Here is a 230686-nt window from a genome sequence, read left to right as displayed (position 1 = left end):
GACGCCGAAGCGCAGCAAAACCTGCTGGCCCACATCAACAAACTGAAAGCGACGGCGGTCGATTACTTCTCGCTGGACTTGCCATCGAGCGTGACCAGCGCCGGCACCTTCGTGCCGCCGACCGTGCTGGAAATCCGCTCGCTGGCCGAGCTGACGCAAGAAGTGTTCGGCCCGGTGATGCACGTGATCCGCTACAAGCGCGCCGACCTGCCGAAAGTGGTCGAGCAAATCAACGCCAGCGGCTTCGGCCTGACCTTGGGCGTGCACTCGCGCATCGATGAAACCATCGACTACATCGCCAGCAGCGCGCACGTCGGCAACATCTACATCAACCGCAACATCGTGGGCGCGGTGGTGGGCGTGCAGCCGTTCGGCGGCGAAGGCAAATCCGGCACCGGCCCGAAAGCCGGCGGCCCGCTGTACCTGAAACGCCTGCAACGCGGCGCCGTGACGGCGCCTGCACACGAGCGCGTCAGCACCCCGGCGCTGGATGCGCTGGTGGTCTGGTCGAAAATGCACGGCCACGAGCGCGTGGCCAGCCTGGCCGAGCAATACAGCCGCTCGACCCAGCTCGGTAGCCTGACCACGCTGCCGGGCCCAACCGGCGAGCGCAACACGCTGGCGCTGGTGGCCCGTGGCGGCATCGTCTGTGCAGCCGGCACGCTGGGCGGCCTGCTGAATCAGCTGGCGGCAACGCTGGCGACCGGCAACACCGCGATCGTGAGCGGCGAAGCGGCCAAGTTGCTGCCGGCCGACCTGCCTGCGGCCGTGAAAGACCGCATTCAGACCGTTTCCAGCCTCGACAGCTGCGAATTCCAGATTGCTTTGGTGGAATCGATGCTGGCAGCAAGCTTGCACGCCCCGCTGGCGGCCCGTAAAGGCGCCCTGGTGGGCTTGATCAGCACCAACGAGGACGCAGCCATCCCCCTGTGGCGTTTGCTTGCTGAGCGCGCTCTGTGCGTGAATACGACCGCAGCAGGCGGCAACGCCAGCCTGATGACGCTGCAAGCGTCCTAAATCGACGTAAAACAGCAAAAAGCCGGGTTCGCCCGGCTTTTTTTACGCCTTGCAGAAGTTTTGAATCACATCAAAGGCGTAGCGTGAGGCTACGCCTTTGATGAAATGCATGAAATCCACCGCTGCATCGTCGTTGGCGTTGTCTGAGATCGTCCTGATCACGGCAAACGGGATGCCCAGTTCGAAACACACTTGCGCAACCGCTGCGCCTTCCATTTCCACTGCCAATAAATCGGGCAAATCGGCTTTTAACGCCTGAATTTGCGTCAATTTGCCGATAAATTGATCACCGCTGGCGATCAAACCGCGATGCACGCGCGTAATTTGTCCAGCAGCGCCAGCCAATCTTTCCGTCAACGCGACGTCGGTAGCAAAGCGCGACAAGCTGGTCAGCGGAATTTCAAATCTTGGAAACAGCGGGCTGGCATCGAAGTCATGCTGAATCAACGATTCCGCGACCACGATATCGCCAACGTTGACGTTTTTATCCCCGCTACCGGCAACGCCGGTAAAGATGATGTGGGTAACTTCGAACTTCTCCACAAGGATGGCAGCTGTCATGGCTGCAGCAACCTTGCCTATACGCGATAAAACGCACACAGCGTCGATTTCCCAGAGTTTTCCGCTCGTGTACTCACGCATGCCGTGAAAGTGCTTAGAAGGGCTCTCAAGGGCTTCTATCAGCCCCTGCTGTTCTTCAGCCAACGCACTAATGATGCCTAGACGCATGTTTTTCCTTGGATTTTGAATTGTCGTCTGTGGAGATCAACGGCTTTTTCCACAGCGCGTAGCGAAAAAAAGTGGATTTTAAGACGTTTTTTGCTGTGTAGATGGCTTTCAAAACGCGAACAGCCGCGCTATTCCGCCTGCGGCTTCTTCGAAGTCGTGGTTTTAGTTGTTTACAAAAGGTTTATATAAAAATAGTGGTAATAGTAAACGTACAAATTGCTGTGGATAACTCATGTATACGTTTACGAATCATCTGTTTACGGCGTAAACAACATGCTGCATAAGCGCTGTATCAGTTCAGGAACAAATTCTGGATAAAATCAGTGCCTGTGGTCAAAAGAGATGCTTGGTCACATCTCATCCTGTGGATATCCAGTTACTTATACACAGGCGAGCACTGTTTTTGTAGTTGTTTTTCCAATTCTTCACCCGAAATGGGCTTGGAGAACAGGTATCCCTGCCCAAAATCGCATCCAGCAGCGGTCAAAGCGGTCAATTGCTGCGGTGTTTCGATGCCTTCCGCGATGACTTTGATGCCCAGCTTGTGCGCCATCGCAATAATTGCCTCACAAATCAGCATGCCGTCGTTGCCTTGGTGGATGAATGCCGGATCGATCTTGATGTAATCGATGGCAAAGCGCTTCAAAAACGCCACCGAGCAGTGGCCGGAGCCAAAATCATCCAAAGAAAGCTGCATGTGAGCATGTTGAAACGCCAAAACGCGGTCGGAATTGTTGTTGGCCGTCTCTAACAGCAGGTTTTCCGTCACTTCGATGATGATGCTGTGAGGACTGAGCTTCAGTTCTTGCAGAAAATCCAGCCATTCCTGGTAGTTGCTGCCGTCGTCATGGAACTGCCAAGCCGATTTATTCACGCCAACCTGGAAGGCCGGCGAACTCAGCGCCTGCAATTTCTGCACTTCGCGCGCTGCTTGGCGGAAAACCCAGTCGCCGATGCCGGTAATCATGCCGCTGCTTTCAGCCACCGCAATAAATTCGGCCGGATTCAGCAGTCCGCGGGTCGGATGTTGCCACCGAACCAGCGCTTCGGCCTTGACGATGGCGCCGTTGGCCAAGTCGATAATCGGCTGGTACATGATGCGGAGTTGATCGCGCTGCACGGCTTCGCGCAGTTCGTTAACCAAATTCATGCGCACGCGCGTGGCTTCCTGCATGAAGGGCGCGAAGTAGTTGAAGCGGTTACGGCCCTGTTGCTTGGCCGCGTACATGGCCTGGTCGGCGTTTTTGATCAAAGTTTCAGCATCCTTGCCGTCTTCCGGGTACAAAGTGATGCCGATGCTGCTCGAAATGTGGGCGAGATTCTCTCCCAGCTGGAACGGTGTGCTCATTTTCTTGAGGATTTCTTGCGCCGTGCGGACGACGTCGCCGGCATTGTGCAACTCGCTCAAGATCACGGTGAACTCGTCGCCGCCAAGACGGGCTACGGTATCGGTGCTGCGAACCGAACTGGAGAGCCGAGTTGCCACTTCTTTCAGCAAGATGTCGCCCTTGTCGTGGCCCAACGTGTCGTTGATTTCCTTGAAGTAGTCCAGGTCGACGAAAACCAGCGCCATCGGCAACTGCGAGCGGTCGGTTTTCTTCATTTCCTGCCGCAGATGCTCGTGAAACATGCGCCGGTTGGGCAGGCCGGTGAGGGCGTCGAAGTTGGCCTGGCGCCAAATCAGTTCTTCGGACGCTTTCTTTTTCGTGATATCGCTGAGCAAAGCAACGTAGCGGTAGGGATTTCCCACCTCATCGTAGACGGTGTTGACCAGCATCGAGACCAACACCTCCTCGCCGTCGCGGTTGCGTTGCCACAGTTCGCCCTTCCAGTAGCCGGTGTTGGTGACGCACTCGAACATGCGGTCGAAAAATTCCTCGTCGTTGCGGCCGGAGGCCAGCTCGTAGGCGCGGTGGCCGATCAATTCTTTTTCGGTGTAGCCGCTGAGAACGGAAAACGCCGGATTTACCGTCAGGATTTTGCCGTCATGATCAGTCACCATCATGCCTTCGCCGCTGTTTTCGAATAATAAGCCGGTCAATTTCAGCGATTCTTCGTTGGCCAGCAGCTGCCGTTCCATTTCGCGGCTGGCGGTGTACAGCGTGCGGTAGCGTAATTCCCGTTCTTCCTGCCTGGTGTAAGTGCGCAGCGAAAAATGGCCGGCACCCAGCATCAGCAACAGCAAGATGGTCAAGCCGGCGCCGGCGATCAGGTAATTTTGTTGCAGCAAACGGGCCGATTCGGTGTCATTGCTGCCAACCACGATGATCAACGGCAAGCCTTCAATCACGCGGTAACTGAAAATCCGCGTCAAGCCGTCGATCACACTGACGGTTTTGTAGGTACCGGAACTGGCGCGGCGCACATTGTCGAACAGGGCGGTAGGGCCAAGATCGCGGGCAAAAGCTAGTTCGAAATTGGGCACGCGAGCAATGATTTTGCCGCCACCGTGCACCAGCGTGATCGAGATGTCCGAGTTGAAACGCGAATTTTCAAATACTTTGACGTAGCGGTCGACACTGAGCGGTGCAACCACCACGCCAAGGAACTCGCCTTTCGCTGTTTCCACTCGCCGGCTCAGGTAAAACAGCCGTTTTTTGCTGACTTTACCGATGGCAGGTTCGCCAATGTACAGCTTGCCCTTGTGGCTGTTGTCGAGATGAACTTTGAAGTAGTCGCGATCGGCGTACGAGGTGCCGAAGATGTTGGTGCCGGTCGATGTGGCAACCGCGTTGCCTTTGGGATCGATGAACGAGATCCAGTAATCGCTGTTGAAGCTGGAACCACGCGAAGAAAGCACGTCGGACATGGTTTCCGGCGAATGACTTTGCTTGGCAGGCAGCATCTTGATGGCGTTGGCAAACCCAATCAGCGATAAATCCACCGACTGAATCGAGTAAAGCACATGCGCTTCCATCGCTTTTACGTAGTGCTCGGTTTGGGACTGAACGGACAGTTCGCGTTCGATGTAGGAAGTTCGGAATTGGCTGACGACGACGGCAATGGCAAGGGATGCCATCAAAAAAAGGCCTGTCATCAAACGTCGCCGAAACCGCAGATAGGCAGGCGACCGGAGATTTTTGCGATGGGAAGGCAAAACGACTCCAGCAGAGGCTGTTTGTTTGCAAAGTCAGTATATCGGTTTACTCTAAGAAGGTAGATATAAAAATAGTGATAGTTGTTAACATCGACATGTTTCTGTGGATAAGTCACCATTTTGGATTAGAATCAGTCGTTTACGCGCTTTATAAACCGGCTCGTAAACCTTGTATGAGCAAAGAACTGTTTTGGGATAAAAAAAGCCGTCCGCAAAAACCGTTTGTTTACTCACATTTGGCACCTGTGGATATCCATATGGTTATCCACAAGCCCGAACAGGGGATTTAATGACCTTAGCAGCCATTTTTCCGCATCCCATCATCCAGGGCCCTATGGCTGGTGGCAATAACACGCCTGCGCAAGTGGCGGCGGTGTCGAATGCCGGTGCGCTCGGTTCGCTGGCCTGCTCCCTGTTATCGCCGGATGCGATCCGCGCGCACACTGGCCAAATCCGGGAACTTACCCAGAAGCCGTTTTGCCTGAATTTCTTCGTGCTGGAAACGCCGCAGCCGTCGGCTGCCGAGGTGGCGCAAGCCAAAGAATGGCTCAAGCCATATTGGTCTTCATTTGGCTGGAACGAGCTGCCAACGCCTGCTAAATGGTGCGAAGATTTCTCCGCCCAGTTTGAAACGCTGCTGGAATTGCGGCCGGCCGTGGCGAGTTTTACTTTCGGCATCCTCAGCGCGCAGCAAATTCAGCGTTTGCATGACGCTGGCATTTTCGTGATCGGCACGATTACCCATGCGGAAGAAGCACGCGCGTGGGAAAGCAGGGGCGCCGACGCGGTCATTGCTTCCGGCGTGGAGTCGGGCGGACATCGCGGCACTTTCATCGGCGCGCAGGAAGATGCGAAGTTGACGACTTTTGAGCTGCTGCCGACCGTGGTGGCGGCCGTGAATATTCCCGTGATTGCTGCCGGCGGCATCATGAACGGCGCCGATATCAAGCGGGCGCTGGACGGCGGCGCCCAGGCGGTGCAGATGGGCACGGCGTTTTTGGTCACCGACGAATCGAGCATCAATCCCGCCTACAAGCAGCGCCTGCTAACGGCGGGCGATCAGCCTACCCGGCTGACGCGGACTTTTTCCGGCCGTTATGCTCGCGGCCTGGAAAATCGCTTTATGCGCGAAATGGCCGCTATTGAGCGGCAACTTCCGTCATATCCTATTCAAAATGCACTAACGTCGCCCATTCGTGCGGAAGCGTCGAAACGCGGCGAGACCGAACTGATGTCGTTGTGGTGCGGCACCGGCGTGGCGCGCGCGCGGCCGATGGCGGCGGCAAAACTGGTGGAGACGTTGCTGGCGGAGATCAGCGCACAATAAAGGAGGCGGTTTGGAATCAGCAGGCAGCTACGATTACATCATCATAGGCGCAGGCTCGGCTGGCTGCGTTTTGGCTAACCGGCTCAGTGCCGACAAGGATAAAGAAGTCCTGCTTATCGAAGCCGGCGGCCGCGACGATTATGTGTGGATCCACATTCCCGTCGGCTATTTGCATTGCATCGACAATCCCCGCACCGATTGGAAATTCCGCACCGAGGCCGATCCCGGACTCGGCGGCCGCAGCCTGTTGTACCCGCGCGGCAAAGTACTCGGTGGCAGTTCTTCGATCAACGGCATGATCTATATGCGCGGCCAAGCCGGCGATTACGATCGCTGGGCCGCCCTCACCGGCGACGATAGCTGGCGCTGGGAGGCGGTGCTGCCGCTGTTCAAAAAAAGCGAGGATTACCACGGCGGCGCATCGGAATTCCATGGCGAAGGCGGGCTATGGCGGGTGGAAAAACAACGCTTGTCGTGGCAAATTCTTGATGCTTTCCGCGACGCCGCCGAGCAGGTGGGCCTCCCCAAAGTGGACGATTTCAACCGCGGCGACAACGCCGGTTGCGGCTATTTCGAAGTGAATCAAAAACGCGGCATCCGCTGGAACACGGCCAAAGCGTTTTTGAAACCGGCAGCGCGGCGACCGAATCTGACCATCATGACCGGGTGCCACGTGGAACGTTTGCAGATCGAAAACGGCGTTTGCACGGGCGTGATTTTCACCGGCGGCGGCACCCAATTCACTGCAACCGCACACAAAGAAACCCTGCTGGCAGCAGGCGCGGTTGGAAGTCCGCAGATTTTGCAGTGCTCCGGCATCGGGCCGGCGGCTCGCTTGCACGAGCTTGGCATTACGCCGCTAGTCGACCTTCCTGGCGTTGGTGAAAATCTGCAAGACCACCTGCAACTGCGCATGATTTACAAGCTCGGCAACAACGCCCGCACCTTGAATACCATGGCTTCCAGCTGGTTCGGCAAGGCCCGCATCGGCCTTGAGTATGCGTTGTTGCAAAGCGGGCCGATGTCGATGGCGCCGTCGCAGCTGGGCGCGTTTGCGCGTTCCAGCGCCAGCGAGCAGACGCCGAACTTGCAGTATCACGTGCAACCGCTGTCGCTGGAAAAATTCGGCGACCCGTTGCACACCTTCCCTGCCTTCACGGCCAGCGTGTGCAATCTGCGGCCCACTTCGCGCGGCCATGTGCGCATCGCCAGCACCGATCCGTACGCGCCCCCGAAAATCTCACCGATGTATTTGAGTACGCCGGAAGACCGCAAAGTGGCGGCGCAAGCACTGGCACTCACGCGCAACATCGTCGCCGCACCGGCGCTGCAACGCTACGCGCCGGAAGAGTACAAGCCCGGCGTGCACTATCGTACTGAGGAAGAATTAGCCGACGCGGCAGGCGCCATCGGCACCACGATTTTCCATCCAGTGGGCACCTGCAAGATGGGCCGCGCCGACGATCCCATGGCCGTGGTGGATGGCCAATTGCGCGTGAAAGGCGTGGCCGGTTTGCGCGTTGTGGACGCGTCTGTCATGCCTTTCATCACCTCGGGAAACACCAACTCCCCGACCATCATGATCGCGGAAAAAGCAGCACATCTAATCCGCAGCGTTTGAATTTAGATCAAAAATCAACCGTAGTTATACTGTATTGTTAGCTAATTTGTTACTGTGTATGATCTAGAAAAATTTAGTACTTTGAAAAGAATAACAAGGAGACAGGATGTCCGACGTTATCTTGGAAACGAAGCACTTGACCAAGGAATTCAAGGGTTTTACCGCGGTCAATGACGTCAATTTGAAAGTACAGCGTGGTCACATCCATGCGCTGATCGGCCCCAATGGGGCCGGTAAAACCACATGCTTCAATTTGTTGACCAAGTTCCTGGTGCCGACATCCGGCCAGATCCTGTTCAACGGCAATGACATCACGTCCGCCAAGCCGGCGCAGATCGCTCGCATGGGCGTGATCCGCTCATTCCAGATCTCGGCCGTGTTCCCGCACCTGACGGTGCTGCAAAATGTCCGCATAGGCTTGCAGCGCCAGCTCGGCACCAGTTTCTTTTTCTGGCAAAGCGAGCGCGCGCTGGACAAGCTCAACGAGCGCGCCATGCAGCTGCTGGCGGAAGTCGATCTGACTGAATTTGCCGACACCATCACCGTCGATATGCCTTACGGCCGCAAGCGCGCGCTGGAAATCGCCACCACCCTGGCGATGGAACCGGAGCTGATGCTGCTCGACGAACCGACGCAGGGCATGGGCCACGAGGACGTGCACCGCGTCACCGAGCTGATCAAAAAGGTCTCGGCCGGCCGCACCATCCTGATGGTCGAGCACAACATGAAAGTGGTGTCCGGCATCTGCGACAAAATCTCCGTGCTGCAGCGCGGCGCCATGCTGGCCGAAGGCAGCTACGCCGAGGTCTCGACCAACCCGCAAGTGATGGAAGCCTACATGGGCACGGAAGCCGCTGTGCTGGAAGGAGCGCACTGATGACGGCCGCTCTGGAAATCTCGAATCTGCAAGCGTGGTATGGCGAATCGCACATTCTGCACAACGTCAACATGACGGTGCAGCCGGGCGAAGTGGTGACGCTGCTCGGCCGTAACGGCGCCGGCCGCACCACCACGCTGCGCGCCATCATGGGCTTGACCGGCGCGCGCAAGGGCTCGATCAAGGTCAACGGCCAGGAAGCGATCGGCTTGCAGACCCACAAAATCGCCCACCTGGGCATTGGTTACTGCCCTGAAGAACGCGGCATTTTTTCCTCGCTGTCCACGGAAGAAAACCTGATGCTGCCGCCGCATTTGAACGGCGCGGACAAGGGCATGACGGTGGCGGAAATCTACGCCATGTTCCCGAATCTGGAAGAACGCAAGCACAGCCAAGGCACGCGCCTGTCCGGCGGCGAGCAGCAAATGCTGGCGGTGGCGCGCATCCTGCGCACCGGCGCGCGCCTGCTGTTGCTGGATGAAATTTCCGAGGGGCTGGCGCCGGTCATCGTGCAGGGTTTGGCGCGCATGATTACCACGCTCAAATCCAAGGGCTACACCATCGTCATGGTGGAACAGAATTTCCGGTTTGCCGCCCCGCTGGCGGACCGGTTTTATGTGATGGAACACGGTCAAATCGTGGAGACCTTTGTTGCATCTGAGTTGAGCGCCAAGATGCCGGTGTTGACCGAGCTATTGGGTGTTTAAACCTTGGTAGGGAGACAGATAATGAAAATCAAAGCCATCACCCTCGCAGTAGCCGCTTGCGCATCGTTCTCGGCCCAAGCACAGATTTCCAATGACACCGTGAAAATCGGCTTCATTACCGACATGTCGGGCCTGTACACGGACATCGATGGCGCCGGCGGCGCCGAAGCCATCAAGATGGCGATTGCCGATGCCGGCGGCGCCATCAACGGCAAGAAGATCGAATTCATTTCCGCCGACCACCAGAACAAGGCCGACATTGCCGCCTCCAAGGCGCGCGAATGGTTCGACCAGCAGGGCGTGGACATGCTGATCGGCGGCACCAACTCGGGCGCCAATCTGGCCATGGCCAAGATTGCCGCCGAGAAGAAAAAAGTCTTCATCTCGATCGGCGCCGGCTCGGCCCGTTTGACCAACGAAGAGTGCACGCCGTACACGATTCACTACGCCTACGACACCATCGCGCTGGCGCGCGGCACCGGCGGCGCGATCGTCAAGCAGGGCGGCAAGAACTGGTACTTCATGACCGCCGACTACGCCTTCGGCCAGTCGCTGGAAAAGGACACGGCGGAAGTGGTGAAATCGGGCGGCGGCAAGGTGCTGGGCGCGGTCAAGCACCCGCTGTCGGCGTCGGACTTCTCGTCCTTCCTGTTGCAGGCGCAATCGTCGGGCGCGCAGATTCTCGGTCTGGCCAATGCCGGCGGCGATGCGATCAACTCGATCAAGGCCGCCAACGAGTTCGGCATCACCAAGAAGATGAAGCTGGCCGGCCTGCTGATCTTCATCAACGACGTGCACTCGCTGGGCCTGAACCTGACGCAGGGCATGTACCTGACCGACGGCTGGTACTGGGACGCCAATCCTGAAACCCGCGAGTGGTCGAAGCGCTATTTCTCCAAGATGAAGAAAGAGCCGTCGATGCTGCAGGCCGCTGACTTCTCGGCCGCCAGCAATTACCTGAAAGCGGTGAAAGCCGTCGGCACGGATGACGCCGACAAGGTGATCGCCTACCTCAAGGCCAACAAGATCAACGATATGTTCGCCAAGAACGGCGTGATCCGCCCGGACGGCCGCATGGTGCACGATATGTACCTGATGGAAGTGAAGAAGCAGTCCGAGTCGAAATATCCATGGGACTACTACAAGATCGTCGCCACCATCCCCGGCGATCAGGCGTACGCCACCAAGGCGGAAACCAAGTGCAGCCTGTGGAAATAAGCTGAGTTATCCCCCGTCCGCCATTCCGGCGGAAGCCGGAATCCATAGAACGCTGGCCATGACGCTCAGCATGGATTCCGGCCTGCGCCGGAATGACGGCTTTTCCGACCACTGAATTACGGATTCCCATGGAAATCTTCGGCGTTCCTTTGCCCGCGATGTTGAGCCAGCTGCTGCTGGGGCTGGTCAACGGCTCGTTCTACGCGATGCTGTCGCTCGGCCTGGCCGTCATCTTCGGCCTGCTCAACGTGATTAACTTTTCCCACGGCGCGCTGTACATGCTGGGCGCTTTCCTGGCGTGGATGGGCATCGAGTATTTCGGCCTCAACTACTGGGCCATGCTGGTCATCGCGCCGCTGCTGGTGGGCGCGTTTGGCGTGATCATCGAGAAGACCATGCTGCGCCACCTGTACAAGCTGGATCATCTGTACGGCCTGCTGCTGACCTTTGGCATCACGCTGCTGGTGGAAGGCGTGCTGCGTTCGTTCTACGGCGTTTCCGGCCAGCCGTTCCAGGTGCCGGAAGCACTGGCCGGCGCCACCGACCTCGGCTTCATGGTGATGCCGAACTACCGTGCGTGGGTGGTGATCGCGTCGCTGGCGGTGTGCTTGTCGACCTGGTTCGTGATCGAGAAGACCAAACTGGGCGCCTACCTGCGCGCCGGCACCGAGAATCCCAAGCTGGTCGAAGCGTTCGGCATCAACGTGCCGCTGATGGTGACCCTGACCTACGGCTTCGGCGTCGCTTTGGCGGGCTTTGCAGGCGTTTTGGCGGCCCCAATCATCCAGGTGCAGCCCCTGATGGGGCAGAACCTGATTATCGTCGTATTCGCCGTTGTAGTGATCGGCGGCATGGGGTCGATCATGGGCTCGATCCTGACCGGCCTGGCGCTGGGCGTGATCGAAGGCCTGACCAAGGTGTTCTACCCGGAATTTTCGTCGACCGTGGTGTTCCTGGTGATGGTGGTGGTGCTCTTGCTGCGTCCGGCTGGCCTGTTTGGTAAGGAAAAATGATGAACAAGAAAATCGGCTACCTGCTTGCTTTTGCCGTTGCACTGGCCGCGCCGTTTGTCGGCTACCCGGTGTTCCTGTCCAAGCTGCTGTGCTTTGCGCTGTTTGCCTGCGCGTTCAACTTGCTGATCGGCTTTACCGGTTTGCTGTCGTTCGGCCACGCGGCCTTCTTCGGCATGGCCGGCTACGTGGCCGGCAATGCGATGAAAAACTGGGGCTGGCCGGTGGAGCTGGGCTTGCTGGCCGGCGTGGTCGCTGGCGCGGCTATCGGACTGGTGATGGGCGCGCTGGCGATCCGCCGGCAGGGCATCTACTTCTCGATGATCACCTTGGCGCTGGCGCAGATGGTCTACTTCGGCGCGCTGCGGGCAGGCGAGTTCACCGGCGGCGAGGATGGCTTGCAAGGCGTTCCACGTGGAAAACTGCTGGGCGTGGTCGACCTTGCCAACGACACCACTTTATACTTTGTGATCCTCGGCATCTGCGTGCTGGCCTTCATGCTGATCGTGCGCACCGTGCATTCGCCGTTCGGCCAGGTGCTGAAGGCGATCAAGGAAAACGAGCCGCGCGCCATCTCGCTCGGCTACGACGTCGACAAATACAAGCTGCTGGCCTTCGTGCTGTCGGCCGCGCTGGCGGCGTTGGCCGGCGCCAGCAAAACCTTGGTGCTAGGTTTCGAAACCTTGACCGATGTCCATTGGACGATGTCTGGCCTGGTTATCCTGATGACGCTGGTGGGCGGCATGGGCACGTTGGCTGGGCCGATGCTGGGCGCCATCATCATTATTGCGTTGGAAAACAAGCTCGGCGATTGGGGCACGTTGTTGGCTCACGTCTCCGGCATTGAATGGTTTAACACCATAGGCGAAGCGGTCAACATGGTGGTTGGCCTGATCTTCATTATTTGTGTGCTGTTGTTCCGGCGCGGCATTATTGGCGAGTTCATTGCTCTGGCCGGAAAGAAAAAACCAGTGTGAGGAACTTATGCAAATTAAAACCGTTGTGCTGGCGCTGGCCAGCATCGCAATCGCCGCCTGCGGCTCGAACGAGCACGACGAACGCGAAGACTTGAATCTCAAGCCGAGCTTCCTCGGCGACATCAGCAGTAAATCTTATGACGGCGCCAGCGATGATTTGCTGACCGCCGGCCTGGGCAAGACCGGACTGGCGGCCGCCGCCCCGGCCTTTGCCGATCCCGCCAATCCCACTGCCGCAGAACTGCGCCGTAACGCCATCCACGGCAACTACCGCGCGGTGCTGGATATCTCCGCCAACAGCGGCTACGGCACGCTGTATGGGCCCAATGTGGACGCCAAGGGCGTGGCGGGAGCAGGCGAGGGCAAGATCGCCGGTAGCGAGCACATCGCCTACGCCGACGATGGCAGCGGCAACCAGAACGTGACCTTGATGGTGCAAGTGCCGGCCGGGTTCGACGTGAAAAATCCGTGCATCGTTACTGGCACCTCCAGCGGATCGCGCGGGATTTACGGCGCCATCGGCAGCGCCGGCGAGTGGGGCTTGAAAAACAATTGCGCGGTGGCGTATGCCGACAAGGGCAGCGGCACCGGGCTGTACGCGTTCGATGATGACAGCGTGAACTTGCAAAGCGGCTTGCGTTCGTCGCGCGCGGCGGCCGGCAAGAGCAGCGTCTTCACGCCGGTGCTGACGGATGCCGAGCGCTCTGCGTTTGCGGCGGCGTATCCGGGCCGCATCGCGTTCAAGCACGCGCACTCGCAGCAGAACCCGGAGAAGGACTGGGGCAAGATGACCTTGCAAGCGGTCGAGTTTGCCTTCTACGTGCTGAACGAAAAGTACGGCACCCTGGCCAAGGACAACAAGAGCCACGTCGTCGCGCTGACGCCCAAGAACACCATCACGATAGCGTCCAGCATTTCCAACGGCGCCGGTTCGGCCTTGCTGGCGGCCGAGCAGGATAGCAAGGGGCTGATCTCCGGCGTGGCGGCGAGCGAGCCGCAGATCCAGCCGAAGCTCGCGACTGGCTACACGGTGAAGCAGGGCGCAGTGACGGCAAGCGGGCAGGGCAAGGCGCTGTTCGATTACTCGACCTACGCGGCGCTGTACCAGCCGTGCATCGCGGCGACGGCGGCCACGCCCGGGCGCTGCACGGCGCTGGTCGCCAAGGGCTTGCTGAGCGGCGGCGATCTGGCGGCGCAGCAGGCGGACGCCAAGGCCAAATTGAAAGCCTACGGCTGGCTGGCGGATTCGGACGTATTGCAAGGCGCGCATGCGGGCACGAATATTCTGGTTGCCGTGACCTATGCCTACGCTTACGGCAAATTCTCCGTGACCGACAAAGTGTGCGGTTTCACGTTTGCGCAGACCGATGCGACTGGCGTGCCGCTGGCGTTCACAGCGGCGCAGAAGGCGTCCAGCTTTGCCACGCAGAACGGGATTATCGGCAGCGTGGTGTATGAGGATTCGGTCGGTGGCGCCAAGGCGTACAACGTTGGCGTGTCGGCCAGCAGCGGCGTAGCGGATCAGTCGCTGGACGGATTCCTGTGCTTGCGCTCGTTGGCGACCGGCGTGGATACCGTGACCGGTTTTGCGTTGACGGGCACGCTGGCGGCGCAAAGTGCGCGGGTGAAAGCGGGAATGGCGGAGGTGGCGGCGACGGGGAATTTAAAGGGCAAGCCGGCCATCATCGTGCATGGCCGCAGCGATACCTTGATCCCGGTGAACTTTGCTTCGCGTGCATACGTGGGATTGAATGCGGCGGTGGAGGGCAGTGCGAGCAAGCTGCGCTACATCGAGGTGACCAATGCCAACCACTTCGATTCATTCAGCAACGCGCTGCCGGGGAGCATCGTGCCGCTGCACGTCTACCTGTTCCGGGCGCTGGATGCGATGCTGGCCAACCTGCGCAGCTCGACCGCGCTGCCGCCGTCGCAGGTAGTGAGGACAGTAACGCGGGCCGATAACACCACGCTCGTCACCAGCGCTAATTTACCCGCGTTCGCCACAAGCCCAACGGCGGCGAACGTCATTACCCTCAGTGGTACCACGATTACAGTGCCTGATTGAGCGGTGCAGCCGAACCCGGCAAGTCGGGGTCTGACCCCGTACGGGGTCAGACCCCTGCTGAGCGCAGTGCGGGGTACAAATTAAAGCGCAGCCGCATAGATCGCACGAGCATCTTCCCGGGTCACGAGGCGCGGGTTGTTGCCGAGTAAGCGGGTCTGGAGCATGGCGTCATCCGCCAGCCGATCCAGATCCGCTTCCACGATGCCCACCTGCTGCAACGTCCTCTCTATCCCCGTCACCGTAGCGATTTGCTGCATGGCAACAGCCAGCGCCTCCGCCCTCGCCTCGGCGCTGCCTGTCGCTGCCGGCACTACGATCTCCGCCAACTCGGCATACAATCCCGCCGCCTCCGGCGCATTGAAGCGCAACACATGCGGCAGCACCAGCGAATTCGACAGCCCATGTGGCACGTGAAATATCCCGCCGATCGGATACGCCAGCGCATGCACCGCCGCCACCGGCGCGTTGGAAAACGCCTGCCCGGCCAGCATCGCACCCAACAGCATGGCCTGCCTCGCCGCCAGATCCCGGCCATTCTCACACACCGTAATCAGATTCGCCGACAACAAGCCCAGCGCCTTGCGCGCCAGGATATCGGACAGCGGATTCTTTTTATGCTTGCTGGTGTAGGCCTCAATCGCATGCACCATCGCATCAATCCCGGTGGCCGCTGTCACGGCTGGCGGCAAGCCGATGGTCAGCTCCGCATCCAGCAATACCAAATCGGCATAGAGTTGCGGCGCCACGACGCCCATCTTCGTGGTAGCACCAGTCGTCACGATGGCGATGTTGGTCACCTCTGAACCGGTGCCGGCCGTGGTCGGAATCTGCACCAGAGGCAGCCGCGCACCCTTCACATTGCCGATGCCGTAAATGCCGCTGATCGGCTGGTCGCTATCCGCCAGCACGGCAATCAGCTTGGCCACATCCATCGAACTACCGCCGCCGAGCCCGATCACGATATCGGCCCGGAACGCCCGAGCCGCGCCCACCGCCTCCAGCACCACCACCTCCGGCGGATCGGCCACCACCTGTGAATAGATTTCCACAGCCAGTCCCGCCGACCGCAAGCTGGCCGCCGGTGCATCCACCAGCCCGGTCTTCAGGAAGCCCGGATCGGTGACCAGCAAGGCGCGCCGGACGTTCGGAAAGCGTGATTGAATGTGCTGGCCCAAGCGCCCCGCCGCGCCCGTTTCGGAGACGACGTGGGCTACGGTACTGAAAGCAAAATCGTTCATGACGGCATCCGTTCAGTGGTTGATTTCAACGCCTAGCTTACCCCAAGCCATACCGGATCGGCATCAGCCGCCGCAGATTTCTTCCGTACAATAGAGCCTTTGCAAGCTGAGAAAGACGGAATCATGGTGGACTTTTGGGTGTTAGGTGCGGCCGCGTTCGGCGCAGGTTTGGTCGATGCGGTGGTGGGCGGAGGAGGGCTGATCCAGCTACCGACCATGTTCACGGTCTTTCCCAACATGGCGCCGGCCACGCTGATCGGCACCAACAAGCTGGCCAGCATCTTTGGCACCAGTGTGGCGGCGGTCAGCTACGCGCGCAGGGTGGCGATTGCCTGGACGGTGGCGACGCCCGCCGCACTGGCGGCGCTGCTGTTCGCCTTCCTCGGTGCTTACACGGTGACCAAGGTTTCGGCCGACTTCATGCGTATCGCGCTGCCGGTGGTGTTGCTGGCGGTGGCGATCTATACCTTCGCCAAGAAGGACTTCGGTAGCGTCCACGCACCGATCCACTCGGGCGCCAAGGAGCAGACGCTGGCGCTGCTGACCGGCGCAGGCATCGGTTTTTACGACGGCTTCTTCGGCCCCGGTACCGGTAGCTTTCTGGTATTCCTGTTCGTGCGCATCTTTGGCTTTGACTTCCTCGGTGCATCAGCTGTGGCCAAGATCGTCAACGTGGCGTGCAACTTTGCGGCGCTGGTGTGGTTCGGCTACAGCGGCCACCTGATCTGGCAACTTGGCCTGACCATGGCCGTTTGCCAAATCGCCGGCTCCTTGATCGGCTCGCGCATGGCGATGAAGCACGGCAGCGGCTTTGTGCGTAAGCTGTTCCTGGTGGTCGTGTCTGTACTTATTGTTAAGACAGGCCACGACGCGTGGTTGCGATGGTGATGTTTCACGTGGAACATTGGTAAAGGGACACTTCGGTGTCCTTTTTTTATTGTTTCACGTGGAACACTACGCCACAACGACAACTATATTTTTGCCTAAAAAAGTCGCAGCATCAAAAAAACTCTATAATCTGTACTTGATCCCTTCGCTTTAAACTTTTCCACCATGTTATTTCCTACGAATTTCGACGTCATCGTTGTCGGCGGTGGACACGCCGGTACTGAGGCCGCCCTTGCTTCTGCCCGTATGGGACAGAAGACGCTGCTGCTCACCCACAACATTGAGACGCTAGGCCAGATGTCGTGCAATCCATCCATCGGCGGTATCGGCAAAGGCCATTTGGTCAAAGAAGTCGATGCGCTGGGCGGCGCCATGGCGATCGCCACCGATGAATCGGGCATCCAGTTCCGCATCCTGAATTCCTCCAAAGGCCCTGCCGTGCGCGCTACCCGCGCCCAAGCCGACCGTATTCTATACAAGGCCGCGATCCGTTCGCGTCTGGAAAACCAGCCGAATCTGTGGCTGTTCCAGCAGGCCGTGGACGACCTGATGGTGGAGGGCGACCGTGTAGTCGGCGCCGTCACCCAGATCGGCCTGAAGTTTGCCGCGCAAGCCGTGGTGCTGACCGCTGGTACTTTCCTCGACGGTAAAATCCACGTCGGCCTGAACAACTACTCGGGCGGCCGCGCCGGTGATCCGCCAGCCGTTTCGCTGTCGGCCCGCCTGAAAGAATTGAAGCTGCCGCAAGGCCGCCTGAAGACCGGCACGCCGCCGCGCATCGATGGCCGCAGCATCGACTTCGCGCAAATGACCGAGCAGCCGGGCGACCTCGATCCAGTGCCAGTGTTCTCGGTGATGGGCAATACGTCCATGCACCCTGAGCAAATGCCATGCTGGGTAACCCACACCAACCAGAAAACCCACGACATTATCCGTGGTGGCCTGGACCGCAGCCCGATGTACACCGGCGTGATCGAAGGCGTCGGCCCGCGCTATTGCCCGTCGATTGAAGACAAGATTCATCGCTTCTCGTCCAAGGAATCGCACCAGATTTTCCTGGAACCCGAAGGCCTGACCACCCACGAATTCTATCCAAACGGCATCTCGACCAGCCTGCCATTTGACGTGCAGATCGAGCTGGTGCGTTCGATGAAGGGGCTGGAAAACGCCCACATCATGCGCCCGGGCTATGCCATTGAGTACGATTATTTCGACCCGCGCGGCCTGAAAGCATCGCTGGAAACCAAGGCCATCAACGGCCTGTTCTTCGCCGGCCAGATCAACGGCACCACGGGTTACGAAGAAGCGGCAGCCCAAGGTTTGCTGGCTGGCGTCAACGCCGCGCTGCAAACGCAGGGCAAGGAAGCCTGGACGCCGGCACGTTCGGAAGCCTATCTGGGCGTGATGGTGGACGACCTCGTTACGCAGGGCGTGATGGAGCCATACCGCATGTTCACCAGCCGCGCCGAGTATCGCCTGAGCCTGCGCGAAGACAATGCCGATATGCGCCTGACCGAAATCGGCCGCAAACTGGGCGTGGTGGGCGATGCGCAGTGGGCATCCTTCGATCGCAAACGCGAGTCGGTGGCCAAGGAACTGGAGCGTTTGCGCTCCACATGGGTGAACCCGCGCATCCTCGAAGCCGCTGAATCCGAGCGCGTTATCGGCCAAGCCATCGAGCGCGAGTACTCGCTGGCCGACCTGCTGCGCCGTCCGGGCGTGGCGTACGACAAGCTGATGACGCTGAAAGGCGCGGATGGCCGCGAGCTCGCCGGCCCAGGCGAAAGCGATGCAGCGGTCAAAGAACAGATCGAAATCCAGCTCAAATATTCGGGCTATATCGATCGCCAGACCAAGGAAGTCGAGCGTCACGAGCACTACGAAAACCTGAAACTGCCGGAGAACTACAACTACCTCGACATCACCGCGCTGTCGGTGGAGGTACGCCAGAAGCTGCACGCGCAGCGCCCGGAAACCCTGGGTCAGGCATCACGCATCTCGGGCGTCACGCCGGCAGCAATTTCGCTGCTGCTGGTGCATTTGAAGAAGGCCGGTTTCGGTGGTTTCGTGAATAAAGAAGAGGCAGCATGAAGGTATTCAACCGCGAAGTAGTAGCGGATGTTCTGAAACAAGGCATCAAACAGCTGCCGCTGGAGCTGAGCGAAGCGCAGGTAGAAAAATTGCTCGACTACCTGCACCTGCTGAACAAGTGGAACTCGGTGTACAACCTGACCTCGGTGCGCGATCCATTGGAAATGGTGAAGCTGCACTTGCTGGATTCGCTGACAGCCGTGGCCGCATTCAAGGATGCGGCCAACGTGCTGGACGTGGGAGCAGGGGGCGGGTTGCCGGGCATGGTACTGGCCATTAGCCGCCCGGACATGAAAGTGTCGATGATAGACACGGTGCACAAGAAGACCGCCTTCCTCAACCAGGTGAAGGCGGAGCTGGAACTGGGCAACGTCACGGTGTACACGAAGAAGGTGCAGGAGCTGGAAGTGAAGACGAAATTCGACGTCATCACCTCGCGGGCATTCGCAGACCTATCGGACTTCGTTAACTGGTCCGGGCACCTGCTGCAAGAGGGCGGTCAATTCATCGCCTTGAAAGGGACGGCGCCGGCAGCGGAGCGAGAGCGGCTGCCGGCACCATGGAAAGTGCAGAATTTAGAGCCTTTGGCAGTGCCGGGGCTGGACGCAGAGCGTCATCTGGTTTTCATCAAAGCCGAAACTGAGTAAACGGTTTATACGGTATAAATGGTTTATATCATTTATACAGTATAGATAATATAAATCGTTTATATCGTTTATACCGTATAAATCAAAAGCATCAACACACATAAGAAATACATGGCAAAAATTTTTTGCGTAGCAAATCAAAAGGGTGGCGTAGGCAAGACTACCACGACTGTTAACCTCGCCGCCGGTTTGGCAAAACTGGACCAGCGCGTCTTGCTGGTCGACCTGGACCCGCAGGGCAATGCCACCATGGGTGCGGGCATCAACAAGGCAGGACTGAAAGCATCGACCTACGAGGTGATGCTGGGCACGGCAGACGTAGCTGCTGCACGCCAGCGTTCCGAGCCTGGCCACTTCGACGTATTGCCATCGAACCGCGAACTGGCCGGCGCAGAAGTCGAGATGGTAGAACTGGACAACCGTGAGCGCCGCCTGAAGGAAGCGCTGGCGCTGGTGGATAAAGAGTACGATTTCATTTTGATCGACTGCCCGCCGGCGCTGTCGATGCTGACCCTGAACGGCCTGTGCGCTGCGCACGGCGTGATCATTCCAATGCAGTGCGAGTACTACGCGCTGGAAGGTTTGTCGGACCTGGTCAACACCATCAAGAAGGTACACGCTAACCTGAACCCGGACTTGAAGATCATCGGCTTGCTGCGCGTGATGTTCGATCCGCGCATGACGCTGTCGCAGCAAGTATCGGCCCAGCTGGAGCAGCACTTCGGCGACAAGGTATTCAAGACCATCATCCCGCGCAACGTGCGCCTGGCGGAAGCGCCGTCGTACGGCGTACCGGGCGTCACCTTCGATCCGACCTCCAAGGGCGCGCAGGCGTACATCGCCTTCGGCGCCGAGATGGTCAAGCGCATCAAGAAAATGTAAGGCATAGGTAGGCACATACATGGCAACTAAAAAACTCAAAGGCCTGGGTCGCGGCCTCGACGCGCTGCTTGGTGGCGACGGCGACCTCAACACTGCGGACGCCAACACGCCGTCGGAACTGAACGTCACCCAGATGCAAGCCGGTAAATACCAGCCGCGTACCCGCATGGACGAGGGCGGCCTGCAAGAGCTGGCCGCATCGATCAAAACCCAGGGCATCATGCAGCCTATCCTGGTGCGCCCGATCGGCAAGGACAAATACGAGATCATCGCCGGTGAGCGCCGTTTCCGCGCTGCGCAACTGGCTGGCCTGGAAGTGCTCCCGGTTTTGGTGCGCGACGTAGACGATCAAGCCGCCGCCGCCATGGCGCTGATCGAGAACATGCAGCGCGAGGATCTGAATCCGCTGGAAGAGGCGCAGGGCATCCATCGCCTGATCACCGATTTCAGCTTCACCCACGAGCAAGCCGCCAACGCGGTCGGCCGTTCGCGCAGCGCCGTGTCCAACCTGCTGCGCCTGATGAACTTGGCGGCGCCGGTGCAAACCATGCTGATGGCCGGCGATATCGACATGGGCCACGCCCGCGCGCTGCTGGCGGTCGACGCCGCGACCCAGATCAACCTCGCCAACATGGTGGTTGCTAAAAGACTATCGGTACGCGAGACCGAGAAGCTGGTCGCCAAAACCGTGGAAGAACTGAAGTCCTCGCCGAAGGAAGCGCGGGTCAAGGAAAAGTCGGGCGATATCGTCCGGCTGGAAGAAGAACTGTCCGACACCCTGGCCACGCCAGTGGTGTTCAAGATGGGGCCGAAGGGCCGTGGTCAAATGATCATCGACTTTGCCGACCTCGACATCCTCGACGGCGTCCTCGCCCGCCTGCGTGCATAAAACAACTCCGGGGTCAGGTCCCCCATTTCTACACGAGCTCGACCATAATCGAAGTTATGGTCGAGCTCGTGTAGAAATGGGGGACCTGACCCCGGAGTTGGCGCCAAGTTGGAAAACGTCTAACTGATTCCAACTTGGTGCAAAGCCATCGGAAATGTTTCTAAAAGCGTCTCATTCGTGCACTAAATGCTCTGCTGCGGTGCAGCATGTTTGACGCGATACATGAAAGACACATATAATCACGCGTCTTTGGAGTTTAATCGGTTTTTAAGGAGGCTCGCAGTGAGTAGTTCGACGAGCATTTCGAAACCGGTGTTCCGAGTCGTCGCCCTCCAGTTCGCCATCGTGACTGGATTCGCCTTGCTCGCCTGGAATATAGGCGGAGTAAACAAAGCTTGGTCGGCCGCCTATGGCGGAGCAATCGCAGTCATCGGGAGTCTGATGTACGCGATAATTGTTGCGCGCGGTTCAAACGACGCCAAAATAGCCTTCCGCGCGCATGTGCGCGCCGAGGTGACAAAGATTTTTATCACGCTGGTGCTGTTCGTGTTGGCACTGGTGTTGTTTCAGTCGGCCTCATGGTTATGGCTGATCTTGGGTTTCGCGGTGGCAACCTTGGCTTACTGGTTTTCACTGCTCGCAATTTAATCACCAAAATCTATTACTTTTATGACCACTGAACACGTCGGGCACGAAGCGCCCACAAATATCGAGTACATTCAGCACCACTTGAGCCACCTGAAGTCGGCCGACGGCATGTTTAACCTGGACACGTTCTGGGTTTCGGCCATTCTGGGCCTGATTTTCCTCGGCGTTTTCTACCTTGCCGCCCGCCGCGCCACCGCCGGCGTGCCAGGCAAGCTGCAAAACTTCGTCGAAGCCGTCATGGAACTGGTCAACGACGTGGTCAACTCGGCTTTCCACGCCAAGAGCAAGGTGATCGCGCCGCTGGCCATCACCATCTTCTGCTGGGTCTGGCTGATGAACGCCATGGACTTCCTGCCGGTCGACCTGCTGCCTAAAATCCTGAGCTTCTTTGGCGTCCACAAGCTGCGTGTCGTGCCGACCGCCGACGTCAACCACACTTTCGGCATGTCGTTTGGCGTCATGCTGTGCATTATTGGTTTCTCGATCAAAGCCAAAGGTCTCGGCGGCTGGGGTAAAGAGCTGCTGACCGCACCATTCCACGCGCATGGCTTCATGGCCATCGTGCTGGCTCCGGTCAACTTCATCTTCCAGATGATCGAGTTGCTGGCTAAGCCACTGTCGCTGTCGCTGCGTTTGTTCGGCAATATGTACGCCGGCGAACTGCTGTTCATCCTGATCGCTCTGCTGCCATGGTGGGCACAGTGGCTGCTCGGTGGTCCGTGGGTAATCTTCCACATCCTGGTAGTGACCCTGCAAGCGTTTGTATTCATGGCGCTGACGGTTGTGTATCTGGCCATTGCGGTTGAGAAGCACTAAATTCGTTTTTAATCTTTTAGTATCTGTAGTCTTTTTTAAATCTTAGGAGAAATTTCAATGCAAGCTCTGATCGCACAAGTACAAAGCATGACCGTTCTGGCAGCCGCTATCATCATCGGCCTGGCCGCTATCGGTACCGCTCTGGGTTTCGCCATTCTGGGCGGTAAATTCCTGGAAGCTTCGGCTCGTCAACCAGAACTGATGCCACAACTGCAAACCAAACTGTTCGTTATCGCTGGTCTGCTGGACGCGATCTCGATGATCGGCGTTGGTGTTGCTCTGCTGTACACCTTCAGCAACCCATTCCTGGCCGCTGTTCTGGCTGCTGCTCAGTAATTTGCTCCACCCTAGGAGAAACTTTTAGTTAGGAGCAAAGGTATGGACATCAATATGTCTCTCATCGGCCAGATGATCACCTTCGCGGTGTTGGTCTGGGTCTCGATGAAGTTCGTATTTCCTTCGCTGAATGCAGCGTTGGATGAGCGTGCCAAGCGTATCGCTGATGGTCTGGCTGCGGCCGACCAAGGCCAGCAAGCAATGGTAGTGGCTGAAAAGCGCGCCAGCGAAGCACTGGCCGGTGCACGCGAAGAAGCTTCGCAACGTGTTGCTGACGCCGAAAAGCGCGCGCAACTGGTCGCCGAAGAAATCAAAGCGAATGCACAAGCTGAAGCCGACCGCATCATTGCGCAAGCTAAAGCCGAAGCCGAGCAGCAACTGGCCAAGGCGCGTGAAGCGCTGCGCGCTCAGGTGGCTGACCTGGCTGTGAAGGGCGCCGAGCAAATCCTCAAGCGCGAAGTCAACGCCTCGGCCCACGCCGATCTGTTGTCGCGCCTGTCTGTCGAGCTGTAATCATGGCAGAAAACGCAACCGTCGCCCGTCCCTACGCGGAAGCTTTGTTCCGCGTAGCCCAAGCAGGTAAGGAATCGTTCAACCTCGCGGCGTGGTCCGAACTGGTGTCTGAATTGGCCCAGATCGGTTCCCACCCGGAGGTGCAAGCATTTGCCCGCAACCCGAAAGCGTCGGCCAGCGATATCGTCGCCGCCTTCAAGGCCCTGGTGAAAACCCCAGTCAACACGGAAGCCAATAACTTCCTGACCATGCTGGTGGAAAATGGCCGTATCAGTCTGCTGCCGGAAATCGGCGCGCAATTCCTGGCGTTGAAAAACGCCGCGGAAGGTGCGGCAGACGCGGAAATCACCAGCGCCTTTGAACTGGACGCTGCGCAAGTTAGCACGCTGATCGCCACGCTGGAAAAGAAATTCAGCCGCAAGCTGAACCCGGTAGTGACCGTGGACCCAGCCCTGATCGGTGGTGTGCGCGTGGTGGTCGGTGACGAAGTGCTGGACACTTCGGTGCGCGCCAAGCTGCAGCAAATGCGTGTTGCACTGGTCGCTTAATCTGCGGCCGGCTTAGAACAGATTCTTCATCTCGCGCAAGCTGAGAGAAACACTTTTAGGAGTTAGTATGCAACTCAACCCATCTGAAATCAGCGAGCTGATCAAGAGCCGTATCGAAGGCCTTGATGGTGGCGCTGAAGTACGTAACCAAGGCACGGTGATTTCCGTCGCCGACGGTATCGTCCGCATCCACGGCCTGTCGGACGTGATGCAAGGCGAGATGTTGGAATTCCCAGGCAACACCTTCGGCCTGGCCATGAACCTGGAGCGCGACTCGGTCGGCGCCGTTATTCTGGGTGCTTACGAGCACATCTCGGAAGGCGACACCGTCAAGACCACCGGCCGCATCCTGGAAGTGCCAGTCGGTCCTGAACTGCGTGGCCGCGTGGTCAACGCTCTGGGTCAACCAATCGACGGCAAGGGCGCGATCGCGACCTCGCTGACCTCGCCTATCGAAAAGATCGCTCCAGGCGTTATCGCCCGTGAGTCCGTCTCGCAGCCTATGCAGACCGGTCTGAAATCGATCGACGCGATGGTACCAATCGGCCGTGGCCAGCGTGAGCTGATCATTGGCGACCGTCAAACCGGTAAATCGGCTGTTGCGGTTGATGCGATCATCAACCAAAAAGGCCAGGGCATGACTTGCATCTACGTTGCAATCGGCCAAAAAGCTTCGACCATCAAGAACATCGTGCGCTCGCTGGAAGAGCACGGCGCGCTGGAGTACACCATCGTTGTGGCCGCATCGGCTTCGGAATCGGCTGCGATGCAGTACATTTCGGCCTACTCGGGTTGCACCATGGGCGAATACTTCCGCGACCGCGGTGAAGATGCGCTGATCGTCTACGATGACCTGTCGAAACAAGCAGTTGCTTACCGTCAGATCTCCCTGCTGCTGCGCCGCCCACCAGGCCGCGAAGCATACCCAGGTGACGTGTTCTACCTGCACAGCCGTCTGCTGGAACGCGCAGCTCGCGTGAACGCCGACTACGTTGAAGCTTTCACCAAAGGTGAAGTCAAAGGTAAAACCGGTTCCCTGACCGCGCTGCCGATCATTGAAACCCAGGCTGGCGACGTTTCGGCGTTCGTTCCAACCAACGTGATTTCGATTACCGACGGCCAGATCTTCCTGGAAACCTCGCTGTTCAACGCTGGTATCCGTCCTGCGATTAACGCCGGTATTTCGGTATCGCGCGTGGGTGGTGCTGCTCAGACCAAGGTCATCAAAAATCTGTCGGGCGGTATCCGTACCGACTTGGCACAGTACCGTGAACTGGCTGCGTTCGCGCAGTTCGCTTCGGACCTGGACGAATCGACCCGTAAGCAGCTGGACCGCGGTGCCCGCGTGACCGAACTGCTGAAACAGAAGCAGTACTCGCCTCTGTCGATCTCGCTGATGGCCGCTTCGCTGTTCGCAGTGAACAAGGGCTACCTGGACGACGTCGAAGTCAAGAAAGTACTGTCGTTCGAAGCCGGCCTGCATGCGTACCTGAAGACCAAACAAGCTGACCTGCTGTCGAAGATTGAATCGTCGAAGCAACTGGACAAAGACGGCGAAGCCGCCCTGTCCGCTGCCATCGCCGACTTCAAGAAATCCGGCGCATTTTAAGTTAGCTTGGCGCTCCGGTTTTTAAACTGGAGCGCCTTCAGCGCAGAAGGAGTAAGGACTCATGGCAGTAGGCAAAGAGATACGTGGCAAGATCAAGAGCGTAGAAAATACGAAGAAGATCACCAAGGCGATGGAAATGGTCGCCGCATCGAAAATGCGCAAAGCGCAGGATCGCATGCGCGCCGCCCGTCCCTACAGTGAGAAGATTCGTAACATCGCTGCTAATCTGGCTAACGCAAATCCAGAATACACGCACCCGTTCCTGGCTGACGAAGCCAAGAGCGAGGCAAAGGCGCTGGGTTTCATCGTCGTTACGACCGACAAGGGTCTGTGCGGCGGCATGAACACCAACGTGCTGCGTCTGGTGACGAACAAAACGCGTGAGCTGGAAGCCGCTGGCAATAAGATTGCTGCAGTGGCGATTGGTAATAAAGGTTTGGGTTTCCTGAATCGCGTCGGCGTTCCTGTGGTTGCGCAAGTAACCCAGATCGGCGACACCCCGCACTTGGAAAAACTGATTGGCCCCGTCAAAGTCATGCTGGAAAAGTTCCAGAACGGCGAAGTTGACGCGGTCTACCTGTGCTACACCAAGTTCATCAACACGATGAAACAGGAACCGGTAGTGGAGCAATTGCTGCCGCTGCCAGCTGCGAAGAAACAGGCTGACGCAGGTAATCACAACTGGGATTACATCTACGAGCCAGACGCGGCAACTGTCATCGATGAACTGCTGGAGCGCTATGTAGAAGCGCTGGTGTACCAGTCGGTCGCGGAAAACCTAGCGTCGGAACAATCGGCGCGTATGGTGGCGATGAAGGCGGCAAGCGACAACGCAGGTAATGTGATCGGTGAATTGAAACTGATCTACAACAAGACCCGCCAAGCCGCGATTACCAAAGAACTCTCCGAAATCGTCGCCGGTGCGGCAGCGGTTTAAACGAATTTAACTATATTTGAAGGAACGAACATGGCTGATGGCAAAATCGTTCAGTGTATCGGCGCGGTGGTTGACGTTGAGTTTCCACGCAACGCGATGCCTAAGGTATTTGATGCCTTGAAGATGGAAGGCTCCGAGCTGACGCTGGAAGTACAACAACAATTGGGTGACGGCATTGTCCGTACCATTGCACTGGGTTCGTCCGACGGTCTGCGTCGCGGCATGCAAATCCAGAACACCGGCAAACCAATCATGGTGCCAGTGGGCAAAGCAACCCTGGGCCGTATTATGGACGTGCTGGGTAACCCAATCGACGAATGCGGCCCGGTCGCTCACGACCAGATCGCTTCGATCCACCGCGCTCCGCCTGCATACGACGAACTGTCGCCATCGCAGGATCTGCTGGAAACCGGTATCAAGGTTATTGACCTGGTTTGCCCGTTCGCTAAAGGCGGTAAAGTCGGTCTGTTCGGCGGTGCAGGTGTAGGCAAGACCGTGAACATGATGGAACTGATCAACAACATCGCTAAAGCGCACTCGGGTCTGTCCGTGTTTGCTGGTGTTGGTGAGCGTACCCGTGAAGGTAACGACTTCTACCACGAAATGGCTGACGCCAAAGTGGTTGACCTGGAAAACCCAGCCAACTCGAAAGTGGCGATGGTTTACGGCCAGATGAATGAACCACCAGGCAACCGTCTGCGCGTGGCGCTGACCGGTCTGACCATGGCGGAAGCGTTCCGTGATGAAGGCAAAGACGTTCTGTTCTTCGTCGACAACATCTACCGCTTCACCCTGGCCGGTACCGAAGTTTCCGCACTGCTGGGCCGTATGCCTTCCGCAGTGGGTTACCAGCCTACCCTGGCCGAAGAAATGGGCCGTCTGCAAGAGCGTATTACCTCGACCAAAACCGGTTCGATCACCTCGATCCAGGCCGTGTACGTTCCAGCGGATGACTTGACTGACCCGTCGCCAGCGACCACCTTCGGTCACTTGGACTCGACCGTGGTGCTGTCGCGTGACATCGCTTCGCTGGGTATCTACCCTGCGGTTGACCCACTGGATTCGACCTCGCGTCAGCTGGACCCGCTGGTGGTTGGCCAGGAACACTACGACACCGCTCGTGCTGTTCAGGGCACCCTGCAGCGCTACAAAGAACTGCGTGACATCATCGCAATTCTGGGTATGGACGAACTGGCACCGGAAGACAAACTGCTGGTAGCGCGCGCACGTAAGATGCAGCGTTTCCTGTCGCAGCCATTCCACGTTGCTGAAGTGTTCACCGGCGCGCCTGGTAAATACGTGTCGCTGAAAGACACCATCAAGGGCTTCAAGATGATCGCCTCGGGCGAACTGGATCACCTGCCAGAGCAAGCGTTCTACATGGTTGGCACGATCGAAGAAGCCATCGAAAAAGCCAAGAAACTCAACTAATTAGTTGCGTTGTTCGCCCCCGCCGCAAGGTGGGGGCGTTCCACCCGATAGGACACACATGGCAAACACTATTCACGTTGACGTGGTTTCGGCAGAGGAGTTGATCTACTCTGGCGAAGCTGAATTCGTCGCGTTGCCGGGTGAGCAGGGCGAGCTGGGTATCTACCCGAAGCACACGCCGCTGATTACCCGCATTCGTCCGGGCGCAGTGCGCATCCAGGTTCCAGGCCAAGCTGAAGAAGAGTTCGTCTTCGTCGCCGGCGGTCTGCTGGAAGTGCAGCCAGGCGCGGTGACGGTGCTGGCGGATACCGCGATTCGCGGCAAGGATCTGGACGAGGCCAAAGCGGTCGCGGCCAAGAAACGTGCTGAAGAAACGCTGGCCAACAACAGCTCCGGCATCGACTACGCCAAAGCGCAAGCCGAACTGGCAGCGGCCATCGGCCAGCTGGCAGCGATCGCCAAACTGCGCGCCAAGCACTAAGCAACGCAAGCAGCACCCACAAAAAAGGCAGCCTAGGCTGCCTTTTTTTATGCATTATCATCAAAGCTGCCTGCTGCTAGCGCCAATAATTTGCCATTTTTGATACCAGCCCAGCCGCATTGACCTACCGTGCTTACTTGGTGTCCGACCAAGTTATGAGCAAACGGGCTTGGCATGGATTCATCAAGCAAGATGCGCATCTCTGCTGACCATCAGTGCGGCTGCTTTTAGCGTCGCCAAGACCTTTTGGCGTGAAACTGTCGGGTAGTGGTCGAGGAAAACCTCGATGGTCTCGCCTGCGCCCAAGTAGTCGAATAGATAGGACACGGGTACACGAGTACTTACAAAGACTGGTGTACCGCCCATGATCTCTGGATCGCTGTGGACTGTTTTCTCTTCCATATGCCCTCCCTGCTGAAATATTACTCCTTTATTTGATTGTGACAGCGGCCACAGCTGGAGAAAAAGGGCGGGCCTATAATCGGCGTCCGTTTAATCAAAAAATAACAAGATGAACCGTGCGCTGCTGACTATTCTTTCCACCGTCGTGCTGAGCGCGATTGGTATTGGGCTGACCATGCCGATTATTCCGCAGTTGATGCGCGATGTCGGCCATACCTCGGAGCTCGGTTGGCGCTTCGGTGCGTTCACCGGTTTGTACGCGCTGATGCAGTTTATTTTCTCGCCCATCCTCGGCATGCTCAGCGACTGCTACGGCCGCCGGCCGATCTTGCTGCTGTCGCTGGCCGGTGCGGTGGTCGATTATATTTTCATGGCGATCGCGCCGTCGCTGTCGCTGCTGTTTGTTGGCCGCGCGATTGCCGGCATTACTGGCGCCAGCATGGCGGTGACCTCGGCCTATATTGCTGACGTGACGCCGGAAGATCAGCGTTCGCGCCGTTATGGCCAGTTGGGCGCGTGCTTCGGCATCGGCTTCATCATCGGCCCGGTGATCGGCGGCCTGCTAGGCGCTTACTGGGTGCGGGCGCCGTTCCTCGCGGCGGCCGCCATGAATGCGCTCAATCTGCTGCTGACCTTGTGGCTGGTCAAGGAATCGCACACCCGCAAGGACGATGCCGCGCCGGCTGAACGCATCAGCTTCAATCCATTGGCTAACTTGCGCTGGGCTGCCAGTTTTAAAGCACTGCTGCCGCTGATTGGCGCATACGTGGTGCTGGTGTTGGTGGGCGAAATCGGCGGCACGATCTGGGTGCTGTACGGCGAGGACAAATTTGCCTGGGATGCGTTAACCATCGGCCTGTCGCTGGCCGGCTTTGGCGCTTTCCACGCAGTAGCGCAAGCCTTCATCGCCGGCCCGATTGCCGAACGCTGGGGCGAGCGCGCTGCTCTGCTGATCGGGATTGTGTCCGATGGCTCGGCGTATGTGATTCTGGCACTGACCACGCACGGCTGGGTGGCATTTGCGTTGATGCCGCTGTTCTGTTTAGGCGGCATCGGTGCACCGGCGTTGCAGTCGCTGGTGTCCGGCAGCGTCGGCTCGGATCAGCAAGGCAAACTGCAAGGCGTGCTGGCCAGTACCGCCAGCCTCGCATCGGTCATTGGGCCGGTCGGCATCAGTACCATCTACTTTTCGTCGCGCGGCAGCTTCCCCGGCTTGGTGTGGCTGATCGGCGCCAGCCTGTACCTGCTCTGCCTGCCGGTCTTGATCCGCAAACCAAGCCCTGCCGCGGCCGCCTAACGCTTCAGCTCACCGCGCAACTGCGGCGGTAGTCGGCGGGCGGCTTGCCGATGAGTTTTTCGAAATCGGTGGTGAAGTGGGATTGGTCGTAGCAGCCCAGTTGCTGGGCGAGCGCGGCGAGGTCGATCTCGCTGCCGGTGGCGAGTTGGTCGGCGGCGTCCAGCAGGCGATTTCGGGATCGACCGTGGCGGGCAGTGCGGTGCGCAAGATGGCGCTGGCGGCAGTCACCATGGCGGCATCGTCCGGCGCCGCGCAGCGTGTACTCAAAGCCGCCCGTCATTACACCAAACACGGCGGTGCGGCCCTCGTCGAAGACGACGTGGATGGCGGCATGTAGAGTTCCAGCCGAAAGACCTTCTCGCCGGCGGCCGGGTTCACCACGCCGCGGGTCGGACGCGGTACACTTTGCAGTGTTGTCATGAGGTATACGCGTTTTTACAAGACCCACATCTTAGCAAGAGTTATCGTGCGTTTTTCACCCACTTACAGGAGAAATTTATGGCGCCGCAACTGACCTTGTACCACTGCCCGCACTCGCGCTCGTCGGGCGTGCTGACCTTGCTGGAAGAACTGCACGCTCCCTACGAGCTGCACGTGATGAATATGAAAAAGGGCGAGAACCGCGAGGCCGCCTACCTGACCGTCAATCCCATGGGCAAGGTGCCGGCCATCCGCCACGGCGATGCCGTGGTGACCGAGCAAGTGGCGATTTACCTCTACCTCGCCGACCTGTTCCCGGAAGCCAAGCTTGCGCCGCCGCTGGGCGACCCGCAGCGCGGTCCCTACCTGCGCTGGATGGCGTTTTACGGCAGCTGCTTCGAGCCGGCCATGATCGACCAGTGGATGAAGAATCCGCCCTCCAACAAAATGGCCTGCCACTACGGCGATTTCGACACCATGTTCAACACCATGATCGAGCAGCTGTCCAAGGGGCCCTACCTGCTGGGCGAACAGTTCACTGCGCTGGACATCCTGTGGAGCACCGCGTTCGGCTGGATGACCCGGTTCGGCCTGCTGCCCAAGCTGCCCGTGATCGAGCAATACGTGGCCCGCGTTCAAGGCCGTCCAGCCGCCATCGCTGCCCGTGAAAAAGACGACGCGCTGGCCGCAGAACAGGCGATTGCTTAACGCGCGCTCAGCGTTTTTCTTCCATCACCGCCAGCAGGTGGCCGTCGGGATCGCGGAAGAAGGCCATCCACAATGCGTGGTCGGGCATCTTGGCGACCAGGTGCGGCTCGCGCTCAAAGGCCACGCCTTTGGCTTGCAGGCCGGCGGCCACGGCCTCGATCTGTTCGACTTTGAAGTAGTGGCAAACGCCGGTGCCGGCGTCGATCTTGTCCTTGCCGCCTTCCAGCATCAGGCGCACGCCGCCGCAGTTGAAGAACACCAGGTCGCCGAAGCGGAACAGCTTGGGCAAGCCCAGCGCATCGCCGTAAAACTGCTCGGCGCGGTCGGCGTTGGTGACGGGGAGGGCGATCTGGCCCAGCGTTGACAATCCCATGGTAGCTCCTTATGGCGGCCCGCGCCGCGAGGTGTGGACGTGTGCGGCCCTAGGCTGCAAGGCCTTCTTGATGAGAGCAAGTGCTAACTCCGGCTGGGCGCTGCCGCACATGAAGATGTCAGCGGCAGCGAAACCGCATTCCGGCCAGGTGTGAATGGTGATGTGCGATTCGGCCAGCAGCACCACGCCGGTCACGCCTTGGCCTTCGCCAAAACCATGGAAATGGCTGAACAGCACGCGCGCTTTTGCGGCGTCGGCGGCATCGCGCAGCAGCTGTTCCAGCGCCGCGCAGTTGCTCAATTTTTCGGCAGCGATGCCGCTCAGGTCAGCCAGCACGTGGATGCCGGATGGCGCGTGGACTACCGGCGCCGGCGCGCCGCCGGGGAGCTGTTCGCGCTTCATTTGTGGCCTCCGCCGCCGGAACCGCCGCCCCAGCTGCCGCCGCCACCGCCGGTGTTCGAACTCCAGGTGCTGCCGCGATAGCCGCTGCCCGAACTGCTGCCGCCGGCCATGCGGATCCAGCTGCTGCCCGAAGTAATCACCGTGACGATGATCGCGTAGATGAAAAATTTACTCATGCCTGGTCGTTGTTATCCAAGAAGATCGCCGGCAGGTAGATGGCCAGCGCGCCGACTGCGCTCAAGAACCACGTGCCGGAAAAATTCGCCATCAGCGGGATCGCGTTCAAAGCCAGCATGAACCAGATCAGGTACTTGGCGGTTTTGCGATAGCGGTTGTTGGCGAACGGCTGCGATCTGGACGGCGCTTTCACGCGGCCTTTGAAGGCGCTGCCGAACCACGCTTTCAACTGGTCGGCCGACACCGGCGAGGAGCGCGACCACGTCATTTCCTGCGCGGTGGTCTCGGCCGCCAGCCGCAACTGGCCTGCCTCGAACTCCGTCACCTGCGTGCGATCGCCGACCGACACGCGCCAATTGAAAGCGCCCACCGCGTAAGTCACCACCGAACCGTAATCGTACAGGCGGATAAATTTGACCTTATCCACAACCACTTCCGGCCAGCCACGCGTGTACGACATCGGCCACGCCGGCAGCACGTTGGCGCCAGACCAGCCTTCGTCGGTCTCCACCAGCCACGAGAAGCCGGCGCGCGGGCCGTACATCAGGTACTCGTTCCACTGCGCGCCTTCATCGTCGGCGCGCCGCATCATGCCGATGATGGTGAATTCCTGATTGTTGATTTTTGCCGTTGCGCCCAGCTCCAGCGTCAGCGGCACCGCGGCCACGCGCTCACCGGCCGCAATCACTTGCGCCTCGGGGCTGGCCGCGTCGATTTGCGTTGCGCAAGATGGGCATATCAGATTGGCCGTCACGCCGGGCAGGTACTTGATCGGGCTACCGCACGAAGGACAATCCAGCGCATCGAGTTTGCCGCGATACCGGCCAGCGGCGCGCTGGATCGCATCATCATCGCGCAGCAGCTGGCATTGTAGGCTGTCGAGCGTGACCGCGATGCCGGTATAGACTACGGGACGCGGTCCATCCGAGTAATCGAGCGTGATGAATTCCACGCCGCGCCGGAAATCTGCCACGCGCGCCTGATAGCCATCGCCCACTTTGAACGGCAATTCGCCTTGGCCGCCGACGCAATCGGCCAAGCGCACTTCGGCCGCCAGATAAGGCGCGCCGTTGATCGGATAATTTTGTCCGGGGACTAGTTGCTCAAATTCCGGCAGCTGCACATCGCCTTGAAACTCGGCGGTGATGGTGTACATGCCGGACGAATCGCCGAGCCAGGAAGTTTTGCCGTCGTCGAAAAACAGATACCACTCGTTCCACATGCCGGCCGAGTAGCGTAGCTGGATGCGGCCGACCACCGTGAACGGCCGCCCACCGAGCACGCCGGAAGTGCCGATCTGGATTGGCGAATAGTCCTCCAGCACGGACGACATCTTGCCCAGATCCTTGACCGCATCCGCATCCTTGAGCACGCGCGTGCTGCAATACTCGCAGACCGCCATGACCGAGGCATGCGAGCGGAATTTGACCTCCGCGCCGCAGCTGGGGCAGGAAACGACTTGCACGCGATTAGCCGATCAGTTTTTTCAACAGTTCGGCCTTGGCGCTGTCGTAGTCGGCGGCCGAGATCAGGCCTTTGTCGAGCAGCCCTTTGAGTTTTTCAAGGCGCGCTTCGACGGAGTCTTCAGCCGGCGCAGCGGCAGGCTGCGGCGCCAGTGCCGCGCCCATACTTTGACCAATCACCTGACCGACCGACAGCCCAGCGCCCAGCCCCGCGCCAATGCCGGCCAAGCCGCCTTCATTCCCCGCCGCCAGCGGAATTGAACTGGCGACCTGGTACTTGGTGAAGCCGGCCATTTTGTCAGCGCTCATGCCGCCCTTCATGCCGGCGGAGATGCGCTCATCAAGCGCCGCCTGCAATTCCTCGGGCAGGCTGACGCTGGCCACATTGAATTCGTCCAGCGCGATGCCGTAACGCGCAAACGCGGTGGTCAAATCGCCTTTCACCTGCTGCGCCATCAAGGCCTGATTGGCCGCCATATCGAGGAACGGCACTTGCGATGCGCCGAGCGAATTGGCCATGGTCGCCAGCAGAATGCCGCGCAGCTGTTCTTCCACCTCGTCGCGGGTGTAGCTCTCGCGCGTGCCGCTGATCTCCGTGAAGAAGGCGCGCGCATTGGTCACGCGGTACGAGTACATGCCGAACGCGCGCACGCGCACCATGTCGAAATCTTTATCGCGGATAGTGATCGGCTGCGCCGTGCCCCACTTGCGGCCAGTCTGCACGCGGGTGCTGAAGAAGTACACGTCCGATTTAAACGGCGATGCAAACAGCTTGTCCCAGTTTTTCAAGTTGGTCAGCACCGGCAAGGTCTGCGTGGTGAGCGTGTGGGTGCCGGGGCCGAAGACGTCGGCGATCTGGCCTTCGTTGACGAACACCGCTACCTGCGATTCGCGCACCACCAGCTGGCCGCCGTTCTGAATCTCTTGATCGGCCATCGGATAGCGCCACGCCAGCACGCCGTCGGTGTCTTCGTTCCATTGCAGTACATCGATAAACTGCTTCTTGATAAAGCTGCCGATACCCATGATGAACCTCGCTTACGAAATGCAGGCGCCGTTGATAACGCCGATGGAAATGGAGATGGCGGACAGCAGGCCGCCAAACGCAGTGTTATTGGCTTCGATCTGGTCTTTCGACATATTCAGCACGCGGGTGGTGATGGCGTAGGCCAGCATCTGCACCACCATGGCGCCGAAGGCCCATGCGAAGAATTCGCGGTAATCGGCAGTATGCATCAGCGCCGAACCGATGGTGATGGAAAAACCTATCAGCGCCCCGCCCAGCGATAGTGCTGCTGCTTGGTTGCCTTGGCGGATCAGGGTGATCTCGTCAAAAGGCGTCATCCAGCTATAGGCTTTGAAGAACACCGCCAGCAGCACGGCGGCCAGCAGCAGATGGATCAGATAGTTTAGGATGGCGGGCACGGCGCACCTTCAGGTAAAGTGGCGAATTGACAATTCGTTGATAATAAAGCAAACGAGCTAAATGACCAAAAAGATTCTGATCCTGTCTGTCTTCGTGGTGGCCTCCTGCGGATTGGCGTATGAGCTGATCGCCGGCGCGCTGTCGAGCTATTTGCTGGGCGACTCGGTGCTGCAATTTTCTACCATTATCGGATGCTACCTGTTTGCCATGGGCGTCGGCGCGCATTTCTCTAAGTACGTGCGCGATGAGGATGTGCTGTCGCGCTTTGTCGATATCGAACTGGCGGTAGGCTTGGTCGGCGGCTTGTCGGCGGCGGTGTTGTTCCTGACTTTCTCGTGGATGCCGGCGCCATTCCGCACGCTGTTGTACACTATGGTGTTTTTGGTCGGCGCGTTTGTCGGCATGGAGGTGCCGCTGGTGATGCGGGCGCTGAATGAGCGCAAGACGGAGTTCAATGAATTGGTCAGCAGGGTGCTGACGTTTGATTATCTTGGGGCGCTGGCGGTGTCGCTGTTATTCCCGCTGGTGCTGGCGCCTTATCTTGGTTTGGTGCGCACCGGATTTTTGTTCGGGATGCTGAACGTCGGCGTGGCCCTGTGGACAATCAAGGCTTTTTCCACAGAGCTGAAAAATGTCACCGGCCGCATGCTGCGCGCTTGCGCGGTGATGTGCGCGTTGGTATTCGGTTTCGCCTTTGCCGACAAGCTCACTTACTGGGGCGAGCATGGTTTGTTCGGTGACGAAATCGTCTACGCCACCACTACGCCCTATCAGCGCCTGGTGATCACCAAGTGGAAGGACGATACGCGCCTCTACATCAACGGCAATCTGCAATTCTCTTCGCGCGACGAATACCGTTATCACGAGGCGCTGGTGCATCCGGTGCTGCAACCTTTGCCGTGGGCGAAGCGCGTGCTGGTGCTGGGCGGCGGCGATGGCCTCGCGCTGCGCGAGATTCTGCGCTATCCGAATATCGAGCACGTGACGCTGGTGGATTTGGATCCGGCCATGACGAACGCCTTCACGCAGCGCGAAGAACTGGTCAAACTCAATCACGGCTCCTTCAGCGACAAGCGCGTGCGCGTAGTGAATGCCGATGCAGCCATCTGGTTGCAGCACAACGACGATATGTTTGATGCGGTGATTGTGGACTTCCCCGATCCTTCCAGCTTCGCGCTTGGCAAGCTGTACTCGGTGCCGTTCTACGGCATGGTGCGCAAACACTTGTCGGCGAATGGCTTGATGGTGGTGCAATCGACGTCGCCGTTCTTTGCGCCACATGCTTACTGGACGATCGACGCCACCTTGCGGGAGGTTGGTTTGAAAACGCATCCGTATCACGCCTATGTGCCGTCGTTTGGCGAGTGGGGCTTCATTCTCGCCACGCCGCAAGCGGACTACACGCCGCCGACCAGTTATCGCCTGCCGATGCGCTACCTGAACGCCGACACCACGCGCGAGATGTTCATCTTCCCGCCCGATATGAAGCCGATGGCGATGGAGCCGAATCGCCTCAACACGCAGTCGCTCGTGCATGAATTCGAGCAGGACTGGCGCCGGGTGATCCGCTGATGCTGCGCCGATCCTTTCTCGTGTGGGCTGGCGCTACCGGGCTGACTGCGGCCGGTAGCGGTCTCGCTTTCCAGCGCTGGCAGGAGATTACGCCGACGCTGCATTATGTCGGCCGCGACGAAGGCCACTTCCTGCGCGACCGCCGCGCGCTGCCGCCGCCATCGCAGGTTATCCACACCGATATTGCGATTCTTGGCTCGGGCGTATCCGGCCTTACCGCTGCGTGGAAGCTGAAAAAACTCGGCAAGACCGATGTGCTGATGATCGACGGCCCGCAGCCTTACGGTAACGCGGCCGGCGGCGCCTTTGGCGAGTACGAATATCCGACCGGCGCGCACTACCTGCCGCTGCCATCGCCGGAATCGACGCACGTGCGCGAAATTCTCGCGGATCTCGGCATCATCCAAAAAGATGCGATGGCCGAGAAGCCTTACTACGACGAGCGCTTTATCCTGCACGCACCGGAAGAACGCCTGCTGTTCAACGGACATTGGCAGGAAGGCTTCATCCCGACGGACGGCGTGCCGCAGTGGGAGCTCGATGAACACCAGCGCTTCTTCGACGAGGTGCACCGCCTGCGCCAACTGCATGGCGCGGACGGCCGCCGCGTGTTTGTGTTCCCAACCGTGATGTCGTCGGAAGACCCGCAATGGCAGGCGCTGGATCGCATCACACTGAAACAGTGGATGGATCAAAATGGCTACAAGTCGCCGACGCTGCACTGGTACTTGAACTACTGCTGCCGCGACGATTACGGCACCCGTTACGACAAGGTCTCGGCGTGGGCAGGGCTGCATTACTACTGCAGCCGCTGGGGCCAGGCCGCCAACGCCGGCAACGGTGCATGGCTTACGTGGCCGGGAGGCTTGCAGCCGCTGGCTTCCGGCATGGAGCGTGCGGCCGCCGTCAAGCGCATGGCCGGCACCGCGGTGTCGCTGAAAAAAACAGCAGATGGCGTGGAAGCCCTGTGCTTCAAACTCGAAAACGGCAAGCCGGCCAGTTACCTGGTGCGCGCCCGCAAGGCCATTTGTGCGATGCCGACCTACGTCGCGGCGCGCGTGGTGGAAAATATTGGTGACTATGGCTTTGACGCCGCCAGGCATGCGCCGGAATATGCGCCGTGGATGGTGGCGAACTTCCTGCTCAAGCGCTTCCCGGACGAGCTGCCGAGCCAACCGCTGTCGTGGGATAACGTGGTGTACGGCGAGCCAGGACTGGGCTTCGTGGTCTCGACGCACCAGGACATCCGCGTGCAGCCGCCAGAGAAAACGGTGTTCAGCGCCTACGTCGCGCTGTCCGACCGCAAGGCCAGCAGCGCGCGCGGCTGGATGGCGTCGGCCAAGCCGGAGGAGTTGCTGGCGCTGGCCAGCGCGGATTTGAAAACCGCCTACGGCGCGCAGTTCGCGTCGTGCGTGGAGCGGGTCGACATCACCTTGCGCGGCCACGCGATGGCGGTTCCTTGGCCTAACTTCCGCAGCAACGCCGGCATGAAGGCGCTGCGTGAGGTCGATGGGCCGATCCTGTTTGCCCACGCCGATTTATCCGGCTTCTCGGTATTCGAGGAAGCGGCATGGTGGGGCTATCGCGCAGCACAGCTGGCGGCTAAGTGATATGCTAAACCGATGACACACAATGCCCGCCAGCGCTTCCGCGCACCCACAAAACTCAAGCTGCGCGACGAGGACGCGGACGACGCGACCTTTTCCAGCCGCGCCGCCAATCCCAAACTCGGCAAGTCGCGCGGCAAGGCGCTCGATCATGAACGTACGGCCGCGCTGATCGACCGCATCGCCGCCTTGCAGGACAAGCTGTACGCGCAGCGCAAGCAAAAAGTGCTGCTGATTTTGCAGGGCATGGACACCTCCGGCAAAGACGGCACGGTGCGCGCCATGTTCAGCGGAATTAGTCCCATGGGCTTGCGCGCGGTAGGCTTCAAAGCGCCGACCGACACGGAGCTGGCGCATGATTACCTGTGGCGCGTGCACCAGCATGTGCCGATGCTGGGCGAAATCGCCATCTTCAACCGCAGTCATTACGAAGATGTGCTGATCACCCGCGTGCAAGGGTGGATCAATGACGCCGAGTGCAAGCGCCGCTACGCGCAAATCCGCGATTTCGAGCGCATGCTGGCGGAAACCGGCACCGTGATCGTCAAGGTCTTCCTGCACATTTCGAAGGAAGAGCAGCGCGAGCGCTTGCAAGAGCGTTTGGATGACCCGGACAAGCAGTGGAAATTCAACCCGGAAGACATCAAGCAGCGCGCCAAGTGGGATGACTATCAGCGCGCCTATGAAAAAGCCATCCGCGAAACCGATGCGCCGCATGCGCCTTGGTACATCGTGCCGGCCAACTCCAAAACGCATCGTAATTTGGTGATCGCCAGCCTGCTGCTGGAAACGCTGGAAGGCATGGATCTCAGTTATCCACCGCCGCATCCCGACCTGTCTTCGTTCACGGTGGAGTGAGTCCGGTCAGCCGGTTGATCATGCGCTTCACGGCCAGCATCTGGCGGCCGGTTTTTTGCGCGTAGCGCGTGTCGTCATAGGCGAACCAATCCCAGCACGCGTTGGGATTGGTGTAAGTGGCGCTGGCCTGTGGATAAAGTATCAGTATCCGATTGGTGTCGGCCCACGCGTTGTAGCCGGCATGACGCACGAAGGTGGCGCCAATGCTGTCCGGGTCTTGCTGGCAGCCGTGGAAGACCACGTGCAGCTTGCAGCCTTGGCCGCCGCTGTTGCCATCGCAGGCGGATGGAATGTACAGGTAGCCGGTATCCGCCATGCCGTGCCACGTTGGCAGTGCGATGAATTCCGATTGGTTGAAGGTGAGGAAGCGGCCGTTCAGCGTACCGCTGTTGCGCGCGGAAAGCGGGCCGTAGATCCAGTTTAAAAGCTCGCCGGCTGCGTCGTAATTGCAGTCGTTGATATAGGGCGTGCCGAGTGTGAGGCAGTTGTTGCCGTAGGCGTCGGTCGGCATCGCGTGTTCGGCGTTGAGATTGCGCTTGTAGGCGATGCGGTTGGCGTCGATGTAGTGGCGGTAGTAGGTTTGCAGGTCATTCATTACCGGCTGCGGGACGACCGAGTCGGCCGTGCCGGAGAATAGCCAGATCCGGTGGCTGGCCATGGCGCTGGTCGGGTCGATGGTTTGCGAGGCGGCGAACCAGTCGGTGATGGCGATCAGTTCGCTGACGCGGGTGCCGCCGGGACGCACGCGGCAAGTGAACAAGTCGCTGGTGCAGCTGCAACGGGTGGTGGCGGTGAACACGCTGCCTTGCGAGCAGAAGTAGGGGCCGCCGGCGACGACGCCAGCGCCGATCACCGTGCGCGAGTAGGCTACCTCGAACTGCACCGCCATGAATGCGCCGGACGACAGGCCGGACACGCTGACTTGCCCGGCACGCATGGCGGGCAGCGATGCCACCTGCGCCTGCACGGCGCTTGCCCAAAGCCAAAGCAACAATATCCACAGAATTCGCATAGCCACCTCCGTCGCTGTGCGATGACGGTAACTCCGGGGCGCTTACTTTGCTTAATCTGGGTCAATCGTGCGAGGGGCACTAATTTGGACTAGAATGAATTTTCTTTCATTCTTTCCTTCCGACCACCATGTCCAAGACCATCGCCCAGCTGTGCCTCGTTTCCTCGCTGACCGTGCTGGCCAGCGCCTCCGCCTTTGCGCAAGCGCCGGCCGCCACCTCGGCCGCTCCGGCTGCGACTGTGGCGCCGGGCAGCTGCCCAGCCATCCTCAAGCAAACCTTCAAGCGCCTGCAAGACGACAGCCCTCAAGACCTGTGCCAGTACGCGGGCAAGGTGATTCTGGTGGTCAACACCGCCAGCTACTGCGGCTTTACCAACCAGTACGAAGGCCTGGAAGGCCTGTACGCCAAATACGGCAGCAAGGGCCTGGTGGTACTGGGCTTCCCATCGAACGATTTTGGCCAGCAAGAGCCGGGCTCCAGCAAGGAAATCGCCGATTTCTGCTACAACACCTACGGCGTGAAATTCCCGATGTTTGCCAAGTCGGTGGTGTCGGGCAAGGAACCTAACCCGCTGTTTGCCAACCTGATCAAGATCACCGGCAAAGCCCCGGCGTGGAACTTCCACAAATACCTGATCGACCGCCACGGCAACGTCGTGACCAACTTCGGCAGCAAGACCACGCCGAACGACAAGCAACTGGTCAGCGCCGTGGAAAAAGCGCTGGGTTCCTGATCAGCGCTTGGCATTGGCCGCTTTGCGCAGGTCGGCCGGTAACTCGCTGACCGGGCAGTAGCGATAGTTGGTGATGTTGCCGGCGATATTCTGCTGGAAGGTCAGTGCATTGTCGACCGTCACCTGCTGACGCTGGATACTACGCGGCGCTGACCCGTCGCCGGCGTCGATGCACGACTGTTTCACCGTATATTTCCTGCCTTGCCGCTTAATTACCGTGGCCTTGCAGGATCGGGTATGTGCGGTGGAAATGCCCTTGCCGTCATATTGACGGATGGCGGCATTGGGCGGCGTGCTGCATTCGGAGCCTTCCGCAACATAGATACCCGGCTTCAGGCGATACACGCCGCCCGGTTTCGGCGTCGTGTCTGCGCTGGCCGACGCCGCTCCTGCGATCGCTATCAGCACTGAAAATGTGGCCCATCGGCTGCTTGTCTTGTACATTACTCATCCTTCCCTTCAGTTGCAAACAGCCACAGTTTATAGCGCCGCTGGCGGATGGTCGCGCCCGTTTGCCACGGTGGCCAGGGCAAAGCCCTCATCCAGCCAACCGGTAATCCCGCCCGGCATCACCTTGACCGGGCGGCCCAACTGCGCCAGCCGCACGGCGGCACGGGCCGCGCCGTTGCAGTGCGGGCCGGCGCAATACACCACGAACAGCGTCTCGGCCGGGAACTCGGCAATCTTCGAGCCGATGATCTTGCGGTGCGCCAGATCGAGTGCCCCCGGTACGTGGCCGGCCGCGTACTTCTCCGTGCCGCGCACATCCAGTAAAACAAAGTCCTGCTTGCCGCTGGCGAGCGCATCGTGCACGTCCCAGCAATCGGTCTCGAAGCTGAAGCTGGCTTCGAAGTGGGCGAGGGCGGCGGCGCTGTCGGCGGCGGGGATGGCGGTAACGAGGGACATGCTGAATCTCCTGTAGTGGTAAGCGATGGCCTCATTGTGCGGTCGCCGCGTCACGGCCAGAAGTGGCGCACATGCCATTCTGCGGTAAGATTACGCCATGAAAAAACATCGCGTGGTGGCGCTGGCTTACGACCGGCTGTGTACTTTCGAGTTCGGCTGCACGGTCGAACTGTTTGCCTTGGATCGCCCGGAACTGGGCGTGGACTGGTACGACTTTGCTGTCTGCGCAGTGGAGCAGGGGCCGATCCGCGCCGCCGGCGGCATCACCGTGCAAGCGCCGTACGCGCCGGAGCTGCTGGCGCTGGCCGACACCATCGTCATTCCCGGCTGGCGCGATGCCGACGAGTTGCCGCCGCCGCAATTGCTGGAGTGGATACGCGCCGCCCACGCGCGCGGCACGCGCCTGTGCTCGATCTGCTCGGGCGTGTTCGTGCTGGCCGCCGCCGGCGTGCTGGACGGCCAGCGCGCCACCACGCACTGGCGCTACGCCGAGCGCCTGGCGCGGCGTTATCCACAAATCCAAGTCCAGCCCGACGATTTGTATGTGGATAACGGCCAAGTTATCACCGCCGCCGGTTCGGCTGCCGGCCTGGACATGCTGCTGCACCTGGTGCGGCGCGATCATGGCGCCAAGGTCGGCAATATGGTGGCGCAGCGACTGGTGGTGGCGCCGCATCGCGAGGGCGGGCAGGCGCAATTCCTGCCGCGTCCGATGGCGCAGGGCGAGCAGGGCAGGTTGTCCAAGCTGATGGATTGGCTGCGCACGCATCCGGCCAAGCCGCACACCGTGGCCAGCATGGCCGAGCGCGCGGCCATGAGCCCGCGTACTTTGCAGCGCCAGTTTCAGCAGACTACCGGCTTTGGGCCGATCGAGTGGCTGATCCGCGAGCGCGTGGCCATCGTCAAGGAAATGCTGGAGGAGCCGGATGTGCCGCTGACGCAAATTGCCGAGCGCGCCGGCTTCGGCTCGGAGGAATCGCTGCGCCATCATTTCCGCCGTCTTGCCGCCACGACACCGGGCGCTTACCGCAAGCGCTTCGTGCTACGCTGAACGTCCCAACTCCAAGGAGACAGCCATGGCCTACGTAGACGGTTTCGTGATTCCAGTGCCCAAGGACAAGCTTGAGGCGTACAAGAAAATGGCGCTCGAGTGCGGCGCGGTGTGGAAAGAATACGGCGCGCTGTCATTCCGCGAAAACGTGGCCGACGACGCGCCGGTCGGCAAGCTCACGTCCTTCCCGCAAAGCGTCATTTTGGAGGAGGGCGAGGTGGTGGTGTTCTCGTGGATCACCTACGAATCGCGCGCCCGCCGCGACGAGATCAACGAGAAGGTGATGAAAGACCCGCGCATCGCCAGTTATATGGATCCGGCCAACATGCCGTTCGACGGCAAGCGCATGATTTACGGCGGCTTTGAGACGATGATCGATTTGTAGCAGCGGGGTTGACGCTGCCTGTCGCCTTAAAAGCGCGCGGCACCGGCCCAACCCGCACACCGCTAAGCTCAGGGTCAGACCCCGTACGGGGTCTGACCCTTCCGTTCGGGGTACTAATACCAGCACACCTGTTGGGTATCAACTATGCTGCATCAGACGTAACCCAACACCAGCCTCATTTAACGATGGCGTGCACGGCGCCGCGCAGGGCGTTGCAGATGACGATGTCGTCTGCCGCTTCCAGCATGGCACGGGTGATCACGGCTTCGCTGGCGCTCCAGTCTGGATCGTCCAGCAACACGCTGCGCATTACGCCCGGCAGCACGCCGCTGCTTAACGGTGGCGTGAGCCAGCGGCCATTCACCCGTACCAACACGTTGCTGCGGCCCCCTTCGGTTAATTCCCCGCGTTCGTTGAAGAACAGGGTGTCGAAGGCGCCTTGTGCTTCGGCGTCGCGCCAGGCGGCGTCGTAGCGCGCGCGGATGCTGGTTTTGTGGCGCAGGAATAGGTCTTCGCTGTTTGTAAAATCACTGGCGTCGTCGGCCAGCAGCACGCGGACTGGCCCGGCGAGTGTGGCCAGCGGCGCATGCTGCACCGAGAACGCGCCCGATGGACTGATCGCCAGCCGCACGCGGTAGGCTGCGTGTTCCGGCTCCAGCATGGCGCTGGCCGCGTCCATGTAGGCGTTGGCCGCTTTCTCATCCCACGGGAAACCGAAGTAGACGGCCGATGCAGCCAAGCGCTTGAGATGGCGCTCGCGGTGGCGGATGCCGCCGGCCGGCGTAGCGTACATGGTCTCAAAAATATCGAAGTCGTTTTGCAGGCCGGTGAGGAAGCGCGCCTTGAGTTTGCACTCGGCGTATTCTTCCAGCGCGTTGCTGTCGAAGACGATGCCGGCGCCGACGCCCATTTCACCTTTGCGCACGCCGTCCGCACCTTCTGCTTGCAGCGTCAGGGTGCGGATCGGAACCGACATGCAGAAGTCGCCCACCTTGCCGTCATCACGCGGATCGAACCAGCCGATGGCGCCGGTGTAGATGCCGCGCGCATCCGGCTCCAGCTCGCGGATGATTTCCATGGTGCGGCGTTTCGGCGCGCCGGTGATGGAGCCGCAAGGGTAGAGCGCATCGAAGATGTCGTTCAGTGTGGCGTCGCCGCGCAGCTGCGCGGTGATGGTGGAGGTCATCTGCAGCACGCTGGCATAGCGGTGCACCTCGAACAGTGCCGGTACTTCCACGCTGCCTGTCGTGGCCACGCGCGCGATGTCGTTGCGCAGCAGGTCGACGATCATCAGGTTCTCGGCGCGGTTCTTTGGATCGGCGGCGAGGTTGGTGGCGCGCAGGATGTTTTCTGCCTGCTGCGCCGGCGGTGCAGCAGGCGCCGTGCCTTTCATCGGACGCGCGGTCAGCACGCCATCGGTGTGGCGCACGAACAGTTCCGGCGACAGCGACAGCACGGCGGTGCCGTCATCCAGTGCGATCAAGGCGCCGTATGGGACGGGCTGGCGGCCGCGCAAACGCGCGTACAAGGCATGGATACCGCCGAACGCATCAAAACGCAGCCTGTAGGTGTAGTTGACCTGGTAGGTGTCGCCGGCCGCAATGTAGTCGTGAATGCGCGCCAGCGCCGCGCTAAACGCGTCCTGGTCGATGTTGGGACGGATGCCTGCAATGCCTGCTGGCCGTTCGATCGGGAAGGAACGCGCGGCCAGCCAGTCGCCTACCTCGGACGGCGACAGCAGCGCGCAGTCGTTAAACAGCAGCACTTGCGCAAGAGGCGCATTGGCATGGCGCGCACGGCGCGGCGCATCGAGCGCCAGCAGTTCTTCGCCCAACTCATACGCGCACACTGTCACCGCGTACTCGCCGCGCGCGAGCGCCACCTGCATCTGCTCCAGCACCTGCGGCCATTGTGCGATGTCGTCGCAGCGCAGCGTGCCGGTGTGGCCGGTGTAGAGGCGGGAACGGCTGCCGGTCTGTGTGGCTTCCGGGCTGGCGTCGTCCAGCAGGGCGAATACTTCGGTGTTCATTGTTACGATAGCAGCAGGGTGATTTGCACCGCCGCGTCCTGCGACGGATTGTGTTTGAAGCCGCTCTTGGCGTAACGGTGCCAGCGGCCGATGACGAAACTGGTCAGCATACCGGCGCGCGCCGTCACATCGGCCTCGTGCGCCGTGCCTTCGCTGGCGGCCACGCGCAGCGCTTGTTTCAGCGCCAGCTCCACGCGGTCGTAGAACTGGTTCATGCGCAGTTGCAGGCGCTCGTCTTCATTGACCAGCGCATCGCCGATCAGCACCCGCGTCATGCCGGGATTCTGGCTGGCGAAGTTGAGCAGCATGGCGACGATGTCGCGCGCCTGCGCAAGGCCGTCCTCCTGGCGGTCGGCGATCTGGTTAATCAGGCCGAATACGCTGGACTCGATAAACTCGATCAGCCCCTCAAACATCTGCGCTTTACTAGCGAAATGCCGATACAGCGCGGCCTCGGAAAATTCCAGCTTGCGCGCCAGCGCAGCGGTGGTGATCTTGTCGCCCTTGGGTTGTTCCAGCATCTCTGCCAGCGCCTGCAGGATTTGCAAACGGCGCTGGCCTGGCGGTGTGCTTGCCATATGATCTCGCAGGTTAAATAAAACAGTGTTTGTCAGCGCAGGCGGTGCATACGCGCCGGCAGGTTCCTGACAGATTTTACTTTGACATCGACATAAGCGGGGCGAATTAACCTTTTTTGAGGATGGGCCAGGCCGGCCGTGTCGCCAATGGTCAGGTATTGCGTGACCCACGCGGTGCGCATGCCGATTTCGCGCGCGCTGCGCAGGTTGGCCAGCGTGTCTTCCACGAGAATGCAGCGGCCCGGCGTCAGGCGGTGATGGCGCATCAGTTTATGCAGCATCAGCTTGGACGGCTTGGGGCGCATGTGGCGATGCACGGTCATCGCTTCCACCGCCACGTGGTGCTGGAACTGGCGCTGCAAGCCGAGGTGGCGCAGCACTTGCGACGAGTAGCGGTGCGGCGCATTGGTCAGCAGGATTTTGCGGCCGGGCAGGCGGCGCAGCAGCTGCCGCAATCCGCGTTCGGCGCGGATCATGGATTCCAGATTGTCGAAGCGGTGGGTGGCATCCAAAAAGTGCTCGGCCTTGACGCCGTGGTGCTTGACGACGCCCAGCGTGGTGGCGCCGTAGCGCTGCCAGTACATGGTGCGGGTGGCGTTGACGACATCGTCGCTGGCAGGCGTGACGCCGTCGCCCAGCAAGCGCGCAAGGTAGCTGTTCATGCCGGCCATGATCGCGGGGAAGATGGCGTGCGACGCGTTGTGCAGCGTGTTATCGAGATCAAACAGCCATACGGGCTTGGAGCGAGTAATATTCACGTCAGACCTAACAATAAAGGAAACCATGCAGCGCCAAATTATAGTGATGTTCTGTAGTTTGTTCTTTTTTGTGCTCGGCCCATCTTGGGCGGCCGATCCGGCAGCAGTGCAAAATCGCGGCGCGTTGTTCAAGGTGCAGCAGGGCGCGCACACGCTGTATTTGTTCGGCACCATCCACGTTGGCTCGAAAGATTTTTACCCGCTGGAGCCGCGCCTTGCCGGCCTGCTGAAAAAAGCGCCGGTGCTGGCGCTGGAAATCGACCCGCTCGGCGATCCGCAAAAGCTGGCGCGCGCGGTGCAGCAGCATGGCTTAAGCAACAAGGGCTTGGTGGGCATGACGCCGGCCTGGCGCCAGCGTCTTGACCGCTTGCTCAAGCAGTACAACATCGAGCCCGAATCGGTGGCCGCCATGAAGCCCTGGCTGCTCGCCAGCCTGCTGACGGTGAGCGAGTTTGCGGCGCAGGGCTACGACGCCTCGTTGGCAGTCGATGCGCATTTGTCGAAACAGGCGCATGCCGCCGGCCAGAAAATCGTCGAGCTGGAAACGGCCGATAGCCAGATGGCGCTGTTCGACAAGATGACGCCCGCCGAGCAGCTGCTGTTCCTGCAAGAGGCCATCGCCGGCATCGAGGACAAGGAGCAGGCCGCGCAGGCGCGCGAGATCGCCGACGCGTGGCGCAACGCCGACGTGCAGGCGCTGGACGCGCTGGCGCTGAAGGCGGAGCAGGACGACACCTTCTCCGGCCGCTTCGTGCAGCAGGTGCTGCTCGATGGCCGCAATCCGGCGCTGGCCGACGGCATGATCAAGTTGATGGCGCGTGAGAACAACAGCGTGGCGGCAATCGGCGTGCTGCACCTGGTCGGCAAAACGAGCGTGCCGGAATTGCTGCGCAAGCGCGGGCTGTCGGTGGAACGTATCTACTAAGCGGGGAGGGTGCTGCGAGGAGTGGTGCCCTTGACGTGGATTGAACACGTGGCCTCTCCCTTACCAAGGGAGTGCTCTACCACTGAGCTACAAGGGCATTTTGAAAATGTGGCGGTTTCACCGAACTTCGGCGAGACCGCCTTTTTTTCAGTGAGACCGGATCATAGTGCCAAATGCCTGTTCGGTCAAGACTTCAAGCAATAAAGAATGCTCAATTCGTCCATCAATGATGTGGACGGTGTTCACGCCGGACTTGGCAGCGTCCAGGGCTGATGAAATTTTAGGCAGCATGCCGCCCGAAATCGTACCGTCGGCGAACATCTCGTCGATCTCGCGCGCCGACAGGTCGGTCACCAGGTTGCCTTGCTTGTCTTGCACGCCGGCGATGTTGGTCATCATGATCAGCTTTTCGGCTTTCAGGATTTCGGCGATCTTGCCGGCGACAACGTCGGCGTTGATGTTGTAAGCCTGGCCATCCTGGCCGAAGCCGATCGGCGAGATGATCGGAATGAAGGCGTCGTCTTGCAGCGCTTTCACCACGGCCGGGTTGATCGCCTCGATTTCGCCGACGAAGCCGATGTCCAGCGTCTGGCCCGGATTGTCCTTGTCCGGCATGGCCATCTTGCGAGCGCGGATCAGGCCGCCGTCCTTGCCGGTCAGGCCGACGGCCTGGCCGCCGTAGTGGTTAATCAGCATTACGATATCTTGCTGGACTTCGCCGCCCAGCACCCACTCCACCACTTCCATGGTTTCTTCGTCGGTGATGCGCATGCCTTGCACGAAAGTGCCTTGCTTGCCGATTTTTTTCAGGGCGTTGTCGATTTGCGGACCGCCGCCGTGCACCACGACCGGGTTCATGCCGACCAGTTTGAGCAAAATGACATCGCGCGCGAAGCCGTGTTTCAGGCGTTCGTCGGTCATGGCGTTGCCGCCGTATTTGATGACGATGGTTTTGCCGTGGTAATTACGGATGTAAGGAAGAGCCTCAGCCAAAATCTGCGCCTTGATCTGCGGAGCAACCGCGGTCAAATCGTCATTCATGCCTAAGTTCAAGTTGGTCAGTTGGGTCATGGCGAGTCCGGTAAAAGATTTTGGGCGCAATTTTACAGCCAGATGGCGCGTCAAGTACGCATTATAGGGCCATCTGGTTGTATTTTCTTGGAAGCTCGGCTACGCTGGCCGGTGATGATTGCCTTGGAAATAACATGAGTACTTGTTCGCGCTGCGGCGCGCAATTCTCCTGCGCCATGAAGGACGCCGATCCAGCGGCACCGGCGCTGCCCTGCTGGTGCACCACCTTGCCGCCAGCGGTGGCCGTCCCTTCCGCCCCCGGCGCCAGCTGCTGGTGCCCGGACTGCCTGAAGCAGCACATCATTGATCATCCCAAGCCCGACCTCGCTTGACAATCAAAGTGGCGCGGCAGACGATACTCACATCGTCCGCATCGTGCGGCTGGAGACCCAAATGGACAATGTCACCAGCATTCTTGCCACCCTGCAGCGTACGCAAGAACAAAACCACCTAGCCGTAATGGCGCAATTTGACGCCTTGCGTGACAAGATCGATTATGTCCAACGCTACACCATCGAGAGGATGGATCAGCTCGACGCTCGCCTCACCAACCGGATAGACCGGGTGTACTACTGGATGGTGGGATTCACCGTGACTAATGTTGTAGCGCTGCTCGGCATTGTGGTTCGCTTGGTTACCGGCTGATCAACTCACCGTACGGAAAAAGCGCAGCATTTCGCGGCTGGCGTTGGGGCCCTTGGCGTCAGTGTAGCTGCCGGAGGCGCTGCCGCCTGACCATGCGTGGCCGGCACCGTGGACTACCCAGTGCTCGCCCACCGGCGTGCCATCCGCCTTGAGGTGCGTGGTTTGCGTGTAGCTGTAGCCATCCGGCACCGTTCCCGATTGCACCGACGGCCGCGCGCCGCGGTGGTGGTGCAGCCGCTGCGCCATCACCTGCTCGCCGTTCACCGGGTTCACCGTGGTGTCATTATCGCCATGGAACACGATAATCGGCTGCGCTGGATTCCCGGCCTTGGCCGCCCGATGCACGCCGCGCTTCATCGCCGTCAGCGCCGACGGCAAATCCTGCGCCGATGCAAACGGCAAGCCTGAATGCACGCCCACCGCCGCAAACAGCTCCGGGTACAGGGTGCCCGCGATCACCGCCATCGCGCCGCCTGCCGACAAGCCGGCCACATACACCTGCCGCTCGTTGACCGGATATTCCTCAATAATCTGCTGCGCAATCCCGGCAATGATGGACGGCTCGCCTTGCCCGCGCTGCTGGTCGATCGCGTTGAACCAGTTCCAGCACTTGGAATGATTGGCCTGGGCGTTTTGCTCCGGGTAGACCACCAGGCAGCCCATCTCCTCGGCCAGCTGATTCATCTGCGTGCCGGCGGCGAAATCATCCGGGTTCTGCGTGCAGCCGTGCAGCATCACCAGCAGCGGCATGGCTTGGCCGTGGTAGCTGGCTGGAATGTACAGCTTGTAATTGCGGGTGCCGGCGTGATTGGTGTAGCTGCCACTAATAAATTGCGCCCCTTCCGTGACGGGCTGTGCCGGCGACGGATGCAGCAGCGAACCCAAATCGATGGCGTGGCCCAGATTCGCCTGCAAATCAATGTTGATGCCCATGCGGTTGAGAATATCTTGCGCATATTCGGCCGGATGAGTGGCCGGATTCGGCGTGTGCGCGGGCTCCGGCGCCGTGCTTGGCGCGGGCTCCGGCGCCGTGCTTGGCGCCGGCTCAGGCGTGCGTGGCGCGGCATTTGGCGGCGGCGGATTAATATCGCGCATGGACGGCCGTTCGAAAGCGCGCTGCAAAGGGATGCCCTTGTTGATTAATTGTTGCGCAGCTTCGCGCATTTGGGTGAGGAAATTGAGTTTCATGGCACTCCTTAGTGGATGCGCGGCGCCAGTGCAGTCTTGAGGACAGCGCTGGCATGCAGCGAACCGAGGACAAAAATGGATTCAATCGTCGCCAGCGCCAATTCGACCGAAACGTCGCTGGCAATGCTGGCCAAGCCCAGTACCTGTATTTGCAGCCGCTGGCCGGCCGCCTGGATCGCTTCCAGGTCGGCGCGCGAGTAATGCTGCATGCCCAGTACCAGGCTTTTACGCGCCACGGTCTGCTTGACCACCTCGGCGTGCTGGTTCAGCTGGTTGCGGATCGCAGTACGAATCAGGTCGGTGCGGTTCGAGTAAAACCCTTCCTGCACCAGCAGGTCAATCTGGCCTAAGTCGATCGGGCCCAGATTAATGGTGATTTTTTCTGATTCTGCGGTCTTCAGCTTTATTTCTTGCAAGGCCATTATTGTCTCCATCTAATCGCCATCTATATGGATGGTAGTCTACGCCGCAACCGCCCCAAGTCAAGCGGCTTCACGGCATAATGTCGCCATGAGTGAAGTAACCAACACAATCCCCTCCCCGGTGCCGTCGCCTTGCGTCAGCCTGTGCAAAATGGACAGCGAGCGCCGCTATTGCATGGGGTGCTTGCGCACCATTCCTGAAATCGTGGCATGGGGCAAGGCCGATGACGATTTCAAACGCGCGGTCTGGGCCGAATTGCCCGAGCGGCGCGCCACCGTCCATTTCGACGAGGAAGAATGAACGCCCTGCCGGATTCGATACAGGTGTTTGAGCGCGGTTGGCTCTCGTCCAACAACATCATGCTGCTGGGCCGGCACGACACGGCGATTATCGATACCGGCTACGTCAGCCACGCGCAACAAACGCTGGAGCTGGTACGGCACGCGCTGCATGGCCGCCATCTCGATCAAATCCTCAACACCCATCTGCATTCGGATCACTGCGGCGGCAACGCCATCTTGCAAGCCCATTTCGGCTGCAAGACCTCGATCCCGGTGGCGGAGGCGGAAAAAGTCCGGCACTGGGACGTCGAAGCACTGAGCTTCAAGGCCACCGGCCAGCGCTGCGACCGCTTCACTTTCGACGCCACCATCGCCCCTGGCGAGGTGCTGACATTGGCGGACATGGAATGGCAAGCGCTGGCCGCACCCGGCCACGATCCGCACTCGCTGATCTTCTACTGCCCGCAAGAGAAAGTATTGGTCTCGGCCGACGCACTGTGGGAAAACGGCTTCGGCGTGATCTTCCCCGAGCTGGACGGCAAGTCCGGCTTTGCCGAGGAGCGCGCCACGCTGGATCTGATCGCCGGCCTCGATGTGAACGCGGTCATCCCCGGCCACGGCGCGCCGTTCACCGATGTGGCCGGCGCCGTGGCGCGCGCCCGCTCGCGGCTGGACTACCTTGCCGCCGACCCGCTGCGCAACGCGCAGAACGCGCTGAAGGTGCTGCTCAAGTTCCTGCTGCTGGAGCGCCAGCGCATTCCGCTGGCTGATGTGCCGGTGCTGCTGACCTCAATGCCGGTGTTCGCGGCGGCCAATAGCAACTTCCTCCAGCAGTCGCCGGACGACTTGGGCAAGTGGGCGGTGGCGCAGTTGGTGCGCGGGGCTGCGGCCCGCGTCGAGGGTGAGTACTTACTCAACGAATAAACTAGAGTAAGCTCTCCAGTTTCTGCACGGTCGTACTATTTTCGATCTATAATCGTTTGAACCGATTAACTCACGTCAGCGAGCACGCCATGACCCTGCCTGCAGTCTTGCAAAACCTCTCCCTCCCTGTCATCGCTTCCCCGATGTTCATTGCCAGCGGCCCTGCGCTGGTGGCGGCACAATGCAAGGCCGGCATCGTCGGCTCCTTCCCGGCGCTGAACGCGCGCCCGGCCGAGCTGCTGGACGTGTGGCTGACCGATCTGCAAAAAGAACTGGCGGAATTCCAGGCCGCCAACCCGGACAAGCGCGTCGGCCCGATCGCCGTCAACCAGATCGTGCACCAGTCCAACGACCGCCTCGCGCATGACGTGGAAGTGTGCGTGAAGCACCAGATCCCGATCATCATTTCCTCGCTGCGGGCGCCGCCGAAAGAGATGCTGGACGCCATCCACAGTTACGGCGGCATCGTGCTGCACGATGTGATCTCGATCCGTCACGCGGAAAAAGCGCTGGAAGCGGGCGTCGATGGCCTGATCCTGGTGGCCAGCGGCGCCGGCGGCCACGCCGGTACGCTGTCGCCGTTCGCGCTGGTCGGTGAAGTGCGCAAGTTCTTCAAAGGCCCGATCGCCCTGTCCGGTTCGATTGCCACCGGCGATGCCATCCTGGCGGCGCAGGCCATGGGCGCGGATTTCGCGTACATCGGCTCGCGCTGGCTGGCGACCAAGGAATCCAACGTCAGCGACGGCTACCGTGAGGCCATCGTCGAATCGACCGCCGCCGATATCGTCTACTCCAACCTGTTCACCGGCGTGCACGGCAATTACCTGAAAAAATCCATCGTCGCCGCCGGCCTCGACCCGGACGCGCTGCCGACCGCCGACAAGACCGCCATGAACTTTGGTTCCAGCAGCGCCAAGGCATGGCGCGACATCTGGGGCGCCGGCCAAGGCGTGGGCTTGATGGACGACATCCCATCGGCCGGCGAAATGGTCGAACGCCTCAAGCGCGAATACGACGCCGCCCGCGCCCGTCTGGCACTGTAATATTTTTCAGATAAGATGTCCGTTCAGATAACAACTGGACGGAATCATGAAGAAACTCATAGCGCTGTTGCTGGCGCTGGCATGTACGGTGGGCCGTGCGCAGGGGCTGGTGCCGATTAACGCCGAGGCGGAGGCGCTGATCCACCAAGGGCATTTGTTCCAGGCGCAGGGCAAGTACAAGGATGCGTTCGAGAAGTTCTCGGCGGCGGCGCAGGCCGATCCAGTTTCATCCCTGCCGCTGTCGAGTCTTGCCGGCATGCTGTTGCGGATGTCGCAGCAGATGCAGGGGGACGACGCGGCCAAGCTGCGGCAGCAATCGGAAGGTCTGGCGCGGCAGGCGCTGCAAATGCATGCCAGCGATGCGGTGGCGCAGGAAGTGCTGCGTGAACTCAGCGATGACAAGCCGCTGCCGCTGCACGAGCCAACACCGGAAGCGGCAGCCGCGCTGCACGAGGGCGAATTGTTGTTCAACCAGCGCAAGCTCGATGAAGCGCTGGTGCACTACGAGCGCGCCGCGGCGCTCGATCCCAAGTATTCGGTGGCGTGGATTTACGCCGGCGACTGTTTCTACTTCCAGAAAAAATACGCCGAGGCCGAGCAGCGCTTCCGCAAGGGCGTGGAGGCCGAGCCGCTCAATTCGCAGGGCTGGCGCTTCCTCGCCGATGCGCTGGTGTCGCAGGACAAGCCTGGTCCCGCCGAGGGCGCGCTGATGAGCGGTATCGCCGCGCAGCCGAGCCAGATGCCGAACTGGATCAAGCTTAATCAGCTGCGCAGCATGAGCGGCTTCCCGCTGACGTCCCTGAACCTGGTGCGCAAGGCGAGCGCTGAGCTCGACCCTGCCACGCGCACCTTGCATTTGCAGATTGATCCATCGCTAAAATCGCTAGATCCGGCCAAGCAGCCGGACGCCGGATTCTGGATGTCGCTGGCAACGCAGCGGGCGGTTGAAGACAAGGCCGCGCGCGAGGGCAAGGCCAGCGTTACGCCGTTTGCCACGGAGGCCGAAGCATGGCGCAAGGCGCTGGCGATTGCCGACCAGCTGTCGGCCAAGGGCGGCGGCGAGTTGCAGGATCCGGCGCTGAAAACCATGCAGCAGCTGGCCAAGGCCGATCAGCTAGAAGCTGCGCTGCTGCTGTTGCAGTACAAGGAATCGTGGCGCGCCGAGTTTGAAACGTGGAAGACGGCACACCCGGAAGGCGTGCGCAAATTCATCGACGCCTATCAGCTGCGCCCTTAACCCTTGGCGTCAGGATTGTTAATCGCCCACAGGCCCGGCAGGTTGCGCCAGTAGCCGTAAGCGTCCATGCCGAAACCGACCACGAAGCGGTTCGGGATGGTGATGCCGACGATGTCCGCCTTCACCGGCTTGACCTTGCCGATCGCCTTGTCCGCGAACACGGCGAGGATCACTTCCTTCGCGCCCATGTCCAGCAAGCGCTGCTTGACGTGGGCCAGCGTTTCGCCTTCGTCCAGGATATCATCGAGCACGATCACGGTGCGGCCGCTGACGTTCGAGCGCGGCACCACTTTCCACACTACCTCGCCGCCCTTGTCCTCGTCGCCGTAGCGGCTGACGTGGATGTAGTCGAATTCCAGCGGGAAGGTCAGCTGCGGCAGCAGGTTGCCGGTGAAGACCACGGCGCCGCCCATCACGCCCAGCACCAGCGGGAACTCTTCGGCATCGGGCTGGTTGTAGCGGGCATTGAGCGTGTCGGCCATGGCGCTGACAGCGTTGTCGACGTCCTGCTTGGTGAACAGTTCTTCGGCGCTCTCCAGCAGGGCGCGGGCGCGGTTGTGGTGGAAGTCTTGCATGATCTTTTTGTTAAAAACGAATTTAAAAACGAATGAAGACCGATATTATCCCTCAATTACGTATAGTCGCGTATGTCGGCTATCACCTTGCCGTCATTGGGCAGACTGCCCACGGCGACAAACTGCACTTCGCCGCGTAGCTTGGTCAGGGTGCGGATTGATTCAACAATGGCGGCGTCGCTGGCGCTGGCAGGATCGGCCACTTCGCAATGCAGCGTCATCGCCTCCTGCGCGATCTGGCCTGATACCACGAGGCGCGCTTTCACAATCTCCGGGTGGCGGCGCGCAATGTCGTGCACCTGCGACGGATGAACGAACATGCCACGGATTTTGGTGGTTTGGTCGGCGCGTCCCAGCCAGCCCTTGATGCGGGTGTTGGTGCGGCCGCAGTCCGATGGTGGCGCGTCGGCCATAATCGCTGACAGGTCGCCGGTGGCGAAGCGGATCAGCGGGTAGTCCGGGTTGAACACGGTGACGACCACTTCGCCTACTTCTCCCGCAGGTACGGGCTCGCCGCTGCCGGGGCGAACGATTTCGAGGATCACGTCTTCATCCAGCACCATGCCGGGATCGCGCATGTCGCCGCTGCGCGTTTCGTAGGCGATGCTGCCGATATCGGCGGAAGCATAGGATTGCAGCACCTGCGGCACGCCATGTTCGGCCAGCCATGTGCGCAAGGACTCCGGCAGCGCTTCGGCGCTGACCAAGGCGCGCCTGATGCTGCTGATGTCCGTGCCCAGCTCCTGCGCTTTCTCGATGATGATCTTCAGGAAGGACGGCGTGCCGACGTAGGTGTCCGGCCGCAGCGCATGGATGGCTTGTACCTGCATTTCGGTTTGGCCGCTGCCGGCCGGGATCACTGCACAGCCCAGGCGCGCTGCACCGCCGTCCACCATGAAGGCGGCCGGCGTGAAGTGATACGAGAAACAGTTTTGCAGCAGGCTGCCGGGGCGCACGCCCGCCGCGTACAGTGGACGAGCGAAACGCCACCAGTCAGCGCTGCGGCCTTCAGGATCAAAGATTGGGCCGGGCGACATGAACACGCGTGCCAATTGGCCGACCGGCGTGGTGTTCAAGCCGCCGAACGGTGCTTGCAGCTCTTGCAGCGCGTGCAGGTCGGACTTGCGCGTCACCGGCAGCGTCGCCAGCGCGGCGCGGCTGCTGATGTCGGCGGCGTTGACGTCCTTCAGAATGCGCGACCATCCTGCCGCCGCCTTGGCGCGTGCCACCAGCTGTGGCAGGCGCGCCATCAACTCGCGTTCGCGCTGTTCCGGCGGGCGGGCTTCCAGGCTATCGAAAGTGTCGGCCATGTTTATATTCCTTGAATTTCGCGTTGCAGCTTCTTGGTCAGTTTGGCGAATACCAGCTCGTAGGATCGCTGCAGCAGCTCGGCCACTTCCGTATCGCTGATCGCTTTCGGATCTTCGATGTAGACCCACTTGGCGCGCGCCAGGTAGGGGGCCGGAATGATGCCGGGGCGGTCGGTCAGTTCCAGGAAGCGGTCGTCGTCGACCTTGAAGCTGATGCCACGCTCGCTGCCATCGGCGCCGGTCACGGCGAACATTTTTTCGCCGATGGAGAACACCAGATTGGTTTCCCACTTGATGTCTTCTGTGGCGCCGGGTAGTTTGCGGCAGTAAGCCTTGGCCTTCGTCAGATTCATCGTGTTCCTTATGCCAGCCAGCGCTTGCGGCGCCGGTAGAATTTCATGTCGCGGAAGCTCTTGCGGCCCGCACCGGAGACGCCGAGGTAGAACTCTTTCACGTCCTCGTTGCAGGACAAGTCGGCCGCCGCGCCTTCCATCACCACGCGGCCGTTTTCGAGGATGTAGCCGAAGTCCGCGTAGCGCAGCGCGATGCTGGTGTTTTGCTCGGCCAGCAGGAAGGACACGTTCTCCTTGCTGTTCAAGTCCTTGACGATGCCGAAGATCTCCTCAACGATTTGCGGCGCGATGCCCATTGATGGCTCATCGAGCAGAATCATGGAAGGCTTGGCCATCAGCGCGCGGCCGATGGCGCACATTTGTTGTTCGCCGCCCGAGGTGTAGCCTGCTTGGCTGCTGCGGCGTTCTTTCAAGCGCGGGAAGTAGTGGTAGACCTTTTCCAGCGATTGCTTGAGTTCTGCGCGCGAGTCGGTGCGGGTGTAGGCGCCGGTCAGCAGGTTTTCTTCGATGGTCAGGTGGCCGAAGCAGTGGCGGCCTTCCATCACTTGCGACAGGCCGCGCTTGACCAGTTCATTCGGCGTGAGATGGTCGATGCGTTCGCCCTTGAACTGGACCTCGCCCTTGGTGACGTCGCCGCGTTCGCCGCGCAGCAGGGTGGAGATGGTTTTCAGCGTGGTCGATTTACCCGCGCCGTTAGCGCCCAGCAGGGCCACGATCTTCCCCTGCGGGACTTGCAAAGAGACGCCTTTCAGCACGAGGATAACGTGGTCGTAGATAACTTCCACGTTATTCACAGACAGGTACGGAGTGGTGGTCATTTCATGCATGCCGGCGTGATTTTTTTCTCGGCCGCGTAGGCAGCGGAGCTTTCCTCCAGCAGCTTGCGGGTCAAGGCCTTGTCGCCAACGATCCAGTTTGGCGTGATGGCGTTCCACTTCTTGCCGTCCCATTGCTGGACTTTTACCGCGCCCGAGCCTTCATGATCGTCGCAACTGGTTTTCACCGATGGCAGCATGCCAAATGCACCGACGGCTTTCAAGCGCGCTTCATCCACATTGAGGTTTTCCAGCCCCCAGCGCATTTGCTCGCCAGTTATGCGCTTACCTTTGCCGAACTTCTCCTGCGCGGCGCGGATCGCCTCTACCCACAGAATGCCCGCGCTCACACCGCGCATGTGGTACACGCTGCCGATGCGCGATGCGTCGGCCAGGTTGCCCTTGCCGTCGGCATAGAGTTTTTTGCGGATCTCGTCCATCACCGGGTAATTGCCTGGCGTGTTGAAGGTCATCGCGCTATAGCCCTTGGCCGCATCGCCGGTAGGTACGGTATCTTCTTCCGAGCCGGCCCACCACACGCCGAGAATTTTCTCGCGCGGGAAGCCGTTGCGCTGCGCGGTCTTGATGGCGACCGCATTCATCGAGCCCCAGCCCCACAGAATCACGTGATCGGGGCGCGCCTGGCGAATTTGCAGCCATTGCGATTGCTGCTCGCTGCCTGGCGGTGTGACCGGAATCTTGATCAGTTCAAAACCGTGCTGCTTGCTCAACGCCTCCAGCACCGGTAAGGGTTCTTTGCCGAATGCCGAGTCGTGATACAGGTGCACGATCTTCTTGCCTTTCAGTTTATCGATGCCGCCTTCTTTATCGCCGAGGTACTTGATCATGGCCGCAGCCTGATTCCAGTAGCTGGTAATCAGCGGGAACACGTAGGGGAACACTTTGCCGTTGGCGGCATCCGAACGGCCGTAGCCGATCATCGTCATTGGAATTTTATCGACAGCGAGGCGATCGAGAATTCCGTAAGCCACGCCGGTGGACAAAGGCTCCACCAAAGTTGCGCCGCCGTTCTTGGTTTTCAAACGCTCGTAGCACTCCACGCCGCGCGATGGGTTGTATTCGGTCTCGCACTCTTCCCACGAAATCTTCACGCCATTCACGCCGCCTGACAAATTCACCAGGTTGAAGTAGTCGATGATGCCGCCATAAAAGCCCGAACCGCCCGCCGCATAAGGGCCGACGCGATACGAGGGAAGGGCGATGTACTGTTCCGCAGGCTGCGCGATGGCGGTGCCGCTGGCAGCGAGTGTGATTCCGGCGACGATGGATGAAAAGCGTTTCATAGTGTGTCTCCTCTGATTTTTTAATGGGGGAACGGCCACAGACGCAACTTCTCTTTACCTATTTGCCACAGGCGCGCAAGGCCGTGAGGCTCGACGATCAGGAAAAATATAATCAACGCGCCGAACACCATCAGCTCCAGGTTGGAGGCGACGCTGGTCGGCAGCGCAAGGCTATGCGCAACGACATTCAACAGCACCGGCAGCAGCACAATAAAGGCCGCGCCGAGGAAAGAACCCAGTACCGAACCGACGCCGCCGATGATAATCATGAACAGAATACGGAACGACAGATCGAGGTTGTACGCTTCCGGCTCCACGGTGCCGAGGTAGGCGTATGCGTACAGCGCGCCGGCTACGCCGCAGTAAAAGGAACTAACGGCAAACGCCAGCAGCTTGGTGCGCATCAGGCGGAAGCCTATCACTTCGGCCGCCACGTCCATATCGCGCACCGCCATCCATGAACGGCCGACGTTGGAGCGGATCATGTTCTTGGCCAGCAGCGCCATCACGGCCACCACGGCCAGCACCAGCAGGTACTTGCGATCCGGCGTATCAAAGGCGTAGCCGAGGATGACGATGGGCTGCGCGGTAATCACGCCGGAGCTGCTGTAGTTGGTCAGGTAAGGAATCTTGGTCAGGCACCAGACCACGAAGAACTGCGTGGCCAGCGTGGCAGCGGCCAAGTAAAAACCGCGGATACGCAACGACGGCAAGCCAAACGCAATGCCGACCAGCGCCGCGCTCAAGCCGCCCAGCACAAACGCCAGCAGCACTGGCAGGCCCGGTATGCGCAGGATGAAGTTATACGATGCAAACGCGCCGACTGCCATGAAGGCCGCCGTGCCTAGCGATAGCTGGCCTGCGTAGCCGGTCAGGATGTTCAGTCCAAGCGCCGCCAGCGAAAAGATCAGGAACGGAATCAGAATCGCCGACAGTGCGTACGGCGATGCGACCAGCGGCACCACCACGATGGCGATCACCAGCAAGGCAAGCAGCGCAAGGCGGTCTTGCAGGATCGGGAAAATCTGGCCGTCGGCTTGATAGCTGGTTTTGAATTGTCCTGCTTCGCGATAGAGCATGGCTCAGATCCTTCGGATGATTTTTTCGCCGAACAGCCCTTCGGGCCGCACCAGCAGGAACAACAGGGCCAGCACGTAAGGGAACCATCCCTCGATGCCGCCGCCGACCATCGGGCCGATGTACACCTCGGCCAGTTTTTCCGACGCGCCGATAATCAGGCCGCCGACAATCGCGCCCGGCATGGAAGTGAAGCCGCCGAGGATCAGCACCGGCAGTGCCTTCAGCGCCACGAAGGTCAGCGCGAACTGCACGCCATTGCGCGCGCCCCACAGCATGCCCGCCACCAGCGCCACCAGGCCCGCCACGGCCCACAGCACGGCCCAGATGCGTTGCAGCGGAATGCCGACGGCTAGTGCGGCTTGGTGATCGTCGGCCACGGCGCGCAAGGCGCGGCCTACCTTGGTTTTCGAGAACAGCAGGGCCAGCGAGGTGACCAACAAGCCGCACACCAGCGCCGCCATGATGTCGAATTGCGAGACGAGGATGTTGTAGTTGTCCATCAGGTACTGCGACGGCACGTCTTCAATCGGCAGTTCCAGCTTGCGCACTTGGGCGCCGAACACCAGCTGCGCCAAGCCTTCGATGAAAAACGCCAGTCCGATGGTCGCCATGAATAGTGTGATCTCCGGCTGATTGACCAAGGGCCGCAGCACCACGCGTTCAATTGATAGGCCGAGCAGAATCATGACCGCGACAGTGATCGGCAGCGCGATCCACAGCGACACGCCTAGCTTGTCCATCACGCCGACGCAGGTCAGCGCGGCGAAGTACACCATCGCACCTTGCGCAAAATTGAATACGCCGGAGGCCTTGTAGATCAGCACAAAGCCAATCGCCACCAGCGCATACATCACGCCGGATAGCAGGCCGCCGATCAGCACTTCAAAGAAGAAGTTGAGATTCATTAGCAGCCCACCCCAAGGTAAGCGTTGATCACATTCTGATTGCTGCGTACTTCGTCCGGCGTGCCGTCGCCGATTTTTTTGCCGTAGTCGAGCACCACCACGCGATCCGAGATATCCATCACCACGCCCATGTCATGCTCGATCAGCACAATGGTGGTGCCGAATTGGTCGTTCACGTCGAGTATGAAGCGGCACATGTCCTGCTTTTCTTCGACGTTCATGCCGGCCATGGGTTCGTCGAGCAGCAGGATTTCCGGCTCGGCGGCCAGCGCGCGGCCTAGCTCCACGCGCTTTTGCAAGCCGTAGGGCAGGCGGCCCACCGGCGTTTTGCGGATGGCTTGAATCTCTAAAAAATCGATGATTTCTTCCGCCTTGATGCGGTGGGCGATTTCCTCGCGCCGCGCCGGGCCCCAATACAAGGCCTGCATCAGGAAGTTGGATTTCATCTTCAGGTTACGGCCGGTCATGATGTTGTCCAGCACTGTCATACCCTTGAACAGGGCGATATTCTGGAAGGTGCGGGCGATGCCGGATTTGGCGGCGGCGTAGCAATCCATATTCTTGCGTACCTCGCCGCGATAGACGATCTGGCCTTGCTGCGGGCGGTACACGCCGTTGATCACGTTCAGCATCGAGCTTTTGCCGGCGCCATTTGGGCCGATGATGGCGCGGATCTCGTGCTGGCGCACGTCGAAGGAAATGTCGGTCAGCGCCTTCACGCCGCCGAACGACAGCGAGATGTTTTTCAGGTCGAGGATGACCGGGCCGATTTCGCGCTTGGTGGTGACAAAGTGGGCGTCTGGTTCATTCATCTGCATATGCGCCTCCTCCGTCATGCCGCTGCCTGCACGGCAGGATAGGTTTTGCAGCTGTCGATTTTGAGATCGGCCGCCACCACGCCGCTGCGGCCATCCTCAAACTTGACTTGCGTCTCGATGTATTGCGAGGTCTTGCCGCCGTAAAGCGCGATGATCAGCACCGCGTATTTTTCAGCGATGAATTTGCGGCGCACTTTGCGCGTGCGGGTCAGCTCGTCATCATCGGGATCGAGCTCCTTGTGCAAGACGAGGAAGCGGTGGATTTGCGTGTCGCTCATGGCCGGCTCGGCGGCGAGGTCGGCGTTGACTTGTTCGATGCAGTCGCGCACCAGCCCGTACACGGCCGGATGCGCGGCCAGATCCGTGTAGCCGGAATAGGCAATGCTGCGCCGTTCGGCCCAGTTGCCCACCGCTTCCATATCAATGTTGATGAAAGCGCACACCTCGTCGCGCTGGTGGCCAAACACCACCGCTTCCTTGATGAAGGGGAAGAACTTGAGCTTGTTTTCGACGTAGTTGGGCGCGAAAATGGCGCCGCTGTTCATGCGGCCGACGTCGGCCGCACGGTCGATGATTTTGAGATGGCCTTCGTGGTCGAACAGGCCGGCGTCGCCGGTGTGGAAATAGCCATGTTCATCGATCGCTTCGGCGGTGGCGTCCGGGCGCTTGTAGTAACAGTCCATTAACGTCGGCGATTTGACGAGAACTTCGCCGTTATCGGCCAGCTTCACCTCCACGCCTGGGGCAGGCAGGCCAACGCTGTCGAACTTGATCTGGCCGTCCGGTTGCAAACAGATGTAGGCGCAGGTTTCGGTCGATCCGTAAAATTGCTTCAAGTTGACGCCAATTGAGCGATAAAAGCGGAATAAATCGGGGCCGATCGCGGCGCCTGCCGTGTAGGCGACGCGGATGCGTGACATCCCAAGCACGTTCTTCAGCGGGCCGTAGACCAGCATCTTGCCGACGGCGTAGCGCAGGCGTTCGCCCAGTGCCACCGGCTTGCTGTCTAAAATTTGAGCACCGCAGCGGCGCGCCACACCCATGAAGTAATGGAACATGCGGCGTTTGATGGCGCCGGCGTCTTCCATGCGGATCATCACCGTGGTCAGCATGTTTTCGAACACGCGCGGCGGGGCGAAGTAATAAGTCGGGCCGATTTCGCGCATATCGGTCATGACGGTTTCGCCGGATTCCGGGCAATTGACCGTGAAACCGGCAGTCATTGCCTGCGCGAAGGAGAACAGGCAGTCGCCCACCCACGCCATTGGCAGGTAGGAGAGGATGTCTTCCTCATCAGTTAGCTTCTCGAAACCGACGCCGCCATCGCCCGCCGCCAGCAGTGCGGCGTGGGTTTGGCACACGCCCTTGGGCTTGCCGGTGGTGCCGGAGGTGTACAGGATGATGGCATTGTCGCTGGCGCGGCCTTCGGCCACTTGCGCATCAAAGAAACCGGGATGAGCTTTGTCCCAGGCGCGCCCCATGTCCTGAAGGCGGGCGAAAGAGATCAGGCTGGGCTGGCGGTAGTGGCGCATGCCGCGCTCGTCGTCGTAGGCGATATGGCGTATGTGCGGATACAACGTTTGCAATTCGAGCAACTTGTCGACTTGCTCCTGGTCTTCGACAATGGCGTAATGGATTTCGGCGTTTTCCAGTACGTAGGCCATGTCGGCGGCGGGCGCGTCCTGGTACAGCGGCACCGGCACGCCACCGAGGCATTGGGCGGCCAGCATCGACCAGTACAGGCGCGGACGGTTGTCGCCGATGATGGCGAGATTCATGCCCCGTTCGAAGCCGAGCGCGGCCAGTCCGCAGGCGAGGGCGCGCACTTCGTCGTTGACCTGGGCCCAGTTCCAGCTTTGCCAGATGCCCAGGTATTTTTCTCGAAACGCGGGTTTCCCCGGCCGGACTTGGCCATGGGCGAGCAAGCGGCGAGGAAAAGTCTCGTAAGCTGTTTGCACCAGTGTCTCCTGTTGCTGTTTCTTTTTGTGTGATGATATTAGCGTGCCGCGAGAAGGCAGGTTGTCTTTTCGACGACAATTGGCCGACTTTCTATGGTGCATTGCAAAAAAATGTCTGATCGAAACCAAATCACTTTGCAGGAAGCGTTGCGTTCGGCGATCTGGGCGAAAGACTTGACGCCGGAACAAATGGCGCGGGTCGAAGCCGATACGTTTGAAACTTTTGTGCCCAAGGGCGGTTATGTCTGCCGTAAGGGCGACATGGTGGAGAATTGGCTCGGCATTATCGACGGCATGGTGAAGATGAATAATTTCTCTTCCGATGGTAAAAGCGTGACATTTACCGGCGTGCCTCCCGGCGGCTGGTTTGGCGAGGGCACGGTTTTAAAAAACGAAATACTCAAATACGATGCGATGGCCTTGCGCGACAGCCGGATTGCGCGCATGCCGGCAGCTACTTTTATGTGGCTATTGGATAGCAGCTTGCCTTTTACGCGGTTTTTGTTGATGCAATTAAATGAGCGTTTGGGGCAGTTTATCGGGATGGTAGAGAATGACCGCTTATTAAATCCTGATACGCGGGTGGCGCGCTGTTTGGCATCGTTATTTCATTCGCATTTATATCCGGGCTTGGACAAGATCGTACATATCTCGCAGGAAGAATTGGGATTATTATCCGGCGCCTCGCGCCAGCGCGCGAATCAGGCGCTGCAGCTTTTGGAGAAACAGGGATTGCTGAGTTTGGATTACGGCGGCATCCGCATCCTCGATTTGGACGGATTACGGCGCTACGAGGCATAGCGCCTATATTTTCGCCCAATCCATGCCAATTATTGGCACGAATCTGCCAAAATTCGGCATACTAAGCGGCATTACGCAGCCGCTCCCGCCAGCGATCCTGCATCTCTTGTAGCCGAATCCAGCTTCCCACAGACCGGCCTGTAGCCTTTGAAAGACGCTCCGCCATGGCCGGACTGATCCTTGATTGGCCATTTAAAAGCCGATGCACTGTCGACGGAGATACGCCTAATTGTCCAGCAAATTGGCGAGCACTAACTTCATTTGGCTTTAGGTATAATTCAGCAATAAATTCGCCGGTAGGTCGGCGGATTGTACATTTTCATTACTGATAATCCTCATAGTCAATCACATAAGCATTGCTGCTTTCCAATTCGAATGTCAGTCGCCAGTTTTCATTTACCTTTATAGACCAACGCGGTTTTTTCACTTCTTTCAGTAAGTGGAAATTTAAACCGGTCTGATCCATATCCTCTGCGGCTCCAGCCGTATCCAATGCCGCTAGTAAATTTTTTAGGCGCATCGCATGATGAGGTTGTATTCCTCTCAGGCTACCGGACTCAAAAAACAGGCCTAATCCCTTGTGGCGAAATGAGACAATCATGATCAATATAGCCCTTGGTTGTTAACACAACAAGCTGAGCCATTAAATCATTCGCCTACACAGCCGTTTAGCGGCAGATCAAGTAATCGCGGTATCATAGGGGCAAGATATTTTGAGCTTTCCCCATGAATACTCCAGACCCTTCCCAAGTCGCCGAGCGCCTCGCGCTGTTGCGGGCGGCCATGCGCCAGCAGCATATTGATGCGCTGATGATTCCGTCCGCCGATCCCCACCTGTCCGAATATTTGCCCGAACGCTGGCAAGGCCGCGAATGGGCGTCCGGTTTTACCGGCTCGGTCGGCACCCTGATCATCACGCCGGAATTCGCCGGTATCTGGACTGATGCCCGCTATTGGACGCAAGCCGAACAGCAATTGGCTGAAACGGGCATTCAGCTGATGAAGCTGACCTCCGGCGCCAGCGTGCAATATGTTGACTGGCTGGCAAGCCACCTGAAGTCCGGCCAAACGCTGGCTGTCGATGGCACCGTGCTCGGCCTCGCCATCGCTCGCCTGCTGCAAACCGCGCTGGACGCCAAAGACGTCAAGCTGCGTACCGAACTCGACTTGCTGGAACAAGTCTGGCCAGACCGTCCAGCGTTGCCGGCCGCGTCGATATACGAGCATCTGCCGCCCTACGCCTCGAAAAGCCGCAGCGGCAAGCTGGCCGACCTGCGCGCCGCCATGCAGCAAGCCGGCGCCAACCGTCATCTGATTTCGACGCTGGACGATATCGCCTACCTGTTCAACCTGCGCGGCGCTGACGTCAATTTCAACCCGATCTTCCTGTCGCACGCCCTGATCACAGCCACCCGCGCCACGTTATACGTGGCTGATGGCAAGATTTCACCGGAATTGCGCACCGCGCTGGCCGACGAAGGCATCGACGTCGCCCCCTACGCCTCGGCCGCCGCCGCGCTGGCCGCCTTGCCTGCCGACGCCGCCGTACTGCTCGACCCGCGCCGCATCACTTACGGCACCCGCCAGTGGATCCCGGCCAAGGTGAAGGTCATTGAATCGATCAACCCGACCACGCTGGCCAAGTCGCGCAAGAGCGAGCAGGACGCCATCCATGTGCGCGCCACCATGGAACAGGACGGCGCCGCCCTGTGCGAATTCTTCACTTGGCTGGAACAAACCCTGGCCAATCCCCAGCGCGATCCACTGACCGAGCTGGAGATCGACAAGCAAATCACCGCCGCCCGCGCGCGCCGTCCCGGCTTCATCAGCCCAAGCTTTGCGACCATCGCCGGCTTTGGCCCCAACGGCGCGATCATGCATTACCGCGCCACTGAGGCGCGCCACGCCACCATCGAGGGCAACAACCTGCTGCTGATCGATTCCGGCGGCCAATACCTGGGCGGCACCACCGACATCACCCGCGTGGTGGCGGTAGGCCGCATCACCGACGAGCACCGCCGCGATTTCACGCTGGTACTGAAAGGCATGATCGCCTTGTCCGCCGCCCGCTTCCCGCGCGGCGCCAAGTCGCCAATGCTGGACGCCATCGCCCGCGCGCCGCTGTGGGCCGAGGGACTGGACTTCGGCCACGGCACCGGCCACGGCGTCGGCTACTTCCTGAATGTGCACGAAGGCCCGCAGTCGATTTCGCCATCCACCATGCCGGAAGCGCACACGGCGATGGAGCCGGGCATGATTACTTCCATTGAACCGGGCTTGTACCGTCCCGGCCGCTGGGGCATCCGCATCGAGAACCTGGTGCTGAACCGCGCCGCCGGGCAGACCGAGTTTGGCGAATTCCTCAACTTTGAAACGCTGACCCTGTGCCCGATCGACACCCGCTGCATTGAACCAACGCTGCTGCGCGACGATGAGAAACGCTGGCTCAACGATTACCACGCCACGGTGCGCAAGCGCCTGTCGCCGCTGCTGTCGGGCGATGCGCTGGCATGGCTGGAACAACGCACGGAGGTGCTGGCATGAGCGGACGCGCAACCAAGGCCACCACGGCGGTCGACCGCCTGAAACGCCGCAGCGGCAACGAAAAATATTCGATGTCGGTGACCGGCAGCGGTCACTTCTTCCTGTCCGACGGCGCCGGCAATCCGCCGCTGTGCCCGCCGATGGAGCTCGATGATTTCGTCGCCTTCGTTAAAACCATTGCACCGGAAGCGCCCAAGCGCGTGAGCAAGCTCGATATCGCGTTCGAAAAACAGCTTAAAAAATAAGAAAGAGGCGCACCATGCCCGCCATCGAATTCCTGCAAGCCTATTGGTCTCATGCCGAGATCGCCACCAACGCGGTGATCCTGTTGAACTTGCTGGGCGCCTTGGCGCTGGGCTTGCTGGTGGGCTATGAGCGCTCTTACCATGGGCGCGCCGCCGGCATGCGCACCTACGGCCTGGTGTGCATGGCTTCGGCTGCACTGACTGTGATCGGCGGCTATCCGGGACATTGGTTTGGCGGCCATGTGTCGCAGTACCTGGTGAATTCCGATCCGACCCGCGTCATTCAAGGCATCGTCACCGGCATCGGCTTCCTCGGCGCCGGCGTCATCATGCGCGAAGGCTTTAATATTAGTGGGCTGACTACGGCGGCCTCGATCTGGGCCTCGTCAGTCATCGGCGTGATGGTCGGCGTGGGCTTTTACCTCGGCGCCATCGGGCTGGCTATCTTGTGCGCTGGCTCGATGATTTTCCTGACCCGGGTGGAAGCGTGGCTGCCATCGCGCCATGCGATTGCGATTACCATGCGCTTCAAGGCTGGCTATAAGCCGCAGGAGCCGGCGCTGAGGGAGATGGCCTTGCAGCGCGGCTATGAAATCGCCGGCGGCTCGATGATGATAGGCAGCGAGGGCGGCATGCAGGAATGGCGCTTCGTGGCGATCGCCCTCAGTAAGCGCAGTGGCGCGACGATGGCGGTATTATCGGCGGAGTTAGCCGAATTTGATGGCATTCACAGCTTCCAGCTCACCCACGCACGCAACTGAATATGAACGCACAAGCGCAGGCAGTCTTTGATTTCTGGTTTGCGGGCACGGACGCGCAGCGGCGCGTATGGTTCCAAAAGGACGACGCCTTCGACCGCGAGATCGAGCAACGCTTCGGCGACGAGATTGCGCAGGCGCTGGAAGGCGGTCTGCGCCAGTGGGATGCCGAAGGCCCGCAAGCCGCGCTGGCGCGCATCCTGCTGCTCGACCAGTTTTGCCGCAACGTGCATCGCGGCACGCCGCTGGCGTTTGCCGGCGACCACCTGGCCCTGCAGGCCGCGCTCGATATGATCGAGGCCGGCGACGACCAGTTGTTGCCGCCTTTGCAGCGCGCCTTTGTCTACCTGCCGCTGGAGCATGCGGAAGACATGGCGATGCAGGAGCAGGCCGTCGCCTTGTTCACGGGGCTGGCCGAGACCGGGGCCGGCAATCAGGGCTTGGCCGGCATGCTCGACTTTGCCAAGCGCCATCGCGAGGTGATACACCGCTTCGGTCGCTTCCCGCATCGCAACGCCATTCTTGACCGGCCATCGACGCCGGCCGAGTTGGCCTTCCTCAAGCAGCCGGGATCGGGGTTCTAATGGGACAGACGGTCAATCTGATCGGCGCTGGCCATGTCGGCCGCGTGCTGGGCAAACTGCTGGCGGCGCAAGGCTTCCGCATTCAGCGAGTGCTGACGCGTTCGCCGGCCTCGGCGCAGCACGCGGTGGACTTTATCGGCGCGGGCAGCGTCGCGACTGCATATGACCAGCTGCAGCCGGCGGCCATCCATGTACTGGCGGTGGGCGACGACCAGATCGTGCCGGCCAGCGAGGCCTTGGCGCGCGCAGTGCCCTTGCACGGCAGCATAGTGTTTCATTGCAGCGGCGCGCTGGCGTCGGATCGCTTGCAGGCCGCGCGCGACGCCGGTGCGCTGGTCGCCAGCGTGCACCCGATCCGCAGTTTTGCCGATCCGGCGGCGGTGGTTGCACAATTTTCAGGCACGTTCTGCGGCATTGAGGGGGATGAAGGCGCGCTGGCGGTGCTGACGCCGGCCTTGCAGGCCATCGGCGCGCAGCCGGTGACTATCAACGCCGCCGCCAAGACGGTGTACCACGCGGCCGCCGTGTTCGCCAGTAACTACCTCGTGACGGTGCTGGACGCCGCGCTGCGCGCCTACCAGGCAGCAGGCATTCCCGAGCCGGTGGCGCGCCAGTTGGCGCAGCCACTGGCCAGCGAATCGATGGCGAATGTGTTCCGCCTTGGCGCCGCCGCCGCACTCAGCGGGCCCATCGCGCGCGGCGACCTGGCCACCGTGGCGCGCCAGCAAGCAGCGGTTAGCGCGTGGGATGAGGAAACCGGAGCGTTGTATCGGTCTCTTATTGCTCCGACCACAGACTTAGCCCGGAGAAAACAGCAGAAATAGCATATAAGTACGTAACTCCTTGCAAATTACTACTTAACAACTATATTTTAAGTAGGTGTAACCTTTGTCAAGGACAGTTGTTTGCAGTTGTATTGCTACGAATTCACAAAATAAGTACCGGGATGTGTCGACAAACCTCTGAATTAGCAATAAGCTTGATTCTTGGAATCTTTTCTACAAGAATCAAGCTGCAAGCTTAACCGGCGCCAAATCTGGATAGTAGGGGTAAGAACATGTTATTTCTGAAAAGTACGACCGTAACGAAAGCGCCTGGGATTTACGACGTTGATGTCGCTGCCAAGCCGCCTGGCAAAACCTTCGGCGTGTTCATCGCCACCGACCCGGACAATCCTCCGGCGGAAGTGCTGGCGCAACTGGCCGCGCTGGGATTCAAACAGACCTACAGCGGCGGCTACACCCACAAAGACCGCGGCAAGGTGCTGGATCTGCACTTCCAAAAAGCCGGTACCGACCTGTTCGAAGGCTGGAAAGCCGAAGAACTGGAAGCCAATATGGCTGCCATCAACGCGCTGTTCAACGGCGTCGGCATCACCATCACGCCACGCGTGATGAGCTTGGCTGAAGCTTACGCTTAATTTGCACTAAGCCTGTACGTCGATGTGATACAAGCCCCAGGGGCATAGGCCGAAGCGGTCAGAGACCGGCTTGGCCGCCATGTCGGGGACTTTGTCTGCGTCGTACACGGCCCACAGCGGCCCCAGGCCGCCCAGCGCCATCGGTGCGCCATCCAGATGGGTGGCCACGATGTAGCGCTGCGCTTTCGCTTGCGCCACCGTCACGACGGCGGCGAAACCATCAATCGCGCGCAGCACCAGTTTGCTGTTGTCGTTCATCCTGGCGCCAGCCGCCTTCATCACATCCAGCAGCAGCGGACCGCGCAGCGTGTGCTGCTTGCCATCGTATTCCAGCGTCGGCTTGATGGTGACGGCGGGCAGCGCGGTCAGCGCCGCGTAGTCGAAGGTGTGCGCCTTGTCGAAGCTGAGCTTTTGCTTGACCATCATCTGATCCCGCACCGGGTCGAGCTTGCCGCGGTTGCCCGCGCCGATGGCGCCGGTGACGGTCAGCAGGACGGGGCCGCTGGCGGCGGCGGCATGCGCCGGCGCGGCAATGGCGGCAGACAAGCCGGCCAATGCGGCCGTGCCCAGGAACTGGCGTTTCTTCATGCAATCACTCCTAGTATGCGTAGTGCCGGTATCATACCGCGCATGGACTTATTTGCCGACGACGCCCAGCTCACGCCGATTCCCATCGACGATGGCGAACTGTGGTTCCAGCAGCGGCTGGCGCTGGACCTGGCGCCGGACGAGGTGATGCGCCGCCTGCTGGCCGAGACCGACTGGCGCGAAGAACAGATCCAGGTCTGGGGTAAATTGCACATGCAGCCGCGCCTGTCGGCGTGGCACGGCGAGGCCAGCTACCGCTATTCCGGCAAGACCTTCCATCCGCAGCCGTTCACCGCGCTGCAGCTGCACATCAAGCAAGCCGTCGAACGCGCGACCGGACGGCGCTTCAACAGCGTGCTGCTCAACTACTACCGCGACGAGCGCGACAGCATGGGCTTCCATGCCGACGATGAGCGCGAGCTGGGCCCCGAGCCGGCCATCGCCTCGGTCAGCTTCGGCGCGCCGCGCACGTTCATCCTCAAGCACCGCACGCTGCCGAAAACGGTCAAGCTGGCGCTGGGCGACGGCTGCCTGCTGCTGATGGCGGGCGCGCTGCAGCAGCACTGGCTGCATGGCATCAACAAGGAACGCACACCGCGCGGGCCGCGCGTCAATTTGACCTTCCGCCTGATTGCCTGAATGGCAGCGGCTCTGCGTTGTGGTGGCTGCGCCACTCTGCCACCGCCGATTCGATCCGCTCCAGTTCACGGAACAGCAGCACGCCGTTTTGCTGCGGCAGATCGCCTGGCACGCCGCCACCCCCGGCCCACAACGTTACTGTGGGCGGCAGTGCAGTGCGGATGTCGTGCAGCATCTGCGTGACCTGCTTGCGCGAGCTGAAGGAACTGAACGACAACCCGACGATGTCGGCGTCCGCTTCGCGCGCAGCTTCGATGATCTCGTTCATCGGCAGCCCGGTGCCCATCTGAACGCATGGCGCGGCCAATGTGGCCAGGACGGCTTCCACCATCAGGTTACCGAGCCCGTGCTGTTCGCCGTGGAGCGTCGCCAGCATTACCCGCGGCCGGCCGGACGCCGAATGCATGGTGGACAGGGCGTTGTGAATCAGCATGGACACCTGCACGCCGTATGCGTGTTCACAGCGTACCGGCAGCCAACCTTGCTGCCATGCGTCGCCCACTTCGGCGTTCAGCGGCGCCAGGATATCGATGATGAAGCGGCGCAAGCCCAGCGCCATCAGGCGCTGCTGCAGCAGATTGCGGAACTCGTCGAAGCGGTATTGGCGCAGTAGCTGGATTGCCGCATGCTGTGGCCGCTCTGGCGCGCGTGCGGCCTCGACCAGTTCGGTCAGGTCGGCGCCGCCGCTGAGCAGTTTGCCCGCGCGGTAGCCTTGCCCCAGCAAGCGCCGGATCTTCAGCAGCCGCTCAATCTGATGGGCGGGGTACACGCGGTGGCCGAACTCGTCGCGCAGCGGTCGCGGAAAGCCGTAGCGGCGCTCCCACATGCGCTGTGTCGCTTGTGGAATGCCAGTGTGTCTTTCGACATCTCCGATGGGCATCAATGTCATCATGCTGTCTCCCTGATGCCACCAGTGTACTGCGCCGTGCAAGCCTCGGGCGCCCCGATGATCTGTTGGATCGGCGTAACAGTTTGCGAAATCCGGTAAAAAATTTTCCTGGCGCCGGGCGCCAATTGTGCTGAACAAACGGTGAACCTGCTGTCGCTACGACCACCGCGCAAGCGTTTGTTCAGAACGATGCGCTGAAACCGCCGCAAGCGTGGCGTAGGCGGCGCACGCGCGGGTGACACAAGCGCTTCACTAGCTGATATGTTGCATCGACCTGCCCGTCGCAGCTTTCGCCAAGGAGCGCATTATGTTCAAAGATATGAAAGTCGGTACCAAACTGATAGCAGGATTTGCGTGCGTTGCGGTGCTGGGCGCCATCGTCGCCTGCATCGGCATTTTCAACATGAGCCGTATTAACGGCATGGCCGCCACCATGTACCAGGAAGACTTGATGGGTCTGTCGTACATCAAGGAAGCCAACATCAACCTGATTTACGCCGGCCGCTCCCGTGGCAACTTCTTGCTGGCGACATCGGAGCAGGAACGCGCTGGCCACCGCAAGGACATTGAGAACTATCTGGTGGTCATCGATGATTACCTGGCCAAGGCGGCGCCCCTGTTCGTCGCGCCGGAGGGCAAGAAGTTGCTGGCGGATTATGCGCGCGAGGCGCAGGTCTACCGGCGCTTGCTGAATGCCGCGCTCGACCGCGCGCAAGCCGAACCGCTGCATGAGCGTAACGCCGAGCTGACGCAGTTGCTGACCAGCGCGCGCAGCCAGGCCAACGTGCTGGACGATATGCTGACCGCAATGACCAAGCTTAAGGAAGTACGCGCCAACGACAAGGCGGCCGAAACTGCGTCCCTGTATCAATCGAGCATGATGGTCATGTTCGGCCTGGTGATCGGCAGCCTGGCACTGGGCCTGGGGCTTGGGGCGCTGATCGCGCGCAGCCTGACCCGCCAGCTGGGTGGCGAGCCGGCCTACGCCGCTGAAGTGGCTAGCAAGATTGCCGACGGCGACCTCACGGTCGATGTCGCGCTCAAACATAATGATCAAGCCAGCGTGCTGTTCGCCATGAAACACATGCGTGACAGCCTGGGCGGCATTGTAGGCCAGGTCCGCGTTGGCACGGATATGATCGCCACAGCTTCGGCGCAGATTGCCAGCGGCACGCAGGACCTGTCGGCGCGCACCGAGGAGCAGGCCGGAGCGTTGGAGGAAACTGCGTCCTCCATGGAGGAACTGACCTCCACCGTCAAGGCGAACGCCGACAACGCGCGCCAGGCCAATGAACTGGCGCGCTCGGCGTCCAGCGTGGCGCAAAAAGGCGGTGTCGTGGTGGACGAGGTCATCGGCACCATGGATGCCATCAACCAGTCGTCCGGCAAAATCGCCGACATCATCGGCGTAATCGACAGCATCGCCTTCCAGACCAACATCCTGGCCCTGAACGCGGCAGTGGAAGCGGCGCGCGCCGGCGAGCAAGGGCGCGGCTTCGCGGTGGTGGCGTCGGAAGTGCGGACGCTGGCACACCGCTCGGCCACGGCCGCCAAGGAGATCAAGCAGCTCATCGACGAGTCGGTCAGCAAGGTCGGAGACGGCGCGCGGCAGGTGGACAAGGCGGGCGTGACCATGCGCGAGATCGTCTCCAGTATCCAGCGTGTGACCGACATCATGGCCGACATCCAGGCCGCCAGCAGCGAACAAACCACCGGCATCGAGCAGATCAATCAGGCCATCGTGCAGATGGACCAGGTGACGCAGCAGAATGCCGCGCTGGTGGAGGAATCGGCGGCGGCCTCGGAAGCGATGCAGGACCAGGCGCGCAAGCTGGCCGAGCTGGTCAGTGTGTTCCGGGTGGAGCAGTCGGGACCGGCGCTGGCGGCGCCGTCCCGGCCGCGTCCGGCACCGCGCGTGGCGGCGAAACCGGTGGCCAGGCTGGCCCGGCCGGCGCCGTCGCGGTCAACCGTTAAAGAATCGGCAACGGATTGGGAGGAATTTTAAGCTCGTTTTAAGTTTGGCGCATCTTGAAATTTACCAATGATCGTTTGGCTTACATCTCGTCACACTTCTTACTAATTCGGTGACCACAGGTGTTGGTTGGAGTGCTATCTTGGACACATCGCAATTCATAGCAACTGCGATCCCAAGCAAGTCCGTCTCAACCATTTTGCTGAAAGATCAAAATCATGAAAAAAATTCTGTTCGCTTTAGTCGCTTCCGCCGCCGCCCTGGGTGGCTCTGCCGCTTACGCTCAATCCAACACGCAAGACGCCGCTGGCACCGCTTACATCGGTACTGGTGTTGTTGGCAGCCGTTATGACTTCGACAGTGCCGGCGCTGGCGCTGTCAGCGGCGACAACCACAGCGGCACCAAAGCCGGTGGCAAAATCTACGGTGGCTACAACATCGACAGCACCTGGGCAGTGGAAGCCGGCTACACGGACTTCGGCAAGCGCAGCTACAACTACACCGTGGGCAACGCTGCCGGCGGCCTGAACACCGATGCACACTCTTACTACGTGGCCGGTAAAGGTACTTGGCCAGTGGCGCGTGACTTTGCCGTGTTCGGCAAGCTGGGCGTGGCGCGCAACCACAATGAAGTGACCACCACCGGCATCGCCTCGGTCAGCGGCAGCGATAACAAGACCGCGCTGTACGCCTCGGTTGGTGGTGAGTACGCCATCAACAAAAACGTCAAAGTCTCGCTGGAGTACGAAAACTATGGCAAGAATGATATCGACACCGGCCGCAAAGCTGGCGCCATCACCGCCGGCCTGCGCTACAACTTCTAAGCGCATGACGTGAACTAAAAAGCCTGCGTAAGCAGGCTTTTTTTATGGCTGATTAATTAGTTCGTCAGCGGCTTGTAGCGGATGCGTTTTGGCTTGGCGCCTTCTTCGCCCAGGCGTTTCTTCTTGTCGGCTTCGTATTCTTGGTAGTTGCCATCGAAGAAGGTAACTTGGGAGTTGCCTTCAAACGCCAGGATGTGGGTGGCGATACGATCCAGGAACCAGCGATCGTGCGAGATCACCATTACCGAACCAGCGAACTCCAGCAGCGCATCTTCCAGCGCGCGCAGGGTTTCCACGTCCAGGTCATTCGACGGTTCATCCAGCAGCAGGACGTTGCCGCCCTTGAGCAGGGTCTTGGCCAGGTGCAGACGGCCGCGCTCACCACCGGACAGATTGCCGACGATCTTCTGCTGATCACCGCCCTTGAAGTTGAAGCGGCCCAGGTAGGCGCGCGATGGCATTTCAAAGCGGCCCACGCTCAGCACGTCCGCACCGCCCGACACGTCTTCGAACACGGTCTTGGCGTCCGACAGCTTGTCGCGGCTCTGGTCGACCAGCGAGATTTTCGCGGTCTTGCCGATCACCACTTCGCCGCTGTCCGGCTGGTCGATGCCGGCGATCATCTTGAACAGGGTCGATTTACCGGCGCCGTTCGGGCCGATAATGCCGACGATCGCGCCCGGCGGAATCGTGAAGGACACATTGTCCAACAGCAGACGGTCGCCGAAGCCTTTCGACACGTTCTTGAACTCGATCACTTCATTACCCAGACGCTCGGCCACAGGGATGAAGATCTCCTGCGTCTCGTTGCGCTTCTGGTATTCGTACTCGCTCAGCTCGTTGAAGCGGGCCAGACGGGCTTTCGACTTGGCCTGGCGCGCTTTCGGATTCTGGCGCGACCATTCGAGTTCTTTTTGCAGCGCGCGCTGGCGGGCCGATTCGGTGGCTTCTTCTTGCTTCAGGCGGTCTTGTTTCTGATCCAGCCACGACGAGTAGTTACCCTTCCATGGGATGCCATGGCCGCGATCCAGTTCCAGAATCCACTCAGCAGCGTTGTCGAGGAAGTAGCGATCGTGGGTGATGCCGACCACGGTGCCCGGGAAGCGCAGCAGGAATTGTTCGAGCCATTCGACGGACTCGGCGTCCAGGTGGTTGGTCGGTTCGTCGAGCAGCAGCATGTCCGGCTTGGACAGCAGCAGTTTGCACAGCGCCACGCGGCGCTTCTCGCCACCGGACAGCACGCCGATCTTGGCGTCCCAAGGCGGCAGGCGCAGCGCGTCGGCGGCCATTTCCAGTTGCAGGTTCAGGTTGCCGCCATCGGACGACGAGATGATCGCTTCCAGGCGCGCTTGCTCAGCGGCCAGCGCGTCGAAGTCAGCGTCTTCTTCGGCGTAGGCGGCGTACACGGCGTCCAGCTTGGCTTGCGCTTCAAACGCTTCGCCCAGGCCCGATTCCACTTCCTGGCGCACGGTTTTTTCTGGATCCAGCTGCGGTTCCTGCGGCAGGTAGCCGATGTTCAGGCCCGGCATCGGGCGCGCTTCGCCCTGGATGTCGGTATCGATGCCTGCCATAATTTTCAGCAAGGTCGACTTACCGGAGCCGTTCAGGCCCAGCACGCCGATCTTTGCGCCCGGGAAGAAGGACAGCGAAATATCTTTCAGGATCTGGCGCTTGGGCGGGACGATTTTGCCCACGCGGTTCATGGTATAGACGTAATTTGCCATTGAGAATCTCGATGAAGAATTGGTAGAAATGCAGGGAAGGACGACAGGATACGATAAATCCCGCCATCTTCCCACTATTTAGCGCGTTTGCTCGTCCACAGCCCCTCGGCCACGTACAGCGCCAGCGCCGCCCAGATGATCAGGAAGCCGATCGCGCGGTCGGCCGTGAAGGCTTCATGGAATACCCACACACCCAGCAGCGCCTGCATGGTCGGCGAAACGTATTGAATCAGCCCCAGCACCGCCATCGGAATCTTGCGCGCGCCGGCCGCAAACAGCAGCAGCGGAATCGCGGTGATCGGCCCGGCCGCCGCCAGCAGCCAGCGGGTGCTGTCGTGCGGCGTGTTGATGAAGGTGTTCTGGCCATGGAAGCTCAGCCACAGCACGTACGCCAACGCCAGCGGGAACAGGATCATGGTTTCCAGCGACAAGCCCTCCAGCGCCGCCAGTGCCGCCGTTTTGCGCAGCAAGCCGTAGCCGCCGAAGGTGATGCCTAAAATTAAGGCAATCCACGGCAACTGGCCCGATTGCCACGTCAGCCACGCCACGCCGCCGGCCGCCACCGCGATGGCGATCCACTGGCCGCGCCGCAGATGCTCTTTCAGAGCGATCAGCCCCAGCAGCACGTTGACCAGCGGATTGATGAAGTAGCCGAGGCTGGCGTCAATCACATGGCCATTGTTCACCGACCAGATATACACGCCCCAGTTGGCCGTCAGCAGCAATGCGCTGGCCACAAAACTGAGCAGCACGCGCGGCTGTTGCAGCACCTTCGGCAGCCATTTCCACTGCTGGCGCGCGCTCAGCACGACTACCAGGAATAGCAGCGACCACAGCATGCGATGGGCAAGGATTTGCATCGGCGGCACTTCGTCGAGGGCGTGGAAGTACAGCGGGAACAAACCCCAGCAGAGAAAAGCCGAGGTGGCGTACAAAATACCTGTGTTCATGTGGATTAACTGCAAAAAGTGGGAGGCGGTCTGCCATTATCGCTCATCCGTGCGCGCGCCGCAGGCGCGGCACTCGCGCTCTCGCCCGCAGCGGCGTACACTCTCGGTATTGATCATTTGGAACGTGCGCGCATGCCAAAATCTACTTGCCTTTTACGTATTCCTCGCCTATTGTGCAATGCACCAAAACAACAACAGGTGCAATCTTGACCGAGCAACACAAGAAAAGCAGTCTCGCGGCACTCACGCTGGCGGCTGTCGGCATTGTCTATGGCGACATCGGTACCAGCCCCCTCTACACCCTCAAAACCGTCTTCGATCCCGAGCATGGCCTTGCGCTGAGCGAAGCCAACCTGCTGGGCATCATTTCCCTGATTTTCTGGGGGCTGACCATCATTGTCTCGCTCAAGTACGTGAGCCTGGTGCTGCGTGCCGATAACCGCGGCGAGGGCGGCATCATGGCGCTGATGGCCTTGGCGCTGAATTCCGTCACCAAGGCCGCGCCGAAGTGGCACTACCCGCTGATGCTGCTCGGCGTGTTCGGCGCCACCATGTTCTACGGCGACAGCGTGATCACCCCGGCCATCTCGGTGCTGGGCGCGATCGAAGGTCTGGAAGTGGCCGCGCCAGGGCTGGAACAGTACATCGTGCCGCTGACCATCATCGTGCTGATCACCCTGTACGCCATGCAGCGCCACGGTACTGCCGGCATCGGCCGCTTCTTCGGCCCGATCATGGTGGTATGGTTTGCCGCGCTGGCCGTGATGGGCGTAATCAACATCGCCGAAGCGCCGCAAATCCTGTTCGCGCTGAACCCGTTCCGCGCGCTGACCTTCATGTACGAAAACCGCATGATCGCCTTCGTCGCGCTGGGCGCGGTGGTGCTGGCGCTGACCGGCGCCGAGGCGCTGTACGCCGACATGGGCCACTTCGGCAAGCGGCCGATCCGCGTGGCGTGGTTCCTGATTGTGTTCCCGGCGCTGGCGCTGAACTACCTGGGCCAGGGCGCGCTGCTAATGACGCGCCCGGAGACGGTGGACAATCCCTTCTTCCACCAGCTCGGCGAATGGGCCGTGTACCCGCTGGTGGTGCTGTCGACGGCGGCCGCGGTGATCGCCTCGCAGGCGACCATTTCCGGCACCTTCTCGATGACCAAGCAAGCCATCGCGCTGGGCCTGCTGCCGCGCATGCGCATCCTGCACACCTCGGCTAGCGAAATCGGCCAGATCTACATCCCGGCCGTCAATTGGCTGCAACTGGGCGTGGTGCTGCTGGCGGTGATCGGTTTCGGTTCCTCCGACAAGCTGGCCGGCGCCTACGGCATCGCTGTGACCGCCACTATGCTGGCCACCACCGTGCTGACCTTCTTTGTGATCCGCTACCGCTGGCACCTGCCGCTGGCGCTGTGCTTCGGCGCGACCGGCTTCTTCCTCGCGCTGGACATTGCACTGTTCTCGGCCAGCACCCTGAAACTGTTCCACGGCGGCTGGTTCCCGCTGCTGCTGGGCGTGGTGCTGTTCACCGTGATGCTGACCTGGAAGCGCGGCCGTGAGCTGGTGTTCGAAAATCTGCAAAAGCACGCGATTCCGCTGGAAGAATTCCTGTCCTCGCTGTTTGTCGCGCCGCCGACCCGCGTCTACGGCACCGCCATCTTCATGCGCGGCGAGAGCGACGGCGTGCCGCACGCGCTGCTGCACAACCTGTCGCACAACAAGGTGCTGCACGAGCGCGTGGTATTCCTGACCGTGCACATCATCGAGGAACCGTATGTTGCGGAAGCGGAGCAGGTCAAAGTCACCGACCTGGGGCACCAGTGCTACCAGGTCAGCGTCTACTACGGCTTCAAGGATGAACCGGATATTCCGCGCGGGCTGCAACTGTGCGAATGCCTCGGCCTGCCGTTTGAGATGATGGAGACCTCCTTCTTTATTGCCCGCCAGACCGTGATTTCGTCGCCGGGCTCCGGCATGGCGACCTGGCGCGAGCACCTGTTTGTGGCGATGTCACGCAATGCGCGCGGCGCCGCCGACTACTACCAGATTCCACCGAACCGCGTGATTGAACTTGGCACGCAAGTGGAAATTTGAAGACAAAATAATGTAACTGAATGTAGTGCCCGGAGTGGAATTGGCGCGGTCTGCTAAACTTCTGCGCCGGGACTACCGAATACGAATACTCATCAAAGGTAAATTAATGAAATCGATGTTGCAATTGTTCGCTGCTGCAGCCTGCGTGGCGGCGCTGACCGCCTGCGGCGGCGGCACCAAGACCATCCCTACCACGCCGGTAGTAGCCCAGCCGGATTACAAGCTGACCACCACCGTGACCGGCAGCGGCCTGACCGCAGAGGCGGGCGATACCGTGACCTTCCACTACGAAGGCTATCTGTACGACTCGACCAAGACCGACGGCAAAGGCGCCAAGGTGCAAAGCACGGTCGATGCCGGTGTGCCGAAGACCGGCACCGTGGGCGTAGGCGCTCTGCCGGCTGGCACCTTGCCGGTAGCGGCCGGTTTTGATCTCGCACTGCTGGGCATGCAGCCGGGTGGTAAGCGCACTGCGGTGTTGCCGGCCAACCTGGCCTACGGCGCCAACGTGCTCAATACCACGAATACCTCGGGCGCTGTCACTGCACCGATCGCGGCCAATACGCCGATGGTGTTTGACTTCACCATGGTCACCGTCAGCAAGGCCGTGTTCCTGCCAGGAACCACCTTCACCGACATGGTGGTGGGCACCGGCGCGACCGCCGTTGTCGGCAGCACGGTAACCGTAACCTACACCGGCTGGCTGTACGACCCTAACTCCGCGACGCATAAAGGCACCCAGTTCGACACCAATGTCGGCGGCACGGCCTTGGCCTTCGTCGTCGGCAGCACCCAAGTCGTGACCGGTTTTGGCAAAGGCGTTAATGGCATGAAGGTGGGCGGCAAGCGCAGCATCGTCATCCCGCCGGGCGAAGGCTATGGCTATGCCGGCAGCGGCGACAAGATCCCGGGCAATGCGACCCTGCTCTTCGAAGTCGAACTGCTGACCGTGAAGTAAGCGGACGGCAGATAAAAAAGGCAGCTTCGGCTGCCTTTTTTTACGCCCGCAGCGCTTGCGCCGGCGCGATGCGCATGGCAGACCAGGTGTGGCGCGCGGTCGCCGCCAGCACCACTAGCAGCGCCAGCGCCAATGCCGCCAACGGCGCCCAAGCCCCCAGCGGCGAGCGCTCGGCAAACGGCGCGAGGTAGCGGGCAATGGCCAGCCATGCCGGCGGCAATGCAATCAAGGCCGCCGCTGCGATCAGCAACACGAACTCGCGTCCGACCAAGGCAGCAATGGCCGCTCGGCCTGCGCCATGCAGCTTGCGCAGCACAATCTCGCGCGCGCGACGTTGCACGCTGTGTGCCGCCAGCACGTACATGCCGAACGCCGCCAGCACCAGCACCACCGCCGTGGCGCAGGCCAGCATGCGCGCCAGCCGCACGTCGTCGGCATAGGCCAACGCGTAGAAGCTGGCCGCGCCGCGTATCACCGCCGGCTGTGCCGGGAAGTAGCGCTGCCAGATTGCGGCGATGGCGGGCTCCACATCGGCGCGCGTGCCGCTCAGGCGCAGCGTGAACAAGCCGCTGTCGTTCGTCGGCAGGTACATCAGTGGCCGCACCGGATCGCGCAGCGTTTCCCAGCGCAGATCCGGCACCACCCCGATCACGCGCTGCCGCGTGCCGTTGATGCGCTGCCCCACCGCCTGCTGGATGGAGGCAAAGCCCAGCGCCTGCACTGCGGCCGGATTGAGCACCACGCTTTCATCGCCATCTGCTGCCGGCTGTTTTTCGCGCGCGTCGAAAGCGCGGCCAGCCAGCGCTGGCATGCCGTAGACCTTGAAGAAATCCACACCGACAAATTGCACCGGCATCGCCACATTGCTGCCGTCTACATGCCTGACGGTCTGGCTGCCGCGCGTACCGGTATGGTCGTCGCGGCCTGGTACGTTGCTGCTGTCGGTGATGGCGGCAACGCCGGGCAGCTGCGCCAGCGCGTCGCGTATTGCACGGCCGGATGGCTGGTCAATACCGATGCGCATATCGATTACCAGCAGCGGCGATGGGTCGAAGCCGGGCGATGCGGCGGCGGCGAACTGCGTCTGCCACTGTATCGCCAGCGCTACGCTGCCCATGCCGATGGCGGCGCTGAATTGCACTGCGGTCAACGCCCGTCGCAGCCACGCGCCGCCGGGCGTTTCGCCGCTGCGCTGCGCCAGTGTGGCGCGCATGTCGACGCCGCGCGCCAGCCAGCCCGGATACAGTCCCGCCATCGCGCCCACCAGCGCGCCGAAAGCCAGGCCGCCGCCAACTGCCGCCGGCGTGAACGTGTCTTCCAGCTGCCGTTGCAGCAGCTCGGACGCCAGCGGCAACAGCAGCCACGCCAACAGCACGCCCAGTGCAGCGGCAGCGGTAGACAGCAGCATCGCTTCGGCCGTGAACTGCACCAGCAACTGATGCGTGGTGGCGCCCATCACGCGGCGCACCGCGATCTCGCGCTGGCGGCGCATTGCGCGCACCGTCGCCAGGTTGATGTAGTTGACCACCGCCAGCAACAGGATCAGCAAGCCCGCTGCGCCGAGCGCCAACACCATGCGCATGTCGCCGCGCGGGCCGGAACCCATCGTGTTGGCGACAGTGCGGTCGAAATAGGCATCGGCCAGCGAGCCGAGGGCCACATCGACCATCTTGCGTTCGGCCAGCGCGGCCTTCATTTCCGGCGTGGCGAAACTGTCCCACGGCGAGGTGTCGATCACGCTTTGCAACGCGGCTTGCAGCGTTTGCGGAGCAACGCTGGTCTTGACGTAAATGCGGCCGTTGATGCCTGTCCAGTTGGACAGTACTCGCTGCCGCTCCTGTTCGTTCCACACCGCGCTGCCGACGCCGACCAGCGCGCCGAATGGCATGGTAGTGTTGGATGGTCGATCGGGCAGGATGGCGCGCACTTGCAGCGTTTGTCCATTGACCACGGCGCTGCGTCCCAACGCGCCGGAGCTGCCGAACCATTGCAACGCCGTTTGCCGCGTCAGCGCCAGACCGTCAGGCCGCGTGAGCGCTTGATGCAGGTCGCCTTCCACCGCGTGCAGTCCGGTGATTTGCTCAAACGCCGGATCCACCGCCGTGATATCGACCATGCGTATCGCGCCATCCCGGTTCAGTGTCACTTGGCTGGGCCACCATGCGCTCACTAGCAGCGGCAGGCCGCTTTGCAGCGCTACGCCACGCATGGCGAACGGCGTGTACTCCATCCACTGCGGCTGCGGGATGAAATTCAGGCGATGCTTGATGACGTACACTTGTTCACGCTGCGGCACGTCGCGGTCGTAGCTGAACGAGTACTGCACAAACGCCAGCAGCACGAAGCACACCGCAAAGCCGGCCGCGAGGCCCAGCAATTCAACAGCGGTATGCAGCGGATGGCGCAGCAGCAAACGCCAGCCGATGCGGAAGTCGCGCAGCATCACGCAGCTTGCAGCGCGTCGACCATCACGCGGCCATCCAGCAGGTTGAGGGTACGCGAGGCTTGGGCGGCGTGGTCGGGCGAGTGGGTGACCATCACCACGGTCGTGCCGTCGGCGTTGATCTGGCGCAGCAGGCGCATGACTTCGTCGCCGTGCGCGCTGTCGAGGTTACCGGTTGGTTCGTCGGCCAGCAGCACGGCGGGGCCGGACACCAGCGCGCGCGCAATCGCCACGCGCTGCTGCTGGCCGCCGGACAGTTGCGAGGGACGATGGCCGGCGCGGTGGCCGACGCCGAGTTTATTCAGCATCGCCGTCACGCGCTCACGCCGTTCGCGTGCTGGTGTGCCGTTGTATTCGAGCGCCAGTTCGACGTTCTCAAATACGGTCAGTTCTTCGATCAGGTTAAAGCTCTGGAAAATGAAGCCGATGCGCCCGCGCCGCAGTTTGTTCAATTGTGCTTCGCTCCAGCCGGCCACGTTCTGGCCTTCGAACCAGTACTCGCCGCGTGTCGGCACATCCAGCAGGCCAAGGATACCGAGCATGGTCGATTTGCCGCAGCCGGACGGCCCGGTAATGGCGACGTATTCGCCCGCTTCGATATGCAGGTCGATGCGATCCAGCGCCGTGGTCTGGATTTCTCCCGCTTGGTGAATTTTGCTGACGCCGACGAGTTTGAGCATGTGCGTGTGCCTTTGTGTGATGTAGTGAGAGGTTACTGCGATATTTGCAGCCGTGGTGAATTTCCGTAGGCCGCGTAGCCGGACAGGATTACTTTTTCGCCCGCGTTCAAGCCATTCAGCACTTCCACTTGGCTGTTGCTGCGGCGGCCGATGCGCACGCTGCGGCGCTCGGCGTTGCGGCCGGCGGCGTCCAGCACGTAGACCCATGCGCCGCCGCTGTCGTTGAGGAAGGCGCCGTTGGGCAGCAGCAGCGCGGTGGCGGGTTCGCCCAGCGTGATGCGGGCGTCGAGGCTTTGGCCGGGATTGAGCACCGGCGGCTGTCCCGCCGTGAACATCAGTTCTACGGTGAAGCGGCCATCCTTGATCTGCGGGTAGATGGCGGAGAGATCGGCCGCGTAGTTGCGGCCATCCTGCTGCACGGCGGCGTGGCGTCCGACCGCCATGCGATTGAGGTAGTACTCGTCCACGCGCGCGGACAGTTTGAAGCGCGCCGGATCGTCAATGCGGCCGATGTTCTTGCCGGTGGCGATGGACTCGCCCACTTGCAGGCGGAAGTTGGTCAGCCGTCCTTCCACCGGCGCGCGCACGGCGAGTGCGTCCACCGTGGCGGAGACCAGTTTCAGGCCTGAGTTCAAGCCGTGAATGGCGCTTTCCAGTTGCTGCTCGGCGTGATCGCGCACGCGTGATTCGGCGGCGGCGGCTTGTTGTTCCTGTTTGAAGGCGCGTTGCTGCTGCGCGAGGCGATCTGCCGATTCTTCCAGTGCCACGGCGGAGATATAACCTTGTGCCGCCAGCTTGACGTTGCGCGTGTGCTGCTTGCTGGCTTGGTCTAGCGCGAATTGGAGGTCGTCCAGGCGGCGTTGATGCTCGCTGGCGCTGGCCTCCTGCGACACGCGCAGGTTGGATAGATTGAAGATGCTGACCGCATGCTCCGACTGGCGCGCCAGCAGTTCGAGGTTGCGTTGCGGGTTGGAGATGCGGAACAGCAGTTGGCCTTTCTTCACCAGGGCGCCGTCGGTAGCAAAGACTTCTTCCACGCGGCCCGATTCCACCGCATCGAGGATGACGGAGCTCAGTGGCTCGGCGCTGGCGCGCACGATCACTTCATCGACGAATACGCCACGCGTGGCGATGCCGGTGCGCAGATCGGCGCCATCGATTTGCAGGCCGCGCGGCATCCATGACCACAGCGCGTATGCTACGGCGATCAAACCGATCATCATGGCGGCAATGATGGCAATGCGCTTGCCGCGGCGGCGCGGCACTACCGTATCCATGGTGGCGCCGGTGTGCGGCGGGGCAGCTTCAAAATTTTTTTTGATGTGCATATCAGCCTTACTGCAAACCCTGTGCCATGGTGGAAAACGGGGTTTTTCAGCGGGGAGTGTTCATTTCCGAACACTGTGCGCTGTTCGCTAGTGAACAGCCACCGGAAGTGGGCGTTTACAGCGTTTGCGCGGCTGCTAGAATGGCCGCATGTCTGCCTATGTCCTGATCCTTGATGATGATGCTGATGTCGCCACCGCCGCGCAATTGCTGCTGCGGCGACGCTATGGTCACGTGGCTACGCTGAACGACCCGGCTGGCTTGCCGGCGCTGTTGGCGCGCGGGGTGCCGGAGGTGGTGCTGCTGGATTTGAACTTTACGCCTGGCTGCATCAACGGTGCGGAAGGTCTGGCGTTATTGGATGTGCTGCGCGCGCAGGCCAACCCGCCGGCAGTGATTGCGATGACGGCGTATGCCGATGTGCCGCTGGCGGTGGAGGCGCTCAAGCGCGGTGCCGGAGATTTCATCACCAAGCCTTGGGATAACGCGCGCCTTATTGCGGCGGTGGATCAGGCCTTGGCGCGGCGCGAAGCGGTGCGCGGCGGTGCGGGCGGTTCGCCGGAGTTGATGGGCGAGTCGCGCGCCATGCGCGAGTTGAAGGCCTTGATTGCCAGCGTCGCGCCGACCGAGGCCAATGTGATGGTGCTTGGCGAGAACGGTGTCGGTAAGGAATTGGTGGCGCGCGCGATTCATGCAGCGTCGCGGCGCGCGGCCGGCACTTTGCTGGCCGTCGATATGGGAGCTTTGCCCGAGTCGACTTTTGAGAGCGAGCTGTTTGGCCATCGCAAAGGATCGTTCACGGATGCCAAGGCGGATCGGGCGGGGCGCTTTCAGGCGGCGCGTGGTGGTTCGTTGTTCCTTGATGAAATCGGCAATATGCCATTGGCGGCGCAGGCCAAGTTGTTGACGGCGCTGGAGCGGCGCGAGGTGACGCCGATCGGCGCGGATAAGCCGGAGTCGATTGATGTGCGGATTATCAGCGCGACCAATTTGGAAGAGGCGCGCTTGTTTGATCCGTCGGTGTTTCGGGCGGATTTGCTATTTCGCTTGAATACGATCGTGATTCGCGTGCCGCCGTTGCGCGAGCGGCGTGAGGATGTGCCGCTGCTGTTACAGCACTATCTCAAGCTGTACGAGGCGCAGTATGAGCGGCCGGTGCGAAGCTTGAGCGCGTCGGCAATGGATGCACTGCTGCGCCATGATTGGCCGGGCAACGTGCGGGCTTTGCGCCATGCGTGCGAGCGCGCGGTGATCTTAGGGCAGGGTGCGGAGTACGCCATCAATGATTTCGGTCTCGCAGCAGCAGCGGTGGCAGACATGCCGCGCGCCGCAGCCGCAGTGCCGGCGGCTGCGGCGGGCCTTGCCAGTGCGGGCGTGGGCGTGGAAAGCAGGGCAACTGACGCAGGCGGTGACCTGACGCTGGATGCGATCGAGCGCGCAGCGATCGCGGCGACGCTGGCGCAGTTCAACGGCAATATCAGCCACGCGGCCAAGACCTTGGGCATCAGCCGCGCGGCCTTGTACCGCAAGCTGGGCAAGCATGGCATCTGAGCGCGCGCTCAAGTGGGGCGTGGCGGCTGGCGCGGCCGGCTTGATGGCGCTGTCCATCGCAGCCGATGTGCTGTCGCCGACGCCCGAACCGCGCCGCATTATCCTTTGCGGCCTGCTCGCTCTCGCGCCGGCCGGACTGCTGTGGCAATGCCTACGCCGCCTCGCGCCGCGCACTCCGCGCATGGAAAGTAGTGATGGCGCTCCTCCCGCACTGGACGAAATCGCCGATGCGATGCTCGCGCTGGAAGCCCGCCTTGAACACGCGCCGATTGCATTGTTCCGCATCGAGCATGCGAGCGGCGTCGGCGCCGTCGCACCGCTGAATTCCAGTGCGCGCCGATTGCTGGCTCCCGGCCGCGCCATCGCGCCGCAAGAGCTGCACGCCTTGCTGGCCGCGCAGCCCACAGGCCAACGCCAGCTAATCAGCTTCGACACCGAACGCGGCGCCGAGCGCGCACTGGTCGCCATCTCCGCGCTGACCATGCAAGGCTCAGCCCAGCGTCTCGCTGCGCTGATGCCGGTGGAAAGCGAGTTGGAGGCCGAAGCCCTGAATGCATGGCGCGAGCTAGTACAAGTGCTCACGCACGAAATCATGAATTCCCTAACGCCGGTAGCCTCACTCTCGCGCACCGCTTGCTCGCTGTTGGAGGAAGCAAGCGAGCAGCTACCGCAAGATATTCACGCAGATCTCAATACCGCGCTAGACGCCATTGCAAGGCGCGCCGCCAGCCTGGCGGATTTCGTCAGCAGCTACCGCAGCCTCTCTACCGTGCCGCAAGCGCAGCCGCAGCGTGTGCTGTTGGAAGAATTGTTTGAGCGCCTGAGAGCCCTGCTGGAACCGCAGTGGCAAGGCCGGCTCACCTTCTCGGTCGAACCAGCATCGCTGGAAGTGATGATCGATCCCGGCCAGCTGGAACAAGCGCTGATCAACCTACTAAAAAACGCCGCCGAAGCCGCAACCCACGCCCAAGTGAACGCGCGTCTGAGCCGTGGCGGCCGCCTACGCATCGAAGTCGCCGACGATGGCCCCGGCGTACCCGACGCGCTGGCCGGGCATATCTTCACACCCTTCTTCTCAACCAAGAAGCAGGGCAAGGGCATCGGACTCGCCATGGTGCGCCACCTCGTGCACGGCAACGGCGGCACCGTGCGCTACGCGCGCGCAGTGGGCGCCGGGGCGCTTTTTATACTGACGTTTTAACCCGCACCATATCGACGTGCATGATGCCGTCTTCATCGTACGGATCGGTCACGGTCTGGAAGCCAAAGCTGCCGTAGAATTTTTCAAGGTGGGCTTGTGCGCCGATGCGGATATCCCAACCGGGATGCAGTTTTTCGGCCAGAGGAATCGCCTTGGCCAGCAGTTCGCGGCCAACGCCGGTGCCGCGTCCGGCCTGCGTGGTCAGCACGCGGCCCAGCGACATCTCATCGAATTTCACGCCCGGCGGCACCACGCGCAGGTAAGTCACCAGCGTGCGCTCGCCGTCGATCTCGCGCCAGCCCATCAAGTGATGGCACAGCGGATCGGCGCCGTCGATATCGGGATACAAACAGGTTTGTTCGAGAATGAAAACCGCTTGGCGCTGACGCAGTACTTCGTACCAGTCAGCGCGCGGAATATCATCAAATGCCAGCCAGTGCCACTCAATCATTGCTTCTCTCGTTAGTGATCAAAGCAATGATTGTATGTGAAATTACAAAATGGTCAGCTTGACGTCGATGTTGCCACGGGTGGCGTTCGAGTAAGGGCAGACGATGTGGGCTGCGGCCACCAGTTTCTCGGCGGTTGCGCGGTCCATGCCTGGCAGCGAGATTTTGTGTTCCACTTCGATGCCGAAGCCGGTTGGGATCTGGCCGATGCCGACCGAGGTTTCTACCGACAGGTCCGCAGGCACGGCGATCTTGTCGCGGCCGCCAACGAATTTCATCGCGCCGATGAAGCAAGCTGCGTAGCCCGATGCGAACAGTTGTTCAGGGTTGGTGCCGTCGCCGCCGGCGCCGCCCAGTTCTTTCGGGGTGCTCAGCTTCACGGTCAGTTTGCCGTCCGACGAAGCGGATTGGCCTTCGCGGCCGCCGGTGGTTTTAGCGTGTGCGGTGTAGAGAACTTTTTCGATCGACATGATGTTTCCTTTCAGTGAGTGAGGTACAACGAAGTACAGCATTAGTTTAGTTGGCTATTCAATCGCTTGCTATCTACCGTAAGAGGCATCAGCTTGCTAATTTACTCTAACCTGCGCTGTGTTTGCAGCGCCGATGTATGAACTATACATAGTGTGCGATCTAATAGCAAGCTATTTTTTAAAATATTTTTACGGGAATAAAAAAAAACCGGGAACTGCAAGCAGTTCCCGGCAAAAGGCCAGTCATGGGCTACCGGCCCCCCACGGTGTTACCGATTCTTAAAACTTGGCAGAAGCGCTCAGGTAGAAGGTACGTCCCAGCGGGTTGGCGTAACGGCCGTCGTAGCCAACCTGGTTACCGCCGCCGGCCGTGCGGTTCGAGAACGGTGGATCGCGATCCAACAAGTTCTTGATGCCGCCGGTGAAGGCGTAGGTCTTGTTCAGGTCGACGCGGGTTTGCCAGTCAACCGTGGTGTACGACGACACATCGCGCTTCATGCCGACGAAACCAGGAGCCAGCGAGCCGTCAGGCAGCACTTCCTTGACCACGCTGGCGCCGGCGGTCAGCACTTGGTCGTGGTAGCCGGAGCGGTAGTTCATGGTCAGGGTGTGGGTGTACATGCCAGGCGTTTTCAGGCTGACGGCCAGGCGGCTGATGACGCGCGAGGCGACCGTGTTAAAGCTGTCGAAGCGGCCCAGGTTGCTCTCGGTGCTGCTGACTTGCTTGCCGCTGTCGTCGGTATCCGGCAGCGTTTGCTCGGACTTCAGCAAGTACGTACCGGTCCAGTTAAACGACAGGTTACCGATGCCCAGCTTGGTGCGGTAGGAGTGGTCCCAGTCGACGCCCTTGTAGTGCGAGCTGCCCAGGTTGAAGTACGGCAGCAAGGTCACCAGCTTGTTGGAGCCAATCCCGGCGTCATAGACGGTCGAGAACAGACTGTTGAAGGCGCCCGGATTCGAGAACACCAAGCCTTCCGGCAACTGCGAGATCTGGTTGGTCATCTTGACGTTCCACAGATCGAAGCCCAAGGACAGCGAATTGAACGGCTCGATGCGCATACCCACCGTGTATTGCTTCGATTCCTCTGGCTTCAAGCCGTTGGCGCCGCTCAGGTTGTTGCCGCCGCTGATCAGGGCGTACTGGGTCGTACCTGCGCAGTCTGCCGCGCGTGGATCTGGCGCCTTCACCGGGCAAGCATATTTGCCCGAGGTAACGCCAGCGTCGGTGATCGGCGAGATCACGCTATCCAGATCGGCCACTTTGAAGCCGGTGCCGTAGGAGCCGCGCAGCAGCACGGTGTCCAGCGGGTTGTAGCGCAGCGACAGCTTGTAGGTCGATTTCGACGCATCGTTGCCTTGCGTGCCCGAGCCGATCAGCTTCGAGTCCAGATCGTAGATGCGGTCGCTCTTGATGGCGTCGTAGCTGTCGTGGCGCAGCGCTGCCGTCACGTCCAGGTTCTTGAGCACCGGCACCAGCAACTCGGCAAACGCGCCCCAGCTCTTGCGCGAACCTTCAACCGGCAGGGCGCCCGGGGCACTGCCCAGCACCGTATCGGTCCAGTTCGGCTGTTGAGGGTTCGGACCCTGGGTGATCGAGCTCGGCAAGCTGCTGTATTTCTGGCGGGTGGTGTCCGCGCCCACGCCGATTTGCAGCGGGCCAGCCGGCAATTGGTACAGTTCGCCCGAAGCGCGCACGCTCAGGATGTCCAGCACGGTCTTGGTTTCCGTATCCAGTTCATTCAGCACGGCCGGCGCCAGCACGGCTGCCGAGGCGCCTGCTGCGCCAAACGGGTCGAACGCCAGCGTCTTGTAGCGGTCGCGGCTCAGGAAGCCACCGACGTAATTGGCGGTGCGCTTGTTTTCCGAGTGCACGTAGGACGCGGTGTAGTCGAACGACTTGAAGCTGCCTTCGACACCGCCGGCAAAGTGGCGGGCGTCGGAAATATACTCTTCCGCGCGGCCGCCGGCATCGACCAGGCGCAAGTTCATGGTGGCCTTGCTGACGTTGGCCGGGCTGACGCCCAGCTGTGCCAGGTATGGCGCAACGTTGGCGGCGTACTTAGGATCGGACAGCGGCAGCGCCAGCGCTTGCGCGGCTGGCGCAAAGCGGCCGGTCTGCGCGAAGCGCGACGCCACCACCTCGGCAAACACGCTGGTGTCGGCATTGACCTTGGCGCGGCCCGACAGGAACACGCTGTCGCGCTTGGATTTCGGGATCAGCTGCACCGTGCCCGAGTAGTCAAACCAGCACGACTTGTCGGTGGCGGTGCCGATGTAGGCGGTGTTCGGCGCGCACTTGCCATCCTTCAGGTAGTTGGGCGAGAAGGTCAGCGGCGACTTGCCGTCCTTGAAGTTCAGCGTGACCGAGGCCGGCGCGGTGTTGACCGCCAGCTGGTACAGCGAGTACTGCTTGCCGTTCTCGCTGAAGCGTACCAGGCCGCTCTTGGCGAAATCGCGCTGCGACGCGTTCAGTTCTTGTTGGCCGTCATGGCTGTACGAAGCCAGGATGTTGTAGCCGTCCGTTTCCAGGTCGCCGAAGCCCTTGGAGAGGCCGACGGTGTTGCTGCGGCCGCCCGATTTTTCCGGCGAGGTGTACGAACCTTCGATGGTGAAGTCTTGCTGGTTTTTCTTCAGCACGAAGTTGACCACGCCGGCGATGGCGTCGGCGCCGTACAGCGCCGAGGCGCCGTCGGTCAGCACTTCCACGCGCTCCACCGCCGCCAATGGGATGCTGGACAAATTGACGGCGCTGCCGGCGCTGTAAGGCGCCATGCGGCGGCCGTTCAGCAGCACCAAGGTATAGCCGGCGCCGATGCCGTGGATCGAGGCGTTCTGCACGCCGCCGCCGCCGCCGTTGACCGACACGGAAGAGGTGAGGAAGCCCTGCATGGCCGGCAAGGCTTGCACCAGATCTTCCACGTTCTGGGCGCCGCTTTTTGCGATGTCGGCGCTGCTGATGACCTGAACCGGCACCGAGCCTTCCTTGCTAATGCGCTTGATCGACGAACCGGTAATTTCCACGCGCTGGATCGCGTCGCTGCCGGATTCCTGCGCCCAGGCCGGCTGGCTGGCCAAGCCCACGCCCAGGGCGATGCCACCCGAAAAAATCAGGCGGATTGAATTCGATAAAACTCGTTCTTTCATAATTCTCAAACTCCCGTGCGGTAAAAAAATTTAAAACTTGTAGGCTGCGGTCAGCGTCAGGTTCTTGATGTAGTCCAACTTGCTTCTTCTAGCGCAATGCACTTGCTCGACGAGCCGGTCACTTCCAAGCGCTGGATGGTAGCGCTATCTCGGGCGGCAGCATGGTGGCTTTCATCATCAACGTTTTTCCTGTTTTTATGATTTCACTCCCCCTTCTGGCCCGCTTGACGGCCTTGGCGAGCTGGGATCAAGTCCAGTATGGTTGAGTATCTTTTAATGGAATAGTTGCCAATTCCCGCAACAGGAATTCGGAAAAGCAGAACAATCATGAAACTAGAAGGCATCTTTACCTTTGTACAGGTTGTAGATAGTGGGTCTCTGAGCGAGGCAGCGCGCCACCTACGCATCTCGCGATCGGTGGTGAGCGAGCGCCTGGCGGAGCTGGAGCGTTCACTTGGCGCAACACTTTTGCAACGAAGTACCCGAAAACTGTCCGTCACGGAGGATGGTTCGGCGTTTCTTGAGCGCGCGCGCCGCATCGTGTGCGAGGTGCGGCAAGCCCAGGCCGATTTGGCCGAACGGCGCGGCGAGCTGACCGGGCCGCTGCGCATCTCGGCGCCGGTCACTTTTGGCCGCATGCACCTCGGGCCGGCACTGTACGGATTCCTCCAAAAATACCCCGATATCCAGCTGACGCTGGACTTGAACGACCGCCGCGTGGACGCCACCTCGGACGGCTTCGACGCCGTCATCCGCAACGGCCCCATCGTCGATTCCTTCCTTGTGGCGTGGCAGCTGGCGCCCAGTCCGCGCTACCTGGTAGCGTCGCCAGGCTACCTCGCGCGCCATGGCACGCCCGCCAACCTGGAGGAGCTGGCCGAGCATCGTGGTATTTTTTACACCAATCGCGGCACGGCCGACTGGCGCTTTGTCGATGGCGACCAAGCCTACGTGGTGCAGGGCGATGGCGACCTGGTGCTCAATAACGGCGACATGATGCTGGACGCCGCCATAGCAGGGCTGGGCATTTCGCTATTGCCGGCCTTCATCGTCGGCCAGGCGCTGCGGGACGGCAAGCTGACCAGGATTGATGTCGGCATGCAGGCCGAGCCGGAATTCCTCTACATCGGCCATCCGCACGGCCGCAAGCCGTCGGCCAAGCTGCGCGCCCTGGCGGCCTGGCTGAAAGAGGCCTTCGGCGATCCGCCGTATTGGGATGGTTGAAGAGTAGTAATTGATAATGATTCGCATTATCGGTAAAATGACGGGCATCTCCTCTTTGTTCGTGCCCATCCATGTCGCTCCGTCTGCTCCCCGTTTGCCTCGCCGTTTCGGCAGTGTTCCCCGTGTCTGCACAGGAGGCCGGCGAGCAAGTCCTGCATGCCGTGAAGGTGACGGCGGCGCGCGCCGACGGCTTTGCGCCGACAACGGTGGAAGCAGGCAGCTTCCGTGGCGCCGACATCATGGATGTGCCGTCCACCGTCAACGTGATCACGCGCGAAGTGCTGGAATTGCAGGCGGCCGGCGGCTTGTACGACGCGCTGCGCAACACCGCCGGGGTTACGCGCCAGCAGAATGGCGGCGAGACCTGGGATCAACTGGTCATCCGCGGCATCGCGGTGGAGAACCGCACCAACTACCGCTTGAACGGCACGCTGCCGATCATGAACTTCTCGCAGGTGCCAATGGAGGACAAGGAGCGCGTGGAGGTGCTGAAAGGCGCCACCGCCTTGTACTACGGCTTCACCTCGCCGGCCGGCGTGGTCAATTTCGTCACCAAGCGCGCCGGCGCGAAGCCGGTCAGCACGGTCGGCTTGATGGTCGATCAGAATGGCAGCGCGGTGGCGACTGCCGACGTGGCGCGCCGCTTTGGCGAGCAGCAGCAAGTGGGTGTGCGGATTAACGCGGCGGGCGGCACGCTAGGTTCCTACCTGGACAACGTCGGCAACGGCAACCGCAAATTCGTCTCGGCGGCGCTGGACTGGCGCGTCAATGCACGCCTGCTGCTGAAGGCGGATCTGGAATACGACAAACGCCGCGTCACCGAGCAAGCGGGCATCGCGCTGCCGGCCGCCGTGAATGGCGTCATCACGCTGCCCGCCGCGCTGGATCCGAAACGCTTGATCGGCCCGGACTGGGCCAAGTTCGACGCCGAGACCAGGAACGCCATGCTGCGCGCCGATTACGCGCTGAGCGACAACTGGGCGCTGACGGTGGAAGCAGGCCACTCCGAAACGGCGCGCGACCGCGCACTGGCCATCTTCCGCTTGACCAATGCGGCGGCATTGGCCACCGGCGCTGGCCGCATCACCGGCAACCTGCAACACAGCCTGGTCGACTCCGACATGCTGCGCGCCGAACTGGCTGGCACGGTGGCGACTGGGCCAGTGCAGCATGACCTCACCTTCGGCGCCACGCGCACCGACAAGGGACAAGACCCGATCTACCAAGCCAACTACACCATCGCGTCGCAGAACCTGTACAACCCTACGCCGATCACGAGCTATACGGTTGGTGCATATCCGTCTGCGCCTACCACGGCGGCCTTGGACTCGCGCGACAGCGGCGTGTATGCCATCGACCGTCTGACCTTCTCGCCGCAGTGGCAAGCGGTGGCCGGCGTGCGCAGCGTGCAGTATCGCAGCGACCAAGGCACGAATCACTATGACGTCAGCAAGACCACTCCGATGGCGGCGCTGATCTACAAGCTGAATCAAGACCTGTCGTTCTACGCTTCATCCTCGCAAGGCTTGGAAGAGGGCGAGACCGCGCCGACCGGCAGCGCCAACGTCGGCGTGCGCATGGCGCCGGGCGTCAGCCGCCAGAAGGAACTCGGTGCGCGCTGGCGCGAGCAGGGCGGCACGCTGGTGCAAGCGGCGCTGTTTGATATCAGCCGTCCGGGCTACTACACCAACACCGCCAACGTCTTTACCGCCGATGGCGAGCAGCGTTATCGCGGTCTTGAATTGTCGGCGCAAGGCAAGCTGACGCGCCAATTGTCGTGGCAAACCTCGGCGCAGTTCCTCGATCCTGAATTCCGCCACATCAATGCGGACTACAACGGCAAGCTGCCGGAGAACGCGTCCAGGCAAACCGGCAGCGCCTTCCTGTCGTATGAGCTGACTCCTGGCTTGTCGCTCAATGGCGGCGCGTATTACACCGGCCGCCGTCCGGTCAACGATTTGAATCAAGCCTTCCTCGGCGGCGTAACGCTGTTCAGCGTGGGCGGCCGCTACGCCGTCAACAACATGGTGTGGCAACTGAACGTCGACAACGCGGCGGACAAACATTACTGGGCTGGCGCAGGCACGCGCCTTGCGTCCGGTGCACCGCGTTTGATTAAACTGAGTGTGAAGGTCGACCTGTGAAAAAGCTTTGGTTCCAGCTGCATTGGTTTGTCGGCATCACGGCCGGCACGGTCTTGATGGTGATCGGCTTGACCGGCGCCATCCTCGCTTTCCGCGAGCAGATTCTTGACGCGCTCAATCCCGGCGTGCGCAACGTAGCTGTGCAAAGCGCGGCGGTGCTTGGGCCGCAGCAGATCATGCTGGCGGCGAAAGCAGCCAAGCCGCACGAGCGCGTGACCAGCATCATTTTCTACGACACGCCGGGTTCCAGCGCGCGCGTCGGCCTTGCGCCGCCGCCGGGCCAGCGCAAGGGCGAAACGATTTACCTCAATCCCTACACCGGCGCGCTACTGGCGGAGCTGGACGGCGAAGATTTCTTTGAATGGGTCGAGCAGCTGCACCGTTTCCTGCTGCTGCCACGCGATCCGGGCAAGATGGTCAGCGGCACGCTGGCGTTTTGCCTGATGGGCCTTGCGCTGACCGGCTTGTATTTGCGCTGGCCGCGCCGCGTGTGGGACTGGCGTACGTGGCTGACCTTCGATACGCGCATGAAGGGCCGCTCCTTCTTGTGGGGTTTGCACTCGGTGGCCGGCACGTGGGTGATGGTGGTGTTCTTGATGTTCACCGCATCCGGCGTGTACTGGGCCTTTGATCCGATCCGCGATATGGCGGATGGCTGGATGGGCACCTTGCGCCCGCCGCGCGAAGCCGCTGCGGCCAAGCCGAAAGCACCGAAGCCGCTGAAAGGCGAAGCGCCTGATCTGTCGATCAGCTGGGAGACCTTCCAGAAGAACGCCCCCAACTGGCAAATGGCTTTCCTGCGTCCGCCGGAGCGCGCTACGCAGCCGCTGCAAATTCTGTGGGTGGCCAAAGATGCGCCGCACGTGCGGGCGCGCAGCAGCATGTCGATCAATCAGCAAACCGGCGCGTTGTTGAAGAACGAGCTGTATGCGGACAAACCGGTTGGCGCGCGCTTCCAGTCCACCATTTATCCGCTGCACTTGGGGACTTACTTCGGCGTGATCGGCCAGATCATCGTGTTCATTGCGGCGCTGGCGTTGCCGGGCTTTGGCATCACTGGCTGGATGCTGTACCTCAACCGCCGCAAGCAGAAACGCATTGCGATGGCCGAGCGCGCGCAATTCAAAGCATCGACGGCCGGCGGCAATACGGATGATCCGGTACTGATGGCCTACGCCAGCCAGACCGGCCAAGCGGAACGCCTTGCGCTGCAAAGCGCGGCGGCCTTGCAAAAGGCCGGGGTAGCGGTGCACGTGCAGTCGCTGGAAAAACTGACGCCGCCGCAGCTGGGCCAATATCGCCGCGCGTTATTTGTCGCCAGCAGCTTTGGCGAGGGCGAACCGCCGGATAGCGCGCGCCGTTTCAGCCGCTTGCTCGGTGCAGCGGCGCAGGAGTTGAAGCACATGCAGTACGCGGTGCTGGCACTGGGTGACCGCAACTACGCGGAGTTCTGCGGCTTTGGACGCACGCTGGATCAGCGTCTGGCGTTCATGGGCGCGCAGCCGTTGCATCCGATGATTGAAGTGGACAACGGCGACGCCGGAGCATTAGCGCGCTGGGGCAACGCACTGCGTGGCTTGATGGGCGAGAGCACGACTAACGAGGTTACGTTGACCGCCGCCGATGACAGCGATTACGCCAGCTGGCGCTTGAGCGGACGCACGCTGCTCAACCCCGGCAGCATCGGCTTCCCGTTGTACGAGATCACGCTGAGCGGCGCAATTGGCGACGGTTGGCGTCCCGGTGCGCTGGTCGATATCTGGCCGGGCCACTACGGCGGCAAGGACGTAGCGCCACGCCGCTATTCGCTGGCCTCGGTGCCGCAAGACGGCAGCATGCAGCTGGTGGTGCGCCAGGTACAGAACGAGCAGGGGCTGGGCTTGGCGTCGGGATGGCTGACCGCGCAAGCGGCCATCGGTGATGAAGTGCGCGTGCGCCTGATTGCCAATCCATCGTTCGATGCGTATCCGACGCCTGCACCGTCCATCTACATCGGCAACGGCTCCGGCATTGCCGGCCTGCGTTCGCACCTGCGCGCACGCGTACTGGAAGGTGCGCAGAAAAACTGGCTGATCTTCGGTGAGCGCCAGCAAGAACACGATGCGGTTTGCGCGGACGAGATCCAAGGCTGGCGCGCCCAAGGCTTCCTGCCGGAGCTGGATCTTGTGTATTCGCGTGACGTCACTGGCGGCGGCTACGTGCAAGACTGCATGCGCGAACGCGCCGACCTGCTGCGCGCATGGATCAATGATGGCGCAGTCGTCTACGTCTGCGGCAGCCTGCAAGGCATGGCCGGCGGCGTAGACCAGGCGCTGGCCGACATCATTGGCCGCGAACAATTGGAAAAACTGGCGGAGGAAGGTCGCTACCGCCGCGATGTATACTGATTCGGTCTAACTGATTGGAGCGGTCATGTTACGAAAACTCTTGCCCCTGGTTTTACTGAGCATGACCGCTGCGGCGGCCGAGCCCCTGGCGGACATGGACGCTGCCATCCGCAAGGGCGACTTCAAACAAATCACCAGCGTCTTGATCTCGCAAGACGGCAAGCTGGTACACGAATCCTACTTCGATAAAGACGGCGCCGAAGGCCTGCGCAACACGCGCTCGGTCACCAAGAGCGTGACCGATATGCTGGTGGGGATCGCCATCGATCAAGGCAAGCTGAAACTCACCACGCCGGTGTTCGGCTTCTTCCCCGAGAAGAAGCCAGTGCGCTATCCCGATCCACGCAAGGATAAAATCACGGTCGAAGACCTCCTCAGCATGAGTTCCCTGCTGGAGTGCGACGACCAAAACCAGTTCTCGCGCGGGAACGAGGAAGCCATGTACTTGCTGGAGGACTGGACGCAGTTCACGATGGATCTGCCGATACGCGGCTTCCCTGACTGGGTGACCAAGCCGCAGGACTCGCCGCATGGCCGCAGCTTCTCCTACTGTACCGCCGGCCCCACCATGCTTGGCCCGGTGCTGGAAAAAGCCACCGGCGAAAAAACCGATCAATTTGCGGCACGCACCTTGTTTGGGCCACTGGGCATTACCAAACTGAAGTGGCAATCGACACCGGCCGGCCCGGTCATGACCGGCGGCGGCTTGGGCCTGCGCAGTCTCGATCTGTTGAAATTAGGGGAGCTGTATTTGAACGGCGGCACATGGCAGGGCAAGCGCATCCTCTCCGCCGAGTGGGTCAAGCAATCGCTATCGCCGCATTCGCAAGTCGATGACAACACCGACTACGGCTACCTCTGGTGGCTCAAGACCTTCACGCAGGACGGCAAGAGCTACCGCACCGCCATGATGTCGGGCAGCGGCGGCAACAAAGTAGTGATCATCCCGGAACAGCGTGCGGTGGTGGTCATCACCACCACCAACTTCCAGGTACGCCAGCCGCACGCCGTCAGCGAGAAGCTGCTGACGGATTACGTCTTCACAGCGCTGTCTCGTAGCCTTCCAGCACGTTGAGTTAAGGAGACTATGCCCCGTGAAGAACCTCAAGCCTTGGCGCTCATTCGCCGACCAATTGCAGCAACTGCAGGATCGTGGGCTAGAGGTAGATAACCCTGGTGCTGCGCTCGACTACCTTGAACGCCTCGGCTACTACCGCCTGAGTGGCTACTGGTATCCCCTGCGGGCCATAGACACGGCCGCATCCACGGCACAGGGGAAGGCTGTTCGTCTGGATAGTTTCGTGTCGGGTAGTCGGCTTGAGGATGTGGTGCGGCTATACGTATTCGATAAGCGATTGCGATTGCTGGCACTCGATGCACTGGAGCGCATTGAAATGGCGGTGCGGGTGGATGTTGCACATTTACTGGGGCAGCGCGACCCGGAGGCTCATGAAAACCCGGCATGCTTACATGGTAACTTCACCAAGAAGGTGATCGCTAAAGGGCCAGATGCGGGCAAGACGCAGCACCAAGTTTGGCTGACCAAGTACTATTCGATGCTACACCGCGCTCGTAAAGAGCCTTTTGTCGCTCACCATCAGCAGCAGTATGGCGCCATGCCAATTTGGGTAGCAGTTGAAGTGTGGGATTTTGGTTTGCTGTCTAAGCTCTTCGCCGGTATGCAGCATGCCGACCAGCAGACGATTGCAACTCTGTACGGCGCACCGACTGGTTTGGCCTTTGCTCAATGGTTACGCAGCTTGAATTTCATCCGTAATGTGTCGGCGCACCACAGCCGCCTATGGAACATTAATGTGTTGGAGCGTTCGGATGTTCCTGCTGATTGGCCCACTCAACTAGACAATGCCCGGCCGTTTTTCTATTTTTGTCTAATGCAGCAACTGTTGAGTGTTATTTGTCCGAATTCTAGCTGGGGGCTGCGCTTCAAGGGCTTGCTGGAGAATGATTTGCCGGTGGTTGCTAGTCAGCAGATTTCACCGCAGGAGCTGGGAGCGTTTCCGGGATGGAAAGGATGGGCACTATGGCCGCAGCACAAATGAAAACCGACGCGTACACAGAGTGCAGAGGCGTCGGGCATATTGCTGGCAATGATAGGCCAGCCGGCCATGCTGGTCAAGAGTAGCCGACCTAATAACAAATTATAGCGCTGTCTCGTAGCCTTCCAGCACGTTGACGACGTTGACGCCCAGCTCTTTCACCGCGTAGCCGCCTTCGAAGATGAAGGCGGTGGGTTTGCCTAGCCACGCCAGGCGTTCGCCGATTTTGAGGTAGTCGGCGCTTTGCAGATTGAAGCGCGATAAAGGATCGCCGGCGAAGGTATCCACGCCCAGCGACACCACCAGCGCGTCCGGCGCAAAGCTGCCGATGCGGACGCAGGCCGTTTCCAGCGCCGCGAACCATGCTTGCGTGCTGCTGCCCGCAGCCAGCGGGATATTCAGGTTATAGCCCAGGCCTGCGCCTTCGCCGCGTTCGTCGGCATGGCCGAGATAAAACGGGTACTCGTTGCGCGGGTCGGCATGGATCGAGATGAACAGCACATCATCGCGGTGGTAGAAAATGCTCTGGGTGCCGTTGCCGTGGTGGTAGTCGATGTCGATGATGGCGACTTTGCGCGCGCCGTCATCAAGCAGGTGCTGCGCCGCCAGCGCGGCGTTATTCAGGAAGCAGTAGCCGCCGAAGAAGTCCGCGCCGGCGTGGTGGCCCGGCGGACGGCTCAACACGAACGTGCCGCGCTCACCGAGCCGCAGCGCGTGCGCCGCGTTCACTGCGCAGTCGGCGCCGGTCTTGGCGGCGACCCACGTACCGGCGGTCAGCGGCGTGCCGCTGTCCATCGAGTAGAGTCCCATCTTGGCGCAGAAATTATCCGGCTCGATGTCGTCGCGCAGCGTGCGCACCGGCCACACGGCGGGAAACGCATCCTTCTGCGCATTGGCTGGATCGAGTGCCAGCCACTCGCTCCATGCGGTACGCAGGAAGTGCAAATAGCGTGGTGTATGAATGCGTTCCAGTGACATCAAAGGCACGCCATGCGGCGTAACGATGCGGCCCAAGCCGCGCCGGCCTAACTCTGCCAGCACCGAATCGGCACGCTCCGGCTTTTCAAAGCAGGGCACCATCTCGCCGCGAAAAATCTCGTAGCGGCCACGGTGCTGTGCGTGCTGTTCGTTGTAGAAGGTGAGCATTGAGATCAGTCACAGTCCTGGCGCGACTGGCACAGGTTACTAGCGCGGTAGGCCGCAACGTAATCGTCAAAGTTGGTTTGCGGTGCGGCTTCCATCTCGGCTTGCTCGGCCAGCGATACGCCAGCCAAATTATCGAAGTAGGCCGTCTCCTCGGCCGTCGGCGGATGGCTGCGGAAGTAGGCCGCGTGCTTCTCGCTTTGCGCCAGTGCGAACGCGCCGAACGATTTGCCGTTGGCGCGCAAGGCTGCCAGCACCTTGGCCGATGGCGTCAATTCAGGATCTGCCAGCTTGGCCGCCTGCGCCGCCAGTGCATCGCCGTGTGCCGTATCGCCGCGCAGTGAATCGAGCAAGGCAGCGACTGGGCGGATGCGCTCCAGCAGCTCCGCGCCCCATACCGGCAGCGCTACTTCAGCGTCGCCGTTATTCAGCGTCAGGCCCGGACGGCGGCCTTCTTTGACGGTGCGGGCAAAGTTCTCGGTGTAGACCGCGCCTTGTTCCGGTGTGATGGTCGGGCTTTCTTCCAGTGCGCAGAACAGCAGGAAGGCGTCGAGGAAGCGGCCCGTCGCCACGCTGACGCCGACTGGTTCAAATGGATCGACATCCATGCAGCGCACTTCAATGTACTGCACGCCGCGCGAGCACAGTGCCTGGATCGGACGTTCGCCGGTTTGAATCACGCGCTTGGGACGGATGGTCGAGTAGTACTCGTTCTCGATTTGCAGTACGTTGGTACTGAGCTGAATCCACTCGCCATCGCGCTTGGTGCCCAGCTTTGCGTACGGCTCGTACGGCTGGTTGACAGCCTTGGTCATCGCCGCCACATAACTGTCCAGGCAGTTTTCATGCGGGCGCAAACCGGATTGCGCATCGTTCTGGTAACCGAGGTCGCTCATGCGCAGGCTGGTCGCATACGGCAAGTACAGCGTGTCGTCGGACAGCGTTTCCAGCTTGTGCGGGCGGCCGCGCAGGAAGCCGGACGACAGCACCGGCGAGGCGCCGAACAAATACATCAGCAGCCAGCTATAGCGGCGGAAGTTGCGGATGGTGGCAAGGTAGGCCTCGGACTGGAAGGAGCGTGGCGTCAGACGCTTGCCGCTCACTTCATTCTCGGCCAGCACGCGCCACAGGCGTTCGTCCAGCGAGTAGTTGTAGTGGATGCCGGCAATGCACTGCATCGCTTTACCGTAGCGCAGCGCCAGGCCGCGGCGGTACACATGCTTGAGCGTGCCGAGGTTGGACGTGCCGTACCAGGCGATTTCAATCTCTTCTTCAGCCGGCAACTGGCACGGCATCGACTGGCTCCACAGCAGCTCGTCGCCCAGCTTGCTGTAGGCGTAACGGTGGATGCCGTCCAGCTTGGCGATGGTGTCGGCGATATCTTTTTCGGCCGGCGTGATGAACTCCAGCAGGGTCTCGGCGTAATCGGTGGTGATTTGCGGATGCGTCAGGGCCGAACCCATGGCCACGGGATGCGGCGTGCGCGCGAGATGGCCGGCGCGATCCACGCGCAAGGTCTCCCGTTCGATGCCGCGCAAACCGCCAGCCAGCACGCCGCGGTGCTTTTCATCGGCCAGCAGGGCCAGGCGTCGTGTCAAAAGAGTTGGCAATTTGAAATCCTTTCTGGTGCAGCAAATAAATTATTGGTGCTGAGAGTAACCGAAATTGGCCGAACTCGCCGGGCGGCGGCAAAAAGAGCATTTTAACAAAAGCAGGGGCAACACTTGGTGCGCCTGCCAACGCCGGCTTTTGCCACACCGGACAGAACGTTTGGCAAACAGGAAAATTTTGTAATCCCTTTCGAGCTACTCATAATCGGTTATCTGCACTAATGATGCGGAGAGGCAATATGAGTAAGCAAAACCCCATTTATCGTTCTGTACTTTTCATCGATGCTGGTGTGGCGGATGCCGCGGCATTGACGGCTGGCGTCGCGGACGATGTACTTGTGGTTAAACTAGTTTCATGGCGCGACGGCGTGGAGCAGATTGCCGGCGTGCTGCGCAATTACCAAGGCCTCGATAGCATCCAGATTGTGTCCCACGGCGCCGCCGGCCAGCTTCAGCTGGGCAAGGCGGTGCTCGATAGCGCGCACTTGCAGGATTACACGGCGGCCTTACAGGAGTGGGGCGCGGCCCTGCGTCCCGGCGGCGATCTGCTGTTGTACGGCTGCGACGTGGCCGAGGGCGAGACCGGTGCGGCCTTTGTGGATGCGCTGTCTGCGCTCAGCGGAGCCGATGTCGCGGCTTCCACCGACATCACCGGCCTGCACGGCGATTGGGATCTCGAATACAGCCACGGCACGGTGGAAGCGGCATCGGCCATCAGCGCGGCTGCACAACAGGCCTATGGCGCCGATTTGGCGCTGGTTAACGGCGGCGCCAACGGCACGCTCACCTTTAACACCAGCAGCAACGTCACCCTGCTCAATTCCACCGGCCTGGCGGCCGGCGCGGTGGTCCACGCCAACAATATCCTCGGCACCGGCTTCGACATCTACGCGCAAAGCTCCAACGGCGGCGGCATCACCATCGTTAATGCCAACGGCAATAGTCTGATCGGCCTGCCGCTGACGGACGACCGGCTGACCATCAACGGCTCGTTCCTGTCGCCTGCCAGCTACGTTGACCTGCGCGCCAATAGCGGCGTGTTCGACATGGTCAGCATGAATCTGGGTAGCGGCAACCTGGTCGGCAATCTGCTCGGCACCACCGTGTTCACGGTGTATGCGCTGGACTCCAACTACCAGCCGACTGGTGTTGGTGTGTCGCTGGTGGGGCTGGTGATTAATGAGTATGGCCTGCTGAACTTCGCTTCGATGGCGGATTTCAAGGGTATCTACGGTGTGCGCATCGTCAATCCGCTCGGTTTCGAAATCGCTATTGATGATGTGACGGTGGCCAATTCGCGCGTGGCCAACACCATCACCTCGGCCGCCTACAACGCCAACACCGGCGTGCTGAATTTAACGGCAGTCGGCATCCGCGCCGGCGACGCCATCGACCCGAGCAAGCTGACTATCACCGGCGCCAACGGCGGCACTTACACACTGACGTCACCGGTGGTGAGCGCCTCCAGCACCACCGCCGCCTCGATCACGCTGAACGCGGCCGACAAGCTGGCCATCAACGGTCTGCTGAACAACAACGGCAGCAGCAGCGTGGACGGCACCACCTTCAACATCGCGGCGGCGGCCAACTGGGACAGCAATCTCAGTAACGGCGCCGACCTGACCGGCAACGCCATCACCGTCTCCAGCGTGCAGCTGCCGGCGATTACCTCGGCCAGCTACAACGCCGCCACCCATGTGCTGACCGTCACCGGCACCAACCTGGTGGGCATCGGCGGCAGCAGCAATGACATCACGGTCGCCAAGCTGACCATCAAGGGCGAGGGCAACGCTACGCGCGTGCTCAGCACCAGCGGCAATGTGGACGTCACCAGCGCCACTTCGTTCTCGGTGACGCTGTCAGGTGCGGATATTGCCGCCGTCGAGGCGCTGCTGAATAAGAACGGCACCACGGCGGCTGGCGGCGCGACCTACCAGTTGTCGGCGGCCGACGATTGGAATAGCGTCATCGGCAATACCAACACGGCGGTCAGCGGCGTCAGTGTGGCGGTCACCAACACAGCCAACAGTGCGCCGACCATTACCGGCGCAGCGGCGGGTGCAGTCAATGACAACGCCACCATCAAGCCGTTCAGCGGCGTGGCGGTGGCCGACGTCAATGGCGATAACGTCAGCATGGCGATCAGCTTCAACGGCGCTAACGGCACTTTGAGCGGCACCGGCCTCTCCGGCAGCAACGGCAGCTACACCTTGAGCGCGGCCACGCCGGCAGCGCTGACCGCGCAATTGAAAGCGCTGACCTTTACGCCGACCGCCAATCAGGCTGCGGTGGGCGTCGGCATCTCCACCACCTTCACGCTGACGGCCACCGATAGCAACGGCTTGGCCAGCACGGCCAACAGCTCCACTGTCATCACCTCCACCTCGGTCAACGATGCGCCGGTGCTGAGCGGCACCGCGGCGGCGCAGACCATGACGGCAGGCGCCACGCTGCATCCATTCTCCAGCGTGACGCTGAGCGATCCCGATGTCGGCGCGGCAGTCATCGTCACCATCACGCCCGATAGCGCGGCCAAGGGCGCGTTCACGCCGGCCTCGCTCAGTGCTTCCGGCTTCGTGACCAGCGACGGCGGCGTGAGCTACACCTTGTCGTCGGTGGCGCCGGGGGCGGCGCAAGCGGCCTTGCAGGCGCTGGTGTTCCAAAGCACGGCGGGCCTGAGCGCCACCACCACCTTCACGGTATCGATCAACGACGGCAGCGTCATTGTCAGCAATAGCGCCACCACCGTGGTCTCGGCCACGCCTAGCGGCACGGTTGCCACCTCGGTCAGCTTCTCGGCCGACACCGGCATCAGCAATAGCGACCTGATTACCAAGACCGCCGCGCAAACCATCAGCGGCGCGCTGAGCGCAGGCCTGGCCAGCGGCGAGTCGGTGGAAGTCTCGCTCGACAACGGCAGCACGTGGACCACCGCCAACGCCAGCGTCGGCAGCACCTCGTGGTCCTTGAGCGGCCAGACCTTGAGTGGCTCCGGCACCTTGCAAGTGCGCGTGACCAACGCCGGCGGCAGCAGCACGCCACTGAGCACCGCTTACACCTTTGACACTACCGCACCGACTACCACCGGCACCGGCGTCACCTTCTCTGCCGACACCGGCGTGGCCGGCGACTTGATTACCAAGACGGCAGCGCAAAGCACCATCACCGGCTCGCTCAGCACCGCCTTGCTGCCGGACGAGCATGTGGAAGTCTCGCTCAACAACGGCACCACCTGGGTCACGGCCAGCGCGAGCGGCACGACGTGGACTTTGTCGAATCAAACCCTCAGCAGCAGCAACACGCTGCAAGTGCGGGTGGTGGATGCGGCCGGCAATATCGGCGCCTCCACCGGCACCGCTTATGTGCTGGACACCACCGCGCCGACGGTCTCGCTGAGCAGCAATGTCAGCGCCTTGAAGAGCGGCGAGGCAGCGATCATCACGCTGACCTTCAGCGAGATACCGGACACCTCGACCCTGAGCATAAGCGACTTCACCGCCACCGGCGGCACACTGGGCGCCACCATCAACGCCACCGCCAATCCGCGCGTGTTCACGGTGGAGTTCACGCCGAACGCCGGCGTGAGCGGCTTGCTGGGCAGCGTGTCGCTGGCGGCCGGCAGCTACACCGACCTGGCCGGCAATAACGGCGGCGGTGCCACCTCTGGCGTCATCACCATCAACACGCTGGGGCCAAGTGTACTGATTACCAGTGACGCCGCCACCCTGAAAACCGGCGAGACGGCCAACATCACCTTTACCTTCAGCTCGCCGCCGAGCGGCTTTGCGGCCGGCGACATCGTCGCCACCGGCGGCACCATCAGCAGCTTGACCAATCTGGGCGGCGGCGTTTACAGCGCGCTGTTCACGCCGGGAACCAACGTCAGCGCGGCGGCGTCGATCACCGTGACCGGCGGCAGCTATACCGACAGCTTCGGCAACCAGGGCGGCAGCGGCGTGACGCCGGTGATTCTGGTCGATACCCGCGCACCGACGCTGGCAATTACCAGCAATATGTCGGCGGTCAAGGATGGCGACACCGCCACCATCACTTTTACCTTCAGCGAAGCGCCGATTGGTTTTGTGGCGGGCGATGTCAGCACCAGCGGCGGCACGCTAAGCGGCCTTACCGTCACCGCCAATCCGCTGGTGTACACGGCGCAGTTCACGCCGAACAGCGGCGTTGCCAGCGGCACGGCCAGCATCACGGTGGCCAGCGGCGCCTACACCGACCTGGCCGGGAATAACGGCACGGCGGGCACGTCGCCATCGATCAGCATCGACACGCTGGCGCCGGCCACCACCGGCACCGGCGTCAGCTTCTCCAACGACACCGGCATCAGCAACTCGGACCTGGTTACCCGCACCGCCTCGCAAACCTTGACCGGTACGCTGAGCGCTTCGCTGCTGGCGGGCGAAGTTGTGCAAGTGTCGCTGGACCATGGCACCACCTGGGTGAATGCGACGGCGGGCAGCGGCGCCAGCGCCAACACGTGGAGCTTGAGCGGCCGCACGCTGACCGCCAGCGACACGGTGCAGGTGCGCGTCAACGACGCTGCCGGCAATCACGGCACGGTCTTCAGCACGGCCTATACCTTCGACAACACCGCGCCGACGGTCACGGTGACGAGCGACCTTGGCGCGCTGCGCGCCGGCCAGACTGCCACGCTGACCTTCAGCTTTAGCGAAGCGCCGTACAACTTCAGCGCCTCTTCGCTGACGGTGAGCGGCGGCACGGTCAGCGGGCTGGCCGCCACCGCCGATCCGAAGATTTACACGGCTATCTTCACCCCCAGCGCGAGCCAGTCCGGTGTCACCGCCACTGCGCAGGTCAAGGCCAACGGCTATATCGACGCGGCCGGCAACAGCGGCCAGGCCAGCGCGGTGGTGCCGATCACCATCAACACCACCCTGCCCACGCTGCTCATCACCAGCAACGACGTCGCGCTCAAGGCCGGTGAAACGGCCACGCTGACCTTCACCTTCAGCACGCCGCCGACCGGCTTTGCCGCCGCCGACATCAATTACAGCAATGGCACGCTAAGCGGCTTTACCGCCACCGCCAATCCGCTGGTGTACACGGCGGTGTTCACGCCGGACGCCAACCTGTCCTCCGGCGCGGCGAACATCAGCGTTGGCGCCGGTACTTACACGGACGCTTTCGGCAACAGCGGCGGCGGCGCGAGTGCGCCAGCCATCAGCATCGATACGCTGGCGCCGACGGTCACCATCACCAGCAACGTCAGTGCGGTCAAGGCCGGCGAAACGGCCAGTGTCACGTTCACGTTCAGCGAGGTGCCGCTGGGCTTTACCGCTGCCGACGTGGTCACCACCGGCGGTGTGCTGAGCGGGCTGACTGTCAGCGCCGGCAATCCGCTGGTGTACACGGCGACGTTCACGCCAACCGCCGGCATCCAGAACACCTCGGCCAGCATTACCGTCGCCAGCGGCGCATTCACCGATGCCGCCGGTAACGCGGCGACTGCGGCGCTCACGCCGCCGATCAGCATCGATACGCTGCCGCCGGTGGCTGTCGCCAACTCGGTAATTTTCTCGGCCGATAACGGCAGCAGCAGCACCGACCTGGTGACCAATGCCAGCGGGCAGACCATCAGCGGCACGCTGGCCGGCGTGCTGGGGGCGGGCGAGTACGTGGAAGTCTCGCTGGACAACGGCGTTAGCTGGAACACCGCCACCAGCGGCGCAGGCGCTTGGAGCTTGAGCGGCCAATCGCTTTCCGGCAGCGATACGCTCAAGGTACGCGTGAGCGATGGCGCCGGCAACCACGGCACGGCCTATTCGGTCAGCTACGTGTTCGATACGACGGCGCCGACGGTCAGCATCAGCAGCAACGTCAGCGCGGTCAAGGCCGGCGAGACGGCCACCATTACCTTCACCTTCAGCGAAGCGCCGGCTGACTTCACGCTGGGCGACATCAGCGCTGCCAACGGCACCGTGAGCAACCTGGCCGCCACCGCCAACCCGCTGGTGTACACCGCCACTTACACGCCGCTGGCCGGCCAGAACGGCGTTACCGATACCGTGGCGGTCGCCGCCGGCAGCTATACCGACAAGGCAGGCAATGCCGGCGCGGGCGGCTCGTCGCCTGGCATCTCGGTGGATACGGTGGCGCCGTCAACCACCGGCGCAAGCGTGGTGTTCTCCAACGACAGCGGCGCGACGGACTTGATCACCAACGCCGCCGCGCAAGACCTATCCGGCAAGCTCAGCGCCGTACTGCAAACCGGCGAGACGGTGGAAATCTCGCTCAACAACGGCAGCACGTGGATTACCGCCAGCGGCACGGTCGGCACCGACGACTGGAGCTTGAATGGCCAGACCCTGAGCAGCGGCGCCGGCCGCACGGTGCAGGTGCGCGTCAGCGATGCCGCCGGCAACCACGGCGCCGCCTTCAGCGCCGGCTACACGCTGGATACCACGGCGCCGACGCTGGTGATCAGTTCCAGCAAGTCGGTGCTGAACAGCGCCGACACGCCGACTATCACCTTCACCTTCAGCGAAGCGCCGGTCGGCTTTAGCGACGCCAGCGTCAATGTCAGCGGCGGCACGCTCAGCCCCCTGGTGCAAAGTTTGACCAACCCGCTGGTGTACACGGCGGTGTTCACGCCGATCGCGGGACAGGTGGCCGGCGTGGCCGCTATCTCGGTTTCGCCCGGCGCCTACACCGATACGGCGGCCAATGCCGGCTTTGGCGCGGCCGTGGCGGCCATTACTTACGCCACGGTGGCGCCGGGCGTGTCCATCCTCAGCGATGTCACCGCGCTCAAGGCGGGCGATACCGCCAACATTACCTTCAAGTTCAGCACCGCGCCGACCGGCTTCGCGCTGGGCGACGTGGTGGTGGGCGGTGGTGCGCTTAGCAACTTTACCGCCACCAGCGATCCATTGATTTACACGGCGGTGTTCACGGCCAGCACTGGCGTCGCCAATGGCTCCGGCACCATCAGCGTTGCCAGCGGCACGTTTACCGATAGCCTCGGCAATCCCGGCGTGGGCGGCGTGATGGCGGCGCTCAGCATCGATACGCTGGCGCCGACGCTGAGCATCACCAGCAACGTCAGCTCGCTCAACAGCACCGGCACCGCGCTGATTACCTTCACCTTCAGCGAGGCGCCGGCGGCCTTCAGCCTTGGCGACATTAGCGCCACCAACGGCACCTTGAGCGGCTTGGTGCAAACTGCCAATCCGCTGGTGTACACGGCGGTGCTGACGCCGGCGCAAGGCGTGGCGTCCGGCAGTGCGGTGGTCAGCGTGGCGGCCGGCGCTTACGCCGACCTGGCCGGCAATAGCGGCGGCGGCAGCAATTCGCCGGCGATCAGCGTCGATACGCTGGCTCCCGCACTGGCCGGCAGCGGCGTGACCTTCTCGGCCGATACCGGCAGTTCGAATACCGATTTGATTACCCGCACCGCGGCGCAGAACATCGTCGGCACGCTGGGCGGCGGCGTGCTGGCGGCGGGCGACGTGGTGCAAGTCTCGTTCAACAACGGCAGCACCTGGGTGAACGCCAACGCGCCGGCCGGCGGCAGCGCGTGGTCGCTGTCCGGGCAAACCCTGACCAGCACCGGCACGCTGCTGGTGCGCGTCACCGACAGCAACGGCAACCAGGGCACGGTCAGCACCTACAACTATGTACTCGACACCACTGCGCCGACGGTCAGCATCAGCAGCGATACCGCCTCGCTCAAGGGCGGACAAAGCGCGACCCTCACCTTTACTTTCAGCGAGCCGCCGGCCGGCTTCGCGTTCGGCGACTTGATTGCCACCGGCGGCACGCTGGGCGCGATTACCGCCACCGGCAATCCATCGGTGTTCACGGTGGTATTCACGCCGACGCCGGGTTTCAACGGCAGCGCCAGCGTCACGCTGGGGAATGGCCTGTACCAGGATGCAGCCGGCAATAACGGCAGCGGCGCTAGCGCGCCGGGCATCAGCATCGATACGCTGGCGCCCACGCTGTCTATCACCAGCAACGCCAGCGCGCTCAAGGCCGGCGAGACCGCCACCATTACGTTCACCTTCAGCGATGCACCGGCATCGTTCGCGCTGGGCGATATCGGCGCCACCAATGGCACGCTAAGCGCATTGACACCGACCGCCAATCCGCTGGTGTACACCGCCACCTTCACGCCAACCGCCGGCACGGCCAGCGGCAACGCCGTGATCAGTGTGCTCGGCAGCGTGTATGCGGATGCTGCCGGCAACAACGGCGCCAATGTCAGTAGCGCGCCGATCGCAGTCGATACGCTGGCCCCGCTGGTCTCCGGCAATGCAGTGAGCTTCTCGGCCGACCACGGCTTCAGTTCTAGCGACCTGGTAACCAACGCGACCACGCAAATCATTACCGGCACGCTGGATATGGCGCTGGTGAGCGGTGAACAGGTGCAGGTCTCGCTGAATAACGGCAGCACGTGGCTGAACGCGGTGTCGACCAGCACCACCAGCTGGGCGCTCACGCCGCAGTCGCTGAGCGGCAGCGGCGCCTTGCAGGTGCGCGTGGTGGATGCCGCCGGCAATGCTGGCCCGGTGTTCTCGGCCGGCTATGTGCTGGATCTGGTCGCGCCGACCATGGTCGTCACCAGCAGCGCCAGTGCGCTCAAGGCCGGCGAATCAGCCACGCTGACCTTCACCTTCAGTGAAGCGCCGACCGGCTTCCAGCAAAGCGACCTGGTGGAAATCAACGGCACGATCAGCAGCTTTGGCGTGACTTCCAACCCGCTGGTGTATACCGCACAGTTCACGCCGTCGTCATCGCTGGGCAGCGGCACGGCCGGGGTGACGCTGGCGGCGGGCTTGTACACCGACCTGGCGGGCAATGCCGGCGCGGCGGCCGCATCGCCGCTGATCTCCATCGATATGACGCAGCCGCAGCTGACCATTGCCAGCAGCAGCGCCAATTTGAAGATCGGCGAATCGGCCGTCATCACCTTCACCTTCAGCGAACTGCCGCTGGGCTTCACGCTGGGCGACATCAACGTCGCCGGCGGCAGCCTGAGCGGCTTTGGACAAACCGCCAATCCGCTGGTGTACACCGCGCTGTTTACGCCGACGGCAGGGGTGGGCTCGGGCGTTGCCACCGTCGGCGCGGCTGCGGGCAGCTTTGCCGATGCGGCCGGCAACGCGGGCCAGCTGGCCTCCGGCGCAACCATCAATTACAGCACGCTGGCGCCGACCACGGTTGGCAACGGCGTGGTGTTCAGTGTCGATACCGGCACCAGCGGCACCGACCTCGTGACCAATTTTGCAGGACAATCGATCTCCGGCACGCTGAACGCGGCGCTGCTCAGCGGCGAGAGCGTGGAGGTGTCGCTCGATAACGGTGCGACCTGGCTGCCGACCACCAGCGCCGGTACCGCGTGGGCGCTGCCCGGCGTGACGGTGCTGAGCGGCAGCGGCATCTTGCAAGTGCGCGTGACTGACACTGCCGGCAACCACGGCGCCGCCACCTCGACACCGTATGTGCTCGATACCACCAACACCGGCGTTTCGGTCAGCTCCAACGTCGCCAACCTGAAATCCGGCGAGAGCGCCACGCTGACCTTCACCTTTACCGAAGCGCCGAAAAACTTCGATCTCACATCACTGGCGGTGGTTGGCAGCGCCGGCACCCTGAGCACGCCCGTGGCAACCGCCAATCCGCTGGTCTACACCGCCGTCTTCACGCCCAATATCAACCAGTCCTCGGCGACCACGGTGAGCGTGCTGGCCGGCAGCTATACCGACCTGGCCGGCAACCTGGGCCTGGGCCTGACCGGCCCCACCATCAATGTCGACACCGCGCCGCCGTCGGTCGTTATCACCAGCAGCAGCAACACGCTGAAGATCGGCGAAACGGCGCTGATCACCTTCAACTTTACCGAAGCACCGCTAGGCTTTGCGGTGGGCGACATCACTGTCGGCGGCGGCACGCTGAGCGGCTTCACCATGGTCAGCCCGCTGGTGTACTCCGCAGTGTTTACGCCGACGCCGGGCGTGGCTGGCGCCAGCGCGGCGATCAGCATTGCGCCGAATGTCTACAGCGACGCTGCCGGCAACGGCGGCCTTGGCGCCACGCCGCCGTCGATTAGTTTCGATACACTGGCGCCGCTGGCGGCCGCCATCGGCGTGCCGGCGTTCTCCAGCGACACCGGCAGCAGTGGCACGGATCTGATTACCACGGCCGCGTCGCAAACCGTGACGGGCAGGCTGTCGCAGAGCCTGGCAGCCGGCGAGTCGGTGCAGGTGTCGTTTGACGACGGCGCGACCTGGAATCCTGCTGCCGTCAGCGGCATCGATTGGAACATTGCGCATATACTCACTGGCAGTGGCGTGCTGCGCGTGCGCGTGGTCGATGCGGCCGGTAATCACAGTGCAGACAGTGTTCATGCCTACGTGCTTGATCAGTCGGTACCAACCGTGACCATTACCAGCAATATGGCAACGGCCAACGGTGTGACGCCTGCGGTACTGACGCTGGTGTTCAGCGAGCCGCCGGTCGGCTTTGATGCCAGCATGATCCACGTCACCGGCGGTACGCTGGGCACGCTGACGCCGACCAGCGATCCCAAGGTGTACACGATTACCTTTGCACCGAGTGGAGGCGTGGCCAGCGGCTCGGCCACCGTCACGGTCAGCGGCCCTTACACGGACGCAGCCGGCAACAATGGATCGTCGGCCAGCATACCGTCGCTGCAGATCGACACCGTGGCGCCGACCGCCACTGCGGGCGGGGTGGGCTTTACCACCGACACCGGCGTCGGCGGCGACTTGATTACCAATGTGGCGACGCAAACCCTGAGCGGCAATTTGAGCGCGCCGCTGGCGGCTGGCGACATCGTGCAGATCTCGCTGGACAACGGCGTAAGCTGGGAGACGGTGGCGACCTCGATCGGCGACACCAGCTGGAGCATCGCCAAGACCCTGTCCGGCAGCAGCACGCTGCACGTGCGGGTGCTCGATGCAGCCGGCAATTTCAGCACCGCTTACACAGCGCCTTACACCATCGACACCAGCGCGCCTACCGTCACCATGAGCAGCAGCGGCGGCACCGTGGGACAGGGCAGCAGCGCGGTGATCACGCTGACGCTGAGCGATGCGGCCACCTTGCACGCGTCGGATCTGGTCGTCACCGGCGGCACGATCACCGGCTTCAGCGGCAGCGGCACCACCTACACGGTGACCATCACGCCGCCGGCCAACAGCACCACGCCGATAACCGTCAACATTGGCGGCGGCGTGTTCACCGACACGGCGGGCAATGGCAGCGCGGCCGCTGCGCCGCTGGTGGTGCAGGTCAATACCAATACTCCGGTCACGCCGGGTACGCCGTCGACCGTGGACGGGGTACAGATTCACACCTTCGATTCGGTTGATCCCGCCACCGGCCTGGCCACGCGCCTGGTGACGGTGCCGATCATTACGGCCAGCCGGCCGGAAGACACCAGCACCTCGCACGCGCTGCTAGCGGACATTCCTATTGGCTTGGCGCCCAACGCGCAGGGGCGCGGTACCAGCCTGGTGGTGAGCCTGCCGGTGGGCGTGGGCTTTGAAGCCAGCGGTCCATCGGTGCTGCTCAGCGGCGAGACGGCGCTGACCGATTTGATCGGCCGCATCGACGACCATACCGCCTCTGGCCAAGCCACGCGCGCCGCGATGGAAGCGCAGGCCAGGCAGTTCCTCGACAGCCTCGATCCCGGCACCGGGCTGCAACACGCCACGCTGACGATGTCGGCCGACGGCGCGGCTGCCGCTGCATGGGTGATGGTCAACGGCGGCGAGGTCGCCGCCACCGGTGGCAGCAACGTCCAGCACGACGCGCAGCAAGGCAGCGACGATACCGCCGTCGCACTGGTGATCGATGCGCGTGCGCTGCCGCAGGGCATAGGCTTGCAGCTCGATGATTTGGACTTTGCCGCCATCATCGGCGCGGCCACGGTGCAGGGCGGCGCCGGCAAGAACTTCTTCATCGGCGACGGCGAGGCGCAGCGCATGGTGCTGGGCACCGGCGCCGACAATGACACCTTGTACGGCAACGGCGGCGACGACGTGCTGGCGACGGCGGCCGGCAACGACTATCTCGACGGCGGTGACGGCCGCGACACCATGGCCGGCGGCGCCGGCAACGATGTGCTGAACGGCGGCGCCGATAACGACGTCTTGCAGGGCGGCCGCAGCGACGCCGGCCAGTGGCAGTTCTATCTGAAGGACGGCAAGGTGGTGGGCCAGCACCAGCTGGCGCTGGCCGGCGCTACCGTGATGGAGACCGTCACTGCAGCCGAGTTGAATGGCAGCGTCGCCGCGCTGGCCTTCGCCGGCGCGTCCGCATCGCACCTGCAGACGCTGTCCTTGCTGTACCACGCCGCTTTTGACCGCGCGCCGGATTTGCCGGGCCTGAACTTCTGGGCGCTGCATGGTATTGCCGATGCGAAGCAGCTGGCGCAAGCGTTTATTGCGCAGACCGAGGCCGATCAGCACGGCCTGGCGACGCTGAGCAATCACGACTTCGTTGCGCTGCTGCTGGAGAACACGCTGGGCACGCCGCCCGATGCGGCAGCGCTGGCGCCGTGGATCGCCAAGCTGGATGCGGCGCCCGGCGATGCCTCAGTGCGCGCCGGTGTGCTGGCCGATATCGCGCTGAGCGCCGCACACCAAGCCGCGTGGCTCAGTGCCGACGGCTTTGCGCTGGGCGGCCAGTTGCTGGCCCAGGAGCAGGGCTGGATCGCCAATTCCGGCGACGACCGGCTGCAAGGCGGCGCCGGCGCCGACCGCCTGGTGGGTGGCGACGGCACCGACACCGTGGTGTACAGCGGCGCGGCCGCCAGCTACAACCTGGCGCTGAATCGCGTTGGGGAGGTGCTGCTCGGGGAGTCCGGCGGCGCGCAGGACACCGTCCTGCAAATCGAGCGCGGCGAATTCAAGGACGCTACCCTGGATCTCAGCTTTACGCAGGCCAGTGCGGCCTCGCTGCAGGAAATCGGCATGCTGTATCACCTGACGCTGGGCCGCGCCGGCGATTTCTCGGGCTTTAAATTCTGGGCCGATAGCGGCTTGCATGGCAGCGCGCTGGCGGCCGCGTTTGTGAATTCGACCGAGTTTGTGGCCACCTACGGCGGTATGAGCGACGCCAGCTTCATCAACCAGCTGTATTTGAACACCTTGCAGCAGGGCGCCCCGGCCGATATCTTGAACCAGTGGGATGTCTACCTCGATAGCCATAGCCGCTCCGATCTCGTGAGTCTGCTTACCAGCGACGCCACCTTGGTCGGCAGCCAGTACGGCGCGAACGGCATGAGTTTGATTGGTAGCTTGTAGATTGCCATTCTGGCGCAAGTGAAAGCGGTTTTGCTGCAAGCGGGAGTAGACAACAGGCGAAAAAATGCAGGTATAGTCGGCGCGTAGCTCTTTTCATTTGTGAAAAGGAGTGCGTCATACTCGCCCTGACTACAACTGAACAAGTTAGGCCCGGTATCCTGATCGTCGATGACGAGCGGGAGGAACTGCGCTTTCTGACCGATTTGCTGCGGCGCCAGCTGTATCACGTGCGCAGCGCCAGCGACGGCATGGCAGGCTACCAGGCCGCTTTAGCCTCACCGCCCGATCTGATCCTGCTGGACGTGCGCATGCCGGGCCTGGACGGCTTTGCGGCTTGCCGCCTGCTCAAGGCCAATCCCGCCACACGGGCGATACCCATCATCTTCCTCAGTTCCCTGGACGAGCCGGATGAACGCGTGGCCGGACTGGCAATGGGCGGGGTGGATTTTGTCGCCAAGCCGTATCACCCGGCCGAGGTGTTTGCCCGCGTACGCATCCATCTTGAACTGGCGGGCTTGCGGCGTGCCGCTGCCGCTGCGCCGGCCACTGCCGCCGCGCCATCGCCGCATGACCCGGATGAAGTGGTGGCTGCTGCCGCCATGCGCCTGATTGACGATAACCTCAGTGCTGCGCTGACGCTGGCCGGCATTGCGCGTTCGCTCGGCACGCACGAGAAGCGCTTGTCGCAAGTGTTCCGCCGCTATGTTGGCATGACGGTGTTCGGCTATCTTGGCGCTGCGCGCATCCGGCTTGGACGCCATCTACTGGCCGACACCGATATGAGCGTGCAGCAGATCGCCGAGCAGACCGGCTTCCGCAGCGCCGCCAATTTTGCCACCGCGTTCCGCGAACACGTCGAGGTGACGCCGACCGCTTACCGGCAGGCGATACGCCAGCAGGCGGTTCGCCCGTGAGCCGCCACGACGACGACGCCATCCGCATCCGCGCCCGTTTGCTGGCGGCCTTGAACCACGACTTGCGCGCACCGCTGGCGCGCATTGCCAGCAGCGCCGGCGCCGGCTGGGCCGATCTTGGCGTGATGGAGCACGAGGCGCGGCGGCAGCTGGAGTGGCTGTCCGATTTGCAGGAGTGCGCGCGCTTTGAATTGCAGGCGCCGGAACTGGCGCTGGCGCCGACCTATCTGCATGCCTTGATGCGGCACGTGACGCACGACGGTATTGGCTTGCCAGCGCTGGCGATGCTTGATGCGCGCCGCTTGGCACAGGTACTGGCGCGGGTGCGCGAGCATGTTGGCGGCCAGTTGTCGCTGCAAGCGCAGCAACTGGCGCAGGGCGACGGCGAGGTGGCGCTGTCGTTTCAAGCCGGCGTAGCGGATGGGCCCTGGCGCGACGTGACAGCCTCGCTGGCCGACGATCGCATCCTGCCGGGGGTGATGGTGGCGGCGCACCTGGTGCGCGCCATGGGCGGCGTTTTACAGCAAAGCGGCGATGCTTTGCGTTTCGATATCCGCGCGCCGCTGGCGGAGGAAGAAGACGCGATGCCGCCGACGCCGCATTTCGATTGGCCGGAGCCGTTCGGCAGCGGCCACGCGATCCTGTTGCTGGAGCCGCACCAGCCGATGCAGGATTATCTGAGCGAGATTCTGGAGAGCGCGGAATTCGACGTGCAGTACGAACCGGGCGACCGCGATCCTTCGCTGATTCTGTGCGCCGACGAAAGCGTGTGGGATATCTGGCCGCGCGAGGAAGCGCCGCCGGTGCTGCTGCATACGCTGCTGCCGCCCGAGCGGCCCAGCGATTTCATTGAGGTGATGTACAAGCCTGCACCAGCGGCGATGCTGCTGTCGGCCTTGCGCCGCCGGCTTGAGATCAGGATTTAAGGACGGCGGCCGCCGGTCACGCGCTCAATACCGGCCAAGTCCTGCCAGCTTTGCACTTCGGTGTAGCCTGCATCGGTGAGCAGTGCGCGTACTGCCGCCGATTGATCGTAGCCGTGTTCCATCAGCAGCCAGCCTTGCGGCTTGAGGTGCTGCGGCGCGCCGGCGATGATGATGCGCAGTGCGGACAAGCCGTCCGCATGGTCGGTCAGTGCGCCCACCGGTTCAAAGCGCAAATCGCCTTCCGACAAATGGCGGTCGCCGCTGGCGATGTAGGGCGGGTTGGATGCGATCACGTCGAACGGTGCTGCGCCTTGCAGCGCGCTGTACCAATCGCTTTGCAGGAAGGTGACGCGGGCGCCGTTGCTGGCGGCGTTGCGTTGGGCGACTGCCAGTGCATCTGGGCTGACATCGAGCGCGGTGACGTCGGCATCTTTGCGCGTGTGTGCGACCGAGACGGCGATGGCGCCGCTGCCGGTGCCCATGTCCAGCACGCGGCCTTGCGGCGGCACGCGGTCCACGGTCAGTTCGACCAGCAGCTCGGTGTCGGGACGCGGAATCAGCACGGCCTCGTTGACTGCAAACGGCAGGCCAAAGAATTCGCGCTGGCCGACGATGTAGGCAATCGGCTCGCCATCGAGGCGGCGCTGCACCATTGCGTTGAAACGTTGCGACTCTTCCGCAGTCAGCACGCGTTCCGATTGCGTGATCAGGGCGATGCGGTTGACGCCCAGCGCGTGGCACAGCAGCACGCGGTTATCCAGCGCATCGAGCTTCGATTGCTTTTGCAGGGCGGCGATGGTGTCGGTCATTTTGCGCGGCGGATCAGCGCCCAGCCCAGCGACAGCGTGAACAGGCCAAACCACAGGAACGACCACTGCGGAATCGACAGGCCAAACCACGGCGCCAGCGCGTCTTCGCACAGACCGTCGGCCTTGAACAGGAAGGGCAGGTACTCGGCGGTCGGGATTTTGTTGAGGAAGGTCTCCATCGGATCGATGCCGCAGGACAGGCCCGGATGCGCCAGCACCCACAGGTGTTTGCCGGCGGTGCCGAGGCCACCCAGCGCCGCCAGCAGGCCAACACTGGCCAGCGCTTTCGGCTTGCTGGTGTAGGCGCCGATCAGCGCGCACACACCGATGGCGATGAACAGGTAGCGCTGGATCACGCACAATGGGCATGGCAGCATGTCCAATCCGTGCTGCAAATACAGGGCGACGCCGATCAGGCCAAACGCGGCGACAGCGATGGAGAGCAGCAGGGAGCGGGTATGTATCATGTAAGTGTCCTTGGAAGAATCGGAAGATTCTCGCACAAAGTTGTTATTTCAGCCTTAGAGCCTGATTAACCGCTTAGTCACCCAGCGCCGCCAGCAACTCGGCCTGGTGCTCGGTAGTCAGCGCGTTGGTCAACTCGGTGAGGTCGCCGTCCATGATGAAATCGAGCTTGTACAAGGTCAGGTTGATGCGGTGATCGGTCATGCGGCCTTGCGGGTAGTTGTAGGTGCGGATGCGTTCACTGCGGTCGCCCGAGCCGATCAGGCTCTTACGCGTTGCCGCTTCCTTGGCCTGCTGCTCGCGCAGCTGCACGTCCTTGATGCGGGTCGCCAGCACCTTCATTGCCTGCGCCTTGTTCTTGTGCTGCGAGCGGTCGTCCTGGCACTCGACCACGATGCCGGTCGGGAGGTGGGTGATACGCACGGCGGAATCGGTCTTGTTAATATGCTGGCCGCCGGCGCCCGAGGCGCGGTAGGTGTCGATGCGCAGCTCGGACGGATTGATGTTCACGTCTTCCACTTCATCGGCTTCCGGCATCACCGCCACGGTGCAGGCGGAGGTGTGGATGCGGCCCTGCGTTTCGGTGGCAGGCACGCGCTGCACGCGGTGGCCGCCCGATTCAAATTTCAGTTTCGAGTACACGCCGTTGCCGACCAGGCGCACGATCACTTCGCGGTAGCCGCCCAGATCCGATGCGGACTCCGACACCATCTCCACCTGCCAGCGATTGCGCTCGGCGTAGCGGGTGTACATGCGCAGCAGGTCGCCCGCGAACAAGGCGGATTCGTCGCCGCCGGTGCCGGCGCGGATTTCGAGGAAGATGTTGCGCTCGTCGTTGGCGTCCTTCGGCAGCAGCATTTTTTGCAGCTCGAGATCCAGTTCGGCGGTGCGGGTCTTGGCGGCTTCGATTTCTTCTTGCGCGAAGTCTTTCATGTCCGGGTCGGACAGCATTTCTTCGGCGGCGGCGATGTCGCCCAGCGCTTCCTGATAGGACTTGTAGACCGCCACCAGCGGGCCGATTTCGGCGTGCTCGCGGGTCATCTTGCGGTAGCTGTCCATGTTATCGGTGGCGCCTTCGGACATCAGTAATTCATCGAGTTCGACCAGGCGGTTTGCCAGTTGATCGAGCTTGGCCAGCATGGATGGTTTCATAGCGTGTTCTTAAAAGGTGACGGGGCGCCACGCGAGTGGCGACTGAGAGACGAGGGGAGTGCGGAGAAAGGCGGCGCTAACGGCGGCCGCGGAACATCTGCGGCAGCAGTTCTGCGAGTTGGGCGCGTTCCTCGCCCTGGGCACGATGCAGCGCTTGCTGCGGGCCGTGCATGAATTTCGCGGTCAGGCCCTTGGACAGGGCTTCCAGCACGGCGTCGATATCTTCGCCCTTGGCCAGCATCTTGCGGGCGCGTTCGAGTTCCATCTGGCGCAGCGCTTCGCCGTTTTCTTGCAGATGCTGGATCACCGGCACCACGGCGCGGTCGTCGATCCAGTGCATGAACGATTGCACGCGGGTTTCGATAATGGCCTCGGCCTGCGCGACGGCGGCCTGGCGGTTCTCGATCCCCGTTTGCACTACCTTGCCCAAGTCATCGACCGTGTAGAGGAAGGCGTCGTTGAGGCGCGCCACTTCCGGTTCGATATCGCGCGGCACGGCCAGATCGACCATGAACATTGGCTTGTGGCGTCGTGCCTTGATGGCGCGTTCCACCATCCCGAGACCGATCAGCGGCAGCGAGGAAGCGGTGCAGGAAATGACGATGTCGTACTGGTGCAGCTTGTCCTGCAAATCGGCGAGGCGGATGGCGCGTCCGCCGAAGCGGTGGGCCAGCACTTCGCCGCGTTCCAGCGTGCGGTTGGCGATGGTGATGGTTTTCGGATTCTGCGCGGCGAAGTGGGTCGCGCACAATTCGATCATCTCGCCGGCGCCGATGAACAGCACGTTTTGCTCGGAGATCTTGTCGAAGATGCGCTGCGACAGGCGCACGGCGGCAGCCGCCATCGACACGCTGTGGGCGCCGATCTCGGTGGTGCTGCGCACTTCCTTGGCGACCGAGAACGAGCGCTGGAACAGCTGGTGCAGATAGGTGCCCAAGCCGCCCGCTTCATCGGCGGTGCGGATGGCGTCCTTGATCTGGCCGAGAATCTGCGTTTCGCCCAGCACCATCGAGTCGAGCCCGGAGGCGACGCGGAAGGTGTGGCGCACGGCGTCGTGCTGCGGCAGCATGTACAGGTGCGGGCGCAGTTCGGCGTAATTGAGCTTGTGGAAATCGGCGAGGAAGTGGGCGCCGGCGTCCAATGGATCGGGCACGGTGCTGGCGGCGTACAACTCGGTGCGGTTGCAGGTCGAGAGGATGGCCGCTTCGTCGGAACCGCGATGGTCGATGCGTTCAAACCACGAGCGCGCCGCCACCACCGCCTGCCCCAGCTGGTCAGGCGCGAACGCCAGCTGCTCGCGAAGCGAGACCGGGGCGGTAGTGTGATTGAGGCCGACGGCAAGCAGCTGCATTGCGGATCCAGACGATAATTATGCGGACATTATACCGTGACTGCTTCGGTGTTGCCGTGTGGACTGCCTAAAGCTATAGCAGCGTTATTTAAGCGCCAAGCTTTTCCAGGCGGTAGCCGTAGCTATAGACCGGCACCAGGCGGAAGCCATTTTCTGGCTTTAATTGCAATTTGTTGCGGACGCGGGAAACATGGGTGTCCATGGTGCGCGACGGCACGGCGGTTTCGCGGATCCACACTGCTTCGTGAATGTAGGCGCGCGACAGCGGACGGCCGATGTTGCGGAAAAATAACAGTGCAAGGTAGAACTCTTTGTGGGTGACGTCCAGCACGATGCCATCCATCAGCAGGCGGCCGGGGCGCGTTTCGAAAATGTATTGACCGAATTGCAAGGATTCGGCGCCGTTCTGGGCCGGGTAGGCGCGGCGCAGCAGGGCTTGTACGCGGGCCACCATTTCACTGCGGCGCAGCGGCTTGATCATGTAATCGTCGGCGCCTGCCGCGAGGCCGGCCACGATGTCGTCTTCACCGGAACTGGTGGTCAGGAACAGCACGGGCGCGTTGTCCGGCAGCTTTTCCTTGGCGCGGCGCAGGACTTCGGAGCCGCTCAGGTCGACTACTTGCCAGTCCAGGATCAGCATGTCGTAACTGTCTTTGCGCAGCTGCGCCAGCACGTCTTTGGCGGTCTGGAAACTATGGCAGATGTGACCGGCCGAAGTCAGTACTTGGCAGATCAGTTCGGCTTGGCTGCGGTCGTTGTCGAGTACGGCAATTCTCATACTGCTGCCTGCTGGAAAATGTTAAGGAGAAGTCACTCCGAATATAACAGAGATTTACAAAATTATTAGCAAAACGGCCAATTTATTTTTTCAAGGATACTATCATTAATTTTCTAGCAATGCTTGTTTCCACTGTGCGCGCCCGCACATTGATTACACGGTACACTGGAAAAACACCGAATTCAATGTAGAAGTTGAAAAATGGCAAGAACGCCCAGTGAGGGCCGGGAGGGCGTATGCGCAGCAAAAAAGACACAAATTCCACCGTCTTGCCGGTTTCCGAGACCGGCATCGCTGCCGTGCGCGAACGTTGCCGCCAGTTGGTGCGGCGCCGCGCCATGCTGTCGGCCGGCGTGGCGGCGGTGCCGATTCCGGGACTGGACGTGGTGACCGATCTGCGCTTGTTCGCCATGCTGATCGACGATATTAACCAAGAGTTTGGTTTATCCGAGCAACAGATCGGGCGCATGCAGCCAAAATTCCGCATGCTGGCCTACGAAGCGGCGCTCGGCGTCGGCGGCATGTTGGTGGGAAAACTGGTGACGCGGGAAGTGGTGATGCAGGTGTTGCGGCGCACGGGTTTCAAGGTGGCGGCCAGGCAGGCCGGCAAATTGGTGCCGCTGGCGGGGCAGCTGGCTTCGGCCGGTATCGGCTTTTTCGCCTTCCGTCAGATTGGCTACCAGCACGTGGAAGCCTGCGCCAAGGTGGCGCAGGAATTGTTGGCGGCCGGCGTGCACCAGCCGCCGGCGTAATTACGCGTCCGGCAGGACCACGTTGACGTCGAGGACTTCCAGGTTGCCCTGGCGATCCAGCGAAATCTTGATGTCGTCGGCGTTGACCTTGGTGTACTTGGAGATCACCTCGATCAATTCCTTGTGCAGGGCCGGCAGGAAGTCCGGGCCGGCGCGGCCGCTGCGCTCGCGCGCGATGATGATCTGCAGCCGCTCCTTGGCCGCGGTCGCGGTCTTCGGCTTAGGCGGAAACAGGAAAGAAAGCAGTGCCATGATTACTTGCTCCCAAAGATACGCTGCAGCAGGCCCGGCTTTTCATAATTGGTAAAGCGCAGCGGCATTTCTTGGCCGAGGAAACGCGAGACCACGTCTTCGTAGGCTTCGGCGACATCAGTGCCCTTGAAGTGAATGGCCGGGTTACCTTGGTTCGAAGCATGCAGCACCGATTCCGATTCCGGGATGATGCCGATCAGAGGAATGCGCAAAATCTCTTGCACATCTTCGTAGGACAGCATTTCGTCCGCTTCCACGCGCTTTGGCGAGTAGCGGGTGATCAACAGGTGTTCTTTCACAGGCTCGCCGCCGGTCTGGGCGCGGCGCGACTTGGCTTGAATGATGCCAAGGATGCGGTCGGAGTCACGCACCGACGACACTTCCGGGTTGGTGACGATGATGGCTTCATCGGCAAAGGTCAGCGCCATCAGCGCGCCGTGCTCGATACCGGCCGGCGAATCGCAGATGATGTACTCAAAGCCCATGTTGATCAGCTCGTGCAGCACGGCTTCCACGCCGTCTTCCGACAGCGCGTCTTTGTCGCGCGTCTGCGAGGCCGGCAGGATGAACAGGTTGTCGCAGTGCTTGTCCTTGATCAGCGCCTGGGTCAGGGTCGCTTCTTTGTTGATGACATTGATCAGGTCGTACACCACGCGGCGTTCGCAGCCCATGATCAGGTCGAGGTTACGCAGGCCGACGTCGAAGTCGATGACGGCGGTCTTGTGACCGCGCATGGCCAGGCCGGTGGAGAAGCTGGCGCTGGACGTCGTTTTACCTACACCGCCCTTGCCGGACGTTACAACAATAATTCTTGCCACAAGTAATCCTTTTCAGAGTGGTGTGCTTATGCTCGATTGGCAGTATTGACAGATAGTATATCGATTCGGTCGCCGACCAAGCGAATTTGCGTCGGCGAACGTGCATATTCCGTTGGGAATCCGTCTTCAAACGTGCGGTAGACGCCGGCGATGGACACCAGTTCCGGCGCCATATTCAGCGCAAAGATGCGGGCCTGGGCGTTGCCCGAAGCGCCGGCCAGCGCGCGGCCGTTCAGCGTGTTGTAGACGTGGATGCTGCCGTCGGCGATGATTTCGGCGCCGTTGTTGACCACGGCGGTGACCACCAGGTCGCAGCCGCGCGCGTAAATGCGCTGGCCGGCACGCACTGGCGTGTCGATGATCATGACGTCGGTGCCGTTGCTGGCCGGTGCTGGCGGCTGGGCTTGGGCGGCGGCCACGGCCACCGGCGCTGGGGCCGGGGCCGGCTTTGGCGCCGGTTCCTCTTCGCGCTTGGCGTTGGCTGGTTCCAGCGTCAGGCCGTGGGCGGCGATTTCGGCAGCCATTTCCGGCGGCGCGTTGCGCACGGCTACTGGATTCAGGCGGTATTTTTTCAGCAGGGCGATCAGGCTGCCCCAGTCGATCGGATCGCAGCCGGCCGGCAGGGCGGCGACGTCGATCACGGTCAGGTCGTCTTCGAAAAAGTCGGCGGTGCCGCCGGTCATTTCGGCCAGCGCGGCGTCGAGAGCGATGCTGTCTGCGGTCGCCAGGATGGCGGAGACGGCGACGACGGTGGAAATCTTAATTTCTATGGGCTTTTGAAACAGGCTCTTGGACATGGGCGACAGTATCAGTGGTTATCCTCGCGCGCATGCGCAGGCACCAGCATTCTACTGTGGAAAGTGCGGAAAAGGGAGGCCCGCTACGCGTGCGGGCCTGTAAATATGCGGGCTTTTAGTAAATTGCGCGCAGCTGCTTGGCTGCTGCCACCATATTACGCAAGGCAGTTTCCGTTTCCGCCCAGCCGCGCGTCTTCAAGCCGCAGTCCGGGTTGACCCATAAGTTGGCCGGCGGGATCACCGCGCTGGCCTTTTGCAGCAGGCGCACCATCTCGGCTTGCGCCGGCACGCGCGGCGAGTGGATGTCGTACACGCCGGGGCCGATTTCGTTCGGGTAGCGGAACTGGCCGAAGCCGTTCAGCAGTTCCATGTCCGAGCGGCTGGTCTCGATGGTGATGACGTCGGCATCCATGGCGGCAATCTGCGGCAGGATGTCGTTGAACTCGGCGTAGCACATATGGGTGTGAATTTGGGTGCCGTCCGCCACCGCGCTGGCCGAGACGCGGAAGGCGCGGGTGGCCCAGTTCAGGTATTCGTCCCAGCGGCTGCGGCGCAACGGCAAGCCTTCGCGCACGGCCGGCTCGTCGATCTGGATGATGCCGATGCCGGCCTGCTCCAGGTCGGCCACCTCGTCGCGGATGGCCAGCGCGATTTGCAGCGCGGTGCGGGCGCGCGGCTGGTCGTCGCGCACGAACGACCATTGCAGGATGGTGATCGGGCCGGTCAGCATGCCTTTCATCGGCTTGCCGGTCAGGCTTTGCGCGTGCACAGTCCAGTCCACGGTCATGGCTTTCGGGCGGCTGACGTCGCCGTAAATGATCGGCGGTTTAACGCAGCGCGAGCCGTAGGATTGCACCCAGCCTAGCTGCGTGAAGACGAAGCCGTCCAGCTGTTCGCCGAAATATTCGACCATGTCGTTGCGCTCGGCTTCGCCGTGAACCAGCACGTCGAGGCCGAGGGCTTCCTGCTGCTGCACGGCATAGGCGATTTCTTCGCGCATCCTGGTCTCGTATTCGGCCACGCTGAGTTCGCCGCGTTTGAAGCTGGCGCGGGCGCTGCGGATGGCCTGCGTTTGCGGGAAGGAGCCGATGGTGGTGGTCGGGAAGGACGGCAGTTTGAAGCGGGCGCGCTGTTCGGCCTGGCGCTGGGCGAAGCCGGAGCGGCGCTGGTCGGCGTCATCCGGCAGGGCTTGCAAGCGGGTGCGCACAGCGTCCTGATGCACGCGCGGGCTGGCGCGGCGGCTGGCGATGGCGGCGCGCGAGACGGCCAGCGCTTCGGTGGTGCCGGCGTCATATTCCCCTTGTACCGCGCGCTTCAGCACGTAGAGTTCATCGAGTTTTTCGGTGGCGAAGGCCAGCCAAGAGCGGATTTCGTTGCCCAGCGCAGTCTCGGCGGCCAAGGTGAACGGTACGTGCAGCAGCGAGCAGGAAGACGATAGCCACAGTTTGCCGGCACGTTTATCGACGATGGGCGCAAGAATCGCCAGCGCCGCGTCGAGGTCGGTGCGCCAGATGTTGCGGCCGTCGACAATGCCGACCGACAGTACTTTGTGCACCGGCAGCCAGTCGGCAATGCTGGTCAGTTCGTGCGGGGCGCGGATGCCGTCGACGTGCAGGCCGCCCACCGGCAGGCGGCAGGCGAGGCTCAGGTTTTCTTCCAGTGGCGAGAAGTAGGTCGCCAGCAGCAGCGGCACGCCGGCCTGGTTCAGCTGCCAGTAGGTATTTTCAAACGCGTTGCGCCATGCGGACGGCAGGTCGAGGCCGAGGATGGGCTCGTCGATTTGCACCCACTGCACGCCTTGCGCTTTCAGTCGTTCCAGCACCTGGCTGTAGATCGGCAGCAGCTTGTCGAGCAGGCTGAGGCGGTCGAAGCCTTCCGCGCCGCGCGCCTTGCCGAGCCACAGGAAGGTGAGCGGGCCGATCAGCGCGGCCTTGACGGCGTGGCCGAGCGCCTGGGCTTCCGCCACTTCCTCGAACAGGCGCTCGCAGGACAGGGCGAAGCTGGTTTCGGGCGTGAATTCCGGGACGAGGTAGTGGTAGTTGGTGTCGAACCACTTGGTCATTTCCAGCGCGGCGGCGGCGTGCAGGCCGGTGGCGCCGTGGGCGTGATCGTGGGTGCAGCCGTGGCCGCATTCGGCTGGTGCTGCGTCGCCGCTGCGGCCGCGCGCCATGGTGAAGTAGCGGTCCAGTTGCGACTGTTCGGCGCTGAAACCGTAGCGCGCCGGTTCGCAGCCCAGCAGCTGGATGTGGTTGGCGACCTGATCGTAAAACGCGAAATCGCCGGCCGTCACGAAGTCGAGACCGGCGTCGCGCTGCAAGGCCCAGTGGCGCGCGCGCAGCTCGCGGCCGACAGTTTCCAGTTCGGCGTCGCTGAGCTCACCGCGCCAATTTTTTTCAAGTGCAAACTTCAGTTCGCGCTGTGCGCCGATGCGCGGGAAGCCGGGAATGTGGGTGTGAATTGCTTTATTAGTGTTCGTCATGATGCCTGTCATCCGCATTTAATATTGGTGCTATAAAGTGTGCGGCAAACCGGTCTATAATCAAAACGAAAGATTTTGCGTGTTCACATGAAAAAAACTAATAGACCATGCTAGAGATACGCCACCTACGCACCTTGAGCGCGCTGCGCTCGGCTGGCAGTCTCGTGCGTGCTGCCCAACTGCTCAACCTGACGCAGTCAGCCCTCTCCCATCAAATCAAGTTGCTAGAAGATCGCTACGGCGGGCCGCTTTTTGAGCGCAAATCGGTACCAATTGGCTTCACTGCCACTGGCTCCCGCTTGCTCAAGCTGGCCGACTTGCTGCTGCCGGAAATTGAAACTGCCGAGCGCGAAGTTGCGCGCCTGATGCAGGGAGATAGCGGCCAGTTGCGGGTGGCGCTCGAATGCCACACCTGCTTCGACTGGCTGATGCCGGTGATGGATGAATTCCGCAAGCGCTGGCCGGAAGTGGAGATCGACCTCGTGTCCGGCTTCCACAGCGAGCCGGCCGATTTGCTGCGCAGCGGCGAGGCCGATCTGGTGATAGGCTCGCCTTACGGCCCCGAATTCGCCACCTTCCCGCTATTCCGCTTTGAAATCCTGACGGTGATGGCGCAGAAGCACCGCCTGGCTGCCCAGCGCCGCCTGCAGGCGGCCGACTTCGAGGGCGAAACCCTGATCACCTACCCGGTGCCGGAAGAACGCATCGACCTGATCCGCGAAGTGCTGCGGCCGGCCGGGGTCGGCTTCCAGCGCCGAACCGCCGAATTGACGGTGGCGGTGCTGCAATTGGTGGCCAGCCGGCGCGGCATCGCCGCCCTGCCGAACTGGGCGATCAAGAATTACGTCGATTACGACTACGTGATCGCACGCCCGATCGGCGAGCAAGGCCTGTGGAGCGACCTCTACGTTTCAGTCCCCGAGGCGCAGAAACAGCGGGCCTACGTGCTCGACTTTGTCAACGTGATACGCGAACAGTGCGCCGCCGCGCTGGATGGTATCAAATTATTATCGTGACAAATAGTTATTGTTTCTGCAAAATATAGATGAAAGGATTTGATGCGCATCAAGGTGAGCGCAGAATCCTGCGCATAACATTAGTGTCCGACGGTTGCGCGTCTGGCATGGATGCTGCTACAAATCCTTGCGATTCCTCGCGGCGACGCACCATCGAAACCTGCTACGCCTTGTGCGTGGACGGCGTATGATAAAAATCCGCGTTGTTGCTCAACTTAGCCGGTTCCGGCCGGCGCATTGGAGAATCAAATGGATGATGTAGTTATCGTGGCCGCTGGCCGTACTGGTGTGGGTAAATTTGGCGGCAGCCTGGCGAAGACCCCTGCGTCCGAGCTCGGTGCACACGTAATCAAGGGCCTGCTGGCCAAGACCGGCATCGACCCTAATCTGATCAGCGAAGCGATTCTCGGCCAGGTGCTGACGGCCGGCGTCGGCCAAAACCCGGCGCGCCAAGCCGTGATCAAGTCCGGCCTGCCGAACACTATTCCCGGTTTCACCATCAACCATGTTTGCGGTTCCGGCCTCAAAGCGACCCACCTGGCGGCGCAAGCCATCAAGGCCGGCGACGCGCAAATCGTCATTGCCGGCGGCCAGGAAAACATGAGCGCCGCACCGCACGTGCTGAACGGCTCGCGCGACGGCTTCCGCATGGGTGACGTCAAGATGACCGACAGCATGATCGTTGATGGCCTGTGGGACGCCTACAACCAGTACCACATGGGCACCACCGCCGAAAACGTCGCCAAGAAATACGAGATTTCGCGCGCCGAGCAAGACGAGTTCGCCCTGCAATCGCAGCTGAAAGCCGAAGCCGCGCAAAAGGCCGGCAAGTTCAAGGACGAGATCCTGCCGCTGGAAATCGTGCAGAAGAAGGGCAGCATCGTGTTCGACAGCGATGAATACATCAAGCCCGGTTCGACCCTGGAAGGCCTGGCCGGCCTGCGTCCTGCCTTCGCCAAGGATGGCACCGTCACCGCCGGTAACGCCTCCGGCCTGAACGACGGCGCTGCCGCCGTGATCATGACCTCGGCCACCCGCGCCAAGGAACTCGGCCTGCCGGTGCTGGCCAAGATCAAGGCCTACGCCTCGTCCGGCCTGGATCCGGCGTTCATGGGCATGGGCCCGGTCTCGGCCACCAAGCTGTGCCTGAAAAAAGCCGGCTGGACGCCGGACGACCTGGATCTGCTGGAAATTAACGAAGCCTTCGCCGCCCAGGCAGTCGCGGTCAACAAGGAAATGGGCTGGGATACCAGCAAGATCAACGTCAACGGCGGCGCCATCGCCATCGGCCACCCGATCGGTGCGTCCGGCGCGCGCGTGCTGGTCACGCTGATCCACGAAATGATCCGTCGCGACGCGAAAAAAGGCCTGGCCTCGCTGTGCATCGGCGGCGGCATGGGCGTGGCGCTGGCCATCGAGCGTCCGTAAGCAACAGCAAGACCAAGGCGGCCCGGCGCAAGATCGGGCCGTGATTCCGATTTTTAGTGTTAATCAAGAGGGGACGAAAATGGCAAGAGTTGCATTAGTAACCGGTGGCATGGGTGGTCTGGGCGAAGCGATTTGTTTCAAGCTGTCAGCGCTAGGCTATTGCGTCGTCACCACGTATTCCCCTGGCAATCCTAAAGTTGAGCAATGGCTGGCTACCACCCGCGACCAAGGCTACAACTTCCGCGCTTATCCTTGCGACGTGGCTGATTATGATTCGGCTCAGGCGTGCATCGCTGCGATCGAAAAAGACATCGGCCCAGTAGACGTGCTGGTCAACAACGCCGGTATCACGCGCGATATGACCTTCAAGAAAATGGACAAGGTCAATTGGGATGCAGTGATCCGTACCAATCTGGATTCGGTGTTCAATCTGACCAAGCCGGTGTGCGACGGCATGGTGGAGCGTGGCTGGGGCCGCATCATCAACATCTCGTCGGTGAACGGCCAGAAGGGCGCGTTCGGCCAGACCAACTACTCGGCAGCCAAGGCCGGCATGCACGGCTTTACCAAGGCGCTGGCGCTGGAAGTGGCCAAGAAGGGCGTTACCGTCAATACCATCTCGCCAGGCTACATCGGCACCAAGATGGTGATGGAAATCCCGCAAGAAGTGCTGGACACCAAAATCGTGCCGCAAATTCCGATGGGCCGCCTCGGCAAACCGGAAGAAGTGGCGGGCCTGGTGGCTTACCTGTCCTCGGACGAGGCAGCCTTCGTGACTGGCTCCAACATCGCCATCAACGGCGGCCAGCACATGTCCTAAGCCGTAGCACCACGATACGACAAGAGCCGGGTTCGTTCGCGATCCCGGCTTTTTTTTCGTACAATCTGCTATCGATGCTCAAAGGATAGCCATGTTCGACCCTACTTCCGCCCTGTTCCCGCCCATTACGCCGAACCGCTCCGGCATGCTGGCGGTTGACGATTTGCACACTATTTACTGGGAAGAAGTCGGCAATCCGAACGGCATCCCGGTGATTTTCCTGCATGGCGGCCCGGGCGCTGGCCTGTCGCCGCAGCACCGCCGCTTCTTCGACCCGGAACAGTACCGCGTGATCCTGTTCGACCAGCGCGGCGCCGGCAAGTCGACCCCGCTGGGCGAGTGCCGCCGCAACACCACCCAGCTGCTGATCGAGGACATCGAGCGGCTGCGCGTGCAGTTCGAGATCGAGCAGTGGCTGGTGTTTGGCGGCTCGTGGGGCTCGACGCTGGCGCTGGCTTACGGCCAGGCCCATCCGCAGCGCTGCCTCGGTTTCGTGCTGCGCGGGATTTTCCTGTGCACCAAGACGGAGATCGACTGGTTCCTCGACGGTGCACAGTGGTTCCACCCCGAGGTGCATGCCGAATTCATCGCACCGATTCCCGAAGCCGAGCGCAGCGACCTGCTGCAAGCCTACGTCAAGCGCATCATGAGCGACGACCCGGCCGTGCACATGCCGGCCGTGCGCGCGTGGAGCCGCTTCGAAGGCCGCCGCGTGTTCCTGCTGCCGCAGCCGGACGATGAGCCATCGGATGCGCTCGATCTCGGCGTCGGCCGCCTGGAATCGTACTACATGGCCAATCTCGGCTTCTTCAGCGACGACCAGCTGCTGCGCAATGTGCACCGCATCGCCCACTTGCCGGCCGTGATTGTGCAGGGCCGCTATGACGTGATCTGCCCGCCGGTATCGGCATGGCGCTTGCATCAGGCATGGCCGGGATCGGTCATGGCGATGATTCCCGACGCCGGCCACGGCGCCATGGAACAAGGCATCTCGCGCGCGCTGGTGGCGGCCACCGAGCAGTTCAAGCGCACCCGCCGCTTCGGCTGAAAATCGGCCCGGGGAGACGCGGGCTGCTACACTGTGAACTAATCGATAAGAACGATAAGAACAAAACACATGGCAATTATGAACATCCAGACCGGGGATATCGGTCACATCATCCAGCTGGCGATTGCGCCGGTGTTCCTGCTGTCGGGCGTGTGTACCAATTTGATCGTGCTGACCAACCGGCTGGCGCGCATCATCGACCGCTCGCGCGTGCTGGAAGACCGGCTTGACGTTGCCTACAGCGATCCGTACCTGAATGAACTCGACGTGCTGTATCGCCGTTCGCACCTGATCAATATGTCGATCGCGCTGTCGACTGCCTGCGGGCTGTTTGTGTGCGTGATCGTGGCCATGCTGTTCCTTGGGGATATCACCAACCTCGGACTCGATAAATACATTGCCGGCACCTTTGTGGTGTCGGTGCTTTGCCTGGTCGGCAGCTTTATATCGCTGCTGCGCGAAATTTTCATTGCGTCGGCGTGGATGCGCTCCCAGCGCCACGTCCGCCGCAAGCGATAACCTTTTTTTATGTGAGACCATCATGCACGACTACCAACGCCCGCCTACCCTGTACCGCTACGGCGTGCGCGAAGACCTGGAACTGGCGCTGAGCCAGGGCCAGTTCATCCTGCGTCCGGCCGCCAACTGCCTGACCCTGAGTTTTTCCCAGGCGTGGGATCCCAAGCTGTTCGAGCTGTTCTCGTCGGACGCCTGCCTGATCATCCACAACACCGAGGAATTCGGCGAGCGCGTTCACCGCGCGGTGCAGCGCACTTTGCCTAGCTGGGCGGGGATCGACGGCGCAATTGAATACGGCACCCGCGCCGCGCTGGGCGCAGCCTTCACCAAGACCGTGGCCGAAGCGCAGGAACAGGAATGGCAGTTTGCATGGCGCGCCATGCAGGCGCAATTGAGTTTGAATCCGGTGCTGATCAAAATCGGCAGCCTGGAAAACTTTGCCGAGCTGCGTTCGAAAGACGCCTACTCGCATAATTAAGACTGCGGGATAGCTTCCACCCTCGGCGCATCGCGCCGATCCAGACGCGCCAGCACGGCGCTCATCATGCGCTCGATATCGCTGCGTATCATCTTGGAGCCGAGGATGCCGGGCACGTAAAAGTTCGGCATCATGCGTCCCTTGTAAATCACCTTGGTGCCGCCGGTTTCCGGCACTGGCACCAATTCCCAGTGCGACTCATAGTGCTTCATATCGCCCGAGATCAGCGAGATGTCGATCGACGACATCGGCTGCTCCACCGCGCGCACGATCAGGTGGATGGTTTTGGACATGAACAGGAAGCGGGCCACGCCGAATTGTTCGATGATGACTTCATTGCCATTGCGGGACAGGACTTTGCACGACTCCATGTCGGGCACGAATTCGGCCATGCGTTCATAGCCGGTGAGGATGCGCCATACCTTCGGCAGTGGCGCCGCCACGGTGCCGGTGGCGTCCACTTCGTACATATGTTGGGCGTCTTGCTCGACGCGGTTGACCGACACTTCCAGCTTAGGCAATTCAAGCTTAGGTGCTTGCGCCATCCCCAGCTGGGCGGTCACACCTAACAACAAAAACACAAGGAATCGCATCATTTGACCAGCGTACGGTAAAGGGTGGCAGAATACAAGCGCAGCACGCACGGACTTTAGAAGCCCATATCTAGAGAATTGGGATTTAATGCGGGCATTATGAAAACTATAAACTACCCTCACTTGCTGGCCCCACTCGACCTGGGATTCACCACGCTGCGCAACCGCGTCATCATGGGATCGATGCATACCGGCCTTGAAGACCGCTTTTACAACTACGGCAAACTCGCCGCATTCTATCGTGAACGCGCGCGCGGCGGCGTAGGTTTAATTGTTACAGGCGGCATTTCTCCTAACCGGTCTGGATGGCTGCTACCCTTTGGAGGTACGCTCAACTTCAAGGGCGACGTGATCAACCATCGCCGCGTGACCAAGGCGGTGCACGAGGAAGGCGGCAAGATCCTGATGCAAATTTTGCACTCCGGCCGCTATGGTTATCAGCCGTTCGTGGTGTCGGCGTCGGAGAAGAAATCGCCGATCTCGCCGTTCAAGCCGCGCGCGCTGACCGAGGCTGGCATCGAGACCACCATCCGTGATTACGCGCGCTGCGCCAAGCTGGCGCGCGACGCCGGTTACGATGGCGTGGAGGTGATGGGTAGCGAGGGCTATCTGCTGAATCAATTCCTGTGCGCGCGCACCAATCTGCGTACCGATAAATGGGGCGGCAGCATTGAGAACCGCATGCGCCTGGCCGTGGAGATTGTGAAGCGCATCCGCGCGGAAGTGGGCAATGATTTCATCATCATGTATCGTCACTCGCTGCTCGATCTCGTTGAAGGCGGCAATACCTGGGAAGACGTGGTGACGGTTGCCAAGGCTATGCAGCATGCCGGCGTGACGATTTTGAATACCGGCTACGGCTGGCACGAGGCGCGTGTGCCGACCATCGTGACCTCGGTGCCGCGCGGCGCTTTCACTTCGCTGGCGGGCCGCTTGCGCCTGGAGGTGACGATACCGGTGGTGGCGTCCAACCGCATCAACATGCCGGCGGAAGCGGAAGGCATTTTGCAGCGCGGCGATGCCGACATGATTTCGATGGCGCGTCCGTTCCTGGCCGATTCGCACTTTGTGGTGAAAGCGGCCGAGGGCCGTGCCGACGAAATCAATACCTGCATCGGCTGTAATCAGGCCTGCCTCGATCACACCTTCTCGCGCAAGACCGCCAGCTGCCTGGTGAATCCGCGTGCGTGCCACGAGACGGAGCTGGTGTATGCGCCTGCCGCTCGCAAGCGCCGTGTGGCGGTGGTGGGCGCAGGGCCGGCTGGCTTGTCGGCATCCACCGTGGCAGCAGAATGCGGCCACGATGTCACCTTGTTCGATTCGGCCGACAGCATCGGCGGACAATTCAAGATCGCGATGCAGGTGCCGGGCAAGGAAGAATTTGCCGAGACTATCCGCTACTTCGGCCGCAAGATTGAACTGACCGGCGTGAAGCTTCGGCTAGGCGTGCGCGTGACGCGCGAGCAGTTGCTGGCCGAGGGTTACGACGACGTGATCGTCGCTACCGGCATCAAGGTGCGCAAGCCGCCGATTGAAGGCATCAATCATCCGAAGGTGCTGTCGTACGTGGACGTCCTGCGCGACAAAGCGCCGGTCGGCAAGCGTGTGGCGATTATCGGTGCGGGCGGTATCGGTTTCGATATGGGCGAATTCCTGCTGCACGATACCAGGCATCCATTGCCGCTGGCGCTGGATGTCTGGGCGCGCGAATGGGGCGTGAGCTTTAAAGGCGATACGCCGGGCGGCCTGGTGCCGGCCGAGAATCCAGAGCCGGTGCGCCAGCTCTACCTGTTGCAGCGCAAGGCCTCGCGCCTCGGTGCTGGCTTGGGCAAGACCTCGGGCTGGGTGCACCGCGCGGTGCTGGCGCGAAATGGCGTGGTCATGATAGCCGGCGTGCAGTATGACCGCATTGACGATCAAGGCCTGCACATCACCGTCGGTGGCGAACAGCGCTTGCTGTCGGTTGATAACGTGGTGATCTGCGCGGGACAGGACAGCCTTGCGGAACTGATGCCGAGCGAGGAAGAAGTCAAGGCCAATGTAAGCTGGCCGCGCTTCCACAAAATCGGCGGCGCCGCACTGGCAGCAGAACTGGACGCCAAGCGCGCCATCAAGGAAGGCGCGGAGCTGGCGGCCAATCTGTAGGCCTTAGCAGCTGGAGCCTGCGGCCTTCATTTCATGGAATTTTTGAAGGCCGCGCGATTTGACTAGACGGTCAATCGCATCGTTCAGCACGGGCAGGGTGCTGTTGAACGGCGCCGACTTCGGCACGGCGATCATCATCGGTTCCGCATCGATGGGCTTCCCGGCCACTACCCACTTGAGGCTATCCGGGAACATGCAGTTCAGCCTCGCCTCAAACTGAGACGCACCGAGATAGCTGGGCACCAGCACTGCGTCTACCCGTTTTGCCGCCAGCATCTTCAAGCGATTCGCCAGCGTGCTTGCGTTCTGCTCGACGGCGAACAGCTTGTCGCGGCGCTCCTCGAACTCCGCGCTGTACTTGCCCCCGCTGATGATCGAGATGGTCTTGCCGCGCAAATCTTCCCATTGACGGAACACGAGCGGCGCCTGCTCGGACGACACCAGCCACTGGTTGATGGTATCCAGCGGTTTAGTGAAGTGGAAGACGCGGCTGCGCTCCGGCGTGATGGCCGCGCCATACAGCAAGCCCTCGCCATTCTCCGCCATCAACTGCGCGCGCCGCCACGGATAGGGATGGATGACTAGATTGAGTCCTGATTCAGCTGTCAGCAGGCTGATAATGCCCGGGATGATGGGCGACGGCGGCAGGCCCTTGTTGGGCGAGCCGGGATCTTCCTGGATCAGGACCGGGATTTCAGCAGGAAGATCGGCAGCCATGGCCGATGCGGCTTGCAGCAGATAGACGCACAGTGCAGATTGTCGGAAAACTTTTTTCATCATTGCTTATGATGCCATACTGCAGAAATTGAATAGGTAAATATAGCGTGCAAAAACTTCGGGACTACTTCGAGCAAATTCAGGCCAGCCTGCCGCCTTCTGGCCCCGGTTTTAGTGCTGCGGTCATCCGTGATGGGAAGACAGAGTTCGAGCTTCATCACGGTATGGCGTCGCTGGAACACCAGGTGCCGCTGACTCGCGATTCGGCATACTACCTGGCGTCGGAGTCGAAGCAGTTCACGGCGGCCTGCGTGCTGTCGCTGGTGCGTCAGGGGCGCATCGGCCTTGATGATGATGTCTGCGTGCACTTGCCGGAGTTGGCGCAGTTTGAGCAGCCTTTCCCTTTGCGCAGTTTGCTGAATCATAGCAGCGGCATTCCCGACTATTTCCAATTCCTGCATTGCCAGCTGGGACGGCACGAGGCGGACTACTTCAACAACCGGCTGCTCCTCAACATCATCGCCACGCTCGACACGGTGGAGTGCACCACGCTGAGCGAGCATCGCTACAGCAATAGCAACTACATCTTGCTGGCCGCGCTGATGGAGCGCTTAAGCGGCATGCCAATGGCGCGCTACGCGAAGCAGGTGCTGTTTGAGCCGCTAGGCATGCACCACATGACCTTTGACGATGATCGCTTTAACTTGATCCCGAATCGCGTTTTCAGCTACGAGGCCGATCCAGCGCGCCCGCTTGGATACAAGCAGCACCTCGGCAACGCCAACACGGTTGGCGATGGTGGCGTTTATGGAAGCATCGCGGAATTGACGAAGTGGGAAGTGGAATGGCATCGCCAGTGGGCCGATAAATCGAGCCTCCTGCACGCGATGCTGGCGCCATCGCCTTTCCTGAACGGGACGATTCCCGATTACCGTTTTGGGCTGGAGATCGTGCAAAGAAGCGGCCAAGGCGTGGTATTCCACGGCGGCGCCCTGTGGGGCTTCCGCACCCTGATCGTGCGCTTGCCGCAACTGCGCATGTCGATTATCCAACTGGCCAATTGCCCGGCCGCAGACCCCAGCATGGAGCGTCTCGTGGCCGCGGCTTTAAGTGTCAGCAGCCAGTGATGTTGGCGACGCTGTCGACGGCTTTTTGCATGCTGCCGTTGTTGTGCAGACGCGTGATGGCGCTGTTTAGCTTCGGCAGCAGTTTGCTTAGCTGATTGCTTTTCGGGACGGCGATCAGCAGCGGTTCAAAGCCGACCGATTTTTCCGACACCACCCAGTGGTCGCCTGGGAAGCGGCAATTCAGGCTGGCGCTCAGTTGCGCCGGATTGCGGAAGCTGTCGAGCAGCACCGCGTCCACGCGGTGAGTGCTCAGCATCTTCAGGCGATTTTCAGTAGAAGCTGCATCCTGCTCGATCTTGAACAGTTTTTCGCGCCGCGCTTCAAACTCCGGGCCGTACTTGCCGCCCACGCCGATCGAGATTACTTTGTCGCGCAGGTCGTCCCAGCGGTGGAAGATCAGCGGCGCTTGCGCCGACGATACCAGCCATTGATTGGCGTCGTACACCGGCTTGGTGAATTTGAATACGCGCAGCCGCTCCGGCGTGCTGGCGGCGCCGTACAGCAGGCCTTCGCCTTGCTCCGCCATCACTTGCGCGCGCCGCCATGGGTAGGCGCGGATCACGAGGTTCAGTCCGGTCTCCTCCGCCAGCAGGTTGACGACGGCGGAGATGATGGGCGGCGTCGGTAGCGGCGCGCCGCGCGGGTCGATCGATTCGGCGATGAGGACTGGAATTTCCTTGGTCTTGTCGATAGCTTGGGCAGGTGCCGCATGCAAAAGAACAGCAAGCGCGCAAGGCGCAAAAACGCGTTTCATCATCAGTGTGCGTGACCTTTGTTAGATTGGCTCAGGCTTGCCAGCACGTGTGCGGTCATGCCTTTGGCTAGTTCTTGTTCGCCCATGAAGATTTCGCCGGCACGCTCGTTGCGCAGCAGGTCGGCCTCTTCGTCGCTGTGGGTGCGAACCACGGTTTTGATGTTGGGATTGAGCGCGCGCGCAGTCTCAATCATGGTGCGGACGTGGAAGGTGTCCGGCGTGGCGATCACCAGCATCGATGCGTGCGCGATGTGGGCCTGGATCAGCACTGCCGGCTCGCCTGCGTTGCCAGCCACGGCGTGGATGCCTTCTTTACGCAGTTGATCGACTACCTCGCGGTTCTGCTCCGCGACCACGAAGGCGATGCCTTTTTCTTTCAGCGCTGCGGCGATGCGGCGGCCTACGCGGCCATAACCAACCAGCACCACTTGCCCGCGCAGATGCTCGTGCGGCACCGACATCGGCAGCTCGGCCAGCGGGTCGGCAGGGCGGTCGAATTTCGCCGCCAGCGAAGGGTTGGTGCTGAACCAGCGCTCCAGCGGCTTGGTCACGCGGAACACCACCGGATTCAAGGCGATGGAGATGATGGCGCCGGCCAAGATCAGGCTTTGCCCTTCCACCGGCATCAGCTTCAGCGACAGGCCCAGTGCAGCAAGGATGAAGGAGAATTCGCCGATCTGCGCGAGGCTGGCCGAGACCATCAGCGCGGTCTTGGCCGGGTAGCGCAGCACAATCACCAGCAGGAAGGCGGCCACCGATTTGCCGACTACGATAATCAGCACCACGGCCAGCAGCTTAAGCGGCTGCTCGATCAGAATCGACGGCTCGAACAGCATGCCGACCGAAACGAAGAACAGCACCGCGAACGCATCGCGCAGCGGCAGCGATTCTTCAGCGGCACGATGCGCCAGCGCCGACTCACGCAGCACCATGCCGGCAAAGAAGGAGCCCAGCGCGAACGACACGCCGAAGTAGTGGGTGGATGCGTAGGCGATACCGACAGCCGCCGCGATCACGCACAGCGTGAACAGCTCGCGCGAATTGGTGCGCGCCACTTGCCACAGAATCCAGGGGAACAGTTTGCGGCCAACCACCAGCATCAGCACGATGAAGGCGGCGACCTGGCCTAGCGTGAGGGCTAGTGTTGTCCACAGATCGCCACCGCCACCACCATGGCCGCCATGTGCGTCAACCACTTCACCGCCGAGCGAACCGGCCAACGCCGGCAGCAGCACCAGCATCAGTACAGTGACTAAATCTTCCACCACCAGCCAGCCGACTGCGATGCGGCCATTGAAGCTATCGAGTATGCCGCGCTCCTCAAGGGCGCGTAGCAGCACCACTGTGCTGGCGACTGATAGCGCAAGGCCAAACACCAGGCCGCCACCGATCGTCCAGCCCCAGTAGTGCGCGAGTGCCATGCCAAGCGCCGTGGCGACGGCGATTTGCAGCACCGCGCCGGGCAGCGCCACTTTGCGCACGGCCCAAAGATCATCGAGCGAGAAGTGCAAGCCGACGCCGAACATCATCAGCATCACGCCGATTTCGGCCAATTGGCCGGCCAATGCGGTATCCGCGACGAAGCCCGGCGTGGCCGGGCCGATGATAATGCCCGCAGCGAGATAACCCACCAGCGCCGGCAGCTTCAGGCGCGTTGCAAGATAGCCGAACAGGAGACCGGCTCCCAGTGCGGCGGCGATGGTGGTAATCAGGCTGATATTGTGGGGCATGCGTGCGGGGCTCCTTGGCAAAAAATCTACGGGAAACCCTCAGCGTAGCACATTCGCCCTGCAATTTGACTTAAGCGGCCAATGCGGCCGGTTGCATGCGCATGCTGACGCCGAAACGGTTGAAGGCATTCATCAGCGCCACCGCGACGGTGAGGTCGGCCAGTTCTTGTTCGCCCAGTACGGCCAGCGCTTTTTGGTAGTCGGCGTCCGGCACTTTGGTTTGCTCGACGCGGGTGACGGTTTCGGCCCAGGCCAGTGCGGCTTGCTCCTTGGCGCTGAACAGGGCGGCCGCTTCGTCCCACACCGGCAGCAGGGCGATCTTGTCAATCTTGACGCCTTGTTTCAGCAGGTCGCGGGTATGCATGTCGATGCAGAAGGCGCAGCCGTTGATCTGCGATACGCGCAGGTTGACCAGTTCCAGCAGTTCGGCCGGCAGGGCCGACGACACGTATTCTTTGACAGCGCTGAGTCCTTTGTAGGCTGCTGGTGCAAATTTGAATACTTCGAGGCGTTTGCTCATGATGATTTCCTTCAGTTGGTTAGTTACGATGGAATCATTGTGCGCCCGCATGGACTATCAAAGAAGGGCCATGAATAGCCTATCGCACTAGGCCATGATTTTCAGTATGCGCTTGCCCAGTTCCTGCGCCCTTGTTTTGGTGTCAATGTTGGTAAAGGCCAGCAGCAGCGCCGATGCGCCATGCGGCAGCACGCCGCGTTCCGATAGGGCCAGCGCCGACATCCCGTGTTCGCGCATGCGCGCCGCCAGTGCGCGATCGGTGTGATGGCCTTTCATGCGCAGCACGAGATGCATGCCGCCCGGCTGCGGATCGACCTGCATATGCTTGCCCAGTACCGACGACAAGCCATCTGCGGTGATCTGGCGGCGCTCCGCGTACAGGCGCCGCATGCGCTGGATATGGCGGGCGAAGTGGCCTTCGTTCATGAAGTCGGCCACGATGTGCTGCATCAGCGTCGGCCCACTGGCGGCAAAGGTGCGGCTGATCTCTTCAAAGCGCTGCACTTGCGCCGGCGGCACCACGAGGTAGGCCAATCGGATGGCCGGGAACAGCACCTTGCTGAAGGTGCCGGAGTACAGCACGCGGCCGTTGCGGTCGAGGCTTTGCAGCGCCGGCAGCGGGCGGCTGACGTAGCGGTACTCGCCGTCGTAATCGTCTTCCACGATCCATGCTTTCGACTGCGCTGCCCAATCGAGCAGCGCCAGTCGGCGCGGCAGCGATAGCGAGACGCACAGCGGGCTTTGATGCGCGGGCGTGACGATGGCGGCGCGGGCCTTGGGCGCGGTGGCTACGCCGTGCGACACCATCAAGCCTTCGGCATCCACCGATACCGGCGTGGGCTGCATGCCTGCTGCGCGCAGCAAGTCGCTGGTGGGCGGATAGCCGGGATCTTCGACCCATACGCCGTCGCCCGGTTGGAGCAGGGCGCGCATGACGAGTTCCATGCTGTTGCGATAGCCGTTGGTGATGAAGATTTGCGACGGCGTGCAGTCGATCCCGCGCGACAGTTGCAGGTAGGCGGCGATGGCGATGCGCAGTTCCGGCAGACCGGCCCACGGCGGATAGATCATGTCTTGCGGCCCGGTGGCGCGCACTGCGCGCGCGGCGAGGCGCGCCCACACCTTGCGCGGGAAGACGTCCAGCGCCGGTATGCCCATCTGGAACGGCTTGGTGGAGGAGGCCGCGTCGCCGAGGTTGTCGCGGGCGGCGGCCGGGCGTGGCGTTGGCGATAGCGGCGCGTGGCGCGCCAGTGCTGGCGTGACCACGGTGCCGGCTTGGCCGCGTGCTTCGACGTAGCCTTCCGCCGTCAGCAGCGCATAGGCCGATTCCACGGTGCCGCGTGCCAGGCCTAGTTCCGCAGCCAGGGCGCGCGCGGCGGGAATGCGATCACCCGGTTGCAGCAAGCCGTCGGCGATGGCGCTGCGGAAGCGGGTGTAGATCTGGCGGTAGAGCGGTTCGGCGGCGTTGGTGTCTAGCTGGAGGAAATCCATGGCCTACTCCAAATGTTATTTCATGGCTCTGGGGATTATGCCATTGACGGCCTACGATGGCGTTTTGAAAGGATAAGCCATGAAAATCGTAGAAACAGAGCAGGAGCTGCGCGCCTGCTACGCGGTGATGAAGGAGCTGCGTCCGCATCTCGTATCGGAAGATGCGTTCGTGGCGCAGGTCATGCGTCAGCACGAGCAGAACTACCGCATACTGGCGGTGTGGGATGAGGGGGAAGTGGTGGCGCTGGCCGGTTATCGCTATCAGGAGAACACGGTGTACGGCCGTTTCTTGTACGTCGATGATTTGATCGCGGCGGAAAAGCACCGCAGCCGCCGCTGGGGCGCGCTGCTGCTGGAGAAGCTGACCGTGTTTGCGCAGGAATCTCAATGTGCGCGGCTGGTGCTTGATACGGGATTAAGCAACGTGCTGGCGCAGCGCTTCTACTTCCGCGAAGGCCTGCTGCCCGGTGCACTGCGATTTGGGAAGGTGTTCGCATGAAGAAGATACTGCACATCAGCGCGAGTGCGCGTGGTGAGGAATCGGTGAGCTATGGCTTATCATTGAAAGCGATAGCGCAGTTGCGCGAGCAGCATCCCGATGCGCGTGTCGTACTGCGCGACTTGTGCGCCGAGCCGCTGCCACACGTGGACAGCCTGTACTCCAACACGCTGGCGCGCTACCAGGGCGGCGCGGCGCACGCAGTAGGCCGCTCATCGCTGGCTTGGTCGGATTTGCTGATCGAAGAACTGAAAGCGGCGGATGCCTTGGTGATCGCCACGCCGATGCACAACTTCACCGTGCCATCGTCGCTGAAAGCGTGGCTGGATCACGTAGTCCGCATCGGCGTCACCTTCAACTCCACGTCCGAAGGCAAAATCGGCACGCTGCCCGACCGTCCCGTCTACATCGCCATCAGCCGCGGCGGCCCCCGCGACCGCCAGCCCGACTTCCTGGAACCCTACCTCCGCGCCATCCTGCCGACGATAGGGTTAAAGGACTTGCGCTTCGTCGATTAGATGCGCTTCACCACCACGCAGCCGATCGAGTAGCCGGCGCCGAACGAGCAGATGACGCCCAGCTCACCTGCGGCCATGTCGTCCGAGTGTTTGTGGAAGGCGATTACGGAACCGGCCGACGAGGTGTTGGCGTATTCGTCCAGAATCACCGGCGCTTCGCCCGGCTCGGCGTCGCGGCCCAGCACCATGCGGCTGATCAGCAGGTTCATGTTCAGGTTGGCCTGGTGCAGCCAGAAGCGCTTGACCTGCGGGATTTCCAGACCGGCGTTGGCCACGGTGTCTTTGATCATCTCGGCGGCCATCGGGCACACGTCCTTGAACACTTTGCGGCCTTGCTGGCGGAACAGTTTGTCCGGCTGGCCAACGCCGTTTTCATCGAAGCGGTTCAGGAAGCCGAAGTTGTTGCGGATATTGTTGGAGAAGCTGGTTTTCAGCTTGGTGTCCAGAATCGCCCAGCGGTGCGCGCCCTTGGCGGTCTCGGCTGCTTCAACGATGATGGCGGTGCAGGCGTCGCCGAAGATGAAGTGGCTGTCGCGGTCGCGCCAGTTCAGGTGGCCCGAGGTGATTTCCGGGTTCAGCACCAGCACCGCGCGCGCCTGGCCGCTTTGCACTGCTGCGACTGCCTGCTGGATGCCGAAGGTAGCCGACGAGCAGGCCACGTTCATATCGAAGCCGTAGCCGTTGATGCCCAGCGCTTCTTGCACTTCCACGGCCATCGCCGGGTAGCCGCGTTGCATATTCGAGCAAGCGACCAGCACCATGTCGATATCGGCGGCGGTTTTGCCGGCGCGATCCATGGCTTGCTGGGCGGCGGCCACGCAGATTTCCGCTTGCAGCGACAGTTCGTCGTCGGCGCGCTCAGGGATATGCGACACCATGCGTTTCGGATCGAGGATGCCGGCTTTTTCCATCACGTAGCGCGACTTGATGCCGGAGGCTTTCTCGATGAAGGCCACGCTCGACGGTTCCAATGCCGTCACCGTGCCGTCCGCAATGGCGGCGGCGTTGTCGGCGTTGAACTGTTCAACGTAGGTATTGAAGCACTCGACCAGTTCTTCGTTGCTGATCGACTGCGCGGGCGTGTAGAGGCCGGTACCGCTGATGACGGCTTGTTTCATGATTAAACTTTCAAATTAAGCAAATGGCTAACGCCAATAATGAGGCAAATTCTACACAATATGCCTGCACGTTACCGGAAAATAAAAACTTCGGGGTCAGTTCTGCCAATCGCACACGGGCTCTGCCGTAACAGCCAGTACGGCAGAGCCCGTGTGCGATTGGCAGAACTGACCCCGGTTTTTATTTCTTGGCCAAATCCTTTTTGAGCGATGCATCCACCGACACCACGGTCGTGGCTGGCTTGGCGGTTTGTACCGGCAAGCCTTTCAGGTGGTTCAGCGCCTGTTGCAGCTGGAAGTCTTCGCCGCTGCCATATTCCAGCGGCTTGCGTTTTTTCTCCAGCGCCACGATGCGCAGCTGTTCTTCCAGTTCGTCGCGCTTGGATTTTTCGCCTTCTTGCTCGCGGTCGTTGGCCAAGTGCTTGTCGAGGTCGGCTTCGCGGGTGCGCAGGGCGTTCAGGCCGTCGCCGTCGGCGTATTCATCCACCGGCACGTCCGGCGTGATGCCTTTGGCCTGGATCGAGCGGCCATTCGGCGTGTAGTAGCGCGCCGTGGTCAGTTTAACAGCGGTGTCGGCGGTCAGCTGGCGGATGGTCTGCACCGAGCCCTTGCCGAAGGTCTGCGTACCGATGATCTCGGCCCGCTTGTAATCCTGCAGCGCGCCGGCGACGATTTCCGAGGCCGAGGCCGATCCGGTATTCACCAGCACCACCATCGGCACCCGCTTGACGGCGGCCGGCAGCTTGGCCAGCGCATCGCTGTCGTTGCGCAGCGCGTAGTATTCAGGACGGCCGTAGAAGATTTGCTTTTGATCCGGCAGCTGGCCGTTGGTCGACACGATCGGCGAATCTTTCGGCAGGAAGGCCGCCGCCACACCAATCGCGCCTTGCAGCACGCCGCCCGGATCGTTGCGCAGATCCAGCACCAAGCCCTTGATGTTCGGGTCTTGCTTGTACAGCTCGATAATCTTGGCCGCCATGTCATCCACGGTCGGCTCCTGGAATTGCGAGATGCGCAGCCATGCATAGCCGGGCTCAACCAGCTTGCCCTTAACGCTTTTCTGGTGGATTTCTTCGCGCGTGATGTTGAACACCAGCGGCTCGGCCTCGCCCTTGCGCAGCACGGTCAGGCTGACCTTGCTGTTTGGTTCGCCGCGCATTTTCTTGATCGAGTCGTCCAGCGTCATGCCTTTGACTGGCGTGTTGTCGAGACGGCTGATCAGGTCGCCCGGCTTGATGCCGGCGCGCCATGCAGGCGAATCTTCAATCGGCGCCACGATCTTGATGTAGCCATCTTCGCTCTGGCCGATTTCAATGCCCAGGCCGACGAACTTGCCCTGCGACCCTTCGCGCAGTTCAGCATAGGCTTTCTTGTCCAGATAGGCCGAATGCGGATCGAGCGAGGCCACCATGCCCGAAATCGCCTCGGTCAGCAGCTTCTTGTCTTCCACCGGTTCCACGTAATCGGATTTGATCAGGCCGAACACATCGGCCAGCTGGCGCAGCTCTTCCAGCGGCAGCGGCGGATCCATCGGCTTTTGCGCCATGGCGGAGAATTGCAGCGAGATGGCAACGCCGGCAACCACGCCCAGTCCTACCAGACCGGAATTCTTTAATTTCTTGCCCATGTTTCACCTGTCGAAACGATTTCTGATGGCCACTGCGGCCCCGCAGCCTGCCTGAGTTTGAGTATAAACCTGATTCCCGGCAAACGTAGTAGCCGTCACGAAATGATTTATACCTTTACGAGGTTTTACAACGGTTCGCGTTGACATTTAAAGTACACCAATGCCCGCTTGGTGAAACGCCAAGTTTGCTGTTTTGTATGCAGTGTATCCCTCGCGTTCACGACAGTAAGTATTTGTAAGAAGGACTGTAACAGCGAATTTCGCGTCCTACACTGAACTCGTATTTCTCTCTACCCTGAAGTGGTTTTTGCCAGCGCCCCAAGCGCTGGTTTTTTTTTATCTACGGAGCTTACATGCGATTTCTGCCATTTCCTGTTCGCCGCTTGAGTGCTGCGTTGATCTTGTCCGCGCTGCTGTCCCCGGCCTTTGCGCTGCCGGTGGCGGAGATGCGCGCCGAGGATTACCTGCCGATGGCGTCGGAGCTGAAAAAATCGCTGAGCTTGAACGCCAATCAGCAAACCTTGTGGGCGCAGACGGAATCCAAGACCCGCAAGCTGCTCAGCGAGCGCAAGGCCCGCCGCGAACGCCTGCAAGCGGCTACGCTGGCCGGTGCGCAGGGCGCCAATGTCGAGCTGCGCGATCTGGGCAAGGCGATGGACGAGGAAACCAATATCAGCGCGGCCGAGGAAAAGCAGCTGCGCGAATGGTGGCTGACTGTCAATGATGCCCTGAGTGAAAGCCAGCGCCAAACCGTGGCGCAGATGCTGAGCGAGCAATTGCAGCGCGTGGCGCCCGAGGGCGGCGCCGCACCGCGCCCGGAACGCAAGGAAGAGGGCGGCGAGCATCGCGGTGGCGGCCGGCGTGGCGGCGGCGGTGGCATGGGCGTCAGCGGCGGCCCGGGCGGCGCCAACATCAGCTTGCCGGGCGGCGGCTGATAAGGGTTCCCCCTAGGCCGTGTATCGAAAAGTAAAAAGCAGGCGGCAAGCGGCTTGGCAGCCAGTCATGACGGTAGAATTCCTCCGCAAGAATTCTAACGACTACGATCATGAGCAAATTATTACCGCTTGCCTGGCTGACTTTGCTAGGCGCGGCCAACGCCAGCGCCCAGACCGACAGCGCACCGGCTGATGCCGCGCCGCAGCCCACGGTCAAGGCCGCTGTGGACAAGCAGATGCAGCAGGTCACCATCAGCGGCGGCCGCGCCGACGATATGGCCGAGCGGCGTAATTCGGTGGCGGGCAAGCAGATCTACGGCCGCGAGGAGCTGGATCGCAATGGCGATAGCAATCTCGGCGATGTGCTCAAGCGCTTGCCGGGCGTGACGCTCGGTGGCCGTCCCGGCCGCGGAGGCGACGTGCGCATGCGCGGCATGGGCAGCGGCTACACGCAGATCCTGCTGAACGGCGAGCGTCCGCCGGCCGGCTTCTCGATGGAGTCGCTGTCGCCGGATCAGGTGGAGCGGATCGAAATCATGCGCGGCCCGGTGGCTGAGCACAGCACGCGGGCGATTGCCGGCACCATCAACATCATTCTGCGCGACGGCTACCAGCAGCGCGACAACCAGCTCAAGATTACCGACACCATCGAGCAGGGCCGCCACGCGCCGAATATTTCGCTGACCGTACCGGGCAAGACCGGTAGCCTGACGTGGCTGTTGACCGGCACCATTTCGGGAAACCACCAGCACGATCAAACCGAGACGCACAATCTCGACACCCGCAGCGACGGCCAGGTCAGCAAGGACGAGAACGTTCTCGATCAAACTCAGCGCGAAACGCGTAGCCTGCATTTGACGCCGCGCCTATCCTACAAGTTTGACGGCGGCGATACGCTGAACTTCCAGCCCTTCCTGATGGTCAACCGCAGCGACAGCGACGCGCGCAGCGACCTCACGCAAAACAGCGGCCTCGTGCCCGCATCGCTGCTGCAGCCGCCCGAGTACAACCTCGCGCAGACCAACGCGCACAGCGAGGCCACTTTCTTCCGTGGCTTCGGCAACTGGGTGCACAAGCTGGAAGGCGCGGCCAAGCTGGACGTGAAGTTCGGCTTTGGCAGCGGCCATAGCGACAACGACTCGCTGCGCTACCAGTACGACAACGCTGGCATATTACTGGATCGCTTCACCGACACCGCCACCGTGCGCGACCGCAGCGCCAGCACTGGCGGCAAGTACAGCACGCCGATCGGCAAGCAGCACGGCTTGGCGGCCGGTTGGGATATCGAGCTGGGCCACCGCGAAGAAACCAAGACCTCGGTCGATAAGGACGGCAACGCCCAGTTTGAAGATTCCGGCGACAACCTCACCGCCGACACGCGCCGCCTTGCCGTGTTTGTGCAGGACGAGTGGGATATTTCCTCGCAATGGTCGGGCTACGCCGGTGTGCGCTGGGAAGGCATCCGCACCACCAGCAGCAGCGCCAAGGGCGAGATCAGCAATACCAGCAGCGTACTCAGCCCATTGCTGCACGCGGTGTACCGCATTCCCGGCCACGAGAAAGATCAAATCCGCGCCAGCCTGACCAAGAGCTACAAGGCCGCCAATATTCAAGATCTGATTGCCTTGCCAGCCTTGTCGCGCCTGAACAGCGCTACGCGTCCTGACCGCACCGGCAATCCGAACCTGAAGCCGGAATTGGCGACCGGCCTCGACGTCGCCTACGAGCACTACCTTGGCCGCGCTGGCATCTTGAGCGCCAGCGGCTTCATCCGCGATATCGACGACTTGATCCGCCGCGACATCACGCTGCAAAACACCAGCACCGGCCCGCGCTGGGTGTCGACGCCGCGCAATATCGGCCACGCGCGCACCAAGGGCATCGAGCTCGAAGCCAAGTTCCAGTTGCAGGAGTTGATGGCCGATGCGCCGGCAATTGATTTCCGCAGCAACTACAGCCGCTTCTGGTCGAGCGTGGATGACATTCCCGGCCCGAACAACCGCCTCGATGCACAGCCCAAGCAAACCGCCAACCTCGGCATGGACTACCGCATGAAGGAGGCGCCGCTCACGCTAGGTGGCAGCCTGAACTGGACGCCGGAAACGCTGATCCAAAGCAGCTTGTCGCAGCTGGTCTACACTAGCCGCAAGCGCTCGTTTGATGCGTACGCGCTGTGGAAGTTCAACCCGCGCAACCAGGTGCGCATCTCGGCCAACAATCTGGCGGCCGAGGACGCCATCGGCACGAATACCGTCACCACCAACGGCCTGACCCAAATGGCCAACACCGTCAACCAGACTTACACGGTCTGGAGCATCAAGTACGAAATGAAGTTCTAACCATAAGGACACGCTGTGAAACCACGCTTGCTGACCGCACTGACCCTGAGCCTGATGACCGCCTTCGCCACCGCAGCGGAGCCGATCTCCGGCATCGAAATTCCCAACATGGACACCAGCGTGCGTCCGCAAGATGATTTCTTCACCTACCTCAACGGTAGCTGGCTGAAGACCACCGAGATCCCGGGCGAGAAATCCAGCTGGGGCACCTTCGCCAAGCTGCGCGACGATACGCTGCCGCAGCTGCGCGGTTTGATCGAAAAGGCCGCCGCTGAAAAAGCCAAGACCGGCACCGAGCCGCAAAAAATTGCCGACCTGTACGCCAGCTTCATGGATGAAGACAAGCTCAACGAGTTGGGCATCCGCCCGCTGACCGGCGAACTGAACCGCATCCGCGCGCTCAAGGACAAGAAGGGCTTGCCGCTGCTGTTTGCGCACCTGACCCAGATCGGCGTCAGCACGCCGTACGGCCTGAGCGTGCGCCAGGATGCGCGGGAATCGACCAAGTATGCGGTCTATATCGGCCAGAGCGGTCTTGGCTTGCCTGACCGCGACTACTACCTGAAAAAAGACGATGCCAAGATGGCCAGCGCTTTGGCCAAGTACGAACTGCACATCGGCAAAATCCTGAGCCTGTCCGGCGACCGTAACGCTTACGCCAACGCCAAGAAAATCGTTGCGCTGGAGACCGCGCTGGCCGAGGCGCAGTGGACGAAGGTAGAGAACCGTGATCCGGTCAAGCGCTACAACAAGATGACGGTGAAAGAGCTGTCCGAGCTGGCGCCCGGTTTCGACTGGGGCCACGCACTGGCCGCCAGCGGCGTCGCCAACAAGGTCAGCTACGTGATCGTGCAGCAGCCGAGCTATCTGACCGGCTTCAACGCCGTGCTGGAAAAGACCGACCTCGCCACGTGGAAGTCCTACTTTGAGTGGCAGTTGCTGCGCGAAGCCTCGCCGTATTTGTCGAAAGAATTTGCCGACGCCCATTTCGATTTCTACAGCACCGTGCTGACCGGCGTGGCCGTCAAGCCGCCGCGCTGGAAGTCGGCGGTGGCGCTGGTGGAAGGCAGCCTCGGCGAAGCCTTGGGCAAGCTGTACGTGGCGGAATATTTCCCGCCCGAGCGCAAGGCGCGCATGGATGAATTGGTGAAGAACCTGCTGACCGCCTACAAGCAAAGCATCGACGGCCTCGACTGGATGAGCCCGGCCACCAAGCTGGAGGCGCAAGCCAAGCTGGCCAAGTTCACGCCGAAGATCGGCTACCCGAACAAGTGGCGCGATTACAGCGCGCTGTCGGTGGTGAAGAATGATTTGATGGGCAACGTGCTGCGTGCCGAGTACTTCCGCCACCAACGCATGATCGCCAAGCTGGGCAAGCCGATCGACCGCGAAGAGTGGGGCATGACGCCGCAAACCATCAACGCCTACTACAACTCGACCATGAACGAGATCGTGTTCCCGGCCGCCATCCTGCAACCGCCGTTCTTTGATGCGCGCGCTGACGATGCGGTCAACTACGGCGCCATCGGCTCGGTGATCGGCCACGAAATCGGCCACGGCTTCGACGACGGCGGCAGCCAGTCGGACGGCGATGGCAATCTGCGCGACTGGTGGACCAAGGAAGACCGCGCCAACTTCCGCGCCAAGGCCGACGCGCTGGTCAAGCAGTACAGCGGCTACAGCCCGCTGCCGGGCTACAAGGTCAACGGCGCGCTGACCCTGGGCGAGAACATCGGCGACAACAGCGGCATGGCGATTGCCTACAAGGCTTATAAGCTGTCGCTGGCCGGCAAGACGGCGCCGGTGATCGATGGCTTCACCGGCGAGCAGCGCTTCTTCATGGGCTGGGGCCAGCTGTGGCGCGTGAAGATGCGCGAAGACCAGCAAATCCTGCAAGTGAAGACCGACCCGCATTCGCCGGGCCAGTTCCGCGTCAACGGCCCGGTGGTGAACCAGCCGGGATTCTATGAAGCCTTTGGTGTCAAGCCCGGCGACAAGCTGTATGTTGCGCCGGAACAGCGCGTGAGCATCTGGTAAAGATGACCGGGAGTGGTATTTTTGCTATTGTTCCGAGACTCGCCTATACATTCGGAGATATAGACTTGAAGACCACTCTCGTAAGCGCGCTGATGCTGGGGCTGCTGGCCTCGGCCGGCGTACATGCTGAACCTAAAACCTCGGGCGTTGATATCGGTAACATCGATAACAGCGTGCGCCCGCAGGATAATTTTTTCCTCAATCTGAACGGCAAGTGGCTAGCCAACACGGAAATCCCGTCGGACAAGTCGAGCTGGGGCTCGTTTGAAAAGCTGGATGACGACACCAAGCCGCAGCTGCGCGCCATCATCGAAGCGGCCGCCGCCGATCCGAACAAGCAGCCGGGCACGGATGCCCAGCGCATCGGCGATTTCTTCGCCAGCTACATGGACGAGGCCAAGCTGGAACAGCTGCGCCTGACGCCGCTGAAAGCCGATTTTGACCGCGTGGCAGCGCTGACCGACAAGAAGCAAATCCCGGCGCTGATCGCCCACTTCAACCGCTACTACATCGCGCCGTACGCCTTCACCATCCACCAGGACAACAAGGATTCGACCAAGTACGTGGCCGATATCGTGCAGGAAGGCCTGAGCCTGCCTGACCGCGATTACTACCTGAAGAAGTCGGACAAGAAGATGGCCGACGCGCTGGCCAAGTTCGAGCTGCACGTCGCCAAGATGCTGGGCATGGCCGGCAACGCCAATCCGGCGGCCGATGCGAAAGCCATCGTCGCGCTGGAAACCGAGCTGGCCAAGGTGCAGTGGACGCAGGTGCAATTGCGCGATCCGATCAAGGCCTACAACAAGGTGCCGCTCGATCAGCTGTCCAAGCTGGCGCCCGGCTACGACTGGACTACCTGGCTCAACGATACCGGCATCGCCGGCAAGGTCGATTATGTGATCGTCAGCCAGCCGAGCTACATCACCGGCTTCAACAAGGTGCTCAACAAGGTGCCGCTGGCGACGTGGAAGGTGTACTTCCAGTGGCATGTCTTGCACGGCAACGCCGCCTACCTGTCCAAGGACTTCGCGGAAGAGAACTTCGCCTTCTACGGCAAGGTGCTGAGCGGCGTGAACGAGCAGGAGCCGCGCTGGAAACGCGCCGTCAACTTCACCGATAGCGCGCTGGGCGAGGCGCTGGGCAAGCTGTACGTCGAGCAGCACTTCCCGGCCGAGCGCAAGGCGCGCATGGAAGAACTGGTGAAGAACCTGCTGATCGCGTTCGGCCAGAGCATCGAAACGCTGGACTGGATGGGCCCGGAAACCAAGAAGCAGGCGCAAGCCAAGCTGGCCAAGTTCACCATCAAGATCGGCTATCCGAACAAGTGGCGCGACTATTCGTCGCTGGTGGTGGTCAAGGATGACCTGGTCGGCAACCGCATGCGCTCGCGCGCGTTCGAGTACGCCAAGGAAGTCAACAAGCTGGGCAAGCCGATTGACCGCGATGAGTGGGGCATGACGCCGCAAACCGTCAACGCCTACTACAACCCTGAGCTTAACGAGATCGTATTCCCGGCAGCGATTTTGCAGCCGCCGTTCTTTGACGCGGCAGCCGATGATGCAGTCAACTACGGCGGCATCGGCGCGGTGATCGGCCACGAAATCAGCCACGGCTTTGACGACCAAGGCGCGCAGTACGACGGCGACGGCAATCTGCGCGACTGGTGGACAAAGGCCGATCATAAAAATTTTGCCGCCAAGACCAAGATGCTGGTCAAGCAGTACAGCGCTTACAGTCCGGTGAAGGGCTACCACGTCAATGGCGAGCTGACCTTGGGCGAGAACATTGCCGACAACAGCGGCGCAGCCATTGCCCACAAGGCTTACTTGCTGTCGCTGGGCGGCAAGCCGGCGCCGGTGATCGACGGCTTGACTGGCGAGCAGCGCTTCTACATGGGCTTCGGCCAGGTGTGGCGCGCCAAGATGCGCGATGCGCAGCAAATCGTCTCTTTGAAAACCGATCCGCACTCGCCGGATCAGTTCCGCGCCAATGGCACGGTGCGCAACCAGCCGGGCTTCTATGAAGCCTTCGGCGTGAAGCCGGGCGACAAGATGTACCTGGCGCCCAAAGACCGCGTCATCATGTGGTGATGTGTTATAAACGCAGTCTGGCCCATCCTGAGCAATGGGCCTTCTTATTAAAATCTAGAAGGAAATCCTCGTGAAACGTCATCTCGTAAGTGCATTGATGCTGAGCCTGATCGCAGGTTTGGCCGGCGCCGCAGACAGCGCCAAAAGCGCCGCCCCTGCCAGCGCCAAAGTAGCAAGCAAGCCGGCCTCCGGCATCGCCGTCGAATACATCGATCCGGCCGTGCGCGTGCAGGACGACCTGTTCACCCACATGAACGGCAAGTGGCTGGCCACGACCGAGATCCCGGCCGACAAGTCGAGCTGGGGCAGCTTTGCCAAGCTGCGCGATGACATCCAGCCGCAACTGCGCGCGATTATCGAAGGCGCTGCTGGCAACAAGGCCGGCGGCCCGGAAGCACAGCGCATCGGCGACTTCTACGCCAGCTTCATGGATGAAGCCAAGCTGGAACAACTGGGCCTGACGCCGCTGAACGCGGAACTGGCCAAGGTTGCCGCGCTGAGCGACAAAAAACAACTGCCGGCCCTGATCTCGCACTTCAACCAGATCGGCGTGAGCGCACCGTACACCTACGGCGTCCACCAGGACAACAAGGATTCGACCAAATACGTGGCCGACCTGTACCAGGACGGCTTGGGCCTGCCGGATCGCGACTACTACCTGAAAGCCGACGACGCCAAGCTGGCCGACACGCTGGCCAAGTACGAGAAGCACATCGCCAAGATGCTGACGCTGGCAGGCGACGCCAATGCCGCCGCCACCGCGCGCTCCATCGTTGCGTTTGAAACCGAACTGGCCAAGCTGCAATGGACTAAGGTGGAACTGCGCGACCCGGTCAAAGCCTACAACAAGGTCGACATCGCCAAGCTGGGCGAAGTAGCGCCGGGCTACGACTGGAACGCCTACCTGGCCGATGCCGGCGTTGCAGGCAAAGTCAGCTACGTGATCGTCAGCCAGCCGAGCTACCTGAAAGGCATGACCGCGCTGCTGGAAAGCACCCCGCTGGAAACCCTGAAAGCCTACTTCCAATGGCAAGTGGTGCGCGCGCACGCGCCGTACCTGAGCAAGGCCTTCGTCGATGAAAACTTCGCTTTCTACGGCACCGTGCTGAGCGGCGTGACCGAGCAGCGTCCACGCTGGAAACGCGGCGTGTCCGTGACCGAAGGCGCGCTGGGCGAAGCCGTCGGCAAGCTGTATGTTGGCGAACACTTCCCGGCCGAGCGCAAGGCGCGTATGGAACAGCTGGTGAAAAACCTGCTGGCGTCGTACAAGACCTCGATCGACAAGCTGGACTGGATGACCCCGGTCACCAAAAAGCAGGCGCAAGCCAAGCTGGCCAAGTTCACCTACAAAATCGGCTACCCGAACAAGTGGCGCGACTACAGCGCATTGGAAATCCGCAAGGATGATCTGGTGGGCAACGTGATGCGCTCGCGCCAGTTCGACTACAACAAAGAGCTGAACAAGCTGGGCAAGCCTATCGACCGCGACGAGTGGGGCATGACGCCGCAAACCGTCAACGCCTACTACAACCCGGAGATGAACGAAATCGTGTTCCCGGCAGCGATCTTGCAGGCGCCGTTCTTCAACGCGGACGCGGATGACGCGGTCAACTACGGCGCCATCGGCGGCGTGATCGGCCACGAAATCTCGCACGGCTTCGACGACCAAGGCGCCCAGTACGACGGCGACGGCAACCTGCGCGACTGGTGGAGCGCCGAGGATCACAAGAACTTCGCAGCCAAGACCAAGATGCTGGTGGAGCAGTACAACCAGTTCAGCCCGCTGCCTGGCTACCACGTCAACGGCGAGCTGACCCTGGGCGAGAACATTGCCGACAACAGCGGCGTAGCAATTGCGTACAAAGCCTACAAGCTGTCGCTGAAAGGCAAGAAAGCACCGGTGATCGACGGCCTGACCGGCGACCAGCGCTTCTACATGGGCTTCGCGCAAGTGTGGCGCATGAAGATGCGTGAAGCGGCACAGATCCAGCAGATCAAGACCGACCCGCACTCGCCAGGCCAGTTCCGCGCCAACGGCACCATGCGCAACCAGCCGGGCTTCTACGACGCCTTCGGCATCAAACCGGGCGACAAGATGTACCTCGCCCCGAAAGACCGCGTGATCATGTGGTAATTCCACGATAATGCAAGCAAAGGCCGCAGCAATGCGGTCTTTTTTCATTTCAGAGCAGGGCAGTATTAGCTCGCAGAATGCGGCTCGTCTTTGGCAAGCCGTGGCGCTCGTAGGTTTCGATGAGTTGCTGCGCGGTTTTGGATGGCCGACGTAGTCGCCGCCGTAGCGCTTGGATAGCCGCTACGGCGATTTCTGGCTCCCTTGCATACAGACCCGTACAGAAATCATCGGGATGCAAGATGGTGATCGCTGGCGGCTGCCCAAAGTCTCTTATATTGAAGGTGACGATAGTCGTTGCTTGGCAGGCTATGGCAGCCGCCAAAACATGCCTATCGTCGGGATCGGGAAGCGTTATTGAATCAATCAGGTGCTCGAAGTGTTCGACCAAACTGCCATCGATAGCTTGATTCATCAGTTCTGCGGTGCGGGCCAAGGCTTCAGGACGGAGATCTGTGCGATTTTCGAGTAGGCTTGTAATCCACTCAGCCTCAATCATCCTTGTCCATCTCGCTTGAAACAAACCAGCCGAAGCCAAACTCAGCAGCAAGTCGCGTAGTGGTGCGGGGTAGAGTACGCAAGCGTCCAGCACGACTCTGTCGACATTCGCAGCCATCAGTACCCCATGTCTAGCTCCTGCGCTTGATCTACAAGTTGTTGGAGCGCTTGTTGAGAAATCTTCTTTCGTTCAGCCTTGTACGCTGCCAAGTTGTTTAGATCAACAGCACCTTGTTCAAGTAGCTGGAGCAGATACGGCTGTGACACATTAAGAAATTGCGCTGCCTGCTCCAGTTTTACATCGTCGTCGATAAGTGGGATAGACATAGTGATTCTCCTCAAAACGGTAAGACCTTCTACCATTTCAGAGTAAACTAGCGGCTTCCAATTTCAAGAAGTTCAACATCATGCGTTTGCGCTACATCGCATCCTCTCTTGCCTTGCCGCTGCTGCTGAGTGCTTGCGGCGAATCTTATACGCCGGTTGATGTGTACATGGCGGCGACGCCGGAGTGCGCCAGTTGGCAGGACGGTTCGCGCTTTGAACTGCCGCGCGGGATCAGCGTGTCGACCACGCCGCCGGTGACGCTGCCGGATGGCGGGGCTGAGTTCACCTTTGTCTACATTGTGCCGCGTGGCCAGCGGGCGCTGTTCACTAGCCGCGATTACAACGTCACTGCGCCGAAAGGGCCGGTGCTGGCTCAGGCGAAACTGGTGAGCTTCTATCAGCGCACCACTACGTCGCGCCCGGAAATTGTGGAAGAGATTCCCAAGGTGCCGGATATGCTGATCGCCGGCGCTACCGGCGACGAAACCATCTGGCGCGTGCGTCTGCGCGTGAGTGAGAAACTGCCGGAGCGCTTTGACATCACACCGCCGGCATTTGAAATCGCACTCACCAAGTATCCGATGCGTACCTTCACTTACCGCTACTTCGCGGATCGCAAGGCATTCGGCCTGTGCAAATAAAAAAACCGGCCGCGCAGGCCGGTTTCTCGTTGAGGCGGTAGCCGCTTACTTTTGCGGTTCAGCAGCGGCCGGTGCGGCGGCTGGCGCCGGAGCAGCCGGTTCCTTGAACTTGCCGCCCGAAGCGTTGGCCATGTAGACCACGGCGCGCGCGACTTCCACGTCATCCAGGTCAGGATTGCCGCCTTTGGCAGGCATGGCGCGCAAGCCTTCGATTGCGTGCTTCACCACGGTGTCGTAACCCTGCGCAATGCGCGCGCCCCACGAGCCGGCATCGCCGAACTTCGGTGCGCCCGCAACGCCGGCGCCGTGGCAGGCTGCGCAGGTGGCAGTGTAGATGGCTTCGCCGGTTTGCAGCACTTTCGGCGCGTTGGCGTCTTTCAGGGTGTAGCCTTGGTCGGCGACAGGAGCGATGCGGGTGGCGATCTCTTCCGGCGACTGGCTGTTGGAGCCGGCGCCGGTCAGCTTATTGGTCGTCACAAACTGGACTAGCAGGATGATGCCGAAAATGGTTATTGCGAAGACGCCGACAACGGCTGCAACCAGTTGCTTAGGCGTTTTGATGGCGGATTCGTGTTCGTTGTGTGCGTCGCTCATGATTTCCTTAACAGACAAATTTCAAGCCGGGTGGCGCGAAGAGTGGATCAGCAGCTGCCTTGTAAAACATTCACCAAACGGCTGATTATAGACACAAGAATGCCCCGAGGGAAACGCAAACTTGTTGAAAACGACACGCCCCCATGGACGGGGTGCGATAAAAACGGTATCCTACGGCACACCTTCGTGTATCCCCCTGTCGCGGCTGTAGCTCAGTGGATAGAGTATTGGCCTCCGAAGCCAAGGGTCGTGGGTTCGATCCCCGCCAGCCGCACCAAATTCCCCATAAAAATCAATACCTTGCAAAAATTCTCATGCTGCATTGCAGCGTAAAAAGCGGGTGAGAACTTTCTGCAACAATTTTGATTTGAATCAAAATTGTCAAAAAAATCTTCGATATTGAAAATCACAATGTTGATTGCTGCTCCGGCCGGACGCATGGTCTACTGCCTAGCTATCGCAATGATGGAGATGGCTTGTGAAAATGCGGAATTTGGTTGGGGCGTTGGCTTTGGCTTGGTCGGTTGCAGGAGCGGCGGAGTATGCGAATCCGGTGATTTATGCGGATTACTCTGATCCAGATGTGATCCGCGTCGGTAGCGACTATTACCTTGTCGCATCGAGCTTCCACTTCTCACCGGGGATTCCGGTGTTGACGTCCAGGGATCTGGTGCACTGGAAGATCGCCGGCCATGTGCTGCCCAGGCTGAATTTCCATCCTTCCTACGACATGGTGCCGCCGTTTCCGTTGACCGATGCGGTCTCCAAACCGGTTGGCGACGGGCTGCGCTATGCCGGCGGTGTTTGGGCGCCTTCGATACGTTTTCATAACGGTCTGTTTTACGTGTACTGGGCCACGCCGGGCGAGGGGATTTTCATGAGCACGGCCAAGGATCCGGCCGGTGCCTGGTCGGAGCCGACCTTGGTGCTGGCCGGTGCGGGTTATGAAGATCCGTGTCCGTTCTGGGATGACGATGGCAAGGCTTACCTGGTGCACTCCAAGGTCGGCGCCGGCCCCGGCATCCTGCACGCCATGAGTCCGGACGGTAAGACGCTGTATGACGCGGGCAAGACCATCATTGAGGACAAGGTTAATCTGCCGATCTTCGAAGGCCCCAAGGTCTACAAGCGCAACGGCTACTACTACATCTTCGCGCCGATTGGTGGCGTGGAGACGGGGCCGCAAGCGGTGCTGCGCTCTAAGACTATCGATGGGCCGTATGAAACGCATCTCGCGCTCAAGCCGGGCAACGGCTTGAAGGGCCCGCACCAAGGCGGCTACGTTGAGACGCCTTCGGGGCAGGGCTGGTTCATCCACTTCAACAGCACTGGTGCATTCGGCCGCATCGCGCACTTGCAGCCGGTGGTGTGGAAGGATGATTGGCCTATCATGGGCGACAATGGCACGCCGGTGCTAAAGCACGCAGCGCCGGACGTGCAAGCTAGCGACTACAAGCTACAAGACAGCGACGAGTTTTCATCCACCACGCTAGGCCTGCAATGGTCGTGGAATCACAACCCGGACAACACGCGCTGGAGCCTGAGCAAGCGCCCCGGCTTCATGCGGATTGAAGCAAGCCAATCCACGTACTTGGTCGGTGCGCGCAATACGCTGACGCAGATTTTGCAAGGCCCGCAGTCAGAGATCACCACGCGCATGGAATTGGGTGGCTTGGCCGACACGCAACGCGCTGGCCTCAGCCTGTTCGGCGTGAAGGTGCCATGGGCCGGCATCGTGCGGGAAGAGGGCGTGAACTATCTCACCTATTCCAACGCCGGAGAGGAAACCCGCATCGCCAAGATCGACGCCAGCGCGGTGATCCTGCGCGCTGTGGTGAAAGAAGATCAAACCGTGCAGTTCTCCTACGCACTCAATGAAAAAGGGCCGTACACGAATGTCGGCCCGGTCACGCAGTTGGCGAAGTTTTCATGGTGGAAGGGCAGCCGGCCTGCCGTCTTCACGTACGTGAAAGGCGACAAGGCCGGCTACATCGACGTCGACTGGTTCCGCGTCGCTCACTGACGGCAGGCATCGGCCAGCACTTCCGGCCGCGCGTCCTTGCCAACAACGCGGAAGCGTACCCGCTGCAAGGTCAGGTGCTTGATGTGGCGCGCCCACAAGCCGTAAGCCGGCATCACGGTGGAGAACATATGCGGATCGGGATACTCGGCCGGTGCTTCGGGGATGTCGACTGCAACGGCGGCGGGAGCGGTTGCCGCAGCCATGGTCAGATCCACATCGCGCAGTAGCACGTGCTCGATCTGCGCATTGCTAACGCCGGTGAAGAACGAGCCACGCATGCCGTTGTCATCGCCGCTGATGCGGTCGTAGACGATGTAGCGCAGTACGCCCGGCCCCGGCCGTTTCTGTTCGGGACGTACACGGCCACGGTCGCCCAATCGCAGGAATAGTGGACTCTCGGCACGGACGATGCGCGCGTCGTGCACCAGTACGCGTTCCAGCGTGCCGCCATCGACAATTTCCCACGAGATGCCACCGTCAGCCTTGCGCCGGTTGATCGCCCGCATGTCGCTGGCCGGCCCGCCTAGCACCACGTTGCGCACCAGTACATTGCGGAAATCGCCCTGAGAATCGGTGCCGAACTTGAGCGCGTTGCAGGTACTGTAGAACTGGCAGTTTTCGATCAGGATGTTTTCGGCGGTGCGCTGGCCCGCGCCTTTGAAGCACATCGCGTCGTCTTGCGCGTTGATGAAACTGTTGCGCACGATGACGCGGCGGCAGCTGTCGATGTCGAGGCCGTCGTTGTTGTGGTTGGCCTGGTTTTCAACGCGGATGCCGTCGATTAGCAGGTCTTCGCAGTTGAGGTAGTTTTGCATCCAGCACGGCGAGTCTTTGAGGTGGATGTCGCGCACGACTACCTGCTTGCAGTCGATGATGCGGATGATGAACGGCCGGCCCGGCGTGGCGCCGATGGTTTCCTCGCCGGGGAAGTTGTCCTTGGTGCCGCGCCCGTCGATCAGGCCTTTGCCGTTGATGCCGATGCGTTCGCAGCCTTCCGCGAAGATCAGCGATTGGTTCATGCCCATGTTGCTGTCTTGGACGGTGGGGCGTTGTGCACGGTGCTCGGGATAGTCTTGGAGGTTGGTGCTGGCCAGCAGGCGCGCACCGGCAGCGACTTCCAGCATGACGCCGGAGCGCAGCACGATGGTGCCGCTCAGGTAGTCGCCTTGTGATAGCCGTACCGTGCCGCCACCAGCCATTGCACAAGCGTCTACAGCGCGTTGGATGGCTGGTGTGGCCAGCACGCCGGTGCCAGCCGCCAGACCGTGTTCCTCCGGCGTGAACACGCGGGCAGGGACGGACCACGGCTTCAAGGTACGCGTCAGTTGTGCAGCCATCGCATCCAAATCACGCCGCAGCGGGGCGGCCCAATCGGAGCCGGCTGCGCAGCTTGCGGCCGCCGAGGCCAGCGGCAACAGCAAGCCGCTGGCGAGGCCGCCGCCCAATGCCAGCGTCAAGCGCCGGCGTTGCAGGTTGTGGCCGCTCACAGTTTGACGTTCAAGCTGAAGAACAGGTTACGGCCCAGCGGATCATAAGTCGCCGCGATGGTGTTATTCGCCGGCAGCTGCGACGAACCCAGCACTGGCGGATCTTTATCCAGCACGTTGCGAATACCGGCCGTCACGCTGACCGACTTGGTGAAGTCGTAGCCCGCCGTCAAGTCAAGGTAGGTGTAAGCCTTGATCTTCGGATTGGTCAGCGAGTCTAGCGCTGGCGGCGTGCCGCCCGAGGTGGCTGGCAGCACATAGGTATCCACCGTCACCTTGCCGATGTAGCGCGCGCGTGCCGACAGCATCAGCTTGCCCGAGTTCATGGTCAGGCGCGCCGTGCCTTTCCACTTCGGCAGCGGCTGGCCGCAGGTCTGGCCGAAGCTGCCGACGCACTGGTTGGTGATGTTCGGCAGATCTTGAATCGGCGTGAAGGTCAGCTCTTTCACGTAGGTCCAGTTGGTGTCGATATTCCAGCGCGTATCGGCGCCCATCAAGCCCCAGCCGGTGCGGAAGCCGTAGTGGCCGGCCAAGTCGTAGCCCTCGGTCTTGATGCCGCCGATGTTGGCCGCCGTGGTCATCACGTAGGTCGGCGCGGCGATCTGGCCAGTGATTGGATCGCGGTTGATGGCCTTGCAGTACACGCTGTTGGCGTTCTGGATGGTGTTGTAGCACAGGTTCAGCACCGACTGGATGCCGCCGCCGCCCAGCGTCGAGATCGCATCGTCCAGCGTGATCTTGTAGTAGTCCACGCTCAGTTGCAGGCCGGGGACTGCTTTCGGGGCAAACACTGCGCCGAAGGTGGTGGTGTGCGAAGTCTCGGCTTTCAGATTCGGATTGCCGCCGACGATTTGCGTCAGGAAGTTGGTCGGTTGTACCGATTGATCGAACACCAAGTTGGCCGGCACGCCGGTTGCCACGCACACTGCACGGACGGCGCCGGTTTGCTGCGCAGTCGGCTGGCGGCTCGAGCATGGATCGGTTGCGGTTGGGCCGTTGGTGCCTTGGCCGCCGAATAGTTCGCCCACGTTCGGTGCGCGGATCGACTTCTGTTTCTGTGCGCGGAAGGTCAGGCTCTCGATCGGCGTCCACTCGGTGCCGACCGAGTTGGTCCACACCGTGCCGACCGATTCCACGTCATAGTCGGAACGGCGGAATGCGCCGCTTACGCTCAGGTTCTTGGCAAATGGCTTGTCCGACAGCAGCGGCACGCGCACTTCGCCAAAGATTTCTTTCACGGTTGATTCGCCTTGGGTGGCGCGTGCCGCGTTCCAGCCCGATACGTCGCCCGAGGACAGGTAGGCATCCGGTGTGTAGCGGCTGTACGCATGGCGGCGCTCGACGCCGGTGGAGAAGTCAACCGGGCCGGCCGGCAATTCCAGCAGCTTGCCGGTCAGGTTGGCGGCCGCGCCTTGCTGTTCGGCGGTGATGGTCGAGTTGGACGAAATCGCCACGGCGCTGGCTGCCGCCGAGGTGATGTTCTGGCCGAAAGGATTGAGCACCGGTGCTGCGCCATTCTGCGACAGAATCGCGTTCTGGTAGCGGCTCAGCGAGATCGAGCCGGTCTGGTACTGCGATTCCGTGGTGCGGCTGTTGGTGTAGTACATATCGTACTTGAGGTCGGTGAGGTAGTTCTCCGACACGTCGTTCAGCTTGCCCTTCAGGCCCAGCGCGATGCGGAAGGTCGAGTGGTCGGTCGAGGCAAAGCGGGGGCCGATGTCATTCAGGCGGCGATTCAGATTGAGTATGGCGAGCCCGTCGCCCGGCGTGGTCGACAAGGTTTGCGAGCCGTTGGTGACGCGGGTGGTGCCGCTTTCCTTCAAGTCCAGCTGGCGCAGCACTTCCTGCATCTGCGGGCTGAGGTAAGGGTTGTTGGTGTTGACCAGGAAGTTGGCGCCCGCGCCGGCCGGAGCGATCTGCACGTTGGCCGTGTTATTGCTGAAGTGGATCTCGGTGTAGCCGGTCGCGTACTCGTTGATGTCGTAGTGGGCAAAGGCGTTAGCTACCCAGCGTTTCTGTGGCGTGACCACGTAGGAGACCGGGCCGAGATCGTAAGCATCGGCCGTGGTGTAAGGACGCACCACCTTGCCGGTCGAATCAAAGATCGCGCCGAGCGAGCTCATATTCTGCAAGCCGGCTGCCGCCATCGCTGCATCGAGCGCGGCGTTGGAGCTGGTGGAACCATACAGCGGCAGGTTGCCGATGCGGCCGGTCGGCACGGTGGAGGAACCGCTGTACACCAGGCCCGGACGGCCGCCGGCCGACAAGCAGGTCTGGCCGGAAGGCACGCTCAGCGGCGTGCCCGGGCCGGTGGCCGACCATGAGGCCGCCGTCACGCAGCCATCGCCCAGCGACGGCACGGCATAGCCGCCAACATCGCCGCGCGTCATGCCCTGGCGGTCCTGGAAGTTGATCGACAGGACGGCGTTGCCCTTCTTGTTGTCGAAATTGCCGCCGACGGTCAGGTCGATGCTCTTGGTTGGCGTGTGGGTCGGCTGGTCCCAGTTGCCCTGCACGTTGACTTCCGCGCCCTCGTAATTGTCGCGCAGGATGAAGTTGACCACGCCCGAGATCGCATCTGAACCGTACACGGCGGACGAGCCGCCGGTCACGGTTTCAATCCGCTTCACCAGCGCGGTAGGGATGGTGTTGATGTCGGTGGTGAAGTCCGGGCCGGTGATGGCGTAGCGGCGGCCGTTGACCAGCACCAGGTTGCGCGTTGGGCCAAGGTTGCGCAGGTTCAGCGTCGAGGTGCCGGATGGCTGGCCGGCCTGCACGGTGTTGGCGGTCGGGCTATTGAGCTGGTTGGCGGTGAATTGCGGCGTGTCGTTGAGCAGGTTCTCAAGGTTTTGCGTGCCGCTGACCTTGAGTTCGGTGGCGTCGACCACGGTGACCGGCGTCGGCGCAAGGAAGCCGCGGTTGGCAAGGCGCGAGCCGGTGATAACGACTTGATTCTCTTCAGGTTTGGACGGCGCCGCTGCTTCCTCTTGCGCGCTCGCGGCGCCGGTGATGCCGGCCACGAGCAACAGCACGGCGTTAGTAATCGCGGTGGTCTTGGTTTTCATTATGGTGTCTCCTCTTTTGGTTTAGCACCGACATGCGGTCAACCGATGGTAGGTAGCGACAGGGGAGAGCGTCAATCCACATTCGGTCAACCATTTGACTAATTCAGCTATAGTCATCAAGTTGATTGTTTGGGCCCGAAAACTGTTGCATTTGGTGGGTATGATCAGCGCTCGTGAGCGATTGGTGAGCAATATGCAGACTGGAATGAAGCGCGCTTTGGCGCTGGTATTGGTGGTGGCAAGCAGCGTGGCGTGGGCCGCCTCCTCGCCCGCGCCTATTGATCGGCAGGCGCTGGTCGAGCGGCACAATCCGAAATTGAGTGCGGTTGATCCGTGGGCGCCGCTCAGCGTGGGCAACGGCCAGTTCTGTTTTACGGCCGATGTGACGGGGCTGCAAACCTTCCCTGGCCATTACGGCAGCAAGGGCATCGCGCTGGAAACACAGGCGCGCTGGTCATGGCACGAGGATCCAAATCCAAACGGCTACCAATTGAGCGACGCCAATCGCGACTACACGGCGCATGGGCAGACGGTGGGCTATCCGACCATTATAGATACGCCGGCAGCCACGTGGCTGCGCACTAATCCGCACGTCTGGCCACTGGGCCAGCTCGGCTTGCGGCGCGGCGATGGTTCGCTGCTGGCGCTGGAAGACATTAATAACGTCGACCAGAAGCTGGATATGTGGAAGGGCGTGCTCACTAGCCGCTACACCATCGACGGCCAGCAGGTGACCGTGATGACGGCGGTGAGTCCATCGCAAGATACGCTGGCCGTGCGCATCAGTTCACCCCTGCTGGCGAACGGCAAGCTGCTGGTGCGGCTGGCGCTGCCGCGCGGCTACGATATGAGCGTCAAATACAATCCGCCGCTGGACTGGAGTTCGCCGGAGTCGCACACCACGCGCGTGACGGTGCAGAACCCGCACACGCTGGCGCTGGAGCACGTACGCGATGCGGCGCGCTACAGCGCCGTGCTGTACAGCGGGGCAGGGATGGTGGTGACGACGCCGGAGCCGCACGCCTTCCATATCGCCCCGGCCAAGGGTGCCACGCTGGACTTCACCTTGAGCTACGCACCGGGACGCATCGGCAAGACCGCCGATACCGCTGCTGTTCTGGCGCAGAGCGCGGCCCACTGGCAAACGTTCTGGCGCAGCGGCGCGGCGATAGATTTCAGCGGCAGCATCGATCCGCGTGCAGCGGAGTTGGAGCGGCGCGTGGTACTGTCGCAGTATCTGACGGCAATTCAATTCGGCGGAGACTTTCCGCCGCAGGAAAGCGGCCTCACCACCACCACGTGGTACGGCAAGAATCACACGGAAATGATCTGGTGGCACACGGCGCACTTTGCGCTGTGGGGGCGTCCGCAATACTTGGAGAATGCACTGCGCTGGTATCAGAAGACTTTGCCTGTGGCGCGCCAGATCGCGGAATCACGCGGCTTGAAAGGTGCGCGTTGGCCGAAGATGACCAGTCCGCAGGGACGCGAAAGCCCGGGCGGTAATCCGCTGATCGTGTGGAACCAGCCGCATGTGATTCATCTGGCCGAGCTGCTATACCGTAGCGCACCGACGCCGCAAACGCTGGAGCGCTACCGCGAGATGGTGTTTTCCACCGCCGATGCGATGGCCTCCATGCTGCACTGGGACGGCCAGCGTTATGTGCTGGGGCCGCCGCTGTGGATTGCGCAGGAAATCTACGATCAAAGTACCAGCATGAATCCCGGCTACGAGTTGAGTTACTGGGCTACCGGCCTGGCGTTGGCGCAGCAATGGCGCGCACGGCTTGGTCTGCCGCCGGATGCGGATTGGGAGAAGAAGCGCTTGCAGCTGTCAGCCTTGCCGCAGAAGGATGGCAAGTACGTGGCGCTGGAATCCATGCCGGATACGTGGGATAACGCTGCGAGCCGGCATGATCATCCATCGTTCCTGATGTCGCTGGGGCAGTTGCCGGGAGCGGGCGTGGATCGCGCGGTGATGCGCCGCACGCTGGATGCGGTGTTGAGTCAGTGGGATTTCGAGACCAAGATCTGGGGCTGGGATTATCCGATGATCGCCATGACGGCTGCACGGTTGGATGCACCGCAGCAGGCGGTGGATGTGCTGCTCAAGGCCGATGGCCCGAACAACAGCTACACGGCGGCCGGGCATAATCCAAATACCGATTTGCCCGTTTACCTGCCGGGCAATAGCTCGCTGCTGGCGGCAGTCGCCATGATGGCGGGCGGCTGGGACGGCGCACCATCGCGTCCTGCACCTGGCTTCCCGCAAGACGGCCGCTGGGTCGTGCGCGCGGAAGGATTTCAACCGCTGCCATGAGGAGTCCCATGCGTGAACCAGTTCCCAACGCCCGCCGCCGCGACGTGGTGCGCGCGGGAGCAGCCATGATTGCAAGCGTTGGATTGCCAGCATCCGCCGCTGCGTCAAGCGACCCATGGGCTGCTGCTGCGGCCATCGTCGCCCGCTGCTCGCGTCCGATCGCATTCCAACCTCGCGACTTCATCATCACCGCATACGGCGCGCGTGCTTGCGACGTTGCTCTGGTAGACGGTTTTATCGGCTACCAAAAACCCGGGGCAGTCAGCGCACCATTGCCCGGCGCGGCCGACTGCTACGCCGCCATCAAAGCCGCCATTACCGCCTGCTACGCAGCGGGCGGCGGCCGCGTCGTCATCCCACGCGGTAACTGGCTATGCTGCGGCCCGATCGTGCTGCGCTCCAACGTCCACGTGCATCTATCGGCCGGTGCACACCTCTACTTCAACAACAACCCAGCCGACTACGCGCGCGATGGCGACATCGATTGCGGCCCCAACGGCAAGCTCGTGATCTCGCGCTGGCAAAGCAACGATTGCCTCAACTACTCGCCCATGATCTACGCCTACGGCCAAGACAACATCGCCCTCACCGGCGAAAAGGGCAGCGTATTGGACGGCATGGGTGGCGTTCCCTTCAAGAACAGCAAGGACTGCTGGTGGGGATGGACTGGACGCAAGCCAGAAGGCGCATCGGCCGAAGACCACCAAGGCGTCATCAATCCACGCAACCCAGCCACCTTGGACGCATTGGCCCCCTCGCTCGATCCTGCATTGCGCCGCCAAATCGAAGGCGGCCGCGACACGTGGCGCTCCGACCATTACTTCCTGCCAGCGCTGTCGGAAGCCGGTGTGCCACTGGCGAAGCGCGTATTTGGCATCGGCCACTTCCTGCGGCCATGCATGATTCAATTCATTGGCTGCACCAACGTGCTGATGGAAGGCTACCAAGTCCAAGGCGCACCGTTCTGGCTGCACCATCCGGTCAACTGCCGCAACGTCCGCATCCGCAACGTGCAGATGAACAGCCTCGGTCCCAACAGCGACGGATTCGATCCTGATGGCTGCGATCATGTACTGATCGAAGGCTGCACCTTCAACACCGGCGACGACTGCATCGCCATCAAATCCGGAAAAAACCGCGACACCCAGTTCGGCGCCAGCCGCAACATCGTGATTCAAAACTGTGTGATGAACAGCGGCCATGGCGGTGTGACGTTGGGCAGCGAGATGGCGGCGGGGATAGAAAACGTCTACGTGCAGAACATCGAGTTCCGCAACATCCACTGGGCCAGCAATCCCTTGTGGACAGCGATCCGCTTGAAAACCAATATGAACCGCGGCGGCTACCTGCGCCACTTCTACGCGCGCAATTTGAATTTGCCGAACGGCGTAAAAACACAGCCCATGTTCAGCAAGCGCCTGCCGGACGCCGAGGTAGCACCGGACATCGCCTCATCCGGCGGCGGCGCAGTCATCGTGTTCGATTGCGACTACGCGCCGCAAGACGACGTCATGCGCGTCCGTCCACCGCAAGTCTCGGACGTGCACATCAGCGGCATCCGTGCCGGCAATGTAGAGGTCGGCAGTACTCATCACTCGTGCTACCAAGCCTTTGTGCTGCTAGGCCCGTTAGCCAGCAGCTACAACGGACCCGGCCAGCCGACGATCCAACCAATCACCAACGTCACCATCAGCGACAGCGACTTCGGCGCACCGTTCAACAGCAACCAGCCATGGTTCATCCACAACATCCAAGGCCTAAAACTATCGAACGTCCTCATCGCCGGCAAGCGCTACAACCTCGAACTGTTGGCATTAGCTCCGTAGCCGGCAGATATGCCGCTCCGGCCCGTAGTCGAAAGAGAACGACACCGGCAGGAAGCGTTCAATAACCTCGGCATTCGTGATGGCGTGCTGCGAGATCACATTGGTGCTGAAGCTGCCACTACCGGCCAGCGCCATCGGCAGCATCAACTGATCTGCGAGATGTTCGCCCACGGCGGCGCCAGACACCAGGTAGGCGCGTGCTTCCTGCAATACGTGCTTGGCGACGGTCTCTGCGCGCACGGCCTTCTCGCCGAAGCCGGCGAAGACTTCGGTAACGTGATCATGCTCCAGCGTCATCAACAGCACATTGCCCGGCCCTTGCTCGCCGGGCAAGCCACGATGCAGCAGTTGCTCCTCCGCCCAGCCCATGCCGGAGCCGATGGTCGCCAATTCGCGTACTGCCACGTTCGACGGCACACCGGCAATAAAGCTTTCGGCATAGCCGTGCTGGCGTGCACCGCGTTCCAGCAATTCCAGCGGACGTAGTTGCGCGCAGGGCTGTACCGTCGCCGATACCTCGCCGCCGCCGGCGGGATAAAAGCCGAAGCGCTTCAGCTCGATATCAATCTCCGCGCCCATCTGCGCCAACACGCGGCCGTAAGCGCGCTGCAGGAAATGCACCGGTGGCGCCATCGCATTGTGCGTACCGCCAGTGACCTTGACGCTCGATGGCGCGTCCGCCGCCAACAAGGCCGGCAGCAGCGTTTGCAAAACCAGCGTGCAGCTGCCGGCCGTGCCGATGGCAAAGGCGTAATCGCCGCCGCGTATCGCATCCGGCACAAATTGCAGCGTCTGCGAACCTGCTTCCGCGCCGTTGACTTCTGCGCCGCACACGCTGGCCGACGCCTGCACCGCTGCCAAGTGCTGGCGCATCAATCCCGGCTTAGGGCGCTTGGCGCGGATATTAATCATGCGGAATGGCTGGCCGGTAATCATGGACAGCGTCAATGCGCTGCGCAGGATTTGGCCACCGCCTTCCCCTTGTGCTCCATCTAGTTCTATCATCGTGCTCAACCTTTCACGCAGACGACCTGCTTCAGCACGTGCACCACGTCCACCAGCTCACGCTGCGCCAGCATCACGGCATCGATGTCCTTGTAGGCCATCGGGATTTCGTCGATCACGTCTTCGTCCTTGCGGCATTCGACGCCCTCGGTGGCCTTGATCTGGTCCTCCAGCGAGTAGCGCTTCTTGGCGGCGGTACGGCTCATGGTGCGACCGGCGCCGTGGCTGCAGCTATTGAAGCTCTCTGGATTGCCACGGCCGCGCACGATGAAGCTCTTGGCACCCATCGAACCGGGAATAATCCCCAGCTCACCTTCGCGCGCCGACACTGCACCTTTGCGGGTTACCAGCACATCCTTACCGAAGTGGCGCTCTTGCTGCACATAGTTGTGGTGACAGTTGACCGCTTCCACATGCGTCTCGAACGGCTTGCTGATCACGGTACGCACCGCAGCGATTAGGTTATGCATCATCACCTCGCGGTTGGTGCGGGCGAATTTCTGTGCCCAGCCAACCGCCTCGATGTAATCATCGTAGTGCTGCGTACCTTCCGACAGGTAAGCCAAGTCCTGGTCCGGCAGGTTAATGAAGTGAGTACGCATATCCTTCTTCGCCAGTTCGATAAAGTAGGTGCCGATGGCATTCCCCACCCCGCGCGAACCGGAGTGCAGCATGAACCACACCGCACCGGCTTCATCCAGGCAGATCTCGATAAAGTGGTTACCGCTACCCAGCGTCCCCAGGTGCTTGTAGTTGTTGGTGTTCTTCAAGCGCGGATTCTTCTCGCAAATTGCATCGAACTCCGGCTTGAGCGCGGCCCATGCCACGTCCACCGGTTGCGGCGGCGTATTCCACGAACCAACATCGCGGCCGCCGCGGCGCTTTTGCACCGGCGAGGAACCGTGCGGCACGGCTTTTTCAATCGCCGCGCGCAACGGGCCCAGATTGTCGGGCAGATCGTTTGCGGTCAGCGTCGTCTTGGCGGCCATCATGCCGCAGCCGATATCCACACCGACCGCGGCCGGAATAATCGCACCCAGCGTCGGGATCACGCTACCGATGGTCGAGCCTTTACCCACGTGCACGTCCGGCATCACAGCCATGTGCTTGTAGATGAAAGGCATCTTCGCGGTCTTGGCCAATTGTTCCTTGGCCTCCGCTTCCACCGGCACGCCGCGAGTCCACATTTTGACCGGCTTACCGCCTTCGATATTCAATACGTCGTAGTCTTGGTTTTGCATAATGTTTTCCATAGTATCTAAATTCAATCAAACCCGACAAGGATCGACAGGACGTTCTGACAAACACGCTGTGCCTGCCAGGCCGGAATCGAACCGGCGTCACCAGATGTAGTTCTGTCTGCATTCGGGGTAAACCGCCATTGAGTGCCTGCGAGACAAGTAATAGATGCGATCTTACGTTTGGAGGATGTAATCGCATCCGCATTCTTGCTGGACTCAAAACCTGTGCTACTGACTCTAAGCGTCCATCCCATGATGGCCTCCTATAGCGTTACTGCTTCAATCTCTCCCAGCCAGTGCGCGGCGCTCAACTGTCCGGCGGCAAAGGCTGCGATGATCTTGAATACGTCATCTGAAAAGCCGCCGATGTTCAGCACGTCGGCGCGCTCGCTGGCCTGGGTGGTGGCGTTCGGCGTTAAGTCGATGCACACCAGCTTGGCATGCCTTAAACACCTCCCACTGTTGCATCGTCAGCGTTGCCGAGTTGCGGCGCACATCGAGCCACGACTCGTTATCCGACACGTACACCACCAAGTCAGCCTGCACCTTCTTCGCATTCATGTGCGCCAGCGGCGTGCTGCAATTAGTGCCGCCGCCACCGATGGCTGCCAGCTTGCCGGCATTCGTCATCACCGTGTCGCGATGGTTCAGATCGCACTTCACCACGTTGACCGCGAACGGCAGCACCGTGGCGTCACGGTTCTTGCGCAGCACGGCGGCGGCGACCAAGGCCGCCACATCGATGCAGCGCACGGTAGAAGTCGCGCCAACGCGGTAGCCAGTGACTGGCGACGACATCGAGCCGGATACATCCGGGCAGACCACAACCTTGCCTTCGATCTGCGGCACGTTGGCCAGCGAGATTTCCAGTGCATCCTGCAAAGCGTCGCGGATGGCCAGCGGCGTATCGCTACCGGTGGCCTTGTACGCGGCCAGCAACTGGTATGGAAATACCTTGGCCTTGGCGATCAGCTCGGCGTTGCGTAGTTTGGCGGCAATGGCTTCCACTACGTCCGGCATTTCGTACACGCCGTGGCGCGCAAAGGTGTTTAAGTTCATGCGCACCATGTGCCAGCCGCCTTGCAGTGCAATCTGCGCCCAGGCTTGCTGCGACAGTTGCAGTGCGGTCAGCATCTGGAACGGCACTTGCGGCACCGACTGCGCCTGGTCCTGCTGGTAGGCTTTGAACGCGGCCAATTGCGGCGGCAGCGCTTCTGCCTTGTACGGCTTGTTCAGCAGCCAGGCGAAGAAGGCTTCGCGCCATGCTTCGGATGGCTTTGGGTGAACCATTTTCACCACGTCAGCCAGCGACGGCGAGGCGCCCACGGAGCCAGCCAGTAGCGCTTGCTCGCTGGCGTTGTTCAGCCATGCTTGCACCAGCTTCTTTGGACGCGAACCCAGCGATTTGCGGCCGGTGGCGCCGGAACGCACGATCTGCACGAAGGTACGCAGCATCTTGCCGTTGTCGATCACGCGGTTGAAGACGGCGCCCAGTTGCGGCCGGCCTTGCGCCGCCAGAATGGCGGTCAGCAGTACCGGCATGTCCTTCATGTAGCCGCGCTCGCGGCAGTACACGGCGGTCTGCGCGATGAACTGTGGATCGATGCCTTGGCACAGCTCCAGCACCTTGGCCAGTTGCGCTTCTGCGCTGGCGTAGTAGGTCGCGTTCAGGCAGCCGGTGGCGGCGTATTGCGCCAACTGGTGCTTGGGCGTCAGCACGTAGGCTGGTGCACCGGCTTGGTTGATCGCGGTGGCGGCCGGCAGGAACTTGTTTTTCAGCGACTGGAACAACTGGACGTTTGCCATTTTCATTTCCTTGTTTTCGATTTTTATCTCTTCTATTGCAAGCGGTGTGCCAGCAATGTATGTCGTTGATTTAAAAGGAATGTTAAGAATGGCTTACGTTTGCATTTCATGATAAATTATCCTAAAGGATAAATATTTATATGAAAAAGAAGATCGTTGTCATAGGCTTTGTGGGTACGCAATTGGATGCAGGGAAGGCGGCTGCGCGCTGGGAGCGCTGGCGTCCGTCGGTAGCCATCACGCAGCACCCGGACATCGTGGTGGATCGCTTTGAGTTGCTGTACAGCGGCCGGTTTGGTCAGCTGGCGCACTCGGTGGCCGCCGATATCGGCACGGTGTCGCCGGAAACCAAGGTGGTACTGCGCGATGTGCCGATGGACGATCCGTGGGACTTCGAGCAGGTTTACAGCGCGCTGTATGACTTCGCCCAGTCCTACCGCTTCGATACCGAGAACGAGGAATACTGGATCCACATCACCACCGGCACGCACGTAGTGCAGATCTGCCTGTTCCTGATGACGGAAGCGTTTTACTTCCCCGGCCGCCTACTGCAAACCTCGCCGCCGCGCCGGCAGGGGCCGGGCGAGCCGGGCACGCAGGTGTTGATTGACTTGGACTTGTCCAAGTACGACCGCATTGCGCAGCGCTTCTCGCGCGAGCAGGAGGCGGGCGTGGCCTTCCTCAAGTCCGGCATCGCCACGCGCAACCCGCGTTTCAACGCGATGATTGATGAGATTGAGCGCGTGGCGGTTCGTTCAAAAGCGCCGATGCTGTTGATGGGGCCAACCGGCGCGGGTAAGTCCTTCCTCGCGCGCCGCGTGTATGAACTGAAAAAAGCGCGGCACCAGATCGACGGCCGTTTCGTAGAAATCAACTGCGCGACCTTGCATGGCGATGGTGCTGGATCAACCTTGTTTGGCCACATCAAAGGTTCGTTCACGGGCGCGTCGGCGGATCGTCCGGGCTTGCTGCGGGCCGCGCACAAGGGCTTGCTGTTCCTTGATGAAATCGGCGAGCTGGGCTTGGATGAGCAAGCCATGCTGCTCAAGGCGGTCGAAGAAAAACGCTTCTTGCCGGTGGGCGGCGACAATGAAGTGCAAAGCGATTTCCAACTAATTGCCGGCACCAATCGTGACTTGGCGCGCGAGGTCGCGGCCGGTCGTTTCCGCGAAGATTTGTTCGCACGGATCAATTTGTGGACTTACGAGTTGCCGGGCTTGGTGGATAGGCCAGAAGACATCGAGCCGAACATCGATTATCTGTTGACGCAAGTGGGCGTGGAGCAGGGGCAGATTGCGCGCTTCAACAAAGAGGCCCGCGAGCGCTACATGCGTTACGCGGCGTCGCCGCAGGCGGCGTGGAGCGGCAATTTCCGCGATTTGTCGGCATCGGTCACGCGCATGGCGACGCTGGCGGAAGCAGGGCGCATCAACGATGAAGTGGTGGAAGGCGAGCTGGCACGCCTGCAGCGGCAGTGGCGCCATCAAGAAGAAACGGCGGAGTTTGATTTAGAAAGCGTGCTGTCCTCAGAAGCGGTGGCAGGGCTGGACCTATTCGACGCGCTGCAACTGCGTTCAGTAATCCAAGTCTGCCGCGCCTCGAAATCAATGTCCGACGCCGGGCGCAAACTCTACGCCGTCTCGCGCGACGCTAAAGCCAAACCGAACGATGCGGACCGTCTAAAAAAATACCTAGCCCGCTTCCAACTCGACTGGGAAACCATCTCACGCTAAGCCGCACACGTTTGATGGGCCGGCTTGACATCGCTGCTGGCCAGACCTACTATGATTTACCACTCACTCTCTGACCGTCCGGTTTAGCCGTGATGCTCTTCGAGCGACAGGCCGCCGTAAGGCGGCTTTGTCATTTCTGGAGAGTGGCATGAAGACAATTGTCTATGTGGACGGCTTCAATCTTTACTACGGTTTGCTCAGAAAATCCCCATACAAGTGGCTGGATTTGTTTGCGCTCTTTCAGAATCATGTACTGAGTTCCGATGCTGAAGTGGTTGATGTGCGGTACTACACCGCACCTGTACTCGTTCGCGTTTGTGATGATGGAGACTCCCCAAGTCGACAACGCAAATATCTTCAAGCCTTACGGAAGATGCCGCCGCAAAAGGTGAGCGTCATTGAGGGGGCGTTGGAGTTATCGAAGTCTTACCTTCGATTGGTACATCCCCCATCCGACGATGAGCGTGTTGCTTTGGTTTATAAACTGACAGAGCGGAAATCCGATGTGAACCTCGCCAGCGATTTGATCTGCGGGGCTTTCATTGGACAGTGCGAGCAGGCTGTCATATGTACCAATGATCGCGATCTTGCCCCGGCGATGGCTGCGGTGAGAAAGCATTGTCCTGATGTGCGGCTTGGCTTGGTAGTGCCGATTCCTGGTACTGACCATCGCCGCGCAGGACGTGAACTTGTTGAGCAAGCGCATTGGTTTAAGTTGCTGAGTCCTGTGCATCTTATGAATGCACAGTTGCCTGAAAAAATTCCGTGCACCTCAATTCATCAACCACTGCAATGGCGTTGAGCTGCGCCGACAAAAATCCCACACATCAACCACACCCGTGGCGCATTCGTTGACATCAAATATTTGCCGGTGCTATAGTTCTTTCAACAAATGGAAACGCTTCCACTTACTTCACAAGTGAAGCAAATGATAGATAGGCGGACCACGATCCGTCTGCACGAGGAGACAGCATGTTGACAGCCAGCCCAGTAACGCGGGGCGATGGAGCGTTGCGCCCGTCGTCTTTCAAGCCCCTCTCCCAGCTGCTCGCAGCGCTGCTGTTCGCCTGCGCCGGTGCGGTGCAGGCGCAGACCGTGCAGGCGTGGATTACCACTGGCGACCAGTCCCAACTGCTGGCGCGTAACGCCGACGCCAGCTTCAAGACCAGCGCCAAGGCCGCCACGATTATCGAAGTCGATCCGAAGCAGCGTTTCCAGGAAATGGTCGGCTTCGGCGCCGCCATCACCGATGCTTCCGCTTGGCTGATGCAGAACAAACTGAACGAGCAGCAGCGCAGCGCCTTGCTCAACGATCTGTTCGGCAAAGCGCCCGGCGCCGGTTTCAGCTTCACGCGCCTGACTATCGGCGCATCCGATTTCTCGCGCCACCACTACAGCTTTGACGATATGCCGCCGGGCCAGACCGACTCGGAACTCAAGCACTTCTCCATCGACGCCAACCGCGCCGATGTACTGCCGATTACCAAGGCCGCGCTGGCCATCAATCCCAAGCTGCGCGTGATGGCCTCGCCATGGAGCGCACCGGGCTGGATGAAGTCTACCGATAGTTTGATCCAAGGCACGCTGAAGCCGGAAGCCTTCGTACCGTTCGCCAACTACCTGTCGCGCTACGTCAGCGCGTATAAAAAGGAAGGCGTACCGATCTATGCACTGACCCTGCAAAACGAACCGCACTTCGAGCCGAAAGATTATCCGGGCATGCGCGTTGATCCTGCCAAGCGCGCCGCGTTCATCGGCGGCCATCTCGGCCCGGTGCTGGCGAAAGAGCATCCGCAAACCAAGATCCTCGATTGGGATCACAACTGGGATGAACCCGGCTCGCCGGCCGATGTGCTGAAAGATCCTGTCGCCAACAAGTACGTCGCAGGTGTCGCATGGCACTGCTACGGCGGCGACGTGCGCGTGCAGTCGGCATTGCACGACCGCTGGCCGGACAAGGAAACCTTCTTCACCGAATGCTCGGGCGGCAAATGGGCGCCGAAGTGGTCCGACAATTTGCAGCACTTCGCCAAGGTGCTGGTGATCGGCACCACGCGCGGCTGGGCCAAGGGCGTGCTGCTGTGGAACCTCGCGCTCGATGAAAACGACGGCCCGCACCTCGGCGGCTGCAACGATTGCCGCGGCGTGGTCACCATCGACTCGCGCGACGGCAAGATCACCCGCAACGAGGAGTACTACGCCCTGGCCCACGCCAGCCGCTTCGTGCGCCAAGGTGCGCGCCGCATCGCCTCTACCAGCGGCTACGACCAGCTCGACACGGTGGCCTTCCGCAACGCCGACGATGGTTCGGTGGCACTGCTGGTAGTGAACTCGGCCAAAGAGCCGCGCAGTTTCGCGGTGCGCGTCGGTCAGCGCAGTTTCGATTACACCTTGCCGGCGGCCAGCGTCGCCACATTTACCTGGAAATAACCGGTGCTGCCTGGGGCAGCTTTTTTTCACCTTGTGCTTGGAAGCGCTTCCATATTGAGGAGGTCAGGGGATGGTTTTTCGCGCGATTTTGAGTTTGGCCTTCTTGGCCTTGACCCCGCTACAAGGACCGCGCCCGTATTCAAGCTCGATTTCACCACCGCGTCGCTAAGCGATATCGAAACCCTTTTCAAGTCCTTCGGCAGCCAGCAGTACGAAGTGCACCAGCCGTTGCAGGACTGGATGACCAGCAGCACCGCACCACAGCCTTTCCGTTAAAACTATAAGAGTGAGATGACAATGAACAATCAGAACTATGCAATCAGGATGACACCCATCGCTGCCGCTTGCGCCGCACTGGCGTTTGCCGCCAGCAGCCCGGCCCACGCGCAGCAGGCCGCCGCGACGAAGGCCGAAGACGGCGCGGTACAGGAAGTGGTGGTAACCGGTATCCGCCGCAGTATCGAAACCTCGATGGCGATCAAGCGCGATGCTGACTCCATTGTGGAAGCCGTCACCGCCGAAGACATCGGCAAGCTGCCTGACGTATCGATTGCGGAATCGATCGCCCGCCTGGCTGGCTTGACCGCGCAGCGCGTTGAAGGCCGCGCGCAGGTGATTTCGATTCGCGGCCTGGCACCTGACTTTTCCACCACGCTGCTGAACGGCCGCGAGCAAGTCTCGACCAGCAACAACCGTGGCGCGGAATATGACCAGTATCCGTCGGAACTGATCAACGGCGTCACCGTTTATAAAACGCCGGACGCCTCGCTGGTGTCGGGCGGCCTGTCGGGCACCGTGGATCTGCAAACCGTGCGTCCGCTTGACGTTCGCCAGCGCACCGTGGTGCTGAACGTGCGCGGCGAGCACAACTCCAACGGCAAACTGAACTCCAACACCTCGGCCAATGGCAACCGTTTGAGCGCCTCGTACGTGGATCAGTTCCTCAACAACACGCTGGGTGTGGCAGTGGGCTATGCTCACCTTGACTCGCCGGGCCAGCAGAAAGAATACAAATCATGGTGGTGGGGCCGCGACAACAAGCTGCCGGCCGGCATGGAAGACGTGGTGGCGTTGAAAGGCGCCGAAGTCACCGCCTCCTCGCGCGAGCAAAAGCGCGACGGCCTGATGGGTGTGATCGAATACCGACCATCGAAAGAATTCCGCAGTACGGTCGACCTGTACTACTCCGAGTTCAAGCAGAACACCACCATGCGCGGCATGATGTGGAACTCGCACCAGTGGAGCGACGTCACCTACAGCGACCCAGTAGTGCAAACCATCGGTGGCACGCGCCTGCTGGTGGGCGGCAAGCTGGTCAATCTCGAACCGATTGTGCGTAACGACTACAACCAGCGCAAGGACAAGCTGGGCGCACTGGGCTGGAACAACACCTTCAAGAAAGATGGCTGGACCTTGATCGGCGACCTGTCGCACTCGACCGCCAAGCGCCGCGAAGAAGTGCTGGAAACCTACGCCGGCCTCGGCCCAGCTGGTTCGCACATCACCGACAACGCCTTCCAGTTCAACATTCCGACTGGCAGCGGCTTGCCGACCTTTACGCCGAGCTTCAACTACACCGATCCGAAGATCGTCAAGCTGACCGACGTCGGCGGCTGGGGCAAAGATGCAGACATGCACCACCCTATCGTGGAAGACACGCTGAGCTCGGCCAAGTTCTCGGCCAAGAAAGAGCTGGACGGCATGTTCCGCAGCCTCGAAGGCGGCGTCAACTTCAGCAAGCGCGAGAAAACCCACGCCGACACCAACAACTACTGGTTCCTGAAAAACGGCCGCGCGCCGGCTACCGTGTCGTCGGACTTGCTGCAACCATCGACCTCGCTGGCGTTTGCCGGCATCCCTGCGGTGATGAGCTACGACGTGCTGGGCGTGCTCAACAAGTACTACGACAAGCAGCCTGACCGTCCTGACGACCAGGCATTGCAAGACTGGGGCGTGACCGAAAAGATCGCCACCGCCTATGCCAAACTGGGCATCGACGCCGATCTCGGCCCGGTGCCGGTGCGCGGCGCGCTGGGCCTGCAAGCGGTCAATGTCGATCAGAAATCGCGCGGCGCCACCGTCAACGCGGGCAAGCTGGGCACCATCAGCGGTGGTTCCAACTACACCGACGTGCTGCCGAGCTTGAATCTGAACTTCGACCTCGACAAGTACCTGTCCACCACCAACCTGCGCTTCGGCGCCGCCAAGACCGTGGCGCGTCCGCAGATGTCGGACATGCGTGCCGGTATCTCGGGCGGTGTCGACGCCACCACCCGCATGTGGAACGGCAGCGGCGGCAATCCGAATCTGGAACCATGGCGCGCCAATTCCTACGATCTGTCGATGGAGAAGTACATCGGCAAGCGCAGCTACATCGCCGGCGCGCTGTGGTACAAGAAACTGCAAAGCTACATCTACAACCAGCAGACCGCGTTCAGCTTTGCCGGCTTCCCTAATCCATCGGCGGTGATTCCGATCCAGGATATCGGCACCCTGAACCGCCCAGCCAACGGCACCGGCGGCCTGGTGAAAGGCGTTGAGCTGTCGGGCGCGATCGATGCGGGCTTGCTGTGGGCGCCGCTGGATGGCTTTGGCGTGACCGGCAGCATGTCCGGCACCGAGAGCTCGATCCATCCGAATGGCCCCGGCACCAAGGAAAAGCTGCCTGGCCTGTCGGGCGTGGTCTCCAACTTCACCGTGTACTACGAGAAGGACGGCTACTCGGCGCGCGCCAGCCGCCGCTACCGTTCGGCGTATCGCGGCGAGGTGACCGGCCTGTTTGCACAGCGCGCCTTCAGCGAGATTCTGGCCGAGCGCCAGATCGACCTGCAGCTGGGCTATGCGATCGAGGAGGGTACGTACAAAGGCTTGTCGTTCCTGTTCCAGGTGAACAACCTGAACAACTCGCCGTACCAAACCCGCCAGGGCGATCCATTCTCGGGCGGCTCCTACGCGCCTGAGCGCTACACCACTTACGGCCGTCAGATTCTGCTGGGTCTGAACTACAAGCTGTAAGTGTGAAGAAGGCCGGCGCATTGTTTGCGCCGGCCGCTATGAAACCGCAGCAAGAACCTATGCCGGACTAACAAGATTACACATGCAAATGTGGAGTTTCTGTGAAGAATCCCGGCAGTTTTAAGTTGCACGCTTGAACCGCTTTGGGCATCGTGGCTTAATGGCCTGATGGTCAAGATCGGTATCACTGCCCGCTTGTTTCTTTCACTGCTGATCGTCAGCATGCTGACAGCGGTGGGCGTTGGCTTGGGCACGCGCTGGAGTTTTAAGCGCGGCTTCCAGGGCTATCTGAATGAAGTCGAGGCGCGCCGCATGGAGGCGATGGCCTTCGAGTTCTCGCGTGCCTACCAGGAGCACGGCAACTGGGACTTTATCCGCAATAACCGCGAGGCCTGGGAGCGCTATACCGGCGCCATCGGCCGCGAGCGCGCCACTTCTCCGCGCCCCGGCGGCGACTCCATTTACTACGCGGTGCCCGACAAGGCGCCGCGCCGTCTCGGCCTGTACGATCAACAGGGCAATCACCTCGCAGGCAATTTGCAGACTGGCGATGACTTGCGCTACCAGCCGGTGCTGGTCAACGGCGTCGCAGTCGGCACGCTGGCCGGTGCGCCTTTGCGCGGCTTGCAGGAAGAGGCCGAGCAGACTTTCCAGATGCAGCAGCAGCGCGACAGCTTGTTTATCGGCTTGCTGACGCTGGTGCTGGCCGCGCTGGCGGCGATCCTGCTGGCGCGCAGCTTTGTGGCGCCGACGCGGCGCTTGATTGCGGCGGCATCCAAGGTCGCTGCCGGCGATTACGGCGTGCGCGTGCCGCATGCGCAGCGCGATGAACTGGGCACGCTGGCGCGCAATTTCAACATCATGGTCGCCACGCTGGAAAGCAACGAAGCGCTGCGCCGCCACTTCATGGCCGATATCTCGCACGAGCTGCGCACGCCGCTGTCGGTACTGCAAGCGCAGCTGGAAGCGATGGAAGACGGTATCGAGCCGATCGACGTCAACAGCCTGCGGGCGTTGATGGACGAGGTGGCGACGCTGACCCGCCTGGTGGAAGACATGCGCCAGATCACGCTGTCGGAAGTAGGCGCCTTCGATTATCGGCGCGAGGCGCTGGATCTGGTGACGCTGCTGGCCAGCGAAGTGCACAAGTGGCGCGAACCGATGGCGCTGGCCGGTATGGAAATCATCACCGACACGCCTGCCGCAATGACCATCGAAGGCGATACGGTGCGCCTACGCCAGCTGCTGCGCAATCTGTTCAACAACACGCTGCGCCACGCGGAAGGCGCGACGCAATTGCGCATCGGCCTGCACATTCTGCGCGATCAAGCGGTGCTGACCTTGGCCGACAACGGCGCGGGTGTCGCTGATGCCGGCCTGCCCATGCTGTTTGAACGCTTCTGGCGCGGCGACCGTGCACGCAGCCGCACCACTGGCGGCAGCGGCCTCGGCCTGTCGATTTGCCGCAGCATCGTGGAAGCGCATGGCGGCGCCATCAGCGCCTCGCACGCCCATGCGATGCCACCGCATGGCCTCGCCATCCGCATCACCCTGCCGCTGCCGGGAGAAATGGCATGAACGCCCCGCACGTCCTGGTGGTCGAAGATGAACAGCGCCTCGCGCGCCTGCTGGTCAGCTATTTGCAAGCGGCCGGCTACCGCGCCAGCGCCCAGCATGACGGCTTGGCGGTGCAGGCCACGGTGGCCGCCGGCGATATCGATCTGATCCTGCTCGACTGGATGCTGCCCGGCATGGACGGCTTATCGCTGTGCCGCGCCCTGCGCGCCAGCAGCGACATCCCGATCATCATGATGACGGCGCGCGCGCAAGAGGAGGACCGCCTCGACGGCCTCGATAGCGGCGCCGACGATTACATCTGCAAGCCCTTCAGCCCGCGCGAAGTGGTGGCGAGGGTGCGCGCGGTGCTGCGCCGCCGCCCGTCCGGCACGCCGCAGCCGGGCCTGCAGATCGATGAACAGGGCATGCGCGCATTTGTCCACGGCAAGGAGCTGGCTCTGACGCCGGTGGAATTCCGCTTGCTGAAGATGCTGCGCGCCGCCCCCGGCAACGCCTTGTCACGCGATGACTTGCGCACCGGGGTGTACGAGGACCGGCGCATCGTGCATGACCGCACGATCGATACGCATGTGAAAAACCTGCGCCGGAAACTGGAAGAAGCCGGTCTCGCCGAAGCCATTTCGGCGGTCTATGGGGTCGGCTATCGATGGGAAGCGCGCAGCGCGCAGCAACCCTGACGTCTCACACAGAGGAGAAATAAAATGTCTGACGACACGCAGTCGCCGTCGCGGCGCAACCTTATCAAGAGCATGGTGTTTGTGCCGATCGGCGCGGTTGCCGCGACCGGTGCAGTGCGCGCGCTGTCGACGGCCACCGCCGCCGATGCCAACGCACCGGAAGGCAAGCCAAATGCTTACACGCCCACTTTCTTTAACCAGGTCGAATGGACGTTCCTCGGCGCCGCCGTGGATCGCCTGATCCCGCACGACGAGCACGGCCCCGGCGCCATTGAGCTGGGCGTGCTGGAGTTCCTTGACCGCCACATGCAAACGCCGTTCGCCGCCGGCGATATCTGGTACATGCAAGGCCCGTTCGTGCAGGCCGCGCCGGAGTTCGGCTACCAGGGCAAGCTGGCGCTGCGCGACATCATCCGCGTCGGCATCAAGAATGTGGACGGCTATTGTGCCTCGCAATTCGGCGGCAAGGCGTTTGCCGATCTGGATCGCAAGCAGCAGGAAGAAATTCTGAAAGGCTGCGAAGGCGGCAAGCTCAAGCTGGAAGAAATCTCGGCCAAGCTGTTCTTCACCAATCTGCTGAACGAAGTGCGCAACGGCTACTTTGCCGATCCTAAGCACGGCGGCAACAAGGGCATGGGATCGTGGAAGATGATCGGCTATCCCGGCATGCGCGCCGACTATCTGGACTGGGTGGAAGTCCGCGACAAACCGTATCCGATCGGCCCGGTCGATCTGGCTGGACGCAGGGGTTAATCAAGATGACTATCGTAAAAAATAAAGTAGACGCCGTGATTGTCGGCATGGGCTGGACTGGCGCGATTATGGCCAAGGAATTGACCGACGCCGGCCTCAACGTGGTGTGCCTGGAACGCGGCCCGGATCGCGACACGCAGCCGGACTTCGCGTATCCGCGCGTGGTGGATGAACTGGAAGGCTCGGTACACCGCAAATATCTGCAATCGTTAAACAAGGAAACCGTCACCATCCGCCACGGCGTCAACGACACGGCGGTGCCGTATCGCCAAATGGGGTCGTTCAAGCCGGGCACCGGCGTGGGCGGCGCCGGCAGCCACTGGTCGGGCTGTCACTTCCGCGCGCTGCCGGAGGACTTCAAGGTGCGCAGCAATATTGAGCAGCGCTACGGCAAAAAATTCATCCCGCAAGGCATGACCATTCAAGACTTCCCTATCTCGTACGAAGATCTGGAGCCGCATTTCGATCACTTCGAATACGTGTGCGGCACCTCGGGCAAGGCCGGCGTCATCAATGGCCAGGTTGTTGAAGGCGGTAATCCGTTTGAAGGTTCGCGCTCGCGTGAATTTGCGCTGCCGCCGAATCCGAATTACCTCGGCGGCGAGTTGTTCTACAAAGCTGCGCGCGAGATGGGCTATCACCCGTATCCGATTCCCGCCTCGAACGCCTCCGGCCCCTATGTGAATCCGTATGGCTGCCAGATGGGCCCGTGTAATTTCTGCGGTTTCTGCTCGGACTACGGCTGCCTGAATTACTCCAAGGCTAGCCCGAACGCCTGCATCATGCCGGTGCTGCGCGGCCGCAAGGGCTTTGAGCTGCGCACGCTGGCGCAAGTGTTGAAGGTCAACCTGACCGCCGACAAGAAGAAAGCCACCGGCGTCACCTATCTCGACGCGCAGGGCCGCGAGACCGAGCAGCCTGCGGACATCGTGCTGCTGTGTGCGTTCTCGCTGTTCAATGTGCACTTGATGCTGTTGTCGGGCATCGGCGTGCCGTATGACCCGGTCAGCAACACCGGCACCATTGGCCGCAACTACTCGTACCAGAACTTGAACCGCGTCTCGCTGTTCTTTGATGACACCGTGAACGCCAACCAATTCATGGGCATCGGCGGCGGCGGCACCACCATCGACGACTTGAACGGCAACCGCAACGACAGCGCCAAGTCCGGCTTCATCGGCGGCGGCATCGTCTGGGCGCGCCAGCCGGGCGGTGGCCCGGTGCGCGGCATCGCCACTGCGCCGGGGGTACCGAACTGGGGCAGCAACTGGAAGAAGGGCGTGAAAGAAGCGTTCCGTCACTCGTTCTATTACGAGGTGCAGGGTTCGTGCATGTCCTACCAGGATGCTTACCTGAGCCTGGATCCGACTTACAAGGACGCCTTCGGCCGTCCACTGCTGCGCATGACCTTCGACTGGCATGACAACGAGGTCAAGGCTTCGCAATACCTGGTGGAGAAAGCCACCGATATGTGCAAAGTGCTGGGCCCGAAAGCGACCAAGGGCGATGCCAAGAAAGACGGCGATCACTACAACGTGACGCAGTACCAATCGACCCACACCTGCGGCGGCGCCATCATGGGCAGCGATCCGAAGACCTCGGCGCTGAACCGCTACCTGCAATCGTGGGATGTGTCGAACGTGTTTGCGCCAGGCGCGAATGCCTTCCCCCAGAACAACGGCTACAACCCGACCGGCATGGTGGGCGCGCTGACCTACTGGTGTGCCAAGGCGGTCCGCGAGCTGTATCTGAAGAACCCAGGCCCGCTGGTCCAGGCTTAAGGAGACGACGACATGAGCAATCTGAAAAAAGCAATCCTGGTCGTCGCTGGCGTGGTGGTAGTGGGCGTAGTGGGCGCGTTTGCCTATGGCTCGCAGGCTACCGCGACCAAGGACATCGGGCCGGGGGCGTTCAATCTGGCGGCGCCGAGCGCGCAGCTGATCGAGAAGGGCCGCTATCTGGCCGTGGCGGCGGACTGCGTGGCTTGCCACACGGCGCCGAAGGGCCAGCCGTTCGCAGGTGGCCTGTCGATGGCGACGCCGATTGGTGCGATCTACAGCTCCAACATCACGCCGGACAAAACCACCGGCATCGGCAACTACAGCTTGAATGACTTCGACCGCGCCGTGCGCCACGGTATTGCGCCGTCGGGCGCCACGCTGTATCCGGCCATGCCGTATCCGTCCTATGCCAAGGTGACGGATGACGATATGCGCGCGCTATATGCCTACTTCATGCATGGCGTGCAGCCGGTGACGCAGGCGAATCGTGGGCCAGACATTCACTGGCCGCTATCGATGAACTGGCCGCTGGCGATCTGGCGCAAGACTTACGCGCCTGCGGTGGAGCCGCTGGTGTTGAGCAAATACCAGAGCGATGCGCTGGCGCGTGGCGCCTACCTGGTGCAATCGCTGGGTCACTGCGGCGCTTGCCATACGCCGCGTGCTGCGACCATGCAGGAGTTGGCGCAGGATGAGTCGAATCCCGCCTACCTGGCTGGCGGCCCGGTGATTGACGGCTGGCTGGCGGTGAACTTGCGCAGCAATCCGGCCGGTGGCCTGGGCCGCTGGACTGAGCAAGACATCATCGATACGCTGAGCAAGGCGCGCAATGCGCATTCGGCGGTGGTTGGCTCGCCGATGGCGGACGTGGTGTCGCACAGCACGCAGGAAATGTCGCCGGAGGATTTGAAGTCCATCGCCGTCTACCTGAAGTCGCTGACGCCGGGGCCGGATGAGAAGGCGCGCTATGCGGCAAGCGATGCCACTGCCAAGGCGCTCAAGGCCGGGCGCGAAGAGAATCGCGGGGCGCAGCTTTATCTCGACAACTGCGCCGCGTGCCACCGCACGGATGCGACCTCCAACGCCAAAGTATTCCCGGCGCTGGCGGGCAATCCATCGGTGCTGTCGGACGATCCGACCTCGCTGATTCGCCTGGTGCTGGCGGGCAGCAAGCTGCCGTCGACCAAGGGGGCGCCGTCGGCTCTCGGCATGCCGGGCTTCGCATGGCGTTTGTCGGACGAGGAAGCCGCGCAGCTGGTCACCTTCGTGCGCCAAAGCTGGGGCAACCAAGCCTCCGCACCCGACGCCGGCCAGGTCGCCAAAATCCGCAAACAAGTGGATGCCGAAGCCGAAGTACAACACTAAGTAACAGCAACACTGCTGGCCGCGCCGAGGGTTGCCCCTCCGCGCGGCCATTTTCATTTACGCAGATCACAGTCGCGCCTGCAGAACAGCGATATCTTGGCCGAATGCCCCTTGAGTCGGGATGCCAACGATGTCCTTTGAAATTCAAGAGGATGGCAAGTTCTTGTTGATTGACATTGAGGGGCCGGCTGATGAATCGCTGGGCGAGAGGCTGGCGGTGCTGGTGGATGCGATGGTTCCGGGGCGGATGGCGGAGGATGCCTGGATGGTGGTTTTTACGCAGCATGAGCAGGTGGTCGATAGTGATTGTGGTGGCATGCTTGCGCACGGTTGAAATGGGGGCTGAGCTAAACTTGTATTTGAGATAAACTCGTTGCTTCTCATGCTACTTTGGCTCTTACTATGCCCAATACCACCACGTTGGACGAACGCGGTTTCCGTCGGATTCTTGTACGTAATGTGACCCTGCCGCTTGCTGCCGGCGTGGTCAGTGCCGGGGTGTTCGTGGTGTTGCTGGTGTACTTGATCACCACCATGAACTGGGTCGAGCACAGCGAACGCGTGATCGGCAACGCCAATCAAATCGGCAAGGAAATGGTCGACATGGAGACCGGCATGCGCGGCTACCTGCTGGCCGGCGATGAGGCTTTTTTACAGCCGTACATCCTGTCCAAGCCGCGCGCCGCCGCCAATCTGGCCGGCTTGGCGAAAATGGTGGAGGATAACCCGGCGCAGGTCGATCGCCTGCGCACCATCCAGTTCCAGCAACAGCAGTGGGATCAATACGCGCAGGAGATGATCCGGCTGCGCGCCGCCAACGGCGATGTCACCGGCCCCATGAAGACCGGACGCGGCAAGGCGCAGTTCGACGAGATCCGCCGCCAGCTCGATGCTTTCGTCAGCGCCGAGCTGCGCATGCGCCAGGAACGCAACGACCAGGCGCGCGCCGTCACGATCTGGGTGGCGGCAATTTACTTGCTGCTGACGCTGGGCGTGGGCGGCATCCTCGCCTGGTTCGGCAAGCGTGAGTTGACCGGGCTGTCGCGCGTCTACACCAAGGCATTGAACGAGCACGCCGAGCACGCCGAGCTATTGCAGCAGCAGGCGTGGCTGCGCACCGGCCAGAGCGAACTGGCGCAGCAGGGCATCGGCCAGCTGGCCTTGCCGCAGCTGTCGGCGGCCTTGCTGCAATTCCTGGCGCGCTATATGGGCGTGGTGGTCGGCGCGCTATATCTGCGCGCGCCGGATGGCAGTTTCCGCCGCGTCGCGTCGTACGGTTTCAGCGATAAATGGGAGCAGCGCGGCCAGCAATTCAAGCCGGAAGAAAGCCTGGTGGCGCAAGCGGCGCTGGAGCGCCGCATTATCCGTCTCGAGCCGCTGCCGGCCAACTATGTTCAAGTCAGTTCCGGCCTGGGCGCCGCCGCGCCGGCCGGCGTGCTGCTGGCGCCGGTCGATAGCGATGGCGATATCAACGGCGTGGTCGAACTAGGCCTGCTGCGCCCTATCACCGAGCGCGATCTTGATTTGCTGACGCTGGTGAAGGGCAATATCGGCAGCGCGATTGAAGCGAGTGTGTCGCGCCAGCGTTTGCAGGAGGTGCTGTCTGAAACTCAGCAGTTGAACGAAGAATTGCAAGTGCAGCAGGAGGAACTGCGCACCGCCAACGAAGAATTGGAAGAGCAGTCGCGCGTGCTGGAAGCATCGCAAGCGAGCCTGGAAAATCAAAAGGCCGAGCTGGAGCAAACCAACGAGCAGCTGGCCGAGCAAAGCCAGGCGCTCGATCAGAAGAATGCGGAGTTGCTGAAGGCGCAGCAAGACCTGGAAGAGCGCGCGCGCGACCTGGAACGCGCCAGCCAGTACAAGTCGCAATTCCTCGCGAATATGTCGCATGAGTTGCGTACGCCCCTGAATAGTTCGCTGATCCTGGCCAAGCTGTTGTCCGAAAACGCCCTCGGCAACCTGAACGACGAGCAGGTGCGCTTTGCCAATACGATTTATTCGGCCGGCAACGACTTGCTCAATTTGATTAACGACATTCTCGATATCTCCAAGGTGGAGGCCGGCAAGCTGGATTTGGTGCCGGAGTCGCTGTCGGCGCGCCACGTGGTGGAGGGCATGGCGATGGTGTTCGAGCCGCTGGCGCACCAGAAGAAGCTGGCGTTCCGGTTGGCCGTGGCCGATGACGTGGCCGCGCAGATGGTGACCGATCGCCAGCGCCTGGAGCAGATTCTCAAGAACCTGCTGTCCAACGCGCTCAAGTTCACCAGCACCGGGCAGATTACCTTGTCGGTGAAGGCAAACGGCGATGCGGTGGCGTTTTCGGTGCAAGACACCGGCATCGGCATCCGCGCCGAGGATCAGCAAAGCATCTTCAACGCCTTCCAGCAGGCCGATGGCACCACCAGCCGCAAGTACGGCGGCACCGGCCTCGGGCTGTCGATCTCGCGCGACCTGGCCAAGCTGCTGGGCGGCGCGATTACGCTGGTGAGCGAGCCGGGCAAGGGAAGCTGTTTCACGCTGACCTTGCCGGTGGCGTGGACAGCGCCCGAGCCGGGGCCGCGCTTGGCGTCGGCCGACGCGGGCGCGGGCGCGCCGGCTCCGCACGACGGCGCCGAGCGGCCTGCCGCCGGCCCGCCTGCCGTGGAACAGGCGCCGGCCGAGCCGGTAGCGCGCGCCTTTGACGATGACCGCGCGCTGATCGATGCCGCCGGCGAAGCGCGCGGCCGGCTGGTGCTGGTGGTGGAAGATGACGCGCCGTTCGCCCGCATCCTGTATGACCTCGCGCACGAGCAGCAATACCACTGCCTGGTCGCCTTCAACGCCGACGAAGGCCTCGGCCTGGCGCGCCAGTATTCACCGGACGCCGTGCTGCTCGACATCCGCCTGCCCGACCGCTCCGGCCTGTCGGTGCTGCAACTGCTGAAAGACGACGCCCACACCCGCCACATCCCGGTTCACGTGGTCTCGGCTTCCGACAACGGCGAGGCGGCGCTGCACCTTGGCGCGATCGGCTACGCCATCAAGCCAGCCACGCGCGATCAGCTGATGGAAGTGTTCCGCCGCATCGAAACCAAGCTCACGCAAAAAATCAAGCGCGTGCTGCTGGTGGAAGACGACGACCGCCAGCGCGATAGCGTGGTGCAGCTGATCACCGATGACGATGTCGACATCACCGCCGTCGGCAGCGGCGCGGAAGCGCTGGAACTGCTGCGCACCACCATTTACGACTGCATGATCATCGACCTCAAGCTGCCCGACATGCAAGGCAACGAGCTGCTGCAACGGATGTCCAGCGAGTCGCTGGCGGCGTTCCCGCCGGTGATCGTGTACACCGGCCGCAACCTGTCGCGCGAGGAAGAAGCCGACCTGCACAAGTATTCGCGCTCCATCATCATCAAGGGCGCGCGCTCGCCGGAACGCCTGCTCGATGAAGTGACGCTGTTCCTGCACAAGGTGGAAGCCCAGCTATCGAGCGAGCGCCAGCGCATGCTGAAAACCGTGCGTTCGCGCGACCGCGTGTTCGAAGGCCGCCGCATCCTGCTGGTGGACGACGACGTGCGCAACATCTTCGCCCTCACCAGCGCGCTGGAACAAAAAGGCGCACTGGTGGAAGTCGGCCGCAACGGTCACGAAGCCCTGGAAAAACTCGATACCGTCCCTGACATCGACCTGGTGCTGATGGACGTGATGATGCCGGTGATGGACGGCCTGGAAGCCACGCGCCGCATCCGCGCCGACGCCCGCTTCGCCCGCCTGCCCATCATCGCCATCACCGCCAAGGCCATGAAGGACGACCAGGAGCAATGCCTGGCCGCCGGCGCCAGCGACTATTTGGCGAAGCCGATTGATCTTTCTCGCTTATACTCGCTGCTACGGGTATGGATGCCGAACGCGGAACGGAGCTAGTCATGCAGCACAGCGACACCGAGATCGAGCTGAAGATGTTGATGGAGTCCATCTACATGAAGTACAGCTACGATTTCCGCGACTACACCGGCGCTTCGCAAAAGCGCCGCGTGCTGCACGCCGTGCGCGAGATGGGCTGCGACAACATCTCGGCGCTGCAAGCGCGCATCATCCACGAGCCGGCCGCCTTCAGCCAGTTGCTGCAATACCTGACCATTCCCGTCACCACCATGTTCCGCGACCCCGGCTACTTCGCCGGCCTGCGCGAACACGTGATCCCGGTGCTGCGCACCTACCCGTCGCTGAAAATCTGGATCGCCGGCTGCAGCACCGGCGAGGAAGTGTATTCGATGGCCATCCTGCTCAAGGAAGAAGGCCTGCTGGAACGCAGCATGATCTACGCCACCGACATCAACCCGCAATCGCTGGAGAAGGCGCGCAAGGGCGTGTTCCCGCTGGAGGCGGTGCGCGAGTACACCGCCAACTATCAAGCTGCGGGCGGCACGCGCAGCTTTTCCGATTACTACACGGCGGCCTACAACGCCGCGCTGTTCGAGCCGTCGTTGTGTGAAAACGTCACCTTCGCCGATCACAGCCTCGCCACCGACGCCGTGTTCGCGGAAACGCAGTTGATCAGCTGCCGCAACGTGATGATCTATTTTAAGAAGAAGTTGCAGGAGCGCGCCTTCGGCCTGTTCCACGAATCGCTGTGCCACCGCGGTTTCCTCGGGCTGGGCAGCAAGGAAAGCATCGACTTCTCCGCCTATGCCCCGCACTTTGAGCCGGTGCTCAAGCGCGAGCGGCTGTTCCGCAAGCGCTGACCATGATGACGCCCGCAATCGCTGCCGCGCTAGCCGGCCGCTCGGTGGAGGCGGTGGTGATCGGCGCCTCGGCCGGCGGCGTTGGCGCTCTGCTGCGCTTGCTGCCCGGCCTGCCGGCCGGCTACGGCTGCGCCATCATGGTGGTGCTGCATGTGCCGGAAGGCCGGCAAAGCAATCTGGCCGGGGTGTTCCAGACGCGCATGCGCTTGCCCGTGCGCGAGGCGCGCGATAAAGAAGAAATTTCCTCCGGGACGCTGTATTTTGCCGGTTCCGGCTACCATTTATCTGTTGAGTGCGATCGCAGTTTTTCGCTGAGCTGTGAGGAGCGCGTGCACTTCTCGCGCCCTGCGATTGATTACTTGATGGAATCGGCGGCCGATGCCTACGGGCCGGCGCTGCTGGGCATCTTGCTGACCGGCGCCAACCAGGACGGCGCGGCTGGGCTGGCCGCGATCGGCATGGCCGGCGGCTTGACGGTGGTACAGTTGCCGGCGGAGGCCGAGCAGCCCATCATGCCGCTGGAAGCCATCCGCCTGCGCGTGCCGGACTTGATTTTGCCCTTGGATGATATTCACTCACTGCTGCTGATGCTGGAGACGAAGTAATGCACGACGCCACGCCCACCAAGTTGCTCATCGTTGACGACTTGCCGGAAAACCTGCAGGCGCTGGAAGCGCTGATACGCGGCGACGGCCGCACGGTGTACCAGGCCGGCTCGGGCGAGCAAGCCTTGGCCCTGCTGTTGCAGCACGACTTCGCGCTGGCCATCCTCGACGTGCAAATGCCGGGCATGGACGGCTTCGAGCTGGCCGAGCTGATGCGTGGCACCGAGAAAACCCGCTCCATCCCCATCGTCTTTGTGACGGCGGCCGGCAAGGAGTTGAACTACTCGTTCAAGGGCTACGAGGCGGGCGCGGTGGACGTGCTGTACAAGCCGCTCGATTCATTCGCGGTGAAGAGCAAGGTGGAAGTGTTCGTGGCGCTGTACCAGCAGCGCGACGCCATGCGCAAGCAGGTCGAGGCGCTGGAAGCGGCGCGCCGCCAGCAGGAAGAAACCCAGGCCCAGTTGCAGCACGCGCTGCGCATGCGCGACGAGTTCATGTCGATGGTGTCGCACGAGATGCGCACGCCGCTCAATACGCTGTATCTCGAAACCCAGCTGCGCAAGATGCAGCTGGAGCGCGGCAATATGGCGGCCTTCGGCCCCGATCAGTTGCGGCGCATGGTCTCGCGCGACGACCGCCAGATCCAGAACATCGTGCGCCTGATCGACGATATGCTGGACGTGTCGCGCATCCGCAGCGGCAAGCTGTCGTTGCGGCTGGGCTCGGTGGAACTGGCCGGCATGCTGGGCCGCGTGGTGCAGGATTTGACGCCGCAAGCGGCGACGGCCGGCACCAGCATCGTGCTCGACGCGCCGGTGCCGGTGCGCGGCTGGTGGGACGATTTCCGCATCGAGCAGATTGTGATGAATTTGCTGACCAATGCGCTGCGCTACGGCGGCAGCCAGCCGGTGGTGGTGACGCTGGCGGTGCTAGCCGATAGCGTGCGCATCGACGTGCGCGATAGCGGCCCCGGCGTGAAGCCGGAACATCAGGCCAAGATTTTCGAACCGTATGAGCGCGGCGTCGGCAGCGAAGCGCCGGCCGGCCTGGGACTGGGCTTGTACATCTCGCGCCAGCTGGCCGAGGCGCACAACGGCAGCCTGACGCTGAGCAGCGTACCCGGCGAAGGGGCGGTGTTCAGCTTGACGCTGCCGCGCACCGAACCGCCGGCGGCGGAATAAGGCCTAGCGCGAGCGCGCTTCCTCGCGCCGCTGGATCAAATAGGCTTTCAAGTCATCAAAGCTGACTTTGCCTTTTTGGCCGGTATCGATGTGTTCAAAGTTTTTGTCCACGAAGCCGAGGCCGGCCTTGCGCGCCTCGTCGCGGGTCAGCATGCCGCTGCCGTCCTGGTCGGCTTCATCAAAGCGCTTCTTCAGCTTCTGCATGGCCTGGTAGCGCAGCAGGATAGGGCCGGACGAGTAATCGCGCAGCGGCTTGCGCAGCGCCGGCGGAATGTAGGGTTCGGGATAGGCTGGGGATGAGCGCACGGCGGTAGGCGCCGGTGCTGCCGGTTCCGTGGTCGGCGTCTGCGCGCCGGCATGCGACATGGCCATCGTGGCGGTCAACATGGCTAGTTGCAAAAGCTTCATGGTTGTCTCCCCCGCATCTGTAGATGCCTGGCTTAGTGTGACACTGTGACGCTGTTCAGGAAATTAATCAAATCTTGTTGCTGTGCGCGGCGCGCGGTGTCGTCTAGATACGTCATGTGACCGCTAGCATAGTATTTCAGCACTATTGACTGGTTTTCACCGAGCCGCGCCAAGTCCAGTTCGGTCTGGTGGTGCGGCGTGGCGAGGTCGTGGTAGCCGCTGACGGCAAGGATCTTCATGGCCGGGTTCAGCGTCATGGCGGCGGCCAGGTCGGGGATGGTGTCCGGCAACTGCTTGCCGTCGTGGCTGAAATTCCAGCGGTTGATGATGTCGATAAACGGCGCGTAGGCCGAGCCGGCCGTGTAGTGCAGCTCGTTGGCGAGGTAGCTGACGATGCTGCTGGAGAAGCTGGCGTTGACCACCGTGAGCGAAGGATCGCCGTCGCGGGTCAAGGCGCTGCCAACGGGCGCAGTCACGCGGGCATCGTAGCGGCCCACCAGTTGGCCGGGCACGGCGTTCTGCTGGTAGTAGCCGGGCTGCATGTCGAAGTTCTGCTGCCACATCAGCGTGCTCATGCCGGTCAGCGTGGAAAGCTGGCCAAGCACGGCGGCCGGCGGCGCGACGTTGTTGGCGAGGTAGGCGCTGATCGCGTTGCGGTAAGCGCCGGTGGCAAAGCTGCGCGCCGCCTCTGCCGAAATGGCCGGTGCGCGCTGGTGGTAGCTGCTGGTCATGGCGTAGGTCGGGATATAGCCCTCGCAGCTGATGGCATTCGGATCGAGCACGCCGCAGTTGCTGTTGTAATCCATGATGGCCGATTGCAGGATCAAGCCGTCGATCTGCACGCCGGCTGTCTCCAGCAGGTTGGCCAGCACCGCCGTGCGCGGCGCGCCGTAGGATTCGCCGAACAGGAATTTGGGCGATGCCTCGCGCTTGTTGACGGCGACGTAGCGCTGCACAAAATCGCGGAAGGCGGCGGCATCCTTGTCCACGCCCCAGAAGTCGGCGTTGGTGTTGGGCGCGACGGCTTGCGTGTAGCCGGTGCCGACCGCGTCTACAAACACCAGATCGGCAACCGCCAGCAGGGTTTCCTGGTTGTCCACCAGCTGTACCGGCGGGATGGTGGCGGTGGGGATGGTGCTGACCATGCGCCGCGGGCCAAACGAGCCCAGGTGCAGATAGGTCGATGCCGAACCGGGGCCGCCGTTGTAGAAGAAGATCACCGGCCGCTTGGCGGCATCGCTGGCCGCCACGGTGTACGCCACATAGAAGAAGGAGACGCTGGCCTTGCCGGTTTTGACTTCGACGGCGGTTAGGTGGCCGCTGGTGGCGGTGTAGTTGAGCTGCGCGCCATTGAGCTGGATGCGGCTGGCGATGACGGCGGCTTTTTCATTTGGCGCAGCCAGCGAGGCATTGGCTGCGCTGGAGTAGACGGCAGCATCGGCAAAGGCGCCAGGAACGGGGGGCGTGGTGACGGGCGGCGTGGGCACCGTGTTGGTAGCGCCGCTACCGCCGCCTCCACCGCCGCCGCAGCCAACGAGAATAGCGGCCCACGCCACCGCCGCAGTCCGCCGCCATTGCAATCTTGTGCAAATCGCCACGATACCTCCCGTCGAGATGTATCGTGAATCATACGCCCAATTCAGGACTTATTTGTGCCAGAAATCCTTGTGCGCGATGCGGGCTTCGTCCTCGCGCAGCGGCCCGATTACCTCGGTCGGACGCTGGCCGGCGGCGAACACGGTGCGGCAGGGCAGCGACAGCGTCGGGTTTTCGGGATCGCTGCCGGTCAGCTCCAGCAGGCTCGCTTCCGACATTGCATACACCACGCGCCCGACGCCGCTCCAATACGTGCCGCCGCTGCACATGGCGCATGGTTCGGCGTTGGCGTACAGCGTGGCGCCGGCCAATTTCGCAGGGCTGTACTGCTGCGAGGCGATGCGCAGCGCGTTCATTTCCGCGTGCGCGGTGCGGTCGCTGCTCGATGCGTTCATCGCTTGTGAAATCACGGTGCCATCGGCTGCCACCACCATGGCGGCAAAGGGATGATGGCCTTCGTCGCGCGAGCGCTGCGCCAGCGCCAGTACGCGGGTGAGGAATTCGTGGTCTTGCGGTGTTGGGTTCATCTGATGACTCCGTATTGCAGGTCTTGCTGTTTCAGGTAGCTGCGGTAGGCCAGCGACATGCGGTCGCACAGCACTGATACTTCCGCGCCGGGCGTCAAAGGCAGGCGCGCTGGATACTGGCTCTCCAGGATCGGCTTATCCTGCAAGAAGATGGTGTCCTGGAATTCGCGCATCGATTCGTAGCTGGAGACGAAATCGTTGAGCGCCATGATGATCCACACGCGCGTGCTGGTCTCGGTCAGCGGCTGCGAGAACAACGCAATCGCTTCGCGGATCGCGCCCGGCGGATGCTTGGTCAAGATGGTGGTCAGTGGACGCACCACGCGGTAGGTGTATTCGATATCGCTGCCGCCGGTGGCGGAGCGGCTGGCTTGCGGCTGCCATGCGTAGCACTGCCTGGCCCACACGCCGCTGCCGTATTCAGGATCGTCAAACGTTTCGACCGTGTAGTCGGGCACTGTGGGCTGATCCTTGTCGCCCAAAATCCCCTCGTGCACAAAGGCGAAATGCGCCATGTCGAGGAAGTTCTCGACGATGCGCGGCGCGCTGGCCTGCACGTCGTAATGGCCGCACCAGACCTTGCGCAGCTTATCGTCGGCAAATTCAGGAAAAGCCGGAGGGCCGGCATGCGCAGGCGTGCCGAGACACACCCACGCCATGCCGTACTGCTCCTGTACCTGATACGTCGCCACCTGCGCCTTTAGCGGCGCTTGCGGCAGGGCGGGGATGTGGATGCAGCGGCCCTCCTTGCCGAAGCGCCAGCCGTGATAAGGACAGGTCAGCGAGTCGTTCTGCAAGCTGCCCATGGAAAGCCGCGTGCCGCGATGCGGACAGCGGTCTTCCCATGCATGCAGCACGCCTTCGCTATCGCGCCACAACACCAGGCGCGTCTCCAGCAGGTCGGTGGCCAGCATGGCGCCGGCCGCGATCTGCGTGGAGAGTGCGACCGGATGCCAGTCGTTGTACAGGACTGGATCCATGCTTACTTCGGAATCGTGCCTTCCACGCCCTGGACGTAGAAGTTAATCGACAGCAGATCCTTCTCAGGCATCTTCACGCCGGCCGCCACTTTGATGGCGCCCGATTGATCCTTGATCGGGCCGGTGAACGGATCGAAGGTACCGGCAGTCATCGCGGCCTTTTTTTCCTCGAAGATTTTGGCTGCGTCGGCAGGCACCACGGCGTTCAGCTTAGACATCTTGACCATGCCTTCTTTCAGGCCGCCGCGATACGCGCCGGTTTTCCAGCTGCCCGCCAATACGGCTTTGGCGGTGCTGATGTAGTAGCCCGACCAGTCGTTGGTTGCCGCAGTCAGGTGCGCTTTCGGCGCGAACTTGACCATGTCCGAATCCCAGCCGAAGGCGTACACGCCTTTTTCCTGCGCCACTTGCAGCGTGGCCGGCGAGTCGGTGTTCTGCGCCATCACGTCCGCGCCTTGCGCTACCAGCGTTTCTGCGGCTTGGCGTTCCTTGGCCGGGTCGTACCACGAGTTCACCCAGATCACCTTGGTCTTGATCTTTGGATTCACGCTTTGTGCGCCGAGGGTGTAGGCGTTGATGTTGCGGATCACTTCCGGCACCGGGAAGGAGGCGATGAAGCCGAGCGTATTCGACTTGGTCATCTTGCCGGCCAGGATGCCGTTCAGGTAAGCGCCTTCATACAAGCGCGACTCGTAGGTGCCGTAGTTCTTGCCGCTCTTGAAGCCGGTGGCGTGCAGGAAGGTCACGCCGGGCGTGGTCTTCGCGACTTTTTCGGTGGCGTTCATGTAGCCGAAGGAGGTGGTGAAAATCAGCTTGTTCCCTTCCGCCACCAGCTTGCGGATCACGCGCTCGGCGTCCGCGCCTTCCGGCACGTTTTCGACGTAGCTGGTTTTCACTTGCGCGCCCAGTTCCTTCTCCAGTGCGAGGCGGGCTTGATCGTGAGCGTAAGTCCAGCCGGCGTCGCCGACCGGGCCGACATAGACGAAGCCGATCTTCAACGGGTCTGCTGCAAACGAAGGTGCTGCGGCCAGCGCGGTGGCGGCAGCCAGCGTAGCCAGTACTTTGCGACGATTCATCATACGTTTTCCTTTGCGTTGAGAAGCTGGTTAGAAGTGGTATTCCGCACGAACCATTGGGGTTCGAGCCGTGGCGCCCGGATTGTTCTTGCTTGGGTTGCCGAACTTGTTGCGCCAGTATTGGTAAGCCACGCCGACCTTGAAGGTGTTCTTCGGCGTGCCGATGGTTTCGCTGATGTCGTACATGATCTGGGCGTCGATATTGGTTTCCGGCGCAGTGCCGCCGCCGAATTCATTGGTGCCCTTGGCGGTGATGAAGTTGGCGTAGCCGTTGAACTGCAGCGGGATGCCGACGGTGAACGGGATGCCCCAGGCGCCGGTCAGCATGGCGTGGGTTTTGTAGGCATAGCGCGGCGTCGCGGTCTTGGTGAAGGTGCTGTACGGCGCGTTCGATTCCCAGATCACCAGCGCGCTGATGTCGAGGAAGCCCGGCACGTCCAGCATCAGGGTCGGGCCGGCGACCACCATGCGCTTCTTGGAGTTGTAGCCGGCGTCGGTCTTGCTGTTGAAGTCGAAACCGACGGTGGCGCCGACGCCGCGCACCGGCCCGAAGGCGTAGCTGTTGCCGGTGATTTTGCCGAAGTCCAGCGTGTTGCGGTACACCACATAGGCTTCGTGCGCGCCGACGTTGGAGCCGGCCGCCGATGGATCCTTCTCGGACGACATCAGCAAGTCTGCGCTGAAGAAGTTCTTGCCCAGCTTGTAGCCGGATACGTGGCTCAGGTTGACGATGGTCTTGGTGATGTCCTGGTTGTTGAATGGCTCGGCGAATTTAGTCCCGTAGCGGTAGCCCAGCGAAGTATCACTCCACTCGGCCGCTTGCGCGGAGCAAGTGGCGATGAGTGCGAGGGTGGCGAAGGCGGCGGTGCGGCGGACGAGATGTGACATGACGAGCTCCATTCAAGTTGTTGTAGTGAGGGTTTGAAAGCACTTTTTTTGTATCCAATCGTTTTATGGATTGGATTCAATCTCGTCCACATCTCTAGCAATTAGCGGGCCAGATATTTACAAACCCGACAACGCTTCAGCTAGATTAACTTTCTTGTCCTGCTCCGCCAGCCGCAGGCGCGTCTCGATTTCCAGCAAATGATGCTCGATCAAATGGGTGGCTTCCTTGACCTTGCGCTGCTCGATCAGCGTGGCCAGATCCTGGTGTTCGTCGTTCTCGCACATGGTGCTGCCGGGCGATTCGTAGAGGGCGATAATCAGCGAGCAGCGCGACACCAGTTCGGCCATGAAGCGCTGCAGTACGTGGTTGCCGGCCAACTGCGCCAGCAGCAGGTGGAACTCGCCGCCCAATCGTATCCAACCTGCGCGGTCGCCACTGCGGCGGGCCGCATCTTCGGCGGCCAGGGCGGCGCGGATTTGCTTGAGCGATTCCGGCGTGGCGTTCTGAATTACCAGCGGTACGATCTCGCGCTCGATGGCGCGCCGCGCGGCGAAAATATCGCGCGCTTCCTGTGGCGTGGGCGAGGCAATCACCGCGCCGCGATTGGGCCGCAGCTCTATGATGTGGTCGTGCGCGAGGCGTTGCAGCGCCTTGCGCACAGTGGTGCGGCTGACTTGATACAGCTCGCAGAAATCCGCCTCTCCGAGGTGGGTGCCTGGGGGCAGGCGGTGGCTCATGACGGCGTTAACCACCGCCTTGTAGATACGCATGTCGACGGCGGTGGTACCGCGTTTGACTGCGTTGTCGGCTTTGCGCTTGTCGGGCATTGCTGGATTCTCCATGTGAGTGATGCGTGCTCCTGTTAAGCAGGAAGCGTGCTAACTCGTGTACAAATCCGCTGCCCCAATTGTGTACGAAATGACTTTGTTTGTCGCAGCTGCGCACGTTTTTGGGGAACAAAATACCAAAACGGCGCATGATTTGGTGCATGGGTGTGGCATGCTAATTGCGTCTGTCTTCCTATCCGACTTTGTATACGATGAGGAGAATGCCGATGACTGAACCGCGCTTGCAGATGCTCGGCATCTCCAAGATCTATCCCTCGGTGGTGGCCAATGACAAGGTCGATCTGACCGTGATGCCGGGCGAAATCCATGCCGTGCTGGGCGAGAACGGCGCCGGCAAGAGCACGCTGATGAAGATCATCTACGGCGTGGTCAAGCCCGACGAGGGACAAATCATGTGGGAAGGGAAGCAAGTCCACATCCACTCGCCGCACGATGCGCGCAAGCTGGGCATCGGCATGGTGTTCCAGCATTTCGCCCTGTTTGAGACGCTGACCGTAGCGGAGAATATTGCGCTGGCCCTGGACGACAAGGTGTCGCCGGCGGCGCTGGCGCCGCGCATCCGGGCCGTGTCGGAGCAATACGGCTTGCCGCTCGACCCGGCGCGTTTGGTGCACAGCATGTCCGTTGGCGAGCGCCAGCGCGTCGAAATTGTGCGTTGTTTGCTGCAATCGCCCAAGCTGCTGATCATGGACGAGCCGACCTCTGTGCTGACGCCGGATGCGGTGCTTAAGCTGTTTGAGTCGCTGCGGTGCCTGGCGGCGGAGGGTGTTAGCATCCTCTATATCAGTCACAAGCTTGATGAAATCCAGTCGCTGTGCGACAAGGCCACGGTGCTGCGCGGCGGGCGGGTGTCCGGCACGGCGCTGCCAAAACAGGAAAGCGCCAAGTCGCTGGCGGAGTTGATGATCGGCCGCGAGCTGCCGGTTTGTGTACACAAACCGCGTACGCCTGGCAACATATTGCTGTCACTGGACAAACTGAATGTGCAGAGCGACGATCCATTCGGCACGCGCTTGAAGGATATCTCGCTGTCGCTGCGCAGCGGCGAGATTGTTGGCATTGCCGGCATTTCCGGCAACGGCCAGCAGGAGCTATTGAAAGCCATTTCCGGCGAACGCCCGCTGTCGGCCCGCGAGGGGACGATCAAGCTTGGCCAGCAGGATGTGGGCGCGTTCGATGCTGCGCAGCGCCGCCAGCTGGGACTCGGCTTTGTGCCGGAAGAGCGTCTTGGTCGCGGTGCAGTGCCTGATCTGACGCTGGCTGATAACGCGCTGCTAACCGGCTACGTCCCCGCCGCCAACACCGGTATGGTGAAGAAAGGCTTGATCCAGCGCGCCGCGATTGCGGTGTTTGCGCACAAGGTGATTGACCGCTTCAAAGTGAAGTGCGGCGGCGAGCTGTCGGCGGCAGCCTCGCTCTCTGGCGGCAACCTGCAAAAGTTCATCGTCGGCCGCGAGATCATGCTGGCGCCAAAGGTGATGGTGTTCGCCCAGCCCACGTGGGGCGTGGACATCGGCGCGGCCATGCTGATACGGCAGGCCATCATCGACATGCGAGATCAAGGTGTGGCGGTGCTGGTGCTGTCCGAGGAACTGGACGAGTTATTCACGATGAGCGACCGCATCGCCGTGCTGGCAGATGGCCGCCTGTCGCAGGCGGTGCCGGCGGCATCCACCAGCATCAACCAGATCGGCGTGTGGATGAGCGGCGATTTCGATTTTAAAGGAGCTCCAGAATATGTCTCGGCTTGAACGACGTCCCGAACCCTCGCGCCGCATGATGCTGGCATCGCCCTTGATTGCGGCGATGGCGATGCTGATTACCGGCTCCATGCTGTTCTTCTTCATCGGGCAGGAGCCGGTGCATGCTTTCTACGTCTACTTCGTCAAGCCATGGACGACTGCGTATGGCGTGGGCGAGCTGCTGCTCAAGGCCACCCCGCTGATCCTGTGCGGCGTTGGCCTGGCGATCGGCTTCCGCGCCAACGTCAACAACATCGGCGCGGACGGCCAGCTGACCATCGGCGCGATCACCGCCGGCGCGGTGGCGCTGTACTTCGATGAAGTGCAAGCGTGGTGGGTCCTGCCCTTGATGGTGCTGGCCGGCGCCATCGGCGGCATGCTGTGGGCGGCGATACCGGCGGTGCTGCGCACGCGCTTCAACACCAGCGAGATTCTCGTCAGCCTGATGCTGGTGTACGTGGCGTATCACTTGCTGAGCTACCTGGTGCACGGGCCGATGCGCGATCCGGCCGGTTTCAATTTCCCGCAATCGAAAATGTTCAGCGATTCGGCCACGCTGCCGCTGCTGGTGGAAGGCCTGCGCGTGAACGCGGCTTTCATCTTGTCGCTGCTGGCGGCTGGTGCGGCGTGGTTCTTCTGCAAGCATACGTTTGCCGGCTATCGCATGCAGGTTAGCGGCATGGCGCCTGCTGCCGCGCTGTATGCGGGCTTTAGTGAGCCGCGCAACGTGTGGCTGGCGTTTATGGTCAGCGGTGCGCTGTCCGGCATTGCCGGCGTGGGCGAAGTGGCGGGGCCGCTGGGACAGTTGCAGCCGTCTGTCTCGCCGGGCTATGGCTTCGCGGCGATCATCGTGGCTTACGTCGGGCGCTTGCATCCGCTGGGCGTAGTGCTGTCGGCGATTCTGATGTCGCTGCTTTATATCGGCGGCGAGACCGCGCAGATTGAATTGCAAGCGCCGTCCGCCATTACCGGCATCTTCCAGGGCTTGCTGCTGTTTTACCTGCTGGCTGCTGACCTGTTCATCCACTATCGCTTCAAGCCGCACAAGCGGGAGGTATACGCATGATGACCAATGAATTGTTGATCGCCTTCCTCGCCAGTACCGCAGGTGCGGCCACGCCTCTGGTGGTGGCCTCGATGGGCGAGCTGGTGACCGAGCGTTCCGGCGTTCTCAATCTGGGACTAGAAGGCATGATGCTGGTCGGCGCAGTAGTCGGCTTCGGCGCAACGCTGAGCACCGGCAGCATGGCCATTGGCTTGATGGCGGCCATGGCGGCGGGTATGTTGATGGCGTTGGTGTTTGGCTTCCTGGTGCTGACGCTGCAAACCAATCAGGTTGCCACCGGCCTTGCACTGACCTTGTTCGGTATCGGCGTGTCGGCCTTCCTCGGCCGCAGCTACGTTGGACAGACCGTGGAGCGCATGCCTATCCTGTTCGGCTTTGACGGCATGGTGTATTTCTCGATTGCGCTGGTAGTGCTGATCGGCTGGATGCTGGCGCGCACGCGGCTTGGCCTCATCATCCGCGCGGTCGGTGAGTCGCCGCATAGTGCGCATGCGATTGGCTTCCCGGTGATCGGCCTGCGCTACGGCACGGTGCTGTTTGGCGGCGCCATGGCCGGCTTGGGCGGTGCTTACTTATCGCTGGCGCTGACGCCGATGTGGGTCGAAGGCATGACCGCAGGACGCGGCTGGATCGCATTGGCGCAAGTGGTGTTCGCAACGTGGAAGCCGCGCGGCGTGTTGATCGGCGCTTACTTGTTCGGCGGCGTGACGGTGTTGCAGTTCCACGGTCAGGGTATGGGGCTGGCGATTCCATCGGAGTTTTTATCGATGCTGCCGTATGTTGCCACTATCGTGGTGCTAGTGCTGATCTGCCGCAATCCGCAAACAATCTTGTTGAATAAACCAATGTCTTTGGGCCAGAACTTCAAACCAGATTAATATTTGTTGTATTCGCCGCAAATTGCGACAATTGGTGAATTTGTAGCATCGAAAATAATTTTATTCTGCGCAGAGATCTCTCTTCCAAAGGAGCAGTCATGCGCTTGAATTCACCAGTCACCCAAAACGAATATGTGATGGAGGACGGCAAGACCATCGTCTCCAGCACTGACTTACAGGGCAATATCAACTACGCCAATCCTTACTTCATTGAAGTCAGCGGATTCACGGAAGAAGAGTTGATGGGCGCACCGCAAAACATCGTGCGCCATCCCGACATGCCGGTGGAAGCGTTTGCGGATTTGTGGAGCACCATCAAGGGCGGCATGCCGTGGACTGGGCTGGTGAAGAACCGCTGCAAGAACGGCGACTTCTATTGGGTGCTGGCGAATGTCACGCCGGTGATCGAGAACGGCAAGCAGGTCGGCTTCCTGTCGGTGCGCACCAAGCCGTCGCGCGAGCAGGTGCGCGCGGCGGATGCGCTGTACCGCGAATTCAAAGCCGGCAATCCACGCAATCTGCGCATCGTGAATGGGCGCGCGGTATCGACCGGTATCGCGGCACGCTTGCGCCAGCTAACCCGCGCGTCGCTGCCGGCGCAGATTGCCGCCGCCACCACGCTGCTGTTCGGCGTGCTGGCGATCCTCGCGGTGACACTGCTGGCGATGGATAGCGAGTCGATCGCCAAGGCGCATAACTGGCTCGGTGGCGCGGCGATTATCGCCATGGCCGGCATGCTGGCATTTGGCCGCAACCTGTACGTGAACGTGGCGCTGCCGTTGCGGCAAGCGACGCGCTGCGCGCGCATGATGGCGGGCGGCGATCTCACCTCGACGATTGATATTCAGCGAGAGGATGAAGTTGGCCAGTTATTGGCGGCGCTGCGGCAGACCAATATCAACCTGCATAGCATCATTGGCGATGTGCGCGCCAACTTCGATGAGATTTCGGTGGCCACCGATGAAATCGCGGATGGGAATATGGATTTGTCGGGCCGCACGGAATCGCAGGCATCGAGCTTGCAGCAGACCGCGTCCAGCATGGAGCAATTGACGGCGACGGTACAGCAGAGCGCATCCAACGTCGCCAGCGCCAACGAGCTGGCCGAACGCGCGCGCGAAGTGGCGACGCAGGGCGGCAGCATCGTGTCGCAAGTGGTGACCACTATGGGCGATATCAGCGCCTCGTCCAACAAGATCCTGGACATTATCGGCTTGATCGACGGTATCGCTTTCCAGACCAATATTCTGGCTTTGAACGCGGCAGTGGAAGCGGCGCGCGCCGGCGAGCAGGGCCGCGGCTTTGCGGTGGTGGCAACCGAGGTGCGCGGACTGGCGCAGCGCTCGGCCACAGCTGCCAAGGAGATCAAGGCTTTGATCGATACCTCGATCGAGAAGGTGCAGGCAGGTACGCTGCTGACCAACAGCGCCGGCGTCACCATGAACGAAGTGATTGAGTCCGTGTGCCGCGTGTCGAAAGTAATGGGAGAGATTTCCGACTCCACTCGTGAACAGAGCAACGGCATCGGGCAGGTGAATCAAGCCGTCATCAATATTGACGACATCACTCAGCAGAATGCGGCACTGGTGGAGCAGGCGGCTGCGGCAGCCGGCAATCTGGCGCAGCAGACGCGCTGCGTGTCGCAGGCGATGGCGGTATTCAAGTTGCAGCATGCGGCCAGCGCGGGACTCAAGCGCCCGCCACCGCCGCGTTCAACGCCACCGGTCGCCGAGAAAAAGCGGCTGCAACTGCATGGCTGATACCATGTCGCTTTTGATGAAGCGACGTGGCACATGAAGATTACGCTGGCAGGGCAGGGATGGCAGTTTGACGCGGACGCACCGGACACGGTGCTGGAAGCGGCCGAGCAGGCCGGTATCCGCCTGCCCAGTTCCTGCCGCAACGGCACCTGCCGTACCTGCATCTGCCTGTCCACCAGCGGCGCGGTGCGCTACAAGATTGCGTGGCCGGGCCTCAGCCTCGATGAAAAGCGCGAGGGCTATATTCTGCCTTGCGTCGCCATCGCCACTTCCGACCTCGTGATCGAAGCACCGGCCGCCAGCACCTTTTAGCCGAACGGCGTGAAGGTGAAGCCGTTGCCGATGCTGCCGATCAGCGCGGCCTGGTTTTCGGGGCTCTCGCCAAAGAAGGCCAGCACTTGCGCTTGCGTCAGGGCGTGGGTGTCCAGTATGTCGAGCCAATATTTGGTGCCGCCTGCATCGCCGCCGCGGTGCAGCACGTTGTGATACAGCTTGTCCAGGAAGTCGCCGTTGCTTGGCGTGGCGCCATACATGGCCTGGAACTCGCCGCTCTGGGTAAACTGGCCGGCGATGCTGTCCAGCGACATGCCGCTGTCCATCGACTTGATCCAGTAGCCGAGGCCACCGGCATCGGGCACGCGGTTGAACGCGGCTTGGTACAGGCGGTAGACCTGGCCGCCGTTGCCGCTGATGTCCAGCGCCATGGTGCTGTCGCTGAATTGCACGCGCTCTACGCCTACCAGCGTATCGGTGCCGGCGCTGCTTTTCACGCTGTAGCCGTCGGCAGTCTTGGCGATGGTATAGGCTGCGCGCGCGCCGCCGAATACGGCGGTATCGATGCCGGCGCCGCCGTCCACGGTGTGGTTGCTGTCGCTCAGCGTGATGACGTCATTGCCGATGCCGGCATCGACCGATAAGCCATTGCCGCCGCCTTTGATCACGATCTTGTCGTTGCCCGCGCCGCTGGCCAGTTTCCATGGCGTGGACAAGGTGGCGGGCAGCGTCACATTGATAGTGTCATCGCCAGAGAAATTGTTGCCGTTTTCCAACAGGGCCTTGCCGAGAACGGTGCTGCCGCTGATTTGCAGGCCGAGGCCGGTGGCAGAGAAGCTGCTGCCGTCGCCATAGGTTTCGGAGATCGAATCCAGCTTGCCGGACAGCACGGTGCTGCTCAAGCCCGGGCCGACACTGGCGGCGTTGCCCTGCACGCTGAAATTGCCGGACAGCGTGCTGCTGGCGCCTTGGCTGCTGGCTGTCATCGAGGTGAGAGTGCCGGAGTAGTTGCCGCTCTGCGGCACCGAGACTGCGCCTTGCAGCGTGACCGTGTAGTCCTGTCCATCGGCGAGCTTGGTGTGGTAGCTGGCGCTCTGGATGCTTTCCCCGATGCCGGCCAAGACCACGCCGTTGGCGCCATAGTCGTAGTGGTAGTTGAGCGTGCCCTGAATCGTGATCGCGCCGCTGGCTTGCTGAATGGTTTGCTGCGTGGCGCTGGCCGAGCCGCTGAAGGCATTGGGATTGGCCAACGTTACGCCGCTGAATTTGTTGATGGCGCCGTCGGGATAGCTGATGGTCATGGTGCTGCCATCCAGAACGCCGGTAGTGTAGCTGGCATGCGCCACATCAAAAGCGTAACGGGTGCTGATGAACTTGTCGATTCCTGCGCCGGCATTGGCGAAGGGTGTGGTGATGTTGGAGCGCAGGTTGATGTTAATGGTTGCCATGTTTACCTTGTTGCATAGTTGGGTAGAGGTTAAATTTTTACATAAACAGAACTTTGAAAAATCACCAATTGTCACGCGACCGTGCGGTTGCCGCCTTTGCGGTACGCGCCCGGGCCGACGCCGTATTGCCGCTTGAAGGCGCGGTTGAAGGCGGCTTCGGACTGGTAGCCGACCGCTTCGCCCACAACGCCGGCGGAGCGGCCTTCGTCCAGCAGGCGGGCGGCGCGCGCCATGCGCAGCTGCGTCAGCACCTCGGCCGGGGTGGCGTTGGCCGCTTGCTTGAACAGGCGGGCGAAGGTAGCGCGCGACATATGGCTGGCGTTGGCCAATTCTTCCAAAGTCCACGGCTTTTCCGGTGCGGCCAGCATGCCGTTGAGCGCCGCTTGCAGACGACGCTCAGCCATGACGCCGAACAGCCCGGGCGTTGCCAGCGCCTGTTCCAGCCACGTGCGGATCAGCAGCGCGAACAGCGCCGACGCCAGTTGGCGAATGATGGCTTCGGAACCGGCACGCGGCGTTTCGGCTTCTTCTTGCAGCATGCGCATCAGGTGGCGCAGGCTTTGCGCGCCGGGCCGGCCGGCGGTGTGCACCACCAGCATGGCGGGCAGGGCGGCCAGCAAGCCGTCGCTGCCGTCGCTGTCGAAATGGAATTCGCCGCACAGGATGTCGGTTTGCGGGCCGTCGCCGTCGTTGCGTTCAAAGCGCAGCAGGCCCGGCTCGCCATGGAGCGGCGTGGCCAAGGCTGGATCGCCCATGTGCAAACGATGCGCGCTGCCGTGCGGAAAGACGATGATGTCGCCGGTTTGCAGCGCCAAATCGCCGCACAGCGCCTCGCCGTGCACGATTAGATGGTAGGGCGCAACGCCGCGCGGCGCGCCGTCGTGATCGAGTACCCACGGCGCGCCAAAGCGGCAGCGCACGTCCAGCGCGGCGCGCACGGGGTAGAGCGAAAGCAGGTGACTGAGGGAATCCATAGTTTGCCAATGAGACGATAGAGCAAATTATAGAGCATTTCAGGCATTCATCTGTGCAGGCGATCGGCCTACACTGTCTTCCATACCAACTCACCCTTGAAAGGAAACAGATCATGTCCCGCTTGTTCAACCAACCCGTTTCGGAAGCCACCGGCCACGCTGCCCAACTGTTCGGCGCCATCAAAGGTGCAATCGGCATGGTGCCGAATGCTTACGCCGCCATCGGCAATAACAGCCCGGTCGCGCTGGAAGCCGCCTTGAATTTGGACGCCGCGCTCGGTAAAAGCAGCTTGAGCGCGAAGGAAATTGAGGTGATTAAACTGGCCGTCAGCCAGGATGCCGGTTGCGATTACTGCCTCGCCGCACATACCCTGATGGGCGGTAAAGCCGGCCTCAGCAAAGACGCCATCAAGGGCGTGCGTCACGGCCAGGCCGTTGGCGATGCCCGCATCGATGCGCTGGCGACGTTTGTCCACACTGTGGTCAGCACCAGCGGCGACGTGCCGGCAAACGTGCTGCTGGCAGTGAAACAAGCCGGCTACAGCGATGCGCAAATCGTTGACACCTTGCTGGCAGTGGCGTCGATCACCTTCACCAATCTGTTCAACCGCGTGAATGTGACCAAGCTGGATTTCCCTGCCGCTGATTAATCGCGCTTGCGCAGGCGCTGCAATAGCGCCTCGGTGGTATCGCTGAGCGGCACGCCGTGCCGTCTCAGCAGTTGCACATTGAGCACCAGGTTTTCCAGCACCAGCTTGGCGGCGACGGCCAGCAGCGTCAGGTGCTTGTCTTCATCGCTGAAGGTCTCCATCGCATCGGCCATCTCGCACAGGTGGCTGGCGATCAGGCCGCGCAAGTCTTCCTCTTCAAACGGCAGATCGGCGAAATCGATCGGGTCTTCCTTCTCCACTTCCTGCATCAGTAATTCCAGTTCTTGCGGCGTAATCGACATGCAGAGCTCCGGTGGTTGCGGCGATTTCATTTTAGCCGTAATCGGCATAGAATCGATTAGATGGCGCATCTGATATTTACACAACAATTAGGACGCTTCATGACCGTGCCGCAAGTGGAGACCCAGGCGGCCGATCTACGCAGTGCTCTTGATGCCTGCTTTGCCGATCATCCCCGGCTGCGCGGCTACGTGCTCGACGAGCAGGGTGGCTTGCGCGAGAACGTGGTGGTTTTCATCGACGGCCAGCGCGCCCGCGATCCCAAGCGGCTAGACGACGCGCTCGCGCCCCATTCCCAAGTCTATATTTTGCAAGCACTGTCAGGAGGCTGATATGTCCGATCGCGCCTACATCGCGACCCGCAAAGGTTTGTTCGAAGTCTATCGCACGCATGAGGCGTGGCTGCTCGATCAACAGCATTTTCTGGGGGATCCGGTGTCGATGATCCTGCCGGATCGGCGCGACGGCACGCTGTACGCGGCGCTCAACCTTGGCCACTTCGGCGCCAAGCTGCACCGGCGCGATGCGGGCAGCAATGACTGGGTGGAAGTGGCTGCGCCGGCTTTCCCGGCCAAGCCGGCCGACAGCACCGATCCGGTGGAATGGACGGTCAAGCAAATTTGGTCAATGGCGGCGGGCGGGCCGGATGAGCCGGGCGTGCTGTGGGCCGGCACCTTGCCGGGCGGCTTGTTCCGGTCGGCGGATCGCGGCGCGAGCTGGCAATTGGTGGACGGCTTGTGGAATGTGCCGGAGCGCGCGCAATGGATGGGCGGCGGCTACGATGTGCCGGGCATTCACAGTATTTGCGTCGATCCGCGCGACAGCAAGTCGGTGCTGGTGGGGATTTCCTGCGGCGGCGCCTGGCTGACCGAGGATGGCGGCGCCACGTGGAAGCTGCGCGCCAAGGGCATGAAGGCCAATTACATGCCGCCCGAGCTGGTGGAGGTGGAGCAGGTACAGGATCCGCACCGCATCGTGCGCTGCGCGGGCGAGCCGGACAAGCTGTGGTGCCAGCATCACAACGGTATCTGGCGCAGCGTGGACAACGGCGCTAACTGGACCGAGGTCAAGCCGACTGGATCGATTTCGAATTTCGGCTTCGTCACGGCGGTGCACCCGCAAGATGGCGAGACGGCGTGGTTCGTGCCGGCCGAGGCCGACAGCAAGCGGATTCCGCCGCATGCCTCGCTGGCGGTCACGCGCACCAATGACGGCGGCCAGAATTTTGTCGCATGGCGCGGCGGCCTGCCGCATCAGCATTGCTATGACCTGGTGTACCGCCACGGCTTGGCGGTCAGCGATTGCGGCCAGATTTTGCTGATGGGCTCGACCACGGGCGGCGCGTGGCTGTCGGAAGATGGGGGCGGCCAGTGGCAAACCATTTCGACAACATTGCCGCCGATTTACGCCGTGGCCTTCGCCTAAAAAAAGTCCACAATATTTGCCTGCGTGGTTCGTCTACACAGCAAGACCACCTTATCGCAGGAGTTTCACCATGACTTATCCATCCGCTGCCGACAGCCTGGACAGCTTGTCCGTGCCGAGCGTGCCGCGCTCGCGCGACGGCCGTTTCCGCAATCCGGTCAAGATGCACAAGATGGGCTTGTTCAAAACGCTGGGCATCATGCTGCGTTTCGCTTTCGACAAGCCGAAAGACACGGTGCCCTCGCTGCCGATTCCCGTTCACGCGATCACGCAGCAGCAACTAATGGATGCTTCGGATCGCAGCCTGTTCCGGCTTGGCCACTCGACCGTGCTGCTCAAGCTCAACGGTCAGTTCTGGCTGACCGACCCGGTGTTTTCCGAGCGCGCCTCGCCGGTGCAGTGGGCCGGGCCGCAGCGCTTCCACGCGCCGCCGATCAGCATTGACGACCTGCCGCCGATTAAGGGCATCATCCTGTCGCACGATCACTACGACCACCTCGACCGCGACGCCGTGCTCAAGCTGGCCAGCAAGACCGATCATTTCATCACGCCGCTGGGCGTGGGCGACCGCTTGATTTCGTGGGGCATCCCGGCCAGCAAAGTGCAGCAGTTGAGCTGGTGGCAGGCCACTTTTGTGGCAGGGTTGAAGCTGGTGGCAACGCCGGCGCAGCACTTCTCGGGCCGCGGCCTGGGCGATCGCAACAAGACTTTGTGGGCGTCGTTCGTGATTGAAGACCGCGACGTGCGCGTGTTTTTCAGCGGCGACAGCGGCTATTTCGACGGCTTCAAGGAAATTGGCCGCCGCTACGGCCCGTTCGATCTGACCATGGTGGAAACCGGCGCCTACGATCCGCAATGGCCGGACGTGCACATGCAGCCGGAAGAATCCTTGCAGGCTCACATCGACCTGCGCGGCAAAGTGCTGCTGCCGATTCATAACGGGACATTCGATTTGTCGCTGCACGCCTGGCATGATCCGTTTGACCGCATCACGCAGCTGGCCGAGGAGCGCCGCCTGCCGATCGCCACGCCGGCCATCGGCCTGCCCATGGATATCCGCCAGCCGCATGCTGAAACCAAGTGGTGGGAAGCGCTGGTGACTACGCCGTCACGTTGATGTATTGACCGATGGTCTGGCCGAGCGTGTTGACTTGCGGCTTGGGCGGCTGCAAGTCGGCTGGAAGTTGCTGGGCTGAGCGCGGAGGATTCTCGATCGCGCTATTCAAATTGATGGCGGGCGTCGGGTTCTCTGCCGCCTGCGTTGCCTGGGCTTGATTGCTCTCGCGCTGATTGTCGGCGAGGGTTTGCTTGTCCTTCACCAGCTGCGCGCGGCTGGCCTCCAGGCGATCCGCATCCTGATTCACACGCACCTGATCCTTTTGCACCTGCCTTTCAGCTTGTGCAACCGATGCTTGCAGCGCGTTGATGGATGAGAGCGAGGCCACAGTTCTTTCCCTGATGCAAAATTCTGGACAAGGCAAGGCAGGATCGTGCCATACGATCTATTGCAGATTAGGCCATAAAAACAAAAAAGGCAAGGCCAACTGCGCCTTGCCCAAAGAGGGAGAGTACTACCTTAGAAGCGGTACAGCAGTGATGCTTCCCAAGTGCGGCCAAACAGCGGACGCGCATTGATCGGGCCGACGTTGCCGGTGGTCAGTCGCGAGTTACCCTCGGTCAGGCCCAGCTCGTTGTTGAGGTTGGTGCCTGCCAGGCGCAGCTCGACCTTGTCGCCGAACGAGAACAGCACGCCGGCGTCGATGGTGCGGTAGGACGGCAGGTACTGCTGGTTGGCCTGGTCAGCCCAGCGCTCGCCGATCGAGGTGTAGGTCGCGTACAGCTTGGCCGCGTTGCCCTCGCCGAACGGGATACGGTAGGTCGGCGTGAAGCGGAATTGCAGCTTCGGCTGGCGCTGCACGGTTTTGCCGTCGGTGGCCGGATTGTCGCGGTACTCGGACTTTTGATAGTCGCCGGTCAGTTGCAGTTGCAGGTTTTCCAGCGGACGCACGGCCAGTTCGAATTCCACGCCGTTGCCTTTCGAACCGCTGATCGAACGCAGTTCCTGGCCGTTGGACAGGATTTGCGTGAACGCGATGCCGTCAAACTCGGTATGGAAGGCGTTGATGTAAGCCGTGTACAGCTGCGACGCGGTCTTGAAGCCGATCTCGTACTGGGTGATCTTCGGCGTTGGCAGCAGATTGCTGTCATTGGCGTCCTTCTGGTTGCCGGCGCCGCGCAGATCGTCAAACGAGATGAAGGTGTGGCCACGGTTGGCGCGCACGAACACCGAGGTATCGCGTGCCAGCTTGTAGTTGCCGCCGATGGTGAAGGAGTTGGCGCTGTCGGTACGGCTCAGGTAAGTGTTGGAGCCGTTCGGCACCGAGGTGCCGTTGTTGTAGACGGTCAGCGGATTGTTGTCGGTGTCGACCGAGTCCAGGTTGGAGATGGTGCCGCTGATCTTCTGCTGCTCGTGGCGCATGCCGAAGTCGACCTTGATCTTGTCGTTGACCTTCCACTCGTCCGAAATGAAACCGGCGGTGTTGCGGCCGTCGTACGAGGCGACCGGCGCGTAGAACACGTTGCCGTCAGTGCCGTTCTTCGACACCACCACGCCGTTGTTCAGGGTGACGTTGATCAGGCTGGCTTGCGGCACGGCCGTCATCAGGTGGCTGTTACCCAAGTACCAGACGTCGTGCGACGAGTAGTCGGCAAAGTAGCCGCCCACGGTCAGCGTGTTGTCCTTGAAGATTTCTTTGCTGACGCGCAGTTCGTCGGTGAAGGATTTCAGTTTCTTCTCCACCGCCCACAGGCCCGCCTGCACCACTTGCTGGCTGCCGCTGACTGCGCCGCCTTTGACGAAGGTGGCGGTGCCGGCCGTTGCCGGCTTGCCTGCGGCTGCAACTACGGCAGCATTGCTGTTGGCCGAGGCAATCGCCGCATTGATGTAATCGTTCATCGACAGCGGGTTGTTACCGGTGAACATGGCGATGGTGTTGAGGTCGCCGTCAAAACGGTTGAACTTGTTGGAGATGCTCCAGTCACCGATGCGCTGGTCGAAGTTGGCGCCGAACACGGTGGCTTTCAGGCCGCGGCCGTCGCCCAGGTCCTTGGTCAGGGTCTTGCCCGGTGCGGCTTCAATAGTGAAGTTGCGCATTTCGCCGCTCATCAGGGTGCCGGTCAGCGGATCGAAGCCGGGGAAGGCGGTGATGGTGCGGCCGCCGTTGCTCGAAATCAGCGGTACGCCGGTGTAGAAAGCGTTCTTGTCGTCGGTAGTGCGGGCATACAGGGTCAGCTTGCCTTGATCCAGGTTGCGGGTCAGGGTGGCGGTGATCTGGTGGCCGTCGTCGGCTGGGAAGCCAGCGTCGCGCACGCCGTCGGTCTTGCGGTAGAAGCCGCCGACCGAGCCGTACCAGCCATCGCTGATCTTGCCGCCGTAGTACATGTCCACGCGGCGCAGGCTGCCGGTGCCGGTGGTGAAGCGCACCGTGCCTTCCGGCGTGTCGGTGCCTTCTTTCAGGATGAAGTTCATGGTCGCGCCAGGCTGGGCGTTAGACCAGATGGTCGATGGGCCGCCGCGCAGCACTTCCACGCGCTCGACCGTATCGTCAAGGCGGAACGCCGACGAGCCTTCAAAGAACGACAGGGTCGGCGGCGGGAAGATCGGGTTGCCCATCATTTGCACCGACACGAACGGCGAGTCGGAGCCGGACGGGAAGCCGCGCACCTCGATGTTGGCGCCGGACTGGCCGCCGGTCGATTCCGCGTACACCCCTGGCACGATTTTCATGATGTCGGCGGTGCTGGACGGCGCAGCTTGCTTGAGCTGCTCTTCGTTGGCGGTGGTGATGGAGAAGGCCGAGTCGACCTTACGCACGCCGCGCGCGGAAGCCACGCCGGTCACGACCACTTGCTGGATTTCTTTCGCAACTTCCTTGGAGGGCTCGGCTGCCGGGGCTTCGGCCGTTTGGGCTTGGGCGGCAGCTTGGTTGACTAGAACGAGGACGGCGGCCGCAATGGCCGAAGGCAGGAACGGGTTTTTCATCGTGTCTCTTCTTTCTTATTAGGTGTTAGTTCGGCCATTGAAACAAGAAATGTTATCGATGTCAATTGAAATGTTATCGATGTCATTTTCCGCGACAAATTTCAAAACTCTGTCATAATGCGTCCGCGCCCTTGCTTTTTTACCCTCAAACAACATGCCCGCAAAGAAGACTGTAGCTACCGCCTTGACCATGGAAGACCTCGCCCAATTGGCCGGTGTTTCCAAGATCACGGTGTCACGCGCACTGCGCGACAGTCCTCTGGTGACGCCGGAAACGCGCGAGAAAATCCGCGCGCTGGCAGAGCAGCAGGGCTACCGCTTGAACGTCAGTGCGCGCAATTTGCGCATGGGCCGCAGTTATTCGGTGGCGGTTGTTGTAGAAATGACACCCGTGCGTGGCCGGCCGATGTCGGATCCGTACCCGCTGGAGCTGTTGGGCGGCATTACGCAAGAGCTGACCACGGCCGGCTACAGCGTGGTGCTGACCTCCAAACAGTTGATGAACACCGCGCCGGTGATGGGCGCGGACGGCCTGATCTTGCTGGGCCAGGGCTCGCACGGCGAGGCGGTGCGCACTTTGCAGCAGACCGGCATGCCGCTGGTGGTGTGGGGCGCGCCGGAGGCGGACACGGATTACATCGTGGTCGGCTCGGACAACCGCAAGGGCGGCATCAGCGTGGCCGAGCGCTTCATCGCGCAGGGCCGGCAAAAGCTGGTGTTCCTGGGCGATGTCGATCACGCCGAGGTGCAGGAACGCTGCGCCGGTTTTATCGATGCGATGGGCGGCGCGGCTTCGGTGCACATCATCCGTCCGAAAGCGTTCACGTTCGAGGCGGGCTTTGACAGCATCTCGGCGCTGCTGAAGAAAAAGGGCGCCTCGTTCGACGGCGTGTTTGCCGCCAGCGACTTGCTGGCCATGGGCGCGATCCGCGCGCTGGCCGAGAAGAATTTGCGGGTGCCGGAGAATGTCTCCGTCATCGGTTACGACGATACGCCCGGCGCCGCCAGTTTCGTGCCGCCGCTGACCAGCGTGCACCAGTACCTGCGTGATGGTGGCGTGTTGTTGGCCAAAAAAATGTTGGGCCTGATCGAAGGCCAGCCGGTCGCTTCTGAAATGCTGCCGACCACCCTGATGGTACGCCAGACCTAGTTTCCTGTTTTTCTGAAAACACCAAAAACATGCAAAAACCGGTGTTTTTCGGAATTCAAACCGCTTTGAATTGCATTTTCTAAGGAATTCGCTGTGCAACAACACACTTATCCGCTCGACGCCTGGTGCATCCGCGAGACCAGCTTTGATATCGACTCCCACTTCCTCGATGAGACGCTGTTCGCGCTGGGGAACGGCTACATCGGCCTGCGCGGCACCGGCGAGGAGGGCTACAGCGGCCCGGCCGGCACCTCGCTGGATGGCACGTATCTGAATGGCTTTTACGAGTCGGAGCCGATTGTCTACCCGGAGACGGCGTACGGGCTGGCCAAGGTCAACCAGTTCATGCTGAATGTGCCGAACGCGAAGGGCATTGAGCTGTGGCTGGGCGATGAGAAGTTTGATTTGCTGGCCGGCTCGATCCAGTCGTATGAGCGGGTGTTGGACTTCCGCACCGGCGTGCTGACGCGCGTGGTGGAGTGGACCTCGCCGCAAGGCCGCAGCGTGCGCGTGCGCAGCCGCCGCCTGGTCAGCTTCGAGAACAAGCATTTGTTTGCGATTGCGTTCGAGGTGACGTCGCTGAATTTTGAGGGGCATCTGCGCCTGGTGTCGGCGCTGGATGGCGCGGTGAAGAACCTGGAGGCGGGCGATGATCCGCGCGTCGGCTCGGCCATCTCCGGCCCGACGCTGCACATGATCGACAGCGAGCAGGCGGGCGGCTTCTCGGCGCTGGTGCAGAAGACGCATAACAGCGGCTTTACGCTGGTGAGCGCGACCGAGTCGGTGCTGAGCGCAGGCTTGCCGCCGGTGCTTGCGCAGGATGGCCAGCGTCTCACGCAAACGTGGGAAGTGGCGGTGAGCGCGGGCCAGTCGCTGACGCTGAATAAGTACGGCAGCTACTACTCGTCGCGCGACTACGATGCGAAAGAGCTGATGTGGCGCAGCAAGGACACCTTGTCCAGCGCCGCTGCTGCGGGCTTTGAAGATTTGCGCCTGGCGCAGGAGCAGTACCTCGCCGACTTCTGGCAGCAGGCCGACGTGCAGATCGCCGGCGACGACGCGCTCCAGCAAGGTATGCACTTCAACCAGTTCCACTTGCTGCAATCGGTGGGCCGTGATGGCAAGACCAATATCTCTGCCAAGGGCGTCACGGGTGAGGGCTACGAGGGCCACTATTTCTGGGACACGGAAATCTACATCTTCCCGTTCTTCCTGTATTCGAAACCGGAGATCGCGCGCAAGCTGCTGGAATACCGCTACGCCGGTTTGCCGAAGGCGCGCGAGCGTGCGCGCCAGATGTCCCACGATAAAGGCGCGCTGTACCCGTGGCGCACCATCGCTGGCGATGAATGCTCGGCCTACTACCCGGCCGGTACGGCGCAGTACCACATCAATGCCGATATCGCTTACTCGATCAAGATGTACATGGAGGCGACCGACGATCAGGAATATCTGATCAAGGCCGGCGCGGAAATCGTGATGGAGACGGCGCGTATTTGGGCCGGCATCGGTTCGTACGACCGCGCGGGCCGCTTCTGCATCAACCAGGTCACCGGCCCTGATGAATACACGGCGCTGGTGAACAACAACTACTACACCAACGCCATGGCGCAGATGCACTTGAACTTTGCGGCGTCCATCGCGGAGCAGTTGCAGGTACAGGCTCCATCCGAGTTCGCGCGCATTGCCGCCGCCATGGCTTTGGATGCAGGCGAGCCGGCCGAGTGGCGCCGCGCCGCATCGCTGATGAATCTCCCGTACGACGATGCGCTGCAAATCCACGCGCAGGACGATAGCTTCTTGTCGAAGAAAGTGTGGGACTTCGCCAACACGCCGAAAGAGAACTACCCGCTGCTGCTCAACTATCACCCGATGGTGATCTACCGCCATCAAGTGTGCAAGCAGGCAGACGTGGTGCTGGCGCTGCTGTTATTGAGCGATCAGTTCTCGCTGGAAGACAAACGCCGCGACTTTGATTACTACGAGGCGGTGACCACGCACGATTCGTCGCTGTCGTCCTGCATCTTCGGGATCATCGCAGCGGAGGTGGGCTATCAGGACAAGGCTTACCACTACTTCATGGAGACCGCGCGTCTCGATCTGGACGACACGCACGGCAACACGCATTACGGTGTGCACACGGCGGCGATGGCCGGCACGTGGCTGGGCGTGGCCTTCGGTTTCGGCGGCATGCGCGTGGTAGGCGGTGCGCTGCACTTCGCGCCGACGCTGCCGAAACAGTGGCAGCACTATACGTTCAAGATTCACTTCCGTGGCGCGCTGCTGGAAGTGCATGTAGAACCGGGCCGCGTTGAGTATCGCCTGCTGCAAGGCGATGCGCTGGAATTTACGCACGGTGGCGAAGTGGTGGCGCTGACGCTGTCGCAACCTAAGCAAACGAGGAGTTTCGTATGAGCCGCTTCAAGGCAGTGATTTTTGATTTGGATGGTGTGATTACGGATACCGCGCATTATCACTATCTGGCGTGGAAGCAGTTGGCGGAATCGCAGGGTGTGCACTTTGATCATGAGTTCAATGAAGGTTTGAAGGGCATTGACCGCATGGGGTCATTGGATTTGATCCTTGCGTCGGCCACGCGCTCGTACACGCCGGAAGAAAAGCTGGCGCTGGCGGATGTGAAGAATCGCCACTACCAAGAGCTGATTGCCACCATGTCGTCGGCGGATCTGCTGCCCGGTGCAGTGGAGGCGCTGGATGCGGTGCGTGCTGCCGGTTTGCGTATCGGCCTGGCGTCGGTCAGCAAGAACGCCTTTACGGTGCTGGGCCGCTTGGGCATCACCGACAAATTCGATTATGTGGTGGATGCTGCGACCATCGCGCGCGGCAAGCCTGATCCAGAGATTTTCCTGCGCGCGGCCAGTGAGCTGGGCGTGGCGCCTGCCGATTGCCTCGGCGTGGAGGATGCGGTGGCCGGCGTGGCGTCGATTAAGTCAGCCGGTATGTTCGCGCTGGGGATAGGACATCCCTTCGTGCTGACGCAAGCGGACGTGGTGATTACAAGTCTAAAAGAATTCAACCTCGCCGCTTACTAAAACCAATAACGGAGACAGGCAGCATGAAGAACAATAAGATTCTATTCGCACTATTCCTGATTTATTTTGTATTCGCCATTCTGCTGAACAGCGTAGGCACGGTGATCCTGCAAGTGATCGGCAACTACGGCGTGAGCAAATCCGCCGCCAGCGTGCTGGAAGGCTTCAAGGACTTGCCGATTGCGGTGGTGTCGTTTCTGGTGGCGTCGTTCCTGCCGCGCGTCGGCTACAAGAAGGCCATGCTGATCGGCCTCGCTATCGTTACTGCGGCTTGCGTGGCGATGCCGGTGCTGCCGTCGTTTGCTACGACCAAAGCCTTGTTCTTCTGCGTCGGCGTATCGTTCGCGCTGGTGAAAGTGTCGGTGTACTCCACGCTTGGCCTGATCGCATCGGATCGCAAGCAGCACGCCAGCACCATGAATCTGCTGGAAGGCTTCTTCATGCTGGGCGTGTTGAGCGCCTACTGGGTGTTCGGCTACTTCATCGATTCGCACGATCCGTTGTCGCAAAGCTGGCTGCATGTGTATTGGGTGCTGGCCGTATTGTGCGCGCTGACCTTTGTGCTGATCTTGTCGACGCCGTTCAACGAATCGCTGGCCGCGCTGCCTGAAGGCCGCGGCATCGCGCAGGATTTCGCCGCCATGCTCAAGCTGTTCTTCAAGCCGCTGGTGTGCGTGTTTGTGATTACCGCCTTCCTGTATGTGCTGATCGAGCAAAGCGTGGGCACCTGGCTGCCGACCTTTAACAACGAAATCCTCAAGCTGCCGGCAGCGATGAGCGTGGAAGTAACCAGCATCTTTGCCGCTTGCCTCGCAGTGGGTCGCTTGTCGGCGGGTGTATTGATGCGCAAATTGAATTGGTATCCGGTGATGAATGCCTGCGTGGTCGGCATGGCGGCCATGGTGCTACTGGCGTTGCCGCTGACGCACGATGTGGTGGCCGACCCGCATATCACGTGGGCCACGGCGCCGCTGGCGACCTTCCTGTTTCCCCTGATTGGGCTGTTCATGGCGCCGATCTACCCCGGCATCAACTCGGTCATGCTAAGTTCTCTGCCGAAGAACCAGCATTCGGCCATGACCGGCTTGCTGGTGATTTTTTCAGCACTGGGCGGCACCACCGGCTCGTTAATTACTGGTTACGTGTTTGGTAACTTCAGCGGTCACTTCGCGTTCTACCTGACGCTGGTGCCGATCACGATAGTGCTGGTGATGTTGTATTTCTTCAAAAAAGCGGTCGATGACGGTGGCGGGGGATTCGATGCCACCGCTATAATCAGCGGTCAACATTGAACAACTGTCTATGAACCTCGCGCATCTTGCAAATCACCTTGGCATGTCCAAGACCACGGTGAGCCGCGCGTTAAACGGTTACCCTGAAGTCAATGTGCGCACCCGGGAGCGGGTGCTGAAGGCGGCCAAGGAGGTCGGCTACCAGCCCAATCCGATGGCGCGCTCGCTGGCGCTGGGACGCACCAATGTGTTCGGCATCATCTACCCGCTGCAACCGGCGGATCTTGGCGATCCGATGTTCCTTGAGGTGATGGCTGGTATGTCGGCCGCGCTGGAAGAGGTTTCCAAGAGTTTGATCATCGCACCGGTGTCGCCGACGGTGGAGCAGCGTTCCTATCAGCAGATTGTGCGCGGACGGCGCGTTGATGGCTTGGTGGTGGGACGCACGCTGGTGCACGACGAGCGCATCGCCTTCCTCAGCAAAGCCAAGTTTCCCTTTGTGGCGCATGGACGTACCGAGCTCAATGCGCCGTATGCGTGGTTCGACTACGACAACGAAGCCGGCATCCGCATGGCGATGGAGCGTTTGCTTGGACTGGGCCACCAGCGCGTGGCCTTGATTAGCGCGCCACTGGAATTGAACTTTGCAAGGCAGCGCAAAGACAGCTTCATGGCGTCGATGTCGGCGGCCGGCCTGCAGGCCGACCCGCGCTACCTGATCGATAACACTCTGGATCGCCGCAGCGGCTATCAGGCCATGCAACAGCTGCTAGCCTGCTCACCGCGGCCAACTGCGGTCATCGTCGACAACCATCTCTCTGGCGTGGGAGCGGTGCGTGCATTGCTAGATGCGGGCGTTGAACTGGGCAAAGAAATGTCGATGATCGTCTGGGGCAGCATGGCCGACACGCTGGCGGGCGCCAACGTTACCACCATCGACCAGCCCGACCCCCGCAAAGCCGGCGCTCGCATGGTCGCCATGCTGCAATCGCTGGTCGAGGGCGCCCCCGCCAGCGAACTGCAGGAACTCTGGCAGCCCGTGTTACAAGAAGGCGCAACCATTGGCCCCGCCGCGGCCTAACTACATGAGCTTGATCGCCACCAGTTTGCCGTCGCTCTCTCGTGCACCGGTGGTGATATACAGGATGCCGCCACCCGAAATCGCCAAGTTGCCGGGTGCAGGATACTTCCATACCGACTGATGTGTTTTCAGATCGATCGCATAGACCGTGGTGTCGGTGCTGACGAATATCAGGTTGTCCGTCACCACCCCATTGCGATGGAAGCTAGCGTCGCCGGCAGGCAGCGGCCATGACCATTGCACCTTGCCGTCCACCTCGCTGATTGCATCCAGCTGCGTACTGCTAGCGGCGTAAATGACACCATTGCCCAGTGCCGGATGAGTGAGGTAGGTGCCTTGGGTACGCCAGGCAACCGCCTGCTTGTTCACGTCGTAGTTGACCAGCACCCGGCTTTCGTACTGTTCGCTGTTGCTGGCGGCGCGGCCGCTGAAACCGCCGCCGCTGAAGGCAATCACATTCTGGACGCTGCCCAGCATGGGCGCGGAGAACTCTGAGTAGCCGCTCGAGCCCGGATTAAACGGATCGGTGATGGATGCAATGGTCGTCCCGGTCGCGCGGTCGAGTACCGACATTTTGCCGCTGGAGCTGCCATACTGGTAGACATACTTGCTATCGGCCGCCGGCGAAGTGAAATCGTACGTGCCCAGCGTGCCGCTACGCCAGTTCTGCTTGCCGTCCTGCACGGAATAACTGGTTAAGGAACCCGATGTGTTCAGCACCGCACCGCCGTAAATGGTTGGCGCAAAATAGCCGGGCCATTGGGCGCTGAACGGCATGTTGAATTTGAAGGTGCCGGTGGCGGCATCGAGTGCCGTCACGCGCGAGGCCTGACTGGACGTGGTCGTGCCAAAATACACGCTGCCGTCGGCATAAGCAGGCGGGCCTTCGGACGCCGAGTAGCCGGAAGCGTAATGCCACACTTGGCCGCCGTCGGATTCCTTCAGCGCGAACACCTCGGCTTGGCCAAAGTAGATGTCCTTGGAGACGAACACCATGCCCTGGCCAGTGGACACGGTATTGATGCCGCCCACCGGCTCCGAGTCTCCCGACGGGCGCGACCAAGTCCACGCCTTGCTGAATTTCGACGGGTCGAGCGTCACGTGCACGTAAGCGTTGTGAGCGCTGTTGCGCTGGAAGGTGTTCCAGTCCGCCAGTGCCACCTTTACCGCATAGCTGACTTTTTGCGTGGAGCCCGGATACACCGTTGCGCACGCGCTTTCCTGGCATAGCCGGATTCCGATCTGGCCGCTGTAGTTGTTGACCGCCAAGTTGGGGCGAGTACGCAAGCGCAGCACATAGGTGCCGGTTTGAGGAACCGCCACCTCGCCCTGTTGTGCGAATAGGCTGGCATCGAACTGAAACTCCGGGACGATGGCCTTGTTGCTACTGCCGCTGTAGGTGGCGGTGACGGTCAGATCGACTTCGGTGGTGCCTTCCACCACTTGCTGTGTGGCGCCGGCGGCGTTCAACTGTACTGCCAGCGTTGGTACGGCCGGGGCACCACCGCCGCCGCATGCGGAAAGTGCCAGTGCAGCGGCCACAGGGAGGATTTTTTTCAAAGAGGATGCTCCTGAACATGTTTGCTTAAATGGCAATATAACACGTCTCTTGCATCACCTCTTCGTGACCTCCCTGTCGTCAGTCCTTACATATTGCGGCGGTACTGGCCACCGACTTCGAACAGGGCGGTGGTGATCTGGCCGAGGGAGCAGACGCGCACGGCGTCCATCAGTTTCTCGAACACGTTGGCGTTGTCGATGGCGGCTTGCTGTAATGCGGCCAGCGCTTGCGGCGCGCTGTCTGCATTGCGAGCGTGGAAGTCTTCCAGGCGCTTGAGCTGCGATTGCTTTTCATCGTCGGTGGAACGCGCCAATTCGATCTGCTGCGGTGCTTCCACGCCTTTCGGATTGCGGAAGGTGTTGACGCCGATGATGGGCAGGGTGCCGTCGTGCTTCTGGTGCTCGTACAGCATCGACTCTTCCTGGATCTTGCCGCGCTGGTAGCCGGTTTCCATCGCACCTAGCACGCCGCCGCGTTCCGCGATGCGCTCAAACTCTTGCAGCACCGCTTCTTCCACCAGATCCGTCAACTCGTCCATGATGAACGAGCCCTGGTTTGGATTCTCGTTCTTGGCCAGGCCCCACTCGCGGTTGATGATCAATTGAATTGCCAAAGCCCTGCGCACCGATTCGTCGGTCGGCGTGGTGATGGCTTCGTCGTAGGCGTTGGTGTGCAACGAGTTGCAGTTGTCGTAGATGGCGATCAGCGCTTGCAGCGTGGTGCGGATGTCGTTGAAGTCGATCTCCTGCGCGTGCAGCGAACGGCCCGAGGTTTGCACGTGGTACTTGAGTTTTTGCGAGCGGTCGTTGGCGCCGTATTTGTCGCGCATTGCCACCGCCCAGATGCGGCGTGCCACGCGGCCCAGTACCGTGTACTCCGGATCCATGCCGTTCGAGAAGAAGAACGACAGGTTAGGCGCGAAGTCGTCAATGTGCATGCCGCGCGCCAGATACGCCTCCACAAACGTGAAGCCGTTCGACAGCGTAAACGCCAGCTGCGAAATCGGATTCGCACCCGCCTCCGCGATGTGGTAGCCGGAGATCGACACCGAGTAGAAGTTGCGTACCTGGTGGTGCACGAAGTATTCCTGAATATCGCCCATCACCTTCAGCGAGAACTCGGTCGAGAAGATGCAGGTGTTCTGGCCCTGGTCTTCTTTCAGAATGTCTGCCTGCACGGTGCCGCGCACGTTTTGCAGTACCCACGCTTTGATCTTGGACGCTTCGTCGGCGCTAGGTTGGCGCTTGTTCTCTTCAACGAACTTGTCGATCTGCTGGTCGATGGCGGTGTTCATGAACATCGCCAGTATCGTCGGCGCAGGGCCGTTGATGGTCATCGATACCGAGGTGCTTGGGCTGCACAGGTTGAAGCCGTCGTACAGCACTTTCATATCGTCCAGCGTGGCGATGGAGACGCCCGAGTTACCAACCTTGCCGTAGATGTCGGGACGCAGCGCAGGATCGGCGCCGTACAAGGTCACCGAGTCAAATGCTGTGGACAGACGCTTGGCGTCCATGCCGGTGGAGACCAGTTTGAAGCGGCGATTGGTGCGGAAGGCGTCGCCTTCGCCGGCGAACATGCGGGTCGGATCTTCACCTTCGCGTTTAAACGCAAACACGCCGGCAGTGAACGGGAAGGAGCCCGGCACGTTTTCCAGCATCAGGAAGCGCAGGATTTCGCCGTGGTCTTCATAACGCGGCAGCGATACTTTGCGGATGCGCGTGCCCGACAGCGTATGCTGCACGAGGCGCGTGCGGATTTCCTTGTCGCGGATTTTTACCACGTAGTCATCGCCGGCGTAGGCGGCCTGCATGTCGGGCCATTGCGCCAGCAGCTTCTTGGCACCGCCATCCATCTCGGCATCGCGTTCGGCGATCAGGTCGTCGAAGTCGGCGGTCTTGTGGGCGATGGCCAGCATGCGCTTGGATTCGCTCAGTTGCTGGCGTTCGCGCGCCAGCGTCACTTGCTTGCGCGTGAAGCGGTGGTAGCCGCGCACGGTGTCGGCAATCTCCGCGAGGTAGCGCGCGCGGGCCGGCGGCACGATGACGTTCTTGCCGCTGGAGTGGCGGACGTCGTTGATGGCGATCAGTTTCCCCGCTTGTACGCGCAGGCCCAGGTGTGTCAAGCGAGGCAGCAGGCCTTGGTACAGCGCCGTCACGCCGTCGTCATTGAAGCGCGAGGCTTGCGTGCCGTAGACTGGCATTTCTTCCGGGCGCTTGCTCCACAGTTCGCGGTTGCGCTGGTACTGCTTGGCGACGTCGCGCAGCGCGTCTTGCGCGCCTTTGCGGTCAAACTTGTTGATGGCGATGAAGTCGGCGAAATCGAGCATGTCGATTTTTTCCAGCTGCGAGGCAGCGCCGAATTCTGGTGTCATCACGTACATCGATACGTCCACGTGCGGCACGATGGCGGCATCGCCTTGACCGATGCCGGAGGTTTCAACGATGACTAGATCAAAGCCCGCGACTTTGCAGGCGGCGATGACGTCCGGCAGTGCTTGCGAAATCTCGGAGCCGGCTTCGCGCGTGGCCAGCGAACGCATAAACACGCGCGCCTGGCCTGCCCACGGATTGATGGCGTTCATGCGGATGCGGTCGCCCAGCAGCGCACCACCGGATTTGCGGCGCGATGGATCAATCGAGATTACGGCAATGTTCAGCGCATCGCCTTGATCGAGACGGATGCGGCGGATCAGTTCATCGGTCAGCGAGGATTTGCCGGCGCCGCCGGTGCCGGTAATGCCCAGTGTAGGCACCGGCAGGTCTTCCGCAGCGGCCAGCAATTCGGCGCGCAGTGACGGTGCGGCCTTGTCGTTCTCCAGCGCGGTGATCAGCTGCGCCAACGGGCGATGACGCGCGGCGACATCCTCACCTTCACGCAGCGGCGCCAGCGACGTAGGCGAGTACTGTGACAGGTCGATATCGCACTGCTGCACCATCCACTGGATCATGCCGACGAGGCCCATGCGCTGGCCGTCTTCCGGGCTGAAAATCTTGGTCACGCCGTACGCGTGCAGTTCTTCGATTTCGTGCGGCACGATCACGCCGCCACCGCCGCCAAACACTTTGATGTGCGCACCGCCCCGCTGGCGCAGCAGGTCGATCATGTACTTGAAATATTCAACGTGGCCGCCCTGGTAGCTGGAGATGGCGATGCCTTGCACGTCTTCCGCCAGCGCGGCGGTCACCACTTCATCGACCGAACGGTTATGGCCGAGGTGAACCACTTCCACGCCGTTCGATTGCAGGATGCGGCGCATGATGTTGATCGATGCGTCGTGGCCGTCGAACAGCGAAGCCGCTGTCACGAAGCGCACCTTGTTTTGAGCACGCGGCTGGTCGTCCACAGCCGCGAGCTTCGGATTCGAGAGATCGTTCATTGGTGTCCCTTATATTTTTTTAATCATTATATGCATTGCGCCAGCAGGCGGGCTTTTTCGGTGCGGAAGGTGGCGACCGCCTTTTCCTTCACGTGACCGAAGCCGCGCACTTTCTCCGGCAGCGCGGCCAGATCGGTGGCCGTCGCGTAGTTATCCGCGTTCAGCTTGGCGATCAGCGACTGCACCATTTCGCGGTATTCCACGATCAGCGCGCGTTCCATCTTGCGCTCCTCGGTGTAGCCGAAGATGTCGAAGGCGCCGCCGCGCAGACCTTTAAACTTGGCCAGCAGCTTGAACGCGCTCCACATCCACGAACCGAATTCCGCTTTTACCAAGTGGCCTTTAGCATCCTTCTTGGCGAACATCGGCGGCGCGAGATTGAACTTCACGCTGAAGTTACCTTCGAACTGCTGTTGCAGTTGTTCGACAAAGCGGCCATCGGTGTACAGGCGCGCCACTTCGTATTCATCCTTGTAGGCCATCAGCTTGAAGTAGTACTTGGCGACGGCGGTGGACAGCTTGTTGCCGAGGCCCAGCGCCGTTTCGCGCGCGCGCACTTGCGCCACCAGATCCGAGTAGGTGTTGGCGTAGGCGGCGTTTTGATAAGCGGTGAGGAACTCCATGCGCTTGGCGACGATGGTGTCCAGGCTTTGCGGCATCTGCATCAGAATAGGCTGCGCTGGCGTGGCGGTGCGCTCGACGCGTTTCAGATCGACGGCGGCACGGCGGCCCCACAGGAAGCTCTTTTTGTTCGAGCCGACAGCCACGCCGTTCAATTCAATCGCGCGCAGCAGCGATTCTTCTTTCAGCGGAATGCGGCCGCGCTGCCATGCGTAACCGAGCATGAACAGGTTGGCGGCAATCGAATCGCCCATCAGGGCGGTGGCCAGCTTGGTGGCGTCGATGAAGTCCGCTGCGCCGGCGCCGACCGATTCTTCAATCAGCGCGCGCACGTCTTCCGTTGGGTACTGCCAGTCGGCGTTTTGCGCGAAGGTGCCCGGCGGCTGTTCGTGCAGATTGACGATGGCCAGCGTGCGGCCCGGGCGCATTTTCGATACCGCATCGGCGGCGCCGGCGGTCAGCATATCGCAGCCGAGGATGACGTCTGCTTCGCCGGTGGCGATGCGCTGCGCGCGCAGGTGTTCTGGCGTGCGGGCGATCTTTACGTGCGAAGTAACCGATCCGTTTTTCTGCGACATACCGGTCATGTCCAGCACCGAAGCGCCTTTGCCTTCGATGTGCGCGGCCATGCCCATTAGCGCGCCGACGGTAATCACGCCGGTGCCGCCGATGCCGTTGATCAGAATGTTGTACGGCTGCTCGCATGATGGCAGCGCCGGTGAGGACAATTCATCCCAGCCGTCATCGCCTTGCGTAGCGCCGGCCTTGGATTTTTTCAGCGCGCCGCCTTCCACCGTGACGAAGCTAGGGCAGAAGCCCTTGGTGCACGAGTAGTCCTTGTTGCACGACGATTGGTCGATGGTGCGCTTGCGGCCAAACTCGGTTTCCTTCGGCAGAATCGACACGCAGTTCGATTGAATGCCGCAATCGCCGCAGCCTTCGCACACGGCTTCGTTGATGACCATGCGCTTGGCGATGTCCGGGTATTCGCCTTTCTTACGGCGGCGTCGCTTTTCGGCCGCACAGGTTTGATCGTAGATCAGTACCGATACGCCGCCCACTTCGCGCAGCTCGCGCTGCACCGCGTCCATATCTTTACGGTCGTGCAGCGACACGATCGATGGCAGGGCAGTGCGGTCGGTGTAGCGCGACAGATCTTCCGTCACCAGCGCGATGCGCTTCACGCCTTCGGCCGCCATCTGCTGGGCGATCATCGGCACCGAGGTCTGGCCATCCACCGGCTGGCCGCCGGTCATGGCGACTGCATCGTTGTACAAAATCTTGTAGGTCATGTTGACGCGCGCCGCCACTGCTGCGCGTATCGCCAGGTAACCGGAATGGAAGTAGGTGCCGTCGCCCAGATTCTGGAACACGTGCGGAATCTTGGAGAACGCGGCTTGGCCGATCCACGGCGCGCCTTCGCCGCCCATGTGAGTGGTCAGCTTGTTGAATTCAGGGTAGATCGACGTCGCCATCACGTGGCAGCCGATGCCTGCCAGCGCGAGCGAGCCTTCCGGCACTTTGGTCGAGGTGTTGTGCGGGCACCCGGAGCAGTAGAAGGCCGGGCGGAATGGCGTGCTGATAGCTTTCTTCAGCACGGCATCCTTCTCATCGAGGAAGTCCAGGCGCTGCTTGATATGTTCGCAGGTGACCGGATCGGAGATCAGGCGCTTGACGCGCGAGGCGATCACGCGCGCCACTTGCGATACCGAGAAGTCGGCCTTGGACGTCAGCAGCCATTCGCCGCGCGGCGCAACCCATTCGCCTTTTTCATCGAACTTGCCAATTACGCGTGGACGCACATCGTCGCGCCAGTTGTACAGCTGTTCCTTGAGTTGGTACTCAACGATCTGGCGCTTCTCTTCCACCACCAGGATCTCGTCCAGGCCTTGCGCGAATTCGCGCACGCTGTCCGGCTCCAGCGGCCAAGGCATGGCGACCTTGAACAGGCGCAGGCCAACTTTGGCGGCCATCGCTTCATCGATACCCAATTCTTCCAGCGCTTCCAGCACGTCCAGATATGATTTGCCGGAGGCGATGATGCCCAGCTTTGCATCCGGGCTGGTGATGGTGGTGTGATTGAGTTTGTTCTCGCGCGCGTAGGCCAGCGCGGCGTAGATTTTGTAGTCCTGCATCAGCGCTTCCTGATTGCGCGCCTGCTGGCCCAACGGGATGCTGGACAGGCGCGCATTCAAGCCGCCTTCCGGCATCACGAAGTCTTTCGGAATCTTGACCTGCACGCGGAACGGATCGGCATCGACCGAGGCCGACGACTCCACCGTATCGGCCAGCGCCTTGAACGCCACCGCGCAGCCGGAAAAGCGCGACATCGCCCAGCCGTGGATGCCGAGATCCAGATACTCCTGCACGTTGCAAGGGTAGAGCACCGGCACCATGCACGCCGAGAAGATGTGATCCGACTGGTGCGGCAGCGTGGACGAATACGCGCCGTGGTCGTCGCCGGCCACCAGCAGCACGCCGCCGTGTTTGGAGGTGCCGGCGTGGTTCATGTGCTTGAACACGTCGCCGCAGCGATCCACGCCCGGGCCTTTGCCGTACCACATGGCGAACACGCCGTCGTACTTGGCTTCGCCGATCAGGTCGACCTGCTGCGAGCCCCAGACGGCGGTTGCCGCCAAATCTTCGTTCACGCCCGGCACAAACTGCACGTTGTGATTTTCGAGGTGCGGCTTGGCCTTCCACAGGTTTTCATCGAGGCCGCCCAGCGGCGAGCCGCGGTAGCCGGAAATGAAGCCGGCCGTGTTCAAGCCGGCCATCTTGTCGCGCACCTGCTGCATCATCGGCAGGCGCACCAGCGCCTGGATGCCGGACAGGAAAATGGTGCCCTTGGTGGAAGTGTATTTGTCGTCGAGACTCACGGACGTGAGCGAGCTAGTGCCGTCTGGCATGGCGGTGTCTCCGTTTTTGGTATCAGATCGCGCTCGAACTGGGGAATGCCGGGTGGGCAAGCCAAGATCAAGCCATTTGACCGCGTTGTTGGCGGTTCTATGACCAGTATGGGCGCTACTTGACGTATACGGAAATACCGTTTGACGATAGGGGTATAAGGAAAACTTATAGTGGCGTGGCGCCTGGCCACGCGCCCTCGGCGCACAGGCGGTCGCTCACTTGCCGCACCAAGCGGCTGATGGCCGCCGCCGCGTTAGTCAGCGGAATGTTGCGGGAAGCGCACAGCACCACCGTGCGCGAGATTGCCGGGCTGTGGATGCGCTGGGCGCGCAGGGTGCCGCGCTGCAACTCGTCCAGGACTGGCGCGGACGGCAAGATGGTCGCGCCCATGTCGGCCAGCAGGGCGGATTTGAGGATGGCGATGGAGTTAATCTCGATGACATTGCCGACATTGAGGCCGGCCTCGCGCGCCACGCTCTCGATGCGCGGGCGCACGCCGTGCTGCAAGCCGGGCAGGATCAGCGTGGTGCCCAAGGCCTGCTGCAATGTAAGTGAGTGCTCGCCTTTTGCAAAAGTGGCATCGGCGCGACAAATAAAGTGCAATTCCTCCTCGGCCAGCGCAGTGGTGGCAAACTGGCTGAGCTGGCCATCGTCAAACAGCACGGCCAAGTTGACGCGGCCGGACTTGAGCTGGTCGCTCAGGTTGCCGGTCAGCTCCTCGGTCAGTTGCAGGGTGATTTCAGGATACTGGGCGCGGGTAGCGGTCAGCAGCGGCAGCGCCAGTGCGCCGGAGATGCTATGCGGCAGGCCTAGCGTAACGGCGCCGCTCGGCCGTTCGGCCGACTGCGCCACGGCGGAGCGGGCGTCCGCTACCTGCTTGAGGATGGCTTGGGCATGCTCGTAGAACACCTTGCCGGCGTCCGTGCTGAGTACGCCTTGGGCGCTACGGTGCAGCAATTGCACGCCCAATTCTTCCTCCAGCTGGCGCAATTGCTGGGTCAGCGCGGGTTGTGCAACATGCAAGATCACTGCCGCGCGTGACAGCGAGCCGTGGTCGACGATTGCAACAAAATAGCGTAGTTGACGTAGTTCCATATCCAATCAGCAAAGCGGTAACACTGGCAAACAGGAAGTTGCAGGTGTAAATTTAATCCCGTTGGGAAACAGTTTGTTATACTTATGCTAGCGCAGTTCTGCGTCAGCTTCCTCTTTTGATGGGTATCCGTATGTTAAAGAAAGTCGACTCCTCCCAGCTTAAAGTAGGCATGTATATTCATGACCTGAGCTGCGACTGGATGACCCATCCGTTCGTTCGCAACCGTTTTCTGATCTCCAGCGGCGAGGAAATCCGCAAAATCATCAACGCCGGCATCCACGACGTTGTCATAGACAGCTCGAAGGGCCTGGACGTGCAAGATGCGCCCACGCTGGCCGAAGCGCAAGCGGCGACCGAGCGTGAAATTGTCGAAATCGTTGCCAAGGCGCCGGTGCAGACCCGCGTTTCGCTGGGCGAGGAAATGCAGCGCGCGGTGCAAATCCGCCACCAAGCCTCGACCGTGGTGCGCAGTGTGATGCAGGATGCGCGTCTCGGCAAGGCCATTGAGCTCGATCAAGTGCAGCCGGTGGTGCAAAACATTACCGAGTCGATCCTGCGCAATCCTGGCGCGCTGGTAGGCCTGCTGCGGATTAAAACCAAGGACGATTACACCTTCCTGCACTCGGTCAGCGTGTGCACGCTGCTGGTGGCGTTCTGCCGTTCGCGCAATATCCCGGCCGACATCACTCACCAGGCCGGCCTCGGCGGCCTGCTGCATGACACCGGCAAGGCGCTGGTGCCGGACAAAATCCTGAATAAACCAGGCCCGCTGACCGACGAAGAATTTGCCATCATCAAAAAGCACCCGGAAGATGGCTACAACATTCTGCGCCAAACGCCGGAGATCGGCCCGATTCCGCTCGATATCACGCTGCACCACCACGAGCGCCGCGACGGCAGCGGCTATCCGAGCAAGCAGGCCAACGATGAAATCAGCGAATTGGCGCAGATGGCAGCCATTGTCGACGTGTACGACGCCATTACCGCCGATCGCTGCTACCACAAGGGCATGTCCGCGGCGCAGGCGCTGCGCAAGATTTACGAGTGGAGCAAATTCCACTTCAACCCGCAGTACGCGCAGGAATTCATGCGCTGCGTCGGGATTTACCCGGTCGGCACCATGGTGCTGCTGGAGTCGGGCCGCCTGGGTGTGGTTGTGGAACCACACGAGACCAATCTGCTGGCGCCCAAGGTCAACGTGTTCTTCCACACCAAGAAGAACGTCTACATCAAGCCGGAAACGGTGGATTTGTCGCGCGCAGTCGGCTTTGGCGGCGGCGACAAGATCGTCGGCCACGAATCGCCGGCCAAGTGGAACGTCGATCCGATGCGTTTCCTGACCGTGGCTGCTACCGCTTAGAAGAACTCGGCGGTATCGTTGGATTCGATGGTTTGCAGCAGGCCGCCGCTGACCAGTTCGTCGTAGTGGCAGACCAGGTTGCGGCCATGGCTCTTGGCGTAGTACAGGGCCTGGTCGGCGTGTCCGAGAATGATCACCGGCGCTTCAAGGGCGCTGATACTGACAAAGCCCACACTCACCGTCACTTTACCCACCTGCGGGAAGTCGTGCGCCGCCACGTTTTGGCGGAAGCGCTCGATGATTTTCTTGGCGTTATCCAGCGTGGCGGAACGCAGCAGCACCACGAACTCCTCGCCGCCGAAGCGGAACACGCGGTCTTGCGCGCGGAATGACGAAGTCAGCAGGTTGGCGATCAGGATCAGCACCTCGTCGCCGTACAAGTGCCCGAAACGGTCGTTAACGTGCTTGAAATGGTCGACGTCCACCACCGCCAGCCACTGCTTTTCCTGCTCGTTGTGATGGCGGCGTTCGGCCTCGCCCGGCAGGATCACGGAATCTTGCTCAGTGCTGGCGGCCAGCATCTTGGACAGCTGGTCGTCGAAAGTCTTGCGGTTGAGCAGGCCGGTCAGCGAGTCGCGCTCGCTGTAGTCCAGCAAGTTCTGGAAATTGCGGTAGACGCTGACGATGGCGCGGATGACGTGGACGGTTTCCGTGGTGTACGGCGTCGGATTGACCACTTCCAGGCAGGTATCGGCCTTGTCGCCGAGCCAGATCGGCAGCCACAGGGTGTGCTCGTCGGCCTCGTTGGCCAGGTCGGCGCTCGACTCGTGGCGGGC

The 230686-nt window shown here is 61.4% G+C and carries 194 protein-coding genes and 2 tRNA genes (2 of these 196 cut by a window edge); 111 read left to right on the top strand and 85 right to left on the bottom strand.

The window, feature by feature from the left end:
- On the top strand, positions 1–1017 hold the 3' end of the coding sequence (putA, locus tag GTP45_RS21830; protein ID WP_161015947.1) for a trifunctional transcriptional regulator/proline dehydrogenase/L-glutamate gamma-semialdehyde dehydrogenase. 2637 nt of this gene lie to the left of the window's left edge; 1017 of the gene's 3654 nt are visible here — the last part of the coding sequence; its start codon lies beyond the left edge, outside the window; its stop codon occupies positions 1015–1017.
- A 42-nt stretch (positions 1018–1059) separates the two neighbouring features.
- Here putA and GTP45_RS21825 read toward each other — a convergent pair whose 3' ends face one another.
- The gene (locus GTP45_RS21825; RefSeq protein WP_161015946.1) at positions 1060–1746 is read right to left on the bottom strand and encodes a 5'-methylthioadenosine/adenosylhomocysteine nucleosidase; all 687 of its coding nucleotides are present in this window, start codon (positions 1744–1746) and stop codon (positions 1060–1062) included.
- A gap of 376 nt (positions 1747–2122) precedes the next feature.
- The gene (locus tag GTP45_RS21820; protein WP_161015945.1) at positions 2123–4765 is read right to left on the bottom strand and encodes a bifunctional diguanylate cyclase/phosphodiesterase; all 2643 of its coding nucleotides are present in this window, start codon (positions 4763–4765) and stop codon (positions 2123–2125) included.
- Between the two features lie 367 nt (positions 4766–5132).
- On the opposite strand from GTP45_RS21820, the gene GTP45_RS21815 reads away from it, so the two are divergent.
- The 8 genes from GTP45_RS21815 (at position 5133) to GTP45_RS21780 (ending at position 14645) form a co-directional block, all read left to right on the top strand.
- Positions 5133–6170, top strand: a complete 1038-nt coding sequence (locus GTP45_RS21815) for an NAD(P)H-dependent flavin oxidoreductase (protein WP_161015944.1) — start codon at positions 5133–5135, stop codon at positions 6168–6170.
- A gap of 10 nt (positions 6171–6180) precedes the next feature.
- Positions 6181–7791 (top strand): GMC family oxidoreductase, encoded by a 1611-nt coding sequence (locus tag GTP45_RS21810; protein WP_161015943.1) that lies wholly within the window; start codon positions 6181–6183, stop codon positions 7789–7791.
- A 106-nt stretch (positions 7792–7897) separates the two neighbouring features.
- Complete coding sequence (locus GTP45_RS21805; protein ID WP_161015942.1) at positions 7898–8668, top strand: ABC transporter ATP-binding protein; 771 nt, start codon at positions 7898–7900, stop codon at positions 8666–8668.
- The gene (locus GTP45_RS21800; protein WP_161015941.1) at positions 8668–9375 is read left to right on the top strand and encodes an ABC transporter ATP-binding protein; all 708 of its coding nucleotides are present in this window, start codon (positions 8668–8670) and stop codon (positions 9373–9375) included. Before GTP45_RS21805 ends, GTP45_RS21800 begins: the two co-directional genes overlap by 1 nt.
- Before the next feature lie 21 nt (positions 9376–9396).
- Positions 9397–10593, top strand: a complete 1197-nt coding sequence (locus tag GTP45_RS21795) for an ABC transporter substrate-binding protein (RefSeq protein ID WP_161015940.1) — start codon at positions 9397–9399, stop codon at positions 10591–10593.
- A gap of 128 nt (positions 10594–10721) precedes the next feature.
- On the top strand, positions 10722–11606 hold the full coding sequence (locus GTP45_RS21790) for a branched-chain amino acid ABC transporter permease (RefSeq protein WP_161015939.1): 885 nt from the start codon (positions 10722–10724) through the stop codon (positions 11604–11606).
- Positions 11606–12580: a branched-chain amino acid ABC transporter permease gene (locus GTP45_RS21785; protein ID WP_161016176.1), complete on the top strand. Its 975-nt coding sequence runs from the start codon at positions 11606–11608 to the stop codon at positions 12578–12580. The genes GTP45_RS21790 and GTP45_RS21785 overlap by 1 nt, the downstream gene beginning before the upstream one ends.
- Before the next feature lie 7 nt (positions 12581–12587).
- Entirely contained in the window at positions 12588–14645 is a 2058-nt protein-coding gene (locus GTP45_RS21780) for a 3-hydroxybutyrate oligomer hydrolase family protein (RefSeq protein ID WP_161015938.1), read from the top strand.
- 80 nt (positions 14646–14725) lie between these two features.
- Here GTP45_RS21780 and GTP45_RS21775 read toward each other — a convergent pair whose 3' ends face one another.
- The gene (locus tag GTP45_RS21775) at positions 14726–15883 is read right to left on the bottom strand and encodes an iron-containing alcohol dehydrogenase (RefSeq protein WP_161015937.1); all 1158 of its coding nucleotides are present in this window, start codon (positions 15881–15883) and stop codon (positions 14726–14728) included.
- A gap of 123 nt (positions 15884–16006) precedes the next feature.
- Here GTP45_RS21775 and GTP45_RS21770 point away from each other — a divergent pair, with 123 nt between their 5' ends.
- From GTP45_RS21770 to GTP45_RS21705, 14 genes are all read left to right on the top strand, one after another.
- Positions 16007–16771, top strand: coding sequence for a sulfite exporter TauE/SafE family protein (locus tag GTP45_RS21770; protein WP_161015936.1), 765 nt, complete (start codon positions 16007–16009; stop codon positions 16769–16771).
- A gap of 165 nt (positions 16772–16936) precedes the next feature.
- Positions 16937–18862, top strand: a complete 1926-nt coding sequence (gene mnmG / locus GTP45_RS21765; RefSeq protein ID WP_161015935.1) for a tRNA uridine-5-carboxymethylaminomethyl(34) synthesis enzyme MnmG — start codon at positions 16937–16939, stop codon at positions 18860–18862.
- Positions 18859–19509: a 16S rRNA (guanine(527)-N(7))-methyltransferase RsmG gene (gene rsmG / locus GTP45_RS21760; protein WP_161015934.1), complete on the top strand. Its 651-nt coding sequence runs from the start codon at positions 18859–18861 to the stop codon at positions 19507–19509. The genes mnmG and rsmG overlap by 4 nt, the downstream gene beginning before the upstream one ends.
- 111 nt (positions 19510–19620) lie before the next feature.
- Positions 19621–20391 carry a ParA family protein gene (locus GTP45_RS21755; RefSeq protein ID WP_161015933.1) on the top strand — a complete coding sequence of 257 codons (771 nt, stop codon included), beginning with the start codon at positions 19621–19623 and terminating at the stop codon, positions 20389–20391.
- A gap of 19 nt (positions 20392–20410) precedes the next feature.
- Positions 20411–21280 carry a ParB/RepB/Spo0J family partition protein gene (locus GTP45_RS21750; RefSeq protein WP_161015932.1) on the top strand — a complete coding sequence of 290 codons (870 nt, stop codon included), beginning with the start codon at positions 20411–20413 and terminating at the stop codon, positions 21278–21280.
- Between the two features lie 282 nt (positions 21281–21562).
- Positions 21563–21928 carry an ATP synthase subunit I gene (locus tag GTP45_RS21745; protein WP_371874494.1) on the top strand — a complete coding sequence of 122 codons (366 nt, stop codon included), beginning with the start codon at positions 21563–21565 and terminating at the stop codon, positions 21926–21928.
- A gap of 21 nt (positions 21929–21949) precedes the next feature.
- The gene (atpB, locus tag GTP45_RS21740) at positions 21950–22744 is read left to right on the top strand and encodes a F0F1 ATP synthase subunit A (RefSeq protein WP_161015930.1); all 795 of its coding nucleotides are present in this window, start codon (positions 21950–21952) and stop codon (positions 22742–22744) included.
- 57 nt (positions 22745–22801) lie between these two features.
- A complete protein-coding gene (gene atpE / locus GTP45_RS21735) occupies positions 22802–23080 on the top strand; it encodes a F0F1 ATP synthase subunit C (RefSeq protein ID WP_154375318.1) in 279 nt (92 codons plus the stop codon).
- Positions 23081–23122: 42 nt separating this feature from the next.
- Positions 23123–23593, top strand: a complete 471-nt coding sequence (locus tag GTP45_RS21730; protein ID WP_154358041.1) for a F0F1 ATP synthase subunit B — start codon at positions 23123–23125, stop codon at positions 23591–23593.
- A gap of 2 nt (positions 23594–23595) precedes the next feature.
- The gene (locus GTP45_RS21725; RefSeq protein ID WP_161015929.1) at positions 23596–24141 is read left to right on the top strand and encodes a F0F1 ATP synthase subunit delta; all 546 of its coding nucleotides are present in this window, start codon (positions 23596–23598) and stop codon (positions 24139–24141) included.
- A 67-nt stretch (positions 24142–24208) separates the two neighbouring features.
- Entirely contained in the window at positions 24209–25750 is a 1542-nt protein-coding gene (gene atpA / locus GTP45_RS21720) for a F0F1 ATP synthase subunit alpha (protein ID WP_092280728.1), read from the top strand.
- A gap of 61 nt (positions 25751–25811) precedes the next feature.
- Positions 25812–26687, top strand: a complete 876-nt coding sequence (atpG, locus tag GTP45_RS21715; RefSeq protein ID WP_161015928.1) for a F0F1 ATP synthase subunit gamma — start codon at positions 25812–25814, stop codon at positions 26685–26687.
- 30 nt (positions 26688–26717) lie between these two features.
- Entirely contained in the window at positions 26718–28118 is a 1401-nt protein-coding gene (gene atpD / locus GTP45_RS21710) for a F0F1 ATP synthase subunit beta (RefSeq protein WP_092280724.1), read from the top strand.
- A gap of 58 nt (positions 28119–28176) precedes the next feature.
- Positions 28177–28599, top strand: coding sequence for a F0F1 ATP synthase subunit epsilon (locus tag GTP45_RS21705; RefSeq protein WP_161015927.1), 423 nt, complete (start codon positions 28177–28179; stop codon positions 28597–28599).
- 183 nt (positions 28600–28782) lie between these two features.
- On the opposite strand, the gene GTP45_RS21700 is transcribed toward GTP45_RS21705, so the two are convergent.
- Positions 28783–29001 carry a DUF433 domain-containing protein gene (locus tag GTP45_RS21700; RefSeq protein WP_161015926.1) on the bottom strand — a complete coding sequence of 73 codons (219 nt, stop codon included), beginning with the start codon at positions 28999–29001 and terminating at the stop codon, positions 28783–28785.
- A 109-nt stretch (positions 29002–29110) separates the two neighbouring features.
- On the opposite strand from GTP45_RS21700, the gene tet reads away from it, so the two are divergent.
- The 3 genes from tet (at position 29111) to GTP45_RS21685 (ending at position 31426) form a co-directional block, all read left to right on the top strand.
- Positions 29111–30298: a Tet(A)/Tet(B)/Tet(C) family tetracycline efflux MFS transporter gene (gene tet / locus GTP45_RS21695; RefSeq protein WP_161015925.1), complete on the top strand. Its 1188-nt coding sequence runs from the start codon at positions 29111–29113 to the stop codon at positions 30296–30298.
- Between the two features lie 76 nt (positions 30299–30374).
- Complete coding sequence (locus GTP45_RS29360) at positions 30375–30635, top strand: hypothetical protein (protein ID WP_371874493.1); 261 nt, start codon at positions 30375–30377, stop codon at positions 30633–30635.
- A gap of 161 nt (positions 30636–30796) precedes the next feature.
- Positions 30797–31426: a glutathione S-transferase family protein gene (locus GTP45_RS21685; RefSeq protein ID WP_161015924.1), complete on the top strand. Its 630-nt coding sequence runs from the start codon at positions 30797–30799 to the stop codon at positions 31424–31426.
- A 7-nt stretch (positions 31427–31433) separates the two neighbouring features.
- On the opposite strand, the gene GTP45_RS21680 is transcribed toward GTP45_RS21685, so the two are convergent.
- Genes GTP45_RS21680 through GTP45_RS21655 form a run of 6 tightly spaced genes read right to left on the bottom strand, consistent with a single transcriptional unit; the run spans position 31434 to position 35266 of the window.
- A complete protein-coding gene (locus GTP45_RS21680) occupies positions 31434–31799 on the bottom strand; it encodes a VOC family protein (RefSeq protein ID WP_161015923.1) in 366 nt (121 codons plus the stop codon).
- A gap of 9 nt (positions 31800–31808) precedes the next feature.
- Positions 31809–32201 (bottom strand): adenosylmethionine decarboxylase, encoded by a 393-nt coding sequence (speD, locus tag GTP45_RS21675; RefSeq protein ID WP_161015922.1) that lies wholly within the window; start codon positions 32199–32201, stop codon positions 31809–31811.
- Positions 32198–32377, bottom strand: coding sequence for a hypothetical protein (locus tag GTP45_RS21670; protein WP_161015921.1), 180 nt, complete (start codon positions 32375–32377; stop codon positions 32198–32200). Before GTP45_RS21670 ends, speD begins: the two co-directional genes overlap by 4 nt.
- Positions 32374–33843, bottom strand: a complete 1470-nt coding sequence (locus tag GTP45_RS21665) for a DUF4178 domain-containing protein (RefSeq protein WP_161015920.1) — start codon at positions 33841–33843, stop codon at positions 32374–32376. Before GTP45_RS21665 ends, GTP45_RS21670 begins: the two co-directional genes overlap by 4 nt.
- Positions 33844–33847: 4 nt before the next feature.
- Complete coding sequence (locus GTP45_RS21660; RefSeq protein ID WP_161015919.1) at positions 33848–34867, bottom strand: SPFH domain-containing protein; 1020 nt, start codon at positions 34865–34867, stop codon at positions 33848–33850.
- 12 nt (positions 34868–34879) lie between these two features.
- Entirely contained in the window at positions 34880–35266 is a 387-nt protein-coding gene (locus GTP45_RS21655; RefSeq protein WP_371874492.1) for a DUF350 domain-containing protein, read from the bottom strand.
- 61 nt (positions 35267–35327) lie between these two features.
- Here GTP45_RS21655 and GTP45_RS21650 point away from each other — a divergent pair, with 61 nt between their 5' ends.
- Genes GTP45_RS21650 through GTP45_RS21640 form a run of 3 tightly spaced genes read left to right on the top strand, consistent with a single transcriptional unit; the run spans position 35328 to position 39304 of the window.
- Positions 35328–36839, top strand: a complete 1512-nt coding sequence (locus GTP45_RS21650) for a polyamine aminopropyltransferase (RefSeq protein WP_161015918.1) — start codon at positions 35328–35330, stop codon at positions 36837–36839.
- A complete protein-coding gene (locus GTP45_RS21645; protein ID WP_161015917.1) occupies positions 36839–38449 on the top strand; it encodes an NAD(P)-binding protein in 1611 nt (536 codons plus the stop codon). The genes GTP45_RS21650 and GTP45_RS21645 overlap by 1 nt, the downstream gene beginning before the upstream one ends.
- 12 nt (positions 38450–38461) lie before the next feature.
- The gene (locus tag GTP45_RS21640; protein WP_161015916.1) at positions 38462–39304 is read left to right on the top strand and encodes a polyphosphate kinase 2 family protein; all 843 of its coding nucleotides are present in this window, start codon (positions 38462–38464) and stop codon (positions 39302–39304) included.
- Here GTP45_RS21640 and GTP45_RS21635 read toward each other — a convergent pair.
- Positions 39291–40316: an extracellular catalytic domain type 2 short-chain-length polyhydroxyalkanoate depolymerase gene (locus GTP45_RS21635; RefSeq protein WP_229258580.1), complete on the bottom strand. Its 1026-nt coding sequence runs from the start codon at positions 40314–40316 to the stop codon at positions 39291–39293. The two genes, GTP45_RS21640 and GTP45_RS21635, sit on opposite strands and share 14 nt — an antisense overlap.
- Before the next feature lie 128 nt (positions 40317–40444).
- On the opposite strand from GTP45_RS21635, the gene GTP45_RS21630 reads away from it, so the two are divergent.
- Positions 40445–41050 carry a glutathione peroxidase gene (locus GTP45_RS21630; RefSeq protein WP_161015915.1) on the top strand — a complete coding sequence of 202 codons (606 nt, stop codon included), beginning with the start codon at positions 40445–40447 and terminating at the stop codon, positions 41048–41050.
- Here the strand turns inward: GTP45_RS21630 and GTP45_RS21625 are convergent, their stop codons facing one another.
- Entirely contained in the window at positions 41051–41494 is a 444-nt protein-coding gene (locus tag GTP45_RS21625; RefSeq protein WP_161015914.1) for a hypothetical protein, read from the bottom strand.
- Positions 41495–41530: 36 nt separating this feature from the next.
- Complete coding sequence (locus GTP45_RS21620) at positions 41531–41956, bottom strand: rhodanese-like domain-containing protein (RefSeq protein WP_161015913.1); 426 nt, start codon at positions 41954–41956, stop codon at positions 41531–41533.
- A 97-nt stretch (positions 41957–42053) separates the two neighbouring features.
- Here GTP45_RS21620 and ftrA point away from each other — a divergent pair, with 97 nt between their 5' ends.
- On the top strand, positions 42054–43007 hold the full coding sequence (gene ftrA, locus GTP45_RS21615; protein WP_161015912.1) for a transcriptional regulator FtrA: 954 nt from the start codon (positions 42054–42056) through the stop codon (positions 43005–43007).
- Positions 43008–43032: 25 nt separating this feature from the next.
- Positions 43033–43392: a DUF1428 domain-containing protein gene (locus GTP45_RS21610; protein WP_161015911.1), complete on the top strand. Its 360-nt coding sequence runs from the start codon at positions 43033–43035 to the stop codon at positions 43390–43392.
- Between the two features lie 175 nt (positions 43393–43567).
- Here GTP45_RS21610 and GTP45_RS21605 read toward each other — a convergent pair whose 3' ends face one another.
- From GTP45_RS21605 to GTP45_RS21595, 3 genes are read right to left on the bottom strand one after another with little or no spacing between them, the layout of a single operon-like run.
- Positions 43568–45421: a chorismate-binding protein gene (locus GTP45_RS21605; RefSeq protein WP_161015910.1), complete on the bottom strand. Its 1854-nt coding sequence runs from the start codon at positions 45419–45421 to the stop codon at positions 43568–43570.
- A 2-nt stretch (positions 45422–45423) separates the two neighbouring features.
- Positions 45424–45999 (bottom strand): nucleoid occlusion factor SlmA, encoded by a 576-nt coding sequence (gene slmA / locus GTP45_RS21600; protein WP_161015909.1) that lies wholly within the window; start codon positions 45997–45999, stop codon positions 45424–45426.
- 32 nt (positions 46000–46031) lie between these two features.
- Positions 46032–46784 (bottom strand): HAD-IA family hydrolase, encoded by a 753-nt coding sequence (locus tag GTP45_RS21595; protein ID WP_161015908.1) that lies wholly within the window; start codon positions 46782–46784, stop codon positions 46032–46034.
- Between GTP45_RS21595 and GTP45_RS21590 the strand changes: the two genes are divergently transcribed.
- Positions 46783–47682 carry a TraB/GumN family protein gene (locus GTP45_RS21590; RefSeq protein WP_229258579.1) on the top strand — a complete coding sequence of 300 codons (900 nt, stop codon included), beginning with the start codon at positions 46783–46785 and terminating at the stop codon, positions 47680–47682. The genes GTP45_RS21595 and GTP45_RS21590 overlap by 2 nt on opposite strands.
- Positions 47683–47704: 22 nt before the next feature.
- Here the strand turns inward: GTP45_RS21590 and GTP45_RS21585 are convergent.
- Positions 47705–47779, bottom strand: a tRNA-Thr gene (locus GTP45_RS21585).
- A gap of 50 nt (positions 47780–47829) precedes the next feature.
- A complete protein-coding gene (argB, locus tag GTP45_RS21580) occupies positions 47830–48723 on the bottom strand; it encodes an acetylglutamate kinase (RefSeq protein ID WP_154358068.1) in 894 nt (297 codons plus the stop codon).
- 164 nt (positions 48724–48887) lie between these two features.
- On the opposite strand from argB, the gene GTP45_RS21575 reads away from it, so the two are divergent.
- Positions 48888–49085: a cysteine-rich CWC family protein gene (locus GTP45_RS21575; RefSeq protein ID WP_161015907.1), complete on the top strand. Its 198-nt coding sequence runs from the start codon at positions 48888–48890 to the stop codon at positions 49083–49085.
- A gap of 61 nt (positions 49086–49146) precedes the next feature.
- Positions 49147–49398 carry a hypothetical protein gene (locus GTP45_RS21570; RefSeq protein ID WP_161015906.1) on the top strand — a complete coding sequence of 84 codons (252 nt, stop codon included), beginning with the start codon at positions 49147–49149 and terminating at the stop codon, positions 49396–49398.
- Here the strand turns inward: GTP45_RS21570 and GTP45_RS21565 are convergent, their stop codons facing one another.
- Together GTP45_RS21565 and GTP45_RS21560 are read right to left on the bottom strand one after the other, a co-directional pair.
- On the bottom strand, positions 49399–50586 hold the full coding sequence (locus GTP45_RS21565) for an extracellular catalytic domain type 1 short-chain-length polyhydroxyalkanoate depolymerase (RefSeq protein ID WP_229258578.1): 1188 nt from the start codon (positions 50584–50586) through the stop codon (positions 49399–49401). It abuts the gene before it with no gap.
- A gap of 8 nt (positions 50587–50594) precedes the next feature.
- Positions 50595–51008 (bottom strand): ribbon-helix-helix domain-containing protein, encoded by a 414-nt coding sequence (locus GTP45_RS21560; protein WP_161015905.1) that lies wholly within the window; start codon positions 51006–51008, stop codon positions 50595–50597.
- Positions 51009–51096: 88 nt separating this feature from the next.
- Here GTP45_RS21560 and GTP45_RS21555 point away from each other — a divergent pair, with 88 nt between their 5' ends.
- The 4 genes from GTP45_RS21555 to GTP45_RS21540 all read left to right on the top strand — a co-directional run bounded on the left by GTP45_RS21555 (position 51097) and on the right by GTP45_RS21540 (position 54494).
- Complete coding sequence (locus tag GTP45_RS21555) at positions 51097–51309, top strand: DUF1289 domain-containing protein (RefSeq protein ID WP_161015904.1); 213 nt, start codon at positions 51097–51099, stop codon at positions 51307–51309.
- Positions 51306–52214, top strand: a complete 909-nt coding sequence (locus GTP45_RS21550) for an MBL fold metallo-hydrolase (protein ID WP_161015903.1) — start codon at positions 51306–51308, stop codon at positions 52212–52214. Before GTP45_RS21555 ends, GTP45_RS21550 begins: the two co-directional genes overlap by 4 nt.
- 89 nt (positions 52215–52303) lie before the next feature.
- A complete protein-coding gene (locus GTP45_RS21545; RefSeq protein WP_161015902.1) occupies positions 52304–53257 on the top strand; it encodes an NAD(P)H-dependent flavin oxidoreductase in 954 nt (317 codons plus the stop codon).
- Positions 53258–53303: 46 nt separating this feature from the next.
- A complete protein-coding gene (locus tag GTP45_RS21540; protein WP_161015901.1) occupies positions 53304–54494 on the top strand; it encodes a tetratricopeptide repeat protein in 1191 nt (396 codons plus the stop codon).
- Here GTP45_RS21540 and GTP45_RS21535 read toward each other — a convergent pair.
- From GTP45_RS21535 to GTP45_RS21495, 9 genes are read right to left on the bottom strand one after another with little or no spacing between them, the layout of a single operon-like run.
- Positions 54491–55069, bottom strand: coding sequence for a hypoxanthine-guanine phosphoribosyltransferase (locus GTP45_RS21535; RefSeq protein WP_161015900.1), 579 nt, complete (start codon positions 55067–55069; stop codon positions 54491–54493). The two genes, GTP45_RS21540 and GTP45_RS21535, sit on opposite strands and share 4 nt — an antisense overlap.
- 56 nt (positions 55070–55125) lie before the next feature.
- Positions 55126–56379 carry a phenylacetate--CoA ligase family protein gene (locus GTP45_RS21530; RefSeq protein WP_161015899.1) on the bottom strand — a complete coding sequence of 418 codons (1254 nt, stop codon included), beginning with the start codon at positions 56377–56379 and terminating at the stop codon, positions 55126–55128.
- A 2-nt stretch (positions 56380–56381) separates the two neighbouring features.
- Complete coding sequence (locus tag GTP45_RS21525; RefSeq protein ID WP_161015898.1) at positions 56382–56732, bottom strand: MmcQ/YjbR family DNA-binding protein; 351 nt, start codon at positions 56730–56732, stop codon at positions 56382–56384.
- An 8-nt stretch (positions 56733–56740) separates the two neighbouring features.
- Positions 56741–57550 (bottom strand): ABC transporter ATP-binding protein, encoded by an 810-nt coding sequence (locus GTP45_RS21520; protein ID WP_161015897.1) that lies wholly within the window; start codon positions 57548–57550, stop codon positions 56741–56743.
- Positions 57547–58851: an ABC transporter substrate-binding protein gene (locus GTP45_RS21515; RefSeq protein WP_161015896.1), complete on the bottom strand. Its 1305-nt coding sequence runs from the start codon at positions 58849–58851 to the stop codon at positions 57547–57549. The genes GTP45_RS21520 and GTP45_RS21515 overlap by 4 nt, the downstream gene beginning before the upstream one ends.
- Before the next feature lie 20 nt (positions 58852–58871).
- Entirely contained in the window at positions 58872–59930 is a 1059-nt protein-coding gene (locus GTP45_RS21510; protein WP_161015895.1) for a branched-chain amino acid ABC transporter permease, read from the bottom strand.
- Between the two features lie 3 nt (positions 59931–59933).
- On the bottom strand, positions 59934–60836 hold the full coding sequence (locus tag GTP45_RS21505; protein ID WP_161015894.1) for a branched-chain amino acid ABC transporter permease: 903 nt from the start codon (positions 60834–60836) through the stop codon (positions 59934–59936).
- A complete protein-coding gene (locus GTP45_RS21500) occupies positions 60836–61654 on the bottom strand; it encodes an ABC transporter ATP-binding protein (protein ID WP_229258577.1) in 819 nt (272 codons plus the stop codon). Before GTP45_RS21500 ends, GTP45_RS21505 begins: the two co-directional genes overlap by 1 nt.
- A gap of 14 nt (positions 61655–61668) precedes the next feature.
- Positions 61669–63615: an AMP-binding protein gene (locus GTP45_RS21495; protein ID WP_229258597.1), complete on the bottom strand. Its 1947-nt coding sequence runs from the start codon at positions 63613–63615 to the stop codon at positions 61669–61671.
- Between the two features lie 108 nt (positions 63616–63723).
- On the opposite strand from GTP45_RS21495, the gene GTP45_RS21490 reads away from it, so the two are divergent.
- The gene (locus GTP45_RS21490) at positions 63724–64413 is read left to right on the top strand and encodes a Crp/Fnr family transcriptional regulator (protein ID WP_161015891.1); all 690 of its coding nucleotides are present in this window, start codon (positions 63724–63726) and stop codon (positions 64411–64413) included.
- A gap of 61 nt (positions 64414–64474) precedes the next feature.
- Here the strand turns inward: GTP45_RS21490 and GTP45_RS29355 are convergent, their stop codons facing one another.
- Together GTP45_RS29355 and GTP45_RS21480 are read right to left on the bottom strand one after the other, a co-directional pair.
- Complete coding sequence (locus GTP45_RS29355; RefSeq protein ID WP_371874498.1) at positions 64475–64699, bottom strand: HigA family addiction module antitoxin; 225 nt, start codon at positions 64697–64699, stop codon at positions 64475–64477.
- Between the two features lie 36 nt (positions 64700–64735).
- Positions 64736–65014, bottom strand: a complete 279-nt coding sequence (locus tag GTP45_RS21480; RefSeq protein ID WP_161015890.1) for a type II toxin-antitoxin system RelE/ParE family toxin — start codon at positions 65012–65014, stop codon at positions 64736–64738.
- A gap of 125 nt (positions 65015–65139) precedes the next feature.
- On the opposite strand from GTP45_RS21480, the gene GTP45_RS21475 reads away from it, so the two are divergent.
- The 6 genes from GTP45_RS21475 (at position 65140) to GTP45_RS21450 (ending at position 69964) form a co-directional block, all read left to right on the top strand.
- Complete coding sequence (locus tag GTP45_RS21475; RefSeq protein WP_161015889.1) at positions 65140–66957, top strand: aminopeptidase P family protein; 1818 nt, start codon at positions 65140–65142, stop codon at positions 66955–66957.
- The gene (locus GTP45_RS21470; RefSeq protein ID WP_161015888.1) at positions 66954–67202 is read left to right on the top strand and encodes a hypothetical protein; all 249 of its coding nucleotides are present in this window, start codon (positions 66954–66956) and stop codon (positions 67200–67202) included. Before GTP45_RS21475 ends, GTP45_RS21470 begins: the two co-directional genes overlap by 4 nt.
- A 14-nt stretch (positions 67203–67216) precedes the next feature.
- Positions 67217–67963: an MgtC/SapB family protein gene (locus tag GTP45_RS21465; protein ID WP_161015887.1), complete on the top strand. Its 747-nt coding sequence runs from the start codon at positions 67217–67219 to the stop codon at positions 67961–67963.
- A gap of 2 nt (positions 67964–67965) precedes the next feature.
- The gene (locus GTP45_RS21460) at positions 67966–68544 is read left to right on the top strand and encodes a DUF924 family protein (protein ID WP_161015886.1); all 579 of its coding nucleotides are present in this window, start codon (positions 67966–67968) and stop codon (positions 68542–68544) included.
- Complete coding sequence (locus GTP45_RS21455; protein WP_161015885.1) at positions 68544–69368, top strand: Rossmann-like and DUF2520 domain-containing protein; 825 nt, start codon at positions 68544–68546, stop codon at positions 69366–69368. The genes GTP45_RS21460 and GTP45_RS21455 overlap by 1 nt, the downstream gene beginning before the upstream one ends.
- Before the next feature lie 233 nt (positions 69369–69601).
- Positions 69602–69964 carry a hypothetical protein gene (locus GTP45_RS21450; RefSeq protein ID WP_161015884.1) on the top strand — a complete coding sequence of 121 codons (363 nt, stop codon included), beginning with the start codon at positions 69602–69604 and terminating at the stop codon, positions 69962–69964.
- Positions 69965–69970: 6 nt separating this feature from the next.
- Here the strand turns inward: GTP45_RS21450 and GTP45_RS21445 are convergent, their stop codons facing one another.
- Positions 69971–70552 carry a putative pterin-binding protein gene (locus GTP45_RS21445; RefSeq protein ID WP_161015883.1) on the bottom strand — a complete coding sequence of 194 codons (582 nt, stop codon included), beginning with the start codon at positions 70550–70552 and terminating at the stop codon, positions 69971–69973.
- Positions 70553–70594: 42 nt separating this feature from the next.
- Here GTP45_RS21445 and GTP45_RS21440 point away from each other — a divergent pair, with 42 nt between their 5' ends.
- The gene (locus tag GTP45_RS21440; protein WP_161015882.1) at positions 70595–71191 is read left to right on the top strand and encodes an alpha-ketoglutarate-dependent dioxygenase AlkB family protein; all 597 of its coding nucleotides are present in this window, start codon (positions 70595–70597) and stop codon (positions 71189–71191) included.
- Here the strand turns inward: GTP45_RS21440 and GTP45_RS21435 are convergent.
- Positions 71163–72083, bottom strand: a complete 921-nt coding sequence (locus GTP45_RS21435) for a MerR family transcriptional regulator (protein ID WP_161015881.1) — start codon at positions 72081–72083, stop codon at positions 71163–71165. The two genes, GTP45_RS21440 and GTP45_RS21435, sit on opposite strands and share 29 nt — an antisense overlap.
- A gap of 304 nt (positions 72084–72387) precedes the next feature.
- On the opposite strand from GTP45_RS21435, the gene GTP45_RS21430 reads away from it, so the two are divergent.
- Together GTP45_RS21430 and GTP45_RS21425 are read left to right on the top strand one after the other, a co-directional pair.
- Entirely contained in the window at positions 72388–74085 is a 1698-nt protein-coding gene (locus GTP45_RS21430) for a methyl-accepting chemotaxis protein (protein ID WP_161015880.1), read from the top strand.
- A gap of 185 nt (positions 74086–74270) precedes the next feature.
- Positions 74271–74876, top strand: coding sequence for an outer membrane beta-barrel protein (locus tag GTP45_RS21425; RefSeq protein ID WP_161015879.1), 606 nt, complete (start codon positions 74271–74273; stop codon positions 74874–74876).
- Positions 74877–74932: 56 nt separating this feature from the next.
- On the opposite strand, the gene ettA is transcribed toward GTP45_RS21425, so the two are convergent.
- Complete coding sequence (ettA, locus tag GTP45_RS21420; protein ID WP_072782810.1) at positions 74933–76600, bottom strand: energy-dependent translational throttle protein EttA; 1668 nt, start codon at positions 76598–76600, stop codon at positions 74933–74935.
- Between the two features lie 74 nt (positions 76601–76674).
- Entirely contained in the window at positions 76675–77550 is an 876-nt protein-coding gene (gene rarD, locus GTP45_RS21415; protein ID WP_161015878.1) for an EamA family transporter RarD, read from the bottom strand.
- 206 nt (positions 77551–77756) lie between these two features.
- Here rarD and GTP45_RS21410 point away from each other — a divergent pair, with 206 nt between their 5' ends.
- Positions 77757–79637, top strand: a complete 1881-nt coding sequence (locus GTP45_RS21410; protein WP_161015877.1) for a potassium transporter Kup — start codon at positions 77757–77759, stop codon at positions 79635–79637.
- Positions 79638–79743: 106 nt separating this feature from the next.
- Positions 79744–80595 carry an FKBP-type peptidyl-prolyl cis-trans isomerase gene (locus GTP45_RS21405; RefSeq protein ID WP_161015876.1) on the top strand — a complete coding sequence of 284 codons (852 nt, stop codon included), beginning with the start codon at positions 79744–79746 and terminating at the stop codon, positions 80593–80595.
- Between the two features lie 40 nt (positions 80596–80635).
- Here the strand turns inward: GTP45_RS21405 and GTP45_RS21400 are convergent, their stop codons facing one another.
- From GTP45_RS21400 to GTP45_RS21390, 3 genes are read right to left on the bottom strand one after another with little or no spacing between them, the layout of a single operon-like run.
- Positions 80636–83038, bottom strand: coding sequence for an ABC transporter permease (locus GTP45_RS21400; RefSeq protein WP_166454715.1), 2403 nt, complete (start codon positions 83036–83038; stop codon positions 80636–80638).
- On the bottom strand, positions 83038–83718 hold the full coding sequence (locus tag GTP45_RS21395; protein WP_161015874.1) for an ABC transporter ATP-binding protein: 681 nt from the start codon (positions 83716–83718) through the stop codon (positions 83038–83040). Before GTP45_RS21395 ends, GTP45_RS21400 begins: the two co-directional genes overlap by 1 nt.
- Positions 83719–83750: 32 nt before the next feature.
- Positions 83751–85046 (bottom strand): efflux RND transporter periplasmic adaptor subunit, encoded by a 1296-nt coding sequence (locus tag GTP45_RS21390; RefSeq protein WP_229258576.1) that lies wholly within the window; start codon positions 85044–85046, stop codon positions 83751–83753.
- Positions 85047–85194: 148 nt separating this feature from the next.
- Between GTP45_RS21390 and GTP45_RS21385 the strand changes: the two genes are divergently transcribed.
- Positions 85195–86595 (top strand): sigma-54-dependent transcriptional regulator, encoded by a 1401-nt coding sequence (locus tag GTP45_RS21385; RefSeq protein ID WP_161015873.1) that lies wholly within the window; start codon positions 85195–85197, stop codon positions 86593–86595.
- Positions 86585–87796 carry a sensor histidine kinase gene (locus tag GTP45_RS21380; protein WP_161015872.1) on the top strand — a complete coding sequence of 404 codons (1212 nt, stop codon included), beginning with the start codon at positions 86585–86587 and terminating at the stop codon, positions 87794–87796. The genes GTP45_RS21385 and GTP45_RS21380 overlap by 11 nt, the downstream gene beginning before the upstream one ends.
- On the opposite strand, the gene GTP45_RS21375 is transcribed toward GTP45_RS21380, so the two are convergent.
- The 3 genes from GTP45_RS21375 to GTP45_RS21365 form a co-directional block, all read right to left on the bottom strand.
- Positions 87780–88247, bottom strand: a complete 468-nt coding sequence (locus GTP45_RS21375) for a GNAT family N-acetyltransferase (RefSeq protein WP_161015871.1) — start codon at positions 88245–88247, stop codon at positions 87780–87782. The two genes, GTP45_RS21380 and GTP45_RS21375, sit on opposite strands and share 17 nt — an antisense overlap.
- A 42-nt stretch (positions 88248–88289) precedes the next feature.
- Positions 88290–88715, bottom strand: coding sequence for an organic hydroperoxide resistance protein (locus GTP45_RS21370; protein WP_161015870.1), 426 nt, complete (start codon positions 88713–88715; stop codon positions 88290–88292).
- A 279-nt stretch (positions 88716–88994) separates the two neighbouring features.
- Complete coding sequence (locus tag GTP45_RS21365) at positions 88995–91859, bottom strand: TonB-dependent receptor domain-containing protein (RefSeq protein WP_161015869.1); 2865 nt, start codon at positions 91857–91859, stop codon at positions 88995–88997.
- Between the two features lie 327 nt (positions 91860–92186).
- Between GTP45_RS21365 and GTP45_RS21360 the strand changes: the two genes are divergently transcribed.
- The 5 genes from GTP45_RS21360 to GTP45_RS21340 all read left to right on the top strand — a co-directional run bounded on the left by GTP45_RS21360 (position 92187) and on the right by GTP45_RS21340 (position 99674).
- Positions 92187–93083 (top strand): LysR family transcriptional regulator, encoded by an 897-nt coding sequence (locus GTP45_RS21360; protein ID WP_166454689.1) that lies wholly within the window; start codon positions 92187–92189, stop codon positions 93081–93083.
- A gap of 71 nt (positions 93084–93154) precedes the next feature.
- Positions 93155–95227 carry a TonB-dependent siderophore receptor gene (locus GTP45_RS21355; RefSeq protein ID WP_161015868.1) on the top strand — a complete coding sequence of 691 codons (2073 nt, stop codon included), beginning with the start codon at positions 93155–93157 and terminating at the stop codon, positions 95225–95227.
- Complete coding sequence (locus GTP45_RS21350) at positions 95224–97614, top strand: PepSY domain-containing protein (protein WP_161015867.1); 2391 nt, start codon at positions 95224–95226, stop codon at positions 97612–97614. The genes GTP45_RS21355 and GTP45_RS21350 overlap by 4 nt, the downstream gene beginning before the upstream one ends.
- Positions 97615–97639: 25 nt before the next feature.
- Positions 97640–98689, top strand: coding sequence for a serine hydrolase domain-containing protein (locus tag GTP45_RS21345; protein ID WP_217363380.1), 1050 nt, complete (start codon positions 97640–97642; stop codon positions 98687–98689).
- 19 nt (positions 98690–98708) lie between these two features.
- Complete coding sequence (locus tag GTP45_RS21340; protein ID WP_161015866.1) at positions 98709–99674, top strand: Abi family protein; 966 nt, start codon at positions 98709–98711, stop codon at positions 99672–99674.
- 99 nt (positions 99675–99773) lie between these two features.
- On the opposite strand, the gene GTP45_RS21335 is transcribed toward GTP45_RS21340, so the two are convergent.
- Positions 99774–100817: a histone deacetylase family protein gene (locus GTP45_RS21335; RefSeq protein ID WP_161015865.1), complete on the bottom strand. Its 1044-nt coding sequence runs from the start codon at positions 100815–100817 to the stop codon at positions 99774–99776.
- Positions 100818–100822: 5 nt separating this feature from the next.
- Positions 100823–102424: a glutamate--cysteine ligase gene (gene gshA, locus GTP45_RS21330; protein ID WP_161015864.1), complete on the bottom strand. Its 1602-nt coding sequence runs from the start codon at positions 102422–102424 to the stop codon at positions 100823–100825.
- 239 nt (positions 102425–102663) lie between these two features.
- Between gshA and GTP45_RS21325 the strand changes: the two genes are divergently transcribed.
- The 3 genes from GTP45_RS21325 to GTP45_RS21315 all read left to right on the top strand — a co-directional run bounded on the left by GTP45_RS21325 (position 102664) and on the right by GTP45_RS21315 (position 117574).
- Positions 102664–115734, top strand: coding sequence for an Ig-like domain-containing protein (locus GTP45_RS21325; RefSeq protein WP_161015863.1), 13071 nt, complete (start codon positions 102664–102666; stop codon positions 115732–115734).
- A gap of 95 nt (positions 115735–115829) precedes the next feature.
- Positions 115830–116648, top strand: a complete 819-nt coding sequence (locus GTP45_RS21320; protein ID WP_371874497.1) for a response regulator transcription factor — start codon at positions 115830–115832, stop codon at positions 116646–116648.
- Positions 116645–117574 (top strand): histidine kinase, encoded by a 930-nt coding sequence (locus tag GTP45_RS21315; protein WP_161015862.1) that lies wholly within the window; start codon positions 116645–116647, stop codon positions 117572–117574. The genes GTP45_RS21320 and GTP45_RS21315 overlap by 4 nt, the downstream gene beginning before the upstream one ends.
- Here the strand turns inward: GTP45_RS21315 and prmC are convergent.
- The 5 genes from prmC to GTP45_RS21290 form a co-directional block, all read right to left on the bottom strand.
- Positions 117571–118383 (bottom strand): peptide chain release factor N(5)-glutamine methyltransferase, encoded by an 813-nt coding sequence (prmC, locus tag GTP45_RS21310; protein ID WP_161015861.1) that lies wholly within the window; start codon positions 118381–118383, stop codon positions 117571–117573. The two genes, GTP45_RS21315 and prmC, sit on opposite strands and share 4 nt — an antisense overlap.
- A complete protein-coding gene (locus GTP45_RS21305; RefSeq protein ID WP_161015860.1) occupies positions 118380–118850 on the bottom strand; it encodes a disulfide bond formation protein B in 471 nt (156 codons plus the stop codon). The genes prmC and GTP45_RS21305 overlap by 4 nt, the downstream gene beginning before the upstream one ends.
- A 73-nt stretch (positions 118851–118923) precedes the next feature.
- Positions 118924–120000, bottom strand: a complete 1077-nt coding sequence (gene prfA, locus GTP45_RS21300; protein ID WP_161015859.1) for a peptide chain release factor 1 — start codon at positions 119998–120000, stop codon at positions 118924–118926.
- A gap of 76 nt (positions 120001–120076) precedes the next feature.
- Complete coding sequence (gene hemA / locus GTP45_RS21295; protein ID WP_161015858.1) at positions 120077–121351, bottom strand: glutamyl-tRNA reductase; 1275 nt, start codon at positions 121349–121351, stop codon at positions 120077–120079.
- Positions 121352–121439: 88 nt separating this feature from the next.
- Positions 121440–122129, bottom strand: a complete 690-nt coding sequence (locus GTP45_RS21290; protein WP_161015857.1) for a response regulator transcription factor — start codon at positions 122127–122129, stop codon at positions 121440–121442.
- Between the two features lie 236 nt (positions 122130–122365).
- On the opposite strand from GTP45_RS21290, the gene GTP45_RS21285 reads away from it, so the two are divergent.
- Positions 122366–122881 carry a hypothetical protein gene (locus GTP45_RS21285; protein WP_161015856.1) on the top strand — a complete coding sequence of 172 codons (516 nt, stop codon included), beginning with the start codon at positions 122366–122368 and terminating at the stop codon, positions 122879–122881.
- Here GTP45_RS21285 and minE read toward each other — a convergent pair whose 3' ends face one another.
- The 4 genes from minE to metE form a co-directional block, all read right to left on the bottom strand.
- Positions 122882–123133 carry a cell division topological specificity factor MinE gene (gene minE / locus GTP45_RS21280; RefSeq protein ID WP_072782712.1) on the bottom strand — a complete coding sequence of 84 codons (252 nt, stop codon included), beginning with the start codon at positions 123131–123133 and terminating at the stop codon, positions 122882–122884.
- Between the two features lie 2 nt (positions 123134–123135).
- A complete protein-coding gene (minD, locus tag GTP45_RS21275; protein ID WP_161015855.1) occupies positions 123136–123951 on the bottom strand; it encodes a septum site-determining protein MinD in 816 nt (271 codons plus the stop codon).
- Positions 123952–123977: 26 nt separating this feature from the next.
- The gene (gene minC, locus GTP45_RS21270) at positions 123978–124748 is read right to left on the bottom strand and encodes a septum site-determining protein MinC (RefSeq protein ID WP_161015854.1); all 771 of its coding nucleotides are present in this window, start codon (positions 124746–124748) and stop codon (positions 123978–123980) included.
- Between the two features lie 115 nt (positions 124749–124863).
- Positions 124864–127227 carry a 5-methyltetrahydropteroyltriglutamate--homocysteine S-methyltransferase gene (metE, locus tag GTP45_RS21265; RefSeq protein ID WP_161015853.1) on the bottom strand — a complete coding sequence of 788 codons (2364 nt, stop codon included), beginning with the start codon at positions 127225–127227 and terminating at the stop codon, positions 124864–124866.
- A gap of 107 nt (positions 127228–127334) precedes the next feature.
- On the opposite strand from metE, the gene GTP45_RS21260 reads away from it, so the two are divergent.
- The 6 genes from GTP45_RS21260 (at position 127335) to GTP45_RS21235 (ending at position 132536) form a co-directional block, all read left to right on the top strand.
- Positions 127335–128243 carry a LysR family transcriptional regulator gene (locus GTP45_RS21260; protein ID WP_161015852.1) on the top strand — a complete coding sequence of 303 codons (909 nt, stop codon included), beginning with the start codon at positions 127335–127337 and terminating at the stop codon, positions 128241–128243.
- 249 nt (positions 128244–128492) lie between these two features.
- Positions 128493–129671 carry an acetyl-CoA C-acetyltransferase gene (locus GTP45_RS21255; protein WP_161015851.1) on the top strand — a complete coding sequence of 393 codons (1179 nt, stop codon included), beginning with the start codon at positions 128493–128495 and terminating at the stop codon, positions 129669–129671.
- A gap of 79 nt (positions 129672–129750) precedes the next feature.
- Complete coding sequence (gene phbB, locus GTP45_RS21250) at positions 129751–130491, top strand: acetoacetyl-CoA reductase (protein ID WP_161015850.1); 741 nt, start codon at positions 129751–129753, stop codon at positions 130489–130491.
- Between the two features lie 91 nt (positions 130492–130582).
- Positions 130583–131539, top strand: a complete 957-nt coding sequence (pip, locus tag GTP45_RS21245) for a prolyl aminopeptidase (protein ID WP_161015849.1) — start codon at positions 130583–130585, stop codon at positions 131537–131539.
- 78 nt (positions 131540–131617) lie between these two features.
- Positions 131618–132058, top strand: coding sequence for a DUF2721 domain-containing protein (locus GTP45_RS21240; RefSeq protein WP_161016167.1), 441 nt, complete (start codon positions 131618–131620; stop codon positions 132056–132058).
- A gap of 22 nt (positions 132059–132080) precedes the next feature.
- Positions 132081–132536 (top strand): hypothetical protein, encoded by a 456-nt coding sequence (locus GTP45_RS21235; protein WP_161015848.1) that lies wholly within the window; start codon positions 132081–132083, stop codon positions 132534–132536.
- Here GTP45_RS21235 and GTP45_RS21230 read toward each other — a convergent pair.
- The gene (locus GTP45_RS21230; protein WP_161016166.1) at positions 132533–133129 is read right to left on the bottom strand and encodes an SRPBCC family protein; all 597 of its coding nucleotides are present in this window, start codon (positions 133127–133129) and stop codon (positions 132533–132535) included. The genes GTP45_RS21235 and GTP45_RS21230 overlap by 4 nt on opposite strands.
- 99 nt (positions 133130–133228) lie before the next feature.
- Here GTP45_RS21230 and GTP45_RS21225 point away from each other — a divergent pair, with 99 nt between their 5' ends.
- Positions 133229–135274: an NADPH-dependent 2,4-dienoyl-CoA reductase gene (locus tag GTP45_RS21225; RefSeq protein WP_161015847.1), complete on the top strand. Its 2046-nt coding sequence runs from the start codon at positions 133229–133231 to the stop codon at positions 135272–135274.
- A 3-nt stretch (positions 135275–135277) separates the two neighbouring features.
- Here GTP45_RS21225 and GTP45_RS21220 read toward each other — a convergent pair whose 3' ends face one another.
- A complete protein-coding gene (locus GTP45_RS21220) occupies positions 135278–136054 on the bottom strand; it encodes a substrate-binding periplasmic protein (protein ID WP_161015846.1) in 777 nt (258 codons plus the stop codon).
- A 44-nt stretch (positions 136055–136098) separates the two neighbouring features.
- Between GTP45_RS21220 and GTP45_RS21215 the strand changes: the two genes are divergently transcribed.
- Positions 136099–137118: a serine hydrolase domain-containing protein gene (locus tag GTP45_RS21215; RefSeq protein WP_161015845.1), complete on the top strand. Its 1020-nt coding sequence runs from the start codon at positions 136099–136101 to the stop codon at positions 137116–137118.
- Here GTP45_RS21215 and GTP45_RS21210 read toward each other — a convergent pair.
- From GTP45_RS21210 to pdxR, 4 genes are all read right to left on the bottom strand, one after another.
- On the bottom strand, positions 137105–137875 hold the full coding sequence (locus tag GTP45_RS21210) for a substrate-binding periplasmic protein (protein WP_161015844.1): 771 nt from the start codon (positions 137873–137875) through the stop codon (positions 137105–137107). The two genes, GTP45_RS21215 and GTP45_RS21210, sit on opposite strands and share 14 nt — an antisense overlap.
- The gene (locus GTP45_RS21205; protein WP_161015843.1) at positions 137875–139602 is read right to left on the bottom strand and encodes a cation:proton antiporter domain-containing protein; all 1728 of its coding nucleotides are present in this window, start codon (positions 139600–139602) and stop codon (positions 137875–137877) included. Before GTP45_RS21205 ends, GTP45_RS21210 begins: the two co-directional genes overlap by 1 nt.
- A gap of 70 nt (positions 139603–139672) precedes the next feature.
- The gene (locus GTP45_RS21200) at positions 139673–140122 is read right to left on the bottom strand and encodes a carboxymuconolactone decarboxylase family protein (protein ID WP_161015842.1); all 450 of its coding nucleotides are present in this window, start codon (positions 140120–140122) and stop codon (positions 139673–139675) included.
- 87 nt (positions 140123–140209) lie between these two features.
- Positions 140210–141613 carry a MocR-like pyridoxine biosynthesis transcription factor PdxR gene (gene pdxR / locus GTP45_RS21195; protein ID WP_161015841.1) on the bottom strand — a complete coding sequence of 468 codons (1404 nt, stop codon included), beginning with the start codon at positions 141611–141613 and terminating at the stop codon, positions 140210–140212.
- A 79-nt stretch (positions 141614–141692) separates the two neighbouring features.
- Here pdxR and GTP45_RS21190 point away from each other — a divergent pair, with 79 nt between their 5' ends.
- Both GTP45_RS21190 and GTP45_RS21185 read left to right on the top strand, forming a co-directional pair.
- On the top strand, positions 141693–142112 hold the full coding sequence (locus tag GTP45_RS21190; RefSeq protein ID WP_161015840.1) for a GNAT family N-acetyltransferase: 420 nt from the start codon (positions 141693–141695) through the stop codon (positions 142110–142112).
- The gene (locus GTP45_RS21185; RefSeq protein WP_161015839.1) at positions 142109–142630 is read left to right on the top strand and encodes an FMN-dependent NADH-azoreductase; all 522 of its coding nucleotides are present in this window, start codon (positions 142109–142111) and stop codon (positions 142628–142630) included. The genes GTP45_RS21190 and GTP45_RS21185 overlap by 4 nt, the downstream gene beginning before the upstream one ends.
- On the opposite strand, the gene GTP45_RS21180 is transcribed toward GTP45_RS21185, so the two are convergent.
- Both GTP45_RS21180 and GTP45_RS21175 read right to left on the bottom strand, forming a co-directional pair.
- Complete coding sequence (locus GTP45_RS21180; protein WP_161015838.1) at positions 142627–143748, bottom strand: beta-ketoacyl-ACP synthase III; 1122 nt, start codon at positions 143746–143748, stop codon at positions 142627–142629. The genes GTP45_RS21185 and GTP45_RS21180 overlap by 4 nt on opposite strands.
- Positions 143749–143929: 181 nt before the next feature.
- A complete protein-coding gene (locus GTP45_RS21175) occupies positions 143930–145375 on the bottom strand; it encodes a S41 family peptidase (RefSeq protein ID WP_161015837.1) in 1446 nt (481 codons plus the stop codon).
- Positions 145376–145728: 353 nt separating this feature from the next.
- Between GTP45_RS21175 and GTP45_RS21170 the strand changes: the two genes are divergently transcribed.
- The 5 genes from GTP45_RS21170 to GTP45_RS21150 all read left to right on the top strand — a co-directional run bounded on the left by GTP45_RS21170 (position 145729) and on the right by GTP45_RS21150 (position 154910).
- Complete coding sequence (locus tag GTP45_RS21170) at positions 145729–146310, top strand: hypothetical protein (RefSeq protein ID WP_161015836.1); 582 nt, start codon at positions 145729–145731, stop codon at positions 146308–146310.
- A gap of 110 nt (positions 146311–146420) precedes the next feature.
- Positions 146421–148649: a TonB-dependent receptor plug domain-containing protein gene (locus GTP45_RS21165; protein WP_161015835.1), complete on the top strand. Its 2229-nt coding sequence runs from the start codon at positions 146421–146423 to the stop codon at positions 148647–148649.
- A 54-nt stretch (positions 148650–148703) separates the two neighbouring features.
- Positions 148704–150686 carry a M13 family metallopeptidase gene (locus GTP45_RS21160; RefSeq protein WP_161016165.1) on the top strand — a complete coding sequence of 661 codons (1983 nt, stop codon included), beginning with the start codon at positions 148704–148706 and terminating at the stop codon, positions 150684–150686.
- A 92-nt stretch (positions 150687–150778) separates the two neighbouring features.
- On the top strand, positions 150779–152776 hold the full coding sequence (locus GTP45_RS21155; RefSeq protein ID WP_174821675.1) for a M13 family metallopeptidase: 1998 nt from the start codon (positions 150779–150781) through the stop codon (positions 152774–152776).
- Between the two features lie 97 nt (positions 152777–152873).
- Complete coding sequence (locus GTP45_RS21150; protein ID WP_166454710.1) at positions 152874–154910, top strand: M13 family metallopeptidase; 2037 nt, start codon at positions 152874–152876, stop codon at positions 154908–154910.
- Between the two features lie 49 nt (positions 154911–154959).
- Here GTP45_RS21150 and GTP45_RS21145 read toward each other — a convergent pair whose 3' ends face one another.
- Together GTP45_RS21145 and GTP45_RS21140 are read right to left on the bottom strand one after the other, a co-directional pair.
- Positions 154960–155523 (bottom strand): PIN domain-containing protein, encoded by a 564-nt coding sequence (locus tag GTP45_RS21145; RefSeq protein WP_161015832.1) that lies wholly within the window; start codon positions 155521–155523, stop codon positions 154960–154962.
- Positions 155523–155732, bottom strand: a complete 210-nt coding sequence (locus tag GTP45_RS21140; protein ID WP_161015831.1) for a MerR family transcriptional regulator — start codon at positions 155730–155732, stop codon at positions 155523–155525. Before GTP45_RS21140 ends, GTP45_RS21145 begins: the two co-directional genes overlap by 1 nt.
- Positions 155733–155812: 80 nt before the next feature.
- Here GTP45_RS21140 and GTP45_RS21135 point away from each other — a divergent pair, with 80 nt between their 5' ends.
- Positions 155813–156373, top strand: coding sequence for a hypothetical protein (locus GTP45_RS21135; protein WP_161015830.1), 561 nt, complete (start codon positions 155813–155815; stop codon positions 156371–156373).
- Between the two features lie 45 nt (positions 156374–156418).
- Here the strand turns inward: GTP45_RS21135 and GTP45_RS21130 are convergent, their stop codons facing one another.
- Entirely contained in the window at positions 156419–156967 is a 549-nt protein-coding gene (locus GTP45_RS21130; protein WP_161015829.1) for a c-type cytochrome, read from the bottom strand.
- A 201-nt stretch (positions 156968–157168) separates the two neighbouring features.
- Between GTP45_RS21130 and GTP45_RS21125 the strand changes: the two genes are divergently transcribed.
- Positions 157169–157244, top strand: a tRNA-Arg gene (locus GTP45_RS21125).
- A 234-nt stretch (positions 157245–157478) separates the two neighbouring features.
- On the top strand, positions 157479–158990 hold the full coding sequence (locus GTP45_RS21120; protein WP_217363379.1) for a glycoside hydrolase family 43 protein: 1512 nt from the start codon (positions 157479–157481) through the stop codon (positions 158988–158990).
- On the opposite strand, the gene GTP45_RS21115 is transcribed toward GTP45_RS21120, so the two are convergent.
- On the bottom strand, positions 158984–160477 hold the full coding sequence (locus tag GTP45_RS21115; protein WP_161015828.1) for a glycoside hydrolase family 28 protein: 1494 nt from the start codon (positions 160475–160477) through the stop codon (positions 158984–158986). The two genes, GTP45_RS21120 and GTP45_RS21115, sit on opposite strands and share 7 nt — an antisense overlap.
- Positions 160474–163542, bottom strand: a complete 3069-nt coding sequence (locus tag GTP45_RS21110) for a TonB-dependent receptor domain-containing protein (protein ID WP_161015827.1) — start codon at positions 163540–163542, stop codon at positions 160474–160476. The genes GTP45_RS21115 and GTP45_RS21110 overlap by 4 nt, the downstream gene beginning before the upstream one ends.
- Positions 163543–163747: 205 nt before the next feature.
- Between GTP45_RS21110 and GTP45_RS21105 the strand changes: the two genes are divergently transcribed.
- Together GTP45_RS21105 and GTP45_RS21100 are read left to right on the top strand one after the other, a co-directional pair.
- Entirely contained in the window at positions 163748–165862 is a 2115-nt protein-coding gene (locus tag GTP45_RS21105; protein WP_161015826.1) for a hypothetical protein, read from the top strand.
- Between the two features lie 8 nt (positions 165863–165870).
- On the top strand, positions 165871–167688 hold the full coding sequence (locus tag GTP45_RS21100; RefSeq protein WP_161015825.1) for a glycoside hydrolase family 28 protein: 1818 nt from the start codon (positions 165871–165873) through the stop codon (positions 167686–167688).
- Here GTP45_RS21100 and rtcA read toward each other — a convergent pair.
- The 3 genes from rtcA to GTP45_RS21085 form a co-directional block, all read right to left on the bottom strand.
- Entirely contained in the window at positions 167677–168693 is a 1017-nt protein-coding gene (gene rtcA / locus GTP45_RS21095) for an RNA 3'-terminal phosphate cyclase (protein ID WP_161015824.1), read from the bottom strand. The genes GTP45_RS21100 and rtcA overlap by 12 nt on opposite strands.
- 5 nt (positions 168694–168698) lie before the next feature.
- Positions 168699–169934: an RtcB family protein gene (locus GTP45_RS21090; RefSeq protein ID WP_161015823.1), complete on the bottom strand. Its 1236-nt coding sequence runs from the start codon at positions 169932–169934 to the stop codon at positions 168699–168701.
- Between the two features lie 348 nt (positions 169935–170282).
- Entirely contained in the window at positions 170283–171740 is a 1458-nt protein-coding gene (locus GTP45_RS21085; protein WP_229258573.1) for a vWA domain-containing protein, read from the bottom strand.
- A 140-nt stretch (positions 171741–171880) separates the two neighbouring features.
- Here GTP45_RS21085 and rtcR point away from each other — a divergent pair, with 140 nt between their 5' ends.
- The 14 genes from rtcR (at position 171881) to GTP45_RS21015 (ending at position 191585) form a co-directional block, all read left to right on the top strand.
- The gene (gene rtcR, locus GTP45_RS21080) at positions 171881–173473 is read left to right on the top strand and encodes an RNA repair transcriptional activator RtcR (RefSeq protein ID WP_161015822.1); all 1593 of its coding nucleotides are present in this window, start codon (positions 171881–171883) and stop codon (positions 173471–173473) included.
- A 148-nt stretch (positions 173474–173621) separates the two neighbouring features.
- Entirely contained in the window at positions 173622–174275 is a 654-nt protein-coding gene (locus GTP45_RS21075) for an NYN domain-containing protein (protein ID WP_161015821.1), read from the top strand.
- 170 nt (positions 174276–174445) lie between these two features.
- Entirely contained in the window at positions 174446–175903 is a 1458-nt protein-coding gene (locus tag GTP45_RS21070; protein WP_161015820.1) for a glycoside hydrolase family 30 protein, read from the top strand.
- A gap of 297 nt (positions 175904–176200) precedes the next feature.
- Positions 176201–178918, top strand: a complete 2718-nt coding sequence (locus GTP45_RS21065) for a TonB-dependent receptor (RefSeq protein ID WP_161015819.1) — start codon at positions 176201–176203, stop codon at positions 178916–178918.
- A gap of 168 nt (positions 178919–179086) precedes the next feature.
- Positions 179087–180496, top strand: a complete 1410-nt coding sequence (locus GTP45_RS21060) for an ATP-binding protein (RefSeq protein ID WP_161015818.1) — start codon at positions 179087–179089, stop codon at positions 180494–180496.
- On the top strand, positions 180493–181173 hold the full coding sequence (locus GTP45_RS21055; RefSeq protein WP_161015817.1) for a response regulator: 681 nt from the start codon (positions 180493–180495) through the stop codon (positions 181171–181173). The genes GTP45_RS21060 and GTP45_RS21055 overlap by 4 nt, the downstream gene beginning before the upstream one ends.
- A gap of 24 nt (positions 181174–181197) precedes the next feature.
- Positions 181198–181926, top strand: coding sequence for a gluconate 2-dehydrogenase subunit 3 family protein (locus GTP45_RS21050; RefSeq protein WP_161015816.1), 729 nt, complete (start codon positions 181198–181200; stop codon positions 181924–181926).
- A gap of 5 nt (positions 181927–181931) precedes the next feature.
- Complete coding sequence (locus tag GTP45_RS21045; RefSeq protein ID WP_161015815.1) at positions 181932–183707, top strand: GMC family oxidoreductase; 1776 nt, start codon at positions 181932–181934, stop codon at positions 183705–183707.
- Positions 183708–183719: 12 nt separating this feature from the next.
- A complete protein-coding gene (locus GTP45_RS21040; protein WP_161015814.1) occupies positions 183720–185072 on the top strand; it encodes a cytochrome c in 1353 nt (450 codons plus the stop codon).
- A gap of 130 nt (positions 185073–185202) precedes the next feature.
- On the top strand, positions 185203–185406 hold the full coding sequence (locus tag GTP45_RS21035) for a hypothetical protein (RefSeq protein WP_161015813.1): 204 nt from the start codon (positions 185203–185205) through the stop codon (positions 185404–185406).
- Positions 185407–185474: 68 nt separating this feature from the next.
- A complete protein-coding gene (locus tag GTP45_RS21030; RefSeq protein WP_161015812.1) occupies positions 185475–188978 on the top strand; it encodes a response regulator in 3504 nt (1167 codons plus the stop codon).
- 2 nt (positions 188979–188980) lie between these two features.
- Positions 188981–189799 (top strand): CheR family methyltransferase, encoded by an 819-nt coding sequence (locus GTP45_RS21025; protein WP_161015811.1) that lies wholly within the window; start codon positions 188981–188983, stop codon positions 189797–189799.
- Between the two features lie 5 nt (positions 189800–189804).
- Positions 189805–190404: a chemotaxis protein CheB gene (locus GTP45_RS21020; protein ID WP_161016163.1), complete on the top strand. Its 600-nt coding sequence runs from the start codon at positions 189805–189807 to the stop codon at positions 190402–190404.
- The gene (locus GTP45_RS21015) at positions 190404–191585 is read left to right on the top strand and encodes a hybrid sensor histidine kinase/response regulator (protein ID WP_161015810.1); all 1182 of its coding nucleotides are present in this window, start codon (positions 190404–190406) and stop codon (positions 191583–191585) included. Before GTP45_RS21020 ends, GTP45_RS21015 begins: the two co-directional genes overlap by 1 nt.
- Before the next feature lie 3 nt (positions 191586–191588).
- On the opposite strand, the gene GTP45_RS21010 is transcribed toward GTP45_RS21015, so the two are convergent.
- The 7 genes from GTP45_RS21010 to GTP45_RS20980 all read right to left on the bottom strand — a co-directional run bounded on the left by GTP45_RS21010 (position 191589) and on the right by GTP45_RS20980 (position 197903).
- Entirely contained in the window at positions 191589–191993 is a 405-nt protein-coding gene (locus tag GTP45_RS21010) for an EF-hand domain-containing protein (protein ID WP_229258572.1), read from the bottom strand.
- Positions 191994–192025: 32 nt separating this feature from the next.
- Positions 192026–193591: a S10 family serine carboxypeptidase-like protein gene (locus GTP45_RS21005; protein WP_161015809.1), complete on the bottom strand. Its 1566-nt coding sequence runs from the start codon at positions 193589–193591 to the stop codon at positions 192026–192028.
- A gap of 48 nt (positions 193592–193639) precedes the next feature.
- Positions 193640–194116, bottom strand: a complete 477-nt coding sequence (locus GTP45_RS21000; protein WP_161015808.1) for a nucleoside deaminase — start codon at positions 194114–194116, stop codon at positions 193640–193642.
- Positions 194113–195096 carry an aromatic ring-hydroxylating dioxygenase subunit alpha gene (locus GTP45_RS20995; RefSeq protein WP_161015807.1) on the bottom strand — a complete coding sequence of 328 codons (984 nt, stop codon included), beginning with the start codon at positions 195094–195096 and terminating at the stop codon, positions 194113–194115. Before GTP45_RS20995 ends, GTP45_RS21000 begins: the two co-directional genes overlap by 4 nt.
- Positions 195097–195098: 2 nt before the next feature.
- The gene (locus GTP45_RS20990; RefSeq protein ID WP_161015806.1) at positions 195099–196175 is read right to left on the bottom strand and encodes a BMP family ABC transporter substrate-binding protein; all 1077 of its coding nucleotides are present in this window, start codon (positions 196173–196175) and stop codon (positions 195099–195101) included.
- A gap of 27 nt (positions 196176–196202) precedes the next feature.
- Positions 196203–197060 (bottom strand): outer envelope protein, encoded by an 858-nt coding sequence (locus GTP45_RS20985; protein WP_161015805.1) that lies wholly within the window; start codon positions 197058–197060, stop codon positions 196203–196205.
- A 117-nt stretch (positions 197061–197177) separates the two neighbouring features.
- On the bottom strand, positions 197178–197903 hold the full coding sequence (locus GTP45_RS20980) for a GntR family transcriptional regulator (RefSeq protein WP_229258571.1): 726 nt from the start codon (positions 197901–197903) through the stop codon (positions 197178–197180).
- A gap of 212 nt (positions 197904–198115) precedes the next feature.
- Here GTP45_RS20980 and GTP45_RS20975 point away from each other — a divergent pair, with 212 nt between their 5' ends.
- The 5 genes from GTP45_RS20975 to GTP45_RS20955 all read left to right on the top strand — a co-directional run bounded on the left by GTP45_RS20975 (position 198116) and on the right by GTP45_RS20955 (position 203667).
- Positions 198116–199660: an ABC transporter ATP-binding protein gene (locus tag GTP45_RS20975; protein ID WP_161015804.1), complete on the top strand. Its 1545-nt coding sequence runs from the start codon at positions 198116–198118 to the stop codon at positions 199658–199660.
- A complete protein-coding gene (locus GTP45_RS20970) occupies positions 199647–200717 on the top strand; it encodes an ABC transporter permease (protein WP_161015803.1) in 1071 nt (356 codons plus the stop codon). The genes GTP45_RS20975 and GTP45_RS20970 overlap by 14 nt, the downstream gene beginning before the upstream one ends.
- Positions 200714–201595 carry an ABC transporter permease gene (locus GTP45_RS20965; protein WP_161015802.1) on the top strand — a complete coding sequence of 294 codons (882 nt, stop codon included), beginning with the start codon at positions 200714–200716 and terminating at the stop codon, positions 201593–201595. The genes GTP45_RS20970 and GTP45_RS20965 overlap by 4 nt, the downstream gene beginning before the upstream one ends.
- A 98-nt stretch (positions 201596–201693) precedes the next feature.
- Positions 201694–203355, top strand: coding sequence for a methyl-accepting chemotaxis protein (locus GTP45_RS20960; protein WP_161015801.1), 1662 nt, complete (start codon positions 201694–201696; stop codon positions 203353–203355).
- A gap of 33 nt (positions 203356–203388) precedes the next feature.
- On the top strand, positions 203389–203667 hold the full coding sequence (locus tag GTP45_RS20955) for a 2Fe-2S iron-sulfur cluster-binding protein (protein ID WP_161015800.1): 279 nt from the start codon (positions 203389–203391) through the stop codon (positions 203665–203667).
- Here the strand turns inward: GTP45_RS20955 and GTP45_RS20950 are convergent.
- Both GTP45_RS20950 and GTP45_RS20945 read right to left on the bottom strand, forming a co-directional pair.
- Positions 203664–205076: a DUF4214 domain-containing protein gene (locus GTP45_RS20950; RefSeq protein ID WP_161015799.1), complete on the bottom strand. Its 1413-nt coding sequence runs from the start codon at positions 205074–205076 to the stop codon at positions 203664–203666. The two genes, GTP45_RS20955 and GTP45_RS20950, sit on opposite strands and share 4 nt — an antisense overlap.
- Positions 205077–205147: 71 nt before the next feature.
- Complete coding sequence (locus GTP45_RS20945; RefSeq protein WP_161015798.1) at positions 205148–206050, bottom strand: AraC family transcriptional regulator; 903 nt, start codon at positions 206048–206050, stop codon at positions 205148–205150.
- Between the two features lie 113 nt (positions 206051–206163).
- Here GTP45_RS20945 and GTP45_RS20940 point away from each other — a divergent pair, with 113 nt between their 5' ends.
- Entirely contained in the window at positions 206164–206700 is a 537-nt protein-coding gene (locus GTP45_RS20940) for a carboxymuconolactone decarboxylase family protein (RefSeq protein ID WP_161015797.1), read from the top strand.
- Here the strand turns inward: GTP45_RS20940 and GTP45_RS20935 are convergent.
- A complete protein-coding gene (locus GTP45_RS20935; protein WP_161015796.1) occupies positions 206697–207002 on the bottom strand; it encodes a hypothetical protein in 306 nt (101 codons plus the stop codon). The two genes, GTP45_RS20940 and GTP45_RS20935, sit on opposite strands and share 4 nt — an antisense overlap.
- Before the next feature lie 60 nt (positions 207003–207062).
- Here GTP45_RS20935 and GTP45_RS20930 point away from each other — a divergent pair, with 60 nt between their 5' ends.
- The 3 genes from GTP45_RS20930 (at position 207063) to GTP45_RS20920 (ending at position 209542) form a co-directional block, all read left to right on the top strand.
- Positions 207063–207332 carry a MoaD/ThiS family protein gene (locus tag GTP45_RS20930; protein ID WP_161015795.1) on the top strand — a complete coding sequence of 90 codons (270 nt, stop codon included), beginning with the start codon at positions 207063–207065 and terminating at the stop codon, positions 207330–207332.
- Position 207333: 1 nt separating this feature from the next.
- Positions 207334–208425, top strand: coding sequence for a WD40/YVTN/BNR-like repeat-containing protein (locus GTP45_RS20925; RefSeq protein ID WP_161015794.1), 1092 nt, complete (start codon positions 207334–207336; stop codon positions 208423–208425).
- Between the two features lie 70 nt (positions 208426–208495).
- Positions 208496–209542 carry an MBL fold metallo-hydrolase gene (locus GTP45_RS20920; RefSeq protein WP_161015793.1) on the top strand — a complete coding sequence of 349 codons (1047 nt, stop codon included), beginning with the start codon at positions 208496–208498 and terminating at the stop codon, positions 209540–209542.
- On the opposite strand, the gene GTP45_RS20915 is transcribed toward GTP45_RS20920, so the two are convergent.
- On the bottom strand, positions 209526–209870 hold the full coding sequence (locus GTP45_RS20915; protein WP_161015792.1) for a hypothetical protein: 345 nt from the start codon (positions 209868–209870) through the stop codon (positions 209526–209528). The genes GTP45_RS20920 and GTP45_RS20915 overlap by 17 nt on opposite strands.
- A gap of 131 nt (positions 209871–210001) precedes the next feature.
- Positions 210002–212467, bottom strand: coding sequence for a TonB-dependent receptor (locus GTP45_RS20910; RefSeq protein ID WP_161015791.1), 2466 nt, complete (start codon positions 212465–212467; stop codon positions 210002–210004).
- Between the two features lie 154 nt (positions 212468–212621).
- Here GTP45_RS20910 and GTP45_RS20905 point away from each other — a divergent pair, with 154 nt between their 5' ends.
- The 5 genes from GTP45_RS20905 to GTP45_RS20885 all read left to right on the top strand — a co-directional run bounded on the left by GTP45_RS20905 (position 212622) and on the right by GTP45_RS20885 (position 218983).
- On the top strand, positions 212622–213617 hold the full coding sequence (locus GTP45_RS20905) for a LacI family DNA-binding transcriptional regulator (RefSeq protein ID WP_161015790.1): 996 nt from the start codon (positions 212622–212624) through the stop codon (positions 213615–213617).
- A 93-nt stretch (positions 213618–213710) separates the two neighbouring features.
- On the top strand, positions 213711–216032 hold the full coding sequence (locus GTP45_RS29350; RefSeq protein ID WP_161015789.1) for a glycoside hydrolase family 65 protein: 2322 nt from the start codon (positions 213711–213713) through the stop codon (positions 216030–216032).
- Complete coding sequence (gene pgmB, locus GTP45_RS20895; RefSeq protein ID WP_161015788.1) at positions 216029–216670, top strand: beta-phosphoglucomutase; 642 nt, start codon at positions 216029–216031, stop codon at positions 216668–216670. The genes GTP45_RS29350 and pgmB overlap by 4 nt, the downstream gene beginning before the upstream one ends.
- A 23-nt stretch (positions 216671–216693) precedes the next feature.
- Positions 216694–217962, top strand: a complete 1269-nt coding sequence (locus GTP45_RS20890; RefSeq protein WP_161015787.1) for an MFS transporter — start codon at positions 216694–216696, stop codon at positions 217960–217962.
- Positions 217963–217972: 10 nt separating this feature from the next.
- On the top strand, positions 217973–218983 hold the full coding sequence (locus GTP45_RS20885; RefSeq protein ID WP_161015786.1) for a substrate-binding domain-containing protein: 1011 nt from the start codon (positions 217973–217975) through the stop codon (positions 218981–218983).
- Here GTP45_RS20885 and GTP45_RS20880 read toward each other — a convergent pair whose 3' ends face one another.
- From GTP45_RS20880 to GTP45_RS20865, 4 genes are all read right to left on the bottom strand, one after another.
- The gene (locus GTP45_RS20880; RefSeq protein WP_161015785.1) at positions 218984–220543 is read right to left on the bottom strand and encodes an outer membrane protein assembly factor BamB family protein; all 1560 of its coding nucleotides are present in this window, start codon (positions 220541–220543) and stop codon (positions 218984–218986) included.
- An 86-nt stretch (positions 220544–220629) separates the two neighbouring features.
- Positions 220630–223923 (bottom strand): fused isobutyryl-CoA mutase/GTPase IcmF, encoded by a 3294-nt coding sequence (icmF, locus tag GTP45_RS20875; protein WP_161015784.1) that lies wholly within the window; start codon positions 223921–223923, stop codon positions 220630–220632.
- A gap of 26 nt (positions 223924–223949) precedes the next feature.
- Complete coding sequence (locus GTP45_RS20870) at positions 223950–227453, bottom strand: indolepyruvate ferredoxin oxidoreductase family protein (RefSeq protein ID WP_161015783.1); 3504 nt, start codon at positions 227451–227453, stop codon at positions 223950–223952.
- Between the two features lie 166 nt (positions 227454–227619).
- Positions 227620–228549 (bottom strand): LysR substrate-binding domain-containing protein, encoded by a 930-nt coding sequence (locus GTP45_RS20865; RefSeq protein ID WP_161015782.1) that lies wholly within the window; start codon positions 228547–228549, stop codon positions 227620–227622.
- Positions 228550–228668: 119 nt separating this feature from the next.
- Here GTP45_RS20865 and GTP45_RS20860 point away from each other — a divergent pair, with 119 nt between their 5' ends.
- Complete coding sequence (locus GTP45_RS20860; RefSeq protein ID WP_371874490.1) at positions 228669–229910, top strand: HD-GYP domain-containing protein; 1242 nt, start codon at positions 228669–228671, stop codon at positions 229908–229910.
- Here the strand turns inward: GTP45_RS20860 and GTP45_RS20855 are convergent.
- Positions 229907–230686, bottom strand: the 3' portion of a protein-coding gene (locus GTP45_RS20855; RefSeq protein WP_161015780.1) for a GGDEF domain-containing protein. It continues 264 nt past the right edge of the window; only the last 780 of its 1044 coding nucleotides appear in the window; its start codon lies off the right edge, out of view; it ends in the stop codon at positions 229907–229909. The two genes, GTP45_RS20860 and GTP45_RS20855, sit on opposite strands and share 4 nt — an antisense overlap.

Source organism: Duganella rivi, from assembly GCF_009857435.1.
Taxonomy (GTDB): Bacteria; Pseudomonadota; Gammaproteobacteria; order Burkholderiales; family Burkholderiaceae_D; genus Rugamonas; species Rugamonas rivi.
Note: the sequence above shows the minus strand (reverse complement) of the source record. Positions and strands in the feature narration are given on the sequence as shown.

Excerpts from the sequence above, each read along its gene's own strand:
- GTP45_RS21825 (WP_161015946.1), bottom strand. The coding sequence starts at position 1,746 with ATGCGTCTAGGCATCATTAGTGCGTTGGCTGAAGAACAGCAGGGGCTG.
- GTP45_RS21820 (WP_161015945.1), bottom strand. The coding sequence starts at position 4,765 with ATGGCATCCCTTGCCATTGCCGTCGTCGTCAGCCAATTCCGAACTTCC.
- GTP45_RS21815 (WP_161015944.1), top strand. The coding sequence starts at position 5,133 with ATGACCTTAGCAGCCATTTTTCCGCATCCCATCATCCAGGGCCCTATG.
- GTP45_RS21805 (WP_161015942.1), top strand. The coding sequence starts at position 7,898 with ATGTCCGACGTTATCTTGGAAACGAAGCACTTGACCAAGGAATTCAAG.
- GTP45_RS21800 (WP_161015941.1), top strand. The coding sequence starts at position 8,668 with ATGACGGCCGCTCTGGAAATCTCGAATCTGCAAGCGTGGTATGGCGAA.
- GTP45_RS21795 (WP_161015940.1), top strand. The coding sequence starts at position 9,397 with ATGAAAATCAAAGCCATCACCCTCGCAGTAGCCGCTTGCGCATCGTTC.
- GTP45_RS21790 (WP_161015939.1), top strand. The coding sequence starts at position 10,722 with ATGGAAATCTTCGGCGTTCCTTTGCCCGCGATGTTGAGCCAGCTGCTG.
- GTP45_RS21785 (WP_161016176.1), top strand. The coding sequence starts at position 11,606 with ATGAACAAGAAAATCGGCTACCTGCTTGCTTTTGCCGTTGCACTGGCC.
- GTP45_RS21780 (WP_161015938.1), top strand. The coding sequence starts at position 12,588 with ATGCAAATTAAAACCGTTGTGCTGGCGCTGGCCAGCATCGCAATCGCC.
- GTP45_RS21775 (WP_161015937.1), bottom strand. The coding sequence starts at position 15,883 with ATGAACGATTTTGCTTTCAGTACCGTAGCCCACGTCGTCTCCGAAACG.
- GTP45_RS21770 (WP_161015936.1), top strand. The coding sequence starts at position 16,007 with ATGGTGGACTTTTGGGTGTTAGGTGCGGCCGCGTTCGGCGCAGGTTTG.
- mnmG (WP_161015935.1), top strand. The coding sequence starts at position 16,937 with ATGTTATTTCCTACGAATTTCGACGTCATCGTTGTCGGCGGTGGACAC.
- rsmG (WP_161015934.1), top strand. The coding sequence starts at position 18,859 with ATGAAGGTATTCAACCGCGAAGTAGTAGCGGATGTTCTGAAACAAGGC.
- GTP45_RS21755 (WP_161015933.1), top strand. The coding sequence starts at position 19,621 with ATGGCAAAAATTTTTTGCGTAGCAAATCAAAAGGGTGGCGTAGGCAAG.
- GTP45_RS21750 (WP_161015932.1), top strand. The coding sequence starts at position 20,411 with ATGGCAACTAAAAAACTCAAAGGCCTGGGTCGCGGCCTCGACGCGCTG.
- atpB (WP_161015930.1), top strand. The coding sequence starts at position 21,950 with ATGACCACTGAACACGTCGGGCACGAAGCGCCCACAAATATCGAGTAC.
- atpE (WP_154375318.1), top strand. The coding sequence starts at position 22,802 with ATGCAAGCTCTGATCGCACAAGTACAAAGCATGACCGTTCTGGCAGCC.
- GTP45_RS21730 (WP_154358041.1), top strand. The coding sequence starts at position 23,123 with ATGGACATCAATATGTCTCTCATCGGCCAGATGATCACCTTCGCGGTG.
- GTP45_RS21725 (WP_161015929.1), top strand. The coding sequence starts at position 23,596 with ATGGCAGAAAACGCAACCGTCGCCCGTCCCTACGCGGAAGCTTTGTTC.
- atpA (WP_092280728.1), top strand. The coding sequence starts at position 24,209 with ATGCAACTCAACCCATCTGAAATCAGCGAGCTGATCAAGAGCCGTATC.
- atpG (WP_161015928.1), top strand. The coding sequence starts at position 25,812 with ATGGCAGTAGGCAAAGAGATACGTGGCAAGATCAAGAGCGTAGAAAAT.
- atpD (WP_092280724.1), top strand. The coding sequence starts at position 26,718 with ATGGCTGATGGCAAAATCGTTCAGTGTATCGGCGCGGTGGTTGACGTT.
- GTP45_RS21705 (WP_161015927.1), top strand. The coding sequence starts at position 28,177 with ATGGCAAACACTATTCACGTTGACGTGGTTTCGGCAGAGGAGTTGATC.
- GTP45_RS21700 (WP_161015926.1), bottom strand. The coding sequence starts at position 29,001 with ATGGAAGAGAAAACAGTCCACAGCGATCCAGAGATCATGGGCGGTACA.
- tet (WP_161015925.1), top strand. The coding sequence starts at position 29,111 with ATGAACCGTGCGCTGCTGACTATTCTTTCCACCGTCGTGCTGAGCGCG.
- GTP45_RS21685 (WP_161015924.1), top strand. The coding sequence starts at position 30,797 with ATGGCGCCGCAACTGACCTTGTACCACTGCCCGCACTCGCGCTCGTCG.
- GTP45_RS21680 (WP_161015923.1), bottom strand. The coding sequence starts at position 31,799 with ATGGGATTGTCAACGCTGGGCCAGATCGCCCTCCCCGTCACCAACGCC.
- speD (WP_161015922.1), bottom strand. The coding sequence starts at position 32,201 with ATGAAGCGCGAACAGCTCCCCGGCGGCGCGCCGGCGCCGGTAGTCCAC.
- GTP45_RS21670 (WP_161015921.1), bottom strand. The coding sequence starts at position 32,377 with ATGAGTAAATTTTTCATCTACGCGATCATCGTCACGGTGATTACTTCG.
- GTP45_RS21660 (WP_161015919.1), bottom strand. The coding sequence starts at position 34,867 with ATGGGTATCGGCAGCTTTATCAAGAAGCAGTTTATCGATGTACTGCAA.
- GTP45_RS21650 (WP_161015918.1), top strand. The coding sequence starts at position 35,328 with ATGACCAAAAAGATTCTGATCCTGTCTGTCTTCGTGGTGGCCTCCTGC.
- GTP45_RS21645 (WP_161015917.1), top strand. The coding sequence starts at position 36,839 with ATGCTGCGCCGATCCTTTCTCGTGTGGGCTGGCGCTACCGGGCTGACT.
- GTP45_RS21640 (WP_161015916.1), top strand. The coding sequence starts at position 38,462 with ATGACACACAATGCCCGCCAGCGCTTCCGCGCACCCACAAAACTCAAG.
- GTP45_RS21635 (WP_229258580.1), bottom strand. The coding sequence starts at position 40,316 with ATGCGAATTCTGTGGATATTGTTGCTTTGGCTTTGGGCAAGCGCCGTG.
- GTP45_RS21630 (WP_161015915.1), top strand. The coding sequence starts at position 40,445 with ATGTCCAAGACCATCGCCCAGCTGTGCCTCGTTTCCTCGCTGACCGTG.
- GTP45_RS21625 (WP_161015914.1), bottom strand. The coding sequence starts at position 41,494 with ATGTACAAGACAAGCAGCCGATGGGCCACATTTTCAGTGCTGATAGCG.
- GTP45_RS21620 (WP_161015913.1), bottom strand. The coding sequence starts at position 41,956 with ATGTCCCTCGTTACCGCCATCCCCGCCGCCGACAGCGCCGCCGCCCTC.
- ftrA (WP_161015912.1), top strand. The coding sequence starts at position 42,054 with ATGAAAAAACATCGCGTGGTGGCGCTGGCTTACGACCGGCTGTGTACT.
- GTP45_RS21610 (WP_161015911.1), top strand. The coding sequence starts at position 43,033 with ATGGCCTACGTAGACGGTTTCGTGATTCCAGTGCCCAAGGACAAGCTT.
- GTP45_RS21605 (WP_161015910.1), bottom strand. The coding sequence starts at position 45,421 with ATGAACACCGAAGTATTCGCCCTGCTGGACGACGCCAGCCCGGAAGCC.
- slmA (WP_161015909.1), bottom strand. The coding sequence starts at position 45,999 with ATGGCAAGCACACCGCCAGGCCAGCGCCGTTTGCAAATCCTGCAGGCG.
- GTP45_RS21590 (WP_229258579.1), top strand. The coding sequence starts at position 46,783 with ATGCAGCGCCAAATTATAGTGATGTTCTGTAGTTTGTTCTTTTTTGTG.
- GTP45_RS21595 (WP_161015908.1), bottom strand. The coding sequence starts at position 46,784 with ATGGTTTCCTTTATTGTTAGGTCTGACGTGAATATTACTCGCTCCAAG.
- argB (WP_154358068.1), bottom strand. The coding sequence starts at position 48,723 with ATGAATGACGATTTGACCGCGGTTGCTCCGCAGATCAAGGCGCAGATT.
- GTP45_RS21575 (WP_161015907.1), top strand. The coding sequence starts at position 48,888 with ATGAGTACTTGTTCGCGCTGCGGCGCGCAATTCTCCTGCGCCATGAAG.
- GTP45_RS21570 (WP_161015906.1), top strand. The coding sequence starts at position 49,147 with ATGGACAATGTCACCAGCATTCTTGCCACCCTGCAGCGTACGCAAGAA.
- GTP45_RS21565 (WP_229258578.1), bottom strand. The coding sequence starts at position 50,586 with ATGAAACTCAATTTCCTCACCCAAATGCGCGAAGCTGCGCAACAATTA.
- GTP45_RS21560 (WP_161015905.1), bottom strand. The coding sequence starts at position 51,008 with ATGGCCTTGCAAGAAATAAAGCTGAAGACCGCAGAATCAGAAAAAATC.
- GTP45_RS21555 (WP_161015904.1), top strand. The coding sequence starts at position 51,097 with ATGAGTGAAGTAACCAACACAATCCCCTCCCCGGTGCCGTCGCCTTGC.
- GTP45_RS21550 (WP_161015903.1), top strand. The coding sequence starts at position 51,306 with ATGAACGCCCTGCCGGATTCGATACAGGTGTTTGAGCGCGGTTGGCTC.
- GTP45_RS21545 (WP_161015902.1), top strand. The coding sequence starts at position 52,304 with ATGACCCTGCCTGCAGTCTTGCAAAACCTCTCCCTCCCTGTCATCGCT.
- GTP45_RS21540 (WP_161015901.1), top strand. The coding sequence starts at position 53,304 with ATGAAGAAACTCATAGCGCTGTTGCTGGCGCTGGCATGTACGGTGGGC.
- GTP45_RS21535 (WP_161015900.1), bottom strand. The coding sequence starts at position 55,069 with ATGCAAGACTTCCACCACAACCGCGCCCGCGCCCTGCTGGAGAGCGCC.
- GTP45_RS21530 (WP_161015899.1), bottom strand. The coding sequence starts at position 56,379 with ATGGCCGACACTTTCGATAGCCTGGAAGCCCGCCCGCCGGAACAGCGC.
- GTP45_RS21525 (WP_161015898.1), bottom strand. The coding sequence starts at position 56,732 with ATGAATCTGACGAAGGCCAAGGCTTACTGCCGCAAACTACCCGGCGCC.
- GTP45_RS21520 (WP_161015897.1), bottom strand. The coding sequence starts at position 57,550 with ATGACCACCACTCCGTACCTGTCTGTGAATAACGTGGAAGTTATCTAC.
- GTP45_RS21515 (WP_161015896.1), bottom strand. The coding sequence starts at position 58,851 with ATGAAACGCTTTTCATCCATCGTCGCCGGAATCACACTCGCTGCCAGC.
- GTP45_RS21510 (WP_161015895.1), bottom strand. The coding sequence starts at position 59,930 with ATGCTCTATCGCGAAGCAGGACAATTCAAAACCAGCTATCAAGCCGAC.
- GTP45_RS21505 (WP_161015894.1), bottom strand. The coding sequence starts at position 60,836 with ATGAATCTCAACTTCTTCTTTGAAGTGCTGATCGGCGGCCTGCTATCC.
- GTP45_RS21500 (WP_229258577.1), bottom strand. The coding sequence starts at position 61,654 with ATGCAGATGAATGAACCAGACGCCCACTTTGTCACCACCAAGCGCGAA.
- GTP45_RS21490 (WP_161015891.1), top strand. The coding sequence starts at position 63,724 with ATGTCTGATCGAAACCAAATCACTTTGCAGGAAGCGTTGCGTTCGGCG.
- GTP45_RS21480 (WP_161015890.1), bottom strand. The coding sequence starts at position 65,014 with ATGATTGTCTCATTTCGCCACAAGGGATTAGGCCTGTTTTTTGAGTCC.
- GTP45_RS21475 (WP_161015889.1), top strand. The coding sequence starts at position 65,140 with ATGAATACTCCAGACCCTTCCCAAGTCGCCGAGCGCCTCGCGCTGTTG.
- GTP45_RS21470 (WP_161015888.1), top strand. The coding sequence starts at position 66,954 with ATGAGCGGACGCGCAACCAAGGCCACCACGGCGGTCGACCGCCTGAAA.
- GTP45_RS21465 (WP_161015887.1), top strand. The coding sequence starts at position 67,217 with ATGCCCGCCATCGAATTCCTGCAAGCCTATTGGTCTCATGCCGAGATC.
- GTP45_RS21460 (WP_161015886.1), top strand. The coding sequence starts at position 67,966 with ATGAACGCACAAGCGCAGGCAGTCTTTGATTTCTGGTTTGCGGGCACG.
- GTP45_RS21455 (WP_161015885.1), top strand. The coding sequence starts at position 68,544 with ATGGGACAGACGGTCAATCTGATCGGCGCTGGCCATGTCGGCCGCGTG.
- GTP45_RS21450 (WP_161015884.1), top strand. The coding sequence starts at position 69,602 with ATGTTATTTCTGAAAAGTACGACCGTAACGAAAGCGCCTGGGATTTAC.
- GTP45_RS21445 (WP_161015883.1), bottom strand. The coding sequence starts at position 70,552 with ATGAAGAAACGCCAGTTCCTGGGCACGGCCGCATTGGCCGGCTTGTCT.
- GTP45_RS21440 (WP_161015882.1), top strand. The coding sequence starts at position 70,595 with ATGGACTTATTTGCCGACGACGCCCAGCTCACGCCGATTCCCATCGAC.
- GTP45_RS21435 (WP_161015881.1), bottom strand. The coding sequence starts at position 72,083 with ATGATGACATTGATGCCCATCGGAGATGTCGAAAGACACACTGGCATT.
- GTP45_RS21430 (WP_161015880.1), top strand. The coding sequence starts at position 72,388 with ATGTTCAAAGATATGAAAGTCGGTACCAAACTGATAGCAGGATTTGCG.
- GTP45_RS21425 (WP_161015879.1), top strand. The coding sequence starts at position 74,271 with ATGAAAAAAATTCTGTTCGCTTTAGTCGCTTCCGCCGCCGCCCTGGGT.
- ettA (WP_072782810.1), bottom strand. The coding sequence starts at position 76,600 with ATGGCAAATTACGTCTATACCATGAACCGCGTGGGCAAAATCGTCCCG.
- rarD (WP_161015878.1), bottom strand. The coding sequence starts at position 77,550 with ATGAACACAGGTATTTTGTACGCCACCTCGGCTTTTCTCTGCTGGGGT.
- GTP45_RS21405 (WP_161015876.1), top strand. The coding sequence starts at position 79,744 with ATGAAATCGATGTTGCAATTGTTCGCTGCTGCAGCCTGCGTGGCGGCG.
- GTP45_RS21400 (WP_166454715.1), bottom strand. The coding sequence starts at position 83,038 with ATGCTGCGCGACTTCCGCATCGGCTGGCGTTTGCTGCTGCGCCATCCG.
- GTP45_RS21395 (WP_161015874.1), bottom strand. The coding sequence starts at position 83,718 with ATGCTCAAACTCGTCGGCGTCAGCAAAATTCACCAAGCGGGAGAAATC.
- GTP45_RS21390 (WP_229258576.1), bottom strand. The coding sequence starts at position 85,046 with ATGCACATCAAAAAAAATTTTGAAGCTGCCCCGCCGCACACCGGCGCC.
- GTP45_RS21385 (WP_161015873.1), top strand. The coding sequence starts at position 85,195 with ATGTCTGCCTATGTCCTGATCCTTGATGATGATGCTGATGTCGCCACC.
- GTP45_RS21380 (WP_161015872.1), top strand. The coding sequence starts at position 86,585 with ATGGCATCTGAGCGCGCGCTCAAGTGGGGCGTGGCGGCTGGCGCGGCC.
- GTP45_RS21375 (WP_161015871.1), bottom strand. The coding sequence starts at position 88,247 with ATGATTGAGTGGCACTGGCTGGCATTTGATGATATTCCGCGCGCTGAC.
- GTP45_RS21370 (WP_161015870.1), bottom strand. The coding sequence starts at position 88,715 with ATGTCGATCGAAAAAGTTCTCTACACCGCACACGCTAAAACCACCGGC.
- GTP45_RS21365 (WP_161015869.1), bottom strand. The coding sequence starts at position 91,859 with ATGAAAGAACGAGTTTTATCGAATTCAATCCGCCTGATTTTTTCGGGT.
- GTP45_RS21360 (WP_166454689.1), top strand. The coding sequence starts at position 92,187 with ATGAAACTAGAAGGCATCTTTACCTTTGTACAGGTTGTAGATAGTGGG.
- GTP45_RS21355 (WP_161015868.1), top strand. The coding sequence starts at position 93,155 with ATGTCGCTCCGTCTGCTCCCCGTTTGCCTCGCCGTTTCGGCAGTGTTC.
- GTP45_RS21345 (WP_217363380.1), top strand. The coding sequence starts at position 97,640 with ATGTTACGAAAACTCTTGCCCCTGGTTTTACTGAGCATGACCGCTGCG.
- GTP45_RS21335 (WP_161015865.1), bottom strand. The coding sequence starts at position 100,817 with ATGCTCACCTTCTACAACGAACAGCACGCACAGCACCGTGGCCGCTAC.
- GTP45_RS21325 (WP_161015863.1), top strand. The coding sequence starts at position 102,664 with ATGAGTAAGCAAAACCCCATTTATCGTTCTGTACTTTTCATCGATGCT.
- prmC (WP_161015861.1), bottom strand. The coding sequence starts at position 118,383 with ATGACCGACACCATCGCCGCCCTGCAAAAGCAATCGAAGCTCGATGCG.
- GTP45_RS21305 (WP_161015860.1), bottom strand. The coding sequence starts at position 118,850 with ATGATACATACCCGCTCCCTGCTGCTCTCCATCGCTGTCGCCGCGTTT.
- prfA (WP_161015859.1), bottom strand. The coding sequence starts at position 120,000 with ATGAAACCATCCATGCTGGCCAAGCTCGATCAACTGGCAAACCGCCTG.
- hemA (WP_161015858.1), bottom strand. The coding sequence starts at position 121,351 with ATGCAGCTGCTTGCCGTCGGCCTCAATCACACTACCGCCCCGGTCTCG.
- GTP45_RS21290 (WP_161015857.1), bottom strand. The coding sequence starts at position 122,129 with ATGAGAATTGCCGTACTCGACAACGACCGCAGCCAAGCCGAACTGATC.
- GTP45_RS21285 (WP_161015856.1), top strand. The coding sequence starts at position 122,366 with ATGCGCAGCAAAAAAGACACAAATTCCACCGTCTTGCCGGTTTCCGAG.
- minE (WP_072782712.1), bottom strand. The coding sequence starts at position 123,133 with ATGGCACTGCTTTCTTTCCTGTTTCCGCCTAAGCCGAAGACCGCGACC.
- minC (WP_161015854.1), bottom strand. The coding sequence starts at position 124,748 with ATGTCCAAGAGCCTGTTTCAAAAGCCCATAGAAATTAAGATTTCCACC.
- metE (WP_161015853.1), bottom strand. The coding sequence starts at position 127,227 with ATGACGAACACTAATAAAGCAATTCACACCCACATTCCCGGCTTCCCG.
- GTP45_RS21260 (WP_161015852.1), top strand. The coding sequence starts at position 127,335 with ATGCTAGAGATACGCCACCTACGCACCTTGAGCGCGCTGCGCTCGGCT.
- GTP45_RS21255 (WP_161015851.1), top strand. The coding sequence starts at position 128,493 with ATGGATGATGTAGTTATCGTGGCCGCTGGCCGTACTGGTGTGGGTAAA.
- phbB (WP_161015850.1), top strand. The coding sequence starts at position 129,751 with ATGGCAAGAGTTGCATTAGTAACCGGTGGCATGGGTGGTCTGGGCGAA.
- pip (WP_161015849.1), top strand. The coding sequence starts at position 130,583 with ATGTTCGACCCTACTTCCGCCCTGTTCCCGCCCATTACGCCGAACCGC.
- GTP45_RS21240 (WP_161016167.1), top strand. The coding sequence starts at position 131,618 with ATGAACATCCAGACCGGGGATATCGGTCACATCATCCAGCTGGCGATT.
- GTP45_RS21235 (WP_161015848.1), top strand. The coding sequence starts at position 132,081 with ATGCACGACTACCAACGCCCGCCTACCCTGTACCGCTACGGCGTGCGC.
- GTP45_RS21230 (WP_161016166.1), bottom strand. The coding sequence starts at position 133,129 with ATGCGATTCCTTGTGTTTTTGTTGTTAGGTGTGACCGCCCAGCTGGGG.
- GTP45_RS21225 (WP_161015847.1), top strand. The coding sequence starts at position 133,229 with ATGAAAACTATAAACTACCCTCACTTGCTGGCCCCACTCGACCTGGGA.
- GTP45_RS21220 (WP_161015846.1), bottom strand. The coding sequence starts at position 136,054 with ATGATGAAAAAAGTTTTCCGACAATCTGCACTGTGCGTCTATCTGCTG.
- GTP45_RS21210 (WP_161015844.1), bottom strand. The coding sequence starts at position 137,875 with ATGATGAAACGCGTTTTTGCGCCTTGCGCGCTTGCTGTTCTTTTGCAT.
- GTP45_RS21205 (WP_161015843.1), bottom strand. The coding sequence starts at position 139,602 with ATGCCCCACAATATCAGCCTGATTACCACCATCGCCGCCGCACTGGGA.
- GTP45_RS21200 (WP_161015842.1), bottom strand. The coding sequence starts at position 140,122 with ATGAGCAAACGCCTCGAAGTATTCAAATTTGCACCAGCAGCCTACAAA.
- pdxR (WP_161015841.1), bottom strand. The coding sequence starts at position 141,613 with ATGGATTTCCTCCAGCTAGACACCAACGCCGCCGAACCGCTCTACCGC.
- GTP45_RS21190 (WP_161015840.1), top strand. The coding sequence starts at position 141,693 with ATGAAAATCGTAGAAACAGAGCAGGAGCTGCGCGCCTGCTACGCGGTG.
- GTP45_RS21185 (WP_161015839.1), top strand. The coding sequence starts at position 142,109 with ATGAAGAAGATACTGCACATCAGCGCGAGTGCGCGTGGTGAGGAATCG.
- GTP45_RS21180 (WP_161015838.1), bottom strand. The coding sequence starts at position 143,748 with ATGAAACAAGCCGTCATCAGCGGTACCGGCCTCTACACGCCCGCGCAG.
- GTP45_RS21175 (WP_161015837.1), bottom strand. The coding sequence starts at position 145,375 with ATGGGCAAGAAATTAAAGAATTCCGGTCTGGTAGGACTGGGCGTGGTT.
- GTP45_RS21170 (WP_161015836.1), top strand. The coding sequence starts at position 145,729 with ATGCGATTTCTGCCATTTCCTGTTCGCCGCTTGAGTGCTGCGTTGATC.
- GTP45_RS21165 (WP_161015835.1), top strand. The coding sequence starts at position 146,421 with ATGAGCAAATTATTACCGCTTGCCTGGCTGACTTTGCTAGGCGCGGCC.
- GTP45_RS21160 (WP_161016165.1), top strand. The coding sequence starts at position 148,704 with ATGACCGCCTTCGCCACCGCAGCGGAGCCGATCTCCGGCATCGAAATT.
- GTP45_RS21155 (WP_174821675.1), top strand. The coding sequence starts at position 150,779 with ATGCTGGGGCTGCTGGCCTCGGCCGGCGTACATGCTGAACCTAAAACC.
- GTP45_RS21150 (WP_166454710.1), top strand. The coding sequence starts at position 152,874 with ATGCTGAGCCTGATCGCAGGTTTGGCCGGCGCCGCAGACAGCGCCAAA.
- GTP45_RS21145 (WP_161015832.1), bottom strand. The coding sequence starts at position 155,523 with ATGGCTGCGAATGTCGACAGAGTCGTGCTGGACGCTTGCGTACTCTAC.
- GTP45_RS21140 (WP_161015831.1), bottom strand. The coding sequence starts at position 155,732 with ATGTCTATCCCACTTATCGACGACGATGTAAAACTGGAGCAGGCAGCG.
- GTP45_RS21135 (WP_161015830.1), top strand. The coding sequence starts at position 155,813 with ATGCGTTTGCGCTACATCGCATCCTCTCTTGCCTTGCCGCTGCTGCTG.
- GTP45_RS21130 (WP_161015829.1), bottom strand. The coding sequence starts at position 156,967 with ATGAGCGACGCACACAACGAACACGAATCCGCCATCAAAACGCCTAAG.
- GTP45_RS21110 (WP_161015827.1), bottom strand. The coding sequence starts at position 163,542 with ATGAAAACCAAGACCACCGCGATTACTAACGCCGTGCTGTTGCTCGTG.
- GTP45_RS21105 (WP_161015826.1), top strand. The coding sequence starts at position 163,748 with ATGAAGCGCGCTTTGGCGCTGGTATTGGTGGTGGCAAGCAGCGTGGCG.
- GTP45_RS21100 (WP_161015825.1), top strand. The coding sequence starts at position 165,871 with ATGCGTGAACCAGTTCCCAACGCCCGCCGCCGCGACGTGGTGCGCGCG.
- rtcA (WP_161015824.1), bottom strand. The coding sequence starts at position 168,693 with ATGATAGAACTAGATGGAGCACAAGGGGAAGGCGGTGGCCAAATCCTG.
- GTP45_RS21090 (WP_161015823.1), bottom strand. The coding sequence starts at position 169,934 with ATGCAAAACCAAGACTACGACGTATTGAATATCGAAGGCGGTAAGCCG.
- GTP45_RS21085 (WP_229258573.1), bottom strand. The coding sequence starts at position 171,740 with ATGGCAAACGTCCAGTTGTTCCAGTCGCTGAAAAACAAGTTCCTGCCG.
- rtcR (WP_161015822.1), top strand. The coding sequence starts at position 171,881 with ATGAAAAAGAAGATCGTTGTCATAGGCTTTGTGGGTACGCAATTGGAT.
- GTP45_RS21075 (WP_161015821.1), top strand. The coding sequence starts at position 173,622 with ATGAAGACAATTGTCTATGTGGACGGCTTCAATCTTTACTACGGTTTG.
- GTP45_RS21070 (WP_161015820.1), top strand. The coding sequence starts at position 174,446 with ATGTTGACAGCCAGCCCAGTAACGCGGGGCGATGGAGCGTTGCGCCCG.
- GTP45_RS21065 (WP_161015819.1), top strand. The coding sequence starts at position 176,201 with ATGAACAATCAGAACTATGCAATCAGGATGACACCCATCGCTGCCGCT.
- GTP45_RS21060 (WP_161015818.1), top strand. The coding sequence starts at position 179,087 with ATGGTCAAGATCGGTATCACTGCCCGCTTGTTTCTTTCACTGCTGATC.
- GTP45_RS21055 (WP_161015817.1), top strand. The coding sequence starts at position 180,493 with ATGAACGCCCCGCACGTCCTGGTGGTCGAAGATGAACAGCGCCTCGCG.
- GTP45_RS21050 (WP_161015816.1), top strand. The coding sequence starts at position 181,198 with ATGTCTGACGACACGCAGTCGCCGTCGCGGCGCAACCTTATCAAGAGC.
- GTP45_RS21045 (WP_161015815.1), top strand. The coding sequence starts at position 181,932 with ATGACTATCGTAAAAAATAAAGTAGACGCCGTGATTGTCGGCATGGGC.
- GTP45_RS21040 (WP_161015814.1), top strand. The coding sequence starts at position 183,720 with ATGAGCAATCTGAAAAAAGCAATCCTGGTCGTCGCTGGCGTGGTGGTA.
- GTP45_RS21035 (WP_161015813.1), top strand. The coding sequence starts at position 185,203 with ATGTCCTTTGAAATTCAAGAGGATGGCAAGTTCTTGTTGATTGACATT.
- GTP45_RS21030 (WP_161015812.1), top strand. The coding sequence starts at position 185,475 with ATGCCCAATACCACCACGTTGGACGAACGCGGTTTCCGTCGGATTCTT.
- GTP45_RS21025 (WP_161015811.1), top strand. The coding sequence starts at position 188,981 with ATGCAGCACAGCGACACCGAGATCGAGCTGAAGATGTTGATGGAGTCC.
- GTP45_RS21020 (WP_161016163.1), top strand. The coding sequence starts at position 189,805 with ATGACGCCCGCAATCGCTGCCGCGCTAGCCGGCCGCTCGGTGGAGGCG.
- GTP45_RS21015 (WP_161015810.1), top strand. The coding sequence starts at position 190,404 with ATGCACGACGCCACGCCCACCAAGTTGCTCATCGTTGACGACTTGCCG.
- GTP45_RS21010 (WP_229258572.1), bottom strand. The coding sequence starts at position 191,993 with ATGAAGCTTTTGCAACTAGCCATGTTGACCGCCACGATGGCCATGTCG.
- GTP45_RS21000 (WP_161015808.1), bottom strand. The coding sequence starts at position 194,116 with ATGAACCCAACACCGCAAGACCACGAATTCCTCACCCGCGTACTGGCG.
- GTP45_RS20995 (WP_161015807.1), bottom strand. The coding sequence starts at position 195,096 with ATGGATCCAGTCCTGTACAACGACTGGCATCCGGTCGCACTCTCCACG.
- GTP45_RS20990 (WP_161015806.1), bottom strand. The coding sequence starts at position 196,175 with ATGATGAATCGTCGCAAAGTACTGGCTACGCTGGCTGCCGCCACCGCG.
- GTP45_RS20985 (WP_161015805.1), bottom strand. The coding sequence starts at position 197,060 with ATGTCACATCTCGTCCGCCGCACCGCCGCCTTCGCCACCCTCGCACTC.
- GTP45_RS20980 (WP_229258571.1), bottom strand. The coding sequence starts at position 197,903 with ATGGAGAATCCAGCAATGCCCGACAAGCGCAAAGCCGACAACGCAGTC.
- GTP45_RS20975 (WP_161015804.1), top strand. The coding sequence starts at position 198,116 with ATGACTGAACCGCGCTTGCAGATGCTCGGCATCTCCAAGATCTATCCC.
- GTP45_RS20970 (WP_161015803.1), top strand. The coding sequence starts at position 199,647 with ATGTCTCGGCTTGAACGACGTCCCGAACCCTCGCGCCGCATGATGCTG.
- GTP45_RS20965 (WP_161015802.1), top strand. The coding sequence starts at position 200,714 with ATGATGACCAATGAATTGTTGATCGCCTTCCTCGCCAGTACCGCAGGT.
- GTP45_RS20960 (WP_161015801.1), top strand. The coding sequence starts at position 201,694 with ATGCGCTTGAATTCACCAGTCACCCAAAACGAATATGTGATGGAGGAC.
- GTP45_RS20955 (WP_161015800.1), top strand. The coding sequence starts at position 203,389 with ATGAAGATTACGCTGGCAGGGCAGGGATGGCAGTTTGACGCGGACGCA.
- GTP45_RS20950 (WP_161015799.1), bottom strand. The coding sequence starts at position 205,076 with ATGGCAACCATTAACATCAACCTGCGCTCCAACATCACCACACCCTTC.
- GTP45_RS20945 (WP_161015798.1), bottom strand. The coding sequence starts at position 206,050 with ATGGATTCCCTCAGTCACCTGCTTTCGCTCTACCCCGTGCGCGCCGCG.
- GTP45_RS20940 (WP_161015797.1), top strand. The coding sequence starts at position 206,164 with ATGTCCCGCTTGTTCAACCAACCCGTTTCGGAAGCCACCGGCCACGCT.
- GTP45_RS20935 (WP_161015796.1), bottom strand. The coding sequence starts at position 207,002 with ATGTCGATTACGCCGCAAGAACTGGAATTACTGATGCAGGAAGTGGAG.
- GTP45_RS20930 (WP_161015795.1), top strand. The coding sequence starts at position 207,063 with ATGGCGCATCTGATATTTACACAACAATTAGGACGCTTCATGACCGTG.
- GTP45_RS20925 (WP_161015794.1), top strand. The coding sequence starts at position 207,334 with ATGTCCGATCGCGCCTACATCGCGACCCGCAAAGGTTTGTTCGAAGTC.
- GTP45_RS20920 (WP_161015793.1), top strand. The coding sequence starts at position 208,496 with ATGACTTATCCATCCGCTGCCGACAGCCTGGACAGCTTGTCCGTGCCG.
- GTP45_RS20910 (WP_161015791.1), bottom strand. The coding sequence starts at position 212,467 with ATGAAAAACCCGTTCCTGCCTTCGGCCATTGCGGCCGCCGTCCTCGTT.
- GTP45_RS20905 (WP_161015790.1), top strand. The coding sequence starts at position 212,622 with ATGCCCGCAAAGAAGACTGTAGCTACCGCCTTGACCATGGAAGACCTC.
- pgmB (WP_161015788.1), top strand. The coding sequence starts at position 216,029 with ATGAGCCGCTTCAAGGCAGTGATTTTTGATTTGGATGGTGTGATTACG.
- GTP45_RS20890 (WP_161015787.1), top strand. The coding sequence starts at position 216,694 with ATGAAGAACAATAAGATTCTATTCGCACTATTCCTGATTTATTTTGTA.
- GTP45_RS20885 (WP_161015786.1), top strand. The coding sequence starts at position 217,973 with ATGAACCTCGCGCATCTTGCAAATCACCTTGGCATGTCCAAGACCACG.
- icmF (WP_161015784.1), bottom strand. The coding sequence starts at position 223,923 with ATGAACGATCTCTCGAATCCGAAGCTCGCGGCTGTGGACGACCAGCCG.
- GTP45_RS20870 (WP_161015783.1), bottom strand. The coding sequence starts at position 227,453 with ATGCCAGACGGCACTAGCTCGCTCACGTCCGTGAGTCTCGACGACAAA.
- GTP45_RS20865 (WP_161015782.1), bottom strand. The coding sequence starts at position 228,549 with ATGGAACTACGTCAACTACGCTATTTTGTTGCAATCGTCGACCACGGC.
- GTP45_RS20860 (WP_371874490.1), top strand. The coding sequence starts at position 228,669 with ATGGGTATCCGTATGTTAAAGAAAGTCGACTCCTCCCAGCTTAAAGTA.